Here is a 224,438-nt window from a genome sequence, read left to right as displayed (position 1 = left end):
CGGCCGAGGAAGGCGCCTTGCCGTTGCAGTTGCGCCTGCAGCGCCGCCACCGGCACGTCGGCGGGCGCATGGCCGTCGCGCAGCGCCATGGCGGCCGCGGTGCCGGCGGCCTCGCCCATGACGAAGCAACTGCCGCTGACGCGGGCGGCCGACTGGCCTTCGTGCGTCATCGAGGCGCAGCGTCCGGCCACCAGCACGTTGGCGGCGACGCCGGGACCGCGGCGCGGCACCATCATGCGGAAAGGGAGCTGGTTGTAGCCGCGCGATTCCGGAATCGGCGGCCACAGCCATTGCACGTCGCCGGCGGTGTGCATTTCCAGCGGCCAGCCGTTCACGCCGATGCTGTCCTCGAAGTCGGCGCAGCCCAGCACGTCTTCCTTGGTCAGCATGGCCTCGCCGACGATGCGGCGGGTTTCGCGGATGCCGAGCTGCGGCGCGATGTCGAGCACATAGGCGTTTTCGAAGCCCGGCACCTTGGCGCGCAGGAACTTCAGGTATTCGGTGATCTGGCGGCGGCCTTCCAGCTCGCCGGCCGAGAGCGAGGCGGCGTCGGTGCCGTCGGCCGCGCTGCCGTCGGCGTTGGCCAGTTGCGTGACGTTGACGCGCCACTCGTAGTCATGCTTTTGCGGCCGCACGATGGCGCCGCGCCGCGGGAAGGTGAATTCGCCGCTGGCGGCGGCCTGGTCCATCAGTTGGGGAATGGTCTTCCAGGCCTCCTGGGCGCGGCCGCCGTCGACGTTGCCGACCTTGAACATCAGCGTGGGGTAGAGCATGTGGCCGTGCGCGTCGCCCTTTTCGAACGGCAGGCCGCCCCATTGCGCGATGTCGGCGTCGCCCGAGCAGTCGATGAAGACCTTGCCGCGCACCGCGCAGCGGCCGGACTTGGTCTCCAGGAACAGCGCGTCGACATTGCCGGCGGCGTCGCGCGCCAGGCCGGTGGCCAATGCGTGGAACAGGATTTTTGCGCCGCTGTCCTGCACCATGCCGTCGGCGGCGCACTTGAAGGCCGAGATGTCGTAGGCCTGGGCGTGGATCTTGCCCAGGATCAGGTGCGGGTCGTTCAGGCCGTCCAGCGCGCGCATGCGGTCCAGCAGCTCGTCCGTCATGCCGTGCACCACCTGGCGGATGGCGCCGCGCACGTTGGCGTGCAGGCCGCAGAAGTTGGAGACGCCCGCCGCCGTGCCCATGCCGCCGAGAAAGCCATAGCGTTCCACCAGCAGCACGCTGGCGCCGTTGCGGGCGGCGCTGGCAGCCGCCAGGATGCCGGCGGGGCCGCCGCCCAGCACGACAACGTCGTATTCGCCATAGAGCGGCACCTGGCGGGCGGGTTCGGTGAGGGTCATGCTTGTCTCCTTGCTGTCCTGCTTGACTGTCTGGTGGTGCGAAAATGCCGGGCGGCGAGGCCGCCCGTTCACAGGCCTTCTTATTGGCCCTTGATGCCGAGCTTGGTGATGAGCGGTTCCCAGCGCTTGAGCTCATCGTCCATGTAGGCGCGGAACTCGGCCGGGGTGCTGCCCACCGGATCCATGAACTGCGCCTGCAGGCGCTTGACCACCTCGGGGTCGCGGATCGCCTGGATCAGCGCGTCCGACAGCTTCTTCTGGATGTCGGCGGGCACCTTGGACGAAATCACGAAACCGATCCAGGCCGAGCCCTCGATGCCGGGCACGCCGACTTCGGCCAGCGTGGGGATCTCGGGCAGCAGGGTGGAACGCCTGGACGAGGTCACGGCCAGCGCCTTCAGGCGGCCGTCCTTGACCATGCTCATGACCGCGATCGGCGGCAGCGCGGCGAACTGCGTGTCGCCCGACAGCAGCGAAGTCAGCGCGGCCGGCGACGACGGATACGGCACGTGCGTGGCGCGCGCGCCGATCCGCTGCAGCAGCAGTTCCACTGCCAGGTGCGAAACGGTGCCGGCGCCGGGCGAGGGGAAGTTGTACTTGTCCGGGTTCTTCTTGAGCGCCTCCAGCAACTGGCCGACGTTGTCGATGCCGGAGTTGGCCGGCACCACCAGCACGTTGGGCTGGTGCACCGCCAGCGTCAGCGGCGCCAGGTCGGTGGCCGGCGCGTAGGGCAGCTTGTCGAACAGCAGCGTGTTGTTCACCAGCGGGCCGGTGATCGAGACGCCGAAGGTGTAGCCGTCGGGCTTGGCGTTGGCGATGGCGAAGGTGCCGATGTTGCCGCTGGCGCCCGGTTTGTTCTCCACCACCACGGTCTGGCCGAGGATGGCGCCGGCCTTCTCGCCGACAATGCGCGCCACCTGGTCGGGGCTGGAGCCCGGACCGAACGGCACCAGCGCCTTGAGCGGCTGCGACGGCCAGGCGTCGGCGGCCTGCGCCGCGCCCAGCGGCGCCAGGGCCACCAGTCCCAGCGCCAGCGCGCGCGCCGTCAAAGCGCGCGCCCGCGCCAGGGTTGAGGGCTTATGCATGCTTGTCTCCCGCGATCTTCATATTGTTGAAATAGGTCTGCTCATTGGCGATGAAGGCCGCAACCATGGCGCGGTAGGCGGCGTCCACCACCTGGTCCAGGTTTTCGAAGCCCTGGTTGTGGCGCTCGGCCAGGCGCCGCGCTTTTTCGAACACCTCGGCCTGGCGCGCCGGCGCGCTGACCTGGAAGGCGTCGCGCTTGAAGCGCGCGGCGTCCTTGACGTACATGGCGCGTTCGGCGATCAGGCGCACGATCTCGTCGTCCAGGCGGTCGATGTTGGCGCGCACTTCGGCCAGGTTGGCGCACAGCGGGCGGTAGTCCGGGTCGGTGTATTCGCGCAGCGGCGCGCCCTGGGTGTCGGGCTCCTGGCCCGGGGAAACTTGCGAGGTCACTTGATGTAGTCCGGTTGGTTGGCGGGCGCGGCCTGCTGGAAGGCGGGTTGCGCGAGGCAATGTTCGTAGACGCCTACAAGGCGCGGGTAGGCCGACAGGTCGCAGCCCATGCGCTGGGCGTTGGCGACCTGCGGCACGACGCAGCAGTCCGCCAGCGTCGGCGCGTCGCCGAAGCAATAGGCGCCGCCGCCATGGCGCGCCAGCAGCGCCTCGACCGCGGTCAGGCCTTCGCGGATCCAGTGGTGATACCAGGCATTCTTCTGCGCGTCGGTGGCGCCCAGCTCTTCCTGCAGGTAGCGCAGGATGCGCATGTTGTTGACCGGGTGGATGTCGCAGGCGATGGCGTTGGAAAGCTCCAGCACGCGGGCGCGTTCGCGCGGCGCGGCCGGGATCAGGCGCGGCTCGGGGTGCGTGGCGTCCAGATAGTCGATGATGGCGAGCGATTGCGACAGTTGGAAATCGCCGTCGGTCAGCAGCGGCACGCCGGCCGACGGATTCCGCGCCATGTAGTCGGCGGCGCGCTGTTCCTGCTTGCGCAGGTTCACCGGGGTGATGTCGACCGGCAGGCCCTTGAGCGCCAGCGCGATGCGCACGCGATACGAGGTGGAGCTGTTGAAGAAGCTGTGCAGTTGCATGGGCGGGCTTCCTCAGGCGATCCGCACGCTCAGCGTGCCCAGGCCGTCGACGCCGCCGACCATCGTGTCGCCGCGCACCACCGGGCCCACGCCTTCGGGCGTGCCGGTATAGATCAGATCGCCGGCTTCCAGGCGGAAGTACCGGGACAGGTAGGCGATGGTCTCGGCCACCGACCAGATCAGCTTGCCGATGTCGCTGCGCTGCTTGTCGGCGCCGTTGACCTGCAGCCAGATGCCGGCGCGGTGGATGTCGCGGGCCTGTGCGGCGGGCACCAGTGGACCGATCGGCGCGCTCTGGTCGAAGGCCTTGCCCAGTTCCCACGGGCGGCCGGCCTCGCGCATTTTCATCTGCAGGTCGCGGCGCGTCATGTCCAGGCCGACGGCGTAGCCCCAGACGTGTTGCAGCGCCTGGTCGACGGCTATGTTGGCGCCGCCCTTGCCGATGGCCGCGACCAGCTCGATCTCGTAATGCAGGTTGGCGGTCTCGGGCGGGTAGGGCAGCGACAGCGTGCTGCCCTCGGCCACCGGCACCACGGCGTCGGCCGGCTTGCAGAAGAAGAAGGGCGGTTCGCGGTCGGGATCGAAGCCCATTTCGCGGGCGTGGGCGGCGTAGTTGCGGCCGACGCAATAGACGCGGCGCACCGGGAAGCTGTCCTGGCTGCCGGCGACGGGCACGGCAACGGGGGCGGCGGGATCAAACACAAAAGACATGGGTCACCTTTCTGGAATGCGGCGCCGGAGCCCGCGCGGGCCCCGGCCGGAATTGAAATGATGGGAGGGAGCCGCCTCAGGCGGTGCGTTCTTCGCGCCAGAGGCCCAGCGCGTCCTGCACCGGGCGGTCGGAATAGCTGAACAGGGTGGCGTCTTCCAGCGCCGCCAACTGCACCGGCTGCCACGACGGCGCCACGAACACGTCGCGCGGGCCGAAATGGAATTCGGCGTCGCCGATGCGGGCGATGCCGCGGCCTTCCACCACGCTGTAGACGGTGGAGTCGGTGCTGCGATAGGGCTTGCCCTGGAAGCCGGCCGGCAGAAGCTGCATGAAGGTGGCCATGGTGGGCATGGGGTAGCCGCCCGTGGCCGGGTTCAGGTAGCGCAGCTTGACGCCGTCCCAGGGGTCGAGCTCGCCGTGGCGGTAGAGCGCGTCCAGCGCCTCGCGGCTGCGCTCGTAGGGATAGTTGAAGATCGGCGAGGTGCCGCCGGTGGCGCGATGCCGCACCGGCGCCATGTTGTGGCCGTAGCGCGCCATGCTGTCGCCTTCGGGACGCGTGACCGGCTGGGTGGCGGACGGATAGTTCTCGGCGAAGCCGGCGTCCAGGAAGCGCAGCAGCGGGATGTCCAGGCCGTCCAGCCAGACCACCGGTTCGCCGCCGTCGACGGTCTCGGCGTTGCCGTGGTCGTGCCAGGTCCAGGACGGCGTGATGATGAAGTCGCCCGGATGCATGGTGGTGCGCTCGCCGTTGACGGCGGTGTAGGCGCCGCGGCCCTCGACGATGAAGCGCAGGGCCGACTGGGTGTGGCGGTGGCTGGGCGCGATCTCGCCCGGCAGGATCAGTTGCAGGCCCGCGTACAGGCTCTGCGTGATGCTGGCCTGGCCGGGCAGGCCCGGGTTCTCCAGGATCAGCACGCGCCGCACGGCTTCCTCGGCGCTGATGAGCGAGCCGGAGGCCAGCACGTCGTCGCGCACCTCGTCGTATTTCCAGATGGCGGGCACGCAGCGCGGCGCGGGCTGGCGCGGCACCAGGTTGTGCAGCGACTCCCACAGGGGGGCCATGTGCTTCTGGGCGATGCGGGTGTAATAGGCGGCGCGATCCGCGCCGGGGGGGTGACCGTCGGGCATGTCTGTCTCCTGGGGCCGGCGTCGGGGCCGGCTTCTGTGGGCCCGTCGCGGCGGGCGCGGCGGGGCCTGATATGGAGACGATTATGCGTAACGAGCTATGTGTTTTGAAATGAAATTATCTTATTATCCATATCAATAACTATATGGATAAGAGACCAAAGGGGACTCCATGGACTGGACTCACCGGTTGCGCCTGCGCAATCTGAAAATGCTGCTCAGCCTGGCCCAGACCCGCAACATCAGCCACTCGGCCGCGATGCTCAACACGACCCAGCCGGGGTTGTCGAAGTGGTTGAAGGATCTGGAGGACGACATCGGCCTGCCGCTGTTCGAGCGCCATGCGCGCGGCCTGCGGCCGACGCCGCACGGCGACGTGCTGATCGCGCACGCGCAGCGGGTCGAGGCGCAACTGGACCGCGCCAGCGCCGACATGGCCGCCTTGCGCGAAGGGGGCGGCGGGCGGGTGGTGATCGGCGCGTCCGGCGCCTCGGCGTCGGATACCGTGCCGCTGGCGGTGATGAAGCTGCTCGAACGCATGCCGCAGGCCCGCGTGAAACTGGTGGAAGGCACCACCGACCGCCTGCTGGCGCAACTGGCGCAGGGCGACCTGGACATCGTGGTGGGCCGCTCGGCGCCCGAGCATCACGATCCGGCCATCCGCTTCGAGGCCCTCTACCTGGAGCCGATCCACCTGGTGGCGCGGCCGCGCCATCCGCTGTTCGCGCGGGAGCAGCCGGGCTGGCCGGAGCTGCTGTCATACCGCTGGATCCTGTGGCCCAAGGGCACGCCGATCCGCAACGCGGTCGACGCCGCGCTGGCCGCGGCCGGCCAGGCGCCGCCGGCCGATCACATCGAATCCAATTCGGTCACCATCAACCTCACGCTGATCAACAACAGCGACATGATCGGCGTCGCTTCGCATCGCGCCGCGCTGCGCTTCACGCAGATGAAGGCGATGCGCATCATTCCGATGCGCCTGTCGGGCTTCGGCTCGGTGGCCATGTACTGGCGCGAGGATGCGTTCCGGCCGACCGCCGTGCAGGAGGCGATGGCCGCGCTGCGCAACACGGTGGCCGAGCACGCGCCGGGCGTGACGAGGCTGTGATGGCGCCGTCCGGCCCCGGGCTGAATGCGCTGATCGCGCAATGCCGCCGCCTGGAGGCGGCGCTGCGCGACGAGGCGGGCGCGCCGGACGCGTCCGCGGCCATGCACCGCTTCGTTGCCGAGATGGATGCGCGCGCCGCGCCGCCGGGGCTGTGGTCGCCGCTGGCGCTGGCGGTGCTGACCATGGTTGGCGGCATCGGCGTCGGCATCGGCCTGCTGAGCCTGCTGCTGCGGCCGGCCGGACCGGCGCTGGCGGCCTTCGCGCTGGTGCTGGCCTGCGCCGTCACGGCCCTGGCGCTGGCGATCGGCGTGGTGGCCTTCATGGGCGGCTACAGCCTGGGGCTGGTGCTGCTCAAGCGCACCGAGCTGGCGTTGGCCTCTGCCGGCGTGCTGGGCCTGATCGCCTGGTCGCAGGGCGACATGCGCGCGGTCGGCCCGGTGGTCGCGCTGCTGGGCGGCGCGGGCGCGTGGCTGCTGATGAACAGCAATGCGTTCTATGTGTTCGCCGGCTATCGCGTGGCGCTGCGGGTGATGCAGGCGCAGGCGCGGCGGCCGTAAGCGGCCGGCTGCGTGCGCGTGATGGGTGGCGGGGGAGGGGCCGAGGCCGCCGATGCCTCGCGGCGATCCGCGCGCAGGCAGCCGGCGCGTGTCAGCGGCGCGCCGGGCGGCCGCCGTTCACTTCGCGGTGTTGGACCAGCCCTTGGACAGTTCCACCGCCTGGCGCCAGCGCCGCATGCGGGCCTCGCGCACCGAGTCCGGCCAGGCCGGTTCGAAGGTGCGTTCGGCCTGCCACTTGGAGGCGAATTCGTCCTGATCCGACCAGAAGCCGACCGCCAGGCCGGCAAGGCCGGCCGCGCCCAGCGCGGTCGATTCGGGCACCCGCGGGCGCACCACCGGCACGCCCAGCAGGTCGGCCTGCATCTGCATCAGCAGGTCGTTGCGGGCGGCGCCGCCGTCCACCCGCAGCTCGGTCAGCGCGATACCGCTGTCGCCGTTCATGCAGGTCAGCAGTTCGGCGCTCTGCAGCGCGATGGATTCGAGCGTGGCGCGGGCGATGTGGGCGCGGGTGGTGCCGCGCGTCAGGCCCACCAGGGTGCCGCGGGCGTAGGGGTCCCAGTGCGGCGCGCCCAGGCCGGCGAAGGCCGGCACCATGAAGACGTCATCGGTGTCGGCCACGCTGGCGGCCAGCGATTCGATTTCCTCGGAACGCTGGATGATGCCCAGGCCGTCGCGCAGCCATTGCACCGCGGCGCCGGCGACGAACACGCCGCCTTCCAGCATGTAGGCCGGACGCCATCCTGGCTGGCTTTGCGCCGGCAGGCCCCAGCCGACGGTCGACAGCAGGTGGTTGTGCGACTGCACCGGCTTGTCGCCCACGTTCATCAGCATGAAGCAGCCGGTGCCGTAGGTGTTCTTGGCCATGCCCGGCTTGAAGCAGGCCTGGCCGAAGGTGGCGGCCTGCTGGTCGCCGGCCACGCCGGCGATGGGAATCGAGCCGCCCAGCCATTCGGGCAGGGACTCGCCCACCACCGCGCTGCTGGGCGCGATGGAGGGCAGCACGCTGCGCGGAATGTTGAGCAGCGCCAGGATCTCGTCGTTCCAGTCCTGCGTGTGCAGGTCGAACAGCATGGTGCGCGAGGCGTTGCTGGGGTCGGTGCTGTGCACCGCGCCGCCGGTCAGCTGCCAGATCAGCCAGGTGTCGACGGTGCCGAAGGCCAGTTCGCCGCGCTCGGCCTTCTGGCGCGCGCCGGGCACGTGATCCAGCAGCCAGGCCAGCTTGGTGCCCGAGAAATAGGCGTCCAGCACCAGCCCGGTGCGCGATTGCAGGAAGTCGGCGTGGCCGTCCTGGCGCAACTGGTCGCACATCGGCGCGGTGCGGCGGTCCTGCCAGACGATGGCGCGGGCCAGGGGGCGGCCGCTGGCGCGGTCCCAGATCAGGGTGGTTTCGCGCTGGTTGGTGATGCCGATGGCGGCCACGTCGGCGGCGCTGGCGGCGGCGTTGCGCAGGGCCTCGCGCGCCACGTCCAACTGGCTGTGCCAGATCTCGCCGGGGTCATGTTCGACCCAGCCCGGCCGCGGATAGTGCTGGCGGAATTCACGTTGGCCGATGCCGCGCACCACGCCATCGCGATCGAACACGATGGCGCGGGAGCTGGTGGTGCCCTGGTCCAGGGCTAGGACAAATTCATTCGTCGTCACTGTTCTTGGCGCCGTTCAGGTGTGCCCCGGCCAGCGGGTCGAGGCGTCTAAAGGAAAAGACCGAAGCCGCGCACAGCAGGCCGATGACGATGAAGCCGACGATCACGTCGCCCACCACCAGGCTTTCCGCCCCGCGCAGGGTCATGCTGATGTTCAGGGTCACCGCGGCCACGCCCACGCCCAGGCTGATGCCGAGCTGCTGCGCCATGGCGGCGAAACTGCTGGCGCGGCTCATCTTGGCCGGGGGAATGTCGGCATAGGTTAGCGTATTTACGCCGGTGAACTGCAGCGAGCGGAAGAAGCCGCCGACCAGCAGGATGGCGATCATCAGCCAGACCGGGGTGGTGGGGGTGAACGTGGCGCAGACCACGATGAAGGCGCCGGTCAGCACCGCGTTCACGGTCAGCACGCGGCGAAAGCCGAAATGCCTGACGATGGGCGTGGCGACGAATTTCATCAGCAGCGCGCCGGCGGCGCTGGCGAAGGTGATCAGGCCGGCCGAGAAGGGCGACAGGCCGAAGCCCACCTGCAGCAGCATGGCCAGCAGGAAGGGCGTGGCGCCGACCGCGAAGCGGCACAGGTTGCCGCCCAGCGTCGAGATGGCGAAGGTCGGGATGCGCATCAGCGCCAGATCGATGATCGGGTGTTCGGTGCGGCGCGCATGCCAGCCGTAGAGCAGGCCGCAGACGATGCCGACCGCGATCAGGCCCAGCAGCATCGGCAGCGGCATGACGTCGCGGCCGATGGCCTCGAAGCCGCTGACCAGCGTGGCCAGGCACACGGCGCTGAGCAGAAAGCCGAGCCAGTCCAGGCGCGGCGCCGATTCTTCCTTGATCTCGGCCACGTAGCGCAGCACCAGCGCGATGCCGAGCACGCCGATGGGGATGTTAATCAGGAAGATCCAGTGCCACGACATGTACGTGACCATGAAACCGCCCAGCGGCGGCCCGATCACCGGCCCCAGCAGCGCCGGGATCGACAGGAACGACATGGCTTTCAGCAGGTCCTGCTTGGGCACCGTGCGCAGCAGGATGATGCGGCCCACCGGCACCATCATGGCCCCGGCCATGCCCTGCACCACCCGGGCGATGACCAGTTGCGGCAGGTCCTGCGACAGGGCGCAGGCCACGGAACTGAGGGTGAACAGGCCGATGGCGGCGATGAAGACGCGGCGCGCGCCGTAGCGGTCGGCGGCCCAGCCGCTGACCGGCACGAACACGGCCACCGACAGCAGGTAGGAGGTGATGGCGACGTTCAACCGCACCGGGGTCGATCCCAGGGCCCGCGCCATGGCTGGCAGGGCGGTGGCGACCACCGTGGCGTCCAGCATCTGCATGAACAGCGCACAGCCGACGATGAAGGGAATCATGCGCGCCGCGCGCACCGCGTCCGGGGTCGAGGGAGGAGCGGGATTGGCTGCGGCTGCGGATTCGGCTGACATGGCGGAGGGGGGCGGTGGGACCCGGAAGATTGTAACGCCGGCTCCCGGCCCCGCGTGCAGTAAACTCCGGGTATCCGAAACCCACTGAAATTGGTGCCATGGCAACCAACTACGAATCCGAGATCACCAAGTTCCTCAAAGACTACAAGCAGTCGCACCCTGGCACCGAAGAGCGCCAGCGCGAAGGCCGTGCGCGTCTGTGGGACAAGCCGCAGGACGCGGAGCTGCTGGAAGGCTTCCGCGCCGCCCGCGTGCCGCAAAAGCCGTACGTGTATCAGGCCGACTGATACCGTTGCGGCAGCCATGGCCCACACCCCCTCCGTCCCGGGCGATGCCCTGGCCGCGCTAGTGGAACCGTCCGTCGACAGCACGCCCGACACCGTTGACAGCGTCGCGTTCGCGCGCCTGTACGGCGAGCCGCTGTTCCAGATGCCGACGGACCTGTACATCCCGCCGGATGCGCTGGAGGTGTTCCTCGAAGCCTTCGAGGGGCCGCTGGACCTGCTGCTCTACCTGATCCGCAAGCAGAACTTCAACGTGCTGGACATCCCCATGGCGGATGTCACGCGGCAGTATCTGTCCTATGTGGAACAGATCCGCATCCACAACCTGGAGCTGGCCGCCGAGTATCTGCTGATGGCGGCCATGCTCATCGAGATCAAGTCGCGCATGCTGCTGCCGGTCAAGAAGACCGACACCGGCGAAGAGCCCGAGGATCCGCGCGCCGAGCTGGTGCGCCGCCTGCTCGAGTACGAGCAGATGAAGCTGGCCGCGCAGAAGCTCGACGCGCTGCCCCAGTTGGGCCGCGACTTCGTCACCAGCCATGCGGTCGCCGACCTGAGCGTCGAGCGCATGCTGCCCGAGGTCAGCGTCGACGACCTGCGCGCCGCGTGGGCCGACATCATGAAGCGCGCCAAGCTCAACCAGCACCATCACATCACCCGCGAACAGCTTTCGGTGCGCGACCACATGACGCACATCCTGCGGCGCCTGAACGACGTGCGCTTCATGGAGTTCGGCGACCTGTTCATGGAACGGGTGCGCGAGGGCGCGCCGGCCGCCGTGGTGGTGGTGCACTTCATCGCCATGCTGGAACTGGCGCGCGAATCGCTGCTGGAAATCACCCAGGCCGAGCCTTACGCGCCCATCTACGTGCGCCTGGCCTACACCAGCGTCGCGGCGGTCGCGGCCTGATCCGATTCCCCCCGGGCTGTGCGCCCAACCCCGGAGATCCCCCTTGAAAGTCGTCCACACCATCCAGGAATTGCGCGACCACCTGCGCGGCCAGAACCGCGTCTCGTTCGTGCCCACCATGGGCAACCTGCACGAAGGCCACCTGGCGCTGATGAAGCTGGCGCGCCAGCACGGCGACCCGGTGGTCGCCAGCATCTTCGTGAACCGCCTGCAGTTCGGGCCGAACGAGGATTTCGACCAATACCCGCGCACCCTGGCCGCCGACATCGAGAAGCTCGAACGCGAGCGCGACGTGTACGTGCTGTTCGCGCCCAACGAGCGCGAGATGTACCCCGAACCGCAGAATTTCCGCGTGCAGCCGCCGGACGACCTGGGCGACATCCTCGAAGGCGAATTCCGCCCCGGCTTCTTCGCCGGCGTCAGCACCGTGGTGCTCAAGCTGTTCTCCTGTGTCCAGCCGCGGGTCGCCGTGTTCGGCAAGAAGGACTACCAGCAACTGATGGTGGTGCGCAACATGTGCCGCCAGTTCCAACTGCCGGTGGAAGTGCTGGCGCACGAGACCGTGCGCGCCGACGACGGCCTGGCGCTGTCGTCGCGCAACCGCTACCTGAGCGAGGCCGAGCGCGCCGAGGCCCCGGCCCTGTACGCCGCCCTGCACAACGTCGGCCAGCGCCTGGCCGCCGGCGAGCGCGACGCCGCGAGGCTGGAGCGCGAGGCCACTCAGCAACTGACCGATCGCGGCTGGAAGGTCGACTACATCGCCCTGCGCCGCCAGCGCGACCTCAAGCGTCCGGAAGCTGCCGACCTCCAGGCGGGCGAGCCGGTGGTGGTGCTGGCCGCCGCCAAGCTGGGCGCGACCCGCCTGATCGACAACCTGGAGCTGGCCTACACGGCCTGAGCCGGTTGCGCCGCGGCCGGCTCAGGCCGGGCCGCGCACCCCTGGCAAAATTGCCAGCTTATGTCGCCGGCGAGGGCGGGGCAGACTCTCTGCAAGTCATCATTGCAGAGCCATTCCATGCACGTTCCCCGCGCCGACCTCGATCGCCTCCTGTCCGCCCTGACGCCGCGCGAGCGCCAGATCGTCGCCTATGTCGCGGCTGGCCGTCCGAACAAGGTCATCGCGATTGACCTGGACATTTCCCTGCGCACCGCCGAGGCCCACCGCGCCCGGATCTTCGCCAAGCTGGGCGTGCGCAACGCCATGCAACTGGCCTGCCGGCTGTGCGCCTTTGGGCAACCGGGCGTGTCGCCGGTGCTGGGAGCGCCATTGCCGTGCGGGTCGGAGGCTGCGGCGCCGGTCGCCCCGCCGCCCGAGCCCGCTGCGGATACGCCCGCGTCAGACACGCGCTATGCGCTGCGGGCGGAGCGGGTCGATGCCATCCTCGCGGATTGCTGCGCGGCACTTATCAATAAAGGATACTGGAGTAAGTAGGCACTTACTTTTCGAGGGTGGCCAGCCGCCCCTCGGCTTTCATCGGTCCAGGAGGCCGCCCCAAAAACCAAGGGCCTGGCGGATACGTCATCCGGCAGGCCCTGCGGGGGATGGTCAGGCCGGGCTGGATACCCGGCCCGCCGCGCTCAGGGGCATTGAGGCGCCTGGGCCTTGGCCAGTTCGTCGATCGGATCCAGGTCCGGCTGGCGGGTCAGGTTGTAGTTCAGGTTGGGCGACTGGCCGCCGATGGAGCGCACGCGCAGCACGTTGTTGGCGGCGACCACGAATTCGACCCGCATGTTGCCCTTGCTGTCGAGCAGCAGGACGCGCGGCGGGCGCTCGTCGGTGGCGTCCCAGCAGCCTTGCTCGACGATCGGCGCGGCCTTCTGGGGATCGTTTTCCAGGTAGGCGGTGCGGCCGCGCCAGCGGCCGTTGGGCGCCAGGGTCAGGGTGACGCGCTGCGCCGTGCACTGCATGGCGGGCGAGAAACACGGCAGCGTACCCATGTAGGTCTGCGGCTGCGGCACCAGGCTGTTGGCGGCGGCGCTCTGCGTCGCGGCGGGCGCCGGGGCGGGCGCCGCGCCGGCGCTGGCGCCGCTGCTCGCGCCTTCCGGCACGGGCTGGCCATCCTCGGTGGTGGCGCCCTGGGCCGCGGCGGCCTGGGTCGGGGTCTTCTTCTGGTCGGGCTTCAGCGCGATCTGCACCTGCGACGGCGCCCGCAGCACGGTGCGGTAGCCGGCGCCGGAACCCTGGTACTGGGCGTCGGTGACGGTGCTTTCGACCGGGGGATCGTAATAGCCTTCGGTGCGTTGCTGGGCGCAGCCCGCGGCTGCCAGCGCCGTGCCCGCTAACAGCAGCCCCATCATGCTGAGTTTGCGGGGGCGGGTAAGGATTTCGACGCGCGCGGCCATGGCAGCTGATCCGTAAGTTGAGTCTGTCTCCGATTTTACGCACTTATGCGAAGATTCGATACGTTCCCCACCATCCTGAAAGGCGTTGCCGGCACTTTATGCACAAATTACGACACGGCTCCTGGCAGCCCGCCCGCCGTCCTGCCGTCCGCGCTCGTCCGCCGGCGCGGCGGACCGCGCCGCGAGGGCGCGCATGACGCTGTGGCATGTCTTGCCGGTGCCCCTGGCGGCGTTTGTCGCGCTGGCCGCGCTGGCCGGCCTGCTGGTCGGCGGCTGGCTGACGCAGGTCACCTACCGCCTGCCGCGCATGATGGAACGCGAGTGGCAGGCGCAGTGCCAGGAAGCGGCGGGCAATGCCCGGCCGGCGATCGACTCCGACCTGCGGGCGCCGGCCGCGCATTGTCCGAGCTGCGAGGCGCCGGTGACGGGCTGGCGCCGCCTGCCGCTGCTGGGCTGGCTGGCGCTGCGCGGCCGTTGCGCCGCGTGCGGCGCCCCGATCGGTTGGCGCTATCCCGCCATCGAGGCGATCACCTGCATCCTGTTCGCCGCCTGCGCCTGGCGTTTCGGCGCCACGCCCATCGCGTTGTGCGCCATGGGCTTGTCGGCGGCGCTGGTGGCGCTGGCCTGGATCGATCTGGAATCGACCCTGCTGCCGGACGCGATCACGCTGCCGCTGACCTGGGCCGGCCTGCTCGTGAATCTGTTCGACGCCTTCACGCCGCTACCGATGGCGGTAGTGGGCGCGGTGGCCGGCTACCTGTTCCTGTGGGTTATCTTTCATGCATTCCGCCTGCTGACCGGCCGCGAAGGCATGGGCTACGGCGATTTCAAGCTGCTGGCGGCGCTGGGGGCCTGGTTCGGTGTCGGCGCCTTGCCAATGCTGCTGCTGGGCGCCTCGGTGGTCGGCGTGGTGGTAGGCGGCGCCCTGACGCTCGGCGGCCGGGCACGCCGCGGCCAGGCCTTGCCGTTCGGCCCATACCTGGCGCTGGCGGGCGTGGCCGTGCTGCTGTTGGGCGGCGAGCAAGGCCTGGGATGGTTGCTGCATTGAACGCGCGTCCGCCCCGCGGCGGCGCGCGCCCGGTGGGGCGCAGGGGCGGCGGGGAGCAGGGCGCACACGAAGGACGAACATGTTCAAGATCGGTCTGACAGGGGGCATCGGCTCGGGCAAATCGCGCGTGGCCGACTTGCTGGGCGAATGGGGCGCATCGGTGGTCGATACCGATGAGATCGCGCGCGCGCTGACCGCGGCCGGCGGCGCGGCGATGCCCGCCATCGAACGCGAGTTCGGGCCCGACGCGTTGACGCCGGCAGGCGCTCTCGATCGCGACTGGATGCGCGAGCGCGCGTTTGCCGACCCGCAGGTCCGCCTGCGCCTGGAAGCCATCCTGCATCCGGCCATCGGCCACGAAACCGAACGCCAGGCCGAGGCCGCGCGCGGCGTCTATCTGGTGTTCGTGGTGCCGTTGCTGGTCGAGTCCATCGGGCGCTGGCGCGGCCGCGTCGACCGCATCTGCGTGGTCGATTGCGATCCCGACACCCAGGTGGCCCGGGTGCGCTCGCGCAGCGGGCTGACGGACTCAGCCATCCGGCGTATCATGGCGGCACAGGCTGCGCGGGCGGACCGGCTCGAGGTCGCGGACGACGTCATCGACAATGGCGGCGCGACATCGCCGGAGCAATTGCGCGCGCAGGCGAAGACCCTGCATGATCGCTGGCTCAAGCTGGCGGCCACCACGGGCCGGCAAGCTTCGGGCTTGGCCGGCACCCCTGAATAATCTCGGCCCGCCGGCCGACCTCTGATGGGCCTGTTTACAAGCGTGATTGTTTACGAATATCCCTTCAACGAGCGCATCCGCGCCTACCTGCGGCTCGAATACCTGTTCGACAGGCTGTTCTTCTTTGCGCGCGAGGGGGATTCACGCCAGCACCAGGTTGCCGTCACCTCGCTGTTCGATCTGCTCGATGTCTGCGAACGCACCGACGTGAAAGGCTCGGTGCTGCAGGACCTCGAACGCCAGCGCGTCGCGCTGGTTGGGTTGCGCGACCACCCCGGGGTGGCGCAGGACGCGCTCGAAGGCATGCTGCGCGAACTCGAAAAGGTGGCTTCGGCCCTGGCGGCGCCCGGCAAGACCGGCCAGTCGCTGCGCGAGAACGAATGGCTCACCAGCCTGCGCGGGCGCCTGGCGGTGCCCGGCGGCGCGACTCAGGTCGACATGCCGTCGTACTACGCCTGGCAGCATAAGTCCGAAGCCGCGCGCTGCGCGGACCTGCAGGCCTGGCTGGCGCCCTTCACCGCCCTGAACGACGGCCTGACCCTGGCGCTGCGCCTGTTGCGCGAGTCAGGCCGCAAGATCGACATCGTGGCCGAACAGGGCGCTTACCAGGAGATGCTGGGCGGCAAGCAGTACCAACTGCTGCGCGTCTGGGTCGATCCGGCGCAGGGGGTTTTTCCCGAGATCAGCGCGAATAAGTACATGATCTGGATCCGCTTTTCGACGCAGGACGGCGAATTCAAGCCACAGCAGGTGGCGCGCAGCATCCCCTTCCAGATCACGCTCTGCAATTCGTAGCCCGTCGGGCGCGAGCGGGGGGGCATCCCGCCCCGATTCCTGTTGCGGCCGATTTCAGCGGTAACGGACAATGGCTGAAATGTCGGTCGTCTAGGTCACAATACGGCTTTCTCCGTCAGTGCCGGAACCGTATCCCATGTCCGATAGCCGTCCCGTTTCGTCGCCTTCCCGCTGGACCCGCCGCAGAATCATCGGGTTGGCGGTGCTTTTGCTGGTGGTCGCCGGCATCGCCTGGCTGGCGCTGCGGCCGGCCGCCAAGCCGGGTGGCGCGGGCGGCGGGCGTCCGGGCGCGGGCGGACGGCCCAACATGGCCGCGGCCATGGCCAACCTGGCCGTGCCGGTGCGCGTGGCCAGCGCCGTCACGCAGGACATCGATATCTACCTGAAGTCCCTGGGCACCGTCACGGCCTACAACACCGTCACCGTGCGCAGCCGCGTCAGCGGCGAACTGGTCGACGTGCCGTTCCAGGAAGGCCAGCAGGTCAAGGCCGGCGACCTGCTGGCGCAGGTCGACCCGCGCGCCTTCCAGGTGGCCCTGGACCAGGCCCGCGGCACCCAGATGCAGAACCTGGCGCTGCTGGAGAACGCGCGCCGCGACCTGCAGCGCTATCAGGCCCTGTTCAAGCAGGACTCGATCGCCAAGCAGCAAGTCGACACCCAGGCGGCGCTGGTGCGGCAATACGAAGGCACCATCAAGAGCGACCAGGCCAATGTCGACAATGCCCGCCTGCAACTGGACTACGCCCGCATCACGGCGCCGATCAGCGGCCGCCTCGGCCTGCGCCAGGTCGACCGCGGCAACCTGGTGTCCAGCTCGGACACCAACGGCCTGGTGGTGATCACGCAGACCCAGCCGATCTCGGTGGTGTTCACGCTGCCCGAGACGCAATTGCCCGAAGTGCGCGCCGAACTGGCCCAGGGCCGCACCCTGGCGGTGGAGGCCTATGACCGCGCCGACACCCGCCGCATCGCGTCCGGCACGCTGGAGACGCTGGACAATCAGATCGACGTCACCACCGGCACCCTCAAGCTCAAGGCAAAGTTCGACAACCAGGACGACGCGCTGTTTCCCAACCAGTTCGTCAACGTGCGCCTGCACGTGCTGACGCGCAAGGGCGTGACCGCGATTCCGACGGCGGCGGTGCAGCAGGGCTCGGCCGGCGCCTTCGTGTTCCTGGTGCAGCCGGACAATACCGTGCAGGTCAGGCAGGTCAAGCTGGGCGCCATCAACAATGGCATGGTCGCCGTCAACGAGGGCCTGCAGCCGGGCGACCGTGTCGTCACCGAGGGCACCGACCGCCTGCGCGCCGGCGCCAAGGTCGAGGTCGTGGGCGGGGGCGAGGTGATCCCCGCCGCCAAGGACAAGTCGCTGGGCGGGGGCGCGCCGGCGGGCACCACGCCCGCCACGCGCTGATCGAGGGGCCGCCCCGTGAGCCCGTCGCGCCTGTTCATCCTGCGGCCCGTGGCCACCACGCTGTCGATGGTGGCCATCCTGATCGCGGGCTTCATCGCCTACCGCATGTTGCCGGTGTCGGCGCTGCCCGAGGTCGACTACCCCACCATCCAGGTGACCACGCTGTATCCGGGCGCCAGCCCGGACGTGATGACGTCGCTGGTGACTTCGCCGCTGGAACGGCAGTTCGGCCAGATGCCGGGCCTGAACCAGATGTCGTCGACCAGTTCGGGCGGCGCCTCGGTCATCACCATGCAGTTCAACCTGACGCTGCCGCTGGACGTGGCCGAGCAGCAGGTGCAGGCCGCCATCAACGCGGCATCCAACCTGCTGCCCAGCGACCTGCCGGTGCCGCCGACCTACAACAAGGTCAATCCGGCCGACGCGGCGGTGCTGACGCTGGCCATCACCTCGCCCACCATGCCCTTGCCGCAGGTGCGCGATCTGGTCGATACGCGGGTGGCGCAGAAGCTGTCGCAGATTCCGGGCGTGGGCCTGGTGAGCGTGGCGGGCGGGCAGCGCCCGGCCGTGCGGGTGCAGGTCAATCCGCAGGCGCTGGCGGCCAACGGCCTGGGGCTGACCGACCTGCGCACCGCGGTGGTGGGCGCCAACGTCAACCAGCCCAAGGGCAACCTGGACGGGCCGCTGCGCTCGACCACCATCAACGCCAATGACCAGCTCAAGTCGCCGACCGACTACAACGACCTGATCATCGCCTACAAGAACAACGCGCCGCTGCGCCTGTCGGACGTGGCGCGCGCGGTCGAGGGCGCCGAGGACACGCGCCAGGCGGCCTGGGCCGGCGACAAGCCGGCCATCCTGCTGAACATCCAGCGCCAGCCCGGCGCCAACGTCATCGACGTGGTCAACCGCATCCAGGCGCTGCTGCCGCAATTGCGCGCCGCGCTGCCGGCCACGCTGGACGTGACGGTGGTGTCGGACCGCACCCAGACCATCCGCGATTCGGTGGCCGACGTGCAGTTCGAGATGCTGCTGGCGGTGGCGCTGGTGGTGATGGTGACCTTCGTGTTCCTGCGCAGCCTGACCGCGACGCTGATCCCCAGCGTGGTGGTGCCGCTGTCGCTGGTGGGCACCTTCGGCATCATGTACCTGGCCGGATTCTCCATCAACAACCTGACGCTGATGGCGCTGACCATCGCCACCGGCTTCGTGGTGGACGACGCCATCGTCATGATCGAGAACATCGCCCGCCACATCGAAGAGGGCGAGACGCCGTTGCAGGCCGCGCTCAAGGGCGCGCAGCAGATCGGTTTCACGCTGATCTCGCTGACCTTCTCGCTGATCGCGGTGCTGATTCCGCTGCTGTTCATGACCGAGGTGGTGGGGCGGCTGTTCCGCGAGTTCGCCATCACGCTGGCGGTGTCGATCCTGATTTCGCTGGTGGTGTCGCTGACGCTGACGCCGATGATGTGCGCGCGCCTGCTGCGTGCCGAATCCGAGCAGAAGCACGGGCGCTTTCACCAGGTCACCGGCGCCTTTATCGACCGCACCATTGCCGCCTACGACCGCATGCTGCAGAAGGTGCTGCGGCACCAGCCGTTGACGCTGCTGGTGGCCCTGGCCACCTTCGCGCTGACGGTGCTGCTGTACATCCTGGTTCCCAAGGGCTTTTTCCCGCAGCAGGACACGGGACTGATCCAGGCCATCACACAGACGCCGCAGTCCATTTCGTTCACCGCCATGGCCGAGCGCCAGCAGGCGGCGGCGCGGCTGGCGCTGGAGGATCCGGACGTGCAGGCGGTGTCGTCCTTCATCGGCGTGGACGGCAGCAACGCCACCCTCAGCGCCGGGCGCATGCAGATCGCGCTCAAGCCGCAGGCCGAGCGCAACGGCGACCTGCGCACGGTCATGGCGCGGCTGCAGGAAGCCTTCGGCAAGCAGGACGGCCTGACCGTCTACATGCAGCCGGTGCAGGACCTGACCATCGAGGACCGCGTCAGCCGCACCCAGTACCAGATGACCCTGTCCAATCCGGACCTGAAGGTGCTGAGCGAATGGACGCCCAAGCTGATCGACCGGCTGCGCCAGGTGCCGGGCCTGAAGGACGTGACCGATGACCTGCAGGACGACGGCCTGCAGACCTGGGTCGAAATCGACCGCGACGCGGCCTCGCGCCTGGGCATCACAGCGGCGGTGGTGGACGAGGCGCTGTACGACGCCTTCGGCCAGCGCCTGATCTCGACCATCTTCACCCAGTCCAACCAGTACCGCGTGGTGCTGGAGGTGCAGCCGCAGTTCCAGATGAATCCGGCCTCGCTCGGCCAGATCCACGTCCCGACCTCGACCGGCGCGCAGGTGCCGCTGTCGTCGATTGCCCGCATCACCGAGGGCAAGACGGTGCTGGCGGTGAACCGGCTGGACCAGTTCCCGATGGTCACGGTGTCGTTCAATCTGGCGCAGGGCGCATCGCTGTCGGCCGCGGTCGAGGCAATCACCGCGGCCGAGGCCGAGATCGGCATGCCGGCCAGCGTCGAGACGCGCTTCCAGGGCGCGGCGCTGGCGTTCCAGAATTCGCTGTCGAGCACGCTGTGGCTGATCCTGGCGGCCATCGTCACCATGTACATCGTGCTGGGCGTGCTGTACGAAAGCTACATCCACCCGATCACCATTCTGTCGACGCTGCCGTCGGCCGGCGTGGGGGCGTTGCTGGCGCTGCTGATCAGCGGCACCGAGCTCGACATGATCGGCATCATTGGCATCATCCTGCTGATCGGCATCGTCAAGAAGAACGCCATCATGATGATCGACTTCGCGCTCGACGCCGAGCGCAAGCGCGGCCTGTCGCCGCGCGCGGCGATCCATGAGGCGGCGCTGCTGCGTTTCCGGCCGATCCTGATGACCACGCTGGCGGCGTTGTTCGGCGCGCTGCCGCTGATGCTGTCCACGGGCACGGGCGCCGAGCTGCGCCAGCCGCTGGGCCTGGTGATGGTGGGCGGGCTGCTGCTGAGCCAGGTGCTGACGCTGTTCACCACGCCGGTGATCTACCTGATGTTCGACCGCATGTCGCGGCGCTGGCGCGGCACGCGCCAGGCGCGCGCCGGGAGCGCGCCGTGATCCTGTCGGCGCCCTTCATCGTCCGGCCGGTGGCGACCACGCTGCTGTCGCTGGCGGTCGTGCTGGCGGGCATGCTGTCGTTCTTCCTGTTGCCGGTGGCGCCGCTGCCGCAGATGGATATTCCCACCATCTCGGTGTCGGCCAGCCTGCCCGGCGCCAGCCCGGAGACCATGGCGTCCAGCGTCGCCACGCCGCTGGAGCGCTCGCTGGGCAGCATCGCCGGCGTGACCGAGATGACTTCCAGCAGCACGCAGGGCTCGACCCGCGTGACGCTGCAGTTCGACCTGTCGCGCGACATCAACGGCGCCGCGCGCGACGTGCAGGCGGCCATCAACGCCGCCCGCTCGCTGCTGCCGACCAGCCTGCGCAGCAACCCCACGTACCACAAGTCCAATCCCTCGGACGCGCCCATCATGACGCTGGCGATGACGTCCGACACCCTGAGCCAGGGCCAGATGTACGACCTGGCCTCGACCATCGTGGCGCAGAAGCTGGCGCAGGTCGATGGCGTGGGCGAGGTCACGGTGGGCGGCAGTTCGCTGCCGGCGGTGCGCGTGACGGTGCTGCCGGGCGCGCTGGCCAATCGCGGGGTGTCGCTGGACGAAGTGCGCACGGCGCTGGCCAATGCCAATGCCAACCGGCCCAAGGGCGTGCTGGAGAACGACCAGTACCACTGGCAGATCATGGTCAACGACCAGCTCAGCCGCGCCGAACAGTACCGGCCGCTGATCGTGGCCTGGCGCGACGGCGCGCCGGTGCGGGTGTCGGACGTGGCCAGGGTCGAGGACTCGGTCGAGGACCTGTACCAGACCGGCTTCTACAACCAGCGCAACGCGATCCTGATGATCGTGCGGCGCCAGGCCGACGCCAACATCATCGAAACCGTGGACGCGGTGCGCGCGCAACTGCCGACGCTGCTGGCGCTGATGCCGGCCGACGTGCAACTGACCGTGGCGCAGGACCGCACCCCCAGCATCCGCGCCTCGCTGCACGAGGCCGAGCTGACGCTGATCATCGCGGTGGGCCTGGTGGTGCTGGTGGTGCTGCTGTTCCTGCGGCGCTGGCGCGCGGCCATCATTCCCAGCGTCGCGGTGCCGGTATCGCTGATCGGCACCTTCTGCGTCATGTATCTGTGCGGCTTCACGCTCAACACCATCTCGCTGATGGCGCTGATCGTGGCCACCGGCTTCGTGGTGGACGATGCCATCGTGGTGCTGGAGAACATCATGCGGCACGTCGAGAACGGCATGTCGCCGATGCGGGCGGCGCTGCGCGGCTCGCGCGAGGTGGGCTTCACGGTGCTGTCGATGAGCCTGTCGCTGGTGGCGGTGTTCATTCCGATCCTGCTGATGGGCGGGGTGGCGGGGCGCCTGTTCCGGGAATTCGCGGTGACGCTGTCGGCATCCATCATGGTGTCGCTGGTGGTGTCGCTGACGCTGACGCCGATGATGTGCGCGCGCCTGCTCAAGGCGGAGCCCAAGGAACCGAAGCCGCCCGGCCGGCTGGCGCGCTGGGCCGAGGGCGGCTTTGCCTGGATGCAGGACGGCTACCGCCGCAGCCTGGCGTGGGCGCTGGCCCATGGCCGGCTGATGATGCTGGTCCTGGCGGCGGCGGTGGGCCTGAACGTGTACCTGTACACCGTCGTGCCCAAGGGCTTCTTCCCGCAGCAGGACACCGGCCAGTTGCTGGGCTTTTTCCGGGTGGACCAGGGCACGTCGTTCCAGGCCACGGTGCCCAAGCTGGAGGCCTTGCGCAAGGTGGTGCTGTCCGATCCGGCGGTGCAGAGCATGACCGGCTACGCCGGCGGGCGCGGCGGCAGCAACAGCAGCTTCATGCAGATCCAGCTCAAACCGCTGGGCGAGCGCAATGTCTCGGCCGAGCAGGTCATCAACCGCCTGCGGGCGCGGCTGCAGAACATGCCGGGCGCGCGCATGTTCCTGGTGGCGCAGCAGGACATCCGCGTCGGCGGCCGCCAGAGCCAGGGTTCCTATGACTACACGCTGATGTCCGGCGACCTGCAACTGCTGCGTTCGTGGATGCCCAAGGTGCAGCAGGCCATGGCGAAGGTGCCCGAGATCACCGACGTCGATACCGACGTCGAGGACAAGGGCCGCGAGATCAACCTGGTGATCGACCGCGACGCCGCCACCCGGCTGGGCGTGAGCATGGCGACGATCTCGACCGTGCTGAACAATTCCTTCAGCCAGCGCCAGGTGTCGGTGATGTACGGGCCGCTGAACCAGTACCACGTGGTGCTGGGGGTGGACCCGAAGTTCGCGCAGGACATCGAGTCGCTCAAGCAGGTCGAGGTCATCACCGCCAGCGGGGCGCGGGTGCCGATGGCGGCCTTCGCTCGCTTCGAGAACGCGAATGCGCCGCTGAGCGTGCAGCACCAGGGCCTGTTCGTCGCCGATACGGTGTCGTTCAGCCTGGCGCCGGGCGTGTCGCTGGGCCAGGCCACCGCCGCCATCGATGCGGCGGTGGCGCGCATCGGCCTGCCGTCGGACCAGATTCAGGCCGGCTTTCAGGGCACGGCGGCGGTGCTGCAGCAGACGCTGGCGCAGCAGCCGTGGCTGATCCTGGCGGCGCTGGTCACCATGTATATCGTGCTGGGCATCCTGTACGAGAGCTTCGTGCATCCGCTGACGATCCTGTCGACGCTGCCGTCGGCCGGGCTGGGCGCGTTGCTGGCCTTGCTGCTGGTGCGCATGGACTTCACGCTGATCGCGCTGATCGGGGTGTTCCTGCTGATCGGCATCGTCAAGAAGAATGCCATCATGATGGTCGATTTCGCGCTGGAGGCCGAGCGCAACCAGCACATGGCGCCGCGCGAAGCCATCTTCCAGGCCTGCCTGACGCGCTTCCGGCCGATCATGATGACCACCATGGCCGCCATCTTTGGCGCGTTGCCGCTGGTGTTGGCCACGGGGGCCGGCGTCGAGATGCGCCAGCCGCTGGGCATTACCATCGTGGGCGGACTGGTGCTGAGCCAGATCCTGACGCTGTACACCACGCCGGTGGTCTATCTTTACCTTGACCGTTTCCGCCTCTGGGCCGCGCGCGGGCGCGCCCGGCGCGGCGGGGCCGCTTCGATAGAACAACTATGATCCGCAACGCCAAGCCTTTCCCTTCCGCCTTCCTGCCGCGCGCCGGCATCACCCTGGCGCTGTGCGCGGCGCTGGCCGCTTGCGCCGTCGGTCCCGACTACCAGCGGCCGGCGCTGGACGTGGGCGCGGCCTACAAGGAAGGCCAGGACGAGGTGCCGGGCTGGAAGCGGGCCGAGCCGCGCGACGACGCCGACCGCGGCCAATGGTGGCGCGTCTATGACGACGCCACGCTCAATGGCCTGGTGGACAACCTCAATGCCTCCAACCAGACCATTGCCCAGGCCGAGGCGAACTACCGCCAGGCGCTTGGCCTGGTGCGCGGCGCCCGCGCCGGCTTCTTCCCCACCGTGGGGGCGGGCGCCGGCCTGACCCGTTCGGGCAGTGGCGGCGGCAGCGGCGGTTCGTCGTCCGCCTCGTCGGGCGGCGGCGGCAACGTGTCCAACCAGTATTCGCTGACCGGCAGCGTCAGTTGGGAGCTGGATGTGTGGGGCCGGGTGCGCCGCAGCGTCGAATCGTCCGAGGCCAGCGCCGCGGCCAGCCTGGCCGACCTGGCCGCGACCCGCCTGAGCGCGCAGGCCGCGCTGGTGCAGGCCTATCTGCAACTGCGCGTGCTGGACGAACAGAAGCGCCTGCTGGACGCCACGGTGGCGGCCTATGAAAAGTCGCTGCAACTGACGCAGAACCGCTACAACGTTGGCGTGGCGGGGCAGTCGGACGTGGCGGTGGCGCGCACCCAGGTCGAAAGCACGCGCGCGCAGTCGATCGACCTGGACTGGCAGCGCGGCCAGTACGAACATGCCATCGCGGTGCTGATGGGCCAGGCGCCGTCGCACTTCAGCCTGCCGCCGGCGCCGTTCTCGCTGCAGTTGCCGCGGATTCCGGTGGGCCTGCCGTCCGAGCTGCTGGAGCGCCGTCCCGACGTGGCCGCCGCCGAGCGCCGCGCCGCCGCCGCCAATGCGCAGATCGGCGTGGCGCAGGCGGCCTGGTTCCCCAGCCTGACCCTGTCGGCCGACGGAGGCTTCCGCAACGGCCAGTTCGCCGAACTGCTGACCGCGCCGGCGCGCTTCTGGTCACTGGGCCCGGCGCTGGCGTTGACGATTTTCGATGGCGGCGCGCGCCAGGCGCAGGTCGAGCAGGCGCGCGCGTCCTACGATGCCCAGGCGGCGGCCTACCGCCAGGCGGCGCTGACCGGGCTGCGCGAGGTCGAGGACTACCTGATCCAGTTGCGCGTGATGGAGAACGAACAGACCGTGCAGCGCCGCGCGCTGGAGTCGGCGCGCGAATCGCTGCGGCTGATCCAGAACCAGTACAAGGCCGGGCTGGTCGATTACCTGAGCGTAGCGGTGGTGGATGCCACCGCGCTCAGCAACGAACGCAGCGCGCTCAGCCTGTACGGCAATCGCCTGGTGGCCAGCGTCAACCTGATCGTCGCTTTGGGCGGCGGCTGGAACGGGCTGCCCGCGGCGCAAGGCGTGGAGCGCGCCGCCGCGCCGGCCGCTGGCGCCACGTCGGGGGCCGCGCCGGCCCCTGCCGCCGTCAGGTAGGGATAACGCCTAACTCCTCCTCTCCCCGATTGACAAGCCGCAGGCCCGGGTTCCTAATGCGACAAAAGTGACCGAATGGTCACGTCAGGCCCAGGCCCGGTCGTGGCGCCGTCCACGGCCCGGCTGCCGCGCCGAATCGCGACGCGCCGACGCACCGGATTCCGTTTGATCGATCGAACACTTCTGACGAAGGGGAAAGAGGATGGACAGGTTTTTTCGTGCGGGAAAGGGCGTCGCCATGGCGCTCGCGGGCGGGATCGCGTTGACAGGTGCATTGGCCGCCCCGGCGGCGGCGGCCTGGCCGGAACGCCCCATCACCCTGATCGTGCCGTTTCCGCCGGGTGGCACCACCGACATTTTCGCTCGCACCATCGCCGAGCACATGCGCCCGGCGCTGGGCCAGTCCATCGTGGTCGAGAACAAGCCGGGCGCGGCCGGCAACCTGGGCGTGGCGGCGGCCGCGCGGGCCCAACCCGACGGCTACACCATCGTGCTGGGTTCGGTGGGCACGCAGAGCGTCAATCAGTTCCTGTACAAGAACATCGGCTTCAACCCCGCGACCGACCTGGCGCCGCTGGGCATGATCGCCTCCACGCCGAACGTGATGGCGGTGGCGGCCGCCTCGCCATGGCACACGTTGCAGGATGTCATGCGGGCGGTGAAGAAGGACCCGGGCAGGTATTCCTATGCCTCGCCCGGCATCGGATCTTCGGTGCACCTGACAGGCGCCTACTTCGAGTCGATGGCGGGTCTGCAGATGCTGCATGTGCCATTCAAGGGATCGTCGGCTGCGATCCCCGCGGTGATCGGCGGGCAGGTGGACATACTGATGGACAACCTGCCGAGCTCGATGGCGGCGCTCAAGGCCGGCGACCGGCTGCGCGGCATCGCCGTCACGTCGGCCGAGCGCAGTCCGGCCGCGCCGGACCTGCCCACCATGGCCGAAGCGGGCCTGCCGGGTTTCGAAGTGACCGCCTGGTCGGGTCTCTATGCGCCGCGCGGCACGCCCGCGCCGGTGGTGGATAAGCTGATCGCGGCGATGAAGCAGGCGCTGCAATCGCCGGCTCTGCGGCAGTCGCTGGCGCAAGGCGGCGCCACGCCCGGCAACCTGTTCGGCGCCGACCTGGCCGCCTTCGAGGTCAAGGAGCGCGACAAGTGGGGCAAGCTGATCCAGGGCCGCGGCATCAAGGCCGAATGAGGCCGGCCCGCCGCTGAACCCGGCGCGGCGCGCCGTCAGGCGGCGAGCGCGAAGCTCGCGGCTTGCACGGCGGGCGGTTGTCCGCGCATCAGATCGACCAGCATGCGCGCGCTGCCGGCGGCCAGGGTGAAGCCCAGGCCGCCATGGCCGGCGTTGAGCCACAGGTTGCGCCACGGCGTGGCGCCGATCAACGGCTTGCCGTCGGGACGCGCCGGCCGCAGGCCGGCCCAGGGTTGCGGCGCGCCGGCGGCGTTCAGGCGCGGGAACAGGCGCGCCACGTCGCGTTCCAGGCTGCGCGTGCGGCGCGGGTCAATGGCGCCGCCTGCCGCGCCGATGTCGACCATGCCCGCCACCCGCAGGCGCTGGCCCAGCCGCGCATACACCACCTTGCGGCCGATGTCGCTGATGCTGGCGCGCGGCGCGATGCTGTCGGGCGTCAGGTCGTAGGTCAGGCTGTAGCCTTTGAGCGGATAGATGCGCAGGTCCATGCCGATGCGGCGCGCCAGCGCCTGCGCGCCGATGCCGCCAGCCAGCACGTACTGGTCGGCCTGCAGGTCGCCGGCGGGCGTGGCCAGCGCCACGATGCGGCCGCCTTCGGTGCGCAGCGCCGACACCGGCGTGTCGAAATGGAATTGCGCCGCGCCGGGCGAGGCCCGCAGGATGCGTTCCAGCTCGGTGCACAGGCGCAGGCAGTCGCCGGCGTCCTCGGTCGGCGTGTGGATGGCGCCGGCGATGCTGTCGCCGATGTCGGCCAGCGCCGGCTCCAGCGCCAGGCAGGCCTGGCGGTCCAGGGCGCGTTGCTCGCAACCCAGCGAGGCCTGGTAGTCCATCTGCGCGAGCGCGCGGCCATAGGCCGCCGCGTCCTGGTAGACCAGCAGCTTGCCGCCCGAACTGAAGTCGAACGCCGGCCGCTCATGGCCGACCAACTGGTGCACGCAATGGCGGCTGTACAGCCCCAGCGCCAGCAGTTCACGGGTCGTGGCGCGGCTGCGGCCGCGGGTGCAGGCCCGAAGGAAGTCCAGGCACCAGCGCCATTGCGCGGGGTCGAGCCTTGGCCGCCAGCGCAGCGGCGTGTCGCGCCCCAGCAGCCACGCGGGCAGCTTGGGCAGCACCGCCGGGTCGGCCAGCGGCGCGACGAAGCTGTAGCTGAGTTGGGCGCCATTGGCGCGGCTGGTGACCAGGCCAGGGCCGGGGCCGGCTTCCACCACGCTGACGCGGTGGCCTTCGCGATGCAGATAGTAGGCGGTGGTCATGCCGACCACGCCCGCGCCGATGACGATTGTGTGCATGATGCTCCGGGAACGATGCGGCGCTCGCGTCAGGGCGCCGGATGACGGGGATTCAGGCGGCCCAGGCCGGTGTTTCGAAACCGGGGGCGGCGCGGTCGGCATCGCGCAGCAGGCGGCCGGGGCGGGCGCCGGTGGCCACGCCATGCGCCTCGACCAGCTCGCCGTTGACCAGCACCGCCTGGATGCCGGCGGACGGACGCAGCGGCTCGGCGAAGGTGGCCAGGTCGGTCACCGCGGCCGGATCGAACACCACCACGTCGGCATAGCAGCCGGGGCGCAGCACGCCGCGGTCGCGCAGGCCGAACTGGGCCGCCGTCAGGCTGGTCATGCGTCGGATCGCCTCTTCCATGCCCAGCACGCGCATTTCGCGCACGTAGCGTCCCAGCACCCGCGAGAACGCGCCCCACAGGCGCGGATGCGGCCGCTGGTCGTGCGGCAGGCCGTCCGAGCCGATCATCACGCTGCCGTGGCCGATGACGCGCTTGACGTCGTCTTCGTCCATCGAGAAATAGATGGCGCCGCCGGGCGACAGTTCCTCGGCCAGGCGCTGCGGGTCCTTGCCTTCGCGCGCCGCCAGCTCGCGCAGATCCACGCCCTGGATCTCGGGCCGCGTCTGTGACCAGGTGACGATGATTCTTTCGCCGGCCGGCACGCGGCGCGGCTCCAGGATGGTGGAAGAGGCAGAGTAGGGATAGACATCCATGCCCAGCGGCTGGTCGGCGCGGGCGCGGTCGAACAGCGCCAGCGTTTCGGCGGTGCGGCCGTGGTTGTGCTTGCCCGTGACCTTGTGGTGCGACAGAATCGCCGGCACGTCGGCGGCGCGGCCGATCAGGAAGGCTTCCTCCATGGCGTCGCAGACGTGGTCGGCCTCGTCCCGCAGGTGGGTGGTGTACAGGCCCTGCCACGATGACAGCGGCGCGGCCACGCCGATGACCTCTTCGGTGCTGGCGTGCATGGCGGTGGGGTAGTACAGGCCAGTCGACAGGCCTGCGGCGCCGGCCGCCATGGCCTGGTCGAGCGCGTGCCGCATGACCGCGATTTCCTTCTTGTCGGCGGGCCTGTCCAGGCGGTCCATCGCCGACACCCGCAGGCTGGAATGGCCCACCAGCGCCAGGCTGTTGACCGCGGCCGGGCTGGCTTGGAGCGCGGCGGCGTAGTCCTGCATCCGCGCATACAGTTCGCCGGTGTGCTGGGCCAGCAGGTTCAAGGGCGGCGGCACGACGTCGCCGGGCGCGTGCACCGGGGCCAGGCTGATGCCGCAGTTGCCGGTCACCACCGTGGTGACGCCCTGGCTGACCTTGGGCCGCATCAGCGGCGCGGCCAGCAGCGCGCGGTCGTCATGGGTATGGCAGTCGATGAAGCCGGGCGCCACCACCTTGCCGGTGGCGTCGATGCGGTGCAGGGCATGCCAGGCCGCGCCGTCGCCGATGGCCGCGATGCGCTGGCCCGAGATGGCCAGGTCGGCGCGGTGGGCGGGGGCGCCCAGGCCGTCGGCGATCAGGCCGCCGGTGATGATGAGGTCGTATTCCTGCAAAGCGGATTGCGCGGGCATGGGATGGGGTCAGGGTCCGGGGTCGGCGGGCGGCCGCGTTTGCTTGCGGCGCGTCTCCAGGTGGGCGAGGGATTGCTGGTTGAGCGCGTCCGGGAAGCCCTGTTTCACCAGGTGCTCCAGCGCGCCGTTGATGCGCGCCCAGCCTTCCGGGGTGCGCAGCGGCACGCCCAGGAAATGGCTTTCGGTCTTGGCGCGCAGCATCAGGTACAGCACGCCCGCCAGCATCACGCTGACGACGGCGGGCACGTCCATGTCGGGGGTAAGGCCGTCGACGCGGTCGATGAAACCGCGCGCGGCGCGTTCGCGGCGATCCGCCAGCGGCGCGGACACCTCATTGCGTTCGATCAGTTCCCAGCGTCGTACTTCGCGCAGCGTCTCGTTGCCGGACAGCGCGTCGATCTGCGCGCGCAGCATCGACAGCACCAGGTCGCCGGGGCTGCGCTGGCTCGATTCGTCCGCCGCCAGCAGGTCGGGATTGCGGGTCCAGAAATCCTGTTCCTGCATCCAGGCCAGCATCAGGCCGGGCATGCCGTCGAAATAGCGGTAGATGAGTTCCTTGCTGACGCCGGCGCGCTTGGCGATGGCGTTGATGCCTACGCCTCCCATGCCGGTTTCCTTGATCTGGTCTTCGAGGGCCTGCAGGATCTGGCGCTCGGTATTCTCACGTCGGGACATTGGCCGGTTCCTTCTTGGTGAGGGGAGGGTGTCATCTTGCCAGACTTCGCCGTCCGGGAACCGCGGCCGCGCGGCAAGGTGTCGGCCCCAAGCCATCCCTTGTTGTGACCGTATGGTCACAACAATGCTCAAGATAGGGCGCGGGCGCCCCGCGCGGCAAGGGGGGAGTTTCCCTAGGCGCAGGGAAAGGCGCCGGCGCGGCCGCGCGGGCCTGCCGCGCCCCGCGGCCACGGCCTCAGATCAGGCCGCGGATGCCGGCGATGCCGTGCGCGCCATGGCGCAGGGCGTGCGAGACCGTCTGGGTGGATTGCCCGCCGAGCGCGAACACCGGGATGCCAGCGTCGCGGTTGCCTTCGACGAAGCCGTCCCAGCCGAGCGTCGGCGCGCCGGGGTGGCTGGGCGTGTCCAGCACGGGGCCCAGCACGGCGAAGTCCGCGCCCAGCTCGCGCGCGTGCACCACCTGGGCGTTGTCATGCGCCGAGACGCCGACCAGCGCCCCGGCCGGCAGGTCGGGCCGGGCGGCCAGGCGCGCGGCATCGGCGCCGCGCAGGTGCACGCCGTCGGCCTCGCGCCACCAGGCGGCCGGATGGGCGCTGTTGACCAGCACGCGGGCGCCAGCGGCGTGGCAGCGCTTGACGATCTGCTGCAGCGCCTCGTGCAGCGAGGCCGAGGCCGGGCCGTCGGGCCACTGCGGTTCACGCAGTTGCACCAGCCTGACGCCGCGCGCCAGCGCCGCGTCCAGCCGGCCCAGGAACGCCGACAGGCCGGCGCGCGAGCCGATCGAACTGATGCCATAGGCGGTCGGCAGTTGCAGCCAGCGCAGCGGCGGCAGGGTGGCGGGCAGCAGGTCGCCGACGGACGCGGCGTTGGCAGGGTCGACCCATTCCAGGCGCTGGTTCTCCAGGCTGCGCGGCTCGCCTTCCCAGCCGGTGACGTGGCAGAACGCCAGGCGCACCGTGGTGTGGGGGTAGGCGTGCACGTAGGTCACCCAGGGCCGCGACTGCGTCACGCGGATGCCGATCTCTTCCTGCAGCTCGCGCGCCAGCGCCTGCAGCACGGTTTCGCCGGGTTCGAGCTTGCCGCCGGGCAGCTCCCACCAGCCCGACCAGGGCTTGCCTTCGGGGCGTTGCCCCAGCAACAGCATGCCGTCCGGACGCAGGATCAGGCCGGCGGCGACATCGATGATTTTGTCAGACATGGCGGGCAGCCCAGTCACGGGCGAATTGGTAGGCGACGCGGCCCGAGCGCGAGCCGCGCTCGATGGTCCATTGCAGCGCCTCGGTGCGGGACGGTTCGATCTGGTCTTCCGGGCAGCCCAGCTCGCGCAGCCAGTGGTAGACGATGTCGAGGTAGTCGTCCTGCTTGAAGGGATAGAACGACAGCCACAGGCCGAAGCGCTCGGACAGCGAGATCTTTTCCTCGACGGTTTCGCCGGGGTGGATCTCGCCGTCGGGCTGGTGCTTGGCCTGCAGGTTCTCGCTCATGTATTCCGGCATCAGGTGGCGCCGGTTGGAGGTGGCGTAGATCAGCACGTTGTCGCCCGAGGCGGCCACCGAGCCGTCCAGCACGGACTTGAGCGCCTTGTAGCCGGCCTCGCCTTCCTCGAACGACAGGTCGTCGCAGAACACGATGAAACGCTCGGGGCGCGAGGCCACCAGCTCGACGATGTCGGCCAGGTCGCCCAGGTCGGATTTGTCGACTTCGATCAGGCGCAGCCCCCGGTCGCCGTAGGCGGCCAGCATGGCCTTGACCAGCGAGCTCTTGCCGGTGCCGCGCGCGCCGGTCATGAGCACGTTGTTGGCGGGCTTCTTCTCGATGAACTGCACGGTGTTGCGGTCGATGATGCCTTTCTGGCGCTCGATGTGCTGCAGGTCTTCGAGGTCGATGCGGGCCACGTGGCGCACGGCGTCGAGCCAGCCGCGCGAGCCGCGTTTGCGCCAGCGGAACGCGTGGGCGCTCCAGTCGATATCGGGGGGCGCGGGGGGCAGCCAGGCTTCAAGCTGGGCCAGGACGCGCTCGGCGCGCTGGATGAGGGTGGTGAATTCGTTCGCGGTCACGGTGTGATCCTGGAAGAGCGAACGGGCGGGCCCGGCACCGGGCCCGCGTCGCGTTCGCGGGCATCGTCGGAAGAAGAGGGCGCGTGTCCCGCCGCAAAGGCGTCGTGGGGGCGCGCGCCGCTCAACGGCTGTCACCTGCCGGGGACCGCGGTGATGCCACGGATTCCCCGGGGGCAGTGACCGGCGATGGGTAAGGCGCAGCCACTGGATTTCATTGCTGCCGCCATCCCGCGAGGCCCGGCGCGCAACTGAACGCCGTCGCTTCGCGCCCGGGGTCAGCCGGGCGGATGGCGGGTCTTGATCAGGAACGGTAGTCGGCGTTGATCGACACGTACTCGTGCGAGAAATCGCAGGTGTAGACGGTGTCGCTGACCTGGCCGCGGCCCAGCGCGATGCGCACGGCGATCTCGGCCTGCTTCATCACGCGCTGGCCGTCGGCTTCCTGGTAGGCCGGGTTGCGGCCGCCGTCCTTGGCCACCAGCACGTCGTCCAGCCACAGGCGGATCTTCGACACGTCCAGGTCGTCGATGCCGGCATAGCCAACCGCGGCCAGGATGCGGCCCAGGTTGGGGTCCGAGGCGAAGAAGGCCGTCTTGACCAGCGGCGAGTGGGCCACGGCGTAGGCCACCTTGAGGGCTTCCTCGGTGGTGCCGGCTTCCTCGACGCGGATGGTCATGAACTTGGTGGCGCCTTCGGCGTCGCGCACGATCTTCTGCGCCAGTTCCAGCGCGGCGGCGGTCAGGGCCTCGCGCACGGCGGCGTAGGCGGTGTCGGACTCGGCGTTGACCTCGACCCCGGACTTGCCGGTGGCGACGATGATGAACGAGTCATTGGTGGAGGTGTCGCCGTCCACGGTGATGCGGTTGAACGAGGCGTCGGCGATCTCGACCGCCAGCTTGCGCAGGAGCGGCTGGGCGATGCCGGCGTCGGTGGCCAGGAAGCTCAGCATGGTCGCCATGTTGGGGCGGATCATGCCGGCGCCCTTGCTGATGCCGGTGAAGGTGACGGTCTTGCCGCCGATCTGGGAGCGGCGCGACGAGATCTTGGGCAGCGTGTCGGTGGTCATGATGCCGTGCGCGGCGCTCGACCAGTGATCGGCGCCCAGGTTGGCGATGGCGCCCGGCAGGCCGGCGAACAGGCGGTCCAGCGGCAGCGGCTCCAGGATCACCCCGGTCGAGAACGGCAGCACCTGGGCGGCGGGCACGCCGAGCAGGCGGCCGAGCTCGGCGCAGGTGTCCTGGGCCTTCTTCAGGCCCTCGGCGCCGGTGCCGGCGTTGGCGTTGCCGGTGTTGATGACCAGCGCGCGGATCGGGCCGCCGTCGGCCAGGTGGGCCTGGCACACCTGCACGGGGGCGGCGCAGAAGCGGTTGCGGGTGAACACGCCGGCCACGCTGCTGCCTTCGGCCAGGCGGAATACCGTCAGGTCGCGTCGGTTGGCTTTGCGGATGCCGGCCTCGGTGACGCCGATTTCAACGCCGGCAACAGGGAAAATTTCGGACTCGGAGGGGATCTGCAGGTTAACGGCCATGACTTCGTCTCATGAATGAGCAGGACGGAAATCGCCGCCAGGGCAAGGCGGCGCGCGGGGGAAAGCTTCGTATTATCCCACTGCTTTGCGACAGCCGGCGGCGGCGGCCGGAAGGTCGGCTGTCAGGGGGCGGTCCGCATGGCGGCCACGTCCAGCACGCCGGCCTCGCGGTTGGACAGCACGCGGCGCACGGTGCCGTCGGGCGCCTGCAGCACCGACATGCCGGCGGCGACCTCCTTGCCGTCCGCCTGCCGCGCCGCGCGGCCTCGCGATGGCGAGAACAGCAGGTCGCCGGGCTGCATGCCGGGCACCCGCGGGCCGGCCGTCAGCATGCGCGTGCCGGTGGGGTAGGTGATGCCGCCGAAGGCGCTTTCGCGCCCCAACAGGCCCTCGAATGCCAGCAGGCGGCGCTGGGCGTCCAGCGTCATGTCCACTTTCAGCAGCGGCAGGCCGTCCACGGACAAGGGCTCGCTGCCCTCGGCGCGCAGCAGCCAGCGCGGCGCCGCGCTGGCCGGGTCGGGGGCGCTGGCGCGGGCCGCCTCGTCGACCTTGAGCCAGGCGCCGGGCGGGATGGGTTGCTGGTTGAGGGTGTTGCCGATCGCCAGGTGGCAACTGGCAAAGCGCGGCTGGCCGCCCAGCATGACGAATTCGACCCGGTGGCCGTGGGCGCAGAGCCAGCCGTCCAGGGCCTGATCGCGGGCGATCTCGGCCGATAGGGTCTCGGGTTGTCGGCTGGTGGCCGGGTAGTGGAACAGGCGGGTGGCGCTGATGCCCTGCACGCTGGCTGGGTGGCCCTCGGGGAAGGTGGCGCGGTCGAATGAGGCCGGATCGCCGGCGCTGGTCAGGCGCAATACCGTGCCGGCCGGCATGTCGACGCCGGCCAGGCGGGTGGGCTGGTCCAGCACCCGTTCGAGGCTGGCGCCCAGGCGCGCGTCGCGCTGGGCGACCAGCCATTGGCTCAGTTGCTGGTAAGGGAAGATGCCGCCGACCAGGGCCAGCAGCGTCATCAGGATCGTGCCGCGGCGGCGATGGTCGCCCAGCCACAGCCGGGCGCCGCGGCTGGTGGCCAGGACGGCCAGCCAGGTCAGCAGCGTGGAGAGGCAGGCCAGCGACACTGCCATCAGCACGTAGTAATTACCGCCAGGAAGAGATACCGGAATCATGGCGGCAATTATGCGCCAAACCGTTGTCATTTTCCGTCCGCCCGAGGGGCCGGCGGCCGGTGCGCCGCGGCTCCCCGGGCCGGGCGGCGCGCAGGAGGCGGCTCAGTCCGCGGCGGCGGCCGAGCGGGTGGCGATCACCTGCAGCTTCAGTTCGCCCAGCGCCTGGAACAGCGCGTTGCGGCTGGCCTCGGGCAGCTCGCCGAACATCGACTTGACCCACGATTCGTGGGCCCGCGCCATCTTGGCGAAACTCTTCCTGCCCTGCGGGGTCAGCTTGATGAGCGAACTGCGGCGGTCGGACTCGACCTTGGTGCGCACCACCAGGCCTTCTTTTTCGAGTTGGTCGGTGATACCGGTAATATTGCCGTTGGTCACCATCATGTGGCGCGACAATTCGCCCATCTTCATGCCCTTGGGGGCGCGCTGCAATTGCGCCATCAGGTCGAAACGGGGCAGGGTGGTGTCGAATTCGTTGCGCAGCCGGCTGCGGATCTCGCCTTCGATGAGATTGGCGCAGGTCAGCATGCGCAGCCACAGGCGCAGCGCATGGTGATCGTCGGGGGCGGCGCGGGATTCCAGGTCGGGGGCGTCTGTCATGGTCGGGAGGTTACCGGGAATGCGTGGATCGGTCTGTATTCGTGAGTCACTGGTAAAAACCCTAGACTTGTTTTGCCGGATACTTTAAACCTAAACTATGAACCACGCCAGTTCTCCCCTTGCCGCACCACGGGATCGGCTGCTGCGGGCGCCGGTCTGACGCGCCGCCTGAACGGGTCGGCAGGCCGGGCATAGAAGTCCTTCGAATCGCAATCCCAGAAAAACACCCTCTGCGCGGCTCGCGCACGGAGCACACCGCCATGCGTTTCATCACTTCCCTCGTTGCCGCCGCCGCGTTGGTTCCGGCACTGGCGCACGCCGACCCGGTCAAGGTCGGCATCGCGAATGACATTTCCGGCCCGTTCTCGGCCCTGGGCGCCGAAGCCCGCGACGGCTTCAACCTGGCCATCAAACAACTGGGCAGCAAGCTGGGCGGCCAGCCCGCCGAGTTCCTGCAGACCGACATGGGCGGCAACCCGGACCAGGCCCGCCAACTGGTGACGCGCTACATCCAGCGCGACAAGGTCGATTTCTTCACCGGCCCGATCGGCTCGAACGTGGCGCTGGCCGTCGGCCCCGCGCTGTTCGCCGCCAAGGTGCCGTACCTGTCGAACAACCCGGGCCCCAGCCAGTTCGCCGGCGCCCAATGCAACAACTACTGGTTCGGTTCGTCCTACCAGAACGACGCCTTCCACGAAGCCGCCGGCAAGGTCGCGGCCGACCGCGGCTTCAAGAAGATGTTCATCATGGCCCCGGACTACCCGGCCGGCAAGGATGCGTTGGCCGGCTTCAAGCGTGGCTACAAGACCGCCCCGGGCGACGAGGTCTACACTAAGCTCGGCCAGATCGACTACGCCGCCGAAATCGCCCAGATCCGCGCCGCCAAGCCGGACGCGGTCTATATCTTCCTGCCGGGCGGCATGGGCATCAACTTCGTCAAGCAGTTCGTGTCGGCCGGCCTGTCGCAGAGCGTCAAGCTGATCGGCCCGGGCTTCTCGGCCGACGAGGACGTGATCCAGGCCGTGGGCGAGCCGATGCTGGGCATGTACAACACGGCGCAGTGGGCGCATGACCTGGACGTGCCGCAGAACAAGGCCTTCGTCGAGGCCTTCCGCAAGGAATACAACGGCCGCTACCCGTCGGTCTACGCCGCCCAGGCCTACGACGTCATCATGGCCATGGACGCCGCCGTCAAGCAGGCCGGCGGCAAGGCCTCCGACCGCGAGGCCATCGTCAAGGCGCTGGCCAAGGCCGACTATCCCTCGGTGCGCGGCAGCTACACCTACGGCAAGAACCACTACCCGATCCAGGCCTACTACCTGCGCGTGGTCGACAAGGACGCCAACGGCCGCATCACCAACAAGCTGGTGGGCAAGGTGTTCGACAAGTACCAGGACGTCTACGTCGGCGACTGCAAACTATAAAAGGCGGCGGGACGCGTAAAGCGTCGCGGCTACACAATGTAGCCTGGCCCCGCGGGGTCGCACGGATCCGGCTTCGCCGGTCCGTCGCGACGCCCCCTTGAGGGGGAGGCGCGCAGCGCTCCGGGGGTGGGCCCACCAGGGGATTTTTCATGACGTTCACGCTCATCGTCGAGCAATTGCTGAACGGTCTGCAGTTTGGGTTGATGTTGTTTCTGATCGCGGCCGGGCTGACCCTGGTGTTCGGCATCATGGACATCATGAATCTGGCGCACGGCTCGCTCTATATGGCAGGCGCCTATGTCGCCGCCGAAACCATGCAGCGCACGGGTTCCTTCACCGCCGCCGTGCTGGTGGCCGCCGTCGCCACCGGCCTGGTCGGGGTGGCGCTGGAACTGACGCTGATCCGCCGCCTGGCGCTGCGCGACCATCTGGCACAGGTGCTGGGCACCTACGCCGTCATCCTCATCGCCAATGACCTGGTCAAGATGATCTGGGGTCCGGCCCCGGTCATGCTGAACATGCCGGCGCTGCTGTCCGGGCCGGTGCGCCTGCTGCCCGACCTGCTGTATCCGGCCTACCGCCTGATGATCATCGTCTTCGGCGTGGCCTCGGCCGTGGGGCTGTACTGGTTCGTGACGCGCACCCGTGCCGGCGTGCTGGTGCGGGCCGGCGCCTCGAACCGGCAGATGGCCACCCTGATGGGCGTGCGCGTGCCGCTGCTGTTCCTGGGCGTGTTCGTGCTGGGCGCGATGCTGGCTGCCGTGGCCGGCGCGCTGCTGGGGCCGATCACCTCGGTGCAGGTCGGCATGGGCGAGGAAATCCTGATCCTGGTGCTGGTGTGCATCGTCATCGGCGGCATCGGCTCGATCCGCGGCGCCTTCGTCGGCGCGCTGCTGGTGGGCATGGTCGATACGGCCGGGCGGGCCTTCCTGCCGATGCTGCTGCGCCAGGTGTTCTCGCCCGCGGTCGCCTCCAGCGTCGGCCCGACGCTGGCGGCCATCGCCATCTACGTGCTGATGGCGGCGGTCCTGGTGTTCCGGCCTTCCGGCCTGTTTCCGGCGCGAGGCTGATGATGCGGACCTCTTCGATGCTCTGGACCCTGGCCCTGCTGGCCGCGCTGGCGGCGTTCCCGCTGGTGGCGCCCGCGCTGGGCCTGGATTTCTATATCTCCTTCGTGCGGCGCGTGCTGATCTACGCGCTGGCCGCCACCAGCCTGAACCTGATCCTGGGCTACGGCGGCATGGTGGCGCTGGGCCACGCGGCTTTCTTCGGCGCCGGCGCCTACGCGGTCGGCATCCTGGCGATGTCGGGCGTGACCTCGGCGCTGGTGTCGTGGCCGGTGGCGATGCTGCTGGCGGCGCTGCTGGCCTTCGTCACGGGCGCGATCTCGCTGCGCACGCGCGGCGTGTACTTCATCATGATCACGCTGGCGTTCGCGCAGATGCTGTTCTACATCTTCATCTCGCTGCGCCAGTACGGCGGCGAGGACGGGCTGAACCTGCCGGGCTACTCGACGCTGCCGGGCATCGACCTGGCCAACGACGTGGCGTTCTATTACCTGGTGCTGGCGATCTTCGCCGTGATGATGTGGCTGTTCGGGCGGGTGACGCTGTCGCGCTTCGGCACCGCGCTGCAAGGCATCCGTGAAAACGAGTCGCGCATGGAATCCATGGGCTACCCGGTCTACCGCATCAAGCTCACCGCCTTCACGCTGAGCGGCGCGGCGGCGGGGCTGGCCGGCGCGCTGCTGGCCAACCACAACCTGTTCATCTCGCCCAGCCTGATGCACTGGACCCAGTCGGCCAACCTGCTGATCATGGTGCTGGTGGGCGGCATCGGCCTGCGCTATGGCGGCGTGGCCGGCGCGGTGGTGATGCTGGTGCTGGAAGAAGTGCTGCGCCAGTGGACCGAATACTGGCACCTGCCCCTGGGCGTGCTGCTGCTGGGCGTGGTGTTCGGCGCGCCGCGCGGCCTGGTGGGCCTGTTCGGCCCGCTGTTCGGCGGCCGTGCCGCGCAAACCGGCAAGGCGGGATCATGAACCAGACCCATACCCCCACGCAGGCCCCCGCGCTGCAGGCCAGCAACCTGGTGCGCCGCTTTGGCGCGCTGGTGGCCACCGACAATGTCTCGATCTCGCTGAACCCGGGCGAGATCCACGCCTTGATCGGCCCCAACGGCGCCGGCAAATCCACCCTGATCCACCTGCTGTCCGGCACGCTGGCGGCCGATTCCGGGTCGCTGGCCGTGGACGGCCGCGACGTCACCGCCATGAACGCGCACCAGCGCGTGGCGGCGGGCCTGTCGCGCTCGTACCAGATCACCAACATCTTCAAGCAGTCCAGCGTGCTGGACAACCTGGTGCTGGCGGTGCAGGCCCACGCCGGCAGCAGCTTCCGCTTCTGGCGGCCGCGCGCGGCCGAGCCGGCCCTGTACGAGCAGGCCCGCGAGCTGGCGCGCGAATGCGCCATCGACGCCAGCCTGCTGGACCGCGCCGCCGGCACCCTGCCGCACGGCGAACAGCGCAAGGTGGAGTTCGCGCTGGCCCTGGCCGCGCGGCCGCGCGTGCTGCTGCTGGACGAACCCATGGCCGGCATGGGGCCCGACGAGACCCTGCGCCTGACCGACCTGATCGAATCCCTGCGCGGCCGCGCCGCCATGCTGCTGGTCGAGCACGACATGCAGGCGGTGTTCCGGCTGGCCGACCGCATCTCGGTGCTGGTCTACGGCCGCGTGATCGCCACCGGCACGCCGGACGAGATCCGCGCCAACCCGGATGTGCGCCAGGCCTACCTCGGCGATGACGAAACGGCGCCCGCGCGCCAGGAGCTTGCCTGATGCTCAGCATTGAATCGGCCCAGAGCGGCTACGGCGCCAGCCAGGTGTTGTTCGGCGTGGACCTGCAGATCGGCGCGGGCCAGGTGGTGACGCTGCTGGGCCGCAACGGCATGGGCAAGACCACGCTGCTGCGCACGCTGTTCGGCCAGTTGCCGCTGCGCGGCGGCAGGATCCATTTCGCCGAGCAGGACATCAGCGGCTGGAGCCCGGACCGCATCGCCCGCACCGGCATGGCCATCGTTCCCGAAGGGCGCCAGTGCTTTCCCAACCTGACGGTGCGCGAGCACCTGACCGCCTTCGTGGCCGCGCGCAATCCCGCCATCGGCGAGCCGTGGACGCCCGAACGCGTGTTCGAGCTGTTCCCGCGCCTGGGCGAACGCGCCCGCAACATGGGCAACCAGTTGTCCGGCGGCGAGCAGCAGATGCTGGCCATCGGCCGCGCGCTGGTCACCAACCCGCGCCTCTTGATTCTGGATGAGGCCACCGAGGGCCTGGCGCCCAAGATCCGCGAGGAGATCTGGAACTGCCTGGCGCGCCTGCGCCAGGCCGGCCAGACCATCCTGGTGATCGACAAGTACGTCGAGCGCCTGCTGAGCCTGGCCGACCGCCACGTCATCCTGGAACGCGGCAAGGTGGTCTGGACGGGCGACTCCGCCGCGCTCGATGCCGATCGCGGATTGTGGGAACGCTACCTGGGCGTGTAGCGCGAAAGCCGCAATCCCGGCGCGGAGCGCGGATTTTCTTTCAATATAAAACGCAACAAACACGCGGTTTGCGGGGCAGGGCCTGAATTAGGCTGACCTTTGGCAAATCCGCGTGTTTACGCCTGTTTCAATTCATCTCGTGGTTCTCTACACTTAGCGCGCCGTGCGTACCGCGTGGATGCGTCACGTCTTATCAAGCTGTCAGGGAAGACTTCGCATGGCGAAATGGGGTTTGCGCAAAAAATCATTGATGGCGCTGTTGCTGGCGTGCCTGGTCGCGCTGGCGCCAGCCGCGCTGATCGGCTGGCAGGTGCTGGACGGGGTTCGCGACCACTTTGGCCGCGCCTTCGCCGACAACTTCACGCAATTGAACCGCCAGCGCATCCTGGCGCCGGTGTCGCGCGAGCTGGCGCTGTCGCAGCGGCTGGCCGACAGCGAGGTCACGCGCCGCTGGCTGCGCAACGAAAGCGACCCGGCCGCGCGCGAACTGTTCTTCCGCGAGGCCGACGGCTACCGACGCGACCTGCTGGGCCGCGCCTATTTCATCGCCAGCGCCGCCACCGGCCACTATTACTTCAATGACGACCAGCCGCTGTCGGAAGCGCCACGCTACACGCTCAGCCGCGACGCGGCCGACGATGGCTGGTTCTACAACTCGCTCAAGGCGAGCGCGCGCTACAACATCAACGTCAACCCGGACCTCAAGCTCAAGACCACCCGGGTCTGGATCAACGTGCAGGTGCGCGACGGCGACAAGGTCATCGGCCTGACCGGCGCGGGCCTGGACGTGGGCGGTTTCCTGCGCGACTTCGTCAACAGCGGCCAGCCGGGCGTCACCCCCATCATCGTCGACGAGGAAGGCGCCATCCAGGCGCACATGGATGCGGCGCTGATCGCCTACAACTCCGGAGCCAGCGGCACGGAAGGGGCCAACGGTCGCGGCATGGTGTTCAACCTGTTCGACGCCGGCAGCGGCCGCGACGAGCTGCGCTCGGCGCTGCACGCCGCCCAGGCCGATCCCCAATCGGTGCAGACCGCCTGGGTCGCGATCGACGGCGTGCGCCAACTGGTGTCGGTGGCCTACATGCCCGAACTGCACTGGCACGTGCTGACGGTGGTCGACTTGGGCGCGGCCCGGGTGCTGGACACCGACTGGCTGTGGCCGGCCGCGATTGGCCTGGTGCTGCTGTTTGCGGCCCTGCTGCTGTGTTTCGGCTACGCCATCGAGCGCCTGATGCTGCGGCCGCTGCGCCGCCTGCAGCAATCGGCCCGCGCCATCGCCAACGGCAGCTACGACGTGCGCCTGCCGCCGGGCGGCCAGGACGAGATCGGCGACCTGAGCCGCGCCTTCGGCGTCATGGCCGACAAGGTGCGCCAGCACACCGCCGAACTGGAAAGCAAGGTGCGCGAGCGCACCTCCGAGCTGGAGGATGCCAACCGCGCGATGGCCGCCGCGCACAAGAAGATCGGCGATTCCATCGACTACGCCAGCCTGATCCAGCGCGCCATCCTGCCAGACCGCCAGTTGACCCAGTCGCTCGGCGCCCACCACTTCGTGCTGTGGAAGCCGCGCGACGTGGTCGGCGGCGATTTCTACGTGTTCCGCTCGGACGGCCCGAACTGCCTGCTGGGGATCATGGACTGCGCCGGCCACGGCGTGCCGGGCGCCCTGATGACCATGCTGGCGCGCGCCGCCATCGACCTGGCCATCACCGAAGCCGGCCCTGCCGACCCCGCCGGGATCCTGGCGCGCACCGACGGCGCCATCCGCGCCATGCTTGCCGATGCGCAACTGCCGCGGGCTCTGGCAACCAATACCGACGCGGGGCTGGTATATATTGACCGCCAATCCGGCATGTTGCGTTATGCCGGGGCCAAGATCAGCCTGTTTGCCAGCAACGGCGAAACCCTGCGCGAGGTGCCCGGGGGCAAGCGCGCGCTGGGCGACAAGCGGACCGGGGCCTACCAGAATATCGAGTTGCGCATGGAGCCGGGCTGGACTTACTACCTGGCGACCGACGGCTTCCTGGACCAGGCCGGCGGCGAGCATGGTTTCGGCTTTGGCAACACGCGTTTCGCCGAAATGCTCAAGAGACACGCGCGGCGGCCGTTAACTGACCAGGCGGCCGCGTTTACCGAGGCCCTGGCTCGCTACCAGGGCGAACGGCCGCAGCGCGACGACATTACCTTGCTGTCTTTCCGTTTCGAATAATCGTTATCAGGGCGGTAACTCCCATGAATGCCTCCGATCTCTACGCATTGGGCGAGCGGTTCGACCAGAATCGCACGCTGTTGTGCTTCAACGGGCCGATCTCCCGCAGCCTGATCGAGGAAATCGGCAACGCGCTGAAGAACTACCTGAATGCCGAGCATGCCCGGCCGGCGGAGGCCATGGACGTGTTCTCGGTCTACATCGAGATGATCCAGAACATCCGCCAGTACGCCGCGCAGAACGGCGACACGGACGCCGCTGCCACCGTGGTCATCGGGCGCCGCGACGAGAGCCGCTACGTGGTGTCGGCCGGCAACCTGGTCAAGGCCGAGGATGGCCGCAGCCTGGTGGCCCGCATCCAGCGGCTGGCCGGGCTGGACAAGGCCGCCCTGAAGGCGGAGTACAAGACCCAGTTGCACAAGCCCCGCACCCCCGGCGTGGCCTCCGGCGCCGGCCTGGGACTGATCGATATCGCGCGTCGGGCCGGCGCGCCGCTGGAGGCCAGCCTGACGCCCGCCGCGGGCGAGGGCCGGGCGTTCTTCAGCCTGAGCGTCGTGATCTGACCGCCGCCCCTGAGCCTTAGACCTTTTCGGAGTTACTGATGAAAGACCTGAATATCGCGGGGACCCAGTCCACGCCCGCCATCACCGCGGACGCCGCCGCCGGCGTGCTGGCGATGCGCGGCGACTCCTACCCCGAGAATTCGTTCGAGCTGTTCGGTCCGGTGATCGAGTGGGTCGAGGCCTACCTGCTCAGCAGCGCCGCGCCGCTGAACCTGGAACTCGAATTGCTCTACCTGAACACCAGCAGCATCAAGTCCGTCATGGACATCTTCGACTTGCTGGAGGCCGCCCACGGCAAGGGCCGCAGCGTCAGCGTCACCTGGTTCTACGACATGCGCAACGAGCGCGTCGGCGAGCTGGCCGAGGAATTCAAGGAAGACTGCACCTTCCCGTTCTCGGTCGTCGGCCGCCAATGAAGGCCGGCAACGCCGAGCTGGATGACCGCATCGCCGGCCTGCTGGCGGATCCGGCGTACGCCGGGCATCCGTTGCGCGAGGCGTTGCAGGATCTGTGGCGGCACACCGCCGAACAGATGGCGCGGATCGAGCGCGTCACGCACTTGTCGGACGCCTACCAGTCCATGGCGCACCAACGCGAAATGGGCCTGTGCGAGCAGTTCGACCGCCAACTGCGGCGGCTGGCGCGCATCGCGCGCATCTCGGATCACTACCAGAGCATGATGCGCGACCTCAATGCCACGCTGGAGGAAACCTCGCGCCGCGATCCGCTGACCGGCCTGCTCAACCGCCGCGCCCTGATGGAAATGATCAAGCAGGAAGTCCAGCGCGCCGCCCGCGGCGGCCAGGCCTTTGTGGTGGCCATGCTCGACGTCGACCATTTCAAGTCCGTCAACGACCGCTACGGTCACGAGATCGGCGACCGCGCCCTGGTCGAGCTGGCTGGCGCCATGCGCCGCAGCGTGCGCGAGTACGACCTGTGCGGCCGTTGGGGCGGCGAAGAGTTCCTGGTGCTGCTGCCCGCGACCCCGCCGGAAACGGCGCAGGGCGTGATGGACCGGCTGGTCGGCGCGGTGCGCGGCCTGGCCCTGGATGTCGGCGCCGACGTGTTGCGCCTGACCGTCAGCATCGGCATGGCCTGTCACCAGCTCGGAGAAACCTTTTCAGAAACGCTCAGCAGGGCGGACCAGGCGTTGTACCTGGCCAAACAGGATGGACGCGACCGTGTCGCACTTGGTTTCCCCCGGCCCTGAAATGAACCCGGAATCGCTGTTTTTCCGGTATGGAGCCCCTTATGCTTGATTCTCATCCAGGCGGTTCGAGCGCGGCCCCGCAGGGCGCCGCGTGGCAGGTGAGCAACTATCTGGCGTCGATGGACCGGGCACTGCTGCTGTTCGATTTCGATGCCGCCGGCTCCCTTATCAACGCCAACGACAACTTCCTGGCGGCGCTGGACTACACCCGCGCCCACATCCCCGGGCTGCGCCATGACCTGCTGTGCGACAGCATGGACGAGGGCAAGGGCATCGCCAGCGCCGAACATCTCTGGGCGCGGCTGCGCCGCGGCGAGTTCTTTTCAGGCACCTGCCGTTACCGCACGCGCAGCGGCGCGTCCGTGTGGATCGAGGCGACTTACCTGCCGATGCGCGACGAAAGCGGCGAAGTGCGCCGCATCGCGGTGATCTCGCGCAAGTCGATCGCCGACGCCGAGCGCCAGGAGGAAATCCGCCTGCTGCTGCTGGGCATCAACGAAACCGGCAACGCCGTGGCCGTATCGGGCCGCGACGGCCGCATCGTCTACGTCAACGACGGGTTCCAGCGCATGCTGGGCTTCTCGCGCGCCGACGCGCTCGAGCAGGAGCTGGGCGAACTGCTGGCCGGCACCCGCCACGACGGCGGCACCCGCGAGGAACTGGACCGCCGCATCGCCTGCCGCGAGGGCTACCACAAGGACGTGCTGGTCTACGACCGCAGCGGCAAGCCGCTGTGGGTGTCGGTCATGGCCAATTCGGTGTTCGACGAGCGCGGTTCGCTGGTGAACGTCGTCGACGTGCTGACCGACATCACGCCCACCAAGGTGCACGAGGTGCTGCAGCGGCGAGTGCTGCAGGCCATGGTCAACGAGGCCTCGGTGGTGGAAGTGATGAATATGGTGTGCCGCGAGGTCGAGCGCCTGGCGCCCGAGGTCGCGGCAACGGTGCTGCGGGTGGACGAGGCCGGCAAGCTGCGGCCGCTGGCCGCCCCGAGCATGCCGACGGCCTACACCGAGGCGCTGGACGGCGAGGCCATCGGCCCGCAGTCGGGCGCCTGCGGCACCTCGGCCTTCCTGGGCCGGCCGGTTATCGTGCCCGACATCGCCACCGACCCGCTGTGGGATGACTACCGCCACCTGCCGTTGCCGGACGATATCAAGGCCTGCTGGTCCTCGCCCATCAAGTCGAGCGACGGACGTGTCATCGGCACCTTCGGCTTCTATTTCCGCGAACGCCGCCTGCCGGACGACTTTCACCATCGCCTGGTGGACGTCTGCGTCTATCTGTGCGCGCTGGCGCTGGAACGCGAAGAGGCCCGCGCCCGCATCCGCCAACTGGCGTTCTACGACGAACTGACCGGCCTGCCGAACCGCAACCTGCTGCTGGCCCAGGCCGAGCAGGCCATCGCCCGCGCCGAGCCGGAGCGCAAGCGCGTGGCGGTGCTGTTCCTGGACCTGGACCGCTTCAAGCAGGTCAATGACACGCTCGGCCACCCCATCGGCGACGCGCTGCTGCGCGATATCGCCCAGCGCCTGCGCCGCCTGGCGCGCGCCAGCGACATCGTCGGCCGCCTGTCGGGCGACGAGTTCGTGATGCTCATGCCCGATTTCGAGCATGGCCGCCTGACCGCCGCCGCCGAACACATCCTGGTGTCGCTGTCGCACCCGTTCGTGGTGGGCGGGATCACGCTCAATCCGTCGGTGAGCATCGGCATCAGCGTGTTCCCCGAGAATGGCCGCGACATGGACACGCTGCTGCGCCACGCCGACATGGCCATGTACCAGGCCAAGACGGCGGGCCGCAACCGCATCTCCTTCTTCAGCGCCGAGATGAACCGCCAGGCCCAGGAACGCCTGGCGCTGGAAGCGGCGCTGCGCGACGCGTTGGAAGGGCGCGCGCTGCGACTGCATTACCAACCGCAGGTGGGCTTGAAGAACGGCAGCCTGTATGGGGTCGAGGCGCTGGCGCGTTGGCGCCATCCGACGCTGGGCGAGATCTCTCCGGCGCGCTTCGTGCCGCTGGCCGAGGAATGCGGCCTGATCGGCGACCTGGGCGACTGGGCGGTGCGCGAGGCCTGCTCGCAGCTCTCCATCTGGCGCAACAACGGCCTGCGCGTGCCGTCGGTGTCGGTGAATCTGTCGGCCACCAATTTCCACAACCTGAACTTGCCGCGCATGATCGCCGCGACCCTGGCCGAGTTCGGGCTGGCGGCGTCGGACCTGATGCTGGAGATCACCGAGGGCGTGGTGCTGGACGCGACGGCGGGCACGCTGCGCACGATCGCCGAGCTGCATCGTCTGGGCGTGCGCCTGTCGATGGACGATTTCGGCACGGGCTATTCCAGTCTGGGCCACCTGCGACGCCTGATCGTCGATGAACTGAAGCTCGACCGCAGTTTCGTCCAGGGTCTGGAGAACGACGACGCGGCGCGGGCGCTGACCAGCGCCGTCATCCGCATCGGCGAAAGTCTCAGCCTGCCGGTGGTGGCGGAGGGGATCGAGAATGAGGAGCAGCGGCGCTTCCTGATCGAGCAGGGGTGCGCGGCGGGGCAGGGGTTTCTGTTTTCGCCGCCGTTGCCGGCTGGGGATCTTGAGGAGTGGTTGCGGGCGCGGGGGTGAGCGGGGGTTTGCTTGATTGCTGCTTCTGCGGTGACGTGGGTTCTTAAGGCGCGCGTGGTGGGGTCGGTGGGGGATGGCGGGGCTACGATTGCGGTCCGGAGCGTTCGCTCCGGACTTCCCCGTCGTCAACCTCGTCCGCCTTCGGCTCCCTACGGTTTCCCTCGGGCGCATCTACACGCCCCGCCATCCCCCACCGACCCCACCACGCGCTCGCGATGAGACTTAGCCCCGGGCGTCGGGACGGTCTGTGTGCTTGGCGTGTTGGCGCACATCGGAGCTGGAGAGGAGAGTCTTGCGGGGCCCGCCGCAAGCCGGCCGCGCGGGCGGCCTTTTGCGGCTTACGCGATGTCTTGCGTCGGAATGATGACGCTCTCGCGTGTGGGGACGGCGGAACCGTTTGCTATTGATAGTCTGTTGGCATCCCGACGGCTTGTGGTCGGCGGGAGGGGGCGTCATGCGTAACATGCCGCCGAGTCAGCACGAGCAGCCTGGCGACGTGGGCACATCGTAATCATGCGCCAATGAAACACCGCCCGCACCACGCCTGTTTGTGGTCGGCGCGAGAGGTCGTCCCGCGCAAAATGCTTGACGCCGCGCCGACCACCACCGCCCCTCCCCCTGACGTGCGGAATCATTAGAAAACCGCTCGCCGCCAGCGCGCAGCGCATCCGCAACACGTTCAAATGCACAGACGCCCATCGTGGCCGCCCGCGCGGCCGCGATGGGCAGCCCCGCAGATTCCATTCCCCGCACACAGGTCTAGCAGCGCGACAAGCCTAGACGCACGTAGCCTCTCGGGCGGGCGGACCCGGTGGCGGGCAACCTCGATGCGCCCGAGGGAATCCGTAGGGAGCCGAAGGCGTACGAGGATGACGATGGGGCAGTCCGGAGCGAACGCTCCGGACCGCAATCGTGGGCGCCCGCCATCGGGTCCGCCCGCCCGAGGGGCGACCTACGAAGATCAACCGACGCCCCAAACCTCCCCTGCACCCCCCCTGCCAATCCCCTCAGCACCCCAAGCCCGTCCCCAAAATCCACCCCCCACGTTTCCCCCATTTGCGATCCTCCCATTCCAGGTATATATTTCAAGCCTAAACTATCAAGGCCTAAAAATAGCAGCGACCCGCCCCAAGCTTCCGGGCCGCACTTCTTGGAGCGTTACGGCAATGAAAATCGTATGCATTGGTGGTGGTCCCGCCGGCCTGTATTTCGGTCTGCTCATGAAGCTGCAAGACCCGGCCAACGAAGTCACGGTGATCGAGCGCAACCGCCCCTACGACACCTTCGGCTGGGGCGTGGTGTTCTCGGACGCCACCATGCAGAACCTGCGCGAAGCCGATCCGGTTTCCGCCCAGACCATCGGTGACGCCTTCAACCATTGGGACGACATCGACATCCATTTCAAGGGCCGCAGCATCCGCAGCGGCGGCCATGGCTTCATCGGCATCGGCCGCAAGAAGCTGCTCAACATCCTGCAGGCGCGCTGCGAAGACGTTGGCGTCAAACTGGTGTTCGAGAACTTCGTCCAGGACGACCAGGCCATCGCCCGCGAATACGACGCCGACCTGGTCATCGCCTCCGACGGCATCAACAGCCAGGTCCGCACCCGCTACGCCGACACCTTTCACCCCGATATCGACCAGCGCCGCTGCCGCTTCGTCTGGCTCGGCACCAAGAAGGTCTTCGATGCCTTCACCTTCGCCTTCGTGCAGACCGAGCATGGCTGGTTCCAGGCGCACGCCTACCGCTACGAAGACGGCATGTCGACCTTCATCGTCGAGACGCCCGAGGAAGCCTGGCAGGCCGCCGGCATCGAGCAGATGAGCCAGGAAGAGGGCATCGCCTACTGCGAGAAGCTGTTCGCGCCGTGGCTGGACGGCAACGCGCTCATCAGCAACGCCTCGCACCTGCGCGGCTCGGCCATCTGGATCCGCTTCCCGCGCGTCATCTGCAACACCTGGGTCCACTGGAACCAACTGGAAACCAGCCGCGGCAAGCGCGCCGTGCCTGTGGTGCTGATGGGCGACGCGGCGCATACCGCGCACTTTTCGATTGGCTCGGGCACCAAGCTGGCGCTGGAAGACGCCATCGAACTGGCGCGCTGCCTGAGCGGCGCCGAAGGCAGCGTCGAGCGCGGCTTGAAGCATTACGAGGAAGTGCGCAGCGTCGAAGTGCTGAAGATCCAGAACGCCGCCCGCAACTCCACCGAGTGGTTCGAGAACGTGGCGCGCTACGCCGAACTCGAACCTGAACAATTCGCCTATTCGCTGCTGACCCGTTCGCAGCGCATTTCGCACGAAAACCTGCGGCTGCGCGACCCGGCCTGGCTGGAAGGCTTCGAGCGCTGGATCGCCGAGCATGCCGGCGCCCAGGCGCCGGCGGGCCAGCGGCCGCCGCTGCCCATGCTGACGCCGTACCAGGCGCGTGGCGTCAAGCTGAAGAACCGCATCCTGGTGTCGCCGATGGCCATGTATTCCTGCACCGATGGCGTGCCGGGCGACTTCCATCTGGTGCACCTGGGCGCCCGCGCCATGGGCGGCGCCGGGCTGGTGATGGTGGAAATGACCTGCGTCTCGCCCGACGGCCGCATCACCCCGGGGTGCCCGGGCCTGTGGAACGACGAGCAGCAGCAGGCCTTCGCCCGCATCGTCGGCTTCGTGCACGGCAACAGCGACGCCCGCATCGGGGTGCAGTTGGGCCATGCCGGCCGCAAGGGCTCGACGCAGTTGGGCTGGCAGAAGATCGACCATCCGCTGGCCGAAGGCAACTGGCCGCTGCTGTCGGCCTCGGCCCTGCCGTACATCGAGGGCGTGTCGCAGACGCCGCGCGCCATGACGCGCGCCGACATGGACGACGTGCGCGACAACTTCGTGGCCGCGGCCCGCCGCGCCCAGGCCGCCGGCTTCGACTGGCTCGAACTGCACTGCGCCCACGGCTATCTGCTGTCCAGCTTCATCTCGCCGCTGACCAACCATCGCGACGACGAATACGGCGGCAGCCTCGAAAACCGCCTGCGCTTCCCGCTGGAAGTGTTCCGCGCGGTGCGCGCCGTCTGGCCCGAGGACAAGCCGATGTCGGTGCGGATCTCGGCCAGCGACTGGGTCGAGGGCGGCATCACCCCCGATGACGCCGTCGAGATCGCGCGCCACTTCAAGGCCGCCGGCGCCGACATGATCGACTGCTCGTCGGGCCAGGTCAGCAAGGAAGAAAAGCCGGTCTACGGCCGCATGTTCCAGACGCCGTTCGCCGACCGCGTGCGCAACGAGGCAGGCATCCCCACCATCGCGGTGGGCGCCATCTTCGAGGCCGACCACGCCAACGGCATCATCGCCTCGGGCCGCGCCGATCTCTGCGCGCTGGCGCGTCCCCATCTGGCCGACGCCTCCTGGACACTGCGCGAAGCGGCCCGCGTGGGCTATCGTGATGTGGCCTGGCCGAGCCAGTACTTCGCCGGCAAGCGCCAGTTGGAAACCAATTTCGAACGCGCCGCCGCCATGGCGCAACTGGACATCAAATGAGCACGTCCTCCCTTCCCCTGGCCGGCCGCCACGCGCTGGTGACGGGCGGCGCCCGCGGCATCGGCCTGGCCAGCGCCCGCGCGCTGCTGGAACGCGGCGCCCGCGTCACGCTGCTGGGCCGCGATGGCGGCGCGCTGGAGGCGGCCGTCGACAGCCTGGCCAGCCTGGGCCAGGTGCAGGCGGTCAGCGCCGACATCGCCGACGAGGCCTCGGTGCGCCAGGCCTTCGTCCAGGCCGAGGCCGAACTGGGCCCGGTGCTGGTGCTGGTCAACAACGCCGGTCAGGCCGTCAGCCAGCGCTTTGACCGCACCGACGCGGCGCTGTGGCAGTCGATGCTGGCGGTCAACCTGACCGGCACCTTCCATTGCATCCAGGCCGCCTTGCCCGGCATGCTGGCGGCCAAGTGGGGCCGCGTCATCAACGTGGCCAGCACCGCCGGCCTGATCGGCTATGCCTACGTCAGCGCCTACTGCGCGGCCAAGCACGGCGTGATCGGCCTGACCCGCTCGCTGGCGCTGGAGACGGCGCAGAAGGGCGTCACCGTCAACGCCGTGTGCCCGGGCTACACCGAGACCGACATCGTGCGCGGCGCGGTCGCCAATATCGTCGAGAAGACCGGCATGACGCCGGACGCCGCCCGCGCCAAGCTGGCCGAGCGCAACCCGCAGGGCCGCCTGGTGCAGCCCGATGAAGTGGCCGAGACGGTCGCCTGGCTGGCGCTGCCGGCCTCGTCGTCCATCAACGGCCAGGCCATCGCCGTCGACGGCGGCGAAGTGATGACCGGCTGAGCCGGCGCCCACCCCTACGATTCCAGAACGGAGACACCATGAGCACGCAGCCCGAAGAGCACACCATGAAGCACCACAAGCGCCCGCTGGCCGGCTACCAGGCCCGGACGTTCCTGTGGCAGGTGTCGGCCGACGGCAAGGTCGCCACCATCACGCTCAACCGTCCCGAGCGCAAGAACCCGCTGACCTTCGATTCCTACGCCGAACTGCGCGACCTGTTCCGCGCGCTGGTGTACGCGACCGACATCAAGGTGGTGGTGGTGACGGGCGCCGGCGGCAACTTCTGCTCCGGCGGCGACGTGCATGAAATCATCGGGCCGCTGACCAAGATGAGCATGCCCGAACTGCTGGACTTCACCCGCATGACGGGCGACCTGGTCAAGGCCATGCGCGCCTGCCCGCAGCCGATCGTGGCGGCGGTGGACGGCGTCTGCGCCGGCGCCGGCGCGATGGTGGCGCTGGCCTCCGACATGCGCCTGGGCACGCCGGCCGCGCGCACCGCCTTCCTGTTCACGCGGGTGGGCCTGGCGGGGGCCGACATGGGCGCCTGCACGCTGCTGCCGCGCATGATCGGCCAGGGCCGAGCCTCCGAACTGCTGTACACCGGCCGCGCCATGACGGCCGAGGAAGGCGCAAGCTGGGGATTCTTCAACGCGCTGCACGAGTCGGACGCCCTGATGGACGCGACGGCCAAGCTGGCCGCGCAGTTGGCCGCGGGCCCCACCTTCGCCCACGGCGTGACCAAGAAACTGCTGCACCAGGAATGGAACATGGGCGTGGACGAGGCCATCGAGGCCGAAGCCGAGGCCCAGGCCATCTGCATGCAGACGCGCGATTTCCATCGCGCCTACGAGGCCTTCGTGGCCAAACAGAAGCCGGTCTTCGAGGGGAACTGATGATGCGCGACGCAAGCTGGCTGGACTGGCCGTTCTTCGACGACGCCCATCGCAAACTGGCGCATGATGTCGACGGCTGGTGCGAGAGCGCCCTGGGCCACGTCGACCACCACGACGCCGATGCGGCCTGCCGCAAGCTGGTCAAGGCCATGGGCCAGGCCGGCTGGCTGCGCTACGCGGTCGCCGGCGGCCCCGGTGGCGCCTGGGGCGGCGCGCTGCCCGAGGTGGATTCGCGTTCGGTCTGCATCCTGCGCGAAACGTTCGCGCGCCACGAGGGCCTGGCCGACTTCGCCTTCGCCATGCAGGGCCTGGGCAGCGGCGCGATCTCGCTGATGGGTTCGGACGCGCTGCGCCAGCGCTACCTGCCGCGCGTGGCCAGCGGCGAGGCCATCGCGGCGTTCGCGCTGTCCGAGCCGGATGCCGGCTCGGATGTAGCGGCGCTGGCCTGCGAGGCCCGGCTGGAGGGCGACCACTACGTGCTCAACGGCGCCAAGACCTGGATTTCCAACGGCGGCATCGCCGACTTCTATTGCGTGTTCGCCCGCACCGGCGAGGCGCCGGGCGCGCGCGGCATCAGCGCCTTCGTGGTGGATGCCGACACCCCGGGCTTCGAGATCTCGGAGCGCATCGAGCTGATCGCGCCGCACCCGCTGGCCACCATCACCTTCGACAACTGCCGCATCCCGGTGTCGCAGCGGCTGGGCGAGGCGGGGCAGGGCTTCAAGCTGGCGATGATGACGCTGGACATCTTCCGCGCCTCGGTGGCGGCCGCCGCGCTGGGCTTTGCCCGCCGCGCGCTGGACGAAGGCCTGGCGCGCGCCAGGTCGCGCCGCATGTTCGGCCAGACCCTGGCCGACCTGCAACTGACGCAGGCCGCGCTGGGCGACATGGCCACGGCCATCGACGCCTCGGCGCTGCTGACCTATCGCGCCGCGTGGATGCGCGACGTGCAGAAACAACGCACCACGCGCGAAGCGGCCATGGCCAAGATGACGGCCACCGAATCGGCGCAGACCGTGATCGACCGCGCGCTGCAGATGTTCGGCGGCGCGGGCGTGGTGTCGGGGATGCCGGTGGAGAAGCTTTACAGGGAAATCAGAGCGCTGCGTATCTACGAAGGCGCCACCGAAGTGCAGAAGTTGATCATCGCCCGGGAACTGCTGAAGGCCTGAAGAAACCATCGAGTTTCCGCTTTCGGCAGTCAACTACACCGCATCAGCAAGGGGAATTTCATGGAAGTATCCGCCCACATCGACACTTTTGCCCGGGACAATCTGCCCCCGGGCGAACAATGGCCCGAGTTCCTGCTGGACGGCCCCGACGTGGCCTATCCCAAGCGCTTCAATTGCGCGGTTGAGCTGGTGGACGCCATGGTCGACCGTGGCCACGGCGAGCGCGTCGCGCTGCGCTGGGCGCAGGACGGCAAGCCGGCCACCATGACCTATCGCGAACTGGCGGCGCTGACCAACCGCATCGCGCGCGTGCTGGTCGAGGACATGAAGCTGGTGCCCGGCAACCGCCTGCTGCTGCGCGGCCCCAACAACCCGATGATGGCGGCGTCCTGGCTGGCCGCCATCAAGGCCGGCCTGGTGACGGTGCCGACCATGCCGCTGCTGCGCGCCAAGGAACTCAAGCAGATCATCGACAAGGCGCAGATCCAGGCAGTGCTGTGCGATGTGCGCCTGAAGGACGAGGCGCAGTTCTGCGCCCAGCCGGATCACGAACACCATTGCCCGGGGCTGGCGCAGATCGTGTATTTCAACGACACGGCGCCCGAGGCGCTGGACACGCTGGCAGCGGCCAAGCCGGATGATTTCGCGGCCTGCGATACCGCCGCCGACGACGTCTGCCTGATCGCCTTCACCAGCGGCACCACCGGCGCGCCCAAGGGCTGCATGCATTTCCATCGCGATGTGCTGGCGATGTGCGACCTGTTTCCCAAGCATGTCATCAAGCCGGGCCCGGACGACATTTTCTGCGGCACGCCGCCGCTGGCGTTCACCTTCGGCCTGGGCGGGTTGCTGTGCTTCCCGCTGCGGGTCGGCGCCAGCACCGTGCTGGCCGAGCGCCTGACGCCGGAAAGCCTGCTGCAACTGATCCAGGACTTCCGCGCCACCATCGTCTTCACCGCTCCGACGTTCTACCGCCAGATGGCGGCGCTGGTGGGCAAGTTCGACCTGTCCTCGCTCAAGAAGAGCGTGTCGGCCGGCGAGGCGCTGCCCGACGCGACCCGTCAGTTGTGGAAGGAGGCCAGCGGCATCGAGATGATCGACGGCATCGGCGGCACCGAGATGATCCACGTGTTCGTGTCCAGCCCGCCCGAGTCGGTGCGGCGCGGCGCCATCGGCCGCGTGGTGCCCGGTTACATCGCGCAGATCGTGGACGATGACATGAATCCGGTGCCCAACGGCACGGTGGGCCGCCTGGCGATCAAGGGGCCGACCGGCTGCCGCTACCTGGCCGACGAGCGCCAGCGCCGCTTCGTGCAGAAGGGTTGGAACCTGCCCGGCGATACGTTCGTGCAGGACGACGACGGCTATCTCTTCTACCAGGCGCGCAATGACGACATGATCGTCTCGGCCGGCTACAACATCGCCGGGCCGGAGGTCGAGGACGCGCTGCTGCGCCATGAAGCGGTGGCCGAATGCGGCGTGGTCGGCGCGCCCGATGACGAGCGCGGCCAGTTGGTCAAGGCCTTCGTGGTGCTCAAGCCCGGCTTCGCGCCGAGCGAGGCGCTGGTGGCGGCCATGCAGCAATTCGTCAAGGCGACGATCGCGCCCTACAAGTATCCCCGCGCCATCGAGTTCGTGTCCGCGCTGCCGCGCACCGAGACGGGCAAGCTGCAGCGATTCGCGCTGCGCAAGATGGCGTGATTTTTTTGCATCAAGGAAATGCCATGGCAGCACCATTCATCAGTCAGGTAGAGGTCCGCTTCCGTCATTGCGATCCGGCGGGCATCGTTTTCTATCCGCGCTATTTCGAGATGATCAATGACTTTGTCGAGGAGTGGTTCGACAAGGGCATGGGGCTGCCATTCCACGCGCTGCACGTGGAGCGTCACATCGGCACGCCGATGGCGTCGGTGACGTGCGATTTCAGCGCGCCGAGCCGCTGGCACGAGAAACTGCGGCAGACGCTGCAGGTGCAGCGCATCGGCGGCGCGTCGTTCAAGGCGCTGGTGCGGTTCGAGGGGCCGGACGGGCAGTTGCGGCTGTCGGCGACGCTGACGATCGTGACGGTGGATCTGCGCACGATGAAGTCGATGCCGCTGCCGGCGGATCTGCGCCAGCGCATGCAGGATTATCTGGTTGCCGCCGAGTGAGTTCGGCGGGGCCGCCCTGGTGTTTGTTTTTTGAAAATAGGATGAGACGTTATGAAGATTCTGCAACCGCCGGATTGGATGGCGCCGAGGGGCTATTCGAATGGGATCCTGACCGAGATGACGGTGGGGAGCAAGCTGGTGTTCGTGGGCGGGCAGGTGGGCTGGAACGGGCAGCAGCAGTTCGAGTCGGATGATCTGGCCGATCAGGTGCGGCAGACGTTGGCCAACATCGTGGCGATTCTCGCCGAGGGCGGGGCCAGGCCTGAGCATATCGTGCGGATGACGTGGTATGTGACGGACAAGGATGCCTATGTGGCGGCTTATCCGGAGATCGGGAAGCACTATCGTGAATTGATCGGGAGGCATTTTCCGGCGATGACGGCGGTGGAGGTGGCGGATCTGGTGGAGGATCGGGCCAAGGTGGAGATTGAAGTTACGGCGGTGGTGCCGGCTTGATGGTGGGCCGGCCTTGACGTGTTGATGCGCGTCGAGGTGGGTTCTTGAGCCGCGGGTGAGGGGGCAGGCGGGGGGATGGCGGGGCTACGATTGCGGTCCGGAGCCTTCGCTCCGGACTGCCCCTTCGTCATCCTCGTCCTCGCCTTCGGCGACTCCTTCGGATTCCCTCGGGCGCATCTACACGCCCCGCCATCCCCCCGCCTGCCCCCTCACCCGCTCACGATAAGAATTAATGGCGGGGGCTGGGGCGATTGGGGTTCTTGGCGTTCTGATGGTCGGCGACGCGGGTTCAGAGCGATTTGCGGGGCCCGCTTCAAGGCGGCCGCGCGGACGGCCTTTTGGAGCTTACGTGGTGTCTTGCGGGGGCGGATGACGCTGCGCGCTCGCGGGCGGGGCGCTTTATCACATATGTATTGGTTTAACTACGTTTGTGATTCTTCGCTTGTGGCTGCGGGGGTTGGCGCATGGCGCCAGAATTGTCAGGTCTATCTGCTGGACTGGAAGGTTTCGCGGGGGAGTTCGCCGAAGCGGTCGCGGTAGTACTCGGAGAAGCGGCCCAGGTGGCTGATGCCTACGGAGACGGCCACCTCGGTCACGCTTTCGCAGGCGCCTTGCTGCAGCTTTTCGCGGGCGGCGTCCAGGCGCAGGACGCGTAGCGCCTGCATGGGGGTGGTCTCGCGGTGTTGCTGGAACAGGCGGGTGAGGGCGCTGGGGCTGGCGCCGGCGCCGCGGGCGATGTCGGTCAGGGTCAGGGGGGCGGCCAGGTGGGCGCGCATGTAGGCTTCGGCCTGGGCGACGCGGCGTGGCAGGGCGGGGGGCAGGCCGGCGTGGCGTTGCCAGGTGTTGGGCTGGTTGTAGAGCAGGTGCAGGACGAGGGTGTCTTCCAGGTGCTCCAGCCAGGCGGCGGGCGGTCTCGGCGCGCCGTCGTCCAGGGTGGGGAGCAGGTGGATCAGGCTGGTCATCATGCTGCGCCAGGCGGCGCCGACGGGGGTGTCCAGGCGTAGCGCGGGGCTGAAGTCCAGGGGGCGGGCGGCGGCGTCGCCGAAGATGCGGTGGCCGATGGCTTCGAGCTTGCCGCGCGGAATTTTCAGCAGCAGTTGTTCGCAACCGGCTTCCCAGTGCAGTTTCAGGGCGCGGTTGGGGGCGATGACGGCGGCGCAGTCGGGGTGGGCGTCGACGCAGTCGGTGCCGCATTCGATGCGGGCGCGGCCGCGCAGCGGCACCTGCACCAGCATGAAGTCCTGCAGGCGGTCGGGTTCGATGTGGACTTCGGCGCCGTAGCGCAGCGTACAGACGCTCAGGGCGCCGAAGCGGGCGCGGTTCAGTTCGGCGTCGACGCGGCCGCCCTTCCAGGTCAGGCGGTGATCCTTGAGCGCTTCGGAGACGCGTTCGCGCGTTTCGGCGGGCTGGGTGGAACTGAAGACGCGTCGTTTGAGCAATGGCGCCAGCTCGATGCGGGACCAGCCGTGCATGGATGCCTCCGGGACGGGAACGCTCCCGTATCGCCGTCGAGCGTAATGCAATCGTCAAGCGTTTGGAATTAAGTGAATCCCGGATAGGCGTGCGCCGATTCGGATAGAGCCGCGCGCCCGGCCGTCCTAAGCTGGGGGTTGTTGGAAGGCGGCGCCGTGGCGCGTAAGCTGGCAGTTTTCATCGTTGGCAGGGTGTACCGACGGCAGACGGATTCTGTCAGCATTGCGCCGGCGGCGCCGGCGGACACGAACGGGGTGGCTCATGAAGGGAAAGCTATGGGGCCGGCGCGCGCTGGCGGCGCTGGTGTCGGCGGGCTGTATGACGGCCGCGGCCGGGGCATCGGCGGCGGACAAGATCAAGGTAGGCCTGCTGACCACGCTGTCGGGGCCGGGCGCGGCGCTGGGCAACGAGATCCGCGACGGTTTCAATCTCGCGCTGCAGCATACCGGCGGCAAGCTGGGCGGGTTGCCGGCCGAGGTGGTGGTGGCCGATGACCAGCAGAAGGCCGATGCCGGACGCCAGGCAGTCGAGCGCCTGCTCAAGCGCGACAAGGTCGACGTAATGACGGGCATCGTGTTCTCGAATGTGCTGCTGCCGGTGATGCCGGCCATCCTGCAGTCGGGCACCATCTATCTGAGCACCAATACGGGGCCGGAGAACTATGCCGGCGCCGGCTGCAACCCGAATTTCTTCGCGGTGGCCTGGCAGAACGAGGACATCCCGGCGGCGATGGGCAAATACGCCGCCGACCAGGGCTTCAAGCGGGTGGCGCTGATCGCGCCCGATTATCCGGGCGGGCGCGAATCGCTCAACGGCTTCAAGCGCCTGTACAAGGGCGGGCTGTCGGAAGAGATCTATACCCAGCTCGGCCAGCTCGACTACGGCGTCGAGATCACGCGGCTGCGCGCCAGCAAGCCGGACGCGGTGTTCTTCTTCCTGCCGGGCGGCATGGGCGTGAACTTCATCAAGCAGTTCAACGGCGCCGGCCTGGGCAAGGAGATCGCGCTGCTGGCGCCGGGCTTCTCGGGCGACGAGGATACGATCGCCGCGGTGGGCGCGCCGATCGAAGGCCTGCACAACTCGTCGCAATGGGCGGCCGATCTGGACAACCCGGCCAACCGCAAGTTCGTCGAGGACTTCAGGAAAACCTACAACCGCACCCCCACGCTGTACGCCTCGCAGGGCTACGACGCCGCCATGCTGCTGGACAGCGCGGTCAGGCAGACCGGCGGCAAGCTGGGCGCCGACGCGCTGCGTCCGGCGCTGCGGCGCGCCGATTTCAAGTCGGTGCGCGGCGACTTCACCTTCAACCGCAACCAGTACCCGATCCAGAACTACTACCTGCGCACCATCGTCAAGGGCGCGGACGGCAAGCTGGCCAACAAGCTGTCGGGCACGGTGCTGACGCAGTATCACGACCCGTTCGCCGCCGCCTGCCAGATGAAGTAAGGCAGGCGACGCACGCATCAAGGAGAGAAGCATGACCGCAACCATCACGACGCGCGAGGTGACCATCGCCTCGCACGACGGCCAATCATTCAGCGCCTACCTGGCCGTGCCCGCCTCGGGCCACGGGCCGGGGCTGGTGCTGTGCCAGGAGATCTTCGGCATCAATGACTTCATGCGCCGCACCGCGCAGTCGCTGGCCGAGGAGGGCTACGTGGTGCTGGCGCCGGACCTGTTCTGGCGCCAGCAGCCCGGCATCCAGTTGACCGACGGCCCGGCCGACATGCCGCGCGCGTTCGAGCTGTACAAGGGCTTCGACGTCGATCTGGGCATCAAGGACATCGCCGCGACCCTGGCCGCGTTGCGCGCGCTGCCCGAGCAGCAGGGCGGCGCCGGCGTGCTGGGCTATTGCCTGGGCGGCAAGCTGGCCTATCTGGCCGCCTGCCGCACGGATGCCGACGTGGCCATCGGCTACTACGGCGTGGGCATCGAGGACAGCCTGGACGAAGCCGCCAAGCTGCGCGGCCGGCTGGTGCTGCACATCGCCGAGCAGGATGGCTTCTGTCCGCCGCCGGCGCGCCAGCGCATCCTGGAGGCGCTGGGCGGCAAGGCCAACGTCGAGCTGTATGTGTACCCCGGCATGGACCACGCCTTTGCCCGCACCGGCGGCGCGCACTATGACAAGCCGTCGGCGCTGATGGCGCACCAGCGCAGCATGGCCGCGCTGCAACGCGTGATCGGCCCGCAGTTCGACTATTCGGCCCTGTGGGAGAAGCACTGCGAATACGAATTCGGCACGCGCGACGTGGCCGCGACCATGGCCACGATGGTGGCCGAGCCCTACGTCAACCACATCCCCACCATGACGGGCGGCGTGGGCTACCGCGAGCTGTCGCGCTTCTACCAGCACCACTTCGTCAACAGCAATCCGCCCGACACCCGGCTGGTGCCGCTGTCGCGCACCGTGGGCGCGACGCAGATCGTCGACGAGTTGCTGTTCTGCTTCACCCACACCACCGAGATCGACTGGCTGCTGCCCGGCGTCGCGCCCACCGGCAAATACGTCGAGATTCCGCTGGTGGCCATCGTCAAGTTCCGCGGCGACAAGCTCTGCCACGAACACATCTACTGGGACCAGGCCAGCGTGCTGGTGCAGATCGGCGCGCTCGACCCCAATGGCCTGCCGGTGGCCGGCCGCGAGACCGCGCAGAAGCTGCTGGACGAGACCCTGCCTTCCAACACCTTGATGGCGCGCTGGAAAGACAGCGAGAACAAGTAGGAGACCGCCATGCCGTATAGCGATCAACAGTTGGGCGAGATGGTGCGCGGCGACAGCGTGCACCGCGCTCTGTACACCGACCCGGCGATCTTCGAGCTGGAGATGCAGCGCATCTACGGCCGAGCCTGGGTCTACGTCGGCCACGAAAGCCAGGTGCCCAGGACGGGCGACTATCACACCACGCGGCTGGGCGACCAGGACGTGCTGATGGTGCGCGCCAGCGACGGCCGCGTGCATGTGCTCTACAACCGCTGTCCGCACAAGGGCGCCAAGGTCGTGGCGGATGGCGACGGCTGTGTCGGCAAGTTCTTCCGCTGCCCCTACCACGCCTGGACCTTCAAGCTGGACGGCAGCCACCTGGGCGTGCCGCTCAAGCAGGGATTGGAGGGCACCTCGTACGATCCGACCGACCCCAGCTTCTCGATGCGGCGCCTGCCGCGCGTGGAAAGCTATCGCGGCTTCGTCTTCGCCAGCCAGGCCCGCGACGGCCAGGGCCTGGAGGAATTCCTGGGCGGCGTGCGCTCGTCCATCGACAACCTGTGCGACCGCTCGCCGGTGGGCGAGGTCGAGGTGGCCGGCGGCATCTTCCGCGTGATGCAGCGCTCCAACTGGAAGGTGTTCTACGAGAACCTGCACGACACCATGCATGCCCGTGTGACGCACGAATCGTCCTTTGCCGCCGCGCGCGACGAGGCCAAGGAAATCGGCGAGATGCCGTTCGAGCTGCACATCATGGACGGCAACGGCGAGCCCTACGAGTTCTGGGAAAAGCTGGAGCTGCGCGCCTACGACAACGGCCACGGCTACATGGAAGGCATCTTCAACCCGGGCGCGGCCGAACGCGATCCGGTGTCGCGCGCCCACTTCGAGGCGCTGACCGCGGCCTACGGCGCCGACCGCGCCCGCGAGATCCTCGGCATGAACCGCCACAACACCGTCATCTACGGCAGCGGCTCGCCGCACACGGTGTTCCAGCAGTTCCGCGTGATCCGGCCGATCGCCGTCGATCGCACCCTGATCGAGATCCAGACCTTCCGTTGCAAGGGCGCGCCGGACGGCGTGTTCAAGCGCGCCATGCTGTACGCCAACGTCATCAACTCGCCGTCGTCCAACGTCATGCCGGACGACATCGAGCTCTACAACCGCTGCCAGGAAGGCAACGCCACCCGTGGCGGCGAATGGGTCAGCATGCACCGCTACCACGGCACCGACCGCAGCGACGCGGACGGCATGGTGTCGGTCAACGGCACCAGCGAGCTGCCGATGCGCAACCAGTTCCGCGCCTGGAAGCGCTATATGGAGGCCGGTCCCGTGGCGTCCGCCCAAGGCCAAGGAGAAGGCGCATGCTGCTAGACCTCGAATTCGACGTATCCACCGCCAACCTGGCGCCGGCCGACGTGCCGGCCGAGGCCTACCACCGCATCGCCCAGTTCCTGTATCGCGAGGCGCGGCTGCTGGACGAGCGCCGCTACGGCGACTGGCAGTCGCTGTGGACCGACGACGGCATGTACTGGATGCCGCGCGAGCCGGGCCAGTCCAGCCCCTACGACCATATCTCGCTGTTCTGGGAAGACCGCATGCTGCGCGACGTGCGCATCCGCCGGCTGGAACATCCGCGCAACTGGTCGCAGCAGCCGCCCACGCGCAGCGCGCGGCTGGTGGGCGGGGTGCAGGTCGAGGGCTTGGACGCCGGCGGCAACCTGGTGGTGCACTCGGCGTTCCAGATGACCGAGTGGCGCAAGCGCCAGCCGCGCCAACTGGCGGGCCGCTACACCCACAAGCTGGCGGCCGATGGCGACAACTGGCGCATCCGCATGAAACGGGTGGACCTGGTGAACTGCGACGACGCGCACGATGTGTTCGAGGTGTTCGTGTGAGCGCGACCGACGCCGCGGTGCTGGCGCTGCACTACCAGAACGACGTGCTGCACCCCGAAGGCAAGATCCGCGTCGGGCTGGACGCCGATGGCGTGGTGCGCCAGCGTGTGCTGCGCGGCGCCGCCGACCTGCTCGACGGCGCCCGTAGCCATGGCCTGCCGATCGTGCACGTGCGCATCGCCTTCAGGCCCGACTATGCCGACCTGCTGCCCAACTGCGACATCTTTCGCAACGTCGCCAGCATCGGCGCCGTGGCCGAGGGGCAATGGGGCAGCGCCTTCTACGACGGCCTGCAACCGCTGGCGGGCAGCCCGCGCGAATTCGTGGTCAAGCACACCCGCATCAGCGCCTTCTACGGCACGCCGCTGGAAGAGACGCTGCGGCTGCTGGGCGCGCGCCGGCTGGTGGTGGCGGGCGTGGCCACCCACTCGGTGGTCGAGGGCACCGTGCGGCATGCGGCGGATATCGGTTTCAATGTCATGGTGGCCGAAGACGCCTGCGCTTCGGCCGATCCGGCGGTGCATGACGCTTCGCTGGCCAGCATGCGGCTGATCGCGCAGACCGGCTCGGTGGCGCAGGCCATGCACTGGGCCGCCGCGCCTCATTGATCAAGGACTGTTCATGGATTTCTCAGGCTTTCCCGGCTTGGCCGGCAAGACCGCCATCGTCACCGGCAGCACCCAGGGGCTGGGCGCCGACATCGCGTGCGGGCTGGCTGCGGCCCGCGCCAACGTGGTGCTGGTGGGACGCAACGCCCAGGCCGGCCAGGCGCTGGCGGGCGAGATCGGCGAGCGGGCGCTGTTCCACGAAACCGACATCGGCCAGGACGACCAGATCCGCCACTGCCTGAACGCCGCGCTGGCGCGCTTCGGGCGGGTCGACATCCTGGTGAACAACGCCTGCCAGTACAACGACCGCGGGCTGGCCTCCAGCCGCGCGGAGTGGCACGCGACGCTCGATACCAATCTGGTGTCCGCCGCCATCTTCACGCAGATGGCGGCGCCGCTGCTGCCGCGCGGCGGGGTGGTGGTCAACCTGGGCAGCACCGGCGGCAAGTTCGGCGCGGCCGGGCGGGCGTTGTATCCCGCTTCCAAGGCGGCCTTGCTGCAGATCACCAAGAATTTCGCGGTGGAGCTGGCGCCGGCCGGCATCCGCGTGCTGGCGGTGTCGCCGGCCTGGACCTGGTCGCCGTCGGTCGAACAACTGGCCGGCGGCTCGCGCGAAGCCGCCGACGCGGTCGGCGCGCACTTCCATCCGCTGGGCCGGGTCGGCTCGGGCGAGGAGATCGCGGCGGCGGTGTGTTTCGCCTGCTCCGACGCGGCCTCGTGGATGACGGGCGTGGATATCCCGGTGGACGGCGGTTTCTCGATCCTGGGGCCGGACCGCGGCATTTCGCCGCGCGCCTGGTTCAAGCAACTGGCGCCCTGAGCCGGCTGCGGTCCCGGCCGCCGGGCGAGCGTCAGCGGATGACGATCTCGCCTTCTTCCAGGCCGGCCTTGCCGCCCACCTGGTCTTCCAGGAACTCCTGCATGCGGTTGCCCACCTGGATCTTGGTGCCGCCGCAGAAGCGCCGCGCCGCGATGATGGTGGCGGTATGGAGGGGCTGCAGGTCGCGGATGAGCTGGGCTTCTTCTTCGTCCAGCTCGATCAGGTCGCGGCCCAGCTTGGTGTGGGTGTTGCGGGCGCGCTCGACCACGTCGCCGCCGGCCCGGCCGGGGTTGGCGTGCAGGAACAGCAGCAACTGCTCCAGCTTGGCCTTTTCCTCGTTCATCTTCAGGCGCTTGCGCGTGAGCGCCGAACGCTTGATGTCGGCATGGGGGTCCAGCCCGGCCTGTACCAGCGTCGGCACGCCGGCCGGCGAGCCGATGGTGCCGGCCCGCACCGAATGCAGGGCGCGGGTATGGCCGCCCGTGATGGCGGTCTGTTGGGTGTTGGGCGCGCCCACGTTGACGCTGCCGCCCGCCGCGATGCTGCTTTGGCGGATCTCGCGTTCCACTTCCACGTTCTGCCCCGCGCTGATGATGGCGTTGGCGATGAAGCGGGCCCGCACATCGCCGCCACAGACGATGTGGGCGGTGCGCGCGGCGGCATTGTTGGCCGACTCGCTGGCGCCGTCCTGCATGGCTTCGGCCATGCCGATGATGCCGCCCTTGACCGTGACGTTGCCCCCCGCTTCGACCAGGGCGGCTTCCATGGTGCCGTTGACGACCACGTCGCCGGTCACGCGCACTTCCATCGTGGCGCTGATATCGCCGCGCACTTGCAACGACCCCTGGAAGTTGATGTTGCCGGTGGACAGGTCGACCGCGTCGACCTCGACCACCGGATTGACCTGCGCGCCCTGATGGATGAGCTTGGGAGAGCCGGCGATGGCGGCGCGCAGCAGGTTGGGGTCTTCCGGATCGATCTCGACGCCGGACATTTCGGCGTTGAACGGGGTGTCCGGCAGTTCATCCGGCAGCACCGGCTGGCCCAGCACGTTGCAACCGTCGATGCCCGGCAGTGGCGGGATGCGCCGCATCAGCGGCATGCCGGGGGTCACCAGCAGCAGGCTGCCCAGGTCGCGGTAGTCGATCTGCGCCAGTTCGTCGATTTCCTGGGCGCGCGGCTTCAGGCGGTCCAGCAGGCTTTCGAAACGGGTGGGGGTGCCGCGCGTGGGCGGCGTGCCTTGCGCGATCAGCACGGTCTGCGCGCCGCCGCGCTCGACGGCCTCGGCCAGTTCCTTTTCCAGTACGCCGTGGACGATGCCCTGGTCGGCGATGGCCTGGCGCAGCACGGGCAGGGTCACCGGCTTGCCGCCCTTGGGCGGGTGCAGGGTGACCAGGGCCGACATGCAGGCGGCGTCCACTTCCAGATCGAACGAGCCGTCGATCAGCTTGCCCACCGGCACCTGCACGGTTCCGGTGGCATGGCGGCACAGGTCGATGAAGGCGATGACGGCGTGATTGTCCAGCGCCTCGGTCGACCAGCCCTGCGCGGTGGCCATGGCGGCGAGGGTGTCCCAGCTTGGCAGGTCGGCGGGCGGGACGTCCGGGGCGGCGTCAGGGGTGTCGGTCTCCGGGGCGTCGGCCTCCCGGCCCGGGGCCTCGTCGGCCGGCGCGTCGGCTGTGGCGGCATTGTTCTGCGGCGCAGGTGGCGGCGAGTAAATCGCCGTCAGGACGTTGGTAGTGGCATCCAGCACTAGCTGGAGCGTATTGTCTGCGCCCATCTCCGCCTCCTGCCCGGCAGTTGGCGCCGGGTTCTCCATTCATTTAGTAATTAAACGAAATATTGCGACATATGTTAACCCAGGAACGCTGGGCTACTGCGTAGTAGTACGAGGGGGGATGAAGATAAAAGATGTAGATCAGACCCTTATTCCTATGACGCTTTTGCCCCCGGCTTTCAGGGGCGCAGGCCGTGCGGGGATGCCCGCGCCGGGCGGCGCGGCGGGTACTAGGGCATAGGCAGGAGCGACAAAGCCGGCGCGCCGGCTCAGCATAGGCGTTCGATTTCCCGTCCCTGGACGCCGCCGGAGCGCCTTCCCCATGTTCCGACTCTCATGCATTCCGTCCGCACGGCCACGCGCCGGGCGGACCTTCCTGGCCGGTCTGGCGGTGGCGGCCCTGCTGGCCGCCGGCGCGCTGCTGCCCACGGACGCCGCGCGCGCCACCGAGATCTACCGTTACAAAGATCCGTTCGGTGTCTGGCGCGCCATGAAGGTGCCCAACGGTTACGCCAGGTATTACAAACGCGCGCAGGTTCGGACCGCGCTGCGCGGCAACCGCATCAAGGCCTGCCTGGACTGCGAGCCGCGCTCGGGGGACGGCGCCAGCCTGCTGACCCTGGGCGACCGCGCCGCGCGCTGGGGGTCGGCGCCGCCCTCCACGGCGCATGACGAGCTGATCGCGCAGGCGGCCAGGGATTCGGGCGTGGACCGGGCCTTGCTGACCGCGGTCATCGCGGTGGAATCCGGGTTCCGCAGCGATGCGCGCTCGCCCAAGGGGGCGTTGGGCCTGATGCAACTGATGCCGGCGACGGCGGCGACCCTGCTGGTCTCGGATGACATCGAGCGGGCGCTGGTGGACCCGGCCACCAACGTGAAGGCCGGATCGAGCCTGCTGCGCCGCCTGATCGATCAGTATCCCAACCGCCTGGACCTGGCGCTGGCCGCCTACAACGCGGGCGAGGGCGCGGTGCGCAAGTACGACGCGGTGCCTCCCTATGCCGAGACCCAGCAGTACGTGCGCAACGTCACGGCGCTGTACCAGCAATACAAGACACCCTAGGGGCGGATGCGACAACGCCCCGGCGGCCGCTGTCGGGCCGCCAGGGCGTTGTGGGGCAAGCGTGAGGCCAGCGCGTGCCGACAGCCCCGCGCCGGCGCTCAGATCGCCGCGAAGACCTTCTCGGCGATATCCAGCGTGGACTGGATCACCGCGTCGTCGTGGGTGGCCGAGACGAAGCCGGCCTCGAACGCCGACGGCGCGAAATGCACGCCGTGGTCCAGCATCGCGTGGAAGAAGCGGTTGAAGCGCGCCGTGTCGCAGGCCGAGACCTCGGCGAACGTGGCTGGCACCTTGTCGCTGAAGTAGATGCCGAACATGCCGCCGACCGAGTCGGCCGAAAACGCCAGGCCGGCGGCGCGGGCGCGTTCCTGCAGGCCCTGGGCCAGCTTGGCGGTCTGCGCCGCCAGCTTGTCGTAGAAACCGGGGGCGGCGATCAGGCGCAGCGTGGCCAGGCCGGCGGCCACGGCCACCGGGTTGCCCGACAGCGTGCCCGCCTGGTAGACGCCGCCCAGCGGCGCGATGTGCTTCATGATCTCGGCGCTGCCGCCGAAGGCGCCCACCGGCATGCCGCCGCCGATCACCTTGGCCAGCGTGGTCAGGTCGGGCTTGACGCCCGACAGGCCCTGCACGCCCTGCGGGCCGACGCGGAAACCGGTCATGACTTCGTCGAAGATCAGCAGCGCGCCGTGCTGCGTGCAGACCTCGCGCAGCCCTTCCAGGAAGCCGGCGGCCGGCTTGATCAGGTTCATGTTGCCGGCGATCGGCTCGACGATGATGCAGGCGATGTCGGCGCCGTGCTGGGCGAAGGCCTCGCGCACCGCTTCGAGGTTGTTGTATTCCAGGGTCAGCGTGTGCGAGACGAATTCGGGCGGCACGCCGGCCGAGCTGGGGTTGCCGAAGGTCAGGAGGCCCGAGCCGGCCTTGACCAGCAGGCTGTCGGAATGGCCGTGGTAGCAGCCCTCGAACTTGACGATCTTGTTGCGGCCGGTGGCGCCGCGCGCCAGGCGGATGGCCGTCATGGTGGCTTCGGTGCCGGAGCTGACCAGGCGCACCTGTTCCAGCGACGGCAGGCGCGCGATCAGCACTTCGGCCAGTTCGATCTCGGCCTCGGTGGGGGCGCCGAACGACAGGCCGTTGACGGCCGCGTCCTGCACCGCGCGCACCACCTCGGGATGCGAGTGGCCCAGGATGGCCGGGCCCCACGAACCGACGTAGTCGATGTACTGCTTGTCTTCCGCATCCCACACGTACGGCCCCTGCGCGCGCTTGATGAAGCGCGGCGTGCCGCCCACGGAGCGGAAGGCGCGCACGGGCGAATTGACGCCGCCGGGGATGCTGCGGCTGGCGCGTTCGAAAAGCTGGGCGTTACGGGACATGGCGGTCAGGGCTTCAGGTTGCGGTTGATGGAGTAGGGCGCGGCGCAGGCCGCGGCGGCGGCGCGGATGGCGGGCGCCTCGAACAGGCCGGTGATGACGGCGACCGAATCGGCGCCGGCGGCGGCCACCGACGCCACGTTCCCGGGCGTGATGCCGCCGATGGCGACCACGGCGGGGCGCGGCGCGTCGCGTTGCTCGACCAGGGCGCGAGCCTCGGTGAGCACCGACAGCGGCGCGCGCACGGTGTCCGGCTTGACGCGCGAGGGGAACATGGCGCCGAAGGCGATGTAGTCGGCGCCGGCGTCCAGCAGCTCGCGGGCGCGGCCCAGGTCGTCGTAGCTGGAGCCGCCCAGGATCAGGTCGGGGCCGGCTTCGGCGCGGATGCGGGCCAGGCTGTCGTCGTCGCGGCCGACGTGGGCGCCGTCGGCGCCGACTTCCAGCGCCAGGCGCCAGTCGTCATTGATGAGGAACACCACGCCCAGCTCGCGGCACAGGGGCGCCAGGGCGCGCGCCTGCTCGGCGCGCACCGCGTCGGGCACGTCCTTGCGGCGCAACTGCAGCGCGCGCATGCCGCCCTCGGCGGCCTGGCGCACCGCGCGCAGCAGCCGCTCGGTGTCGTCCCATTCGGGGGTCACGCCGTACAGGCCGGCGGGAAAACGCAGGGCTTTCATTGCGGTTGGATCCGGTTGGGAATGCGCCGGCCCATGCCCGGCAGGAAGCTGGCGGCGACCGCCGCGTCGGCGTGGGCCAGGCCCTGGCGCACGGCCTCGGGCATTTCCAGGCCGCGCGCCAGCAGGGCGGTGATGGCGGTGGCGGCCAGCCCGCCGGCGTCGCCGTTGCGGTCCGGGGGCGCCTGCCACGGCAGGGTGGTGGTCTGGCCGTTGGGGCCGAGCAGCACGTTGGCGTGGTGACCGGGCCGTTGCGGGCTGCCCAGCACCAGCACCCATTCTGCGCCGGCGGCCACCAGGGCGTGCATCGGCGACGGTGCGTCCCCGATATCGATGTCGCCATCGGCATGCCACTGCGCGAGCCGCAGGTGCTCGACGATCAGCAGGTCGGTCTGCGGCAGCACCAGCTCGAGGATGGCGGCCAGCAGGTCGTCGGCGTCGTCCTCGTCGGCGGCGTCGGCCGGCACCTGGGCGCGCTGGCCCAGGTGCAGCACCAGCGGCACCTGGCTGTAATCGGCGGCTACCTGGGCGGCTACGCTTGCCGTTTCGGCGGTGTATAGTCCGCCCACCTTGATCGCCTGCACCGACATGTCTTCGAGCAGGCAGCGTGCCTGATCGTCGAGCAGGTCGGGTGAAACGGGATGGATTTCTTCGATGCCGGCGGTATCCTGCACGGTCAGCGCCGTGACGGCCGCCAGGCCGTGACAGCCCAGGCGGGCGCAGGTCACGGCGTCCGCGGGCAAACCGTCGGCGCCCGAGGGATCGAGCGGACCGAAGACCAAAACGAGAGGGGGAGTAACGGGGGCCACGTGGACAGCGCTAGAGTTAGGGTGCCCGGACTCATTTGCGGAGAATCAGGGGAACCCCTATTGGGTTTCGGTAAGATTGTCCCCATTCTAATGGATGCCTCCCGCCTTTGCCCCGTAGGGGGGACGACGGCAGGGAATTGATGTAAGAGAGAACTATGCGTACTTGGATGTGTCTGATTTGTGGCTGGGTCTACGACGAAGAGGCCGGCCTGCCCGACGAGGGCATCGCGCCCGGCACCCGCTGGGAAGACGTGCCGCCGAATTGGGTCTGTCCTGAATGCGGCGCCCGCAAAGAGGACTTCGAACTGATGGAAATCTGACGCGCAGCACTGACGTATTCCGCCAAGGCTTGCAACGAGGGGGAGGGCCATGCCCGCCCCGCGCTCCCGACGGGCCACGCCAGGGTGGCGGGCCCCCGGCTCTATCAGACTACCCACAAAGGGGTTGCCATGACGGAAAAACACCACGAAGAGTCCACCACACAGGCCGCCAACTTCGCCAACCAGTTCCTGATCGCCATGCCGGGCATGGTCGAAGGCAGCCTGGCTGGCTCGGTCATCTACATCTGCGAACACTCGGAACGTGGCGCCCTGGGCCTGGTCATCAACCGCCCCACCGACCTGACGCTCGGCACGCTGTTCGAACGCATCGACCTGGCGCTCGAGATCGCTCCGGTCAAGGACACGCTGGTGTTCTTCGGCGGTCCGGTGCAGACCGATCGCGGTTTCGTGCTGCACGCGCCCGCGGGCGACTACAGCTCCAGCATCAAGCTGGGCGCCATGGCCCTGACCACCTCGCGCGACGTGCTGCAGGCGGTGGCGGACGGCAAGGGGCCCGCCCGCATGCTGGTCACGCTGGGCTACGCCGGCTGGGGCGCCGGCCAGCTCGAAAGCGAGATGGGCCAGAACGCCTGGCTGTCGGTCGGCGCCGACGACCACATCATCTTTGACGTGCCCCCCGAGGATCGCTATCCGGCCGCGCTCAAGCTGCTGGGCATCGATCCCGTGATGCTGGCCGGCGACGCGGGCCATGCCTGAAGAAACCCTGCTGGCGTTCGATTTCGGCGAGAAGAAAATCGGCGTGGCCATCGGCAATACGCTGACAGGCCACGCGCGGCCGCTCGAAATCATTTTCAGCGAGGTGCGCGACGTGCGCTTCGCGCGCATCGAGGCGCTGCTGCGCGAATGGCAGCCGCATCGCGTCGTGGTCGGCCTGGCGCTCGACAGCGACGGCGGCGAACAGCCCGCCACCGCGCGCTGCCGCCGCTTCGCCAACCAGTTGCACGGCCGCTTCGGCGTTGCGGTGGAGCTGGTCGACGAGCGCGGCTCCAGCATGGAGGCGCAACGCCTGCTGGGCACGCACGCGGCCGACGACGCCATGGCCGCGGCCGTCATCCTGCAACGCTACCTGGACAAGCCGCCGGCGCTCTGACGCCGCCGGCCCCGCTCATGCTCAATCCACAACTCGACCGCCGTGGCGAACTGCTGCATCTACTGACGACGGAAGGGTTGCCGCGACGCCATGTCGAGCGGCTGCTGGAGACGGCGGCCGCTTTCGCCGCCGACGGCACGCCCACCGTCGCCCACGCCGACCTGCCCCTGTTCCTGAGCCTGCCCGCCGGCGATGCCGCCCTGCGCCAGGATTTCGAGGCCGCCGCCGCGCGCCTGGGCCTGCGACCCATGTCGCTGCAGGCCAATGGCCCGGGCGCCGATGCCGGGGTGGACCGCGGCCACGGCGTCGGCGCCGGCGATCCTGCCGCCGCCGCGCTGTCTCCCGCCGCGGTCGCCGCCGGCCTGCCGGCCGGCATCCTGGTGCTGCGGCATCCGGCCAGCGGCGCCGCCGTCAGCGCCGCCGGCGCCTGTGCGCCGGGCCTGCGCATTCTCAACGCGGGCGACGGCGCGCACGCCGATCCGCTGCCGGCATTGGCCCGCGTGCAGGCGATGCTGCAGGCCAGGCACGATCTGACCAACCTGGCCGTGGCGCTGGTGGGCGACATCCGCCACAGCGCCGTGGCCCGCGGCCTGATCCATGCCATGACCACGCTGGGCGTGCCCGAAGTGCGCGCCGCCGCGCCACGCACCCTGTTGCCCGACGGCCTGCCGCAACTGGGCGTGCGGGCTTGCGCCACGCTGCACGAATGCCTGGCCGACGCCGATGTGGTGATGGTGTTGCCCCTGCGCGCCGAGCGCATGAGCGGCGCGCTGCTGCCGTCGGCGCGCGAATACGCCGCCAGTCATGGCCTGACGCGGGACCGCCTGGCGCTGGCCCGGCCCGATGCCCTGCTGCTGCCCGCCGCCGCGCTGACGCCGGGCATCGAGGTCGATGGCGATGTCGCCGCCGGCCTGGGCGACATCGCCGCCGGTTTGGCCCGCTCTGAATGTCATTTGCGCCTGGCCGCCTTGAGCGTGCTGGCTGGAGTCGCCGCATGAGGCTGCACATCGCCAATGGCCGCCTGATCGACCCGGCCCACGACCGCGACGGCATCCAGGACCTGTTCATCGCCGATGGCCGAGTGGCGGCGGTCGGTCAGGCCCCCGACGGTTTCCATGCCGACCTCCGCATCGACGCCGCGGGCCTGGCCGTGCTGCCGGGCCTGGTGGACCTGTCGGCGCGCGTGCTGTGCCAGGACGCCGGCGCGGCGGCGCAGGCCCGCTTTTCCTCCGCCGAGCTGCGCGCCGCGCTGGCGGGCGGCGTGACCACGCTGGCCCTGCCGCCGGATGTCGCCACGCCGCTGGACGAACCGGCCAAGGTCGAGGCGCTGCTGCGCGAGGCGCCCGCCGGGCACGGCCGGGTGCTGCCGCTTGGCGCGCTCACGGTCGGCCTGCGCGGCGAGACCCTGGCCGAAATGGGCCTGCTGGCGCAGGCCGGCTGTGTGGCCTTCTCGCCGGGCGAGTCCGGCATCGTCGACACCCGGGTGCTGTGGGGCGCCATGCGCTATGCGGCCGGGCAGGGCCTGGCGCTGTGGCTGCGGCCGCAGGACCCCTGGCTGGCGCAGGGGGCGGTGGTCGCCGCCGGCGCCTACGCCGACCGCCTGGGCCTGGAAGGCCAGCCGCCTCAAGCCGAGGCGCTGGCCCTGCAGACGATTTTCGAGTTGCAACGCGCCACCGGCGCCCGCGTGCACCTGTCGCGCCTTTCCACCGCCCGCGGCCTGGACCTGCTGCGCGCCGCCCGCCGCGAAGGACTGCCGGTCAGCGCCGACGTCTCGGCCAACAGCCTGCACCTGACCGATGTGGACATCGGCTATTTCAATACGGCTTTCCACCTGCGCCCGCCGCTGCGCGGCCAGCGCGACCGCGACGCGATCCAGGCGGCGCTGCGCGAGGGGCTGGTGGACGCGCTGTGTTCGGATCATGCGGTGGTGGACGATGACGGCAAGTCCGTTCCGTTCCCGCACTCGCAGCCCGGCGCGACCGGCCTGGAATTGCTGCTGTCGCTGACGCTGAAATGGGCCCGCGACGCCCGCCTGCCGCTGCCGCAGGCGCTGGCCCGGGTGACGTCGGGACCCGCGGCGGTGCTGCGCGGGTTGTCTCCGGTGCTGTCCGGCCTGGGTGAACTGGGCGTGGGCGCGCCCGCTGATCTGTGCCTTGCGGACCTGGAGGCCGAATGGCTGGTGGCGCCGGGCGCCCTGCAAAGCCACAGCCGTCATACGCCGTTCGCGGGTATGATGCTGCCCGGTCGTGTCCGCGCCACCCTGGTGGGTGGCCGTCCGGCCTGGGAGACGCCTGTTTGAAGCTGCTGCGCTTTGTTCTTCGCCTGATGCTGGTGGTGCCGTTGATCGTTCTGGGCCTGCTGTGCGTGGGGCTGGTGTATCCGCTGCTGCGCCCAAAGTCGCGGGCCTGGCTCAACCGCACCTGGTCGCGCTGCCTGATGGCGGCCTGCGGCCTGCGAGTCGTCTTCAAGGGCCAGCCGCGCATGACGGGCCCGGTGCTGCTGGTGGCGAACCATGTGTCGTGGATCGACATCTTCGTGCTGAATTCGGCGCGCGCGACCTCGTTCGTGGCCAAGAGCGAGATCCGCGCCTGGCCTGTGATCGGCTGGCTGGTGGCGGGCGCGGGCACGCTGTTCATCGAACGCGGCCAACGCCACGCGGTGCACGCGATGGGCGAGTCGATGCAGGCGCGCTTCAAGCAGGGCGACGCGGTCGGCCTGTTCCCGGAAGGCACGACGAGCGAGGGTTTCACGCTGCGTCCGTTCCATGCGAGCCTGTTCGAGCCGGCCCGCACGGCCGCGGTCGAAATCCAGCCGGTCGCCCTGCGCTTCCTGCAACACGGCGAACGCAGCGGCTTCGCGGCCTTCGTGGGCGAGGAAACGCTGGTGGCGAATCTCTGGCGGGTGCTGGGAACGACGGGGCTGGCGGTCGAAGTGGTGTTCTTGCCGGTGCTGGCAACGCAACATGCGGACGGGACGGCGCCGACGCGGTTGGAACTGTCGCATCAGGCCCGGGACGCGATCCAGGCGGTGCTTTGAGGGGGCTGCCTCAGCGGCAGAAACGCGCGACGGGCAGATGCTGAGCAGCCGCGGTCACCGCCGTCGGTCGCAATAGGACGATCGTCACTCGGACAACGGATCCTGGAACTGCGAGCACTTCACCTGCACCAGCTTCCGATCCTGCAGCCGCAACGCCGTCAACGCCCCGCCCCACACGCATCCCGTATCCAGGCAGATCACGTCCGGCCGCTGCATCAGTCCCAGCGTCGACCAGTGGCCGAATACCGTCGTCACGTCGCGCGTGGCGCGGTTCGGCACGTCGAACCAGGGCACCAGGCCAGCCGGCCAGGCGCCCGGCGTCACTTTGGTCGCGAACTCCATGTGGCCGTTCGGCGTGCACAGGCGGATACGCGTCAGCGCATTGATGATCACCCGCATCCGCTTGCCGCCCTTGTGGTCTTCCTTCCACGTCGACGGTTCGTTGCCGTACATCTTCTGCAGCGCCTTCTGCCAGTTCGGGCCGCGCAGCGCGTCCTGCACCTCGGCCGCCAGCGACAGCGTCTTGGCCACGTCCCATTTGGCCAGCGTGCCCGCATGCACCATCAGGTGATTTTGCTCGAAATGCGCCAGCGGGCGCGAGCGCAGCCAGTCGATCAGGTCGGCCGAATCCGGCGCGCGCAGGATATCGTCCAGCGTGTCGGACTTGGACGGCTTGCGCACGCCCGCGGCGGCGGCCAGCAGGTGCAGGTCGTGGTTGCCCAGCACCACCGTGGCGCGATCGCCCAGGTCGATGATGCGACGCAGCGTCGCCAGCGACTGCGGGCCGCGGTTGACCAGATCCCCGGCGAACCAGAAGCGCGATTGCGGGTCGCCGACCAGATCGGGATGGGACAGCAAGCGATCCAGCGGCGAGCAGCAACCTTGCACGTCGCCGATCATCCAGATACTGCCGTTCATGCGGGACTCTTGCTCCAGGGCCAACGTTGTTGGACGATTCGGGTGATGGTGTGGCGGTATTCCATGTAGCTCATGGCGCCCAGCGCCAGGGCCATGGCGCCGATGTTCGGCCCCAGGGCGGTGAGCCAGGGCGGCCATTTGCCCAGCATGCCGACGTTCAGCGCCAACTGGTTGAGCATGAAGAAGCCCACGCCCAGCAGGATGCCGATGAACACCTTGGCGCCCACGCCGCCGCGGCGCGTCTGCATCAGGCCGATGGGGGCGGCGATGGTGATCATCACCAGCAGCGTGAACGGATATGCCAGTTTGCGCCACAAGGCGACCACCTGTCGACCATATTGCAGTTGGTTGTTGCGCAAATAATCCACATAGTCGAGCAGCGTCGTGATCGACATCCGCTCAGGGGTCAGGATCCGGGCCAGCAGGCGTTCGGCGCTCAGGGTGGTGTCGACGGTGCGCTCGGGCACCTTCACCACCACCGCGGGAGGATTCTTCGGCGGCCGGGCATCGGCCAGCGTCTCGGCCGCGTTGTCGTCCAGGCGGGTCTCGGCGACGTCTTTCAGCACCAGGTCGCCATGGGCAAAGAGGCCGCTCGGGGCGGTGGACAGCACCGACAGCGTCAGGTTCTTCTTGAATTCATACAGGGTGATGCCGGTGACCTGGCCGTCGCCCTTGAGCTCAGCGATGTTGATGATGCGGGTGCCGCCGTTGGCCATGGGCTCCTTGAACCAGTAGCCGCTGTTCAGGCGGTCGCCGCCGGCCTTGCCGCGGAACACCAGGTTGGCCTCGCCCGACTTCATCTCGGCCCAGGGGGTGACGTACTCGGACAGCAGGGCGGCGCCGATCATCAACGGAATGGTGACGATCCAGAGCATGCGCAGCAGACGCATGCCGCTGACTCCGGAGACCCGCAGGATCACCAGCTCATTGCGCTGGGCCAGCCCCGCCAGCGCCAGGATGGCGCCGATCAGCAGGCCGATGGGCAAAAGGTCGTACAGCCGGGTGGGGATGGCCAGCGCCTGCATGTACAGCAGGGCCATCATGGAGAACTTTTCGCCCACGTTGTCCAGGTCGTCCACCAGCGCGAAGAACGTGAAAAGGCCCAGCAGGGCCATGAGGACCACTGCACAAGAGCGATAGATCTCGCGGGCCAGGTAGCGACGTGCGGTACGCATGAAAAAGGGCGAAGTAGCGCTAAACGTGAAAGCTTAACAAATCCGGCCGCCCCGGGTGGGCCCGGGCTGTCGAAGCCGCCGGTTTCCGTGTCAGGGAATGTCAACCATCTGCATGCGCCGGGTCAGCGTGTAGACGCGGGAGTTCAGGTAGTTCGAGTTGCGGTGGCTGTCGTAGAAGCGCGGATTCGGCAGCATGGCCGCCAGCCGGGCCGACTGGGCGGCCCCCAGGCTGGCCGCCGGCACGTTGAAATAATGCTTGGCCGCCGCCTGGGCGCCGAACACGCCGACGCCCCATTCCGCCACATTCAGGTACAGCTCCAGGATGCGCTCCTTGCTCATGACGTGTTCGATCATGTAGGTCAGCACCAGTTCCTGGCCCTTGCGCAGGTAGCTGCGGGAACTGGACAGGAACAGGTTCTTGGCCAATTGTTGCGTGATGGTGGAGCCGCCGCGCATCTTGCTGCGTCCGGCCGCTTCCTGCTTCTGGTTGTATTCCCAGGCCTTGCGGATGGCGTCCCACTCGACGCCGTCATGCTCGGTGAAGTTGGAATCCTCGGACGCCACCACCGCCAGCTTCAGGCTGCGGTTGATCTTGTCATAGGGCACCCACTCGTATTTCAAGCGGAAATCGGGGTTTCCATCCTGCAGCCGGGACAGTTCCTCGCGCATCACGGCGCTGCTGCCCGGGTTCTGGTAGTTGTACCAGACCACCAGGCCGAACAGCCAGAACTGGTACAGCAGCACCGCGCACACCAGCGCCATCAGCGCGCCGGTGATGATCCGGAACCAGGAGCGGCGCTTGCCGCTCTTGCCGCGGGCGGCCATCGGCTCAGTTTCCGGCCATGAGCGCCTCGCGCAGCGCGGCCAGCACCGGGGCGGGGTCGGGCCGCACGCCGTGCCAGATGAAGAAGCTCTCGGCCGCCTGGCCCACCAGCATGCCCAGGCCGTCGGCCGTGAGGGCGGCGCCGTCCTCACGGGCCTGGCGCATGAACGCCGTCGGCTGGGCGCCGTACATCATGTCGTAGGCGGCCGCGCCCTCGGCGTACAGGCCGGCGGGCAGGTCGGGAGCGGCGTCCTGCAGCCCGCTGGCGGTGGCATTGACCACCAGGTTCCAGCCGCCGGGCTGGGCGGCGTCGGCCAGCCCGCCGGCGGTGACCCGGGTCTGCGGCTCGGCGCCGGTCTCGCGCCAGCCCTCGGCCAGCTCCAGCGCGCGGGCGGCGGTGCGGTTGACGATATGGATGCGGGCGCAACCGGCCTGTGCCAAGGGTTGCAGCACGCCGCGGGCGGCGCCGCCGGCGCCCACCAGCAGCACCGAGGCGCCGGTCAGGCGCACGCCCAGGCGCAGCAGATCGGAAACCAGGCCCACGCCGTCGGTGTTGCAGCCATGCCAGGCGCCGTCGCGCCAGGACAGGGTGTTGACCGCGCCGGCCAGCCGGGCGCGGCTGGACAGGCGGCCCGCGGCCAGCGTATAGGCATCCTGCTTGAACGGCACCGTCACATTCAGGCCCAGGCCGCCCTCGGCGGCGAAGGCGGCCACGGCCGCCGTGAAACCGTCCACCGGCGCGAGCAGGCGCTCGTAGCTGAGCGGCTTGCCGGTCTGGCGGGAAAACAGGGCGTGGATCTGCGGCGAGCGGCTGTGCGCGATAGGGTTGCCGATCACGGCATAGCGGGCAAGAGGGGACGCCTCGGTCATGGGGCTTGGGTTTCCAGGGTGTCGTTGACGAAATGCCAGGTGCGGGTGATGACCAGCACGTCGGTGTCGCGCGCGATCTCGGGCGGGAACGGCGGGAATGGCGCCGCCAGTTGCACGATGCGGCGGGCGGCCTGATTCAGCACCGCGTGCGGCGACGGCTGGTCGATCTCGACGTCGGCGATGCTGCCGTCGGCGCGCACCGACACGGTGATGCGCAGCGAGCCGTAGATACGGCCACGCGCCTCTTCCGGGTAATGCTGGGTGCCGACCGTTTCGATGCGGGCGCGCCAGGCGTCCAGGTAGGCGGCGTAGCGCGAGGCCTCGGCCGAGGGCGCCACGAACTGCTTGCGCGGCTCGGCGCTGTACTGCTGCACCTTTGCCGCCAGCGCGGCGACCTGGGCGTTCTGGATGACGCTGGCCTGGTCCTCGGCGTCCTTGCCGCGTTCGTTGCCGTCGGGCCAGGGATTGACGGCCTGGCGCTCGGCGCCGGCCTTGTCGGCCGCGCGCAGTTGGGTCATCAGGCGGGCCTGTTCGGCCTCGAGCTGCACCTGGCGGCGCCGCATGGCCTCGAGCACGATGGTTTCGGCCGAGGCGCCGGTCTGGGGCAGCGGGGTGGTGGACAGGCCGCGCTCGGCGTTGCCGCCGCCACTCATCTGGTTCTGCGCCTGGGCGCGGGGGGTATCGGGCGGCGTCTCGCTGCGCGCGTTCAGCAGCACCACCTCCAGGCTGGTCGCCGGGGGCCGCGACAAGGCGGGCGCGCCGAAGCGCCACGCCAGGGCGCCGGCGTGCACCAACAGCGAAATCGCGAGGCCGATGCGCAGGTAATGCTGGGCGGGCGCGCCCAGCCACCGCAGCGGACGGCTCAGCGGGGGAGGGGAGTCAGCGACGTGTTGCACGCACGCATTGTAGAGCCACTCCGCCCGCCGCCGTCACCTTACTTGGTCGGGCGCGGGAACACCCAGACCTTGTCCGCCGGCAGGGCCAGGCGGCAGGGGCCGGGCTCGCGGCCCTCGGGACCGTAGGCGCGCAGCGCCAGCGTGTTGGCCGGATCCGCGTCGGGGGTGCGGAACAGGTATTCCCAGCGGTCGCCCAGGTACATGCTGGTCAGCAGCGGCATGTCGATGTGGTTACCGTCGGGGGCGTCCGCCAGGCGGACCTGTTCGACCCGGATCACGGCGGTGGCGTCCTGGCCCGCGGCCACGCCTTCGCCGGCCTTGCCCCACAGCGCCCAGCCGCGGCCCTCGATGCGGGCGCGGCCATCGCGCACTTCGGTGACCTTGCCGTCCAGGCGGTTGTTGCTGCCCATGAACTCGGCGGTGAACAAGGTCTTGGGCGCGCCGTACATCTCCTGCGGCGTGCCCTGCTGTTCGATCTTGCCGTTGTTCAGCAGCAGGATGCGGTCGGAAATGGCCATGGCTTCGCTCTGGTCATGCGTCACCATCAACGCCGACAGGCCCAGGCGGATGATCAGCTCGCGCAGGAAGGCGCGGGCCTCCTCGCGCAGCTTGGCGTCCAGGTTGGACAGCGGCTCGTCCAGCAGGATCACGGGCGGGCTGTAAACCAGGGCGCGGCCGATGGCCACGCGCTGCTGCTGGCCGCCGGACAGCGCGTGCGGATGGCGCTGGCCCAGCTTGCCCAGGCCGAGCTGGTCCAGCACCGCCTGCACGCGTTCGCGCACTTCGCCCGACGGCACCTTGCGCAGCTTGAGCGGGTAGGCGACGTTGTCGAACACGGTCTTGTGCGGCCACAGGGCATACGACTGGAACACCAGGCCGAGGTTGCGCTCTTCGGCCGGGATCTCCTGGCGCGCGGCGCCGTCGTAGACGGTGCGATCGCCGATGGTGATGCGGCCGCGCTTGGGGCCTTCCAGGCCGGCCACGGCGCGCAGCAGGGTGGTCTTGCCGCTGCCCGAGGGGCCCAGCAGCGACACCACTTCGCCCTGGCGCAGTTGCATCGACACGCCCTTGAGCACCGGGTTGTCGCCGTAATCCAGGTGCAGGTCTTCTACAGAAAGCTCAATCATGAAGTTTGACTCCGAATCGCAGGGCGATGCCCAGGCCGATCACGACCAGAACGATATTGATGAAGGAAAGCGCGGCCACGATGTCGATGGCGCCCGAGGCCCAGAGCGACACCAGCATGGAGCCGATGGTCTCGGTGCCGGGCGACAGCAGATAGACGCCGGTGGAGTATTCGCGCTCGAAAATCAGGAACATCAGCAGCCACGAACCGATCAGGCCGTACTTGGCCAGCGGCACGGTGACGTGGCGCGTGACCTGGCCGCGGCGGGCGCCGGCGCTGCGGGCGGCTTCTTCCAGTTCGGGGCCGACCTGCAGCAGCGTCGACGAGATCAGCCGCAGCCCGTAGGCCATCCACACCACCGTGTAGGCCAGCCACACGCTGAAGATGGTGCTGCGCATGGAACGCAGCCATTCGACGAAGTTCTCGCGCGCCCACTCGGCGAACGGCAGGCCCGACAGCCAGCCGCCCAGGTCGGCGTCGAGCGCGTTGTCCAGCCACATCGGCACGAACAGGAACACCCACAGGAACGCCAGGCCCGCCAGCAGGCCCGGCACGGCGCGCGGCACCAGCACGCTGTAGTCCATGAAGCGCGTGACGTTGTCCGGCTTGCGATGCATGGCCAGGCCGACGAAGGTGTAGCAGATCACCGCCAGCGCGCCGCCGAACACGCCGATGGCCACCGAGTTGACGATCGCGCGCATCAGGTTGGGTTGCGAGAACACGGTGCGGAACGCGTCCAGCGACAGCACGTCGAACAGCGACACGCCCATGCCCCAGTTGGACACGAAGGCGCGCAGCAGCACGCCCAGCAGCGGCACCACGATGGTGACCAGCAGCCAGAACGCCACCACGCCGCCGGCCACCCAGCGCCACTTGCCCAGGGGCAGCGGACGGGCGCGCGAGGCCTTGCCCTTGACGGTGACGAAGCGGTTGGCGGTGCGCATCAGGCGGCGCTGCAGCATGACCAGCGGGATCGTCATGCAGATCAGCACCACGGCCACCGCGGCCATCAGGTGGTACGACGGGATGCCGAGCTTGTTGGTCAGCTTGTACAGGTAGGTGGCCAGCACCAGGTTGCCTTCGGGGTCACCCAGCACCAGCACCAGGCCGAACACTTCCAGGCCCAGGAAGAACAGCAGCACCGTGGCGTACAGCATGGCCGGGCGCACCATCGGCAGGCTCACGGACACCATCACGCGCAGCGGCGAGGCGCCACTGACGCGGGCCGCTTCCTCGACGTCCGAGCCCATGCTGCGCAGCGCCGACGAGATGTACAGGTAGGCGTGCGGCACGTGCGTCAGGCCGGCGATGATGACGATGCTGGTCAGCGAATACACATTCCAGGGCACAAAGCCCAGGATGTTCTGCGCCCAGGTCGAGAAGAAGCCGACCGGGCCCGCCGCCACCACGTAGCCGAAGCCCAGCACCATCGGCGACACGAAGATCGGCACCAGGATCAGCGGTTCGATCCAGCGCCGGCCCGGCAGGTCGGTGCGGATCATCAGGAACGCCAGCATGCCGCCCAGCGGGATGGCGATGATGGCCAGCCCGAACGCCAGGATGAAGCCGCTTTTCAGCGCCTTGTAGAAATCGGGGTCCGCGAAGATGAAGCGGAACGCATCCAGGCTGAAGACCTTGGACGGCGAAAAGAAGGGCGCGGATAGAAAGCTCTGGATGATGATGAACGACAGCGGCACGTAGATGGCCAAGGCTGTGATCAGCACCACCACGCCGCGTGGCAGGGACTGCCATTTTCTGCGCAATGACTGCATGGGGAAAATCCTGTTATCTCGATAGACGCGGGTCGCGCCCACTGGCCATGAACACCCGGGCCACGGGCGGCCTGGCGGGCGGCGGTGCTACGCCCTCCCGCGTGCTTGCGGCCGGGGGGCGCGCGGCCCCCGGCGGTACCGGCGACAGCCTTACTTGCCGGCGGCGGCGCGCCAGTCCTTGATGAACTGCAGGCGCTTGTTCTGCTCCAGGTAGTCCAGCAGCGTCTCGTTGACCGGGATCGGCTTGAGCGAGGCGCCCAGCTTCTTGGTCATGCCGTCGACGTCGTTGTCGCCTTCGATGTCGTCGCGGACCGAGGCCAGGTCGGCCTGGTTGGCCATGATTTCCTGGCCCTTCTGCGACAGCAGGTAGTCCATCCACAGCTTGGCGGCGTTGCGGTTCTTGGCCTTCTTGCTGATGAACGCCACGCGCGACAGCACCAGCGCGTAGTCGGTCGGGTAGGCCACGCCCAGCGACGGGTCGGTCTTGGCGCGGGTCTCGGCGTACGAACCCAGGATGTTGTAGCCGATCAGGTTCTCGCCCGACGACACGCGTTCCATCATGGTGCCGGTGGACGACTGCACGATCAGGCCGCCCTTGGCGATGTCCTTGAGCGTCTCGAAGTACTTGGGATCGTTGGCCTTGTCCTGCACGGCCAGCATGAAGCCCACGGCCGACTTCTCGATGTCGTAGGTGGTGACCTTGTTCTTGAACTTGTCCGGCTGGCTGGCGATCAGCTTGGCCAGGGCGCCGTGCGTGGTCGGCACTTCGTTGGCGGGGATCAGGCGCTTGTTATAGATGAACACCGCCGGTTCGTAGGTGGTGCCATAGGCCGAATCCTTCCACACCGCCCAGGCCGGCAGCTTGGCGATTTCCGGCGACTTGTACTGCAGCGCGTAGTCGGTGGCCAGCTTGAGGGCCGAGTCCATCGACGAGCTCCAGACGATGTCGCCGCTGCTGCCGCCCGCCGCCTGCTCGCTGATGTAGCGGTTGTACAGCTCGGTGCTGTTCATGTCGTTGTATTCGACCTTGATGCCCGGGTACAGCGCTTCGAAGCCCTTGATGATGGGGCCGGCGGCCTTGGTGTCGGTGGTCGAATAGATCACGACCTTGCCTTCCTTCTTGGCGCCGTCGAGGATCTTCTGATAATCGGCCGGGTAGCCCGCGGGAACCGTTTGGGCGTAGGCGCTGCCGGCGGCGATGGCGAATGCAGCGGCGCAGGCGGCCGCCAGTCTGGACTTGGCAAGCATGTCTTGTCTCCGTTTGGATTTGGTATCGACAGGCGCAAGGGCCTGCTTGGCGCCCATCTTAGGTTTCGGCGTCTGTCGTCGTCCTGTCATGGCGCGACAGCCGGGATAGGGGTAATCCCGGTGTCCGCGGCGGGCCGCAGGACCGATGGCCCGCTCGCGGACGCGGCGGGAGGAGGGGTCGCCGCGCCCTAGGGCCGTTCAGGCGTGTCGGTGACCAGCCGGATCCAGTTCTGCACGAAGCGCGAATGGCGCCGCTGGTCCAGCCCTACCAGCAGCGCGGGCGACAGCACCACCGGCTGCACGATGCCCTGTGAGCGCGCCAGCACCGCTTCCGAGGTCCAGCGGCCGGGGGTGTCTTCCATGATCGACCCCAGCGCCGCGTGGCTGGAGGCCACCTGCTGGCCGGCCGGCGACAACAGCCAGTCGACCAGCGCGCGGCCCAGGTCCGGGTTGGGCGCGCGCCGCGCGATCAGCACCGAGCGCGCCAGCACCAGCACGTAGTCCTGCGGGAACACCACGCCGATCTTGCTGCCCGCCGCCTGGCGCGACAGGGCGTAGGAACCGAGGATGTTGTAGCCCAGGTCCATCTCGTCGTTCTCGATGGCGTCGAGCAGTTCGGCGCTGGTGGCCGACAGCCGCACGCCGACCTGGCCGAAGGCGTTGGCCAGGCCCCAGAAGTTCGACGACACCAGCTCGTCCTGCTCGGCCATCAGGTAGCCCACGCTGCTGCGCGAGATGTCGTAGGTGCCGACGCGGCCATGCAGCCGAGCACGGTCGTGCTCCAGCGTGCGCAGCAGGTCCTGGCGCGAGCGCGGCACCGTGGCTTCGGTGTAGCGCTTGGGGTTGTAGACGATCACGGCCGGCTCGAAGGTGAAGCCGTAGACCTCGTTGCGCCACACCGCCCACGAGGGCAGCTTGGCGGCGTAGGGCGAGGCGTAGCGCTGGGCATAGCCGTCGTTGGCCAGGCGGATCTGCAGGTCCGAGGCGGAGCTCATCAGCACGTCCACGTCCTTGAGCCGGTCCTCGATGGCGGCCTCGTACAGCTCGCGGCTGCCCATCTCGCGGTAAACCACCGTGACGTCGGGCCGCTGCGCCTGGAAGCCAAGGATCAGCGGCGCCACCACCGGCGTGTCGGTGGGCCCGGCGATGGTCAGCACGCGCGACGACGGCTGCGGCGCGGGATAACGGGTGACGACCTCGGGAATCCCGGCGGCGCGCACGTCCGCGGGCGCGGCGGCCAGCAGCAACAGCGTTGTGCCGATGGCCCCGAGCAATCCGGCCAGGGCGCGGCCCGCGCGCTGCCGCGCCAGCGGCAAGATGACGCGCGCCGACAGGCCGCCGCCGGGGCGGTCCTGCAGCCACAGCGAGCCGCCATGCGCCATGGCCACCGAGCGCACGATGGCCAGGCCCAGGCCCGAGCCCGGCTGCGATCCGCCGGCGCGGCCGCGCGTGAAGCGTTGCTGCACGGCGTCCTTTTCGTCGTCGGCGATGCCCGGGCCGCGGTCGGACACGGTCAGCGCGACCCGGTAGCCCGCCACCGGCGTCGCCTGGATATCGACGGTGCCCTCGGGCGCATAACGCAGCGCGTTGTCCACCAGGTTGCGCAGCATTTCCCGCAGCGCCACGCGGTCGCCGGCGATGCGGGCGCGCCGCACCTGCGACGCGATTTCGATGCGTAGCCGCTGCGCCTCCAGCGGACCGATGCGGCGGCGCGTTTCGTTGATGGTCTCGGCCACGCCCACTGGCGCCCGCGCGCCCTTGCCCAGCCGGTGCGTGATGGTGGCGTCCATCAGCAATTGGTTGATCAACTGGCTGGCGTGGGTGGCGTTCAGGTGGATGCGGCCCAGCCGTTCGCGCAGGCGCTTGGGATCGGTTTCATCCAGCGCCACCTCGGCCTGGGCGCGCAGCGAGGCCAGCGGGGTGCGCACCTGGTGCGCGGCGTCGGCGACCAGGGTGTTGAGGGTGTCCATGATGCCCGACAGGCGTTGCATGAAGGCGTTCAGGGCCTCGACCAGCCGCCGCACCTCGGTCGGCACCGGCGTCACCAGCGGCGCCAGGTCGTCCGGCGCCCGCTGCCGCAGTTCGCGTTCGATCACCGCCAGCGGCGCGAAGGCGCGCTGCACGCCGAACCACAGCAGGCCCAGCGCCACCAGCGACACCACGACCAGCGGCAGCACGCTGCGGCCCAGGATTTCGTCGGCCAGCTCCTCGCGCGACCCCAACGTCTCGGCCACCCGCACGGTGACCCAGCCGGCATGCTGGCTGGCCGACACCAGCCGTCCCACCGTGGCCACGCGCACCGGCTCGTCGTGGTAGCTGAGGTAAGTGAAGACCGGGGTGGCCGACTGCGCCAGCGGCAGGCCGGGCGCCAGGTCGGCATAGCCCGTGATGAGCCGGCCGTTGGACGCGCGGGCTTCGTAGAACACCCGTTCGCTGCCCGACAGCATGGCCAGCGACGATACCGGCGGCTCGACGGTGACGCCGTTGTCCTCGATCTGCACGGAGCCGGCAATCGTCAACGCCGACGCCGCCAGCAGCCGGTCGAAGGCCTGCTCGGCGGCGCGCTGGGCGTAGTCGCGCAGGAAGAACACCAGCCCGATCAGCGCGCAGGCCAGCAGCACCGCGCCCAGTGTGAAGACGCGGCGGCGGATGGAGGCGCTTTCAGGCAGGCTCATGGCTGCGGGCCTGGTAGCCGACGCCGCGCACGGTGACGATATCGACGGAGGCGCCGGCCAGTTTCTTGCGCAGGCGCGAGATCAGCAGTTCCAGCGCGTTCAAAGATCCGTCATCCAGGTCGAACAGTTGGTTCATCAGCCGTTCCTTGGCGACGGTCTGCCCCAGCTTGCCCAGCAGGATCTCCAGCAGCCGGAACTCGCGCCGGCCCAGCTCCAGCGGCGCGCCGGCCAGCGTGACGTGGCGATTGGCCAGGTCCAGGCTCAGGTTGCCGTAGGCGGTCACGCTGCTGGTCTGTCCGGCGGGGCGTCGCAGCAGGGCGCGCAGCCGGGCTTCGAGTTCGCGCAGGTCGAAGGGTTTGACGAGGTAGTCGTCGGCGCCCAGGTCGAGCATGTCGATCTTGTCTTCGATTTCGGAACGCGCGGTGACGACGAGCACAGGCGCTTCGAGCCCGGCCGCGCGCAGTTCGCGGATCACGCTGAAGCCGTCCTTGCCGGGCAGGTTGATGTCCAGCACCAGCGCATCCCAGGTCTCGTCCAGCCCCCAGCGCAGCGCGGCGACGCCATCATGCACCCATTGCACGCTATGGCCCGCCGAGCGCAGCTTGCTCTCCACGGCATCGCCCAGGTCGAGGTTGTCCTCGACCAGCAGAATGCGCATGTCCGTCCTCCGATATCGATTGTGATTTTTTCGGGAGTTTAACGGGAGGCTTTGGTGCTGTCGCTGTCGGGGAGGCTGTGGTGTTCTTTTGGCCGCCCGTGGCGTCGGCGGCCGGTGGGGCGCGGGGCTACGATTGCGGTCCGGAGCCTTCGCTCCGGACTTCCCCGTTGTCAACCTCGTACGCCTTCGGCTCCCTACGGTTTCCCTCGGGCGCATCTACACGCCCCGCGCCCCACCGGCCGCCGACGCCACGGGCTACGGCGTGATCACTTCACCGGCGCGGGGGCGAATCGTGTGCTTGGCGTTTTGGTGGAAGACCGAGTCGGGACGGAAGATTTTGCGGGGCCGCCAAAACCGGCCGCGCGGGCGGCCTTCTTTGGCATTTGGGGAGAGGTCGGGCGAGACGCTGAGGAATCGGAGAGGCAACGCCGGCGGTACTACGTTTGGAAGAGTCCGGGACGCATCGGGCGTTGTCTTCCGTGGAAAGGATCCGCGATGCATCGGGCGTTCTTCTCCCGTGGAAGGATCCGCGATGTATCGCCAGACATCTTCCCCGTCAGCCGTTCTTCCCCAGTCAGTATCAGGCGCGCGCCAAGCCCGTCACGCGCAAGCCACCCTCCATCGCGCGCCGCCACTCTCTCCCCCCCGACTGGACGGCCCCCCAAGCAAGCCACCCGCCACCCGCGCACAGCGTCATCAAGCCAAGCCAAGACACCGCGTAAGTTGCGGGCGGCCGCCCGCGCGGCCACCCGCAACGGGCATCAGCAATCTCGTGAAGTTTCCTCGCTCTTGCAGCGCCACAGGCCAAGAAAAACGTAGCTCGTCTGGCAGGCGGCCCGGGCGGCGGGCAACCTCGATGCGCCCGACGGAATCCGAAGGCAGCCGCCGGCAGGCGGCAACGAGGATGAGGCAGGGGAAGTCCGGAGCGAACGCTCCGGACCGCAATCGTGGGCGCCCGCCGCCCGGGCCGCCTGCCAGACGGGCGGCCTAAGAAAGCCCCCCGCCGCCAGCAGAAACAACCCAGCGACAAGCCAAATACCGCCCTAGGCAGCAGCCTCTTCAGCCGCCGGCCCCACCTGCCCCACATACCGGCAATCCAGCTCCAGCGACAACTCATCCATCCCCAGGATCTCCACCTCCACCGCCGTCCCGCGCTCCAGCTCGGGCATCCCCCCGATGCGGGTCACGAGCGGGCAGTTGGCGAAGCGCACCAGGTCTTCGCGCAGCACGTGCGCCACGGTGCGGGTGATGTTGTGCTGCTTGAGCCAGCGCAGGCACCAGTAGCGCTCCATCGCGCTCTGGAACTCGGCCCAGGCCGCGTATTGCGCGTCGAACGCGCCGATGATCGCGAACAGGTCCGCGTCGCGCGGCTTGAAGGGGGCCACCAGGCGCGCCGAGACGCCGTGCTCGACCGCGGCGATCAACTGCCACTGGTTCACCAGGTCGACGTAGCGGCGCAGCGGCGACGTGCTCCAGGCGTATTGCGGCACGCCAATGGCTTCGTGCGGCAGCGCCTGCGTGCTCATGCGCACGCGGCCGGCCTGTTGCGAGCGGTAGATGCCGGGCACGCCGTGCTGGTTCAGCAGGCCGCCCCACAGATTGTTGGCCAGGATCATGTACTCGGCCACCATCCGGTCCAGCGGCGCGTTGCGCTGGCGCGGCACCAGGCGCACCGGGGTGTCGGGATCGTCGGGGTCGCCGTCCAGGTAGAAGCTGTATTCCACCCGCGAATTGTTCTCGGGCTTGCCGCGCACGTTTTCGCGCTGCGCCGACAGCGCCTGCGCCAGCTTCCACAGCGGGCGCAGCCAGTGGCCGTAGGGCAGGTCGGTGGAGGCGTCGTTCAGGCTTTCTTCGGTGACCTGGGCGTCGAGCATGTTGTGGCGCAGGTTCTCACGCACCACCACGCGCTCCAGGCGCGTGTCCGACTCGATGACCTCGCCGGTTTCCGGGTTGGCCGTCACGTACAGCGACAGCACCGGCACCTCGCGGCCGGCGTCCAGCGAGAACGCCTTGATGACATTGTCGGGCTGCATCGGGATCTTGTCGCCCGGCATGTAGACGGTCGACAGGCGCGCGCGCGCCAGCTTGTCGAACTCGCTGTCGCGTGTCACGGTCAGGCCGGGCGCGGCCACGTGGATGCCGACGCGCAGATTGCCGTCGGGCAGGGTGGAGACCGACAGCGCGTCGTCGATTTCGGTGGTGGTGACGTCGTCGACCGAGTAGATCTCGGCATCCGACAGCGGCAGGTCACGGTCGAGCGGCGGCAGTTCCAGCTCGGGGAAGGCCAGGCCGCGCGGGAAGTTCACCGCCAGGAAGCGGCGCTTGTGCAGGGCCAGCGCGTGCGGCCAGGCGCCCAGTTCCAGCAGCAGGCGGTCGGGGCTCTTGCCGAGCTTGGCGCAGGCGGCGTCCAGTGCCTTCCATTGCTGCGAATTCTTGTCGGGCCGGATCAGCAGTGATTCGGCCGCCTGGGCGATGGGCTCGGGCAGGCGGCCGGCGGCCATCTCGTCGACCCATTCCTGCTGCTGCTCGGCCTGGCGCTGTTTCTTTTCGAGCGCGGCCAGGGCGGCGGCCAGGATGTCGGGCGGGGCGGGGCGGTAGCTGCCCTTGCCGCGGCGGTGGAAATAGGCGGGCGCGCCATGCAGGCGCATCAGCAGCGCGGCCTGTTCCACCGGGGTGGGGGCGTGGCCGAAGTAATCGGCCGCCAGCGCGGGCGAATCGAATTCTTCCTGGGGCGCGCATTCCCAGAGGAATTGCAGATCCAGGGTTTCGGCCAGCGCCGCCGCCTGGGCCATCAGCGCGGCCGGTTCGGGCGCGGCGAAATTGAACAGCGTGTTGGCGCGCTTGATCTTGCTGCGCTTGCCCGACTCCGACTCCACCTGCAGGCTGGCGTCGGTTTCGGACAGGATATGGCCGGCCTTGAAGCTGCCGTCGTCTTCGTAAAACACATACATAGTGAGGGTCGTCCTGGGCGGCGCGCACGCGCCGCCTTGCGCAGCTATCTATCGTTGATGTCAGTGTTATTTGGGGCCATTCGGCGTGGAGCCTAGGGCGAATTCGAGCACCTCGGGCATCCAGTCGGCGAAACCGGACAGGCCATGGTCGCCGCCTTGCACGATGCGCTGGCGGCAGCCGGCGTAGCGATCACGCATCTCACGCCAGTCCAGCACCTCGTCGCCCGTCGCCGCCACCAGGAAATACCGCTCTGGCCGGGTGATCCGGCCGACGTGCAGGGCGGCCAGTTCCTCCACATATTCCGGCAGGAACATGAACGGCGCGTCGGAATGATACATGCGGTGCTCGCCTACCTGGGTCGCCAGGTCCCGCGCGGCCTCGACGGCGGGGTTGAGCAGCACCGCCTTGCAGCCCAGCGTCTCGGCCAGCCAGGTGGCATAGAAACCGCCCAGGGACGAACCGATCACGGTCAGCGCGAGCGGGTCGGGGGCGCCTGTCAATTGCTCGCGGGCGATGCCCAGCGCCAGCTCGGCGGCCTCGCGCGGGCTGGCCGGCAGTTGCGGGCAGGTCCACGCGCCGGCCAGCCCGCGGGCGGCCATGGCGTCGGCCATCAGGCGGGCCTTGAAGGAGATCGGCGAGGACCGGAAACCGTGCAGGTAAAGAATCATTGGGTGCCTTTCCGGTGGGGCGGGGGCGCGGATGGAGGCGCCCGGCCTCAGCCGCGCGCCTCCAGGGCGGCCAGCAGCTTGCCGTGGATGCCGCCGAAGCCGCCGTTGCTCATCACCAGCACCTGGTCGCCGGGTTGCGCGGCGCGCGTCACGGCGGCCACCAGGGCGTCGATATCATCGTAACTGGAAGCGCGTTCGCCCAGGGGCGCCAGCACCTGCGCCGGATTCCAGCCCAGGGCGTGCTTGCCCTCGCGGGCGCCGAAGCAGAACACCAGGTCCGCGTCGCTCAGGGAGTCGGGCAGGCGCGCCGCCATGGCGCCCAGCTTCATGGTGTTGGAGCGGGGCTCCAGCACGGCCAGGATGCGCGCCGGCCCGACCTGGCGGCGCAGGCCTTCCAGGGTGGTGGCGATGGCGGTGGGGTGATGGGCGAAATCGTCGTAGACCTTGACGCCGTTGACCGTGCCGCGCAGTTCCATGCGGCGCTTGACCCCGCCGAACCGGCTCAGGGCCTCGACGCCCTCGGCGGCCGGCACGCCGGCGTGCTCGGCGGCCGCCAGCGCGGCCAGCGCGTTCATGCGGTTGTGTTCGCCGCCCAGGGTCCAGCGCACGCTGCCCATGCTGGCGCCGTCGCGCCGCACCTCGAAGGCGCCGCTGTCGTCGGGCGTGCCCGCCTGCCAGGCGCCATCGGCGCCGAACGTGACGATTTCGGACCAGCATCCGCGCGCAATCACGCGGTCCAGCGCTTCGGAGCGCGCCGGGCGGATGATGCGGCCGGACGCCGGAATGGTGCGGACCAGGTGATGGAATTGGGTCTCGATGGCCGCCAGATCGGGAAAAATGTCGGCGTGATCGTATTCCAGGTTGTTCAGCACCGCGGTGCGCGGGCGATAGTGCACGAACTTGGAACGCTTGTCGAAGAACGCCGTGTCGTATTCGTCCGCTTCGATCACGAACGGGCGCCGCGCCGGATCATAGCGCGCGGACACATGCAGATCCTGGGCCACGCCGCCGATCAGGAAATTGGGTGCCAGGCCGGCGGCTTCCAGGATCCAGGCCAGCATCGAGCTGGTGGTGGTCTTGCCGTGGGTGCCGGCCACCGCCAGCACGTGGGCGCCCGGCAGGATGTTGTCGCCCAGCCATTGCGGGCCGGACACATAGCGGGCGCCGGATTCCAGAATGGCTTCCATCAGGGGATTGCCGCGGCTGACGACGTTGCCGATCACGTACAGGTCCGGCTTGAGGGCCATCTGTTCGGGGCCGAAACCCTCGATCAGCTCGATTCCCTGTTCGGATAGCTGGGTGCTCATGGGCGGATAGACGCCCGCGTCGCAACCGGTGACCTTGTGGCCGGCGGCGCGCGCGATCAGCGCCAGGCCGCCCATGAACGTACCGCAGATGCCAAGAATGTGCAGGTGCATTGAAAACTCTCCTGTCCTGCATTGTATATATAGGCGCAGGTCAAGCCGGCACGGCGGGCGATGCGGCGAAAACCGGCCGCAGCGGTTATGATCGCGCCATGAATCGACGCCTACTCCTTTCCGCCGCCGTGGCCGTGGCCGCCACGGTCGCGGGCGGCTACACCCTGCTGGGGCGCAACAAGTCCCGGCAGGCACCCGCGGCGCCCGCCGCCGAGGATCCTGTCGCCGCGCTCATGCAGTTGCAGTTGCCCGACCTGAACGGCGCGACGCAGTCGCTGGCCGCCTGGAAGGGCCAGCCCATCGTGGTGAATTTCTGGGCCACCTGGTGCGCGCCGTGCGTCAAGGAGATGCCCGAACTCGACGCGTTGCAGAAAAAATACCCGCAAATCAAGTTTGTCGGTATCGGCGTGGATTCTGCCGCCAACATGCAAAAATTTGTCGAGAAAGTACAGGTTTCGTACCCGTTGTGGGTCATTGGCGCCGGTGCCATCGATACCCTGCGCAAGCTGGGAAATCCTAGCGGTGGCCTGCCATTTACCATTGTTTTCAATGCAGATGGCAGCATTAACCGGAAGATATTGGGTGAAATCCAGCCCGACGACCTGAATCAAACGCTCTCTGGTTTGAAGGCGTAAGTCTGTTGGACAAATAGTAGGAATTGGCGTAAAAAGCTGGTTTATCGGCTGTTTTGCCAACAATTGGCAATCCACTCTCTGGCAAGCGCATGGCGCAAAACATACTGGTATTGCATGGCCCGAATCTGAACCTGCTTGGCACCCGGGAACCCCATATCTACGGCAGCCTCACGCTGCCCCAGATCAACGAGGGCCTGGAGCGGCTGGCCGGTGAATTGGGCGCCACGCTGACCGCGTGGCAAGGCAATCACGAAGGCGCGCTGGTTGACCGCATCCAGGCGGCCCGGCAAGACGGCACCGATTTCATCATCATCAACGCGGCGGCATATACGCACACCAGCGTCGCGATCCGCGATGCGCTGGCCGGGGTCGCGATCCCATTTATTGAAGTACATTTGTCCAACCTGTATAAGCGAGAGCCCTTCAGGCATCACTCATATCTGTCCGACTTGGCGGTAGGCCTCATCAGCGGCCTGGGCGCGGACGGCTACGAAGCGGCGCTGCGTTACGCAGTGCGGCACTGATCTCGCACCAACTCTCAGCTTTTACATCTTATATGGCGCGGACCCGACGATCGGGACGTTGCCGACACTATCTCGGGAAGCAGCTTTTATGGACCTTCGAAAACTCAAAACCCTGATCGACTTGGTGGCTGAATCGGGCATCGCCGAACTGGAAATCACCGAAGGCGAAGGCAAGGTTCGCATCGTCAAGTTCTCGCAGACCCTGCAGCCGGTGGCCTACCACCAGCCGGAAGCTGGCGTCGCCGCCGCGCCCGTGGCCGCCGCCGCGCCCGCTCCCGCTCCCGCCGCGGCCGAAGCCGCCCCGGTGGTCCAGGGCCACGTGGTCAAGGCGCCGATGGTCGGCACCTTCTACCGTTCGCCGAACCCGGGCGCCGCGCCGTTCATCGACGTGGGCGCCACGGTCAAGGAAGGCGACCCGCTGTGCATCATTGAAGCCATGAAGCTGCTCAATGAAATCGAAGCCGACAAGTCCGGCGTCATCAAAGAAATCCTGGTCGAAAACGGCGAGCCCGTCGAGTACGGTCAACCCCTGTTCGTCATTGGCTGATAGCTGAAAATGTTCGAAAAAATCCTGATCGCCAACCGGGGCGAAATCGCCCTGCGCATTCAGCGCGCCTGCCGCGAGCTGGGCATCAAGACCGTGGTGGTGCACTCCGAAGCGGACCGCGAAGCCAAGTACGTGCGCCTGGCCGATGAATCCGTGTGCATCGGGCCTGCGCCGTCGCGTGAAAGCTACCTCAACATGCCGGCCATCATTTCGGCGGCCGAAGTCACGGATTCCGAGGCAATCCACCCGGGTTACGGGTTCTTGTCCGAAAATGCCGACTTCGCCGATCGCGTCGAAAAGAGCGGCTTCGTGTTCATCGGTCCGCGCCCCGACACCATTCGCCTGATGGGCGACAAGGTCAGCGCCAAGCGCGCCATGATCGAAGCCGGCGTGCCGGTGGTGCCGGGTTCCGAAGGCGCGTTGCCCGACGATCCGCAGGAAATCATCCGCGTTGCCCGCGAAGTCGGCTATCCGGTCATCATCAAGGCCGCGGGCGGCGGCGGTGGCCGCGGCATGCGAGTGGTGTACACCGAGGCCGCGCTGCTGAACGCCGTCACCATGACGCGTTCGGAAGCGGGCGCCGCGTTCAACAACCCGGAAGTCTATATGGAGAAGTTCCTCGAGAACCCGCGCCATGTGGAAATCCAGGTGCTGGCCGACGGCGGTCGCAACGCCGTGTGGCTGGGCGAGCGCGATTGCTCCATGCAGCGCCGCCACCAGAAGGTCATCGAGGAAGCGCCGGCCCCCGGCATCGCGCGCCGCCTGATCGAGCGCATCGGCGACCGCTGCGCCGACGCCTGCCGCAAGATGGGCTACCGCGGCGCCGGCACGTTCGAATTCCTGTATGAGAACGGCGAGTTCTATTTCATCGAAATGAACACCCGCATCCAGGTCGAACACCCGGTCACCGAGCTGATCACCGGCGTCGACCTGGTGCAGCAGCAGATCCTGATCGCCGCCGGCGAGAAGTTCACGCTGCGCCAGCGCGACATCACCTTCAAGGGCCACGCGATCGAGTGCCGCATCAACGCCGAGGATCCGTTCCGCTTCGTGCCCAGCCCTGGCCGCATCACCAACTGGCACACGCCGGGCGGCCCGGGCGTGCGTATCGATTCGCACGCGTTCAACGGCTATTTCGTGCCGCCGAACTATGATTCGATGATCGCCAAGGTCATCACCTACGGCGACACGCGCGACCAGGCCCTGGCACGCATGCGCACCGCGCTGTCGGAAATGGTGGTGGAAGGCATTTCCACCAACATCCCGCTGCACCGTGAACTGCTGCAGGACGCCCGCTTCATCGAAGGCGGCACCAGCATCCACTATCTGGAAAACAAGCTGGCCCAGCGCCCCTGACCAGCACAATAGGGGCCCGTGGCCCCTTTTTTACTGCCTTAACCGGGCTGACCGGGCCGCGGCGCATGCCGCGGCCCGTTGGCCAGATGGAAGAATCATCATGCGTGAACTCGTGCTCCATTGCCAGGAGGCGCAAGCCGAGGCCCTGTCCGACGCCCTGCTGGAAGCGGGCGTGCTGTCGGTGTCCGTCGAGGACGCCGACCTGGGCACCGACGACGAGCGTCCGCTGTTCGGCGAGCCGGGCACCGAGCCCGACGTGCAGGCCTGGGAACGCAATCGCGTCGTGGCCTTGCTGCCGGACGGAGCCGACCCCGCGCAGATCATGGAAGAAGCCGCCGCCGCGGGCGAGCTCGACCCGGCGCTGTTCGCCGGCTGGAGCCTGCGCGACGTGCCGGACGCCGACTGGGTGCGCCTGACGCAATCGCAGTTCGGCCCCATCCACATCGCCGAACGTCTCTGGATCGTGCCCAGTTGGCACCGCGACAGCCCGGACGTGCCGGGCCTGGAAGCGGCCGCGGCCGAGGATGGCGCCATCCATATCGAACTCGATCCGGGCCTGGCCTTCGGCACCGGCAGCCATCCGACCACGCACCTGTGCCTGGCGTGGCTCGAAGCCGAGCTGCCCAAGGGCGCGACGCTGCTGGACTACGGCTGCGGCTCGGGCATCCTTGCCATCGCCGCGCGCAAGCTGGGCGCCGGCCCGACCCAGGCCGTCGACATCGACGCCCAGGCGGTGCAGAGCACGGTCTTCAACGCCGAGGTCAACCACGTCGAACTGCAGGCCATGTTGCCCGACGGCCTGGCCGACGGCACGTTCGAAGTGGTGGTGGCCAACATCCTGTCCAACCCGCTCAAGGTGCTGGCGCCCATGCTGGCCGGGCGCGTCGCCGCGGGCGGTCACCTGGTGCTGTCCGGCGTGCTGGAACGGCAGGCCGAGGAAGTCGCCGCCGCGTACGCGCCCTGGATCGCCATGTCGGTCTGGCGCGCCCGCGACGGCTGGGTCTGCCTGCACGGCCAGAAGGCCTGAGTCCGTTTCCGCCGGATCGCGCCATGGCCCTGACCACCCGCTGCCCGCAATGCGGCACGTCATTCAAGGTGGTGCCCGACCAACTCCGGGTCCGCAACGGCCTGGTGCGTTGCGGCGCCTGCGCCACCGTGTTCGACGGCCGCGCCTGCCTGCTGCCTGAGGCGGGCATACCGGCATCGGGCGTACCGGCATCGGGCATACCGGCATCGGGCGTACCGGCATCGGGCGTACCGGCCGCGGTTCCGCCGCCCGCCGCGATCCCGCCCGCCGCGCCCATTGTCTCGCCGGTGAGCGCCGCGCCGGTCCTGGCGCCACCCGCCCAACCGGCCGATGAACCCCCGCCTCTGGTGCGGCGGCCGTCCGCCGAGCAACCCCCCGTTGCCCCCTGGGACGACCTGCCCGACGAACCTTTCCTGGCGACGCCGCGCGAAACGGCGATCCGGCCCGTCACGCCGCCGCCCGCTGTGCCGCCCGCAGTACCGCCCGCGGTGCTGCGCGGCCGCGACGATATCCGCCGCCGCATCGAACCCGACGCCGCGCTGGCGCAAGAGGGCGATGACGACGAAGACGAGAACGAAGACCTCGATCGCTACGACGATGAGCCGCGCCTGGCCCGGCAGCCGCGCTGGCAGGAACCCGCCGCGCCGCGCGACGAGCCCATCGTGGCGGTGCGCGACAGCGCGCGTTGGGATGCGCCGCACGTTGCCCGGCCGGCCGAGCCGGTCTTCGTGGTGCGTGACGATGCTGCCGATTCGCGCCATGACGATGACGAGGATGGCCGCGACGGGGATCGCGACGACGATTTCGACAGAGACCACGACGACGTCAATGACGGGCGCGGCGAGGACTCGCCGGAACCGATCCTCGGCGACACGCGCACCCGCTACTCCAGCGCCACCGACGTCGGCCGCGCGCCGCCCGAATTCCTCGACCAGGACCGCCAGGAGCGCCGCGGCCTGCTGCGCAAGCTGTGGGGCTATGCCTGCCTGCTCGGCCTGATCGCGCTGGGGCTGCAACTGCTGTACGTGTACCGCATCGATATCGCCAACTCCGTGCCCGTCCTGCGGCCGGCGCTCGAGACCGTCTGCAAGCCGCTCGGATGCACGGTCGGCTACGCGCGCCGCCTCGAGCGGATTGCCATTTCCTCGTCGTCGCTGCAGCCGCCCACGGGCGCCGCCGCCATCGACGACGGCCGTACCCGCCTGGTGTTGAACCTGGTTCTGCGCAACCGCTACGACAAGCCGCAGCACTGGCCCGCGCTGGTGCTGGACCTGACTGATTTATCGGACACCGTGGTGGTGCGCCGGGTGCTGATGCCCGAGAATTACCTGACGCCCGAGCAGTTGCGCGGTCCCTTCGGACCGGCGGGCGAACTGAAGATTTCCGTGCCGATTGAAGTGACCGGCGTTCAAGTCAACGGCTACCAACTCGACAAGTTCTTTCCCTGAAGGATGACATTCATGGCAACCCCTGTTCTGGTCTGCGGCTCGATGGCGTTCGACACCATCGCGGTGTTTGAAGGCCGCTTCAAGGAACACATCCTGGCCGACCGCATCCAGTCCCTGAGCGTGTCGTTCCTGGTTCCCAGCATGCGCAAGGAATACGGCGGCTGCTCCGGCAACATCGCCTACAACATGAACCTGCTGGGCGGCAAGCCCGTGCCGGTGGCCACCGTGGGCGAAGACGCCGGTGAATACCTCGAGCGCCTGGACGGCCTCGGCATCGACACCAGCCGCGTCAAGGTCGTGCCCGGCACCTTCACCGCGCAGTGCTTCATCACCACCGACCTGGACGACAACCAGATCACCGCGTTCCACCCCGGCGCCATGTCCTTCTCCGCCAGCAACGACCTGAGCGGCGCCAAGGCCGCCTGGGGCATCGTCGCCCCGGACGCCAAGGAAGGCATGTTCGCCCACGCCGAGCGCCTGCATAAGCAGGGCATCCCGTTCATCTTCGACTTGGGCCAGGCCATGCCGCTGTTCGACGGCGCCGACCTGGAGCGCATGCTCGACCTGGCGCAGGCCCTGACGGTGAACGATTACGAGGCCGGCGTGGTCGAGCAACGCACCGGCCGCAGCATGGCCGACATCGCCGCCAAGCTGCAGGCGGTGGTGGTGACCCGCGGCGCCGAGGGCGCCACGCTGCTGACCGACGGCAAGACCATCCAGATCTCCCCGGTGCGCGCGGCCCAGGTGGTCGACCCCACCGGTTGCGGCGACGCGCAGCGCGGCGGCCTGCTCTACGGCCTGACCAGCGGCTGGAGCTGGGAAGACAGTTGCCGGCTGGGCAACGTCATGGGCGCCATCAAGATCGCCTCGCGCGGTCCGCAGAACCACGCGCCCACGCGGGCCGAGATCGACGCTCTGCTGCACGCCACCTACGGCATCCATCTGCCGGCCTGAACTCCCCGTCGCCCGCCCGGGGCCGTTGCGGGAACCTGAAGCGGCCGGGATGGTCGAATTGCAGACGAGAGACCGGCCGCGGCGTGAGAATGCCGCGGCCGGTTTGCAAATCCGTTTTCCGCCCGTGGCGGTGAGTTTCAGTGTGTTGCACGTTAGGCTGCCGTCCTGTCTGGGCAGGGTATGATCGGATCGTCGGCAGTGCCCGATCGAGGAGTCCAAATGAACCAAAGCAAAACCTTTTCCTTGTTGACGCCGCGTACTGGCCGGTGGTTGGCCGTGGCTGCCGTCGTGACCTCGATGGCTGTCCTGGGCGGTTGCGCCAATCGCAGCGCGTCCAGCGGTGTGTATAGCTATGATCAAGCCCAGCGCGAGCAGATCGTTCGCACGGGCACCGTAACGGGCGTGCGCCCGATCGTCATCCAGAACGACAAATCCAGCGGCGTCGGCATGCTGGCTGGCGGCGCGCTGGGCGGCGTGGCGGGTAACGCCGTCGGCGGCGGCACGGGCCGCACCATCGCTACCGTTGGCGGCGCCATCCTGGGCGCCCTGGCGGGCAATGCGGTGGAAAACCAGGTTGGCAAGAATTCCGGCTACGAAATCACGGTTCGTCTGGATAACGGCGAAACCCGAGTCGTGGCCCAGGAAGCCGACGTGCCGATCAGCGTCGGCCAGCGGGTGCAGGTCATCAGCGGCGCCGGCCCCACGCGCGTCACGCCGATGTAAAAGGTTGGGTCCCCAGCCAGAAGAAAAGCCCGCGAAAGCGGGCTTTTTCGTTTTGGGCGGTCGTTGGGGCGCGGTCAACGAGGTAGGGGACGGGTGGCGCGCGGAAATCTGTCGTTCCGCTGCAACGCAGCACCCGGTGTTTACCCGCAAGCGTTACGTTTACGCGCTTTTTATAGCGATTTGGTCTGTAAGTTTCATGGCGATTCGACGCTTGTAATGCCATGATTGCATCCGTGAGCGATCTCGCCGCCTGATTTTGATGTAACCAAGTGCATCGGCGCGACCCTCCAGGATGCTGTAAATGTCAGTCGATTTTCAGCGATTTTTTGTATACTCGCCGTCCTGTATCTCGGGGCGGGGAATATTTTGCCGACGAGGCAATGTAACGCCGCACTCTCTATGCATACCGAGCAAGAACTCCACACCAAGATCGGCTCCATCGTCGAGTCGATCGTCATGAAGAAAGTCACTCCCGATACGCAACTGATTGCCACTGGCCTGGTCGACTCGCTCGCCGCCGTGGATATCACGCTGGCGGTCGAGGCGGAGTACGGCTGCAGCATCCCGGCTCCCGAGATCGCGGAGCATCTGCAGTCGGTCCGCACGCTCGCCGGCTATGTCGCTGCCAATATTTAGCAATACCCGCCTGTTGTCCCACGTCGCAGCGGCCACCACGGCGGTGGCGCTGGCGTATGGGGCTTTCTGTGGCGCGGATGACGTCTTGTCCAACATCGTCCATCCGGTTTCGACGGTGGCGGCGTCCAAGAGCAACTACCTGCCCAATCTGGGGCCGGATTGGGGCACGCAGCACGTCAACCTGACCCGCCTGGGCAACGCGCTCAGCGACGGCACGCTGGTGGTGCTCGGCTCGTCCGAATTGTCCAGCCATGATCTGCGCTTTGTGCCTTACCGTTTCTTCCCCGAAGAACTGAAGGTGCCCACGCTGGCCTACGGCCACGCCATGTTCCAGTCGTATGGCATCGTCAGCGTGCTGGAGTCGGTGGCCGATTCGCTGACGCCGAACACGCGGCTCGTGATCATGGTGTCGCCGGCCTGGTTCGCCTCGGGCGGCCAGTTGCCGCGCAGCGCGTTCGCCGAACACGTCACCGGACCGGTCTGGGATCGCCTCTGGGACAAGCCCAGCACGCGCGAACAAATGCAGACCTGGATCAGCGACAACGCCAATTGGGGGCTCTTGTGGTTGATCGCCAATGGCCAGGTCGCCGAACTCAAGGACAAGCTGTCGCTGTGGTGGAACGCGCGCAAGGAGCCCGCGCCCGACCGTCCGCGCAGCAAGCTGTCGGTGCCCGCGCATCGTTTCGTGTCGTGGCCCTCGTCGGCCAGGCTCAATGCCGGCCAATGGTCGCGCCTGACGCACGAGGCGCGCGAAGTCGAGCACCAACTGGGCGGCAACAATCCCTACGACGTGCGCGACGATTACTACAAGCAGTACCTGGCGCCGCTGTATTCGCCGGCGCGCAACGAGTTCGCCAACGTCGATCCGCTCACCCGCACCGAGCTGGGCGACCTGTCGCGTGTCATGGCCCTGCTGCAACGGCGCAAGGTCAAGGCGTACTTCGTGATCCAGCCGTTCAATCCCAAACTCATCCTGGACGTCGAGCGTTTCGACCCGGTGGTGGCCGCCATCACCGGCATGTGCCAACGCTACCAGATGGGTTGCCTCGATATGTACAGCATTCCCTTCGAACCGGGCATGGTGCGTGATGACATGCATCTGGCCGAGCTCGGTTGGGCGATGGCGGACCAAGGCATAGCGGAGTACTTTTCCCGATGACCCCCCAACAGAAAACCGATGCGACGCCGGACGGCGCCGCCCAGGGGCCGGACGCCCGCAAGGCGGCCAAGGCCTGGGGGCGCCGCTTTTTCTGGCATCTCTGCCTGTATGTCGGGGTGATCCTGGTGTTCGTGCTGCAGGCGCAGCCCACCACGGGTAGCGGCGGACCTATCAAGGTCGAATTCCAATATCAACAGTTCTGACCGCAGCATGGAATTGTTCGCAAGCTTGAGCTTCTTCGGCGGCGCCCTGTTCGGCGGGCTGGGTCTGTTGGCGTATCGTTCGTTCGGCATGCCGCTGCGCATCGGCTATCGGCACGTCATCGGCGTGATCTGCCTGGGCGTATGGATGGCGGTGTTCTGGGCGCGTCCCTACCAGCCGATCGCGCTGCTGGCCATTTCGGGCAGCGCGCTGTGGGCCATGCGGCGCAACTACATCCCGACCTGGCTGGCTGTCATCATCACCATGACGCCGCTGCTGCTGGTCAAGACCGGCGTCTCGCACCTGGGCGCGATGCTGGGCCTGTCGTTCGCCACCTTCCGCGCCATCGACGTGCTGCTGTTCGCGCCGCGCAACGAGCGCGTGTCGCCGCTGGACTACTTCATCTACCTGTTCTTCCCGCTGACGCTGCTGGCCGGTCCGATGTACCGCTGGCGCTCCTTCCAGGCCGACCTCAAGCGCGGCTACGAAGGCGTGAACCTGAACACCTGGCTGGCTGGCCTGGAATTGATCATGCTGGGCGTGATCCAGAAGTTCGGCCTGGCCGAACTGATCTGGCGCTACGGCCTGTCGACCCTGGACGCGCACGACTACTCGTTCACCGGCGTGGCGCTGAACGCCTCGCTCTACAGCGCCTACCTGTTCTTCGATTTTGCCGGCTATTCCACCATGGCCATCGGTATCGGCATGCTGTTCGGCTTCACCCTGCCGATCAACTTCCGCAACCCGCTGGCGACGCTCAACCCGCAGGACTTCTGGCGCCGTTGGCACATCAGCCTGTCCGAGTGGCTGCGCGACGTGGTGTTCATGCCGATCTACAAGGCGCTGAGCAAGACCTCGTTCTTTTCGCGCCACCGGATGGCGGCGCAGAACATCGGTATCTTTGCCACGCTGCTGGCGATGGGCGTATGGAACGGCCTGTCGCTGCACTACATCGTCAGCGGCCTGATGTTCGGCGCGTACTCGGTGGGCCACAACCTGCTGATCAACGCGGCGCGTACCCGTCCGGCCCTGCAGGCCGCGCTGGCGCGGCCCGTCATGCGTTTCCTCGGACGCGTGCTCACCCTGATCCTGGCTGCCCTGGCGCTCTACGTGTTCAGCGGTCGCAGCCCCATCTGATGCCCGGAGTTTCGGCATGCGTTTCGACCTGAAGACCTTCCAGTTCGTTGACTCCGCGCGCGCGCCCGACGCGCTCGCGGTGGTCGGCGCCGACCGCAGCCTGACCTGGGCGCAACTGCGCGACGAAGCCACGGCCTGGGCCGACGAGGCGCGCGCGCATGGCGCGGCGCCGGATGTGCCGGTGGCCATCTACGGCCACAAGGAAGCCTCGTTCTTCGTTGCCATGGTGGGCGCGCTGCTGATCGGCGCGCCGTTTGTGCCCGTCGACACCATCTATCCGCCGGAGCGCCTGCGCCGCATTGTCGAGATCGTGCGCGCCGCGGCCGTGTACGATGCGGCCGCGCGCGGCTTCGAGCCGGGAGAGGGCGCCGAGCTGGCCGAGCGCGGCCTGGCCTACGTCATGTTCACGTCCGGCAGCACCGGCGACCCCAAGGGCGTGCAGATCGGCCGCGAGAGCGTGGGCCTGCTGGGCGACTGGATGCTGGGCAGCTTCGGCCTGGGCGATGCGCCGGTGTTCATGAACCAGGCGCCGTTCAGCTTCGACCTGTCGATGTACGAGGTGTTCGCCACGTTGGCCGCCGGCGGCACCTGCGTGCTGAATTCGCGCGAGCAGATTGGCGCGGCCGCGACCTGGATGAGCCGGCTGGCGCAGCAAGGCGTGACAACCTGGGTCTCGACCCCATCCTTCGCCCACCAGCAACTGGCCAACCGCGATTTCTCGCCGGTCACGCTGCCGACGCTGAGTACCTTCCTGTTCTGCGGCGAACCGTTGCCGGCGGCGCTGGCGAAGAAGCTGCGCCAGCGTTTTCCGGACGCCGTGATCCTGAACACCTACGGGCCGACCGAGGCCACCGTGGCCACCACCTGGATCGCCATCACCGACGCGGTGCTGGCGGCGCATGATCCGCTGCCCGTCGGCCATGCCAAGCCCGATTGCGAACTGCGCATCGAGGATGGCGAGATCTGCATCATCGGCGACCACGTCATGCGCGGTTACCTGAACCGCCAGGACCTGAACGAGGTCAAGCTGTTCGTGGCCGAGGATGGTCGCCGTGGTTTCCGCACGGGGGACCTGGGGCAACTGGACGCGGACGGCCTGCTGTTCTGCCGCGGCCGCATGGACGACCAGATCAAGCTGAACGGCTATCGCATCGAACTGGCCGAGATCGACGAGGCCCTGCATGGCCTGCCGGGCGTGGAAGGCGGCGCTTGCGCGGTGCTGCGGCGGCCGGACGGCACCGCGGTGCGCCTGATCGGCTTCGTTGCCGGCGTGGCCGCCGAGCAGGCCGAAGCCAGCCTGCTGGCGCAGGACGCATTGACAGGGTGGAAGGACAAGCTGGGGCAGCGCCTGCCGCCCTATATGGTGCCGTCCGAGCTGGTGGCGTGCGCGGCGCTGCCGATGTCGAACAATCACAAGATCGATCGCAAAAAGCTGATCGATATCTACGCCGCGATTCCGGCGTAAGGCGCCGCCGCGCGGCGTGCGCCAGGGACGGCCCGGTCAGTTCGCCGGGCCGTTGTCGTTTCACACGCCCATCATGCTGTAGCTCAGCCGCGCCAGCACCATCAGCAGGACCTGCGCCACGATCAGCAGCACCAGCGGCGAGAAGTCGATCGAGGTGCGCGGCAGCAGCCGCCGGATGGGATCCAGCATCGGAGCGGTCAGCGCCTGCAGCATCGGCATCATGGGCGCCATCGGGTTGACCCACGACAGCACCGCCTGGATCAGGGTCAGCCACACCACCAGGTTCAGCGCCCACTTGAGCGCCATCAGCAGCGCCGACAGCATGGCCGAGGGCAGCAGCACCGCGGGAATCAGGGCGCCGATGGCGACCAGCCAGATCAGCACCAGGTACACCAGCGCGGCCAGCCAGGTGGCCACCAGGCTGGTCCAGTCGATCTTGTTGCCCGCCGGAATGATCTTGCGCAGCGGCAGCACCAGCCAGTTGGTGGCCTGGTAGATGACGCGCGCCAGCGGATTGAAGGGATGCAGCCGTATCGCATGCATCCAGGCGCGGGCGATGAGCGCGGCGCCGAACAGCGTGAACGCGATTTCGAGCAGGAAGCGAAGAATTTCACCGAGCATGGGCGCGATCTACCTAATGATGACGGCTTTTATTGTCTCACGGCAATGCGGCAACGGTGGCGCCCGAGCCGTGCGAATACGTTTTCTTTCTTGGGGTGGAGGCGAATAAAAACCGCCTGGCCGAAGCCAGGCGGTTTGAGGTACTGCTACCGTTGTGACCGGTCCGATTACGGACGGCCACCCGTCGGGAACGGCCACGACGCGGCGGGGTTCAGCGCGGTCTTCGCGCCCGGGGCAGCGGCCGTGGACGGCGGCGTGGCGGGCTTCTTCGGAGCGGCTTTCTTCGCAGCGGGCTTCTTGGCAGCGGCGGGCTTCGCGGCAGGCTTGGCAGCCGGCTTGGCGGCAGGCTTCTTGGCAGCCGGAGCCTTCTTGGCTACGACTTTCTTGGCAACCGCCTTCTTGGCGGGGGCCTTCTTGGCAACCGCCTTCTTGGCGACGGCCTTCTTGGCTACCGCTTTCTTGGCGGGGGCCTTCTTGGCAACCGCTTTCTTGGCGACGGCCTTCTTGGCAACCGCCTTCTTGGCGACGACCTTCTTGGCCGCTGCCTTCTTGGCTACCGGCTTCTTGGCCGCGACTTTCTTGGCGACGGCCTTCTTGGCTACCGCTTTCTTCGCGACCTTCTTGGCGGCCGGCTTCTTGGCGGCAACCTTCTTCACCGCCGGCTTCTTGGCGGCGACCTTCTTGACGGCTACCTTCTTGACGGCAGCTTTCTTGGCCGGGGCGGCCTTCTTCGCTACTGCCTTCTTGGCGGCGGGCTTCTTCACCGCTTTCTTTACGGCTTTCTTGGCTGTTGCCATGGTCATGCTCCTTAGGTTCAGGGGTCCCAGAACTTAAACCCGTGCCCCGATCCGCCAACAAGGCGAACCGTGCCCGGGCTATTCATCGGCGCATGCCGCTGTTCTGTGCGAGCAACAGCTACTACGGTTTGCGCTAATGAATTCGGCACAGCCATTTGATATGGCCCCCGCTCCTTTGGCGCGAGCCATTTCAAATGGCGCCGGTGGGCAGTCTGATCACAGACCGCCTACCGCTTGTTCTACGTGTTCGAAAACACCCTGACCTGGGAGATCGCCCTCAAGGCCTGGCGCGAACGCAACGCTCTTGCAAGAGCGTGCCCGCGCCGGGCCCGAAGGCGAACTGCGTTACTCCCAGCTCAGCGTGCCACCGGTTTGGTATTCGATCACGCGAGTTTCAAAAAAGTTGCGTTCCTTCTTAAGATCGATCATTTCCGCCATCCACGGGAAGGGGTTCTCTTCCTGCGGGTACAGCGGTTCGATACCGATTTGCTGGCAACGACGGTTGGCGATGAAGCGCAGGTAGGATTTGAACATGGGAGCGTTCAAGCCCAACACGCCACGCGGCATCGTGTCTTCGGCGTAAGCGTATTCGAGTTCGACCGCTTTGCGGAAGAGTTCTCGAATTTCTTCGCGGAATTCCGGCGTCCACAGATGCGGATTTTCCAGTTTGACGGTGTTGATCAGGTCGATGCCGAAATTGCAGTGCATGGATTCATCGCGCAGGATGTACATGTACTGCTCGGCCGCGCCGGTCATCTTGTTCTGGCGACCCAGCGCCAGGATCTGCGTGAAGCCAACGTAGAAGAACAGGCCTTCCATCAGGCAAGCGAAGACGATCAGCGACTTCAGCAGCGTCTGGTCGGCTTCGGGCGTGCCCGTCTTGAAGTTGGGGTCCGCGATCGCGTCGATGAACGGAATCAGGAACTCGTCCTTGGCGCGGATGGACGGCACTTCGTTGTAAGCGTTGAAGATCTCCGCTTCGTCCAGGTCCAGGCTTTCGACGATGTATTGATAGGCGTGCGTGTGGATGGCTTCCTCGAATGCCTGGCGCAGCAGGAACTGGCGGCATTCGGGCGCCGTGATGTGGCGGTAGGTGCCCAGCACGATGTTGTTCGCGGCCAGCGAGTCGGCCGTGACGAAGAAACCCAGGTTGCGCTTGACGATGCGGCGTTCGTCCTCGGTGAGCCCGTTCGGGTTCTTCCAGAGGGCGATGTCGCGCGACATGTTGATTTCTTGCGGCATCCAGTGGTTCGCGCACGTGGCCAGGTATTTCTCCCATGCCCACTTGTACTTGAACGGCACCAACTGGTTGACGTCGGTCTGGCCGTTGATGATGCGCTTGTCGGCGACCTTCACGCGTTGCGAGGTGGCGCTGCCGCTGGCCGCCAGGCCGGCCGCATGCTGCGGCGCGGCCGGGGTCGGCATGGCGGTGTCGCCGAACACGCCGGTCGCCGCCCGGACTTCGGGCACAGCCTGCCCGCCCGCCGCGGGCGCGGGGGCTTGTGCAGGTTGCGTGGCGAGGGTGTCGTCTTCCCAATTAATCATGATTCATTCTCCGGAGGCGGTTATTGGCAGGCTTCGCACTCTTCGAAGCCGGGGTCGCCCGGCCGCATGGTGCAAACCGCCCCGAGAACTTCGGGTTCCGGCAAAACAGGTGCAGCGGACACGGGAGCCGCGGTGGACTGGCCACCGGCGCTGACGGCGTTCAGTTCGCCGCCGCGTCCCGTCGACTTCTCGGCGCTGGTGGCGCCAAGGGTACGCAGGTAATAGGTCGTCTTCAGGCCACGCTTCCAGGCCAGCTTGTAGGTGTCGTCCAGCTTCTTGCCGGAGGCGCCGGCCATGTAGATGTTCAGCGACTGGGCTTGATCGATCCACTTCTGGCGACGCGAGGCGCATTCCACCAGCCAGCTCGGTTCGACTTCGAACGCGGTGGCGTAGAGTTCGCGGAGTTCGGAAGGTACGCGATCGATGCGGGACAGGCTGCCGTCGAAGTACTTGAGGTCGGCGACCATGACTTCGTCCCAGAGACCGAGTTTCTTCAGGTCACGCACGAGGTAATCGTTAACGACCGTGAACTCGCCGGAGAGATTCGATTTGACGTACAAGTTCTGGAAAGTGGGTTCGATGCACGCAGATACACCAATGATATTGGAAATAGTCGCGGTTGGGGCGATTGCGATGCAATTGGAGTTGCGCATGCCATGTTGTTTGATGCGCGCGCGCAACGCATCCCAATCGAGCGTGCTCGATTCATCGACCTCGACATGACCGCCGCGTTCGTCACGCAGCATCTTCAACGTGTCTTGCGGCAGGATGCCACGCGACCACAGCGAGCCTTCGTACGATTGATAGCGGCCACGTTCTTCGGCCAGCAGGCTCGAGGCCCAGTAGGCGTGATAGCACACCGCTTCCATCGAACGATCGGCGAATTCGACGGCGGCTTGCGATGCGTACGGCACGCGCATCATCTGCAGGCAGTCCTGGAAACCCATGATGCCCATGCCCACCGGACGATGGCGCGCGTTGGAGTTGCGGGCCTTGTCGACGGCGTAATAGTTGATGTCGATGACGTTGTCGAGCATGCGCATGGCGATGCTGACGGTGCGCTTGATCTTCTCGTGGTCGAGTTCGAAACCGCCGCCAGCGGCCGGCTTCATGTGCGCGACCAGGTTCACCGAACCCAGGTTGCAAACCGCGATTTCGGATTCGTTGGTGTTCAGCGTGATCTCGGTGCACAGGTTCGAGCTGTGGACCACACCGACGTGCTGCTGCGGCGAACGGATGTTGCACGGATCCTTGAACGTGATCCACGGGTGGCCGGTTTCGAACAGCATCGACAGCATCTTGCGCCACAGGGTCAGCGCCGGCATCTTCTTGAACAGCTTCAGGTCGCCGCTGGCAACGCGCGCTTCATAGCCGACGTAGGCTTCTTCGAAGGCCTTGCCGTACTTGTCGTGCAGGTCGGGGCAGTCGGACGGCGAGAACAGGGTCCATTCGCCGCCTTCCATGACGCGCTTCATGAACAGGTCGGGAATCCAGTTCGCCGTGTTCATGTCGTGGGTGCGACGGCGCTCGTCGCCGGTGTTCTTGCGCAGTTCGAGGAATTCCTCGATGTCCAGGTGCCACGATTCCAGGTAGGTGCAGACCGCGCCCTTGCGCTTGCCGCCCTGGTTCACCGCCACGGCGGTGTCGTTGACGACCTTCAGGAACGGGACCACGCCCTGGCTTTCGCCGTTGGTGCCCTTGATGTGGCTGCGCAGCGCGCGCACCGGGGTCCAGTCGTTGCCCAGGCCGCCGGCGTACTTGGCCAGCAGCGCGTTTTCCTTGATGGCGTCGTAGATGCCTTCCAGGTCGTCGGAGACGGTGGTCAGGTAGCACGACGACAGTTGCGAGTGCAGAGTGCCCGAGTTGAACAGCGTCGGGGTCGAGCTCATGAAGTCGAATGACGACAGGATCTCGTAGAACTCGATGGCGCGGGCTTCGCGATCGGTCTCGCGCAGCGCCAGGCCCATGGCCACGCGCATGAAGAACACCTGCGGCAGTTCGATGCGGGTGCCGCGGATGTGCAGGAAGTAGCGGTCGTACAGGGTCTGCAGGCCGAGGTAGCCGAACTGCAGGTCGCGCTTGGCGTTCAGGGCCTTGCCCAGCTTGGTCAGGTCATAGCTGGCCAGGTCGGGCGACAGCAGGCCGCCTTCGATGCCGCGGGCGATGAAGGTGGGGAAGTATTCGGCGTAGCGGGCGGCCATGCCGTCCTGCGAGACTTCCTCGCCCAGCACTTCCTTGCGGATCGTGTGCAGCAGCAGGCGGGCGGTGACCTGGCTGTAGGCCGGGTCCTTCTCGACCAGCGCGCGCGCCGACAGGATGGCGGACTTGAACACTTCGTCGACGGGGATGCCGTCGTACAGGTTCTTGACCGTTTCCTTCAGGATGGCTTCGGAGTCGATGAATTCGGCCAGGCCTTCACCGGCGGCGACGATGGTGGCGCGCAGTTCGGCGATGTCCAGCGGACGGCGGACACCCGCGTCCGTGACATGCAGCACGTTTTCCTGGGGCACGGCGTCGGCTTTCTGCTGGCCTTCGGCGGCCGCGGCGGCGGCGCGTTCCTGGGTGCGCTTTTCGCGATAGAGCACATAGGCGCGGGCGACGTCATGCTGGCCCGAACGCATCAGCGCCAGTTCGACCTGGTCCTGGATGTCTTCGATGTGGAAGGTGCCGCCGCCCGGGCGGTTGCGCACCAGCGCGTTGACGGCCTGGGTCGTCAGTTGTTCAACCAGCTCGCGCACGCGGGCCGAGGCTGCGCCCTGGCCACCGTTGACGGCCAGGAAGGCCTTGGTCATGGCGATGGCGATCTTGCCGGGTTCGAACCCGACCACCGAGCCATTGCGGCGGATGATGTTGTAGCTGGCCCATTGCCCGCCGTTGGCGTCGGCCGGGGAATCGGTTTGAGAGGGCGGCACGGCCGAAGGCCGGGTCACAGAGGCGATCGTAGTCTGCATGGAAGCTCCTGTGCGAAAAGCGCGTAGATAGCGACATGACGACGTCATGTCAGGTACGAAATTTGGATCTTATTGAGGGGGTCGCAACGCTTGGACGGACGAATCCGCATGGCGTGGCCGACGAGTATCAGCGGTTAGGCGACCACAACATATAGTGTAGCACCCCTCGTTGGACACTAATTCTAGTGATCGAGTACGACAGCTACAAGAAGAAGATAGGATCAGGTTCCCAAAACATTGTTACTAAATGCACTGGGCGCGCCTAGCAAGGCGCGCCCAGGAGAATGCCGCTCAGCGCGAGTGTTTATGCGGTTTTCCGCAGGGGTACATCGCGCGGGGCAGGCGCCGTATAGCTTTGCATCAAGCGGGCCAGCTCCGTCCTGTACTTCTCGACGTTCGCAGCCTTCACGTGGCCGAAGCCGCGGATGGTTTCTGCAAGGGCGGCGATTGTAGCCGCTTGCGCCAGGTTGTCGCGATTCAACCCTGCGAGCAACTGGTCTATGGTCTGGCGGTATTCGACCACCAGGGCCCGCTCCATCTTGCGCTCGGCCGTGTGGCCGAACGGATCGAACCAGGTGCCGCGCAGGCGCTTGAAGCGGGTCAGCAGCTTGAGCGCGGTCATGGTGCGCGGGCCGAGCGTCAGCTTGCGCGGCACGCCGGTGCGCGGGTCCTTGCGCGCGAAGATCGGCGGCGCCATGTGGAAGCGCAGGCTGTAGTCGCCCTCGAACTGGCCCTTGAGCTGGGCCTGGAAGGCTTCACCGGTATAGAGGCGGGCGACTTCGTATTCGTCCTTGTAGGCCATCAGCTTGAACAGGCCGCGCGCCACCGCCATGGCCAGGCGCGGCGTCCTGGCGTCGGGCGCCAGCTCGCGTTCGCGCGCGGCGACGCGTTCGACCACGTCGCGATAGGCCTGCGCGTAGGCGGCGTCCTGGTAAGCGGTCAGGTCCTCGACGCGGCGCGCCACGGCGCGCTCGAACGTTTCCGGCACATGCAGTTGCACCACCTGGGCGCGCGGGCGCAGCGCGCCGTCCAGCGCGTCGGGCTGGTGCGCGGCCAGGCGGCCGCTGTCGAACGCCGCGCGGTTGGCGGCCACGGCGACGCCGTTCAGTTCGATGGCGCGATTGATGGCGGCCTGCGACAGCGGCACGCCGCCGCGCTGCCAGGCGTAGCCCAGCATGAACATGTTCGACAGGATGCTGTCGCCGAACAGGGCCAGCGCGGCCTCGTGCGCGTCGATGGCGGCGGTGTGGTCCTCGCCCGCCGCGTGGCGGATCTTGGCCAGCAGCGCTTCCGGCCGCATGGCGGCGTCCGGGTTGCGGGTGAAATCGGACACCGGCGCGACATAGGTGTTGACGGTGACCTGGGTGTGGCCGCGGCGCAGCGCGCCGAGCGAGTCGGGCGCCACGGCGGCGACCGGATCGCACAGGATGGCGGCGTCGGCCTGCTGCCAGTCCAGGCGCACCGGGCCGGCGGCCGCGCCCGCGGGCGCCAGGCGGATGTGGCTGACGACCGTGCCGCCCTTCTGCGCCAGGCCGGTCAGGTCCAGCACCGCGGCCGACAGGCCTTCCAGGTGCGCGGCCATCGAGACGATGGCGCCGATGGTGATGACGCCGGTGCCGCCCATGCCCGCCACCAGCAGGCGGTAGGGACGCTCCAGCGCCGGCGGTTGCGGCAGCGGCAGTTGCTGGATCAGGCGTTGCAGGCGTTCCTGGTCGGCCTTGGGCGCGGCGCTCTTTCTGGGCTTGCCGCCCATGACCGAGACGAAGCTGGGGCAGAAGCCTTCGGCGCAGGAGTAGTCCTTGTTGCAGCTTGACTGGTCGATGGCGCGCTTGCGGCCGTAGGGCGTTTCCAGCGGCACCACCGACAGGCAGTTCGATTTCACGCCGCAGTCGCCGCAGCCTTCGCACACGGCGCTGTTGATCAGCATGCGGCGGGCCGGATCGGGGAACTGGTTCTTCTTCCTGCGGCGGCGCTTTTCGGCGGCACAGGTCTGGTCGTGGATCAGCACGGTGACGCCGGGAATCTCGCGCAGCTCGCGCTGCAGGGCGTCGAGCTCGCGGCGGTGATGCACCTTGATGCCGGCGCCCAGGTCCACGCCCCGGTATTTCTCGGGCTCATCGCTGGTGACGACGATGCGGGCGACGTTCTCGCCGCGCAGTTGCTGGCAGATCTGCGGCACCGAGATCGGGCCATCCACCGGCTGGCCGCCGGTCATGGCGACGGCGTCGTTGAACAGGATCTTGTAGGTGATGTTGGCCTTGGCGGCCACGGCCTGGCGGATCGCCAGGTAGCCGGAGTGGTAGTAGGTGCCTTCCCCCATGTTCTGGAAGATATGCGGCATCCTGGTGTAGCGCGACAGGCCGATCCAGTCGACCCCTTCGCCGCCCATCTGGGTCAGGCCGCCGGTGTCGCGGTCCATCCAGGCGGCCATGTAGTGGCAGCCCACGCCCGACAGCGCCTGGCTGCCTTCCGGCACCTTGGTCGAGGTGCTGTGCGGACAGCCGGAACAGAAGTAGGGACGGCGGCGCATGCCGTCGGCGTCGTTGGACAGCATATCCTGGCAGTCGAAGGTGGCCAGGTCGACGCCGGGCTGCAGGCCGGCGCTGCGCGACAGCCATTGGGCCAGCGGCCGCGCCAGCAGCGACGGGCGCAACTGGCCGGCGGACGGCACCAGCGTCTCGCCGTCGAAACCCTTCTTGCCGACCACGGTGGCGCGCTCGGGCAGGTTGAACAGCAGGTCCTTGAGCTGGGTCTCGACCACGGCGCCTTTTTCCTCGATCACGAGGATGTGCGAGAGGCCGCGCGCGAACTCGAGCATGCGTTCGGCGTCCAGCGGCCAGGTCAGGCCCGGCTTGTAGATGCGCACCGGCGCGTTGGCGGTGACGGTGTCCACCCCCAGGCGCGTCAGCGCTTCCATGGCGTCCAGGTGGGCCTTGCCGACGGTGACGATGCCGACGGTGGCCTTGGGCGCCGGACAGGTGAGGCGGTCGATGCTGTGGCGGCGGGCGAAGGCGGCGACCGCCTTCATGCGCAGGTTCATGCGGGTTTCGACCGCCAGCGACAGGAAGTCGCGGGCGGAGTATTCCAGCGCTTCCGGCGGCAGGTCGGGATCGGCCGGCATGTCGTAGTGGCGCACCGGCGCGGGAGTGAACGAGTGACCGCTTTCGATGGTCTCGGACACGGCCTTGAAGGCGACCCAGGCGCCGGAGTGGCGCGACAGGGCCCAGCCCCACAGCGCGAAGGTCTCGTATTCGTCGATCGAGGTCGGGTGCACGATGGGCATCTGCCAGCCGATCAGCGAGGCTTCGCTGGCGTGCGGGATCGAGGAGGAGACGGCGGTGTGGTCGTCGCCCACCACCACCAGCACGCCGCCATGGCGCGAGGCGCCGGCGGCATTGCCGTGGTGCAGGGCGTCGCCGGCGCGGTCCACGCCGGGGCCCTTGCCGTACCACATGGCGAAGACGCCATCGACGTTGCGGTCGGCGCGCATGCCGGCCTGCTGGGTGCCCATGACGGCGGTGGCGGCCATGTCTTCGTTTATGCCGGGCAGGAACGAGATCTGGTTGGCGTCCAGCGCCTTCTGCGCCTTCCACATCGCCATGTCGACGCCGCCCAGGGGCGAGCCGCGATAGCCGGAGACGAAGCCGGCGGTGTTCAGGCCGCGCTCGCGGTCGATGCGGCGCTGGGTCAGCATGATGCGCACCAGGGCCTGGGTGCCGGTCAGGAAGATGCGGCCGGTCTCGCGGGTGAGGTTGTCGGCGAGCTGGTAGTCGAGGTCCAGCGTGGGCTCGGGGGCGGGGGTGCCGTCCATCATGAATGCTCCTGTAGTCGGCACCATGATAGGTTCGCGAGGCATCGGGTTTATTGCGTTTTCGGATCGTGCTATCCCTATAATTCGCAATGAATATTTCGTATTTGCGGAATTTCGACCCAAACAGGAGACAAAACGATGGACAAGACCGATATCGGCATCCTCAAGGCCTTGCAGGAGGATGGCCGGGCCTCGGCGCAGCAGCTTTCGGACAAGGTGGGGCTATCGGCGGCGCCGGTGTGGCGGCGGGTGAAGGCGCTGGAGGCCAGCGGCGTGATCCAGGGCTACAGCGCGCAGGTGGATCGCAGCAAGGTGGGGCTGGGTTGCATGTTTGCGCAGATCAGCCTGGAGCGGCATTCGGCGAATACGGTGGAGAACTTCGAGCGGTCGGTGCGGGATGCGCCGGAGATTCTCGAATGCTATGCGGTGACGGGGGATTCGGATTTTCTGCTCAAGATTCTTGTGGAGAGTCCGGAGGCTTATGACCGGTTCTTGCATCGGTTCTTGTTCAATATGCCTGGGATTCGGCAGACGCGGACGATTGTGGCGTTGCGGGAGATCAAGCATGAGTTGAAGTTGCCTTTGTAGGGGGGCTTCTTTATTTGCTTGCGGGGGGTGGGGTTCTTTAGTCGCGGGAGCCGGGGCAGGCGGGGGATGGCGGGGCTACGATTGCGGTCCGGAGCCTTCGCTCCGGACTGCCCCTTCCTCATCTTCGTCACAGCCTTCGGCTGTTCCTTCAGATTCCGTCGGGCGCATCTACACGCCCCGCCATCCCCCGCCTGCCCCGGCTCCCGCTTTTGATGAGACTTAACGGCCGGGCTTTGGGGCGGGTTGTGTGCTTGGCGTTTTTGCCGTCAATCTGGGGGAAGGGAGGGTCTTGCGGGGTCGCCAAAAAGCGGCCGCGCGGGCGGCCTTTTTTGGCATTTGGGTGTCTTGCGTCGAGGCGAGGACGCTGCGCGCTGCTGGAGAGGGGTGTTGCTCGGGGGCAATGGCGCGGCGCGATCTTGATGGGAGGGGCTGGTGAATCCTGCGTCATCGCGCTTGATTCGATGGGCGCAATCTTTTGATGGTCTCTATATTGCGACGCCCTCTATATATAGAGGGCGTTTCTTTATTTGCTGTGGGCGGTTACTGCGGCTGGATGCCGGAGATCTTGATCCATTCCTTCCAGCGGGCGGTGTCTTCCTTGACGAAGGTGTCGAAGCGGGCGGTGTCCATGGCTTCGGGGGTCAGGCCGAGGGCGCGGAGTTTGTCGGCGGTGGCGGGATCGTTGACGGCGGCCTGGGTGGCGGCGTTCATCCTGGCGACGATGTCGGGCGGGGTGCCGGCGGGGGCGGAGATGCCGAGCCAGCCGGCGACGACGAAGTCGGGAAAGTAGGTCGACATGGTGGGGACGTCGGGCCAGGCGGGGTGGCGCTGGGCGGCGGTGACGGCGAGGGGGGCGAGGCCCTTGCCGTCGATCTGGCCCATGGCGGTCAGGTAATCGACGAAGGCGAAGCCGATCTGCTTGCCGCGCAGGTCGGTGATGATCTGGGTGATGTTCTTGTAGCCGGCGGCGCCGATGTTGATGCCGGCGCGTTGCTTGAACAGTTCGGACGGCACTTGCGAGGACGAGCTGTAGTAGCCGAAGAAGACTTCGCCGGGATGCTTCTTGGCGTAGTCGACCAGCTCGGGCACGGTGCGATAGGGGCTGTCGGGGGCGACGATGCCGACGGTGCCGAAGGTGCCGAGCATGCCGATCTGCACGAAGTCCTTTTGCGCGTCGTAGGGCAGGCGCTTGTAGAGGAACTGGTTGGCGGCGTGGGTGGAGTTGGTGGACAAGAGGAAGGTGTAGCCGTCGCCGGCGGCGTTCTTGGCGGCATTGGTGCCGACGATGCCGCCGGCGCCGGGGCGGTCCTCGACGATGACGGTCTGGCCGGTCTGCTTGCCCAGGAACTGGGCGAAGGTGCGGGCGGTGAGGTCGGCGGCGCCGCCGGCGGCGGATGGCACGATCAGCGTGATGGGTTTCTCGGGCCAGCCGGCGGCGTGCGTGGTGGCGGCCAGCAGCAGGCTGGCGGCGGCGAGCGCAGGGCGCAGGAAGGCGCGGGGCGCGAAGGCGGTGAGGGTCATGCTTGTCTCCTGGGGCGGCGCTGGCGCCGTCATGTTCTATGGCTTGCGGTGTGCTTCATGGCTCGCTGGACGCGGGCCGGGTGGATCTGTCTGGCGGTCGTAGGCGGATGTCGATGGTTGAGGATGTATCGGGCGTCAGGGGCGTCGCGGGTCAGCCGAACTGTTGGCGATACCAGCCGAGGATCGCGTCCGCGCTGGCCTGCCATGCGTCGCCGTACATCATGCAATGGGGCTGTCCGGCGAGGACGGCATGGGAAAAGCCGAACAGTCGCGCGATGGCGTGGTCCTGGCCGGGCGGATGGCGGTCGTGGGTATCCAGGCCGGCCTCCAGGCACAGGCCGGGGGCGGTAATGGCGGCGGGATCGACGGGCACGCGCAGCAGGTAGCGGTCGTTGAGCACGCGCGGGCTTTCGGGATTCAGGCGTTGGGTGACGGCGCTGACGTCGCGCGTCGGCGAGGTGGCCAGGAAGCGGGCGCGGATCTCGCTGGCGGCGGGCGCGGCGCGCACGGCGTCGGCGGGCACCGGCGGCAGGCCCAGCGCGCCGGGCAGGTTGGCGGGCGGCGAGGGCGCCATCAGCACCACGCCGGCGACGGCGCGCTGGCTGGCGGCCAGCAGCGCGGGCAGGGCGCCCATGCTGTGGCCCACCACGACGATGGGCGCGTCCAGCAGGTCGAGCGCGCTGACGACGTCGGCGGCCAGGTCGGCGATGCCCGTGTCGAGGAAGCCGGGCGGCTGCGGCAAGGGGCCGTGACCGCGCAGGTCGATGGCTGCGCAGGCCAGGCCGGCTCGGGCGAAATAGTCCAGGTAGTGCGCGTAGCACCAGGCGCCGTGATAGGCGCCGGGCACGAGCAGCAGGCCGGGCCTGCCGTTGGGCGCGGCGGCGGTCAGCAGCCGGCCCTGGCCGGCAGCGCGGGCGGGCAGCCGGTCGGCGAGGCTGAAGTCGAGCGGATCGACGGCCTGGGCGCGGGCGGGGGAGAGAGTCGCGGTAGTCATTGCGGCCATGTTAAGTGCCGCCCTATGATGAGAAAATTTTATTTTTCCTATGATTTGATAAGTTCATCAAATCAGGTGTCCCGATGCCCGCCTTGCCCGAACTTTCCATTGCGCACTACCGCCACTTCCTGCTGGTGGCCGAATTGCGCAGCTTCCGCGCCGCCGCCGCGCGCGCGTTCCGCTCGCAGCCGGCGCTGTCGCTGTCGATCCGCGAAATGGAGCAGCGCCTGGGCCAGCCGCTGTTCGAGCGCGGCAATGGCAACGCGCTGACTCGGTTCGGCCAGGACTGCCTGCCGCTGGCGCGCGAACTGGTTGAGCACCACGACCGCGTGGCCGGGACGCTGGCGGGGCTGGCCAGCAACGAGGCCGGCACCCTGACCATGGCCTCGGTGGCGACGGTTGCGACCCATTGGCTGCCCGAACTGGTGGCGACCTACCGCGAGCGCTACCCGGCGGTGGCGCTGCGCCTGTTCGACGACAACTCCGAAGGCGTTGAGCGCATGGTGCTGGCGGGCGAGGTCGAGCTGGGGGTGTGCAGCCCGGTGCTGCGCGACCGGCGGCTGGCGTTCGAGCCGCTGCTGCGCGATGCCTTCGGACTGGTCTGCCATCGCGGCCATCCCCTGGCGGGGCGCAAGTCCGTGACCTGGCGCGAGATCGCGGGGCTGCCACTGGTGGGCACGGTGGCGCACCGGCAATTGGCGGACTATCCGCAGGCCGCCTTCATGATGGAGCGTCAGGTGTTCGTGTCCAACATGATGTCGCTGCTGGCGATGCTGGAGCGCGGCGTGGGCGTGACGGTGCTGGCGCGGCTGGGGGTGCCGCCGGATTCTCCCGGTCTGGTTTTCGTGCCGCTGGCGCGGCCGCGTATCGAGCGCGAACTGGGCATCACGCGGTTGGCCGGCCGCAGCCTGTCGCCGGCCGCGGCGCGCATGGAGGAAATGCTGCGCGCCAAGGCCGCGCGCGGCGCCCGCAGTGTCGCTTGAAACCAACGCATTTTTGCGCGTTGAGCCCTTAAAACACGGGGTTTCCGGCAAGGACTGTTGCGCAATTGCACACGCCGCCGATCGTCGTTGATTCTTCACCTGCGCATCTTTAGAGTGCGTGATGTTTGCTGCGCGCGGGGCGTGCCGGTTTGAGCGGCGCGGCGCGTCGACAGACGTGTTGAGGAATTCATGAGCAGTGTGTATTTGCGTTCGGCGGGCGTGGCCTGCGCCCTCCTGATCCTGGCCGGCTGCGCCGCCAGGAAACCCGCCTCCATTACCGAGGCCCAGCCGGAAGCGGCGCCCAAGCCGGTGGCATGCGTGCCCGCCAAGAGCGGCGATCCCATGGTCGGCACCTGGTATTCGAATTCCAAGCCGAAAGGCGTCAGCGGCGATTTCCAGGCCCTGACGGTGCTGTATGCCGATGGCCGCATGGCCTATGAAACCCAGTTGAAGATCGGCCGCAAGACGCGTCCGGCGCTGCGCGAGACCGGTTGCTGGAGCGTGGTGGACGGCGTCTACACGATGCAGACCACGCAATCGAACGGCGAGATCGTCGACGCCGCCGATCCGATTTACATCAACCGCTACCGTGTCGAGAAGGTCGAGCAGGCCAAGCTGACGCTGCGCGAGCTCAAGAGCGGCGGCCAGATCGTGACCGCGCGCCGCATGCCGCAGGGCTATCGCCTGCCGTATTGATCCCTGGGGTGGCCGGCGATTCCGCGTTCCGTTGCGCGGACGGAATCCGGGCGCCGGCGTCGCCAAGCGGGCGCGGCTGCGGTAAGGTGCGGACTTCGTCCTCCATTGCGCCGCCGGCCCTCCATGCCCGCCCTGTCATCCGAAGCGCGCGCCATCGCGCTGCTTGCCCTGGCCGCCTTCGTCAGCGCCAGCGCCTTCCGTATCTGTGATCCCATGCTGCCCCAACTGGCGGCCGAATTCGGCGCCAGCACCGGCCAGGCCGCGCGCGCCGTCACCGCCTTCGCGGTGGCCTACGGCGTGCTGCAGATGTTCTTCGGACCGGTCGGCGACCGCTACGGCAAATACCGCGTCGTCAGCGTGGCGACGTTCGCCTGCGCACTGGGCAGCGCCGGCGCTTTCCTGGCCGAGACGCTGGACGTGCTGGTGTTCTGCCGCGCCCTGTCGGGGGCGGCGGGCGCCGGCATCGTGCCGCTGTCGATGGCCTGGATCGGCGACACCGTTCCCTATGAGCGTCGCCAGGCGACGCTGGCGCGCTTTCTGACCGGCACCATCCTGGGCATGGCGGCCGGGCAGTTGGCCGGCGGCCTGTTCGCCGATACCCTCGGTTGGCGCTGGGCCTTCGCGGCGCTGGTGGGCGGCTACCTGGTGGTGGGCACGCTGCTGCATCGGGAAGTGCGGCGCCAGCGCGCGCTGGGACTGGGCGTGGTCGATCCGAACGCGCCGCGCCAGGGGTTCGTGGCACAGGCGCGGCTGGTGCTGGGCACGCCATGGGCGCGCGTGGTGCTGGCCACGGTGTTCATCGAGGGCCTGCTGGTGTTCGGCGCCCTGGCGTTCGCGCCGTCCTACCTGCATGAGCGCTTCGACATCTCGCTGACGGCGGCCGGCGCGCTGGTGGCGGTGTACGCGGTGGGCGGGCTGCTCTATACGGTGGTGGCGGGCCGCATCCTCAAGCGCCTGGGCGAACGCGGCCTGGCGGTGGCGGGCGGGCTGGTGCTGGGCGCGGCCTTCCTGTCGTACCTGCTGGGGCCGGTGTGGTTGTGGAGCCTGCTGGCCAGCGTGCTGGCGGGCTTCGGCTATTACCTGCTGCACGCGACACTGCAGACCAACGCCACCCAGATGGTGCCGTCGGCGCGCGGCACGGCGGTGGCCTGGTTCGCCTCCTGCCTGTTCATGGGCCAGGCGGCGGGCGTGGCGCTCGCCGGCTCGGTGGTGGACGAGGCCGGCGCGGCGGCGCTGTTCGGCGGTTCGGCGGTCCTGCTGCCGCTGCTGGGCGCGTTCTTCTCGCGGGCCTTGAAGGCGCGGCCCAAGGCCGTCTAGGATGCCCGCCGCCGCGCGGCGCCGGGACGGTAACCGGCCCATGAGGCGAAAAAAAAGCCCCGAACGGCCAGGCCGGACGGGGCTTTTTCGCGGAGGGAAGTCCGATCAGATGGCGGCCAGGCGCTTGAGCACGGTGTCCTTGCCCAGCAGGGCCAGCACCGCGTCCACCGCGGGCGTCTGGGTCTGGCCGGTGACGGCCACGCGCAGCGGGATCGCCAGTTGCGGCATCTTCAGGCCGCGCTCGGCCAGCACGGCCTTGATCAGCGCCGAGATGGCCTCGCGGGTCCAGTCGGCGCCCTGGGCGCGCTGGGCGAAATCGGCCAGCGCCTCGCGCGCGGCGGCGGTCAGGTGCTGCTCGACCAGTTCCGGCGAGGCCGGCTTGAACTCGCCGCAGAACAGCATGGCGCCGTCGGCCAGTTGTTCCAGGGTCTCGGCGCGGTCCTTGAGCAGGCCCATCACGCCCGGCAGGTCGATCTTTTCCGGATAGCCGCCGCGATGGGCGACGCGCGGCGCCACGCGTTCGGCCAGTTCGGCGTTGTCCATCTGCTTGATGTAGTGGGCGTTGACCCAGTTCAGCTTCTTCGGGTCCCACTGCGAGGCCGACTTGGACAGGTGGCGGGTGTCGAACCATTCCACCAGTTGGTCGCGGCTGAAGAGTTCGTCGTCGCCGTGGCTCCAGCCCAGGCGCGCCAGGTAGTTGATCATGGCCTCGGGCAGGTAGCCCTCGTTGTCGTACTCCATGACGTTGACCGCGCCGTGGCGCTTGGACAGCTTTTCGCCGTCCGGGCCGAGGATCATGGGCACGTGGCCGTATTCGGGCAGGGTGGCGCCCAGCGCGCGCAGGATGTTGATCTGGCGCGGAGTGTTGTTGACGTGGTCATCGCCGCGCAGCACGTGGGTGATGCCCATGTCCCAGTCGTCCACGACCACGCAGAAGTTGTAGGTGGGGGTGCCATCCGGGCGCGCGATGATCAGGTCGTCCAGCTCGGTGTTGTCGAAGCTGATGGGGCCCTTGACCATGTCGTTCCAGGCGGTGGCGCCGTCCTGGGGGTTCTTGAAGCGCACCACCGGCTTGCGGCCTGCGGGCACCGGCGGCAGGGTCTTGCCGGGCTCGGGGCGCCAGGTGCCGTCGTAGCGCGGCTTGTCGCCGCGGGCGCGGGCGGCCTCGCGCATGGCCTCGACTTCCTCGGGCGAGCTGTAGCAGTGGTAGGCGGTGCCGGCGGCCAGCATCTGCGCGACCACTTCACGGTAGCGGTCCATGCGCTGCATCTGGTAGAACGGGCCTTCGTCCGGCTGCATGCCGAGCCAGTCCATGCTGTCCAGGATGGCCTGCACCGCTTCCGGCGTGGAGCGTTCGACGTCCGTGTCTTCGATGCGCAGCACGAAGGTGCCCTTGTGGTGGCGCGCGAAGGCCCAGGAGAACAGCGCGGTGCGGGCGCCGCCCAGGTGCAGGAAGCCGGTGGGCGAAGGCGCGAAGCGGGTGCGAATGGGGGAGGAGGCGTTGGAGGTCATAGGTGGCAATGATAGCGGCTGCGGCGCCGCGAATGCGGCGTCGGACTGGCCCGGATCAAGCGGACGGCGGGGTTGTCTTGTTACGATGGACGCTATTTTAGATTAGTGCCTGTTCCCGCCATGCTGCGACACGCTCTTGCCCCGATGTTCGAACCCGGTTCGCTGGTGATCGTCGCCGATCGGCCGCTGCCGGCGGCGACGTCGCTGCCACCCGCGCTCAAGGCGAAAACCACGGTGGTGGCCTGCGACCCCGGCGCCGCGCCCGACCTGCCGGAGACGCTTCAGGGGCTGGCCGCTGGCGAGCGGCCCGATCTGGCCCTGGTTTGCGTTTCGCCCGCCGTGCTGCCCGAGACCCTGCGCCGGCTGTCCCCGCTGGCCCCACGCTCGGTCATCCTGTTGCCGCACGAGCTGCCCGACCCGTATCCGCGTGGCACCCTGGCGCTGTGCCGCGCCTGGGCCGAGGAAAACCGCTGCGAATTGCTGGGGCCGCGCTCGTTCGGCGCGCAGCGCCCGCATGCCGGCCTGAACCTGAGCCAGCATCCGGTGCTGGCGCGCGCCGGCCGCGTGGCGCTGCTGGCGCAGTCGCGCTCCATCATGGCCGCCGTCATGGACTGGGCCGAGGACGTGCATATCGGTTTTTCCACCGCCGTGTCGCTGGGCGACGAGGCGGTGGTGGGCCTGTCCAAGGTGCTGGACTACCTGGCCAGCGATCCTCGCACCGACAGCATCGTGCTGTACCTGGAAGACGTGGGCCCGGCGCGCGAATTCATGAGCACGCTGCGGGCCGCGGCCAGCGTCAAGCCGGTCATCGTGCTCAAGGCCGGCCGCGCCGATACCGACAGCGCCGACGCCATCTTCGACGCCGCCCTGCGGCGCGCCGGCGCGGTGCGGGTGCGCTACTTCGTGCAACTGTTCTCGGCGGTCAAGGTGCTGGGCTACACGCGCCGCCCCAAGGGCCGGCGCGTGGCGCTGATCTCCAACGGCAGCGGACCGCCCCAATTGGCCATGGACCTGATCGGCCCCGACGCGGCGGTGCTGCGCGCCGAGCTGGCGCCGGCCACGCAGCGCGCGCTGGCGGCGATGCTGGAGCCGGACGCGGCCAGCGCCAATCCCGTCATCACCTACGTGCCGCTGACGCCGGAACGCATCCGCGCCATCCTCGACGTGGTGCTGGATGACGCGGGCGTGGACGGCGTGCTGGTGCTGTTGGCGCCCGACGCGCTGGCCGACATGCCGGCGGTGGCGCGCGAGCTGGCGCAGATCGCGCCCAAGGCCAGAAAGCCCGTGGTCACCTGCTTCATGGGCGACGCCGGCATGCGGCCGTTGCGGCGCATGCTGGACGACGCCGGCACCTCGGCGTTCCGTACGCCCGAGTCCGCCGCCGACGCCTTCGGCGTGCTGGCCACGCATCATTACAACCAGCAGTTGCTGCTGCAGACCCAGCCGCCCGAGCCGGCCACCCACGTGCCCGACCTGGCCGCCGCGCGCGAAATCCTGGCGCGGGTGCGGGCCGATTGCCGGCGCGAGTTGAATACGTCCGAGGTCCGTGCGCTGCTGTCCCTGTTCTACGTGCCGCTGCGCGACATGCCGCTGGACGTGGCGGCGGCCGAGCCCGAATCCCGCCCCATGGCCATCCGGGTGCGGCGCGATCCGCAGTTCGGGCCGGTCATCCGCTTCGGCGCCGGCGGCCCGGACGCGGTGCTGTCGCAATCGGATCGCGGCATCGACCTGCCGCCGCTCAACGGCTTCCTGGCGCGCCAGATGATCGAGCGCAGCCGGCTGTGGCGCCGGGTGCTGGCGCCGCGCGTCGGCCACCTGGCCGCCGAGGCCTTGCAGCAGGCGCTGGTGCTGGTCTCGGAGATGGTGTCGGAGCTGCCGGACATCGAAACGCTCGACATCGATCCGCTGTATGCCGGCGAGACCCATCTGCGCGCGGGAGGCCTGCGCATGACGCTGGCCGAGAAGCCGGGTTGCGAGACGCCGCAGACCGCCGGCTATCCGCACATGGCGATTCACCCGTACCCGGCGCGCCTGGTGCAGGTGCGCCGTTTCGCCGATGGCATCCCGTGGGTGCTGCGGCCCATCCGCCCCGAGGACGGCCAGCCGCTGCAGGATTTCATCCGCGGCCTGTCGGAACGCTCGCGCTACATGCGATTCGTGTCGATGATGCGCGAGCTGACCCCGCGCATGGTGTCGCGCTACACCCAGGTGGACTACCACCGCGAGCTGGCGCTGGTGGCCGCCACCCAGGTGCCCAACCCGGCCAACCGCGGCCATCCGCACGAAGTGCTGGTCGGTTTTGCGCACTACCTGCGCAACCCCGACGGGCGCGGCGCGGAATACGCGCTGGTGATCGGCGACGACTGGCAGCGGCGCGGCCTGGGCCGCCAGTTGATGACCGCGCTGATCGACGCGGCGCGCGAGCAGGGGCTGGAATACATCGACGGCCTGGTGCTGTCGACCAACCGGCCGATGCTGGCGCTGATGACCAGCCTGGGCTTCACCAACGATCCGGATCCGGAAGACCCGACCATGCGGCGGGTCTGGCTCAACCTGCGCTGAGCGCCGCGGCCGGCGCGGGCCCGCGCCCGGCCGTGGCCATGCCGGCTTCAGGCCGTCTTGCGCGCGGCCTGGGCTGGCCGCAGCCGCGTCGCCACTTCATCCACCGACAGCACGTCGCCGAAGAACAGCAGCCAGCCATGCAGGGCGTTTTCGTGTTCGGCCGGCGTCACCGCGGCCAGCGCGTCGTCCACCATGATGGTGCGGAAGTCGCGCATCATGGCGTCGCGCGCCGTCGATTCGCAACAGACGTTGGTGACCGTGCCGGCGATCAGCAGCGTGTCCACGCCGCGTCCGCGCAGCAGCGGCTCCAGTTCCGACGAGCCCGTGGCCATGGCGCTGTAGAAGCGCTTGGTCACGCGCAGGTCGCTGTCGGCCGGCCGCAGGTCCGGATGCAGCGCGAAACCCGGCGCATCGCGGCGCAGGGTTTCCAGGCGCCGGGCGCTGCGCTCGGGCGTCAGCATCACGCCATGGTGGTGCGACCAGAAGGCGTCGGCGTTGTCGGACGCGGTCTGCACCCAGACCACCGTGCCGCCGGCCGCGCGCACCGCGTCGCACAGGCGGTTGACCGGCGCGATGATGTCGCGCGCCGCGGCGCATTCGCCCTGGTAGCCGGGCAGCGTGAAGTACTGCTGCATGTCGATCACCACCACCGCGGTGCGGGCGCCGGGCAGGCTGTCGTAGGGATGCAGGCAGCCCTGGCGGGCGATGACGCGGTCCTGCACCCATTGCGGAATCTGCATGGCGGTTCCTTATCCGTAGCGCCGCGCCACGGCGGCTTCGATGCGGTACACCACCAGGTACATGACGCTGGAGATCAGCGCCAGCATGGCGATGGCGGTCATGACGATGTTCAGCTTGAAGACCTGGCTGCCGTTCATGATGAGAAAGCCCAGGCCCGAGTCGGCCGACTGGAATTCGCCCACGATGACGCCCACCAGCGCCAGGCCGATGTTCATCTTCACCGCGGCGATCAGGGTCGGCACGCTGCCGGGCAGCACCACCTTGGTCAGCACCTGCCAGCGGCTGGCGCCGAAGGTGCGGGCCAGCTTGACCTTGTTCAGGTCGATGGCGCGAAAGCCCGCATACACCACCATGATGGTCACGAACACCGCGATCGCCACGGCCATGCCGTAGACCGCGTAGTCCGACCCCAGCCACAGGTAGAAGATCGGCACGAAGGCGATCTTGGGCATGGCGTTGGCCACCACCAGGAACGGATCGAGCACCTTGTACAGGAAGTCCGACCACCACAGCGCGGCGGCCACGATGATGCCGATCACCATGCTGAGCGTGAAGCCCACCAGCGTGGCCGACAGCGTGGTGGCGATGTGGTGCGCCAGGTTGCCCTGGCGCCACAGCTCCAGGAAGGTCGGCCACAGCGCGCTCGGATAGCTGGTCAGGAGCGGGTTCAGGATGTGCATGCGCGGCAGGATCTCCCAGGCGCACAGGAACACCACCAGCAGCAGCGCCTGGGCGATGCGGATGTTGCGGCGGCGGGCGCGGTCGCGCCGCAGGTAGTCCAGGTACTTCTGGCTGGGCGCGGGCACGGCGCGCAGCGGCACGGTGTTGGCGATCGGGGCGTTCACGGCTCAACCCTCCACATGGACGTCCAGCTCGTCCCAGAGCTGCTTGAAGTAGGCATTGAATTCCGGCCGGGAACGGGCCTGGAACGGCGTCGGCCGCGCGCCGTCGCCATAATGGATGCGGTACTGGCTCTTGAGCCGTCCGGGCCGGCGCGACAGCACGATGACGCGGTCGGTCATGGCGATGGCCTCGCCGATGTCGTGGGTCACCAGCACCACCGTCTTGCCTTCGCGCCGCAGGATGTCGACGACCTCGTCGGAGATCGCCAGCCGGGTCTGCGAATCGAGCGCCGAGAACGGTTCGTCCAGCAGGATCACGTCGGGCTCGGTCACCAGCGTGCGCGCCAGCGCCGCGCGCTGGCGCATGCCGCCCGACAACTGGCGCGGCGTATGCGACAGGAACGCGCCCAGCCCGCACTTTTCCAGCAGGTGCACGGCCCGGGCTTCGCTGCGCGCATCGCGCCGGCCCTGGATCTCGGCGCCCAGCATGACGTTGTCGAGAATGGTGCGCCACTCGAAAAGGTAGTCCTGCTGCAGCATGTAGCCGATGCGCGGATTGGGTTCGGTGACCGCCTGGCCGTCGATCATCACGGTGCCCGAGGTCGGCGCGTGCAGGCCGGCGATCAGCGACAGCAGCGTGCTCTTGCCACAGCCGCTCTGGCCGATCAGGCTGACGAATTCGCCCGGCGCCAGCGCGAACGACACCTGCGACAGCGCTTCGGTCTCGCCCTCCGGCGTGAAATAGCTCAGGCAGACATCGCGCAGTTCGATCTTGGCGGTGGCCGGGTCCGGCTTGAGGTTGTGGACGACGGCGCTCATCACGGCACCTTCCTGGCGAAGTCCGCCACCACCACGTCTTCATATTTGACGCGGGCGCCTTCCTTCATCACCGCGCTGGCGATCAGCATGTCCTGCAACCGGCTCATGGCCTCGGCCGTCACCAGCGGCGTGGTCTTCCAGATCTGGTACTGCTTGTAGCGCTCGATCGCGTCGGTCACCGCGGCCGCGTCCATGCCGGGGAAGTAGGTCATGATCTGCGGCGCCAGCGTGGCCGCCGGCGTGTCCTTGACGTATTTCTCTGCGCGCGCCACCACGTTGGTCCAGGCCTGTATCACCTTGGGGTTGTCGCGGATGTACTTGTCGGTGGCGGTGAAGACCGTGTAGTCCACCTGGCCGACCTCATGGCCGACCGAGGCCACGATGTAGCCCTTGCCGTTGCGCACCAGTTCGCCGGCCTCGGGCTCCAGGAAGATGCCGTATTCGCCCTGGCCCGCCATCCAGGCGCCGGCGCGCGCCGGGATGCCGATGTTGTTGAGCAGCTTGACGTCCTTCTGCGGATCGAGGCCGTGCTTGCGCAGCGCGGTCTCCAGGAACACGATGGGGTTCGACCCGGGCCGGAAGCCGATCACCTCCTTGCCCTTGAGCATGCTCCAGTCGAATTTCTCGACCGGCTTGCGCGCCAGCAGGAAGAAGCCGTCGGTGGCGGTCAGGCCGGCGAAGATCTTCGGCTTGACCGGCGATTCGCTGTTCTGCACGTAGATCGAGGCTTCGGGGCCGATCAGCACGATGTCGGCGCTGCCCGAGAGCAGGGCGGTCATGCCCTTGTCGGTGCCCTGCGAGGTCTTCATGGACACGTCCAGCCCGGCGTCCTTGAAATAGCCCTGCGACAGGGCAACGTACTTGGGCACGTAGAGGATGGAGCGGACCACCTCTTCGTAGCGTACCTTTACCGGGGGATTGAGGGCTTCGCCGTGGCTGGCGAAAGGGGCGAGGACGGCGGCAAGCAGCGCCGCCGCCAGGCGAGGCAATGGCAAGGGCTTCACGGGACTTTCTCCTGCGTCTATATGCCTCGCCGAAACCCGGCGCGGCACGGCCAATGGGATGGATCGACTGCAACAACAGGGAAGCCCGAGGCGATTGCGATCGGGCCAATACGGCTTGGATTGAATACTATATTCAACAATCGCGAGCGACAAGCGTTTTGGTATTGGCGTTTTTCTCTATGGACGAGCGAAGTCGCGCCCCGGAAAATTCGAGGCTGGAATACCACTTGGTATACAAAGCAGGGAATCCCCGTGCGAACGGCCCGGCGAATCCGGGCCTCGGGGGAAGGCGGCGCCGCGCGCCGCCCGCGTTACACCAGCACCTGGTTCAGAAAGCGCGAGATGTCCGCCACTTCCTCGGCGCAGACCGAGTGCGGCATGGGGTAGGTGTGCCAGCGCACGTCGTAGCCCAGGCGCTCCAGCTCGGCCCGCGAGGCCTCCGCGCGCGGCAGCGATACCACCGGGTCATACAGGCCGTGGGCCAGGAAGATCGGGGTGCGCTGGTTGGCCGGGGCGCGCTCGGCCTCGGCGCTGTCCAGCAGCGGCAGATAGCCCGACAGGCCCATCATGCCGGCCAGCTTGTCCTGCAGCCGCAGGCCCGTGTGCAGCGTCATGGCGCAGCCCTGCGAGAAGCCCGCCAGCACGATGTTCGAGGTCGGGATGCCGCGCGCGTTCTCGCGCGCGATCAGCTTGTGGATCGCGGCTTCCGAGGCGCGGATGCCCTTGGCGTCTTCCACCCGCACCAGGTCCATCACCAGGATGTCGTACCAGGAGCGCATCGCCATGCCATTGTTGATGGTGACGCGTTGCACGGGAGCGTTGGGAAAGACGAAGCGCACGCCCAGGCCGGCCGGCAGGTCCAGCTCCGGCACGATGGGCGCGAAGTCGTTGCCGTCGGCGCCCAGGCCGTGCAGCCAGATCACGGCGTGCGTGGGATTGGAGGCGGTTTCGATCTCGATGCAGTCGAGCAGGTCGGTGGGGGCGTTCATGGACGGCGGGCGCAATCAGTGGGTGAGGGTCTTGAGGGCCTGGAACAGGGCGCGATAGTGCTTCTTCTGCGGTTCCTGGCCTTGCAGCAGCACGGCGTTGGCTGCCTTCTCCTTGCGGGCGGCGCGGATCACCGCGCGTAGCTGCTGCACATCCGCCTGCGGATTGTCGTTCAGCAGCTTGGTCAGGGCGTCGTCGTCGTCGAGCAGCCGGTCGCGCAGGGTTTCCAGGCGGTGCATGGCCGCGGTTTCCTCGCGCGAGCCGTTTTCCCAGACATCGAGCTGGGCGCGGATCTCGTCGGCGGGGGCGTCGCGCATCAGCTTGCCCACGAAGTGGGTCTGGCGGCGCCGGCCTTCGCGGCTGGTGGTGCGCTGCGCCTCGCGGATCGCTTCGTAGAGGCGTTCGGCCAGGGGCAACTGCTTGAGGCGTTCGGGGGACAGTTCGATCAGTTGCTTGCCCAGGTCCAGCAGCGCGTGCATTTCACGCTTGACCTGGGACTTGCTGGGACGATCGTAGCCGTTCTCGTCGTAGCCGTCGGAGGATTCTTCTTCGATGTGGGAATTCATGGAAAACTGCGCAATGACAGACTTGGCTATGATAACCGTCTCTGCAAATTGGACAGCAATGGTCAAATCCTCCTCCTCCTTGCCGCTGGCGGCCAATCACGCCCGTTTTTCCGAACTCGTCGAGCAAACCCTGGCCTACGCGCGACAGATCGGCGCCTCGGATGCCGCGGCCGAAGTCTCCGAAAGCCTGGGCCTGTCGGTGTCGGTGCGCAAGAACGACATCGAGACCGTCGAACAGACCCGTGACCGCTCGCTTGACCTGACGGTCTACGCCGGCCAGAGCCGCGGCTCCGCCTCGACCTCCGACTTTTCCGAAGCCGCGCTGCGCCAGACGGTCGAAGCCGCCTGGCACATCGCCCGCCACACTGCCGCCGATCCGGCCGCCGGCCTGCCCGACGCCGACCAGTTGGCCACCGAATTCCCCGACCTCGACCTGCATCGCGGCTGGACGGTCTCCACCGAGGAAGCCGCCGAACTGGCCCTGCGCGCCGAGCGCGCCGCGCGCGAGGTCGATGCCCGCATCACCAATACCGACGGCGCCACGGTCGGCACTTACGAAGGCCAGTTCGTCATGGGCAACACCCGTGGCTTCCTGGGCGGCTATCCGTATTCGCGCCACAGCCTGTCGGTGGCGCCCATCGCCGGGCGCGGCAACGGCATGCAGCGCGACTACTGGTACACCTCCGAGCGCGACCCCGCCAAGCTGGCCACGCCCGAGGCCGTCGGCCGCTATGCCGCCGAGCGCACGCTGTCGCGCCTGTCGGCGCGCCGCATCCGCACCGGCAAGTTCCCGGTCCTGTTCGAGGCGCCGCTGGCGCTCGGCCTGGTCGGCGCCCTGACACAGGCCGCCAATGGCGGCGCGCTGTACCGCAAGGCCAGCTTCCTGCTCGACGCCCTGGGCAAGCCGATCTTCCCGGAACACATCAACCTGACCGAAGACCCGCACATCCGCGGCGCCATGGGCAGCTCGCCGTTTGACGACGAAGGCGTTCGCACCCGCAAGCGCAACGTGGTGTCGGCCGGCGTGCTGGAAGGCTACTTCCTGTCCTCCTACACCGCGCGCAAGCTCGGCATGCAGACCACCGGCAACGCGGGCGGTTCGCACAACCTGGTATTCAGTTCCACGCTGACGCGCCGGGGCGACGACTTCGAAGCCATGCTCAAGAAGATGGGCACGGGCTTCCTGGTCACCGAGCTGATCGGCCAGGGCGTGAACTACGTGACCGGCGACTACTCGCGCGGCGCATTCGGCTATTGGGTCGAGAACGGCCAGATCCAGCACGCGGTGCAGGAAGTCACCATCGCCGGCAACCTGTCGGACATGTTCCGCCAGATCGTCGCGGTGGGCGCGGACACCATCTCGCGCGGCACCAAGACCACCGGCTCGATCCTGATCGAGCAGATGGCGATCGCGGGCACCTGATCCCGGGTGCGAGCGCGGCCAGCGCCCGCCTGCGCGGGGCCTGGCCGGGCCACTCTTTGCAATCCTTGACCGCTCGGGAATTCCTCTAGCCGTCAGCGGCGATGGCACCGTGTAATATCCGGCGGGTATTGCTCAAACTGGTATCGCTGTAGAGGAGCAAAGAGATGCAACGACGTTCATTCTTGAAGCAGGCCGGCCTGGGCGCCGTGGCGGCGGGGGCGGCGGTCAGCGCTCCCGCCCTGGCGCAGGATTCCCCCTCGATCAGTTGGCGCCTGGCGTCGGGCTTCCCGGCCGCGCTGGACCTGCGCTTCGGCGCCGGCGAGATTTTCCGCAAGTTCGTCTCCGAGGCCACCGGCGGCAAGTTCAGCATCAAGCAACTGGCCGACGGCGAGATCGCGCCCGCGGTGGAGCTGATGGACGCGGTCGGCGCCGCCAAGGTCGAGTGCGCTCACGTCTCTTCGGGCATCTATTTCGCCAAAAACCCCGCCTTCTGCTTCGATTCGGCGGTGCCGTTCGGGCTCGACGCGGGCCAGATGAATGCCTGGATGCTCGAAGGCGACGGCTTGCGCCTGACGCGCGAACTGTTCAAGCCGCAGAAGATCCTCAACTTCCCCCTCGGCAACACCGGTTCGCAGATGGGCCTGTGGTCCAACCGCGAGATCAAGCGCGCCACCGACCTGAAAGACCTGACCATGCGCGTCGATGGCCTGGCGGCGCAGGTGCTGGCGCATCTGGGCGTGGTGCCGCAGCAGGCCGGAGCGGCCGCGCAGGCCGGCGACGGGAAGGGCGCCGAAGCCGCCAAACCCGCGGAGGGGGCCAAACCTGCGGAGGAGGCCAAGCCCGCCGAAGGGACCAAGCCCACCGAAGGGGCCAAGCCTGCCGAAGGGACGAAGCCTGCCGAAGGGACGAAGCCCGCCGATGGCGCCAAGCCCGCCGATGGCGCCAAGCCCGCCGAGGCCGCCGCCAAGACGGGGCCGGACGCCGTGGCCGGGGCCGGCGCCTACGACGATGGCAAGCTGGGCCTGAACAAGGCTGCCAGGTTCTACTACGGCCCCAGTTGGTGGGCCGCCAGCGAGCAGTTGTCTCTCTATATCAATGAAGAGGCCTGGGCCAAGCTGCCCAAGCACTACCAGGCGGTGGTCGAAGCCGCCGCCCTGGCCGCGCATGCGCGCACCACGGCGGCCTATGCCGCCCGCAATCCCGCCGCGCTGGCCCAACTGGTCGCGGCCGGCGCGCAGGTGCGCGCCTTGCCGCGCTCGGTCATGGACGCCGCGTTCGAGGCGTCCCTGCAGGTCTACAAGGACTTGAGCGAAAAAGACCCGAAGTTCAAGGCGATCCATGACAACTACATGGGTTTTCGCGATAGCGCGATGCCCTGGTTCCGCCTGACCCGCGGCGCCTACGACCAATACCTGGGCGTGGCGCTGTCGGCCCGCAGTTGATGGCAGGTCCGTGTGCCGAATGGCATTCGGTAGGAGGTGGGGTTTTCGCTGATAACCCCGTGTTTTTTACAAAAAAATGGGCGGTTTTACGCCTTTTGTTGAACGGCATTCGAGTTTCGGCCTGATACAAAGGAGTAATATCCCGGGTCTTGACGCGCAAACGTGACGCCTTCAGGCGCCATTGGACGTCAATCCGGCGGGAACATCCTGGCCTGGATAACCAACATTCCGAGACAGACTTTAAGGTGGTATCAACCATGCAATCCAAGACCAAGAAGCTGCTGGCCGCGCTGATCGCCGCCGGCATCGTCCCGGCTGCCCATGCGGCCGACCTCAAGCTGGGCGTGGCTGAAGCCCTGTCCGGCGGCGCCGCCCAGTACGGCGCGTCGATCCGCAACGGCTTCCAGCTCGCGGCCGACGAGATCAACGCCGCGGGCGGGATCAATGGCAACAAGATCGTGCTGGTGGTCGAGGACGAGCAGGGCAAGAAAGAAGAAGCCATCAACGTCTTCAAGAAGCTGATCTTCAAGGACAACGTCCTGATGGTGTTCGGCCCGACGCTGTCGAACTCGGCCCAGGCCGCCGACCCGATCGCCCAGGCCGCCAAGACGGTCGCCTTCGGCACCTCCAACACCGCCGACGGCATCACTTCCATCGGCAACTACGTGTTCCGCAACTCGGTCACCGAAGCCGACGTGCTGCCCGCCACCATCTCCACCGTCAAGGCCAAGACCGGCCTGAAGAACGTGGCCGTGCTGTACGGCAACGACGACGTCTTCACCAAGAGCGGCTACGACAACTTCAAGAAGGCCCTGGAAGACCAGAAGATCCCGGTCACCACGACCGAAACGTTCGCCAAGGGCGACGTCGACTTCAAGGCCCAACTGACCAAGATCAAGGGCACCAACCCCGACGCCATCGTGCTGTCGGCGCTGCTGGCCGAAGGCGCCCCGATCATGGTGCAGGCCCGCCAACTGGGCATCAACGTGCCCGTCATCGGCGGCAACGGCATGAACTCGGTCAAGATCTTCGACCTGGCCCCCGGCGGCGCGTCGAACAACCTGTGGATCGGCAGCCCGTGGTCGATCGAGAACAAGGCCCCCGAGAACGTCAAGTTCATCGACGCCTACAAGGCCAAGTTCAACGGCGCGCCCGACCAGTTCGCCGCGCAGTCGTACGACGCCATGTACATCGTCGCCCAGGCCCTGAAGAACACCAAGATCACCGGCGAACTGGCCAAGGACCGCGCCGCCTTGCGTGACGCGCTGCCCTCGGTGCAATGGACCGGCGCCACCGGCGCCTTCAAGTTCCGCCAGGCCACCGACCGCGCCGGCAAGCCCGCCGGCTACGACGCCGACCAGGCGCCGATCGTCAGCGTGACCAAGGACGGCAAGTACGTCATCGAGAAGTAAGCAATCCGCATCCCCGCGCGGGGGGATGCGCCTTGCGGACCGCGGCTGGCCGCGGTCCGCAAGGCGCTTTTTATCGTAGGACTCCCCAGGAATAGAACGGCTCTCTCAGGGCGGCAGGTCCACGCAATGCGCGGCGTGGAAGGCCTTACACAGGCCTGCCCCGGGTCCCGAAGCCGAGCCTGGCGAGCGGCAAGTCCACGCGGGGGGCGCGGCGTGGGGGCTCTTTTTTGATTTGGAATATGTCCCATCATGTTGGAACAACAATTCGTTAACGCCTTGTCGCTGGGCTGTGTGTACGCACTGTTCGCGCTGGGCTTCACGCTGGTATTCGGCGTGCTCGGGGTGATCAACCTCGCGCATGGCGCCGTCTTCATGGTGGGGGCCTACGCGGCGCTCTCCGTGGTGCAGCATTTCGGCCTGCCCCTGTGGGCGGCGCTGATGGTGGCATTTTTCGTCGCCGGCTTCACCGGGGTCATCATCGACTACCTGGTGCTCAAGCCGCTGCGCAAGCGTAATGCTCCCCACCTGATCCCCATGATCGCCACGATCGGCGTGGGCATCATCCTGAACAATGGCGCGCAAGGCATCTTCGGCGCCAGCAACCTGCGCTTCCCGCACGGCACCGTGCCCGAGGAAGTCATCGAGATCGCCGGCCTGCACCTGACCGTGATCGAACTTGGCATCATCTTCCTGTCGTTCGCGCTGATGGCCCTGCTGATGTTCGTGATGCGTCGCACGCAGTTCGGCCGCGCCCTGCGCGCCATTGCCGAATCGCCCAAGGCCGCCTGGCTGCTGGGCATCAACGTCGAAAAGCTCTTCATCACCACCTCGTTCGCCGCCGCCGCTTTGGGCGGTGTCGCGGGCGTGCTGATCGGCCTGTACTCGAACGCGCTGTTCCCGCTGATGGGCCAGCCGATGCTGCACAAGGGCATCGCGGTCATCATCCTGGGCGGCATGGGCGACATTCGTGGCGCCATGCTGGGCGGGCTGTTCCTGGGCTTCGCGGAAGTGCTGTCGGTGGCCTACATCGGCTCCACCATGCGCGACGCGGTGGCATTCGGCCTGCTGTTCCTGATCCTGCTGGTGCGCCCGCAAGGTCTGTTCGGCAAAGTGGTTCAACGCAAGGCTTGAGTATGAGCGGATTCGAAAACTTCTGGGCCATCTATGGCAACCTGGTGCTGACGCTCGGCACCAACGCCCTGCTGGCCCTCTCCATCTGGCTGACGCTTGCCTGCGGCATGCTGGCCATGGCCAATGCGGCCTTCATGGGCATCGGCGCCTACGCGGCGGCGTTGCTCACCATGAACTACGACGTCTCGTTCCCGGTCGCGCTGGCCGGCGGCATGGCGGCGCCGGCCCTGGTGGCGGCGTTGATCGGCTTGCCGACCTTGCGGCTGTCAGGGGTCTACCTCGCCATGGCCACACTGGGCTTTGGCGAAGTGGTGCGGGTGACGGTGTTGAACACCGAGTCGATCACCGGCGGCGCGCTGGGCCTGAACGGCATTCCGCAACTGACGCAGTGGTGGCACGTCATCCTGGCGGTCGTCATCGTGCTGTTCGTGCTGTGGCGCGTGCGCGCCTCCAAGATCGGACGCGCCTTCGAGGCCATCCGCGGCGACGAGACCGCGGCCGGCCTGATGGGCATCGACGTGCGCGCCAACAAGATGCTGGCCTTCGTGGCGGGCGCCATGATCGCCGGCCTGGCCGGCGCGCTCAATGCGCACCTGACCTTCTTCATCGGCCCCAACGAATACGGCTTCGACCGTGGCGTGGAAATCCTGACGATGGCCATCCTGGGCGGTATCGGCGGCCTGGCCGGCCCCGTGCTGGGCAGCTTCATCATCACCGTGCTGCCGGAGTTGCTGCGCGGCTTCGCGGATTTCCGCCTGGTCATCAACGGAGTGATCCTGGTGGTGATTGTGCTGTTCCTGCCGCAAGGCATCTGGGATCCGGCGCGCTTCAAGCGCTGGATGCGTCAAGGAGGCAAGCGCCATGCTTGAGCTGACCTCCGTTTCCAAGAGCTTCGGCGGCCTGCACGTGCTGCATGACGTCAGCCTGTCGGTGCCCGAAGGCGCGATCTTCGGCCTGATCGGCCCCAACGGCGCCGGCAAGACCACGGTGTTCAACCTGATCACCGGGCTGCTGCCGCCCAGCGGTGGCGGCATCGCCTTCAATGGCGAGAGCCTGCTGCGTCGCAAGCCGCATGCCATCACCCGCATGGGCATCGCCCGCACCTTCCAGAACATCCGTCTCTTCAAGGAGATGACGCTGCTGGAAAACGTGGTGGTGGGCGCCTACCGCCACATGAACTACGGCTTTCCCAGTCTTTTGCTGGGCCTGCCGGGCTACCGCGAGCATGAAAAGCGCGCCCGCGAGCGCGCCCACGAGCTGCTGACGTGGATGCGCCTGGACCACAAGGCCAACGACCTGGCCGACAACCTGTCGTACGGCGAGCAGCGCCGCCTGGAGCTGGCGCGCGCGCTGGCCACCGAGCCCAAGCTGCTGCTGCTGGACGAGCCGGTCGCCGGCATGAACACCGGCGAGCGCGCCGAGCTGATGCGCGAGATCCTGGCGATCCGCGACCGCGGCTACACCATCCTCATGATCGAGCACGACATGCGCTTCGTGATGGGGCTGTGCGAACGCATCGCGGTGTTGAACTTCGGCAAGATCATCGCTTGCGGCGGGCCTGAAGAGATCCGCAACAACGAGCAGGTCATCGAGGCCTACCTGGGCCGCGAGGACGACGACGATACCGACAACGCGGAGGCCGCACAATGAGCAGCGCAATGCTGGAAGTCCGCGGACTCGAGGTCAACTACGGCCACATCGAAGCCGTCCGTGGCATCGACCTGGACCTGGAAGCCAAGGAAATCACCGCCCTGGTCGGCGCCAACGGCGCCGGCAAGTCGACCACGCTGCTGGCGCTGTCGGGCCTGCTGCCCAAGGCGCGCGGCAAGATCCTGTTCGAAGGCGAGGACGTCACCAACCTGGCGCCGCACCAACTGGTGGCGCGCGGCATCGTCCAGGTGCCGGAAGGCCGGGCCATCCTAACCACCATGACCGTGCTGGAGAACCTCGAGCTGGGCGCCTACCGCCGCGGCCTGAAGAACATCGACTCGGACCTGGAATACGTCTTCAACCTGTTCCCGCGCCTGAAAGAGCGAATCACCGGCATCGCCGGCAACCTCTCCGGCGGCGAACAGCAGATGCTGGCGATCGGCCGCGCCCTGATGGCCAAGCCGCGCTTGCTGCTGCTGGACGAGCCGTCGATGGGCCTGGCGCCGATCGTGGTGCAGGAAATCTTCCGCTCGCTGCGGGCCATCAACGCCGACGGCCTGACCCTGTTCCTGGTCGAGCAGAACGTGCGCCAGGCGCTCAAGATCGCCCAGCACGGCTATGTGCTGGAGAACGGCGCCATGGCGCTGTCGGGCACCGGCCGCGGCCTGCTCGGCCATCCGCGGGTGCTGGAAGCCTACCTGGGCGCCTGATCCGCGCGGCGCGGACGGGAGCAGGAGCGCGCGGGCAGGGTCACTGGCAGCGCGCAATTGCGTCCCTTTTAAAAATGCGACAGTCGTTCCCCCGGGAACGGCTGTTCATTCGCCTGGATCCGGCCATGGCTGCCCATTTTTTGAGCATCCGTGGTAGAATTTCAGGCTTTCCCTCATTTTGACCATTGCACGGGCGGGTAATAACGCTTAGGCGGGACGTCGATAGGGACACGGATGGGCTAAAACCCGATCGGCTGAAATCTGGCACTGAAACCCAGTCGCTGGAAAGATGCCGGCTCCATTGTCTAGTTGAGGGAAAAAGCCTGGCTGGATCGTCCAGTCAGAGACCATTTTTCATATCTAGGAACCATCATGAAGACCTTTGTGGCCAAGCCGCATGAAGTCCAACGTGACTGGTTTGTGATCGACGCCAAGGGCAAAGTCCTCGGTCGTGTGGCCAGCGAAGTCGCACGTCGTCTGCGTGGCAAGCACAAACCTGAATTCACGCCGCACGTTGATACCGGCGATTACATCGTCATCATCAACGCTTCCGATATCGTCGTTACCGGTACCAAGGCGAAGGACAAGAAGTACTTCCGCCACACCACGTACCCGGGCGGTATCCGCGAAACGAACTTCGAGAAGATGCAAGAGCGTTTTCCCGGTCGCGCCATTCAGAAGGCCGTCAAGGGCATGCTGCCCAAGGGTCCTCTGGGCTACGCCATGATCAAGAAGCTGAAGGTCTATGCCGGTGCCGAGCACCCGCACACCGCCCAGCAGCCCAAGACGCTGGATATCTAAGGAAACGCCATGATCGGTAACTGGAACTACGGAACCGGCCGTCGCAAAACTTCGGTGGCTCGCGTTTTCATCAAGAAGGGCACCGGCAAGATCGTCGTCAACGGCAAGCCCGTCGACGAGTTCTTCGCCCGTGAAACCGGCCGCATGGTCGTGCGCCAGCCGCTGGAACTGACCGGCCACCTGGAATCGTTCGACATCAAGGTCAACGTGCACGGCGGCGGTGAAACCGGCCAGGCCGGCGCAGTCCGTCACGGCATCACGCGTGCCCTGATCGACTACGACGCGACCCTGAAGCCCGCGCTGTCGCAAGCTGGTTTCGTGACCCGCGATGCCCGCGAAGTCGAACGCAAGAAGGTCGGCTTCCGCAAGGCGCGCCGTCGCAAGCAGTTCAGCAAGCGTTAATCGCTGCGAAAAAAGCCCGCCTCGTGCGGGCTTTTTTTTACATCCCGGGGCCCAGGCCCCGCCCAGGCCCGCGGAACTCCGCGGGCTTCGTCCGGTCGGACATCGGTCGCCGCGCGGTTTCCGGCGTGGCGGCAAGGCCGGTTGTCCGAGCGATACAATCGAGCCTCGTTCTACGAAGAGCACACATCATGGCCCAAGCATCGAACTCCCGTATCAAGGTTGGTATCGTCGGCGGCACCGGTTACACCGGCGTCGAACTGCTGCGCTTGCTGTCGCAGCATCCCCATGTGGAATTGACCGCCATCACGTCCCGCAAGGAAGACGGTCTGCCGGTGGCCGACATGTATCCGAACCTGCGCGGCCGCGTGCAGATCGCCTTCTCCGCGCCGGAAAAGGCCACGCTGACCGACTGCGACGTGGTGTTCTTCGCCACGCCCCACGGCGTGGCCATGGCCCAGGCCCAGGAACTGATCGCCGCCGGCACCAAGGTCATCGACCTGGCCGCCGACTTCCGCCTGCAGGACGTGCCCACCTTCGAACGCTGGTACAAGATTCCCCATACCTGCCCGGACATCCTGGCTGAATCCCAGTACGGCCTGGTCGAGCTGAACCGCGAAGCCATCTCCAAGGCGCGCGTCATCGGCAACCCGGGTTGCTACCCGACCACCGTGCTGCTGGGCCTGGCGCCGCTGCTCGAAGGCGGCAAGCAACTGGTCGATGCGCAGACCCTGATCGCCGACTGCAAGTCGGGTGTGTCCGGCGCCGGCCGCAAGGCCGAAGTCGGCTCGCTGTTCTCCGAGGCATCCGACAACTTCAAGGCCTACGGCGTGGCCGGCCACCGCCACCATCCCGAAATCGTCGCCCAGCTCGAGAAGATCGCCGGCGGCAAGGTCGGCCTGACCTTCGTGCCGCACCTGGTGCCGATGATCCGTGGCATGTACTCGACCATCTACGCCCGCATCAAGCCCGAGGCGCGCGACACGGACTTCCAGGCCCTGTTCGAGCAGCGCTACGCCGACGAGCCGTTCGTCGACGTCATGCCGGCCGGCAGCCTGCCCGAGACGCGCTCGGTGCGCGCTTCCAACAACCTGCGCATCGCGCTGTCGCGTCCGGGTGGCGGCGACCAGCTCATCATCATGGTGGTGCAGGACAACCTGGTGAAGGGCGCGGCCGGCCAGGCCGTGCAGAACATGAACCTGATGTTCGGCTTGCCCGAGACCGTCGGTCTGGACCAGGTCGCGATCCTGCCCTGATGCGCCGCCGGGCCGGCGGCAAGTCCGCCGGCCCGCTTTCCATGTCCAACGACTCCCGCGACACGCCTCGAATCCCCCGCCTCGGCCTGCGGCTGGCTGCCGGCGTGCTGGCCGGTGTCGTGGCGGGCGGGGCGGCGGGCTATTACTACGCGCGCGGCGTCTATCAGCCGGTGGATGCCGTGGTGCTCAGCGCCGCCCAGGTCGAGACGCGCGACGAAGCCATGCGCCAGCAGGCGGTCCAGTTGCGCTACCTGCGCGGCCAGCTCGATACCGCCGACGGCGAACTGGTGATCGAGCGCTCGGCGCGCCAGGAACTCGAAACGCAGTTGCATGCCGCGCAGGCCGAAGTCGGCCGGGTGCGCGACCAGTTGGCGTTTTACGAGCAATTGCTGCCGCCGGGGCCGGAAGGCACCGTGGACATCCGTGGCGCCCAGATCGACCGCGAAGGCGGCGGGCTGCGCTACAAGGTGCTGCTGATGCGCAGCGGCCGCAACGGCGGCGCACAGTTCGCCGGCACCTTGCGGTTCCAGGCCACCGGCACGCTCAAGGGCGAAACCGTCACCGTCGACCTTGCGCCGATGCAGGTCAAGGCGGAAAGCGGGCCGGTGCCCGCCACCGGTGAAACCACGACAGCGGCGTCGCTGGCCTTGCAGTTCGACCAGTACCAGCGCAGCCAGGGTGTCCTTGCCGTGCCCGAGGGATTTGTCCCCGAAAGCGTCACCATCAGCATCCTGGAGGGCGATGTGGTCCGTGCCTCCCGCAGTGTCAAGCTCGAACTTTGAGTCCGGCGGCGCCTGCGCTATAGTGACTACATGCGAGCGGCGCAGCCGCTCATCGGAATACGGCCCCAGCGGCCAGGAGTGAATCATGAATGCAGTGACCGAAACCGTCGACCTGCAGGCCGCCCCGCCTGCTCCCCTGGTGTTCACCGACTCGGCGGCCGCCAAGGTCAAGGACCTGCTGGCCGAGGAAGGCAACCCCGAGCTGAAGCTGCGCGTGTTCGTGCAGGGCGGCGGCTGTTCGGGTTTCCAGTACGGTTTCACCTTCGATGAAGTCGTCAACGAAGACGACACCGTGCTCGACAAGGCCGGCGTGCAACTGTTGGTCGACCCCATGAGCTTCCAGTACCTGGTCGGCGCCGAGATCGACTACAAGGAAGACCTGGAAGGCGCCCAGTTCGTCATCCGCAATCCCAACGCCAGCACGACCTGCGGCTGCGGTTCGTCGTTCTCGGTGTAAGCCTCGCGTCTTCGCGCCGGGATGACGGCGCGAACCGGGCGTCCGGCCGACAAAAAAAAGCCCTTCGGTTTTCCGAAGGGCTTTTTGCTGGGCGCGGGCCGCGTGTCAGGCGGGATATAGCGCGCCCAGGATACGCGGGCCGCGGGCGCCGGTGACGCTGGGCAGACCGGCCGGCTGGCGCGCCAGGAAGGCCTGCGCCAGCCAGGCGAAGGCCAGCGCCTCGACCTGCTGCGCCGGGACGCCCAGCGCGTCGGTGGCATGCACCGGGCGCTGCAGGCAGTACGCCAATTCGCGTATCAGCCCCGGGTTGCAGGCGCCGCCGCCGCATACATAGAGTTCGCGCACGTCCGCGCCGGCGGCGTCGATGGCGTTGGCGACGGTGCGCGCCGTGAGACGCTGCAATGTCGCCTGCACATCCTGCGGCGCCGGCTTGGGACCGTCATAGGCCGCCAGCCGATCGTCCAGCCAGCGCATGTTGAAGAGGTCGCGGCCGGTCGATTTGGGCGGTGGCAGCGCGAACCAGGGTTCGCTCGCGATCAGTTGTTCCAGCAGCGGCGCCAGCACCTGCCCGCTGGCGGCCCAGCGGCCGTCGGCATCGTAGGGCCGGCCCAGGTGCCGCTGGCACCAGCCGTCCAGGAACACGTTGGCCGGGCCGGTGTCGAAGCCGCGCGGCGCCTGGCCGGGCGCCAGCAGCGTGACGTTGGCGATGCCGCCCAGGTTGAGCACCGCGCGGCCTTGCGGCGCGCCGAACACGGCCGCGTGAAAGGGCGGCACCAGCGGCGCGCCCTGGCCGCCAGCGGCCACGTCGCGGCTGCGGAAGTCGGCCACCACGTCGATGCCGGTCAGCTCCGCCAGCAGAGCGGGCGCGTTCAACTGCACGGTATAGCCGCTGTCGGGGCGGTGACGCACCGTCTGGCCATGGGCGCCGATGGCGGCGATGTCCTGGGCCCGCAGGCCGGCGGTGGCCAGCAGGTTCACGCTTACCTGCGCATACAGGCGCGCCAGTTCGTTGGCGGCGAGCGCGGCGCGGGCCAGCTCGTCGTCGCCGGCCTGGTTCAACGCCAGGAATTCGGTGCGCAGCGCCGCCGGCATCGGCAGGCTCGCGCTGGCCAGCACCTGCGGTGGCTGGCCGTCGCGCAGGCGCGCCAGGACGCCGTCGACGCCGTCCACGCTGGTGCCGGACATCAGGCCGATGAAGTGCGGGGGTACGGTCATGTTGGGGCTGCCTGGAAAAAAAAAGCGGCCCGGCATCGAGATGCGCGGGCCGCCTTGCGGGTGCGTCATGCAGGTCCGCCTCAGCGGCTGGCCACGTTGGTCAGCGCGTCGGGCAGGGTCTGCTGGAATTCGGTGAGCAGTTGGATCTGCTGCTTGTACGGCGCCACGGCCTGGTTGAAGGCGCGGATCTCGGCGGGCTCCAGGGCGCGGGCGACGGGCAGGTCGACCGACAACGGGTCGATCGGCTGGTTGTCGACGCGGAACTCGTAGTGCAGGTGCGGACCGGTGGCCCAGCCGGTGGCGCCGACGTAGCCGATCAGTTGGCCCTGCGAGATCTTGGTGCCCTTGGTGATGCCTTCGGCGATGCGGCTCTGGTGCGCGTACAGCGTCGAGTACTTGCCATGGTGCTTGATGATGACCACGTTGCCGTAGCCGTTCTGCCAGCCCGAGAACTCCACCGTGCCGTCGGCCGTGGAGTGGATCGGCGTGCCCGAGGGCGCGGCGTAGTCCACGCCCTTGTGGCCGGTCCAGGTCTTGTGGATCGGGTGCATGCGCATGCCGAACGTCGAGCTGATGCGGCTGAACTTCAGGGCGGTGCGCAGGAAGGCGCCGCGCAGGCTGGTGCCGTCGAAGTCGTAGTACGAGCCGGTCTTGTTGTTGTCGGCGCTGAACCAGACGGCGGAGTAGGTCTTGCCGCCGTTGATGAACTCCAGGGCCAGCACGCGGCCGGCGCCGGCGTAGCGGCCGTCGTGCGAGCGCACTTCGTAGACCACGCGGAACTGGTCGCCCTGGCGCAGGTCGCGCAGGAAGTCGATCTTGGCGCTGAGGATGTCGGCCATCTGCATGGTGACCGAATCGGGGATGCCGGCGGCATCGGTGGCGCCGAACAGCGAGGAGCGGATCGTGCCCACGGCGACGCGGGTCTGGCGATCGGTGCTCTCGGTGATTTCCTCGGCCTTGTAGCCGTTGTCGGTGCGCGCCACGTGCAGCATGCGGGTGACGACCTGGCCGTCCGCTTCGTTGCCGGGGGTGTGGATGTAGCGCAGCCAGATCAGGTTGCCTTCCGCGTCGGTCGCGGCCTGCACCGAACGGCCCGGGTACAGCTTGTAGATGCTGCGCGCGCTGGCGTCGTGGGTGAGGAAGGTCTGCAGGTCCGGGGAATCCAGTTCCAGGCGCTGCAGCACGGCGGCCAGCGTGTCGCCCGCGCGGATGCGGGTTTCGCTGATGTAGGGCGCGGCGCTGGGCGTGCTGACTTCGACCTGTTCGGTGGTCAGCGGCAGGATGCTCTGGATGACGCGGGTGGGGGGGATTTCGCTGCGGTCGGGTTGCTGCACCATGCCCAAGGCGGCGGCGCCGGCAAACAGACCCATGGCGGTGACGAGGAGAGTGCGACGGAGAAGTCCCGAGCGATGGGGCTTGGGTTCGACGGGCGCAAACACGGCAGCAACTTTGCGCTTGATGCTACTCGCCAGGTCGTGGAGGCCACGATTCATCGTGAAGATACCCTCTCAGGTGGCATGAGCTCGCAGGGTGCGTGACACGAACGGCCCCCGCGCGCCACGTTTTCCGGGGCAAGGGCTGGCGCGGGGCGCATCTTGTGAACAACGGGTGGTAACCGGACGCGCAACTGCGTATATATGACAGTTGCGTATGATTAGGGCGGTATCCTAGCTGATTCGGCTAGAATTTTCGATAGTTTTCGTCACTTTTTACACCTTTTTATCGGCTGAAGCCGTCGCGGCCCCCCTAAAAATGTCACCTTCAGAAGCCCCCATCACCCCCGAAGTCGAAGCCGATCTGCGTATTGCCAAGCGCGGATGCGATGAGCTGCTGGTCGAGTCCGAATTCGCCCGCAAGCTGGCCCGCAGCCGCGCCACCGGCGTGCCGCTGCGGATCAAGCTGGGGCTGGACCCGACCGCGCCGGACATCCATCTGGGCCACACCGTGGTGCTCAACAAGATGCGCCAGTTGCAGGACCTGGGCCACGAGGTCATCTTCCTGATCGGCGACTTCACTTCGACCATCGGCGACCCCAGCGGCCGCAACAGCACCCGCCCGCCGCTGACGCGCGAGCAGATCGAGGCCAACGCCAAGACCTACTATGCGCAGGCCAGCCTGGTGCTGGATCCGGCCCGCACCGAGATCCGTTACAACTCCGAGTGGTGCGACCCGCTGGGCGCGCGCGGCATGATCCAGTTGGCGTCGCGCTATACCGTGGCGCGCATGATGGAACGCGAGGATTTCACCAAGCGCTTCAAGGGCGGCATCCCGATCTCGGTGCATGAATTCCTGTACCCGCTGATGCAGGGGTACGACTCGGTGGCGCTGAAGTCCGATCTGGAGCTGGGGGGCACCGATCAGAAGTTCAACCTGCTGGTCGGCCGCGAACTGCAGAAGGAGTATGGACAGGAGCCGCAGTGCATCCTGACGATGCCGCTGCTGGTCGGCACCGACGGCGTCGAGAAGATGTCCAAGTCCAAGGGCAACTACATCGGCATTTCGGAGTCGCCCGATTCGATGTTCGGCAAGCTGATGTCGATTTCCGACACGCTGATGTGGCGTTACTTCGAGCTGCTGTCGTTCCGCTCGCTGGAAGACATCGCCGCGCTGCGCCAGGAGATCGACGGCGGCCGCAATCCGCGCGACGCCAAAGTCATGCTGGCCCAGGAAATCATCGCCCGTTTCCACTCGGCCAAGGCGGCCGACGACGCGCTGGCCGCGTTCGAGGCGCGTTTCCGCGACGGCGCGATTCCGGAAGACATGCCCGAAGTCAGCATCGGCGGCGCGCCGGTCGGCATCCTCAAGCTGCTGCGCGAGGCGGGGCTGGTGGCGTCGGGTTCCGAAGCCCAGCGTAACGTCGAGCAGGGCGGGGTGCGCGTCAATGGCGACCGGGTCGAAGACAAATCGTTGCAACTGCCTGCGGGGACTTACGTCGTCCAGGTGGGCAAGCGCAAGTTCGCGCGTGTTAAGTTGAACCCATAATCGCGAAGATTTTGATACGCTGGAGGGACGTTCAAGGCTGGGATGCCTTCGCAGCACTTCAAGGAGCACGACATGAAACTTTCGAGTTTGTCTTTTTCCGATCACGAGTCGATTCCGGAGCGCTACGCCTTCGGCAAGATCGATGCGCAATCGCACGTCGCGCTGGCTGACAACTACAACCCGCAGTTTTCCTGGGACGACGTCCCGGCGGGTACGCAGTCGTTCGCCTTGATCTGCCACGATCCGGACGTTCCCTCCAAGCCCGACGACGTCAACCAGGAGGGACGCGAAGTCCCCGCCGACCTGCCGCGCGTGGATTTCTTCCACTGGGTGCTGGTCGACCTGGCGGCCGACATGCGCGAAATCGACGAAGGCGCCTTTTCCAGCGGCATCACGCCGCGCGGCAAGGGCGGCCCGCTGGCGCCGCTGGATGCCCGCCAGGGCATCAATTCTTACTCGTCCTGGTTCGCCAACGACCACGACATGAGCGGCGACTATTTCGGCTATGACGGCCCGTGCCCGCCCTGGAACGACGCGCTGGTGCACCGTTACGTGTTCACGCTGTACGCGCTGGACGTCCACACGCTGAACCTGCAGGGTGCGTTCACCGGCGAGGACGCGCTGCGCGCCATCCAGAAGCACGTGCTGGCGCAGGCGTCGCTGACGGGCACCTATACGCTCAACCCCAAGCTGGCGCCCAAGCAGATCGGGGCGACCTCGGCGTCCTGATTGCCGCGATCAGTAAAAAGGGCCGCATCAATGCGGCCCTTTTTTATTTCCGAGATGTCCGTCGGATGCGCCGCGCCCTCAGAAGCCGGCGCGTTTCAGGCGCAACAATGCCACGCCGAAGACGACGAACACCGAACCCACGGCTCGGTTGATCCAGCGCACCGCGCGCGGCTGCTGGAACAGGCGGCGGGCGCGGCGCGCCAGCAGGCCGTAGGCCAGCAGCGAGGGCAGCGACAGGCCCATGAAGATGCCCGTCAGGATGAAGAACTGCGGCAGCAGCGGTTCGGCCGCGTTCAGGAACTGCGGGAACAGCGCCGTGAAGAACAGGATGGGCTTGGGATTCAGGCCGGCGACGAAAGTCGCTTCGAGGTACAGCGCCAGCGCGCCGCGCGGCGGGCGGCCGGCGCTGTCGGGCGGCGGCCCGGCCACGCTGCTGCGGCCCAGCAGATGGCGCAGGCCCAGGTAGATCAGGTAGGCGGCGCCCGCGACCTTGAGGGCGGCGAACAGCAGGGCGGACGATTGCAGCACCACGCCCAGGCCCAGCATGGCGGCGGCGGAGAGCAGGAACAGGCCGGTGACGTTGCCCAGCGACGACGGCAGCACCGCGCGCAGGCCGCCGGCCGCGCCGTTGCGCATGGCCAGGATGCTGGCGGGGCCGGGGGTGACGACGCTGACGGCGGCGACCAGGGTGTACGCGACCAAAGTCTGGGTTTGCATGAAAGTTTCTCAAGTCGGGTTGAGAGGGTTTTCCAGCCGAGGAGGAATGCCGGAAATTTCGCGCCCTTGGCGGGAATTTTGCCGCCATTCGGGGCATTTTGGCGACAGGGGAAGCGGCGCGACGCGGTAAACTATCCGTCATTATCCGGGTTTACCCACCCGGGCGCAGTTTCCTCCTCTCTTACCGCCTCAGGAACCCCCCGTCATGTTTGACCGCAACCTCACCCTCTCCAAGGCTGACCCGGATGTCTGGGCCGCCATCCAGAAGGAAGACGTTCGCCAGGAACAGCACATCGAGCTGATCGCTTCGGAGAACTACGCCAGCCCGGCCGTCATGGAAGCCCAGGGCACGCAGCTCACGAACAAGTACGCCGAAGGCTACCCGGGCAAGCGCTACTACGGCGGTTGCGAATACGTCGACGTGGTCGAGCAACTGGCCATCGACCGCCTGAAGCAGATCTTCGGCGCCGAAGCCGCCAACGTGCAGCCCAACTCGGGTTCGCAGGCCAACCAGGGCGTGTACATGGCCGTCCTGAAGCCGGGCGACACGGTGCTGGGCATGAGCCTGGCCGAAGGCGGCCACCTGACGCACGGCGCCTCGGTCAACGCCTCGGGCAAGCTGTACAACTTCATCTCGTACGGCCTGGATGAAAACGAGGTCCTGAACTACGCCCAGGTCGAGCAGCTGGCCAAGGAACACAAGCCCAAGCTGATCGTCGCCGGCGCCTCGGCCTACGCCCTGCACATCGACTTCGAGCGCATGGCCCGCATCGCCCACGACAACGGCGCGCTGTTCATGGTCGACATCGCCCACTACGCCGGCCTGGTGGCCGGTGGCGCCTACCCCAACCCGGTGCCGCACGCCGACTTCGTCACCTCGACCACGCACAAGTCGCTGCGCGGCCCGCGCGGCGGCGTCATCATGATGAAGGCCGAGTTCGAAAAGGCCGTCAATTCGGCCATCTTCCCCGGCATCCAGGGCGGTCCGCTGATGCACGTCATCGCCGGCAAGGCCGTGGCCTTCAAGGAAGCGCTGGAACCCGAATTCAAGACCTACGCGCAACAAGTGGTCAAGAACGCCAAGGTGCTGGCCGACACGCTGGTCAAGCGCGGCCTGCGCATCGTTTCGGGCCGCACCGAAAGCCACGTCATGCTGGTGGACCTGCGCTCCAAGGGCATCACGGGCAAGGAAGCCGAAGCGGTGCTGGGCCAGGCCCACATCACGGTCAACAAGAATGCCATCCCGAACGATCCGGAAAAGCCCTTCGTGACCAGCGGCATCCGCCTGGGCACCCCGGCCATGACGACCCGCGGCTTCACCGAAGCCGAGGCCGAGCTGACCGCCAACCTGATCGCCGACGTGCTGGACAACCCGCGCGACGAGGCCAACATCGCCGCCGTGCGCGCCAAGGTCAACGAACTGACCTCGCGCCTGCCGGTTTACGGCAAGAAGTAATGCGACGGCGGATCTTTTCCGCCCGTGGCTGACAAGGACGGCTCCGCGAGGGGCCGTCCTTTTGTTTTCAGGCCAATGGCGCTTGCGCGCCGGCGGTCATCGTGGCAAAAATAACAGGGACGAATTTGTCATAGTCGACGCGGACAGACTGTCGCATCGTTACAATATCGGCGAATTATTGCTTTCCGTGTTTTCAGGGATCACACATGCGGTGTCCATTTTGCGGCAACTCCGAAACGCAGGTCGTCGACAGCCGTGTCTCGGAAGAGGGCGACGCGATCCGCCGCCGGCGCCGTTGCCAGTCCTGTGACAAGCGCTTCACCACTTATGAGCGGGTGGAGCTGGCGCTGCCTTCCGTGGTCAAGCGCAATGGCAGCCGCAGCGACTACGATCCCGCCAAGCTGCGCGCCAGCCTGAGCCTGGCGCTGCGCAAGCGTCCGGTCAGCACCGAGGACGTGGACGCGGCAGTGGCCCGCATCGAGGAACAACTGCTGGCCAGCGGCCTGCGCGAAGTGGCCTCCGGGCACATCGGCGAGCTGGTCATGAACGAACTGCGCAAGCTCGACAAGGTAGCCTACGTGCGCTTCGCCTCGGTCTACAAGAGCTTCGAGGACATCGGCGAGTTCGTCGAGGCGATCCGCGAGATGCAGGGGCCGGTGCTGCCCGGCAAGCTGCGCAAGGAATGACGCCGTCGCGCGGGTCGGCCTATCGCAGCCCGGCTTGTCGCGGCCCGGCCTGACGCGGCCCGGCCTGACGCAGCCGACCTGACGCAGCCGACCCCGACGCAGCCGACCCCGACGCGGCCTGACCCGTAGGCGGCCAGACCCGTAGGCGGCCGCCGTGGCGCTACCGGCGGCCTGCCGTCCGGCGCGCGCTATGGCGCCACCGTCCGCGCCATGCTGGGCGTCTGCGGCTGGAACCGGCGCCACACGCGGCGCAGGTGCTGGGCCGAGCCGAAGCCCGATTTCTCCGCCACCAGCTCCAGGTTCAAGCGCGTTTCGCGCAGCATGTCGCGCGCCAGCGCCACGCGTATCTGATACAGGTAGTCCATGGGCGTGCAGCCTGCGTGCTCGCGGAACAGCCGCGTCAGGTGGCGCGGGCTGGTGTGGGCCTGTTCGGCCAGCGACTGCGCCGACCACGGCGCCGCCGGGTTGCGCACCACCGCGTCCTGCACGCGGTGCACGCCCGGATGCATGTGGTTGCGGTGTTCAAGCCAGGGCGACAGCGCCGAGTCGGTGCCGGCGCGGCGCTGGTACACCACCATGTCGCGCGCCACTTCGCTGGCCACGCGCGGGCCGCAATGGCGCGACACCATGTGCAGCGCCAGGTCGATGCCGGCGGTGATGCCGGCGCTGCTGACCAGGTTGCCGTCCTCCACGAAGATGCGGTTGTCGTGCACCCGGGCGCTGGGATCCAGGTCGGCCAGTTGCGCCAGGCAGCTATGGTGGGTAGTGCATTCGCGTTGACGCGTCAGGCCGGCCGCCGCGGCGAACAGGGCGCCGGCGCAGACCGTCATCAGCGTGAAGCCGTCGGCCGGATGGCGCTGCGCCAGCCAGTCGATGATCAGACGGGCCTCGGGCTCATCCAGGCGGATGTGCTTGCCGACCACGCCGGACACGATCACCAGCGCCTCGGGCGGCAGTTTCTCGGGCAGCGGCTGGATCCGGGCCAGGTGCAGGCCGGGAATGCCGCTTTCGACTTCGGTGGACGGGCCGCAGAAATGTTGGGCGAAGGCGTCCGGGCACAGCTTGTTGGCGACCCGGAACGCCTCGGCCGGCCCGGCCACGTCGAGCAGCACGATTCCCCGGGGCAGGACGAAGTGCACGGGAATCATGGCCATGCCGCCCTATTGCGCGTCGGCGAAGACGTCGGCGGCGCGGGCGATGCGGGCGAAGCGGCCGTGCAGCACCAGTTCGGTGGCGTCGCGGATCTCGACCGGCGTGTAGTGCTTGCCCGACGGACTCTGCATCGCGAATGTCAGCGTGGCGTCGGTCGGGAACACCACCTTGAAGCCGTCATCGCTGGCGTGGCGCGTGGTGGTCTCGCAGCACTGTTCGGTGCGGATGCCGCTGACGATGACGCCTTCGATGGCGTGCTTGCGCAGCCAGTCCCGCAGCGTGGCGCCGTCGGCGTCCTTGGCGTAGAGCGAGGAATGCACGGTCTTGTGGAACACGGCGTCGGGGGCGATGCGCAGTTCCTTGAGCGTCTTGACGTGGCCGGAAGCCAGCGAGAACGGGTTGGCCGGGTCGTTGGCGGCGCTGATATGGAACACCTGCAGCACCGGGATGTCGCGGGCGCGGGCAGCATCGATCAGGCCCTGCAGTTGCGAGACGAATGCCGGGTATTCCGATTCGTCCCAAAACGGACGCTGGCGGAAGGAATCCTGGACGTCGATGACGATCAATGCTTGTTTCATGGCGGCGGGCTCCGTGCCGTGGGATTTCGGGAGGTACGTGGCGTATTGTGGTCCTGCCCCGGCTCCCGGGCGAGGCCGTCCCGAGACCAGCATCGGCCCAAAACGGACATGGCTTTCGGGGCGCTTGAATCATCATAGCGCGCCGGCCCGCGACGGCGGGCGTGGCGTGCCGGCGATCCGCCGCGGACATACAATCGCTGCATGATGAAGAACCCCAGCGAATCCGACGACCTGTCCTGGATGCGGCGCGCCCTGGCCCTGGCGCAGACCGTCATGTACTCGACCGCGCCCAACCCTCGGGTGGGCTGCGTCATCGTGCGTGACGGCCGGGTGCTGGGCGAAGGCGCGACCCAGCCGCCCGGCGGCCCGCACGCGGAAGTCTGCGCCCTGCGCGATGCCCAGGCGCGCGGCGAATCGGTGGCGGGGGCCACCGTCTATGTCACGCTGGAGCCGTGCAGCCATTTCGGCCGCACGCCGCCGTGCGTCGACGCGCTGCTGGCGGCCGCGCCGGCGCGCGTGGTGGTGGCGATCGGCGATCCCAATCCGCTGGTCAACGGCAAGGGGCTGGCGCGGCTGCGCGAGGCCGGCATCGCCGTCACCACCGGCATTTGCCGCGAAGAGGCGCTGGCCCTGAATGCCGGCTTCATCTCGCGCATGAGCCGCGGGTTGCCCTGGACCTGGCTCAAGATGGCGACGTCGCTGGACGGCCGCAGCGCGTTGCACAACGGCCTGTCGCAATGGATCACCGGGCCCGAGGCGCGCGCCGACGGCCATCACTGGCGCGCCCGTAGTTGCGTGGTGCTGACCGGCATCGGCACCGTGCTCAAGGATGATCCGCAACTGACCGTGCGCAGCGTCCAGACGCCGCGCCAGCCGCGCCGGGCGGTGGTCGACGGCCGTTTCGAGATTCCCGAGGACGCGCGGCTGTTCGACGGCGGCGAGGTCATCGTGTTCACGGCCCGCGCCGACGCCGCCAAGCAGGCGCGGCTGGAGGCCCGCAACGTGCGGGTGGTGGCGTTGCCCGACGAGACGCCCGACCGGGTCGACCTGCCGGCGATGATGCGCTGGCTGGCCGCGCAGCAGTTCAACGAAGTCCACGTCGAAGCCGGCGCCGGCCTGAGCGGCGCGCTGGTCGCGGCCGGCTGCGTCGATGAGCTGCTTATCTATATGGCGCCGATGCTGCTGGGCGACGCCGCCGGCGTGGTCAAGCTGCCCATGCTGGAAAGGTTGGACGCCGCCCCGCGCTACGAATTCATCGAGGCGGAGCGGGTGGCGGCCGATCTGCGTGTGCGGGCGCGGGTACCCGAGCATTGGCGCGGTCTGCTGCGAAGGGTCGAACTGCCCGCCGCCGGGTAGCCCTGGGGCGCGTCGATATTCAAAGGCCGTTCTGGCGCCGCCTGTCGCCGCCCGTCGGGGTGCCATTGCGCCAGGCCCACAGCCCGGCGCCGAGCGCCGCCAGCGCCAGCAGGCCGCCCGCGATCAGGAGGCCCGGATGCTGCTTGCGGACACGTTCCCAGGCCTTCCAGGCCTGGATGTAGTGAAAGCGCGAGGCCGAGTGGAAGTCCGGTTCGGGGCATTCGCGGCCGAAGGTGTCGCTGAAGGGCACCTGGGCGCCCTGATCCACATAGCGCAGGTAGATGGCGGTGGCACGTTCCGGCGTGTCATCGATCACGTAGCGGGCGCCTCGGCAAAGCGTGGCCGCGAAGGCCTGCGAGCGCGTGGGCAGTTCGTCGGCGGCCTTCATCGCGTAGTCGGCGGCGATCTGGCGGTAGTGATAGCGCACGTTGGGCCGCGCCTCGCTGGCCGCGTAGCGTGCGCGTTCCTCCTGCGTCACGTAGGGGCCCGGCAGATCCGCTTCGGCACGCTGCCGCGGCGTTTCCATCGGCACATCGGTATCGGCGCGGGGCTCGCGCCACCAGGGGTTGGCATCGCGGCCGGCGCCGGCGGAATAGTTGCCTTCATAGACGGCGTAGTCGGGGCCCTGTTCGTAGCCCATGATGCGCATGCCGTCGCGGCGCGCCAGGGTGGCGGCGGTGTACCAGGCCTCGGCGCGGGAGGTGCGGCCCCAGGCGTTGCCCGCGGCCCGCAGCGCTTCGCCGTATTGCGCGGCGCGCTGGCGGACATCGGATTCCCGGATCGTCCAGTTGCCATCGGTATAGTCGAGCGTGGCGAAGCGGGGATCGGAGTCCGCGGGGAAGTAGGGCAGGGCTTCGGCCACCCGGTTTTCGCGCACCAGCCGCCGTGCCAGCAACTGGCGCAGGCGGTCGTGCACGGGCGGCTGGTTCAGCCGGCTCCATTCGTAGAACTGGTCGGTCGTGTAGCGGCTGAAGCCCGGCGGCCGCGATGGCGCGGGCGGGGGCGGCGGCAGCCGGTCGACATAGGCCTTGAGCTCATCGGTCGTCAGCACGCGTTCGGCCACGTAGGCCGCGTCGTTCCAATAGGGCGAGAGCGGCCAGCCCTCTTCCGGCGGCGGGGCGCCATCGCCGGCCGCCGCGGCCCGGTACAACTGGTCCAGGGCTTCGACGTATTGGCCGCGCGACAGCGACAGCACGCCCTGTTCGCCTTTGAGCAGGGCGCCGGCCTCCGCCTCGACGGTGCCGTCGCCGCGCGGAAATGCGTCGACCGCGCGGGCGTAGGCCTGGGCGGCCAGTTCGTTGTCGCCGCGCCGGATCGCCAGCTTGGCGCGCACCCACCAGGCCAGCGCCGTGTCGAGCCGGGAGGCCAGGGCTTGCGCCAGGTCGTAGCGGCCGACGCGGTAGGCCAGCGCCGCGACCCGGTCGGCGTTGTCGATCCGTCGCGGGTCCTGTGTCTGTAGCGCGGCCACCAGCGATTGCAGCGCGGGGTTGGGCGTGACGTTGGGCGTGCCGTCGGCGGCGTCGGCCAGGCTCAGGCGGCCGGTCGCCTCGAAGTTGGCGAAGGGGGCGCGCGCGCTTTCGGGTTTGCCGTCGACGATGTCGCCCAGTCGGGCCAGACCGTACGCCACCAGCAGGCGCTGGCCGACCGGGTCCTCTATCAGGCGGATGGCGCGCGTCGGCGCGGCCAGCGCCCAGTCGGCCATCAGGCGCAACGATTCGCGGCCGCTGACTGAACCGCGCGCGGCCTGGGCGGCATACAGGCGCACGGCCTGCTGCAAGTCGCGCGGCGCGATCGCATCCATGCAGGGCGAGGCGTTGAACAGGTCTTCGTAGGCGCATTGGCCGAGGCTGCCGGACAATGACAGGCGCGCTTCCTGGCCGTAGCTGGCGACGGCCAGGCCCAGGGGGTCGGGCGCGCCTTGCCGCGCCAGTTCGCGCACCCGGGCATAGGCCTGCGCCGGGTGATCCGTCGCCGGCGTGGTTCCGATGGCCCCGATTTCGGCCAGCAGATAGGCCGCCCAGACGCGGCGGGTCGCGGCCTGCTCCGCTGGCAGCGCCAGGATGGCCAGCAGGCGCTGGCGCGCGCGTTCCAGGCGCGGTTCATCCGGCGCCTGCGCGGCGCTGCGGTAGTCCACCGCGGCGGCGGCGTAGAGCCGCGCGGCTTCCGGCAGGCCTGCGCCGGCGGCATAGGCCTGGTCGCCGTCGGGACGGGCTCGCATCGCCCGCGCCTGTTCCCGTTGTGCCGGCGTCAACGCCGTGTCGAATGCTTCGGGAATGGCGTCGGAGCGGTAGCTGCCGTCCGGCAGCAAGGGTGATTCGTTGGCCCGCAGTGTGTCCGTGGCCGGCAGCAGCCGCGCCGCCTCGTACGCGAACGAGTTGGCGGGCGTGCCTTGCAGCGTGCCGGCGCGGTCGTCCAGCAATTGTGGCGGGAAGTCCGGGCCGCAGGCGATGACGATGCCGGCGCCGGCGGCGCAGGCCAGCAGCAGCGCGGCGGCAAGCGATTTACGGTTGTACATGGAAGCTCGGGGTTGCGGAGTCACAGCGGATCCATCCAATGGCGCGTTCGGCGCCGGCGCGCAGCAGTCCGTCCTGCGCGCGGCGAAGATAGCTACCCTCGCGGTCGTATTCAAGGGTGTAGCCGTTGATGCCGTCGGCGGCGTTGCAAGTGGCGTCGAGCCGCACGGTAAACGGGAGCGCGGTGTCGGCGTTGCCGCGGTTGGCCAGGCGCACGTCGCGCGCGCCGCCGGCGGCGCGCGCGGCGGCGGTCACTTCGAGCTGCGGCGTCAGCGGCTGGCGCGCCAGCACGGCGCGCCAGGTCGGCAGGCTCCAGGCTCGCGTGTCGGCCTGGGTCGGCAGGCGGAACCAGACGATGCCGCTCAGTCCCGCCGGGCGATCGCGGTCGAGCGTCGCGACGAAGGCCGCCATCGCGTCGGGCGTGACCAGCAGTTCGGCCGAACGGCCGCCCGGCATCAACGCCGGGCGTTCGCTTTCGACCGCCGCGATCCTGCCACGTTCGTCCCAGGCGACGCGGCTGCCATAGGAAGGCAGCGCCACGCGCCAGGGTTTGCCGGCATGGCGGGCGTAGGCATCGAGCCAGGCGCGGGCTCGCCTGGCGTCGAACAGGCCTTGCGTTGGGTTCTGCACGGCGTGGACCTGCAGCACGGTTTCGTCCGGCACCGCCAGCAATGCGGGCAGCGCGGGACTGTCAAGCCAGGTCGGCAGGGCGGTGATCGATAACGGCAGGCTGGCGCCGAGGCGGGTCTTGAGCTTCGCCAGCAAGGCGGCATAGTCCGGCAGCTTCGACGTGGCGCAGTCGTAATCGATTTCCAGGCCAGCCAGCGTGACGCCGGCCCGGCCCCATGCCGCCAGCGCGGCGGCGGCGCGATCGGCGATGTCGGCGGCGGGCAAGTCGTTGACGCGGCCATCCAGCCGCAACACCAGCACCACGGGTCGTTGTGACGCGGCCAGCGCGGCCAGATCGGGCGCCGCGTCGAACCAGGCGCCGTCGGCGCGCAGTTCGGCCGCCAGCACTCGCCATGACCGCACGGCATCCGCGCCCTCGGCCAGCGCGCTGACCAGCGCCGGTGTCCATTGCCGTTGCCAGACATAGGCGTCGTTGGGCAGGGGTGGGACGGCGCGTTCACACGCGGCCAGCAATAGCACGCCGCACACAGCCGCCAGACGCCGCCAGCGCATCGGCGCGCGGACGATGCGGAGCCCTTGCATGAGGGGGCGCGGGCGGGGCGGCATGATGGATAGAAAGCGTTTTAAGGCAGTGTCGTGCGCGGTTTCGCGGATGCGTGATTCTATCCTTCACGCCGCTAGGGGTATTAGCACTCTCGATGCCTGGCTGCCAACCCATCGCGTGATAGCCGCGGACCATCGGCCGCATAGCGTTTGCCCGCGCGGTTCGTGGCGGGATGGCAGCAAGTTTGGGAGCGATTCTTGCGTGTCTGTCTCGAAGCATCCCACAGCTTTTTTTTACCGCGTGAGCACAAATGAATTGCCACAAAACCGTCAATTCGGCTTAAGCTAGGTCATGACTTGGCGCTACGCGCGCATGGCTTGCTCCATAACCCGCCACGCGCCCTCGTCACCACGGATTCCAGTGTCGCGTACCGGCGCTTTTCACAAACCGGACCGATACGTCGCTGAACGCAGTCGCCTTGCGCCGTTCAGACCGTTCGCTGCCATCGCATAGCGGACGCACCGGCCTTGTGTGCCGGATCATAAGAATCCACCGGGATATCTCATCCCTTCAAATCATTGCTGACCATTTCGTACGTGGCTGCGTCATGCGCCCGTTCTACAGCGATATGCTGAAGGCGAACGAGTGAACTTATTCACGTTGGTTGCAATCCCTGACGGAACTTGTGTCTCAAGGGTGCAGCCTAAACGGAAGGGGCCCGATCGTGCTCATGGTCGATGTGTGGCGAAAGCAACATACGACCGTGCCGAAATTGCTAATAGCGAGATTGACTAGTCACGCCGAAGCACTGAGGCACACAATGGGGACACGTAGGGACGTCATGGCTTTTTCGCGTGTTGTAGGAGGTTTCCGTGCAAAACATCGTCGAAGGCTTCAAGTCGCAGTATGCAAGAGAACAGGAATCAGAACTCTCTCTCGAGGAGTATCTGGATCTCGCCCGACGCGACCCGATGGCATACGCCAGCCCGGCCGAGCGCATGCTGGCCGCGATTGGCGAACCTGAAATCGTGGATACGCGCAACGACCCACGTCTTTCCCGTTTGTTTTCCAACCGGACCATCCGGCGCTATCCAGCGTTCCAGGAGTTCTACGGCATGGAGGACGTCATCGGGCAGATCGTGGCGTTCTTCAAGCACGCCGCGCAGGGACTGGAAGAGCGCAAGCAAATCCTCTATCTGCTGGGGCCCGTCGGCGGCGGCAAGTCGTCCATCGCCGAGCGCCTCAAGGTGCTGATGGAGCGCTTCCCCATCTACGCGCTCAAGGGCTCGCCGGTGAACGAGTCGCCGCTGGGCCTGTTCCATCCGGAACGCTTCGGCGACACGCTCGAAAAGGAATACGGCATTCCGCGCCGCTACCTCACGGGCATCATGTCGCCGTGGGCGGTCAAGCGCCTGAAGGAGTTCGACGGCGACATCTCGCAGTTCCGCGTGGTGCGCCTGAACCCGTCGGTGCTGCGCCAGGTGGCGATCGCCAAGACCGAACCGGGCGACGAGAACAACCAGGACATCTCGTCGCTGGTCGGCAAGGTCGACATCCGCAAGCTCGACCGCCATTCGCAGGATGACCCGGACGCCTACAGCTATTCCGGCGGCCTGTGCCTGGCCAACCAGGGCCTGCTCGAGTTCGTGGAAATGTTCAAGGCGCCGATCAAGATGCTGCATCCGCTCTTGACGGCGACGCAGGAAGGCAACTTCAAGGGCACCGAGGGTTTCTCGGCGATCCCGTTCAACGGTTGCATCCTGGCGCACTCGAACGAGTCGGAATGGCAGACCTTCCGCAACAACAAGCACAACGAGGCTTTCCTCGACCGTATCTATATCGTCAAGGTGCCTTACTGCCTGCAGGTGTCGGAAGAAGTCCGCATCTACGAGAAGCTGCTGCATCACAGCTCGCTGTCGACGGCGCCGTGCGCGCCGGGGACGCTGGACATGATGGCGCAGTTCTCGGTGCTGACCCGGCTGAAGGAGCCGGAGAATTCCAGCATCTACTCGAAGCTGCGCGTCTACGACGGTGAAAGCCTGAAGGACGTCGATCCGAAGGCCAAGGCGTTGCAGGAGTACAAGGACTACGCCGGCACCGACGAAGGCATGAACGGGGTCTCGACGCGCTTCGCGTACAAGATCCTGTCCAGCGTCTTCAACTACGACCAGACCGAAGTGGCGGCCAATCCGGTGCACCTGATGTACGTGCTCGAACAACGCATCGGGCGCGAGGACTATCCGGAGGAGATCCGCCGGCGCTACCTGGAGTTCATCAAGGGCTTCCTGGCGCCGCGCTATGCCGAGTTCATCGGCAAGGAGATCCAGACGGCGTACCTCGAGTCGTACTCGGAGTATGGCCAGAACATCTTCGACCGCTACGTCACGTTCGCCGACTGCTGGATCCAGGACGAGGAATTCCGCGACCCGGAAACCGGCGAGAGCTTCGACCGCAGCGCCCTGAACGACGAACTGGAGAAGATCGAAAAGCCGGCCGGCATCGCCAATCCGAAGGACTTCCGCAACGAGATCGTGAACTTCGTGCTGCGGGCGCGCGCCAACAACAACGGCCGCAACCCGACCTGGACCAGCTATGAAAAGCTGCGCGAAGTGATCGAGAAGAAGATGTTCTCGAACACGGAAGACCTGCTGCCGGTGATCTCGTTCAACGCCAAGGCGTCGGCCGAGGACAAGTCCAAGCACCAGAGCTTCGTGGATCGGATGGTGGAGAAGGGCTACACGGAAAAGCAGGTCAGGCTGCTGTGCGAGTGGTATCTCCGTGTGAGGAAGTCTTCCTGAGCGAGGTGAATCATGAATTCACTGATCGATCGCCGTCTTAACGGGCGCAACAAGAGCGCCGTTAACCGGGAGCGCTTTCTGCGGCGTTACAAGGACCAGATCCGCAAGGCGGTCCACGGGATGATCCGCGACCGCTCGATCCAGGACATGGATCAGGGCGGCGAGATCAACCTGCCCGCCCGCGATATTTCCGAGCCGACCTTCCGGCACGGCGCGGGCGGCGACCGGGAAATGGTGCATCCGGGCAATCGCGAGTTCGCCAAGGGCGACACGTTCGACCGGCCTCAGGGGGGAGAAGGCCAGGGCGGCTCCGAACCCGGCGAGGGCGAGGCGGTCGATCAGTTCACCTTCAGCCTGTCGCGGGCCGAGTTCCTCAATCTGTTCTTCGAAGATCTGGAGCTGCCTCACCTGGCGCGCACCCAATTGGGCGAGGTCAGCCAGAAGAAATGGCAACGCGCCGGCTATACCACCACCGGCTCGCCCAGCATGCTCAGCATCAGCCGCACGCTGAAGTCGTCGCTGGCGCGGCGGGTGGCGCTGAGCGTGAAGGCGCGCGCCGACCTGGAAGACGCGGAAGAACGCCTGGCCAAGGCCAAGGCGGCGGGCGCGCCCGCCGACCAGATCAAGGCCCTGGAGCAGGACGTCGAGGACTGCCGCGAGCGCCTGGCGCGCGTGCCGTTCCTGGACGACCTGGACCTGCGCTACCGCAACCGCGTGTCGGTCGCGATCCCGATGGCGCGCGCGGTCATGTTCTGCCTGATGGATGTGTCCGGCTCGATGGACGAGGGCAAGAAGGACCTGGCCAAGCGCTTCTTCACGCTGCTATACCTGTTCCTGTCGCGCAAGTATGAGCATGTCGACCTGGTCTTCATCCGCCATACCGACAATGCCGAGGAAGTGGACGAGCAGACCTTCTTCTACGATCCCAAGAGCGGCGGCACCATCGTGCTGTCGGCGCTGGAGCTGATGCGCGAGATCGTCGAGAAGCGCTATCCGCCCTCGGCCTGGAACGTGTATGCGGCACAGGCCAGCGACGGCGACTCGTTCGGCGCCGACGCGGGCAAGAGCGCGCGCTTTTTGGCCGAGCACCTGCTGCCGGCCACGCGCTACTTTGCCTATATCGAGGTTCCCGACTCGCAGGAGGCGCGCAAGAGCAGCCTGTGGGCGGAATATGAACAGAAGCTGGCGCCGCATTTCGTGATGCGGCGGATTTGCGATCGCGGGGAAATCTATCCCGTGTTCCATGACCTGTTCAAGAAGGAAACCGCATGAATGCCATCCTGGGCGCACTGGTGGAGCCGGAATCGGCCGACAGCCCCCGGCCGTTGTCGCAAGGTTCCGAATGGACGTTCGAACTGATCCAGTCCTATGACGACGCGATCTCGCAGGTCGCGCGCGAGTACGGGCTGGACACCTATCCGAACCAGATCGAGGTCATCACCTCGGAGCAGATGCTGGACGCGTACGCGTCGGCGGGCCTGCCCATCGGCTATCCGCACTGGTCGTACGGCAAGGAGTTCATCCGCAACGAGCAGTACTACCGGCGCGGCATGCAGGGCCTGGCCTATGAGATCGTGATCAACTCCAACCCCTGCATCGCGTATCTCATGGAAGAGAACTCCATGACGATGCAGGCGCTGGTGATCGCGCACGCCTGCTACGGCCATAACTCGTTCTTCAAGGGCAATTACCTGTTCCGCCAGTGGACCGACGCCGACGGCGTGCTGGACTACCTGGTGTTCGCCCGCAAGTACGTGATGGACTGCGAGGACCGCTACGGCATCGACGCGGTGGAGGCGCTGCTGGATTCCTGCCACGCGCTGTCGCACCATGGCGTGGACCGCTACAAGCGGCCGACGCCGATCTCGTACAAGGAAGAGGCCGCGCGCCAGGCCGAGCGCCAGGAGCACGCGCGGCTGCAATACAACGACCTGTGGCGCACGCTGCCGCGGCTGGAGGCCGACAAGGACGAGCGGGTCGCCGCGTCGGTGTTCCCGCCCGAGCCGGAAGAGAACCTGCTGTACTTCATCGAGAAGTATTCGCCCAAGCTGGCGCCGTGGCAGAAGGAACTGGTGCGCATTGTGCGCAAGGTGGCCCAGTACTTCTATCCGCAGACCCAGACCAAGGTGATGAACGAAGGCTGGGCCACGTTCTGGCACTACACCATCCTGAACCGGCTGCACGAGAAGGGACTGGTCAACGACGGCTTCATGATGGAGTTCCTGCAGAGCCACACCAACGTGGTCAGCCAGCGCGGCTTCGACGAACGCGGCTACGGCGGCATCAACCCGTACGCGCTGGGCTTCGCGATGATGTCGGATATCCGCCGCATTTGCGAAAAGCCCACCGACGAGGATCGCCGCTGGTTCCCGGACATCGCGGGAGGCGATTGGCTGAAGACGCTGGACTTCGCCATGCGCAACTTCAAGGACGAGTCCTTCATCTCGCAGTACCTGTCGCCGCGCCTGATCCGCGAGTTCCGCTTCTTCGCGATCTCGGACCACCAGGCCAATCCCAAGCTGGAGGTCGCCGCGATCCACGATGACGAGGGTTACCGCGACATCCGCCGCCTGCTGGCCGCGCAGCACAACCGCGACAATCTGGTGCCGGACATCCAGGTGGTCCGCTTCAACCGCGACACCGACCGTTCGCTGGTGCTGCGGCACCTGAAGAGCCGAGGCCGGCCGCTGGCGGCCGAGGACGCGGAGCAGGTGATGAAGCACCTGGCGCGGCTGTGGGGCTTCCGGGTGCGGCTGGAGGAGACCGAACCCGACGGCACCGTCAGTTCGTACCGCGAGCAGGATCCGCCCAACGCTTGAGCGGCCATGGGCTGCCCCGGACAACCGCGTCCGGGACAGTCGCCACCGGGTGCGCACGGGCGCCCGTGGCAAAAAGGGGACGCAATCGCGTCCCCTTTTTCTGGGGCCGCTGCGCCGCTGCAGCTTTCTTGCCGATCTGCTAGAATCGCGGATTCGCATTTTCAGCAATGCGTACCGGATCAGGACAGGTGGCCGAGTGGTTGAAGGCGCACGCCTGGAAAGCGTGTATACGTCAAAAGCGTATCGGGGGTTCGAATCCCCCTCTGTCCGCCAAGAATTTCGCAAGAGTCGCCCCGGGGCAGCCCGTCAGCGCTTTGCCCCGAAAACCCGCATGAACATTGGTTCTGCGGGTTTTTTGTTGTCCGGAGGGTCGCCGGCAGCGGGATTCACTTCTCTCGGGCGTGCCGGGGGCCGTGGCATCGCTTGAAGATCCTAGCTTCGCACCACGCCGCGAAAGGCCGCCGAGAGCGCGGCCAGCGCATCCCGCGCGCGGCTGTCCCGGACCCGGGTATGCAGAAGGATGGGCAGCCGCGGCAGGTCTGGCAGCCCCAGCCTGGGGCCGACATCCACTGCGCCGAACGGCACCATGCGCGGGGCAAGCGCGGCGACCCCCAGCCCGGCCATGACGGCGGCGGCGACCGTCATCACGCCGCCACCCACGAACACCTCGGTCCAGGGGACGCCGGCCTCATCGAGCAGTTGTCCGGCCACGGCGCGCACGCCGCAGGGTTCCGCCATCGTGGCCAGCGGCAGCGGCTCGCCGGCGCGATGCTGCCAGCCGGGCATCGCGAACCAGCCGAATTTTTCTTCGGCCAGGATTTCCCCGTCGCCGCGGCCCGCCTGGAAGCGCACGATCACCGTGTCGAGTTCGCGGCGGTCGAAACGCTGAAGCAGTTCCGCCGACGATCCGATCCGGATTTCGATCAGCAGGTGAGGATCCTGGGCATTCATGCGCGCGATCAGCGCGGGCAGTTCCGGACCCGCGACGTGGTCGCTGATGCCGATGGCGAGGCGCTGCCGCGTTCCGCCGACGACCGCGACCGCCCGGTCATGGGCTTCGATCAGCTTGCGCGCATGGTCAAGAAAGGTGGCGCCCTGGGCCGAAAGCTCCACGTAGCGCGGCGTTCGCTCGACCAGTCTGAAGCCCAGCCTTTCTTCCAGCCGTTTCAGCTTCAGGCTGACCGCGGCCTGCGAGGTCCGTGACGCTTCGGCGGCGCGGGTGAAGCTGCCCAGCTCGGCGATGCGGATGAAGGCTCTGACGGCTTCCAGGTCAAGGGCACGCTTTGTCATTTCAAAACTTTATCGTTGAAATAAAAATGGATAAGTTATCAGAATAGATAATAGGCCACGGGACCACAAAGGAGGAATTTCCCATGCCATTCGCTCAAATCTCGTTGCGTTCCGGAAAGACGGAGGCCTACCGGCAGGCCATCTTCGACGGCGTTTACCGCGCGCTGCATGAAACGTTCGACGTGCCCGAAGATGACCAGTTCATGGTCATGACCGAGCATGAGGCCGCCAACTTCCGCTACGGCGCGACCTATCTGGATATCGCTCGCAGCGACGATCTCGTGTTCATCCAGATCACCGCGAACAATACGCGCACGTTGGAACAGAAGAAGGCGCTGTTCCGGCGGATTGCGCAATTGCTTGGCGAGAATCCCGGCCTGCGCCCCGAGGATGTGTTCGTGAATCTCGTCGAGGTCCTGAAGGAAAACTGGTCGCTGGGAGGCGGCCTCGCGCAGTACGCCTGACCCGGCCGACAACAGAATAGGTCGCCGGCCAGGCAGGCCACCGCCGGCATGTTGCGCTTGAACGGGTCGCGCTCGCGGGCGTCCCGCCACCCGCGGCGCGAGCGGTATTCCAGAAAGCCGGCTGAAAGTTCTGTTGGGCCTGGAAAGGCGTTTCAGAGGGAAGCCGCGCGAAGAATGTTTCAGCGCGGCGATTTGGATTTCGACTGATTGCAATAGCGTCGACGCGTATCGCGTCCATTCATAAACTCCGCCTGCGCTTCGATCCCGCGCCTGGGTCGCGCCCCGCACCATCGTGCGTCGCGCTAGGGCGGGAAAAGCGCTGTGCGAGCCTGCCGCCGCGCTGTCGACATGACGTTGCCGGTACGCCCGCTTCACTTGATCTTGAAAAGCGTGGCGCATCATGTTCGATTGGTTTCGACGCAAGTGGTTCGGCTGGTCCATCGAGCAGGCGCGGATGGTTCTGGACTTTCCGGGACCCGACAAGGTCGGGCCTGGCCGGCAGCGAGGCAGGGCCACGGGCATGGTGGTGGCGTTTTTCACCCGCGACAGCATTTACGAGACGGAAAAGAACCGCATGCTGCGCTCGGCGCAGAGGCTGGGACTGGCCGTTGACGCCGAGCCGATCGCATCCACGGGTTCCTGGGTGCGCAACGCATCCATGAAGCCATCGGTGCTGGTCGCCATGCGCAAGAAGCACACCGGCCCGCTGTTGTACGTCGACGTGGATGCGGTGTTTCATCGCGATCCGTGGCCGGCGCTGGCTGCGTTGGATTGCGATATCGCTGCGTACCACGAGCCCGACGGGCACTTGCTGAGCGGCACATTGTTCCTCAACCATACGCCGGCCGCCGCCGAGCTGTTGCAGGCCTGGGCCCAGGCCTGCGCGGAGAATCCCGACGAGTGGGACCAGTTGGTGCTGGAGCGCCTGCTTGCCAGCGATGCCGCGTCCGCCGCGCCGCGCTACCGGCAGGCGCGGCTGCCCGTCGCCTATTGCTGGATCTTCGACAAGACCGACAACGGGCCGTGCGACGAGGTGTTCATCGAGCATTTGCAGGCCAGCCGGGAAACGCGGCAGCGCAAGCGCGCGTTCGGCAGGCCGGTGCGCGCGGTCAGGCGCCGCCGCGACCGGGTGCGGGCGATCGAGCGCATCCTGTTCGACGGGGACACGGCGCGATAGCGCGCAGGCCGGCCCGTCGGTGGCGTCGGGCCGGCGCCTTTGCCTGACGCCACGGGCGTCCTCACAGACTGGCGGATTCGTGCGCGTCGGGAGTCGTGATGCGGTGAAGCTGGAACGTCTGCCGGGTGCGAAAGCCCAGGCGCTGGTAGAGCGCGAGGGCCGCCGCGTTGTTGTCGCGGACGTGCAGGAACGGCGTCTCGCCACGCCGGCGGATGTCGCGCCGCAACCGGTTCATCAGGCGGCCGGCGAGGCCCTGGCCGCGGCAGCTTGCATCGACGCACACGGCGCTGATCTCCGCGAAGCCGTCCAGCCGCATGCGTTCGCCGGCCATGGCGACCAGCCGGCCGTGGCGCCGTACACCGAGGTATTGACCTGTTTCGATGGTGCGTGGCCCGAACGGGCCCGGCCGCGTGGCGGCGGCCAACGCCATCATGTCGGCGGCGTCGCTGGCGCCCAGCGTCAGGAAGTCCGGCTCGTCCGCCGCGATCGGAGTCTGGCCATGGTCAACCATCTGGAAGAAAGAGAACAGCGGTTCCGAACGCAGGCTGTCTAGCGGGGGCGGTACGTACAGGGTTTGCAGCAACGCGGGGGTGTCCGGCGCGACGAGCCGACGCAGGGCATCGAAGGCCTCGCGCGTGGTGTTGCGCACGGCGGCAAACGGGGCGACGTCGGGCAAGTAGCGCGCGGCCAAGCCATCGCCCTGGCGCAGGTGCGCCTGGCGGCCGGCCAACGCGAACCAGGCCGGATTGTCGAGCTGAGTGGGATCGGGATGTTCCATGGTGAGGGACTCGCTTGCTGAGGCGCCGGGATAAGCGCGGCCCGGCTGGGAAACTAGGCCGAAGCCGTTGATTCAGCGGGAATTCTAGACAGCGGCAAGGGTCGGGATCTATAGTCGTAAATGACAATATTCGGGCTATTTACGACATGCGTATCTGTCTGTTCGCCTTGGATGGCGCTTTCGATACCGGCCTGACGGCGCTGCTGGACGTTTTCGACACCGCCAACGAACTGGCGTCGATGCAGTCGGACGCGCCCGCGCCGTTCGATGTGACGGTGGCAGGCGTGGGCCGGCGTATCCGCACCGCGCTGGGCCTGTCCATGGCGGTGCGACCGGCCGGCGAAGTGGCGCGGCCGGATTGGGTGGTGGTGCCGGCCTTGAATGCCAAGACGCCGCCCAGGCTGCTGGACGCACTGGTCCGGCCCGACGTGGTGCGCGCCAAGGCGCAGTTGCGCGCCTGGCATGGGCAGGGAATCGGGGTGGCCGCGGCGTGCATAGGAACCTTCGTGGTGGCCGAGAGCGGCGTGCTGGACGGGCGCGAGGCCACCACGACGTGGTCGCTGGCACCGCTGTTCCGTGAACGCTATCCGGCGGTCAGCCTCGATGACACGCGCATGATTGTTGCCGGCGACGGCGTGGTGACCGCGGGCGCGGCCATGGGGCACCTGGACCTGGCGCTGTGGCTGATGCGTCAGGCCAGCCCGCAGTTGGCGGAAAGGGTGGCGCGATTCCTGTTGATCGACAACCGTTCATCACAGGCCCGATACATCATCCCCGACTTTCTGGCCCACGCCGACCCGCTGGTGGCGCGTTTCGAGCGCTGGGCGCGCGAGAATCTGTCCAAGGGGTTTGCGTTGCAGGAGGCGGCCGAGGCGCTGCGCGTGCATCCAAGGACGCTGCAACGACGCACCGAAAGGGTCCTGGGCAAATCGCCCCTGGCGTTCGTGCAGGACCTGCGGGTACAGCGCGCGCGGCAACTGGTGGCCAATGGTTGCGACCTGGATACCGTGGCGGCGCAGGTCGGTTACGCCGATACTTCGACTCTGCGCACTCTGTTGCGCAGAAAGCTCGGGCGCGGCATTCGGCAATTGCGGTGCGACGCCGGGGCCTGAGGCGCGCGGCCCTGGCGTGCCCAGGGTTTCTTGGTCGCGGCGCCCTGGGTTGGTCTACGCTTGAGGCCTGTTCCCGGAGAGAGTCATGTCCAAGATCACCATCGATTTCGTGTCCGACGTAGCTTGTCCCTGGTGCGCGGTGGGCCTGGGCGGCCTGCTGGCCGCCATCGGGCGCGTACAGGACGAGGCCGAGGTCGAGCTGCATTTCCGGCCGTTCGAGCTGAATCCCGACATGCCCAAGGGCGGGCAGAACACCATCGAGCGGCTGATGGCCAAGTACGGCTACAGCCGCGAGCAGGTGCAGGCCAATCGCAAGGTCATCAGCGAACGCGCGGCGGCCGTCGGCATGCGCATGCGCATGGCGGATGACAACCGTTCGTTCAATACCTTCGATGCCCATCGCCTGCTGTACTGGGCGGGCCTGGAAGGGCAGGGCAGCCAGACGGCGCTGAAGAAGCGCCTGCTGGAGACCTATCACTACGACAACCAGGACACCAGCGACGTCGAGGTGCTGGTGCAGGCGGCGGCGGACGCCGGCCTGGATGCGGAGCAGGCGCGCGCGGTGCTGGCCTCGGGCCGCTACACCGAGGAAGTGCGCAAGGAAGAGGCCGAGTGGCGCGACCGCGGCATCACCTCGGTGCCGTCGGTGATCCTCAACGGCAAGTACCTGGTCTCGGGGGGCCAGCCGGCGGACGTGTTCGAGCAGGCGCTGCGCCAGGTGGCGCGCGAGGGCTGAGCGGCGGGCGGCGCCATGGCCGCCGCGCCGTGGTCCGCATGAGCGGGAAGCCGACGCGCCGTTGCCGCGCGACGGCCGTCCCCGGTTTCTCGATGCGGCGGCCGGTTCAGGCCTTCACGATCGGCGCCACGTCGAGCACGTACATCTGGCGTTCGCCTTCGTGCACCGAGTCCACGCACACCTGCGTGCCGTCGCGGCTCCAGCGCGGGTGCAGGTCGCAGCGGTTTTCCTTGGACAGCCCGGGATCGGCGTAGAAGCTGCCGAGGTCGTGGCGTTGCCCGGTATGCATGTCGTACAGGAACAGGATGCGTTCGTGGGTGACAGGATCGGGGTAGGTATCGCTCAGCAGCCAGCGGGTGTCCACCGGTGAAAACGTCATGTGGCCGTTCTCGGTGAGGACGCCGTCGCCCACCACCTGCACCTGGCCGCCGTCGGCATCTTCATACAGGTGGTAATGGATGCTGCCGGCATGCGGTCCCCAGACGATGATCGAGCGGTCGTCGCGCCAGAGCGGGTGCGAGATCTGGTATTCCGATTTCTCGTAGTCGAAGGTGCCGACGGCAGCCGGGTCGAAGTCGTCGGCCAGTTGCGGCAGCGGATGGTCGGAACATTCCAGCAGACGCATGTCGCTGCCGTCCGGGTTCATGGTGATGAGGCGGTGCAGGAAGCAGGTCTCGTCCTCGACCCGTTCGGTCCAGCGATGCAGGAACAGGATGCGCGTCGACGACGGGTTGACCTCGATGTGGCTGACCCAGTGGATCGCGCGCTCCATCGAGGCGCGCGGATGGAAGTTGCGCAGGTCGGCGTAGCTGACCAGCAGGCGGTGCGCGCCGCTTTCCAGGTCGAGCGCGTGGATGCCGTCGTCGGCCGGCGCGTTGGCCACCGGCGCGGGCGCGTGTTCGCTGTAACCGATGGTCTGGTGCGTGATGTAGAGCCGGCGGTAGTCCACGCACAGGGCGTAGCGGCTGTCGGGCGCGGCGACGTAGATCGGCAGCGGCAGATGGCGCGTCTGGCCGGTGGCGACGTTGTGCACCGCGGAGCGAAATCCAGGATAGAAGCCGCCGCCGTCATCACGACGGCAGTTGTAGATCAGTTGCGGCTCGGCCATGCCATCCAGCCACTGCAACTGGCAGCCCATCTGCCAGTTCCAGGCCGTGGTGACGCCCACCGCGTGATAACGCTCGCCATCGCCCAGGTCGAAGTAGCCGACCTCGGCGCGCAGTTCGGGCGTGAGCCGGGCATCCTTGACGGGCACGCGGTTGGCCAGCAGGTAGCGGCCGCCGCGATCCCAGACGGTCTTGTTGTAGTAGCCGAAGAAGTGATGGCCTGGCGGGCCGCCCAGGCGGCGGCAGGCGATGGCGGGAGTGGTCATGCGGTTCGTCTGTCTATGAAAAATGGGTTCAACCAGCGCTGATGTGCTCGGCCTCGATGACCTTGTTCCAGCGGGCGCGTTCGCGTTCGACGAAGGCGCGCGCCTCGGCGGGACTGTTGCCCACCGGCGTCATGCCCAGGTGCTCGAGGCCGGCGCGGAACTCGGGGTCGGCGTAAACGCGGCGCAGGTCGGCGCTGAGCTTGTCGATCAGCGCGTCCGGCACGTCCCTGCCGGCGGCCAGGGTGGTCCAGGAGGTCACGGTCAGGCCGGGCAGGCCGGCCTCGGCGGCGGTGGGCACGTCGGGCAGCGCGGGAGATCGCCTGGCGCCGGTGATGGCCAGGGCCTTGAGCTTGCCGGTCTGGATGTAGCCGATGGTGGTGGGCACGTTTTCGAACAGTAGCTGGATCTGGCCGCCGATCAGGTCGTTGATGGCGGCGGAGCTGCCGCGGTAGGGAATGTGCGCGATCGGGGCCTGCGCGGCCATTTTGTAGAGTTCGCCTACCATATGCACCGAGGAGCCGACGCCGGCCGAGCCGAAATGCAGGTTGTCGGGGCTGGCCTTGGCCTGGGCGGTCAGTTCGGCCAGGGTGTTGGCCTGGAGCGTCGGACTGGCCACGACCACGTGCGGCATTTCGGCGACGATGGTGATGACCTTGAGGGCGTCTGCCGGGCGGTAGTTCAGATGCTTGTAGACGCCATAGGTGGCGTGCAGGCCGATGGAGCCGAGCAGCAGGGTGTAGCCGTCGGGGTCGGATTCGGCGACGAATTTGCCGCCGATGTGGCCGCCGGCGCCGGGCCGGTTCTCGACCACGACCGGCTGGTTGTAGAGCTGGCCCAGGTACTTGGCCAGCAGCCGCCCCTGGATGTCGGAACTGCCGCCGGCGGTGAACGGCACGATGATCCGTAACGGGCGGTCCGGATAATTGGCCTGGGCCAGGGCGTTCAACGGCAGGGCCGCGCTCGCCAAGGTCAGGCCAAGGGCTTGCAGGACGCGGCGGCGCCAGGGACGGCATGAATGCATGGTATTTCCCCTACAGCGGTTGGTTTTTCGGTGGGGTGCGGGAGCAGGAGCACCTGAGGAGCCACGAGTGTAGGAGTCGCTAAGTATTTGAAAAAATTCTTTTTTCGGCATAGTCTATGCAAGTTTGCTATACCCTGTGACCCTATGAGCCGACCGCTGAATTTCCGTCAGATCGAAGCCTTCCACGCGGTAATGCTGGCCGGCACCACCACCGGCGCGGCGCAGATGCTGCGCACCACGCAACCGTCGGTGAGCCGCCTGCTGGCGCAGGCGCAGCAGGCCAGCGGCCTGAAACTGTTCGACATGGAGCGCGGCCGCCTGCGGCCGACGCGCGAGGCCAAGGACCTGTTCGATACGGTCAAGCGGCACTTCGTCGGCCTGGAACGCATCGAGGACCGCGTGGCCGCCATGCGCCGCAGCGGCAGCGGGGTGTTGCGGCTGGCCTGCACGCCGGCGCTGGGCCTGGGCATGCTGCCCGGCGCGGTCGAGGAATTCGCGCAGCGCTATCCCGACGTGCACATCAACATGCAGACCGTGGGCAGCCAGTATCTGCGCGAGGGGCTGCTGCACGGCACCTACGATGTGGTGGTGACGACCGTGCCGCTGGACGGCGCGCACCTGGCGCTGCAAAGCCTGCACGAAAGCGCGGCGGTCTGCGTGATGCGGCCGGACCATCCGCTGGCGGCGCTGCCGGCCATCGGCATCGCCGACCTGAACGAGCGCCGGCTGCTGGTGCTGAACGCCGACGATGACGTCTACCTGCAGTTGCGCGGCGCGATGCTGGCGCACCAGGTGCAGCCGGTGTCGGAAATCGAGACCACCTATTCATCGACGATCTGCGCGCTGGCCGCGGCCGGCACCGGCCTGGGAATCGTCAATCCATATATCGCCGATGTCTTCGCGCAGCAGTTGGCGATACGGCCGTTCACGCCGAAGCTGCCGGTGCGCGTCTGCATGGCCTATCCGGCGCAGACGGCGCCTTCGGTGGTGACCGAGGCCTTCGTCGACATCCTGACGCGGCGCTTCCACGATATGGCCGAGCCCGCCTGAGGCCAGCTCGGCGGCCGCCGGGGAACGGCGGCGCCATCGGTGTTACTCAGCATGCGGCGCGCCCTGCGCCAGAAGAACAAGGAGACAGTCTTGAAGCTCGCCGCCATCCCTTGGGTTCCGGGTATCCGGCCCCGCCCGCGCGCCGCCGGAGCGGCGCGATGACGCCGCGCGCGGGACGCACGCTGGGGCTGGAGATGGAAATGGCGGTGGCGCGGCGCGATACCGGCGCCAGCCATGCGGTGGGCGGCTACTTCGAGACGTTGGCCGCGATCAAGGCGGCGCGTGGCGAGGCGCCGGATCTGTCGCGCATCGGCGAGCGCGTCGTGGGCGTATCGGTGGCGGCCGGCGAGAGCGGCCTGGACAACGGCTTTAATCTGCTCGAGACCGCGTTCGCGCCGGTGTCCGAGGACGACGGCGGGCTGGCCGAGCTGGCGCGGCGCGCCACGCGGGAGCTGCACGATGCCTGCCGCGCGCTGGAAGCGGAAGGCGCGCTGCTGCTGAATGCGTCGGAACATCCGGACTGCACGCTGGACCCGTCGTGGTACGCGACGGTGCACGTGCCTCGGCCGATCTACCGCGAGCTGGTGGGCCATCGTGAATGGCTGCATCGCGTGGGGATCGATGCGAAAGCCCAGAACAGCCCCTGCACGTCGGTGGACGTGACCCAGGCGGCGCGCGCGCTCAATGTGGTGCTGGCGCTGGCGCCGGCCAGCATCGCGATCTTCGCCAATAGTCCGCTGGAGAACGGCCGCGCGACCGGCCTGAAGGAGAACCGGCTGACGGTGTGGGATCGCATGTTCCGCCATTCGCGCTATGCCGGCGACCACCACTTGCAGCGCCTGCCCGAACGGCCGTTCGTCGACCTGGGCGATTATTTCCGCTGGATGTTCGCGCCCGGCACCGCCAGCCGCTGCCTGCCGCTGGCGACGGAGGAAGGCTACAAGTCGGCCACCGGCGTGTACCTGCGTGGTTCGCCCTGCCTGTCGGCGTTCCTGGCGTCGGAGGGCTGGCCGGGCCTGCGCACGGACACCGGCGAGGAAGTCACCCTCGCGCCGCAGGGCGCGCATTTCGAGTATTCGCAGTTCGCGCATTTCCTCGATGCGCGGTGGCGCTACCGGCTGGCGACGCCGCCGTCGCTGGAGGCGCTACGTGAAGCCTGGCGCCGGCCGGGCGGCATCGAGGAGCTGTACGCGCAGCTGGGTGCCAGCGGCTACATCGAAGGCCGCGCGCCGGGCGCTGGCTTCGCCGACGCGCAATTGCTGCGCGAGGCGGGGCGCGAGGTCGCGGCGACGCTGGTGATGGCGCCGTCCGCGTTGCAGTTGGGATTGATGCGCAACCTGCCACAAGCCGAGGATCTGCTGCGGTCTTGGGGCTGGCTGCGGCTGCGGGCCATGCGCGCCGACGCCATGCGCGACGCGCTGCACGATCCCGCGGTGCATGCGCTGGCCGGCGAGGTGCTGGCGGTGGCCGAAGGCGGGCTGGCGCCGCGGGAACGCCATTGGCTGGGTTATGCGCGCTATGCGGTGGACGCGCGCAGCAGCGGCGCAGACCGGCTGCTGCGCCTGTGGCGCGAGCTCGAGGGCGATCCGCGCCGCCTGGCCAAGGTCTGCGAGGCCAGGGCGGTGGTGCCGCTCTGAACGTGCGAGTCCCCGGCCGGACCGGCGCGGTTCAGGCCAATTGCGGCATCAGTCCCGGCCCGGGGGGCGGGACGTTGTCCAGCAGCGCCAGCAACTGCCGTTGCAGGCCGTCCGGCGCGGCGCCGGTGCGCAGCGCCTGCTTTTCGCCGTCGGTCAACAGGCCCGCCAGGTCCGCCAGGCTGTCGCATTCCATCGAGTAGGCCTGATGCGTGCGCACCGCGATCTGCTCCAGCGACTTCCAGGCCGACAGCATGTGGGCCTGGTGCTGGACCTCGTCGCTGATGTTCGAGGTCAGCGTGCTGATGCCGCCGTGGAACACCGGCAGCGCGTTCGGGCCGGCCGTCCAGATCTTCTGCTTGTCGGCGAAATCGGCGCCGGCCTGGTCGGGGTGGCTGGTGATCAGGTTGATGAAGAACGATTTGATCTTGCCCAGCACGCCGGGCGTCGGCGCCTGCGGCGGGCCGCCGTGCATGATCTGGTAGGCCTTGCCGTTTTCGTCGAAGGTCAGCAGCAGGGTGCGGGCCTGCGTCTGGCCGAGCGCGTCGCCGGTCAGGGCGGTGGGCACGCCCTGCGCGTCCTTCGGATGGGTGAAGACCTCGGACGGCATGTTGCTGCCGATGCCGCCATCGGCGTAGACCTTCTTGCCGCCGTCGGCCGTCTCCACCGACACCGCCTTGAACGCGATCGGGAACGACATCGACATGCGCGCGGCATAGGCGATCGGCATGTCCGGCGCGCTGTCGGCGTCGAAGTATTCCTCGACCTGGTCGGTCTTGTTCCAACCGGTGAGCGTCAGCTGCTTGAACTTGTCGGGCGCCAGCGTGTTCAGCAGCTTCAGGTCGCCGAACGTGATCATGCTGTCCTTGTGTTCCTGCTCGAAGTCCGGGAGCTGCTGCAGGCGGCTGAGGCGTTCGAGCTGGCGGTCGCTCAGCTGGCCCTGGCCGGCGAGCGCGACCAGCTTGTCCTGGAACGCATGGGTGTTCCAGTGCGTCGTCAGGTAGTCGTGCACGCTGCGCGCGGTGGTCTGGTCGACCACCTTCAAGGAAGCGACGGCGGGCGCGAGGCCGCCTTCCATCTTCAGGTCGGGATAGATGCGCGCCAGGTCGCCGCCGCCTTTGAGCGCATCGAGCATGCCCGGGCGGAACAAGGCGTCGGCCGGCCCCTGCTCGAACTGCGCGGCGCTCAGGCCCGCCGCCAGGCAGGTGGCGGTGAGGGCGCCGGCGGACGAGCCCGACAGGTGCTTGAGACCGGCCAGCATGCCGGTCTTTTCCATCTGGTCCAGGCCGGCGCTGTAGCCGATGCCCTTGGCGCCGCCGCCGCGCAGCGCCATGTTCTCGAGCTGCGGCGCGGGGCGGATGACGACGTACTTGTCGCCGCGCGGGATGATCTGCGGGCGGGTGTCGGCCTGCGGCAGGTTGGACATGAGTTCCGAGCGGGCCGCATCCACCTTGAGCCGGTCCAGCGCCATGGCGGCGGACTTGCCGGCGGATTTCATGGCGCTGGCGAAATCCTTGCCATCGACCGAGCCGTCCTGCCTGCGCGGCAGCGCGTCGAAGGAGCGCTGGACGATGGACTCGAAGCGCGTCTGCACGTCGCCGGCGAAGCTCTCGATGCCCTTGGGGCCCATCATGTTGGCGAGCGCGCTAGTCTCCTGCATGAAGTACTGTTCGAACGAGCGCTTGGCCGCGTCGACGTGGGCGGCGTCGGTGTCGGGCGTGACGAACAGGCCCTTGAGCTGGCCCAGCAGCGAGGTCGGCGCCTGTGCCGGCGGTTGCCATACGGAGGCCGCGGCGCTGTTCTGGATGGCGCTGGAGATACCGTTCATGCGAGTGCTCCCGGTGCGGCGGCGCCCATGGCGCCGGCCGATATGCCAAAGGAGATCTGCGCGCCTTCCAGCGCCAGGTCGCGCACCAGGGCGCGCGTGTCCTGCGCTTGCGCCACCTGGTATTGCAGCCAGCGCGGCCAGGTGTCGTCATCGAGCCGGTGCAGCGCGATCCGGCCGGTGCCGGTCACGAACTGGCGGCTGTCCAGGCCCATCACGTAGGCGTGGCCGCGCAACGCGTTCTGGTTGATGAGCAGCGCGCCCTTGATGACGGCGCGGCGCAGGCTGCCCTGCAGCGTGGCGGCGTCGTGCACGAAGAAGTCGGTGAGCAGCCGCTGGTTGTCGGGATGCAGCGTGACGCGGCCGGGCAGGTCGTCGAACAGCAGATCGAACTTGCGCGCGCCGCTGGGCAGCGTGTCCAGTCCGCAGGCCTGCGCCAGCCGTGCCAGGTCGCGCTCGGCCTGGCGCGCGTCGCCTTGCGGGCCGCGCGGAAGCGTCGCGGGCGGGGTGGCGTCGGGATCGGGGCGGGCCAGGCGGTCGAGTTCGCGCAGCAGCGCGTCGGCGATGTCGTGCAACGCGTGGGCGTCGCAGGCCGCATATAGTGGCAGGCTCAGGCTCGGACCCAATTCCGGCGAGATGCCGCCGATCAGGCCGGCGCCCAGGCGCGTATCGAAGCTGCGGCGCAGCAGCGCTTCGCCCTGCGGGTCATCGAAGCCGGGTGCGTCGTTGAAGGCGTGGCGCCAGGCGGTGAGCACCACGCTGCCGTCTTGCGCGTTGCGCGTCATGCCGAGTTGATGATGGTCGTCCAGCGGGACGGCCCATTGCGCGGGCTGTTCGGTGTCGCTGGAATCGACATGCGCCTGCGCGTATTGGGCCGCGGCCCGCGCGAAGTCGGAGAGGGAGTTGTGCGCCATGGGAAGCTCGCGAAGTGGGAATCACCCCCTGAGTAACAGCTCCATGCCTTCCGGTTCCGTGCCGGGGCCTGGGATTCGCGCGGCGCGGGTGCCATAATGTCGGCTCATCCATCTTGCGCTTCGAGCGGCCGCGCCCGCGTGGCCCCCTGTTACCGTGTCAGACCCTCAATTCGCCCAAGTGCTTTCCGAACTCGGCCAGGCGCTGGGCATTCCCGCGCTGGCGCCCGCGGAGGGTGGCCTGTGTCAGTTGGCATTCGATGGTCGCCATCTGGTGCAATTGATGGCGCATGGCGCGCGCGGCCAGATCCTGTTGTCGTGCGCGGTCGGCGGGGGCAGGATGGACGGCGCGCTGGCGCTGCTTGCCGCACAGGGCAACTTCCTGCAGGCAGGCGGCGGCGTGGTGGCGTGCGCGGCCCCTGACGGCCGCATGCACCTGCAGTTGGGCCTGCCGCGCGAGCAATGCGGCGCGGATGCGCTGCTGGCCGCGATCGATGCGCTGCTCAACCAGGTCGAGGCCTGGGAGAAGCGCGCCGCGCGCGCCGAGCCGGGCGCTGACGCGCCGTGGCGCAATCCCGCCTTCATGATGCAATCGGTCTGAACCCGCGTGGCGGGCGCCGGGGCCGGCTTAGCTGGCTTTCTGGATCACGCCCTTGAGCGAGTCCGCGATCTGCTTGGTGATCGTGCTCTGGATCTCGATCAGCATGGTCCATTGCTGCACCTGTTGCTGCATCTTCAGCATATCTGCTTGCGACACGCTGCCGTCGGCGTTGGTGCGCAGGTTGGACAGCGTCGTCTGCAGGTTGCTTTCCTGCGACCGGATGCTGTCATAGATCGTGCTGTTCACGCTGTTGAAATTCAGGCCGGACGAGCCGGTCAATCCGTTCAATGCCATGATGCGTCTCCTAGCGATTAAGGGGGGAGAAAGGGGCGGACGGCGCGGCGCCGGCATCCCGGGGGTCAAGCTGCAGCGCGGCCAGCACCTCGCGCGCGGCGGCGGCGGCCTGTGCCACCGCCTGGTATTGCTGGAACGCGACCGGCACCAGGCCAGAAGCCAGGCGCTGGTTGGCGCTTTGCTCCAGTTCGGCGAGGCGCTGCGCCAGCGCGGCGCGCAACGCGGCGCCGCCAGGGGCGGCCAGGCGTTGTTCCAGTTCGGTCAGGGCGGTCGTATCGGTCATGGCGGCAGAGTCGGTTGGGATGTCAGCGCGTCACGATGGCGCTGCGCGGGCCTTCGAAAATGATTCGGGTGTTCTCCACGGCGACCAGGCGGTACTTGCGGTAGACGCCGCCCACCAGCAGCTTGCTGCCGTCTTCCAGTACGATGAAGGGCTGAGGCCCGCCGACCACGCTGCGGATCACGAACGGCACGCTGTCGGCCGCCGGCGAGGCGCTGGCCGCGGCCAAGCGGGCCACGCCGAGATGGGCCTGGTTGAATTCGTTCAGCACGTCCTGCAGTCGGACCTGCTGATCGTCGTCGAGCGCGCCCGCGGCGATTTCCAGGTGGTCGGGCTTCCACGCGAGGGTGACGCCGGATAGGCCGGCGTCCACCAACTGGCTGGAGAGGGCGTCGCTGAGTTGCTGCGTCAACGCGATGCCATTGCCCAGCACCGTCATGCCGGGCAACTGCGCCCGCAGGGTATCCAGCGCAGACGCGCGTTCGCGCGCGCTGCTGGCGATGCCGACGACATTCAGGCGGCCGTCGCCTTCATACCGCGGGTCATAGCGCACATTGAACGCGCGCAGGGCCGCGCGGGCGGTGCGCACCACCTCGTCCTCGTTGCTGATGCGCAGGGCGGGCATGGGCCAGATCTGCGACAGCGCCGAGGCCACGGCGTCCTGTTCGGCGGCGTTGCGCACCCATCCCGACACCGTCACCACGCCGTCGCGCGCCATCGAGACGTGCAGGCGCGAGGCCAGGCCCATGCGCTCGAACACCGCCGAGATCTGCCCCACGGATTTCTCCGCGGCCGCCAGGCGCGGATCCACCTGCGGCGCGCGGGTGGCGCTGGATTGCGGCATCAGGGTCAGGGCGATGGCCACGAAGATGGTCAGCACGACCGCGGCCAGGCCCAGCACCATGGGCCAGGAGTCGCGCTTGCGACGCCGACCCTGCGCAGGCGGCAGCGGCAGGCGCCGCTCCAGTTGACGCTCTTCTTCGCTGGTCGGCGCCGCGCCCGCAGGCGGGGGAGGCGATGTCGCCGTGGCGGGAGCATCCGGCTCGGCCGCGCCGCGCGCCAGCGCATCGTTGGCGGCATCGGGGGCGTTGGCCCAGGGGTCGCCGCGCCGGGCCACCGTGATCCAGACCGGACCCAGCGGCACCGGCCGGTTGAACGGCGTGCCGGGCATCCCGTTGGGCGCGCCGTCGTCCAGCGACAGGTCCCAGCCGCCTTCGCCGATGCGCACGCGCGCGGCGCGCGGACCCATGCCGTCGTCGGCCAGCACGATGTCGCAGGCCGGGTCGGCGCCCAGCACCGCGCCGTCCGCGACCTGGCAGCGGGCATCGCGATGCAGCCCGGACAGCACGCGCAATTCCAGCGCTTCGCTCATGAGGGGGCTCCGGTTGCGGGGGCGTTCACAGGTCCACCCTGGCCAGCGGCTGTACGTTGATCTCCTGCGTCAGCTCCTGGTAGGACAGCACCGGCAATTCGTACAGGTCCTGTTCGATCATCTTGCGCAGGTAGCGGCGGATGTCCATCGAGGTCAGCAGCACGGGCTTTTGCGCGGCGGCGGCCAGGTCGCCGGTGGCGCGCTTGATGTTGTCCACCAGCTTGCGCGAGGCATTGGGATCGAGCGCCAGGTAGCTGCCGGCCGAGGTCTGGCGGATGGCGCCGCGCACGGTCTCTTCGACGTTGGGCGCCAGCAGGTAGGCGGGCAGGATGTTCTGGCCGCTCGAATATTTGTAGCTGATATGGCGCTTGAGCGAGACGCGCACGTATTCGGTCAGCAGCACCGAGTCCTTCTCTTTCTGGCCCCATTCGATCAGCGCTTCCAGCACCGCGCGCAGGTTGCGCACCGAGATATCCTCGGACACCAGCCGCTGCAGGATCTCGGCGATCTTCTGCACCGGCATCACGCGCAGCGCTTCCTTGACCAGATCGGGGAAGCGGTCTTCCATCGCCGTCAGCAGGAAGCGCGTCTCCTGGATGCCGATGAAGTCCGACGAGTATTTCTTCAGCACGAAGGCCAGATGCCAGGTCAACACTTGGTGCGGGTCCAGGAACGGAATGCCGGCGGCCGACAGCGTCGGCGCCAGGCCGGCGTCGACCCACAGCGTGGGGATGTTGGGCAGGAAGCGCTTGTCGGTTTCGTAGGGCACCTGCAGCGCCTGCAGGTTCTGTTCCGTGTCGCGCACCAGCACCGCGCCCGGCCGCAGCTTGCCTTGCGATACCGGCACTTCGGACAGCAGGATGTTGTAGGTGTCTGCGGGCAGCGCGTCGTTGAAGCGCAGTTGGATGCCGGGGAACGGCACGCCCAGGTCGAAGTAGAGCGCGCGGCGGATCTTCAGCAGTTCCTCGTTCAGTTCATCGGCGTCGAAGCTGCGCTGCAGCGCGGCGGCCACGTCGATCATCAGCGGCAGCGTGGGCGCGAATTCTGCGCTGCCGTCGGCGCGCGGCCTGGCCTGCGGCTTCTGGCCGTCGGCCGCCAGCGCCGGGATCTCGGTGATTTCGCCGGTCTTCTCGTCCACCACCTTGCGCGTGCCGCGCAGCAGCACGAAGCCGATGGTGCCCACCACCGCCGCCAGCGCCAGGAAGGTCAGGGTGGGCATGCCGGGGATCAGGCCCATGCCGACGGCGATGGCGGCGGCGATCAAGAGCGCGCGCGGCTGCGCCAGCACCTGGGCGCCGATGTCCTTGCCGACGTTGGAGGGGCCGTCGCCGGTCTGCACCCGGGTTACGATGATGCCGGCGCAGATGGCGATGAACAGGGCCGGAATCTGCGCGATCAGGCCGTCGCCGATGGTCAGGATGGAATACACCTGCACCGCTTCGCCGGCGGACAGGCCGCGCTGCATGGTGCCGATGAGAATGCCGCCAAGCAGGTTGACCGCGACGATGATGAGGCCGGCGATGGCGTCGCCCTTGACGAACTTCATGGCGCCGTCCATGGCGCCGTACAACTGGCTTTCCTTTTCCACCACCGAGCGGCGCTTGCGCGCCTCGTCCATGTCGATGGTGCCGGCGCGCAGGTCGGCGTCGATCGACATCTGCTTGCCGGGCATGGCGTCCAGCGAGAAGCGCGCCGCCACCTCGGCCACGCGCTCGGCGCCCTTGGTGATGACCACGAACTGCACGATGGTGAGGATCAGGAACACCACCAGGCCGACGATCAGGTTGCCGCCGACCACGAAGTTGCCGAAGGTCTCGATGATGTGGCCGGCGTCGCCCTGCAGCAGGATCAGGCGGGTGGTGGCGATCGAGATGCCCAGGCGGAACAGCGTGGTGACCAGCAGCACCGACGGGAATGACGAGAACGCCAGCGGCGACGGCAGGTACATGGCCACCATCAGCAGGATCGCCGACAGCGTCATGTTGGCGCCGATCAGCACGTCGACCAGCGTCGTCGGCAGCGGCAGGATCATCATGAAGATGATCGAGACGATCAGGACCGCCAGGACGATATCGTTGCGGCTGGTGGCGGCGGCGACGACGCGGTTCAGGGCTTGCATGGGTCGGCTCACGTCGTTTCCGCTTCGGTGGGCGCGGCCGCCGGGGCGGGACGCAGGGCAACGTAGGCGCGCATGGCCGCGGCGGCCTCGTCGCGCCGTTCCAGGGCCAGCAGGGCCTGCGAGCGGATCAGGTGGAACGGCGCGTCGACGCCGCCCTGCATGGCCAACTGGTCCAGCGTCGACAGGGCCGCTTCCGGCTTGCCGGCGCGCAATTGCGCCAGCGCCAGGGTGGCGAGCTGGCGGGCGTCGGCCTGTCCCAGGGTGCGTAGCGCGTTCAGCACCACCGCGGTCTTTTCGGGCCGGTTGTTTTCCAGGTAGACATAGGCCAGCAGGCTGAGCAGCTCACGGGCGTCGGGGGGCAGGGGCATGGCGGCGCTCATCCCTGGTACAGCGCGCTGCGGTACATGGCGACCAGGTCGCGCAGGCCGGCCTCGTCCTTGAGCAGCCGCACGGCGCGATTCAGCGCCCGGGCATCCTCGGGATTGTGGTCCTGGCTTTGTTCGGCCGCGGCGGACAGGCCTTCCAGCGTCGCCTGCAGGGCCTGCGCGAACTTGCCGGGCAGCAGCAGGTCGCGGTTGGCGACCGTGGGGCGCAACTGGCTGTCGAGGTAGCGGTCGATGTTCGGCGTGTCGAGCAGTTGGGCCAGTTGCGCCTTGACGCCCTCCGCCGGCGGGGCCAGTTCCTGGCGTTCGGGCAGGTGCTGGCCGGCGGCCTCGCGGCCGGCGTAGGTGATGCCGTCCAGTCCCCGGTCGAAGGCGAAGCCGCTGATGCGCATATCGGACATGGTGCGAGGGTCTCCGTTTCAGGGTCAGTTGGCGCGCGCGTCGTCGAGCCAGCGCGCCAGCGTGTCCGCCGCGCGTCGCAGCTCGGCGGCGTCGGCCTGGTCGGCGGGCAATCGGGTCAGCGCCAGCAAACGGGGAATGCCGTCCTGCTCGCGCAGGGCGGCCTGCACCGGGTAGCCAGCCAGGCGCGAATGGTGCGCCCGCCGCCAGGCCTGCAGCAGGCGCGTCGGGGCGTCATAGGGCACCGGATCCGAGACGTAGACCAACACTTCGCCGTCGGCCGCCTCGATGACGACCCGACGGCCCGAATCCAGTTGCAGCGCCAGGTTGCCGTGCGGCCCCAGGGCGAGCCGCCCCAGGCCGATGGTCTCGCCGAAGGCGCCCAGGGCGCGATCCAGGCTGTTCATTCGTATTCCTCGTCGATGGCCGCGTCCAGGGCCAGTTGCGCCGCGCCCAGGACGGACTGGCGGGCATCCGGGTCGGGGTACATCGGCAGCGGCAGGTCCTTGAGCACCGCGCGCACGCCGCCCAGGAAGGTGATGCGCGCGGCGACGCTGTCGGCGCCGTGGCTGGCGGCCAGGGCCTTGAAGCGCGATTCGGAGATCCACTTCTCGTTGCTGACGTTGACCAGGTCGCGCATCAATTGATCGGCCGCCAACGGCTTGCCGTGCTCCCGCGCCATCTTTTCACCCAGTTCGCCGCAGCCGTCCAGCACGGTGACTGCCACGCCCAACTGATACAGATCCTGCATCAGCGCCTGCAGCCGGTCCGGGCTGGTGGACGGCCGCGCCGCGGCCAGGTCCTGGCCGAGGGCCTGGATCAGTTGCTGCAGGCCGCGGCCCACGTCCTTGCCGCCGAAGCGCTCCAGCGCCAGCGTCAGGGTCTTGGCCAGCGACGCTTCGCCGAGCACTACGTCCTGGTAGGTGCGCTGGAAGTCGGCCACGCCGCGGGCGTCGTCGGCATAGCCGGCGGCCGCGCCGATGGTGTTCAGGCTGGCGCGGATCTGCGGGCCGCTTTCCAGTTCCAGGTCGGCCAGCGCCTCGCGCAGGCCGTCCAGTACGTCCTCGGGCGCGCCGTCGCGTTCGCCCTGGCGCAGCGCGTATTGCAGCCCAAGGTACTGGCCGGCGGCATCGCCGAAGGCCCGGGCGGCGGCCTGGCGCGGGTCGGCCTGGCCGGCCAGCAGATGACGCGCCAGCTCGATCAGCTTTTCCTGCGCGTCGGCGTCGTGCGACTCGGCCAGGTAGGCCACGATGGCCTCGGCGCTGAGCATCTGCAGCGGGGCGTCGCGGCCGATCTTGCGTTCCGCGTGGTGCTTGTCCTCGGTCTTCTCGGCCATGTGCAGGCTGAGTTCCTCGGCGGAATCGGCCAGCGAGACCTCGCCGTCGACGGCCGTGGCGGCCTGGCCCAGCATCGTGCCGACCTGCTGCTGGCCGTTCTGGGGGGCGGCTTGCGAGGTCGTGGACGAGAAAGCGGAAGGGGGCAGGCCGGCGTCGATACGGTTCATGAAGGCGCGAGGAACGGCGGACGAAGGCCGCGCACAGTCAGGGGTAGTAACGGATGGGCGGGGAAAGTTCCATCATCGGCTGATGGAACCGAGGCAGGGGTTTGGTTACCAACACGGCATGCGGGCATTCCGGGGCGATCGGCAGCGGAATGCGAAGGTCTTTCAGGGTTAACCCGGGTTTCGCGCCCAAGGCGGCGGGCCCGTCGGCGCAAGGAGAGCGAATATGTCCACGGTAAGCGGTGCGGGTGCCAGCGGTATTGCGGGTATGGATTTTCAGGGCATGGATCTGGAAACCGCCCTGCTGGCGGTGCAGAACCAACGGGCGCAATTGCTGGAGAATTCGCTGCGGCAGCAACTGGATTCGGTCAACGCCCGCAATGCGCAGATGGCGGGCTTGAACGAGTCGATCACCGCCAAGGGCGCCGAGAACAACAAGCTGGAGGCGTCCAATGTGTCGATGCAACAGCAGATCGCCGAGCTCAAGGATCTGCAGGGGCGGCTGGCGGCCAGCAAATGTCCCAATCCCGAAGGCTGGTACGGCCTGTCCTGGGGGCAGGGCGATGACAAGGCGCTGTCCCACGCCACCCTGGACCAGATCAAGCAGGCCGGGCTGACCGTGCCGGCAGGCGCCGATGCGCCGCGCGACGTGGATCGCAACGGCACGATGGATGCCAAGGGCCGCGTGGTGCAGGACTGGGTCGACCAGATCTCGGCCAAGGTGGCAGGCCTGGAGGCCAGCATCAAGGAAAACACCGCCAGCATCGAGACCAACAAGAACGAAATCGCCACCGCCAAGAACCAAGTGGACGCCCTGGGTAATACCCAGCAGATGGAAATGCTGCGGCTGCAGGGATTGACCAACAAGCGCAATGAAGCATTCGACGTGATGACGAACTTCGTCAAGAAGATGCAGGACAGCCGTTCGTCCATCATCGGCAACATGCGTTGAGGGCAAAAAGGCGGCATGGATGTGGAACTCGCGCGACGGCCCGGTTACTCAAGCTGCATGCGGGGCCGGTAACTGCCGGCGCCAGGGGAAAACCCGAGGCCACTGCCGCCGGAACCCCTTACCAATTGGAGATAGGCATGAATTCACCCGTGGGCGGCGCGAACGGCGCCGGCAGCATCGGCGGCATCGACATTTCGGGCATGGACCTGGAGACCGCCCTGATGGCGGTCCAGAACGAGCGCGTCAAGTTGCTGGATGCCCAGTTGCAGAACCAGATCAAGGAAGTGCAGGGCCGCAACGAGCAGATCGCCAAGCTGAACGAGGCCATGAACAGCCTGAACGCGCTCGCGGGGTTGTTCAAATCCGGCAAGGACGGCGCGACCAAGATGCAGGATGGCGACATTCCGGACTGGAACAAGGCGGGCACCGCCAATGACAACCGCTACAACCAGATGCGCGACGCCATGTGGAAGGCGATGGGCGATGCCGGCATGGACCTGAATACCGACAAGTACCAGTTGCAGGTGGACGGTGGCATCAGCAAGGTCACCAAGGGCAGCCTCGATACCGCCATCCAGGCCATCAAGAACAAGGTGGATGCGTTGTCGAACACGCAGCAGATGGACATGACGCGCCTGCAAGGCATGACCAACAAGCGCAATGAGGCGTTCGATGTGATGACGAACTTCCTCAAGAAGATGCAGGACAGCCGTTCGTCCATCATCGGCAACATGCGTTGACCAGCCCCACTCATTTTTCTCCATCCCGGAACCGCGCCATGAGTCTCAAGAAAACCGCCGAACAGATCCACGCCGAAGCCGAGCGCGTGCTGGATGACGCCCGCCGAACCCTGGAGCGGGCCGATGATTTCTACCGTGACCAGGGACTGGATCCGGAGAAAGTGCGTGCGGTGACGGCCGCCCGCCTGGGGCCCAAGGAACGGGAGCAAGCCGAGACCCTGGTGCGGCAGGATCTGGAGGCCATCGAGGCCGAAGTGGCGCAGGAAATGGCGCGCCAGCGCTTCGCCAGCGCGCCGGCCTCGGGCGGCGTGAAGAAAATCCGCCCGATGGTTTAAGTCCCAAGGCCGTCCCCCCAAGGAGATCCCGATGAGTCTGACTCCGGAAGAGAACGCTGCGCTGACGCAGAACCTGACCGCGGCCATGGAAGAGGCCACCGGCGGCCTGGCCAGCTACCTGCGTGCGGGCGGCAAGCTCGGCGATGTACTGGGGCTGACGGGCGCCGAACTGCAAGCGATGTACTCGCTGGGTCACGCCCTGTACGAGCAGCAGCGCTACAGCGAGGCCTTCAAGGTGTTTTCCGCGCTTGTCACGTATGACCATACCGAGCCGCGCTACGGCCTGGCACTGGCTGCCGCCAACCGTATGCTGGGACGCCACGAGGATGCGCTGCGCCAGTACCTGCCGGCCATCATGGCGGATCCGCTGGACCCCGCGCCGCTCTACTACAGCGCCGAGTCGCTGGTGGAGATGGGCCGCACCGACGAGGCCATCGAGGCGTTGGATACCGTCGATGCCCTGTGCGAAGGGCAGGAGCGGCACGCGGCCGTGGCCGCCAGGGCCAGGATGTTGCGCGGGGCGTTGACGGGGCCGCGGGCCTGAAGCATGTCCCGCGCCGGTGGCGCTGGATAACCAGTTGAGGGAGTCACTCCATGAACATCAATTCCGCGGGCGGCGCCGGCGCCAATCTGCCGCAGAATCTCGACGACTTGGCCTCGTCGCCCGACGTTATCAAGAGCGTTCTGGAGAACGCGCAGAAGATCGCTTCGGAAAACGAGGCGATCAAGCAGAAGCTGCTGGGCGCCATGGGGGCGGCCGGCCCGGTCGATCCCAAGGATCTGGCGCTGATCAGCGCCGAGATCGGCCAGAAGCTGCAGGACACGCTTGGCGGCCTGCGCGGCCTGCAGGCGCCGGAGGTGCCGCGGGGCGCCGACGCCGGCGACGCGTTCAACGCCCTGTCGCGGTTGAGCGAACAGGACGTGCAGACGGATATCTATGCCTTCATGGCGTTGTTCCAGCAACTGGCGCAGACCATGCGCAGTTCGGCCCGCGAAATGCGCGCCAACGAACTGCAGGCTCAGGTCGACACCCTCAAAGGGGCCGCGCAGGAAATGCGCGATGCCGCCAAGGAACGCATGATCGGCGCGATGACGCAGGGCGCGTTCCAGATCGCGGGCGGATTGTCGCAGATCGGCTCGGGGGCGATGCAGTTGCGTGTGTTGAACAAGGGCGGCGATGGCGCCGAGTCGCGCGCCCGCAGTTACTCGGACACTGGTGGCGGCCTGTCTGGCGTGGCTGGTGGCATCGGTACCATGATCAATGCCGCCCAGGAGCAGAAGGCGGCCGAACACGATGCGCGCCGTTCCGAACTGGAGGCTCAGTCCAAGGTGCACGAGTCGGGCATGCAGCAGGCTGGCGAGATGGCGCAGCAGATGATGGACGTGATCCGCGACGTGCGTGACAAGCTGGCGTCGATCGAACAGTCCCGCATGGAAACGAACCGCGGCATCGCCCGCAATATCTGAGTCCGCTAACCACGGGGAAGCCGACATGACTTCGATCTCTTCCAATCCCGCCGGCATCGGCGCCGGGGCGTTGCCGGGCAACGAAGGAATGCCGCCGGACGCCGGCGCGCAGGCGGCCCAGGCCACGGCCCGGGTGCGCGAGCTGCTGGACGCCTTCGTCGGCATGGCTGGTTCGCTGCCGACCGGCAAGGCGGCGGGCCAGCCAGCCGGCAGCGATGGCCTGTTCAATGGCAACGGCGCGCCGACGCTGGAGCCGCCGGCGCAGTCGTTCTCCGCCAACGACATGATTGACCTGCTGCGCAGCATCCGTTCCAAGTCGGACGAGGCACAGATCTCGAGCGCCAAGGAGAACCTGGCGACAGCGCGCACGAAGATGGAAAAGAACAATGAGGCGCAACTGCAGAAGATCCAGGACTACGTCAAGAAGTGCGAGGAGGCCGCGAGCAAGGGCATCCTGGGCAAGATCTTCGGCTGGATCGGCAAGATCGCCGCGCTGATCTTCTCGGCCATCGCCGTGGCCGTGCTGGCTGCCGGCGCGGTGGCCTCGGGTGGCGCCGCCACGCCCTTGCTGGCCCTGGCCGTGATGGCGCTGATCAGTTCGACGATTTCATTGGCGGACCAGATTTCCAAGGAATGCGGCGGGCCGGAAATCAGCCTGAGCAATCTGATGACGACCATCGCCAGCAAGTTCCTGCAGGCCTGCGGCGTCGACGAGGAAACCGCGCAGCGCATCGGCAAGGTGGTGGCCGGCGTCATGGGCCTGGCCTCGCCCGCGCTGCTGATGATCGAACCCGGCCTGCTCGGCAACCTGGCGGGCGGCGTCGCCGAACTCGCGGGCGCCGACAAGACCACCACCATGGCTTTGACGATGGCCTTTTCCCTGGCGGCTACCATCGCCGTCGGCGCCGTAACTATCGCGGCATCCGGCGGGGCGTCCGCCGTCAGCACGATGGCGCGGGTGGTAAGCGCCGCCGGCCAGATCACCCAGGGCGCGACACAGGTGGCGCAAGGCTCGATCAATATTTCCGTGGCCAAGACCAAGAACGAAGCCGACAACATCCAGGCGGACAAGAAGGAAATGGACGCCTATGCCCGCAAGCTCCAGGCCAGGATGGAAGAGGCCCAGGAGGAGATAACCAAGGTGATCAAGCAGATGGAAGACGGCCTGCGCCTGGTGTCGCAGATGATCAACGGCGCCGCCGACAGCATGTCCCAGATCACCGCCAACATCGGCAAGCGGATGGCGGTCTGATGCCGCAGCCGCAACCGAACCCGCATCGAGGAATGGAAATGGCCGATAGCGCAATGGAACGTGACGAGTTTGGCGAGGCGCTGTACCGCGGAATGGAGGCACTGCCGTCCAACGCCCGCCTGACGCCGGAGCAGCTCGAGGTGGTGTATGCGCTGGCCTACGCCCACGTGGCGCAGGAACACTACGCGCAGGCACTCCCGGTCTTCGCGTTCCTGGCGCAGTACGGCCCGACGCGCAAGCACTACCTGATTGGGTTGGGGCTGTGCCTGCAGATGCTGGGGCGCGCGGAAGAGGCCGTCACCATCTATTCGCTGGTACTGACGCTCTATCCCGATTCGTTGCCCACGGCGTTGCGGATCGCAGAGTGCCAATTGGCATCGCGCCAGTTCGATCAGGCTCGACGCACCCTGCAACTGCTGAGCGCGGCAGACGCGCCGCCGCAGGTGCGAGCGCGAGCCGAGGCATTGTTGCAACTCTCTTCGCGCGAGGCCGCGTCATGAAAGATGAACGATAGCGCCGCTCATTCCGTGTCGACCTCAGCGGATCAAGCCGTCTCCCAGGAGACGGCTGTTGTGCTTTCTGCGGATGACGCCCGTCTGCTGGCCGAGGTCGGCTTCCTGGCCGCGGGCGCGGGCGACAGTGCCCGCGCGGAGACCATATTCAACGCCTTGCGCCGCCTGCGGCCCGACCGCGCCTATCCGGTGGTGGGGCTGGCGGTGGCATGGATGAATGCCAGTCGCGCGCCGGATGCGGTGCGTCTGCTGGAAAGCGTGGTGATGGCCGATCCCGCCGAGCGGATCCTGCTGGACGCGTGGCGCGGGTTCGCACTGCAACTGGCCGGCCGCCGCGCGGAAAGCACGCGTCTGCTGGAAACGTTGGCCGAGGGCGGGACCGAGGGCGCGCGCCTGGCGCGCGCCCTGTTGGGGCTTGCCCCGGCCGACGGCTGAGGCGGGAACCGGTGATTTTTCGATCGATATTCTGGAACTAGGGACCATGGAAATCACAGCGCTCGCCGCCACTTTGCCGCCGTTGGCGAACACGCCAGGCGTACAGCCGTCAGAGCTTGCCGCCCAGCGGTTCGCCGCGATCATGAACGCGCCCGAACCGCAGGCGCCCGCGCTTACCGGCCTGCAGGCCGCGCTGCAGACTGCCTTCGCGCCCGCGGTCGACGCCGCCCCGGCCACGCTCGGCAACCAGATCCTGGCCAGCCTGCGCAACACCACCACCGAGTATTCGGAAAAGTGGCAGAACATCTCAGGCCGCCTGGACGCCATGTCGTCGGCGCCGGCGATCGCCGACATGCTGCGGCTGCAGGCCGACCTGGTGCAGGTGTCGGTGCAGTACGAACTGGTTGGCAAGGCCGTCTCGCGCACCACGCAGAACATCGATTCGCTCGTCAGGATGTCCTAATGCACGCCGTTTCAACCCTGTCTCTTCCCGTCGCGTCCGATCGCGGCGCGGCCTCGGCGCTGTTGCGGCTGCGCTGGCTGGTGCTGGGCCTGGCCTTGCTGCTGGCCGCCTGCGGCTCGCGCGTGGAATTGTTCTCGGCCGCCAGCGAGAGCGAGGCCAACGAAGTCCTGTCGGTGCTGTTGGATGCCGGCATCGCCGCGCAAAAGGCCACCACCAAGACCGGCGTGGCGGTGTCGGTGGATGGCCAGCAGGTGGCGCGCGCGCTGGACATCCTGCGCGCCCGCGGCCTGCCGCGTGAACGCTTCGACGGCATGGGGCAGATCTTCCGCAAGGAGGGCCTGGTGTCGTCGCCGCTGGAAGAACGCGCGCGCTATATCTACGCGCTCTCGCAGGAACTGACCAACACCCTGTCGCAGATGGACGGGGTGCTGGCCGCGCGGGTGCACGTGGTGCTGCCCGAACGCGGCGGCGTCGGCGAGAACACCACGCCGTCGACCGCGGCGGTGTTCATCAAGCACCAGGCGGGCTACAACCTGGACGCGCTGCAGCCGCAGATCCGCAAGCTGGTCACGCACGCGATTCCCGGGCTGACCGAGGACCGCGTGTCGATCGCGCTGGTGTCGGCGCAGCCCGCCGCGGCCTCGGGCGGCGGACACGCCACGCGGCAGGTGCTGGGCATCGAAGTGGGCGAGGGCTCGTCGGTCACGCTGCTGGCATGGCTGGCGCTGCTGATCCTGCTGGTGCTGGCCCTGGCCGGCGCGCTGGCCTACGTGCTGTGGCGCTACGGCGTGCCGGGCCGAGCCCGGCCCGAGCGCCGCGAACCCGTGTCCGAGGCCCGCTGACGATGGCGCCCGCATCGGCGGCGCTGGACCGCAGGCTGGTTGAATTCAACCAGTTGCCCAGCCGCACGCTGCACCCGAGCCGCCACGCGGTCTACGCGCCGCCGGCCGCGCTGGCGGCGATTGCCGCCGCGCCCGCGTTGGCGCCGGCATGGCATCGGCATTGGTCGCGCGAGATCCTGGACGCGCTGGGCCTCTGGCAACGCCCGGTGACCGATCCCGACCGTCCCGAACTGGCGCTGGCGCTGCTGGCGCCGGACGCGCTGGCGCAGTGCGCGCGCCGGCTGGGCGCGGTGCTGTGCGGCCCGCGGTTGCGCCGCGCCATCGCCGGCGACGAGGTGAGGGCGCTGATCGCGCATCTGGGCGCGGACCTGCTGGAATTCACCCGCCGCACCGCCACGAGCCTGCATGACGGCCTGGCCGACAGCGCCGCCTGGACGCTGGCCGAGACCACCGCGGCGGTGGACGCGCTGGGCCAGGGCGCGCTGCGCGCGGCCCTGAGCGGCGCCGGTCCCGAACTGGCGCGACGCGCCGAACTGAAACTGCCCGACCTGCCCGCGCCGCCCGCGCCCCTGCCCGCGCCGCAGGCGCTGGCGCTGGGCCTGTCGCTACTGAAGAAAACGGAGCCCGCATGGCTTTCCTCATTCCCCGCGATCCGCTAACGCCGCGCGCCGCGGCCGGCCGTGTCGACCCCGCCGCGCGCGTGTTGCGCGGCGCCGAGCTGGCGGCATGGGCCGATGCCGAACAGTTGCTCGCGCAGGCGCGGGCGCGGGCCGACGAGATCGTCGGCGGCGCCCAGGCGGCATTCGAGGCCGAGCGTCAGCGCGGTTACGAAGAGGGTCGCGAGGCGGCGCTGCTGGACCAGGCCGAAAAGATGATCGAAACCGTCGGTCGCACGGTCGAGTATTTCGCCGGCGTCGAGAACGAGATGGTGGAACTGGTGATGTCGGCCGTGCGCAAGGTGGTGGATGGCTTCGACGACCGCGAGAAGGTCATGGTGGTGGTGCGCAACGCCCTGGCGGTGGTGCGCAACCAGAAGCAGATGACCCTGCGGCTGAACCCGGCCGAGGTCGACACGGTGCGCGAACAGATCAACGACCTGCTGGCCGCCTATCCTGGCGTGGGCTATCTCGACATCCTGGCCGACGGCCGGCTGGCGCGCGGCGCCTGCATCCTCGAAAGCGAGATCGGCATGGTCGAGGCCAGCCTGGAAGGACAACTCCAGGCGCTGCGCCAGGCCTTCCAGCGCACCTTGGGAAGCCGGGTATAGCGATGCGCCAGTTCGACTACATCTCCGAAATGATGGAGCTGGCGCTGCAGGACACGCCGACGCTGCGCATCAAGGGCCGCGTGACCCAGGTTATCGGCACCATCATCAAGGCGGTGGTGCCGTCGGTGAAGGTGGGCGAGGTCTGCATCCTGCGCAATCCGGGCGAGAACTTCGAGATGAAGGGCGAAGTGGTGGGCTTCGCGCGCGACGCCGCGCTGCTCACGCCGATCGGCGACATGTACGGCATTTCCACCGCCACCGAGGTCATCCCCACCGGCCGGGCCCACATGGTGCCCGTGGGCCCGGGGCTGCTGGGGCGGGTGTTGGACGGCCTGGGCCGGCCGCTGGACGAGGCCGAGCTGGGCCCGCTGGAGGCCAGCAAGTTCTATCCGGTGTTCGCCGAGGCGCCGGATCCGCTCAAGCGCCGCATCATCTCGCAGCCGCTGGAGCTGGGCGTGCGCGCGCTGGACAGCGTGCTGACCTGCGGTGAAGGCCAGCGCATGGGCATCTTTGCCGCCGCCGGCGGCGGCAAATCGACGCTGATGGGCATGCTGGTCAAGGGCGCGGCGGTGGACGTGACGGTGGTGGCGCTGATCGGCGAGCGCGGCCGCGAGGTGCGCGAATTCCTGGAACACGAACTGGGCCGCGAGGGCCGGCGCAAGAGCGTGATCGTCTGCGCCACCAGCGACAAGTCGTCGATGGAGCGCGCCAAGGCCGCCTATGTGGCTACCGCCATCGCCGAGTATTTCCGCGACCAGGGCAAGCGCGTGCTGTTCCTGATGGACTCGGTGACGCGCTTTGCCCGAGCCCAGCGCGAGATCGGCCTGGCCGCAGGCGAGCCGCCGACCCGCCGCGGTTATCCGCCATCGGTATTCGCCACGTTGCCCAAGCTGATGGAGCGCGCCGGCATGAACGAGCATGGCTCGATCACCGCGCTGTACACCGTGCTGGTGGAGGGCGACGACATGACCGAGCCGATCGCCGACGAGACCCGCTCCATTCTCGACGGCCACATCGTGCTGTCGCGCAAGCTGGGCGCGGCCAACCACTATCCGGCGATCGACGTGCTGGCCTCGGCCAGCCGCGTCATGAACGCGGTCATCACGCCCGAGCACAAGCGCGCCGCCGGCCGACTGCGCGAATTGATGGCCAAGTACCAGGAAGTCGAGCTGCTGGTGAAGATCGGGGAATACAAGCGCGGCGGCGACGCCGTGACGGACGAGGCCATCGACAAGATCGGCGCGATCAACCAGTTCCTGCGGCAGCGCACCGATGAGCGGGCCACGCTGCCCGAGGCGTTGGCGCAGATGACCGGCATCGTGGGGACGGCATGAGCGTGTTCGACGAATTGCTCGCCATCAAGCGCTTTCGCGAAGGCCAGGCCGAGATCGCGGTGTCGCGCCAGCGCCTGCGGCACGCCGAGGCCGAGGCCGCGCGCCAGGCGTCCGAGCAAGCGCTGGTGGATTTCCGCGAGGAGTCGGAGCGGCGTGAGCGCGCCATGTACCGCGACCTGTGCAGCCGGGTGGTGCGGGTGCGCGAGATCGAGAGCGTGCTGCAGGGCGTGGCCGGCCTGCGCGAAGGCGAGCGCCAGCGCGAGCAGGCGCTGGACCAGGCCGCGCAACGCCTGCGCGACGAGGCCCAGGCGCTGGCCGAGCGCCGCGACCAGCACCAGCAGGCCGTGCGCCTGACAGGCAAGTTCGTGGAACTGGCCAGCATCCACCTGGCCGAGCACCTGAAGGCGCTGGAGCACAAGGAAGACATGGAAATGGAAGAAGCCGCCTCGCTGTCGCGCGACCGCGAGGACTGGGAACAGCACGAGGAGTTCGAGCCGTCATGAGCATCGACCGCCGCATCGGCCTGGATACCGCGATCGCCCAGGGCTCGGGCCTGGCGCAACCGGATGCGCAGAGCTCCGGCCGCCAGGCCAGCGACGCCGACAGGCGCGCCTTCGAGCAGGCCATGGCGCGCGGCAAGGACGAGCCGTCCGCCGCGCCGCCTTCCGCGCCCTCGCCGTTCTCGCTGTTCGGCGCGGCCCGGGCCGATGCGCCCGCGCCCGCCAACGCGACATCGCAGGCCCTGGCGCAGGCGCTGCAAGGCAGCGCCGAACAACTGCTGGTGGCCGATGGCAGCCAGGGCCGGCGCCAGGTGCGAGTGGAATTGAAGGACGACGTGCTGCCCGGCGTCAGCGTGTCGGTCTATGAAGACGGCGGGCGCGTCATCGCCGAATTCGTCTGCGCCAACGAAGCCTCGCGTGAACGCCTGGCCGCCATGGCGCGGCCACTGGCCGAGCAGTTGGCCGACAGCCTGGCGCGGCCGACGCGCGTGCGCGTCGGCACCGATGACCCGGAAGACCCCTGCCTGCTGGAAGCCGACGCCGATGCGCCGGTCCGTTGATCCCTGGAACCCATGACCGCCAGTACGCTTTTTTCCCCGTCCCCGCCGTCGTTGCCGCGCCTGTCCGCCAATGAAGCCCGGGCCCGCACGCTGATCGCGCGCCATGGCGCCGACCTGCAGGTCACGCTCGCGCCGTTGGCCGGCGCCGACGCCGAGCCCGCGCAATGGCGCCTGGGCTTCACGCCCGGCGTGGCCGAGGCCCTGCGCCAGTCGGCCACGCTGTCGGCCGACCTGGAATGGGCCGGCGCGCGCTTGCGGCTGGGGCTGCCCGCCAGCGCCGCCGACGCCTGGCTGGCGGCGCGCCTGCCCGACGTCGACGTCGGCGCGCTGCCGCCGGCGCTGGTGTCGACCGCCATCGAGACCCTGGTGGCCGAAGTGGTCGCAGGCCTGGCCGAGGTGTCGCCGGGCGGCCCGCTGCGCGTGGTGGGCCGCGATGGCCCGGCGTCGGCGCTGGCGCACGGCTGGACTGTCGCGGCGCGCCATCCCGTCAACGGCGCCTCGATCTACGCCACGCTGGACACCGACGGCCTGGGCCTGATGCTGTTGGCCGGTCTGGTCGGGCGTGCCGCGCCGACGGCCAACGAGATCGACCTCGATGCCGTGCCGGTGCGCATCCGCGCTTGCCTGGGCTGGACCCATCTGACCGCGGCCGAACTGCGCGGCCTGGCGCCGCGCGACACCCTTTTCCTCGATCACTGTCTGGTCTCGCCCGACGGCGAACTGTGGCTGGGCGCCGACGGCCAGGGGCTGCGGGTGCGCCGCCAGGATTCCTCATACCTCGTTACCCAAGGCTGGACTTCCCTCATGACCGAGACGCCGCAACCGCCCCAGGATGCCGAAGCGGGCGCCCAGACGCCGCTCGATATCGATGCCATTCCCGTCCGACTGACTTTCGAGCTGGGCGAGCGCCAGATCACGTTGGGCGAGCTGCGCAAGCTGCAACCCGGCGAGACCTTCGACCTGGAGCGGCCGCTGGCCGATGGCCCGGTGCTGGTGCGCGCCAACGGCGCGCTGGTGGGCAGCGGCGAGCTGGTCGAGATAGACGGCCGCATCGGCGTGACACTGCACCGGCTGGGCAAGGCGGGCGCATGAACGGCGCGGATCCGATCAGCCTGGCGGTCGTGCTGGCGCTGTTGGCGCTGGTGCCGCTGGCCGCGGTCATGACCACCTCGTTCCTGAAGATCGCGGTGGTGCTGACGCTGGTGCGCAATGCCCTGGGCGTGCAGCAGGTGCCGCCCAACATGGCGCTGTACGGGCTGGCGCTGATCCTGTCCGCCTACGTCATGGGGCCGGTGGTGATGCAGATCGGCGACGAGCTGCGCGCGCCGCCCGCGGTGGTGGCGCCCGGGGCGCGGCAGCCGGACCGGCTCGAAGGCATTCTCGACGCGGTGGCGCGCGGCGCCGAGCCGATGCGCGGCTTCATGCTCAAGAACAGCCGCCCCGAGCAGCGCGATTTCTTCCTGCGCACCGCGCGCGGGCTGTGGGGCGAGCAGCAGGCCCGTAACCTGAAGGAAGACGACCTGCTGGTGCTGATCCCGTCGTTCCTGCTGTCGGAGCTGACCGCCGCGTTCCAGATCGGCTTCCTGCTGTATCTGCCGTTCGTCATCATCGACCTGATCGTCTCCAACATCCTGCTGGCGATGGGCATGATGATGGTGTCGCCGGTCACGATCTCCATGCCCCTGAAGCTGTTCCTGTTCGTCATGGTCGACGGCTGGACGCGGCTGATCCAGGGCCTGGTGCTGTCCTACACCTGAGGCCGCCATGGAAACCGTCGACCTCGTTTCGTACATGACCCAGGCGCTCTACCTGGTGTTGTGGCTGTCGCTGCCGCCGATCGCCGTCGCCGCGATTGTGGGCACGCTGTTTTCGCTGTTCCAGGCGCTGACGCAGATCCAGGAGCAGACGCTGTCGTTCGCCATCAAGCTGATCGCGGTATTCGCCACGATCCTGCTGACGGCGCGCTGGCTCAGCGCGGAGCTGTACAACTTCACGATTTCCGTGTTCGACCTCTTCTATAAGATCCACTAGGAGCGGCCGGCCACCATGATCTCGGGCATCACCTACGTCGAAGCGAAAGTCTTCCTGGGCACGCTGGCGCTGACGCAGCCGCGCATCCTGGCGCTGTGCGCGATGCTGCCCCTGTTCAACCGCCAGTTGCTGCCCGGCATGCTGCGCTACGCCATCTGCGCCGCCATCGGCCTGGTGCTGGTGCCGGCGCTGGCGCCGCGCTACGCCATGATCGACCTGGGCGCGATCGAGCTGGTGCTGCTGGTGGCCAAGGAAGTCTTCATCGGCCTGGTGATGGGGTTCCTGGTGGCGATCCCGTTCTGGATTTTCGAGGCGGTGGGCTTCGTGGTCGACAATCAGCGCGGCGCCAGCCTGGGCGCCACCATCAACCCGGCCACCGGCAACGATTCCTCGCCGCTCGGCATCCTGTTCAACCAGGCCTTCATGGTGTTCTTCCTGGTTGGGGGCGGCTTCATGCTGATGCTGACCATGCTCTACGACAGCTTCCGCCTGTGGGACCTGTGGGACTGGGCGCCGACCCTGCGGCGCGAGAGCGTGCCGCTGATGCTGGACCAACTGGGCCGCTTCCTGCGGCTGACGCTGTTGTTCGCCGCGCCCGCCATCATTTCGATGTTCCTGGCCGAAGTCGGGCTGGCGTTGGTCAGCCGCTTCGCGCCGCAGTTGCAGGTGTTCTTCCTGGCGATGCCGATCAAGAGCGCGCTGGCGTTGCTGGTGATGGTGCTCTACATGAGCACGCTGTTCGAGTATGCCGCCGAGGCCACGGGCCATATCAGCTCGGCCTTGCCATTCCTGGACAACCAATGGCGGGCCCCATGAGCGGCGAAAAGACCGAACAGCCTACCCACAAGAAGCTGCGCGACGCGCGCCAGAAAGGCGATGTCGCGCACAGCAAGGACTTCACGCAGACGCTGCTGGTGCTGGCGCTGTTCGGCTACATGCTGGGCAATGCCCACGGCATCGTCGAGGCCCTGGGCCGGCTGATCCTGATTCCGTCAACGCTGGTGGGGCAGCCGTTCGAGCAGGCGCTGCCCGTGGCGCTGGAGGCCGCCCTGCGCGAAGCCGTCTACCTGGTGCTGCCGTTCGTGCTGATCGTGCTGGTGATTGGCATGTTCTCCGAATTCCTGCAGGTGGGGGTGGTGCTGGCCTTCGAGAAACTCAAGCCGTCGGCCAAGAAACTCAACGTGATGAGCAATCTGAAGAACATCTTCTCGAAGAAGAATCTGGTCGAGCTGCTCAAGTCCATCATCAAGATCGCCTTCCTGTCGGCGCTGGTGACGCTGGTGGTGCGCGACGCGCTGCCGGAATTGATGGCGGTGCCGCACAGCGGCCTGGCGGGCCTGGAGGCGGGCGTGGGCGGCATGATGCGCGCGCTGATCGTGAACATCGCGGTGGCCTATGTGGTGATTTCCCTGGCCGATTTCGTCTGGCAGCGCATGCAGTACCGCAAGGGGCTGATGATGAGCAAGGAAGACATCAAGCAGGAATTCAAGGAGATGGAGGGCGACCCCCACATCAAGCACAAGCGCAAGCACCTGCACCAGGAGATGGTGATGCACGGCGCGGTCGCCAGCACGCGCAAGGCGTCGGTGCTGGTGACCAACCCGACCCACCTGGCGGTGGCCATCTACTACGAGCCCGACGAGACGCCGCTGCCGGTGGTGCTGGCCAAGGGCGAGGGCGCGCTGGCCGAGCAGATGATGGCGGCGGCGCGCGAGGCCGGCGTGCCGGTGATGCAGAACATTCCCCTGGCGCGCGCGCTGATGGCGTCCGCGCAGCCCGACCAATACATCCCCAGCGAACTGATCGAGCCGGTCGCCGAAGTCCTGCGGCTCGTCAGGAAGCTGGCCGGCAATCCGGACGACCCGACATGAATGCACCCCAGCATCCCCTGATAGCCGCCTATGCGGCGCGGCACGGCCTGCCGCCTTCGACGCGCGCCGATGGCCGCCTCACCGTGGTGGTCGACCAGACCTACCGCGTGCATCTGCAGCCGGCGCGCGATGGTTGGCTGGCGATGAGCGCGCGCCTGTGCGCGCTGCCGGCCAGTGACGTCGACCGCGACCGGCTGGTGACGGAAATCGGCAAGCTGGCGGCGGGCATGCTGGCGCGGCACGCGGCCGCCTGCGTGGTCGATCCGCAGGATCGCGCGCTGTGGTTGCAGCAGTCGCTGCAGCCCGGCAGCGGCGAACTGGCGCTGGAAGAAGCCATGGGCGCATTCGCCAATGCGCTGTCCTTTTGGGCCGGCGCCGTGCGGCGGCTCACATGAATACGCGTGACGGGCATGCCGCCCGAGGAGAGAGAGTGTTGAAGCGGATGATTCTGGCGACTGCGTTGTCGCTGGGCCTGGCGAGCGGCGCGCAAGCCGCCCCGAACTGGCCGAACGTGCCCTACAGCTACTATGCCCGCGACGAGAACCTGCAGACGCTGCTGCGCGAATTCGCGGGCGGCTTCAGCCTGTCGTTGCAGCTCGGACCCAACGTCACGGGCACGGTCAACGGCAAATTCAACGCCAATACGCCGACCGAGTTCATGGACCGGCTGGGCGGTGTCTACGGCTTCAACTGGTTCGTCTATGCCGGCACCTTGTTCGTCAGCCGCACCAACGACATGAAGACGCGTTCGGTCAGCGCCATGGGCAGTTCCATCAGCGCCTTGCGCCAGGCCCTGCAGCAGCTCGGCGTGCTGGACCCGCGCTTTGGCTGGGGCGAGCTGCCAGACCAGGGCATTGCGCTGGTGTCGGGCCCGCCGGGCTACGTCGATCTGGTCGAGCGCACCGTGGCGGCCTTGCCGATGGGCGCCGGCGGCCAGCAGGTGGCGGTGTTCCGGCTCAAGCACGCCTCGGTCAACGACCGCACCATCAGCTACCGCGACCAGAAGGTGGTGACGCCGGGCCTGTCCACCGTGCTGCGCAACCTGATCACGGGCGGCGGGGGCGGCGCCAACAACGAAACCCTGGCCGCGATCGCGGCGCCGCTGCGCGACAATCCGCCGGCGTTCCCGCAGGTCGGCGGCGATGGCGGCGCGGCGCCGGCCGGGCAGGCCGGCGGCCAGCCGGCCGCGCCCGCCAGCGCGGGCAAGACGGGCCTGCGCCTGCGCGAGCCCACCGTGCAGGCCGATGCGCGCCTGAACGCCATCATCGTGCAGGACATCCCTGACCGCATTCCCATCTACCGCAGCCTGATCGAGCAACTCGACCTGCCCAGCACGCTGGTCGAGATCGAGGCCATGATCGTGGACGTCAACTCCGACCTTGTCAGCGAGCTGGGCGTGACCTGGGGCGCGCGCGCCGGCTCCACCACCTTCGGCTATGGCAACCTGGGCCTGAGCCCCAGCGGCGGCCTGCCGTTGGAAAGCGGCGCGGCGCTGTCGCCCGGCACCATCGGCGTGAGCGTGGGCAACACCCTGGCCGCGCGATTGCGGGCGCTGCAGACCAAGGGCCAGGCCAACATCCTGTCGCAGCCGTCGATCCTGACGGCCGACAACCTGGGCGCCATGATCGACCTGTCGGATACCTTCTATATCCAGACCCGTGGCGAGCGCGTGGCCACCGTGACGCCGGTGACCGTGGGCACGTCGCTGCGCGTGACGCCGCGCCATATCGAATCGAAGAACGGCGCGCGCGTCGAACTGACCGTGGATATCGAGGACGGCCGCATCCAGGAAGAGCGCCAGATCGACAACCTGCCCACGGTCCGCAAGAGCAACATCAGCACGCTGGCCATCGTCGGCAACGACCAGACGCTGCTGATCGGCGGCTACAACAGCAGCCAGAATTCCGAGCAGGTCGACAAGGTGCCGATCCTGGGCGACATCCCGGGCCTGGGGCTGCTGTTCTCCAACAAGTCCAAGACCGTGCAGCGGCGCGAGCGCCTGTTCCTGATCCGCCCCAAGGTGGTCGCGATCAACGGCGAAGTGGTGGCCACGCCCGGCGCGGCCGGCACCGGCCCGATGCTCAACGCCACCTGGGGTGGCGACCGCATGACGGCGGGCCAATACCTCGACCTGGTGCAGGGCCAGCGCACCCGCATCGTGTTCGGGCCGAACGTGGAGCTGCGCCGCAGCAGCGGCCCGGTGCGCGCCTCGGAATGGCTGGATGGCACGCCGACGGCCACGCCGGTGCTCGAAGGCAAATCGAACGCGCAGCAGGGGCCGGTGATACAGGTCGAGCCGGTGGCGGCGCCGGGAACGGGCAGGGCGCCGTAGTGGCGGGCGGCTCAGTCGTCGAGCCGCAGCCCCTTATGGGCCAGCTTGTCGCGCAGCGCCGCGCGTGCGCGAGACAGGCGACTGCGCACGGTGCCGACGGGCACCGTCAGCAGGGCCGCGGCGTCTTCGTACGAGATTTCGTCGATGCCGACCATGAGCAGGATGTCGCGCATGTTCTCGGGTAGCTCGTCCAGCGATTCCTGCAGCAACGCCAGGGTCTGGCTCTGCTCGAGCGCGCGGTCGGGGGGCAGATCGCCGCTGGCGTGCTCGGCCAGCACGCTGTCGCTGACGAAATCGTGGCGCCGCTCCGGCGCGCGCGACAGGTAGTTGCGCACCAGGTTGAGCGCGATGCCATAGAGCCAGGAGGACAGTTGCGATTCGCCGCGAAAGCTGCGGTAGGATCGGGCCGCTTCGACAAAGGCCTGTTGGGCCAGGTCTTCGGCCTCGGTGGTGTTGCCGATGTGCTTGATGATGAAGCGCTGCAGCCGGGTGGAGTGTTCCCGCACCAGGTCGCGCAACAGGTATTCCTCGCCCGTGTCCCACCCCTGCCCTTCGCCGTCAGCGCGAATGGGCGGCAAATCCGCTTCCGGGGAAGCGGCTGTGCAATCGCTGGGGTTGGTCATGGGAGGCGAAAAGAAACGTGTATGAAGCTACAAGTTACTACCGGCGTGCCGCGAATTATCGCAGCTTACGCGTGTCACAATATTTCGAAAACCGAAATCTTGCGGCAAAAATCGCGTTTTTGATGTCAGAAATGTAAAAACAAGTAAGCAGCGCGCGGCATGATTCCGCATGCCGGAATCCGGGGGGCGGCGGTCTGGCGCCGGCCTTAGCCGGCCTTGAGCATGTCGCGCAGCCAGGCGGCGGCGGTGCCCAGGGAGACCGGGCTCTGGCCGGACTGGGCGGCTTGGTCGAAGCGGGCCTGCATGGCCTGGTCCAGCGAGCTGCGGCGGGCGGCGTCGAGGCTGGCGGGCGCCACGCCCGCGTCGGCACAGGCTTGCTGGAAGGCGGGCGCGCCGCTGGTGGCGGACAGGGCCAGACGCGTGAGGAAATCGACGCCCGACAGCGCGTCGCGCGAGGTCTGCGCCATGTCGAGCGCCTGCGCGACGGTGCGCGCGGACAGTGGCTTGCCGGGGTTGGGTTCCAGGCCGAGTTCGCGCGACACCGCGCTGGCGATGCCCTGGCCAAAGGTGCGGGCCAGCGCCTGCGCGAACATTTCGGTGGTGTCGACATTGGGCGCCACCCATGCCACGCTGCGCCCGCCGGGCGTGGCGCCCACGCCCAGGACCTGGAGTCTTTCGCCCGCGACGTCGACATACACGTCCTGCCCGCTCTCCGCCGCCTTGGCGAAGGCTTCGAGAGAGAGGAACGGCGATGAAGGGGTAACCGATGAAATTGTCATGCAGCCAATAAATCCGGCGTGTCCGAGATCGGGCCCATGGGAGATTCAATAGCCCCTGTGGTTGAGTAACCCGGTTGGCGCTTTAGTTCCCTCGCCACGGCACGTAGCCGGATTTTATGCCATTGCGCGGATTCCGGCCTTGGAGTGGCAACAGGGCGTTACCGGGCCTCGTAGACTTCGTCGGCCGCCAGCAGGATATCCACGGGCGGATCGAAGCCGATGACGCGCGCGGTTTGCAGGTTCAGCGCGATCTTGGCTGGGTCGATCCAGACCTGGCTCAGCTCGCGCGCCTTGGCGCCGTTGAAGATGCGCGCCATGGTCTCGGCATAGAACAGCCCGACGTACGAGTAGTCCGCCTGGGCCAGGCTCAGCAGCAGTCCGTGCTTGACCTCTTCCGAGCCCAGCATCGAGAAGCTGGGCACGCGCGCCTGCCGCAGTATTTCGGCCACCGTATCGATCGACACCGGCGTCACGCCGCGGTGCACCGTGACATAGGCCGCGTCGATCTTCGGCGCCAGCTTGGCATAGCATTCGAGCGCGTTGCGGGTCGCGGCCTCGGGCGCGATGCCGTTGGACGGCGCGTTGCAGGTCAGCACCTCGAAGCCCTGCTCGCGCGCCACCTGCTCGACCGCGTCGACGGCGCTGTAGGTGCGGCCTTCAGGGCTGTCTTCGTAGACCAGGCCGAGCCGTTTGAACGGCACGATTTCGTGGAACAGCCGGACCTGCCGCTGATAGCGCTCGGGCTGCACGCGGGCGTGCAGATTGTCCAGCCCGCTGTCCTGCGCCGAGCGGGTGATGCGGGCGCCGACCGCGTCGCTGGTCGAGGCGACGATCGTCGGGACCGGCGCGCCCATGCCCGCCATGTCCTGGCCGGCCCACGTGCCCATGGCGATGATCAGGTCGATGTCCTTCTTTTCCTCCAGCCGCTGCTTGATCGCGGCGCGCACCGCCGGCCGCTGCGCGGCGTCGAAGTTGCCAGGCTGCCACCAGGCGTCGCGCACGAATTCGAGCGTGTCGCTGCGGGCGTTGTCGGCCAGGTATTCCCACATCTGCTTGCCATTCAGGCCGTCGGGAATGGTCGGCACGGTGATCCAGCCCAGCTTCTGCAGGCCGTCCACGGTGACCCGCAGCGTGCGGGGGTATTCGCTGTAGTCGCCGCTCTCGAAATAGCCGATGCGCCATTTCTTGCCGTCGGGACGCGGCACCGGCTTGGTGGGAAAGACCTGGGGCGCGGCGGCCGCGCCTGCCGTGGGGTGGCTGGCCGGGGGCGATGCCGCCTGGGCCAGGCTCGCGGCGGGCGCCAGCAGGGCCAGGCTCAGCAATAAGGTGGGCAACGAGGTCTTCATGGGCGGCGGATCACGATCAAAGTGATGTCATCGGATTGTTCCGCGCCGTCGGCAAAGGCCTGCACGTCTTCCAGCAGACGCTTGGCGAGATTGGCCGCCGGCACGGGGGGATTGGACAGCACGGCCAGCAGGCGCGGATCGCCGTACTGCGCATTCTGCGGGTTGACGGCCTCGGTGATGCCATCCGTGTAGCCCACCAGCATTTCGCCCGGCGCCAGCACCGTCGACAGGCAGCGGTAGGTCAGGTCTTCCTGCACGCCGCAGGCCGGGCCGCTGCGGCCTTCCAGCAGCCGCACCACGCCGTCCGCGCCCACCACCGCGGGCGGCAGGTGGCCGGCGTTGGCCCACTTCAGTTCGCCCGTGGTCATGTCGAGCACGCCGATCAGCAGCGTGACGAACATCATGTTCGGGTTGTTCTCGGACAGGCGGTTGTTGATCTTCTGCATGATCAGCGCCGGGTCGGTCTCGTCCTCGGCGGTGGCGCGGATCAGGGTGCGGGTCACGGCCATGAACAGCGCCGCCGGCACGCCCTTGTCCGACACGTCGCCAATGGCCAGGCACAACCGGCCGTCGGGCAGCGTGAAGTAGTCGTAGAGGTCGCCGCCCACTTCCTTGGCCGGCAGCATCACGGCGTTCAGGTCGATCTGCTCGCGCGTAATGGGCGACAGCGGCACCGGCAGCAGGCCGAGCTGGATCGCGCGGGCGATGTTCAGCTCGCTCTCGAAGCGCTCGCGCGCGGTGGTCTCGCGCATCAGGCGGGCGACGTTCTCGCGCAACTTGCGGTCCATGAACAGGAACGACGCCGCCAGCCGGCCCACTTCGTCCTTGTGTTTGTCGGGCAGGGCGGCGATGTGGGCGGGCACGGCCGATGCCGCGGTCAGGTCCTGTTCGGGCAGCAGCCGCGCGTAGTGGGTCAGCGTTTCCAGCGGCCGCACGATCCGCGCGGCCACGAGCCACGCGCACACCAGCGCCACCAGCATCATGCCGACGAAGATCAGCGCCTGGCGGTTGAGCAGTTCGCGCGCCGGGGCGGTCAGGTCGCTCTCGGGCACCACCGCCACGACGGTCCAGCCCAGCGGGGCGAAGCGCGCGCTGTCGATCTGCCAGGGGCCGTCGCCGCCCTCGAAGCGCAGGCTCTGCAGCTTGCCGCCGCCATCCTGGCGCGCCAGCAGCGCGCGCAAGGTCTCGCCGCTGCCGTCCTTGGCGTCCAGCAAGCCGGCGCGAGCCTCGGGCGGCGGCACGATCATGCGGCCGTCGTCGGCGGCGATGAAGATGAAGCCGGACTGCGCCAGGGTCAGTTTCGACAAGGTGTCGCGCACCGAATTCTCCAACTGCTCGCGGCGCGTCTGGATCTGCTCGATCACGTCCTGGGCGCTGTCGGAAATGGCGAACACCCAGTTCCAGGGGCGGAAATAACCGAAATACGCATAGCGCGTCTCGCCATCGCCGCGCTGCGCCGACGGCGGCCAGCGGTAGATCGCGAAGCCGTAGCCGGACGTGCGGCTCTCTTCCAGCAGCGCCTGCGCCAGCGGCCGGTTCTTGAAGTCAGACAGCGACGACAGGTCGCGGTCGATCATGTCGGGATTGCCGCTGGCCAGCACCTGGAAGTCGGCGTCGTAGACGAAGGCGTAGCGGCGGTCGTCGAGCTTGAGGTGGTTGATCCAGGCGCGCGCCATGCCCTTGGCGGCGCCGGGCGTCATGATGCCGCGCTCGGCCAGGTCGGCGTAGGTGCCGAGCGCCGCGGCCACCACGGTGCCGCTCTGCATCAGTTGGCGCCGGCCGCTGCGCACGGTGGAGATCTTGTCGGCCAGCAGCGCGCCCCAGCGGGCCTCGGCGTCGCGCAGCACCAGTTCCATGACGTTGCTGACGGCGTGGCGCTCGCTGTTCATCACCGTGCGGGTGACGTTGCGCTGCGAGGTCAGCATCACGAATGCCGCCACCGCCAGGAGCAGCGCTACGACCAGTAGAAAAATCTTGCTACGGAGCGAGCGCAACGACATGGGGGCAATGGGCGGCGGATGAGGTAAGGGCGTGAAATAGGATGCAATTTGCATTAATTGTAAATACCATTAGTGCCCGTGTGTAAATACTTTGCGACGGCGTGGCCCCATGCGTAGCGAACCAATACAAGTAGTGCTCGATGGGTTGCGTCGTCGCCCGGTACTGGAAGTCACTCTGGCCTGTCTGGCCGTGCTGCTGCTGGCGCAGGCACTGATCGGCGCGCTGAGCCTGTCGGCGTTGAACCGGCTGGTGGTGGACACCACCGCCGACCGCGTCGAAGTGGTGGCGCGCCGCGTCGCCGGCAATATCGAGAACGGCCTGCGCCTGGGCAAGCCGCTGGAACAGTATTTCGGCCTGCGCGACACCTTGCATGACGGGGTCGCGCGCTCGCGCGGCGTGCAGGGCGCGGCGGTGCTGCTGGCCGACGGCCAGGCCGTGGCCGCCGAGGGCGAGCTGCCCGAAGACGCCACGCAACTGGCGCGCACGCTCGACGCCGGCGGGCCGCTGGCCGCGGGCCTGGCGCGTCGCGGCTCGGGCGCGCTGGTCGCGGTGGACGACGACCGCGTGACGGTGGCCGTGCCGCTGGCCGGCGCCGGCGGCAAGAGCGTCGGCGCCGTGGTGCTGTCGGCAGCCAAGGACGGCGAGGCCAGCCGCCAGCTCATCATCGACAATCTGCAGGTGCTGCTGGTCGTCACGGTGCTGGTCGGGCTGGGCCTGGCCGCGGTCTTCAAGTACATCGTGCCGCTGACCTCGCTGGCCGCGGGCGGCCGCGCGCGCTTCGTGGTGCCGCTGCTGGCGCTGGTGCTGGCGCAGGGCGTGTATGCCGCCTACACCATTTCCACGTTCCGCAGCGGTTGGCTGGAAGTCACGCGCAACAACGTCGGGCTGCTGGCCGAGGGCCTGCAGCGCGACCTGAACCGCGTGCTCGGCTACGGCCTGGAGGTGAACCGGCTGCGCGGCGTGGAAGCGCCGTTCGCGCGCCTGGCAGGCACCTTCCCGGCGGTGGCGCAGATCGAACTGGCCGATCGCGACGGCCGCGTGCTGTATGGCGCCGACGCGCACGGCGCGCTCGACGTGTCGGCGCTGCCGGCGGCCCGGCCGCAGGCCGATGACCTGACGCTGGTGTTGCCGCTGGGCGCGGCGCTGGCGGATCCGAAGGCGCAGGGCGACCTGGTGCTGCGCTTGTCGAGCGACGTCATCGCGGCGGGCGTGCGCAGCCGCGCGCTCGATGCCGTCACCGTGGTGGCGGTGGCGCTGGTGGCCGCGATCGAAATGCTGTTGCTGCTGGCGCTGCTGATGAACCGCGCTTTCGCCGCGCGCGCCACGCTGCCCGACGGCAGCCGCGTCGGCCCGGACGACGCCTCCGAGGTGGGCCGCATCGCCCGACCGGTGATGTTCGGCTTCCTGTTCGCGTGGGCCCTGCCGCTTGGTTTCCTGCCCCTGTATGCGCGCAGCCTGTCCGCGGGCGGGCTCGACCTGCCGGCCAATCTGCTGCTGGCGCTGCCGATCTCCGTGGAAATGGGCTGCGGCCTGCTGACCTCGCTGCTGGCCGGCCGCCTCACCGACCGCAAGGGCTGGCAGGTGCCGGTGCTGGCCGGCCTGGGCGTGTCGGCCGCCGGCATGCTGGCGTGCGCGGCCTCCACCAATCTGTTGATGTTCAGCGCCGCGCGCGGCCTGGTGGGCCTGGGCTATGGCCTGACCTGGATGGGGCTGCAGGGCTTCATCGTCACGCGCAGTCCGGCGCAATATCGCGGCCGCAACATGACGGGCGTGATCGCCGGCCTGTTCGCCGGCCACCTGTCCGGCGCGGCGGTGGGCGCGATGCTGATGGAACAGGTCGGTTTCCGCGCGGTGTTCGCGGTCGGCGCCGTGATGCTGGTGATGCCGCTGGCCGGCGTGCTGATCCTGATGCGCCCCTACATGGACCGCGGCCGCCAACTGGCCGCGCAGGCCGCGGGGCGCGCCCGCGCGCATCTTTCGGATACCTTGAAGCTGCTGTTCACCCGCGACTTCGGCCTGCTGCTGGTGGGCAGCGTGATTCCGTTCTCGATCGCGCAGGTCGGCCTGCTGTCGTTCGCGCTGCCGCTGTACCTGGAGGCCGAGGGCGTGGCCGCGTCCAGCATCGGCCGGGTGCTGATGATCTACGGCCTGTGCGTCATCTACGTCGGGCCGCTGATGGGCCGGGTGGTGGACCGCAGCCGCATCAAGAAGAGCTGGATCGTGCTGGGCGGCCTGGTCGGCAGCCTCGGCATGCTCGGGCTGTACTTCAACAGCGGCCTGCTGGCCGCGGCCGCGGCGGTGCTGCTGCTGGCGTTGGCCAGTTGCTTCGCCGGCGCGTCGCAATCGCCCTACATGCTGGCGCTGCCGGACGTGCAGCGCTACGGCGCGGCGGGCGCCACCAGCGTCATGCGCGCCGCCGACAAGCTCGGCCAGATGGCCGGGCCGCTGGTGGTCGGCGCCATGTTCGGCGCCGCCGGCATGGGGGCGGGGCTGGCCGCGACCGGCGTGATCTACCTGATCGCGACTTTGCTGTTCCTGTTGTTCGCGCCGGCCCGGCCGCGTGAAGAGACCGCCTGAGCGCGGCGGCTGGCCCGCGGTTCGCGTCAGGTCGTCACCGTGGCGCTCGTGCCGCGCCATTCAGCGCGCCGCGCCGGCGCTGGCCAGCGCCACCGGCACGCGCGCGCTCAAGCCCGTCAATAACTGGGCGGCGATGGTGCCCGCCGCCATCGCGACTTCTTCCACCGGCAGGCCGTCCGCGCCCCACAGCGTCACGGGCGAGCCGATCGCGGCGTGCGGCACGGGGCCCAGATCCACCGCCATCATGTCCATGGAAACGCGGCCCAGCAGCCGCGTGCGGATGCCGGCCACCACCACCGGCGTGCCGGTGGGCGCGTGGCGCGGGTAGCCATCGGCGTAGCCGCAGGTGACGATGCCCACGGCCATCGCCGTGGGCGCGAGGAATGCGCCGCTGTAGCCGACGCCGGCGCCGGCCGGCACGCGCTGGATGCCTACCACCTGCGAATGCAATGACATCGCTGGCCTCAGGTCCAGTTGGGCGGCGCTGCGGTGGGCGAACGGGCTGGCGCCGTACAACGCCAGGCCTGGCCGTACCCATTGCGTGGCCGCGGCGCGCGCCGCATGGCCAAGCATCGCGGCGGAATTGCTGGTGGACACCGGTCCCGGCAAGTCGCGGATGACCTCGCGAAAGCGCGCGTCGGCGCTGTCCACGCCATCGGCCTCATCGGCGCGGGCATAGTGGTTCAGGTGGCCGACCTCCTCGACCAGGCCACGCGCGGCCAGGTTGCGCGCCTGCTCGAACGCGGCGCGGTAGTCGTCGGCGCTGAAGCCGGTGTGATGGATGTCGCCGGCAAAGCGCAGCCAGACCGACGGCCGCTCGGCGGCGGGCGATTGCGCCAACCAGTCCAGTTGCGCGGCATGCGTGATGACCAGATGCAGGCCCGGCGTGTCGAGCAGCAGCGTGTCGGCCTGCGAATAGAGGCCGCCGTAGACCAGCACCGGGCCGTCCCAGCCCAGTTGGCGGCAGGCGCGCGCTTCGTCCAGGTGCAGCACAGCGAGCCCGTCGGCGGCGCGCAGCGCGGGCAGCACGCGCGCCAGGCCGTGGCCGTAGGCGTCGGCCTTGACGGTGGCCCACAGGCGCGGCGCGGCGGCGCCCGACGCGGGGGCGCGGGGCAGGGTGGCGCGCAGGCGCGCGAGATTGTGGGCCACCGCGCCCGCGTCGACGCGGGCGTACAAGGGCCGGGCAAGCAATCCTTCTGGACGATAGGGAGCGTTCACGGGCGGCATCTGGGCGAGGTCCGCGCGCGACCGGCGCACGGGGCTATGCATGAGTGACAGACGACCGGGTTTCGTTCGGTACTTTCTGTCTATGCACTGCTGGTTGTCGATAGCGCGTCTTGATCGAATGCGCCAGGCAGGGTCACGCGGCGCGCATCACGAGCGTCAGGCGGTTCTCATTGCCATTGCGGGCGTAGCGCAGGTCGTGCAGATAGTGCTGCATCAGCCGCACGCCGTGGCCGCCGATGTCGGCGTCATCGAGCGTCGCGGCCAGTGGGGGCGGCGGGGTCTTGGTGGGATCGTACGGACGGCCATTGTCGATTATCTCCAGCGAGATCCATTCGTCGTCCTGGCGACAGGCCAGGCTGACGTGGGCGGGATCGGGGGCGAGCAAGGGATCGTCGAAGGCGTAGGAAACGATGTTCGTCAGCGCTTCGTCCAGACTCAAGGACAGACCGAAACTCAGCTTGGGCGACCACGCGTCGCGCTCGGCAATGGCCTCGAGCCATTCAATGGCGCAGGCGACGGCGCGGGCGTCGGGAACGAGGTCAAGCGTATCGGGCTGAGGGGGCATGGTCGCCTTGCGTTCAGTGGTACACGTGCAGGTGGAAGTATGCCCGATTGCGGCCCGCTGGCGGAACGGGTGAGCCACTGGCGCGTGTCGTTCCACGTTTGCGTTTGGCTGCGCCGGCGCCTCGCGTATCATCTCGGCATCGCGCCGCCGCCCGCAAGCGCCGGGATCCGGGGCGTCGGTCATTTACCGGGAACCACTATGAATCTCGCAATCGAGAAGGTCGGGGAAGTGTTGGTTGTCTCGCCCGAAGGCCAGATCAACAGCGGCAACGCCGCGGGCATCGAAGCCGACCTGTTGTCGCACGTCGAAAAAGGCGAACGCCGTTTCGTGCTCGACATGTCCAACCTGAACTACATCTCCAGCGCCGGCCTGCGCGTGGTGCTGGTGCTGGCCAAGCGCCTGAAGCAGGCTTCGGGCGCGCTGGCGCTGTGCGCGATGCAGCCGCATGTGCGCGAGGTGTTCGACATCAGCGGCTTCCTGGCCATCCTGACGGTGGTCGACACGCGCCAGGACGCGGTGGCCAAGGTCGCCTGATCGCGGCGCGCGCCGGCGCGGCGCGTGCCGGTCATTGCTTGTGGTTTTCGTATGACGTGTCCAGCACGTCATCTTCGGGCGTGATGATGCCGGGGTCGCCGGGCGCCTCGATGGCGCGGCCGCGGCGTGGCATGCCCGCGACGACCTCGCTCTGGTCAGGCATGGGCAGGATGCCGGTGCCCTTGCGGGGATCGACGGACGGCTTTGGCTCCGGGGCGGTGTCCGGTTTGCTGCTGGCGGCGGAGGAATCGATGACGGTTTTCAGCATGATGACGGCTCCGGTTGTGGGCGTCCCAGGATGGCGACGCGCCGGGGATTCCTCTTCATGTTAGGGCCGCGCGCGGCCCTTGCGGCGGGTTGCGCTGTCACGTTTGCAAGGGGCTGTTGCAGGGCCCCGACCTTATAATGCCGAGCGCCTCGCGGCGTCGCGTCACCACGCCCGGTTTTCCTCATTTTCATCCGCCACCTTGACCGAATCCGTCGAACGCTCCGTCCACGCCGAACTCGTTGCCGTCCTGGTCGCCGTCACCAACGGCGAGCCGCGCGTGCTGACCACCGACGATGCGCGGGCCCTGCCGGCGGGGCCCTTCGAGTTGTCGCACCGCTCGCTGCAGGCGGGCTTGCGGGCCTGGGTCGAGACCCAGACGCACCATCCGCTCGGTTACGTCGAACAGCTCTACACCTTCGCCGATGGCGACCGTTCCGACGAATCGGGCGCGCGCGTCATGTCGGTCAGCTACCTGGGCCTGACGCGCGAGGCCGGCGAGACCGGCGTGGCGCAGGTCGGCTGGCAGGACTGGTACCGCTATTTCCCCTGGGAAGACCGCCGCGCCGGTACGCCGGCGCTGGTGGACGAGCTGATCGTGCCGCGCCTGCAGGCCTGGTGCGACGACACCGGCGATGGCGCCTTGCGCCAGCGCCGCCGCCAGCGCGCCGCCATCACCTTCGGCCTGGACGGCGCCGCCTGGAACGAGGACATGGTGCTGCAGCGCTACGAATTGCTGTTCGAGGCCGGCCTGGTGCCGGAAGCGGCGCGCCGCCGTTCGGAGGCGGCCGCCGCGCCGCTGCCGGGCGAGCCCATGCGGCATGACCATCGCCGCATCCTGGCGACCGGCATCGCGCGGCTGCGCGCCAAGATCAAGTACCGGCCGGTGGTGTTCGAACTGATGCCGGCGCAGTTCACGCTGCTGCAGTTGCAGTTGGCGGTCGAGGCCCTGGCCGGACGCGGCCTGCACAAGCAGAATTTCCGCCGCCTGATCGAGCAGCAGGCGCTGGTGGAAGAGACCGGCGAAATGGCCACCGGCACGGCGGGACGCCCCGCCAAACTGTTCCGCTTCCGCCGCGACGTGCTGCTCGAACGCGCCATCGCGGGCAGCAAGCTGCCGCTGTCACGCTCGCTGTGACGCTTGACAAGGCCATATACTCATCTTTAGCATAAGTGCATGCGCATTATTTGCGCGCCTTTTTTTAACCACAAAATACTCAAAATGAGCATTATTGCTGAAGCGCCCGTTGCCCGTTTGGCCATTCCCTCCCTGCCGGATGTCATGCTCGAGCCGCTGGTGCGCGCGGCGTTGCTTGAAGACCTGGGGCGGGCCGGAGACCTGACCACCGACGCCATCGTGCCGGCCGACGCCGTGGCCGAGACGCGCCTGGTGGCGCGCCAGGAAGGCGTGCTGGCCGGGCTGGACCTGGCGCGGCTCGCTTTTCGCGCGCTCGATCCCGCCATCGAGTTCGAGGTTGCCCACCGCGACGGCGCCGACCTGGCGCCGGGCACCGAAATCGCGCGGATTCGCGGCAACGCCCGTGCCATGTTGACCGCCGAGCGGGTGGCGCTGAACTTCCTGTGTCACCTGAGCGGCGTGGCGACGGCGACGGCGTCGATCGCGCGGGCCATCGCCGGCCACGGCGCCCGCGTCACTTGCACCCGCAAGACCATGCCGGGCCTGCGCGCGGTGCAGAAATACGCGGTGCGCGTGGGCGGCGGCAGCAACCATCGCTACGGGCTCGACGACGCCGTGCTCATCAAGGACAACCACATCGCCCTGGCCGGCGGCATCGAGGCCGCGGTGGCGCGCGCCCGCGCCGGCACCGGCCACATGGTCAAGATCGAGCTGGAAGTGGACACGCTGGCGCAGTTGGAAACGGCCCTGGCGCTGGGGGTGGACGTGGTGCTGCTGGACAACATGAGCCTGGACCAATTACGCCAGGCCGTCGCCATGGCGCGCGGCCGCGCCATCACCGAGGCCTCAGGCCGCATCACGCCCGAGACCGCGGCCGCGGTGGCGGCCACCGGCGTCGACCAGATCGCCGTGGGTTGGCTGACCCACAGCGCCAAAGTGCTGGACATCGGGCTGGACGCCTGAGGCCGGCGCGATACGACAGGCAAGCCTCATGAAACGCGCGCTTCGATCCTCGTTGCTGTTGTCGGCCCTGGCGCTCGGCGCCTGCGGCAATCCGCCGTCGGGCGACACGCCCGGGGACGCGACCTATCCCACGCACCCCATCACCATCGTGGTGACCTTCCCGCCCGGCGGCGGCACCGACCTGCTGGCGCGGCGCCTGGGCGCCAGCCTGCAGGAACAATTCGGCCAGCCAGTGGTGGTCGAGAACCGGCCCGGCGCCAGCGGCAACATCGGCGCTCGCGCCGTGGCCGAGTCGGCGCCCGACGGCTACACGCTGCTGATGGTCAACAGCTCGTTCGCGATCAACCCTGGCGTCTACCGCAACCTGGGCTTCGCGCCCAAGCGCGACTTCGCGGCGGTGATCAACGTGGCCTTTGTGCCATCCGTGTTCGTGGTGCCGGCGAACTCGCCGCTGCACACCTTGGACGATGCCCGCGGCGCCGCGCGGCCGGAGCGGCCGCTGCCGTTCGCCTCGTGCGGCAATGGCACGCCGCAGCACCTGGCCGGTGAGATGCTGGCGCGGGCCACCGGCGCGCCGCTGCAGCATGTGCCCTACAAGGGTTGCGGACCGGCGTTGACCGACGTGGCGTCGGGACAGGTCGGCATGGGGGTCGTCACCGCGTCCAGCGCCGCGCCGCTGATCGCGGCGGGCCGTCTGCGGGCCTTGGCCGTCACCTCGCCGCAGCGCTCGCCGCTCTTGCCCGAGGTCCCCACGGTGGCGGAGCAGGGCGTGGCGGGCTACGCGCTTGATCAATGGCATGGCCTGCTGGCGCCGGCGGCCACGCCGCCGGCGGTGGTGGCGAAGTTGAATACGACGCTGGCCCGCATCATGCTGCGTCCGGACGTGCAGGCCGCGCTGCGCGAGCAGGGCTTCACGCCGACCACCAGTTCGCCGCGCGCGTTCCAGGACATGATCAATGCGGACATTGACCGCTATACGGCGCTTACCGAGGCGATCGGGCTGCGCGCCGATTGACGGGCAGGGCGGACGGCCGGGCCGTCCGTTTCCGCGCCTTGATGGTCAGCGTCCCGACCTGACCGGCAAGACGGCGCGCGGCGCTCAGGCCGCCGCGCGGGCGTGTTGCTCCAGTTGTTCCTTCAGCCCCGGTTGCAGCTTGAGCTGGCGCGCCAGCTCGTCCAGGTAGGCGCGTTCCATGTAGCTTTCCTCGTCCACCACCAGCAGGCTGGCCAGGTACATCTCGGCCGCCATCTCCGGCGTCCTGGCCGATTGCGCGATCTGGGCGGGATCGAGCGGGCGCGACAACTCGGTTTCCAGCCAGCGGCGGTCCTGCGCGTCGCTGGACAACTTGGCCAGCTCGGTTTCGAGCAGGGCGCGTTCCTCCGGGCCGATGTGGCCGTCGGCCTTGGCCGCGCCGATCATGGCCGTGAGCACTGCGGTGCTGTGCTGTTCGGCCTCGGGGGCCGGCAACCGGTCCAGCGTCTGCGGCGGGGCGGCCGGCGCGCCGGCCTGGTTGCGTTGCCAGTCGCCATAGGCGCGGTATGCCAGGGCGCCAAGCGCCGCCATCCCGCCATACATGGCGACCTTGCCGCCGATCTTGCGGGCCTTTTTGCTGCCCAGCAGCAGGCCGAGCGCGCCCGCGCCGAGGGCGCCGCCGCCCAGGCCGGTCAGGAACGAACCGCCCTTGCCGCCGGTGGCGTTCTGCACCTTGGCGCCGGCGTCGGCCAGCAGGCCCTGGCCGGATTGCAGCAGTTGGTCGAGAAGTTGTCTGGCGCTCATGCGGGTTTCCTGGTGAATGCAATCGATCTTGCGGACAGGCTATCCGACCGCCGTCTCGTCCAGAAGTTCAGCTTACAGTCAGAAATGGATGTTGCGTCGGGGCGTGGCCCGGGCGACGGATGCTACAACCGGGGTTGGGGCGGCCATGCGCGCCGCCCGCAACGCGAGGAATTCCGCCCATGACTATCCACGTGCGCCAGAACGCGCCCAAGACCCTGCAATTCACCGCCACGGCCGAAGGCCACGACCTGCCGCTGGACATGCCGCAGCCACAGGGCGCGGGCCCGGATCCACACGACTACTTCGATACGGCGCTGGGCGGCTGCAAGGCCATGACACTGATGGTCTACGCGCAGCGCAAGGGGCTGCCGCTGGAATCGGTGGGGGTGGACGTAGTGCGCGACGCCAGCGAGGAGCGCAAGGGCGTCTATCGCCTGACCGCCAAGCTGACGCTGCATGGCGAACTGTCGGACGCGCAGATCGACGAGCTTCTGGCCGTGGCCGAGAAATGCCCGATCCACAAGCTGATGACGGCGGTGGACGTGCAGGTCTCGACGCTGATCGTGCGGCCGGCCTGAGGGGCCGGCGGTCCTGGGCCAGCGGCGCTGCCGCCGCCGGCCCGCTTGGCCGGGCGCGGCGCCCGGCCAGGCAGGTCTTACTCTTCCATGCCCGGAACGATCGTCGAGAAACCGGCGTCCACGTGGGTGATTTCACCCGTGACGCCGGCGGCCAGGTCCGACAGCATGAATGCGGCGACGTTGCCGACGTCATCGATGGTGACGTTGCGGCGCAGCGGCGCCTGGGCCTCGACGAACTTCAGGATGGCCGAGAAGTCCTTGATGCCGCTGGCGGCCAGCGTCTTGATGGGGCCGGCCGAGATGCCGTTGGCGCGGATGCCGCGCGGACCCAGCGCCGTGGCCAGGTAGCGCACGCTGGCTTCGAGCGAGGCCTTGGCCAGGCCCATGGTGTTGTAGTTGGGCACCACGCGTTCGGCGCCCAGGTAGGTCAGCGTCAGCACCGAGCCGTTGCGGCCTTCCATCAGCGGCAGCGCGGCCTTGGCCATGGCGGCGAAACTGTAGGCCGAGATGTCGTGGGCGATGCGGAAGCCTTCGCGCGACAGGCCGTCCAGGAAATTGCCGGCGATGGCTTCGCGCGGGGCGAAACCGATCGAGTGCACCAGGCCGTCCAGACCGTCCCAGCGCTTGGCCAGCTCGGTGAAGGTGGCTTCGATCTGGCTGTCTTCGGCGACGTCGCAGGGCAGCACGATGTCGCTGCCGAATTCGGCGGCGAATTCGGCCACGCGGTCCTTGAAGCGGTCACCGACGTAGGTGAAGGCCAGTTCGGCGCCCTGCTGGTGACAGGCGCGCGCGATGCCGTAGGCGATGGAGCGGTTGGAAAGCACCCCGGTGACCAGGATGCGTTTGCCGGCGAGAAAGCCCATGTGAGGTTCCTTTGATTTTTTTCCTGCTGGAGACCGCCTATTTTAAGGAGTTTGGCGGCCTCGCGGACAAAACGGCGCGGCGCCCGGGTGGGCGCCGCTGCGAAAGACGGATCGGCGGGGGAGTCAGCCGCGGGCGTTGGTGCCCGGCACGCGCAACTGGGCGCCGATCTTGAGGGCGTTGCCCTTGAGGTTGTTCAGGGCGCGCAGCGCGTCCACCGAGGTGCCGTACTGCTTGGCCAGCGAGAACAGCGTATCGCCCTGGCGCACCTTGTGCGTGCGCACGTTGGGACGGGCGGCCGCGCCGCGCGCGGCGGGGGCCGCGGCCTTGCCGCGCGGCGCCGGCGCCTTGCTGGTGTTGACCGGGGCAGAATCCAGCGCGCCGACCGGCGCGGCCAGCGAGGCCAGTTGCACGCCGCCGGCGCCGGGGTCGCCCGGCACCAGCAATGACTGGCCCGAGGCCACCTTCTGGCGCGAGCCGATGTCGTTGGTCTCGCGCAGCTTGGCTTCGGTCACGCCGAAACGCTTGGCGATCGAGGCGTACGATTCGCCGCGGCGCGAGTGGTAGACCTTCCAGGCGCTCAGGTCGCCCTTGTAGTTGGTCAGGTTGGCGTTGAAGATCTCGACGCGGTCGGCCGGCAGCAGCAGGGTGGGGGCGTGGTCGCCGCGGATCACCGGGCGGTTGAACGACGGGTTCAGCGCCTTGAATTCGTCCAGCGGCATCTCGGCCAGCTTGGCGGCGATTTCCAGGTCGATGTCGCTGTTCTTCTGCACCGTCACGAAGTAGGGCGTGTTGCCGACCGGCGGCAGCGCCACCGCGTAGCGCTGCGGGTCGGCGATGATGTTCTTGATGGCCTGCAGCTTGGGCACGTAGTTGCGGGTCTCGTCCGGCATGTTCAGGGACAGGTAGTCCGTGGGCTGGCCGGCGGCCTCGTTCTTGGCCATGGCGCGCTGCACCGAGCCTTCGCCCCAGTTGTACGAGGCCAGCGCCAGGTACCAGTCGCCCTGCATCTCGAACAGCTTTTCCAGGTAGTCCAGCGCCGCGTTGGTCGAGGCGATGGGGTCGCGGCGCTCATCGCGCCACCAGTCCTGCTTCAGGTTGAAGTGCTGGCCGGTGGCCGGCACGAACTGCCACAGGCCCGAGGCCTGGGCGCGCGACAGCGCGGTGGGGTTGTAGGCGCTTTCGACGAACGGCAGCAGCGCCAGCTCGGTCGGCAGGCCGCGGCGGTTGATCTCGTCGACGATGAAATACAGGTATTTGCCGGCGCGCTCGGCCATGCGCTGCACCGCCTCGGGGTGGGACGCGTAATAGTCGGTCCACTGCTGCGAGAGGTCGGTGTTCAGGTTGGGGATGGCGAAGCCGCGGCGGATGCGGTCCCAGGCGTCGACCGGCGGATTGGTCAGGTCGACCGTGCGGGACGTGTCGCGGGCGATGTAGCGCCCTTGGGAGTTGGTGGTGAGGTTCTTGCTGTCGTGGGATTTGGTTCCTGCGCAACCGGCGAGGACTGCCAGCAGAAGCGGCAGAAGGAGTCGGGAGAAATTCATCGGGCGGTCACTTGAAATCGTTCTTCCATTCACGAAGGGAGGCAAAAACCTCTACCGGCGTCGGGTGGTCGTGGCCGGCCCAGTTGCCTGCGGCGCGGACGACGTCAGCTTGCTGCGTGCGCAAAAACGGATTGGTCGCGCGTTCCTGGCCGATGGTCGACGGAAGCGTGGGGAGACCTTCTGCGCGTAATTGCCGGGCCCGCTGATACCACTGTTGCAGGGTGCGGTTGGCGGGTTCGACCGCCATGGCCCAGCGCAAGTTCGCTAGAGTGTACTCGTGTGCGCAAAAAACCTGTGTATCTGGCGGTAAAACAGAAAATTTTTCCAAGGAATCAGACATTTGCGCGGGGGTGCCCTCGAAAAGCCGGCCACAGCCCCCGGCAAACAGGGTGTCTCCACAGAACAGCACAGGCTGTTTTCCCGCGGCCCGGCCGGTGTACGCGATGTGGCCCGCGGTATGCCCCGGCACGTCCAGCACCGTCAGGTCCAGGTCCAGTTCCGGCAGCACCACGCGGTCGCCCTCGGCCAGGGGCACATCGCAGCGCGGCAGCTTTTCGCGCGCCGGGCCATATACGGTGATATCGCCAATGCGGGACAATTCAAGCACGCCGCCCACATGGTCGCCGTGGTGGTGCGTGAGTAGAATGGCGCGCAGCTTCAGGCCTTCGCGGGCCAGCCATTGCAGCACCGTGCCGGCTTCGCCGGGGTCGACCACGGCGGCCTGCCCGTCGCGGACGATGGCCCAGATATAGTTGTCGGTGAAGGCGGGCAGGGGCAAGACCGCGGCGTTGCGTTCGCGGCCGCCTGCGGGGGCGGTCAAGGCTTGCATGGGATTCGAAGGAATGAAGACGTGGCAGAAGAAACTCCGCCGATTGTAGAACTGGCCGAATGGTTCCAGACCCCGCCAGGGCAATACGCCCTGGCCTGGGAGCGCGCGCAGTTCGACGCGGCCGTGGCGGACGTCTTCGGATATTACGCCTGGCAGGTCGGCCTGGCCGACCTGAATCTGCTGCGCGCCAACCGCATGCCCTTCAAGGGCTATGTCGGCACGGAAACCCCCGCGCCCGAGAATATCGCCGGTTGGCAGTCGCGCGTGGTGCTGGCCCAGCCCGAAGCGCTGCCGTTCGAATCGCAGAGCGTCGACCTGCTGATCCTGCCGCACGCCTTCGAATGCACCAGCGAGCCGCACAACGTGCTGCGCGAGGTCGAGCGGGTGCTGGTGCCGGAGGGGCGGGTGGTGATCTCCGGTTTCAATCCCTGGAGCATGTGGGGCGCGCGCACCCGCATGCCCGGCATGGAGCCCTGGCTGCCGCAGCCGCCGTCGTCGCAGGTCTCCCTGCCGCGCCTGAAGGACTGGTTCAAGCTGCTGTCGCTGGAGGTCGAGCAAAGCCATTTCGGCTGTTATGCGCCGGCCTGCCGCAGCGAGAAATGGCTGCAGCGCTGGGGCTTCCTGGAATCGGCCGGCGCGCGCTGGTGGAGCCTGGGGGGCGCGGTCTACCTGGTGTCGGCCGTCAAGCGCGTGGCCGGCATGCGTATCATCGGCCCCGCCTGGAAAACCAAGCCCAAGCGCGCCCGCGCCGCGTCGGTGGTGGTCAACCGCCAGGCAGGCGACGGCTTCGACCGCTCCTGAGCGGCGGGCCGGATTCATATCGAAAGAACAAGGACATACAAGCAGCGCCATGCAGGACAACAACGCGAACGACCAGAAAGTGGAAATGTGGACCGACGGCGCCTGCAAGGGCAATCCCGGTCCGGGCGGCTGGGGCGTGTTGATGCGCGCCGGCGCGCACGAAAAGACCATGCACGGCGGCGAGGCCCAGACCACCAACAACCGCATGGAACTGCTGGCCGTGATCGAGGGCCTGCGCGCGCTCAAGCGTCCGTGCACGGTCACCATCCACACCGACTCCCAGTACGTCATGAAAGGCATGACCGAATGGCTGGCCAACTGGAAGCGGCGCGGCTGGATGACGGCCGACAAGAAGCCGGTCAAGAATGCCGAGCTGTGGCAGTCCCTGGACGAGCAGGTGCGGCGTCACACCGTGTCGTGGCGCTGGGTCCGCGGCCACGCCGGCGACCCCGGCAACGAGCGCGCCGACCAATTGGCCAACCAGGGCGTCGAGTCGGTCCGGTGCGCTTGAACGACCCGCCGGGCGGCGCGGCGTGCCGCCTGGTGTCCGTCAATGACTGCGTGTTTTCACCGATGCGGATGCGCGGGCGTGGCCGCCCGCATCGGGAAATACCCTGGGTCGGCCGGTTTAGTGCTTTCAGCGCGCTTCAGGATTGTTCCAGGTTGTAAATCCGGTGCTAAAGTGCCAACCCTTGATCCTGTTCCTGCGGCGCCGTCCCAGCGGGGGATGCCTGGCACGCGCCGCGATACCGCCACATTCGCATGAAAAAAGCTGCATTGCTGGCCGCCATCGCGGCAGGAGTGGCCGCGGGGGCCGCTCTGGGCGTATTCGTGCCGCGCTGGCTCGCGCCGGCCGCCACGCCGGCGGCCAGCGCCGCCGCGCCCGCCAAACCCGTCTCCAAGGCGGCTCCAGTGCGGGTCGAAGTCTCCGCCGTCACGGAAATTCCGTTCGCCCGCGGCCTGTCGGCGGTGGGCAGCCTGCGCTCGGATGAGGCCGTGATGCTGCGGCCCGAAGTGGCCGGCCGCATCCAGTCGATCGAGTTCAAGGAAGGCCAGCCGGTCAAGCGCGGCCAGGCGCTGATCCGCCTGGACGATTCCGTGCCGCGCGCCGAACTGGCGCAGGCGCGCGCCAACCTGGCGCTGGCGCAGAGCCACTATCGCCGCGCCGTGGCGCTGCAGGCCAAGGGCTTCGTCAGCCAGCAGGCGCGCGACGAGTCGGCCAGCACGCTCAAGGTGCAGGAGGCCGCGGTGGCGCTGGCGCAGGCGCGCCTGGACAAGATGACCATCAGCGCGCCGTTCGCCGGTTTCGCCGGCCTGCGCAGCGTGTCGGTCGGCGACTATGTGAACCAGGGCCAGGACCTGGCGCCGCTGGAGGCGATCGACCCGCTCAAGGTGGATTTCCGCGTGCCCGAGATGTATCTGAGCAAGGTCGGCGTGGGCCAGCAGCTCACGCTGCGGCTGGACGCCTTGCCCGGCCAGGAACGTCCCGGCCTGGTGTATGCCGTCAGTCCGCTGGTCGACGCGGGCGGGCGCTCCATCCTGCTGCGCGCCACCGTGGCCAACGCCGATTCGCTGCTGCGTCCGGGCATGTTCGCGCGCGTGCAACTGCTGTTCAACCAGGACAAGGCGCTGGTCGCGCCCGAGGCGGCGCTGTCGCCGTCGGGCGAGACCCAGTACGTATACCGCGTCAAGGACGGCGTGGCCGAGCGCCGCGAAGTCACCATCGGCGAGCGCCGCGAGGGCAAGGTCGAGATCCTGACGGGCGTGGCGGCCGGCGACGAGCTGGTGGTGTCGGGCCTGCAGCGCGTCACCGATGGCGGCCCGGTGCAGATCGTAAAAAACGGCGCCTGACGCCATCTTCCCAGCGAACGGCGGCCCCTCATGCGTATCTCGGAAACTTGTATCCAGCGGCCAGTGTTCGCGTCGGTGCTATCGCTGGTCATCGTGCTGATCGGGCTGATCTCGTATTCGCGCCTGACGGTGCGCGAATATCCGAAGATCGACGAGCCCATCGTGTCGGTGGACACGACCTACAAGGGCGCCTCGCCCGAGGTGATCGAGTCGCAGGTGACCAAGCCGCTGGAGGACCAGTTGGCGGGCATCGAGGGCGTGGACGTGATGACCTCGCGCAGCCGCTCCGAGCGCAGCCTGATCAACATCAAGTTCAACCTGTCGCGCAATCCGGACGCGGCGGCGGCCGAGGTGCGCGACAAGGTCTCGCGCGCGCGCCGCTTCCTGCCCGACGAGATCGACGAGCCCATCATCGGCAAGGTCGAGGCCGATTCGCAGCCCATCATCTACATCGCGGTCGAGTCCGGCTCGTATTCGGCGATCCAGACTTCCGACTACATCAACCGCTACATCAAGACCCGCCTGTCGGTGCTGCCCGGCGCGGCCGAGGTGCGCGTGTTCGGCGAGCGCCTGCCGTCCATGCGCATCTACGTGGACCGCGACAAGCTGGCCGCCTACGGCCTGACGGTGCAGGACGTGGAATCGGCGCTGCGCAGCCAGAACGTGGAGATCCCGGCCGGCCGCATCGAGTCGCGGGCGCGCGAGTTCTCGGTGGTGTCGTCCACCGACCTGCAGACGCCGGCGCAGTTCGAGAACGTCATCGTCGCCAACGTGAAGGGCTATCCGGTGCGGCTGCGCGACGTCTCCAAGGTCGAGATCGGCGCGGCCAACGACCGCATCCTCTCGCGTTTCAATGGCAAGCCGGCCATCAACATCGGCGTGACGCGCCAGTCCACCGCCAACCCGCTGGAGCTGTCCAAGGCCGCGCGCGAGGAAGTGGCGCGCCTGAACGAGAACCTGCCCGCGGGCATGAAGCTGACCATCGCCTACGACTCGTCGGTGTTCATCGAGCGCTCTATCGACTCGGTGTTCCACACCATTGGCGAAGCCATCGTCCTGGTGGTGCTGGTGATCTTCTTCTTCCTGCGCAACCTGCGCGCCAGCATCATTCCCATCGTCACCATCCCGGTGTCGCTGGTGGGCGCCTGCGCGCTGATGTACCTGTTCGGCTTCTCGATCAACACGCTGACGCTGCTGGCCATGGTGCTGGCCATCGGCCTGGTGGTGGACGACGCCATCGTGGTGCTGGAGAACATCTACCGCCACATCGAGGACGGCATGCCGCGCAAGGAAGCGGCGCTGCGCGGCTCGCGCGAGATCGGCTTCGCCGTGGTGGCCATGACCATGACGCTGGTGACGGTGTACGCGCCGCTGGCGTTCGCCACCGGCCGCACCGGACGCCTGTTCATCGAGTTCGCGCTGGCGCTGGCCGGCGCGGTGCTGGTGTCCGGCTTCGTGGCGCTGACGCTGACGCCCATGATGTGCTCGGTGCTGCTGCGCCACCAGAGCAGCCACAGCCGTTGGTACAACCTGATCGAAGGCTGGCTCAACGCCATGAGCAACGGCTACCGGCGGGCGCTGGCGCTGTCGCTGCGCCATCGCTGGGTGGTGGTGGCGATCGGCCTGGCGGTCGCGGCTGGCAGCGGCGTGCTGTTCAAGGTGGTCAAGAGCGAGCTGGCCCCGGTCGAGGACCGCGGCGTGGTGTTCGGCATCGTCAGCGCGCCGGAAGGCGCGACGCTGAACTACACCCTCGACAGCATGCTCGGCATCGAGCAGTTCTACGCGGCCATTCCCGAGGCCAGCGGCAGCCAGGTCACGGTGGGCTTTCCCACGGTGACCGACGGCACCGCCATCCTGCGCCTCAAACCCTGGGAAGAGCGCGGCCGCCGCCAGCAGGCCATCACCCAGGAGCTGCAGCCGCTGTTCTCGTCGCTGCCGGGCGTGCGCGCGTTCCCGACCAATCCGCCGTCGCTGGGCCAGTCGGCGCGTTCCAAGCCGGTCGAGTTCATCATCATGAGCCAGGCCTCGTACGCGGAGCTGTCGCGCCTGACCGAAGTGTTCCTGGCGGAGCTGCGCAAGTATCCCGGCCTGCTCAACCTGGACACCGACCTGCGCCTGAACACGCCCGAGCTGCGGGTGCGGGTGGACCGCGACAAGATGGCCGACGTCGGCGCCAACGTCGACACCGTGGGCCGCACCCTCGAATCGATGCTGGGCGGGCGCCAGGTGACCCGCTACAAGGACCAGGGCGAGCAGTACGACGTGATCGTGCAGGTCACGCCGCGCGACCGCGCCACGCCCACGGATATTTCCGGCATCCACGTGCGGGCGCGCGACGGCAGCATGGTGCAACTGGACAACCTGGTGGCCGTGCACGAAGGCGTGTCGCCGCAGTCGCTGAACCACTTCAACCGCCTGCGCGCGGTCAAGATCGACGCCGCCGTGGCCCCCGGCTACGCGCTGGGCGAGGTGCTGGCCCACATGCACCAGGTGGCGCGCGAAGTGCTGCCCAACACGGTCGTGACCGACCTGGACGGCCAGTCGCGCGAGTTCCGCGATTCGTCGGGCAGCATCTACCTGGTGTTCGCCATGGCGCTGGCCTTCATCTACCTGGTGCTGGCGGCGCAGTTCGAGAGCTGGCGCAACCCGTTCATCATCATGCTGTCGGTGCCGCTGTCCATGACCGGCGCGCTGCTGGCGCTGTGGCTGACCGGCGGCACGCTGTCGATCTACAGCCAGATCGGCCTGATCACGCTGGTGGGCCTGATCACCAAGCACGGCATCCTGATCGTCGAATTCACCAACCAGTTGCGCGACGAGGGCAAGGCGCTGTTCGAGGCCGTGACTGAGGCCAGCGTGCTGCGCCTGCGGCCGATCCTGATGACCACCGGCGCCATGGTGCTGGGCACCGTGCCGCTGGCGCTGTCCTCGGGCGCGGGCGCCGAATCGCGCCAGCAGATCGGCTGGGTCCTGGTGGGCGGCCTGATGCTGGGTACACTATTGACCTTGTTCGTCGTGCCGGTGGCCTACACCCTGATCGCCACCGCACGCAGGAAACCCGGCCCGGCCGGCAGCGCAACGCATCCCCCGGCCGGCCCGGCGGATGGCCAGGCGCCGTCGGCGCCTGCGGCCCAAGCGTCGGAATAGCTTTATGCGCCAGATCATCTTTGACACTGAAACCACCGGGCTGGATCCCGCCCAGGGACACCGCATCGTCGAAATCGGCTGCGTCGAACTGGTCAACCGGATGGCCACCGGCAACAACCTGCACATCTACCTGAACCCGGACCGCGACAGCGACCCCGAGGCGCTGGCGGTGCACGGCCTGACCACCGAATTCCTGTCCGACAAGCCGCGCTTCGGCGACGTCGCCGACGAGTTCGTCAAGTTCATCCAGGGCGCCGAGCTGATCGCGCACAACGCCGCGTTCGACGTGAAGTTCTTCAACGCCGAGCTGGCCAAGACCGGCCGCGGCCCGATCACCGAGTACTGCGAAACGGTCACCGACTCGCTGCTGCACGCGCGCTCCCTGTTCCCGGGCAAGCGCAACTCGCTGGACGCGCTGTGCGACCGCTTCGGCATCTCCAATGCGCACCGGACGCTGCACGGCGCCTTGCTCGACTCGCAGTTGCTGGCGGAAGTCTGGCTGGCCATGACCCGCGGCCAGGACGCGCTGCTGATCGACGTCGACGACAACGACACGGGCGCGGGCGGTGGCGTGGTGCTGGCCAGGTTCGACGCCTCCGGCCTGCCGGTGGTCAAGGCCAGCGAGGCCGAACTGGCCGAGCACGAAACCTACCTGGCGGCGCTGGACAAGTCGGTTGGCGGCGAGTGCGTCTGGCGCAAGCTCGAGGCGCCGGTGGCGGCCGCCTGAAAGTTTTTTCCCGGCGACTTGCACACTTTCAAAAAAGCGTGCTAATATTTCGCCTCTTTCGGGGTGGTTAGCTCAGTGGTAGAGCACTGCCTTCACACGGCAGGGGTCACTGGTTCGAACCCAGTACTACCCACCAAAGACCCTCGAAGCGCATCGCCAGGCTTGAAAGCCGGCAGACGCGACTCGAGACCGGTGCAAGCGCTTTGCTCAAGCAAAGACGCAAACCCGAACGACAATGAAGCCAACCTTAGCCGGTTGGCTTTTTTGTTTTGCGCGCCGCCTTGATGTGCCGCAAGCGCGACCGCCCGATTTGCGCGCCATCGTGCCCCGGGTTGTCTATGATGAAATCTGAAGTCGCAAATTTCGGCCTAAATTTCGGCCCAAAGCTCGGCCTAAAGCGCGAGCCCAAAGCGCGAGCCCAAAGCGCGTGGTCGGGCCGCGGCAACCGGATGTGGATGCAAAAGCAAGAGCAAAGGCAAACGCAGGCTGAGACGCGAAACGCGTCGTTTACCGGGAGACCTTCATGCACCCCAGCACCAACACCATGTTGATCATCATCGTCACGGGCGTGGCGCTCATGCTGCTCGGGTTTGGATTGCGCGACCGCAACATCGGCATGGGGCTGATGGGCATCGGCCTCATCACGGCCATCGGCACCATCATCTACAAGGCGTACATCACGTTCTATTGACGCCGCCGGGCGCGTGGTCCTGCGCGGTTCAGGCCTTGGGCGCGGCCAGCCGCGCCGCGCGCGCCAGCAGCGTGTCGAGCTGGTTGGCGAAGGCCTTGCGGTCCGCCTGGCTGAACGAAGACGGTCCGCCCGTGTCCACGCCGCTCGCGCGCAATTCCTCCATCATGTCCCGCAGGGCCAGCCGTTCGCGGATGGTCTCCGGCGAATAGCGTTCGCCGCGCGGGTTCAGCGCCATGGCGCCTTTTTCAAGTACCTGCGCCGCCAGCGGGATGTCGCCCGTGATCACCAGGTCGCCGGCCGCCGCGCGTTCGGCGATGTGAGCGTCGGCCACGTCGAAGCCGCGCGGCACCTGCACCGCGCGGATCAGCGGGGAGGGCGGCGTATGCAGCGCCTGATTCGCCACCAGGGTCAGGGGCACCTGCCAGCGCTGCGCGGCGCGGAACAGGATGTCCTTGATGACCCCGGGGCAGGCGTCGGCGTCGACCCAGATATGCATCAGCCCAGGGCCTTCTGCAAGGCCTCGGCGATGATGTCGTTGGTGCTCAGGCCGCGTTCGGCGGCCGCCGCGCGCAACTGGTCCGCCTGGGCCTGCGACAGCTTCAGCGGAAACGGCACCAGGCCGGCGGCCTGGTCGAGCTTGCGCTGTTCACGGCGGTCGGGCACCTGCGAGGCGGCGCCGAAACGGTCGGGCGTGCCGGCTTGCTTGAGTTGGCCGGCCAGTTTCAGCGCCTGGTTCTTTTGCAGATCGAATTTGTTCATGGATATTCCTGATTGGGAGCGCCATCATAAGCGCAAGCGCCGTCAGCGGGGTTTGGCATTCTCCAGCGCGGCCAGGCCTTCTTCCGCGCCGTCGTGCAGCGGCACGGTCAGGCCGCGCCGGGCGTTGGCGACGTTTACCTGGGCGCCCTGGGCCGAGCCGGCCGCCAGCAGGTCCTGCCCGGTCTGGTAGACCGCCCGCACCACCTGCAGGGCTTCGTCGCGGGTCAGCGCCGAGGTGGTCAGCAGCAGCGCCGCGGTGCCGATGGTGGCGACCGGGTCGGGCTGGTTCGGATAGGTGCCCGACGGAATCTCCAGCGGCATCAGCCCGTCGTCCTGCGCGGCCAGCGCCTTGACCGCGGCCGGATCGAGCGGCAGCAGTTTCAGGTGCGCCTGGGTCAAGGCGTCGCGCAGGGGCGTGGCGGGAATGCCGATCACCTGCGCCGCGGCATCGATCGCGCCGGCATTGAGCGCCGGCAGCGAGGCGGTGAAAGGCGTGGGAATCGCCTCGTAGTCGCGTCCGGCCTGCAGGCCATGCGCCGCCAGCACCGCCTCCAGCGTGGCCCGCACCGCCGAACCCTCCGCGCCGAGCGCGATCTTCCTGCCTTTCAGGTCGCGCACGCCGCGCAGGCGGGCGTCGTCGCGCACGACGATATGCACCATTTCGGGATAGAGGCTGCCCAGCGCGCGCAGGCCGGCGAACGGACCTTGCGAGGCGAACGGGCCGCGGCCCTCGTATGCCAGTTTGGCGGTGTCGGCCTGGGCCAGCCCGACCACGGCGTCGCCGCTGCGCAGCAGGGCGATGTTTTCGGCGCCGCCGCCGGTGATCAGCGGCGTGACGCGGATCTGGCGCGCCTGGCCCACCGCGCCCAGCGCCCGCGCGAAGGTGACGTACTCGCCGCGGTCGGGGCCGCCGGCCAGCGGATAGCCTTGCTGCATGCGCGCCAGCCGGCCGTTGATGCGGGCGACGGAGCGCTCCAGTTCCTGCTGCACCACGTGCTGCGCCGTGCTGGAGGCGCTGTAGGCGACCGAATGAGTGATCTGGTCCAGCGTTTCGAGCAGCCGCTGCGTCACGGGCGGCGGCGCGCCGGTATCGAGCGAGGGCGCTTCGGCGGCCTTGAAGCCGGCGGGCGTCACCAGCTCCCAGGCCTCGCCCGCTTTGCGGTAGATGGCGCTGGCATGCGCAACGATCCGGTCGCCGGCCTGGTTGCCGCTGGATTTCACGCCGCTGATACTGCGCGGGCCCGCGCCCAGCAGCGTCACCAGCGCGGCGGCCCCAGGCTGGTCCCAGGCGCCCAGCGCGATGTCGCGCGTCACTTCCAGCCGCAGGTCGTAATAGACCACGCGGCGGGTCTCGCCGGCCGGCGCATTGCTGTCGGCGGCGGACCCCATGCGCTTGATTTCATCGATGCGGAACAGGTCCGCGCCATAGGTGGCGGCCAGGCCGCGTTCGACATCGGCGCGCAGCGTATCGACGTCGGGGGCGCGGCCGCAGGCGGCCAGGAGCAGGCACAGGGCCAGCAGGAAGAAGCGCTTGAGCATGATCACATCCCTCCCACGAACGGCAGGGAGATCAACGAGGTCAGGACGATCACGTTGAGGATGTCCACCAGGAACGCGCCCGTCACCGGCACCACGATGAAGGCCTGCGGCGCGGGGCCGTGGCGCCGCGTCAGCGCCTGCATGTTGGCGATGGCGGTGGCGGTGGCGCCCAGCGAAAAGCCGCAGAACGCGGCCGACATGATGGCGGCCTCGTAGTCGCTCCTGAGCAGGCGGAACACCACCCAGGCCGAATACAGCGCGCAGAACAGCGTCTGCACCGCCAGGATCAGCGCGAGCGGCCCGGCCAGCCGCGCCACGCTGCCCAGGTCCAGCGTCATCATCGTCATGGCCAGGAACAGCGACAGCGTGATGGTGCCGATGATCTCGGTGGCGCGGTCATCCAGCTTCAGGCCCAGCCGCTCGCCGCCGTTGCGGATCAGCACGCCGGTCGCCAGGCACCAGAGGAAATTGGGCAGGCTGACCGGCGCGCCTTCCACCAGCGTGGCCAGGTAGCCGCCCGCCACCAGGCAGACGAAGGCGGCGGTCATCGAGGTGATGAACGAGGCCGCCGTCGATGGCGGTTGCGCCCCGGTCAGGTCGGGCGCCTCGTGGCCCGCCGTCGCGCGGCGATCCAGGCTGCCGGCCAGCTTGTGGCGGCGCATCAGCCATTCCGCCACGGGGCCGCCGACCACGCCGCCCAGCACCAGGCCGATGGTCGCCGCCGTCATGGCCAGCGCCATGACGTCCTGGATATTGTTGACGTCGGCAAAACGGGTGGCGTAGGCCGCGCCCGTGCCGTGGCCGCCGACCAGTGTGATGGTGCCGCCCAGCAGCCCCATCAGCGGATGCATGTCGAGCAGCCAGGCCATGCCCAGCCCGACCGCGTTCTGCAGCACCAGGAAGGGGATCAACGCCAGCAGGAAGGCGATCAGCCGCGGGCCGCCCTTGGCCAGCAGCTTCAGGTTCGCCGTGAGGCCGATGCAGCCGAAGAACAGCAGCAACAGGG

At 68.1% G+C, this 224,438-nt stretch carries 207 protein-coding genes, 2 tRNA genes and 1 pseudogene (2 of these 210 cut by a window edge); 125 read left to right on the top strand and 85 right to left on the bottom strand.

Going from position 1 to position 224,438, the window contains the following annotated elements:
• The 6 genes from SB816_RS23045 to gtdA form a co-directional block, all read right to left on the bottom strand.
• Positions 1–1,343: the 5' portion of an FAD-dependent oxidoreductase gene (locus tag SB816_RS23045; protein ID WP_410547593.1), read on the bottom strand. It extends 10 nt beyond the left edge of the window; the window shows 1,343 of its 1,353 coding nt (coding positions 1–1,343); its start codon is at positions 1,341–1,343; the stop codon falls past the left edge of the window.
• Between the two features lie 80 nt (positions 1,344–1,423).
• On the bottom strand, positions 1,424–2,428 hold the full coding sequence (locus tag SB816_RS23040) for a Bug family tripartite tricarboxylate transporter substrate binding protein (protein ID WP_064526630.1): 1,005 nt from the start codon (positions 2,426–2,428) through the stop codon (positions 1,424–1,426).
• Positions 2,421–2,819: a chorismate mutase gene (locus SB816_RS23035; protein ID WP_054446332.1), complete on the bottom strand. Its 399-nt coding sequence runs from the start codon at positions 2,817–2,819 to the stop codon at positions 2,421–2,423. The genes SB816_RS23040 and SB816_RS23035 overlap by 8 nt, the downstream gene beginning before the upstream one ends.
• Positions 2,816–3,454, bottom strand: a complete 639-nt coding sequence (maiA, locus tag SB816_RS23030) for a maleylacetoacetate isomerase (RefSeq protein WP_241116323.1) — start codon at positions 3,452–3,454, stop codon at positions 2,816–2,818. The genes SB816_RS23035 and maiA overlap by 4 nt, the downstream gene beginning before the upstream one ends.
• 12 nt (positions 3,455–3,466) lie before the next feature.
• Complete coding sequence (locus tag SB816_RS23025; RefSeq protein ID WP_064526625.1) at positions 3,467–4,165, bottom strand: fumarylacetoacetate hydrolase family protein; 699 nt, start codon at positions 4,163–4,165, stop codon at positions 3,467–3,469.
• Positions 4,166–4,241: 76 nt separating this feature from the next.
• On the bottom strand, positions 4,242–5,294 hold the full coding sequence (gtdA, locus tag SB816_RS23020; protein ID WP_410547592.1) for a gentisate 1,2-dioxygenase: 1,053 nt from the start codon (positions 5,292–5,294) through the stop codon (positions 4,242–4,244).
• 169 nt (positions 5,295–5,463) lie between these two features.
• Between gtdA and SB816_RS23015 the strand changes: the two genes are divergently transcribed.
• Positions 5,464–6,399, top strand: coding sequence for a LysR family transcriptional regulator (locus tag SB816_RS23015; RefSeq protein ID WP_049070997.1), 936 nt, complete (start codon positions 5,464–5,466; stop codon positions 6,397–6,399).
• The gene (locus tag SB816_RS23010; protein WP_054503362.1) at positions 6,399–6,956 is read left to right on the top strand and encodes a hypothetical protein; all 558 of its coding nucleotides are present in this window, start codon (positions 6,399–6,401) and stop codon (positions 6,954–6,956) included. Before SB816_RS23015 ends, SB816_RS23010 begins: the two co-directional genes overlap by 1 nt.
• A gap of 117 nt (positions 6,957–7,073) precedes the next feature.
• Here the strand turns inward: SB816_RS23010 and glpK are convergent, their stop codons facing one another.
• Positions 7,074–8,597: a glycerol kinase GlpK gene (gene glpK, locus SB816_RS23005; RefSeq protein ID WP_269874177.1), complete on the bottom strand. Its 1,524-nt coding sequence runs from the start codon at positions 8,595–8,597 to the stop codon at positions 7,074–7,076.
• Positions 8,584–10,038: a DHA2 family efflux MFS transporter permease subunit gene (locus tag SB816_RS23000; protein ID WP_049071001.1), complete on the bottom strand. Its 1,455-nt coding sequence runs from the start codon at positions 10,036–10,038 to the stop codon at positions 8,584–8,586. The genes glpK and SB816_RS23000 overlap by 14 nt, the downstream gene beginning before the upstream one ends.
• 98 nt (positions 10,039–10,136) lie before the next feature.
• Here SB816_RS23000 and SB816_RS22995 point away from each other — a divergent pair, with 98 nt between their 5' ends.
• The 4 genes from SB816_RS22995 to SB816_RS22980 all read left to right on the top strand — a co-directional run bounded on the left by SB816_RS22995 (position 10,137) and on the right by SB816_RS22980 (position 12,664).
• A complete protein-coding gene (locus SB816_RS22995) occupies positions 10,137–10,325 on the top strand; it encodes a DUF3460 family protein (RefSeq protein WP_006386935.1) in 189 nt (62 codons plus the stop codon).
• A gap of 16 nt (positions 10,326–10,341) precedes the next feature.
• A complete protein-coding gene (locus SB816_RS22990; RefSeq protein WP_054503364.1) occupies positions 10,342–11,232 on the top strand; it encodes a segregation and condensation protein A in 891 nt (296 codons plus the stop codon).
• 43 nt (positions 11,233–11,275) lie between these two features.
• Positions 11,276–12,130 (top strand): pantoate--beta-alanine ligase, encoded by an 855-nt coding sequence (gene panC / locus SB816_RS22985; RefSeq protein WP_054503365.1) that lies wholly within the window; start codon positions 11,276–11,278, stop codon positions 12,128–12,130.
• A 117-nt stretch (positions 12,131–12,247) separates the two neighbouring features.
• Positions 12,248–12,664, top strand: a complete 417-nt coding sequence (locus tag SB816_RS22980) for a response regulator transcription factor (RefSeq protein WP_175168377.1) — start codon at positions 12,248–12,250, stop codon at positions 12,662–12,664.
• Between the two features lie 146 nt (positions 12,665–12,810).
• Here SB816_RS22980 and SB816_RS22975 read toward each other — a convergent pair whose 3' ends face one another.
• Positions 12,811–13,575, bottom strand: coding sequence for a copper resistance protein NlpE N-terminal domain-containing protein (locus SB816_RS22975; protein ID WP_054503366.1), 765 nt, complete (start codon positions 13,573–13,575; stop codon positions 12,811–12,813).
• Positions 13,576–13,768: 193 nt separating this feature from the next.
• Here SB816_RS22975 and SB816_RS22970 point away from each other — a divergent pair, with 193 nt between their 5' ends.
• The 8 genes from SB816_RS22970 (at position 13,769) to SB816_RS22935 (ending at position 26,522) form a co-directional block, all read left to right on the top strand.
• Complete coding sequence (locus SB816_RS22970) at positions 13,769–14,623, top strand: prepilin peptidase (RefSeq protein ID WP_054503367.1); 855 nt, start codon at positions 13,769–13,771, stop codon at positions 14,621–14,623.
• A gap of 79 nt (positions 14,624–14,702) precedes the next feature.
• Complete coding sequence (gene coaE, locus SB816_RS22965; RefSeq protein ID WP_116792783.1) at positions 14,703–15,350, top strand: dephospho-CoA kinase; 648 nt, start codon at positions 14,703–14,705, stop codon at positions 15,348–15,350.
• Between the two features lie 42 nt (positions 15,351–15,392).
• Positions 15,393–16,145, top strand: a complete 753-nt coding sequence (gene zapD / locus SB816_RS22960; protein WP_054503539.1) for a cell division protein ZapD — start codon at positions 15,393–15,395, stop codon at positions 16,143–16,145.
• A 136-nt stretch (positions 16,146–16,281) separates the two neighbouring features.
• Complete coding sequence (locus SB816_RS22955; protein ID WP_054503369.1) at positions 16,282–17,559, top strand: MdtA/MuxA family multidrug efflux RND transporter periplasmic adaptor subunit; 1,278 nt, start codon at positions 16,282–16,284, stop codon at positions 17,557–17,559.
• Positions 17,560–17,574: 15 nt separating this feature from the next.
• The gene (locus tag SB816_RS22950) at positions 17,575–20,673 is read left to right on the top strand and encodes an MdtB/MuxB family multidrug efflux RND transporter permease subunit (RefSeq protein ID WP_410547591.1); all 3,099 of its coding nucleotides are present in this window, start codon (positions 17,575–17,577) and stop codon (positions 20,671–20,673) included.
• A complete protein-coding gene (locus SB816_RS22945) occupies positions 20,670–23,780 on the top strand; it encodes a multidrug efflux RND transporter permease subunit (RefSeq protein ID WP_410547590.1) in 3,111 nt (1,036 codons plus the stop codon). Before SB816_RS22950 ends, SB816_RS22945 begins: the two co-directional genes overlap by 4 nt.
• A complete protein-coding gene (locus tag SB816_RS22940; protein ID WP_410547589.1) occupies positions 23,777–25,324 on the top strand; it encodes an efflux transporter outer membrane subunit in 1,548 nt (515 codons plus the stop codon). The genes SB816_RS22945 and SB816_RS22940 overlap by 4 nt, the downstream gene beginning before the upstream one ends.
• 238 nt (positions 25,325–25,562) lie before the next feature.
• Positions 25,563–26,522 (top strand): Bug family tripartite tricarboxylate transporter substrate binding protein, encoded by a 960-nt coding sequence (locus tag SB816_RS22935; protein WP_082401963.1) that lies wholly within the window; start codon positions 25,563–25,565, stop codon positions 26,520–26,522.
• A gap of 35 nt (positions 26,523–26,557) precedes the next feature.
• Here the strand turns inward: SB816_RS22935 and SB816_RS22930 are convergent, their stop codons facing one another.
• The 8 genes from SB816_RS22930 to SB816_RS22895 form a co-directional block, all read right to left on the bottom strand.
• Complete coding sequence (locus tag SB816_RS22930; RefSeq protein WP_054503374.1) at positions 26,558–27,811, bottom strand: D-amino acid dehydrogenase; 1,254 nt, start codon at positions 27,809–27,811, stop codon at positions 26,558–26,560.
• 52 nt (positions 27,812–27,863) lie between these two features.
• Positions 27,864–29,363 (bottom strand): N-acyl-D-amino-acid deacylase family protein, encoded by a 1,500-nt coding sequence (locus tag SB816_RS22925; RefSeq protein WP_054503375.1) that lies wholly within the window; start codon positions 29,361–29,363, stop codon positions 27,864–27,866.
• Between the two features lie 9 nt (positions 29,364–29,372).
• Positions 29,373–30,038, bottom strand: a complete 666-nt coding sequence (locus SB816_RS22920; protein ID WP_054503376.1) for a TetR/AcrR family transcriptional regulator — start codon at positions 30,036–30,038, stop codon at positions 29,373–29,375.
• A gap of 235 nt (positions 30,039–30,273) precedes the next feature.
• Positions 30,274–31,236, bottom strand: coding sequence for a Nudix family hydrolase (locus SB816_RS22915; protein ID WP_054503377.1), 963 nt, complete (start codon positions 31,234–31,236; stop codon positions 30,274–30,276).
• Positions 31,229–32,095 (bottom strand): ATP-binding protein, encoded by an 867-nt coding sequence (locus SB816_RS22910; RefSeq protein WP_175144087.1) that lies wholly within the window; start codon positions 32,093–32,095, stop codon positions 31,229–31,231. Before SB816_RS22910 ends, SB816_RS22915 begins: the two co-directional genes overlap by 8 nt.
• A 301-nt stretch (positions 32,096–32,396) precedes the next feature.
• Positions 32,397–33,623: a bifunctional glutamate N-acetyltransferase/amino-acid acetyltransferase ArgJ gene (argJ, locus tag SB816_RS22905; RefSeq protein WP_410547588.1), complete on the bottom strand. Its 1,227-nt coding sequence runs from the start codon at positions 33,621–33,623 to the stop codon at positions 32,397–32,399.
• 122 nt (positions 33,624–33,745) lie between these two features.
• Positions 33,746–34,786, bottom strand: coding sequence for a hypothetical protein (locus SB816_RS22900; RefSeq protein ID WP_054503380.1), 1,041 nt, complete (start codon positions 34,784–34,786; stop codon positions 33,746–33,748).
• A 102-nt stretch (positions 34,787–34,888) separates the two neighbouring features.
• Positions 34,889–35,383: a MarR family winged helix-turn-helix transcriptional regulator gene (locus SB816_RS22895; RefSeq protein ID WP_054503381.1), complete on the bottom strand. Its 495-nt coding sequence runs from the start codon at positions 35,381–35,383 to the stop codon at positions 34,889–34,891.
• 260 nt (positions 35,384–35,643) lie between these two features.
• Here SB816_RS22895 and SB816_RS22890 point away from each other — a divergent pair, with 260 nt between their 5' ends.
• From SB816_RS22890 to SB816_RS22810, 17 genes are all read left to right on the top strand, one after another.
• The gene (locus SB816_RS22890) at positions 35,644–36,807 is read left to right on the top strand and encodes an ABC transporter substrate-binding protein (RefSeq protein WP_064526594.1); all 1,164 of its coding nucleotides are present in this window, start codon (positions 35,644–35,646) and stop codon (positions 36,805–36,807) included.
• A 149-nt stretch (positions 36,808–36,956) separates the two neighbouring features.
• Complete coding sequence (locus tag SB816_RS22885; protein WP_006388547.1) at positions 36,957–37,877, top strand: branched-chain amino acid ABC transporter permease; 921 nt, start codon at positions 36,957–36,959, stop codon at positions 37,875–37,877.
• Entirely contained in the window at positions 37,877–38,845 is a 969-nt protein-coding gene (locus SB816_RS22880) for a branched-chain amino acid ABC transporter permease (protein WP_372416803.1), read from the top strand. The genes SB816_RS22885 and SB816_RS22880 overlap by 1 nt, the downstream gene beginning before the upstream one ends.
• Positions 38,842–39,642 carry an ABC transporter ATP-binding protein gene (locus SB816_RS22875; protein WP_054503382.1) on the top strand — a complete coding sequence of 267 codons (801 nt, stop codon included), beginning with the start codon at positions 38,842–38,844 and terminating at the stop codon, positions 39,640–39,642. The genes SB816_RS22880 and SB816_RS22875 overlap by 4 nt, the downstream gene beginning before the upstream one ends.
• Entirely contained in the window at positions 39,642–40,346 is a 705-nt protein-coding gene (locus SB816_RS22870) for an ABC transporter ATP-binding protein (protein WP_049071045.1), read from the top strand. The genes SB816_RS22875 and SB816_RS22870 overlap by 1 nt, the downstream gene beginning before the upstream one ends.
• Positions 40,347–40,563: 217 nt before the next feature.
• Complete coding sequence (gene siaA / locus SB816_RS22865; RefSeq protein ID WP_196767545.1) at positions 40,564–42,558, top strand: biofilm regulation protein phosphatase SiaA; 1,995 nt, start codon at positions 40,564–40,566, stop codon at positions 42,556–42,558.
• A gap of 23 nt (positions 42,559–42,581) precedes the next feature.
• On the top strand, positions 42,582–43,121 hold the full coding sequence (gene siaB / locus SB816_RS22860) for a biofilm regulation protein kinase SiaB (protein ID WP_054503384.1): 540 nt from the start codon (positions 42,582–42,584) through the stop codon (positions 43,119–43,121).
• Between the two features lie 38 nt (positions 43,122–43,159).
• The gene (siaC, locus tag SB816_RS22855) at positions 43,160–43,537 is read left to right on the top strand and encodes a biofilm regulation phosphoprotein SiaC (protein ID WP_054503385.1); all 378 of its coding nucleotides are present in this window, start codon (positions 43,160–43,162) and stop codon (positions 43,535–43,537) included.
• Positions 43,534–44,331 (top strand): biofilm regulation diguanylate cyclase SiaD, encoded by a 798-nt coding sequence (siaD, locus tag SB816_RS22850; RefSeq protein ID WP_054503386.1) that lies wholly within the window; start codon positions 43,534–43,536, stop codon positions 44,329–44,331. Before siaC ends, siaD begins: the two co-directional genes overlap by 4 nt.
• Before the next feature lie 41 nt (positions 44,332–44,372).
• Positions 44,373–46,949 (top strand): EAL domain-containing protein, encoded by a 2,577-nt coding sequence (locus tag SB816_RS22845; protein WP_054503387.1) that lies wholly within the window; start codon positions 44,373–44,375, stop codon positions 46,947–46,949.
• Between the two features lie 1,166 nt (positions 46,950–48,115).
• Complete coding sequence (locus tag SB816_RS22840; RefSeq protein WP_175190235.1) at positions 48,116–50,467, top strand: bifunctional salicylyl-CoA 5-hydroxylase/oxidoreductase; 2,352 nt, start codon at positions 48,116–48,118, stop codon at positions 50,465–50,467.
• Positions 50,464–51,255, top strand: a complete 792-nt coding sequence (locus SB816_RS22835; protein ID WP_054503389.1) for an SDR family NAD(P)-dependent oxidoreductase — start codon at positions 50,464–50,466, stop codon at positions 51,253–51,255. The genes SB816_RS22840 and SB816_RS22835 overlap by 4 nt, the downstream gene beginning before the upstream one ends.
• A gap of 38 nt (positions 51,256–51,293) precedes the next feature.
• Positions 51,294–52,151: an enoyl-CoA hydratase family protein gene (locus SB816_RS22830; protein ID WP_410547587.1), complete on the top strand. Its 858-nt coding sequence runs from the start codon at positions 51,294–51,296 to the stop codon at positions 52,149–52,151.
• A gap of 2 nt (positions 52,152–52,153) precedes the next feature.
• Positions 52,154–53,323, top strand: a complete 1,170-nt coding sequence (locus SB816_RS22825; RefSeq protein ID WP_054503390.1) for an acyl-CoA dehydrogenase family protein — start codon at positions 52,154–52,156, stop codon at positions 53,321–53,323.
• A 60-nt stretch (positions 53,324–53,383) separates the two neighbouring features.
• Complete coding sequence (locus SB816_RS22820; RefSeq protein WP_054503391.1) at positions 53,384–55,024, top strand: AMP-binding protein; 1,641 nt, start codon at positions 53,384–53,386, stop codon at positions 55,022–55,024.
• Positions 55,025–55,047: 23 nt separating this feature from the next.
• Positions 55,048–55,473, top strand: coding sequence for an acyl-CoA thioesterase (locus SB816_RS22815; RefSeq protein WP_269874171.1), 426 nt, complete (start codon positions 55,048–55,050; stop codon positions 55,471–55,473).
• Between the two features lie 51 nt (positions 55,474–55,524).
• A complete protein-coding gene (locus tag SB816_RS22810) occupies positions 55,525–55,929 on the top strand; it encodes a RidA family protein (protein ID WP_006388562.1) in 405 nt (134 codons plus the stop codon).
• A gap of 485 nt (positions 55,930–56,414) precedes the next feature.
• Here SB816_RS22810 and SB816_RS22805 read toward each other — a convergent pair whose 3' ends face one another.
• Positions 56,415–57,401 carry an AraC family transcriptional regulator gene (locus SB816_RS22805; protein WP_175190232.1) on the bottom strand — a complete coding sequence of 329 codons (987 nt, stop codon included), beginning with the start codon at positions 57,399–57,401 and terminating at the stop codon, positions 56,415–56,417.
• A 262-nt stretch (positions 57,402–57,663) separates the two neighbouring features.
• Between SB816_RS22805 and SB816_RS22800 the strand changes: the two genes are divergently transcribed.
• Genes SB816_RS22800 through SB816_RS22775 form a run of 6 tightly spaced genes read left to right on the top strand, consistent with a single transcriptional unit; the run spans position 57,664 to position 63,432 of the window.
• A complete protein-coding gene (locus SB816_RS22800; protein WP_410547586.1) occupies positions 57,664–58,851 on the top strand; it encodes an ABC transporter substrate-binding protein in 1,188 nt (395 codons plus the stop codon).
• Positions 58,852–58,882: 31 nt separating this feature from the next.
• Positions 58,883–60,127: a dienelactone hydrolase family protein gene (locus SB816_RS22795; RefSeq protein WP_410547585.1), complete on the top strand. Its 1,245-nt coding sequence runs from the start codon at positions 58,883–58,885 to the stop codon at positions 60,125–60,127.
• Between the two features lie 9 nt (positions 60,128–60,136).
• Entirely contained in the window at positions 60,137–61,480 is a 1,344-nt protein-coding gene (locus SB816_RS22790; protein WP_410547584.1) for an aromatic ring-hydroxylating dioxygenase subunit alpha, read from the top strand.
• On the top strand, positions 61,471–62,004 hold the full coding sequence (locus tag SB816_RS22785; protein WP_336236171.1) for an aromatic-ring-hydroxylating dioxygenase subunit beta: 534 nt from the start codon (positions 61,471–61,473) through the stop codon (positions 62,002–62,004). The genes SB816_RS22790 and SB816_RS22785 overlap by 10 nt, the downstream gene beginning before the upstream one ends.
• Positions 62,001–62,612, top strand: a complete 612-nt coding sequence (locus SB816_RS22780) for a cysteine hydrolase family protein (RefSeq protein ID WP_410547583.1) — start codon at positions 62,001–62,003, stop codon at positions 62,610–62,612. The genes SB816_RS22785 and SB816_RS22780 overlap by 4 nt, the downstream gene beginning before the upstream one ends.
• A gap of 13 nt (positions 62,613–62,625) precedes the next feature.
• Positions 62,626–63,432 carry an SDR family oxidoreductase gene (locus SB816_RS22775; RefSeq protein WP_054503397.1) on the top strand — a complete coding sequence of 269 codons (807 nt, stop codon included), beginning with the start codon at positions 62,626–62,628 and terminating at the stop codon, positions 63,430–63,432.
• 31 nt (positions 63,433–63,463) lie between these two features.
• On the opposite strand, the gene SB816_RS22770 is transcribed toward SB816_RS22775, so the two are convergent.
• On the bottom strand, positions 63,464–65,212 hold the full coding sequence (locus tag SB816_RS22770; RefSeq protein WP_336236173.1) for a FapA family protein: 1,749 nt from the start codon (positions 65,210–65,212) through the stop codon (positions 63,464–63,466).
• 319 nt (positions 65,213–65,531) lie between these two features.
• Here SB816_RS22770 and SB816_RS22765 point away from each other — a divergent pair, with 319 nt between their 5' ends.
• The gene (locus SB816_RS22765) at positions 65,532–66,272 is read left to right on the top strand and encodes a lytic transglycosylase domain-containing protein (protein ID WP_054503399.1); all 741 of its coding nucleotides are present in this window, start codon (positions 65,532–65,534) and stop codon (positions 66,270–66,272) included.
• 98 nt (positions 66,273–66,370) lie between these two features.
• Here SB816_RS22765 and hemL read toward each other — a convergent pair whose 3' ends face one another.
• The 3 genes from hemL to SB816_RS22750 are packed head-to-tail and all read right to left on the bottom strand — an operon-like array spanning position 66,371 to position 69,125.
• Positions 66,371–67,648, bottom strand: a complete 1,278-nt coding sequence (gene hemL / locus SB816_RS22760) for a glutamate-1-semialdehyde 2,1-aminomutase (RefSeq protein WP_054503400.1) — start codon at positions 67,646–67,648, stop codon at positions 66,371–66,373.
• 5 nt (positions 67,649–67,653) lie between these two features.
• A complete protein-coding gene (gene thiE / locus SB816_RS22755; RefSeq protein ID WP_054419377.1) occupies positions 67,654–68,319 on the bottom strand; it encodes a thiamine phosphate synthase in 666 nt (221 codons plus the stop codon).
• A complete protein-coding gene (locus SB816_RS22750; RefSeq protein WP_100509616.1) occupies positions 68,316–69,125 on the bottom strand; it encodes a bifunctional hydroxymethylpyrimidine kinase/phosphomethylpyrimidine kinase in 810 nt (269 codons plus the stop codon). The genes thiE and SB816_RS22750 overlap by 4 nt, the downstream gene beginning before the upstream one ends.
• Positions 69,126–69,280: 155 nt before the next feature.
• Here SB816_RS22750 and SB816_RS22745 point away from each other — a divergent pair, with 155 nt between their 5' ends.
• The 6 genes from SB816_RS22745 (at position 69,281) to SB816_RS22720 (ending at position 73,592) form a co-directional block, all read left to right on the top strand.
• Positions 69,281–69,445, top strand: coding sequence for a rubredoxin (locus tag SB816_RS22745; RefSeq protein ID WP_003814980.1), 165 nt, complete (start codon positions 69,281–69,283; stop codon positions 69,443–69,445).
• 129 nt (positions 69,446–69,574) lie between these two features.
• Positions 69,575–70,162, top strand: coding sequence for a YqgE/AlgH family protein (locus SB816_RS22740; protein ID WP_054503401.1), 588 nt, complete (start codon positions 69,575–69,577; stop codon positions 70,160–70,162).
• On the top strand, positions 70,155–70,556 hold the full coding sequence (gene ruvX / locus SB816_RS22735; protein WP_410547582.1) for a Holliday junction resolvase RuvX: 402 nt from the start codon (positions 70,155–70,157) through the stop codon (positions 70,554–70,556). Before SB816_RS22740 ends, ruvX begins: the two co-directional genes overlap by 8 nt.
• 17 nt (positions 70,557–70,573) lie before the next feature.
• Positions 70,574–71,554 (top strand): aspartate carbamoyltransferase, encoded by a 981-nt coding sequence (locus SB816_RS22730; protein ID WP_410547581.1) that lies wholly within the window; start codon positions 70,574–70,576, stop codon positions 71,552–71,554.
• A complete protein-coding gene (locus SB816_RS22725) occupies positions 71,551–72,855 on the top strand; it encodes a dihydroorotase (RefSeq protein ID WP_410547580.1) in 1,305 nt (434 codons plus the stop codon). Before SB816_RS22730 ends, SB816_RS22725 begins: the two co-directional genes overlap by 4 nt.
• Entirely contained in the window at positions 72,852–73,592 is a 741-nt protein-coding gene (locus SB816_RS22720) for a lysophospholipid acyltransferase family protein (protein ID WP_054503405.1), read from the top strand. Before SB816_RS22725 ends, SB816_RS22720 begins: the two co-directional genes overlap by 4 nt.
• Before the next feature lie 84 nt (positions 73,593–73,676).
• Here SB816_RS22720 and SB816_RS22715 read toward each other — a convergent pair whose 3' ends face one another.
• The 13 genes from SB816_RS22715 to mpl all read right to left on the bottom strand — a co-directional run bounded on the left by SB816_RS22715 (position 73,677) and on the right by mpl (position 90,791).
• A complete protein-coding gene (locus SB816_RS22715) occupies positions 73,677–74,510 on the bottom strand; it encodes a symmetrical bis(5'-nucleosyl)-tetraphosphatase (protein WP_054503406.1) in 834 nt (277 codons plus the stop codon).
• Positions 74,507–75,685: an LPS export ABC transporter permease LptG gene (gene lptG / locus SB816_RS22710; RefSeq protein WP_336236175.1), complete on the bottom strand. Its 1,179-nt coding sequence runs from the start codon at positions 75,683–75,685 to the stop codon at positions 74,507–74,509. The genes SB816_RS22715 and lptG overlap by 4 nt, the downstream gene beginning before the upstream one ends.
• Positions 75,686–75,775: 90 nt before the next feature.
• Positions 75,776–76,510: a monofunctional biosynthetic peptidoglycan transglycosylase gene (gene mtgA, locus SB816_RS22705; RefSeq protein ID WP_054478367.1), complete on the bottom strand. Its 735-nt coding sequence runs from the start codon at positions 76,508–76,510 to the stop codon at positions 75,776–75,778.
• Positions 76,511–76,514: 4 nt separating this feature from the next.
• Positions 76,515–77,378 (bottom strand): shikimate dehydrogenase, encoded by an 864-nt coding sequence (aroE, locus tag SB816_RS22700; RefSeq protein ID WP_054503408.1) that lies wholly within the window; start codon positions 77,376–77,378, stop codon positions 76,515–76,517.
• Positions 77,375–78,274, bottom strand: a complete 900-nt coding sequence (locus SB816_RS22695) for a TonB family protein (RefSeq protein WP_081273639.1) — start codon at positions 78,272–78,274, stop codon at positions 77,375–77,377. Before SB816_RS22695 ends, aroE begins: the two co-directional genes overlap by 4 nt.
• A gap of 38 nt (positions 78,275–78,312) precedes the next feature.
• Positions 78,313–79,401 (bottom strand): ABC transporter ATP-binding protein, encoded by a 1,089-nt coding sequence (locus SB816_RS22690; protein ID WP_410547579.1) that lies wholly within the window; start codon positions 79,399–79,401, stop codon positions 78,313–78,315.
• Positions 79,394–81,172 carry an ABC transporter permease gene (locus SB816_RS22685; protein ID WP_049071111.1) on the bottom strand — a complete coding sequence of 593 codons (1,779 nt, stop codon included), beginning with the start codon at positions 81,170–81,172 and terminating at the stop codon, positions 79,394–79,396. Before SB816_RS22685 ends, SB816_RS22690 begins: the two co-directional genes overlap by 8 nt.
• A gap of 150 nt (positions 81,173–81,322) precedes the next feature.
• A complete protein-coding gene (locus SB816_RS22680) occupies positions 81,323–82,420 on the bottom strand; it encodes an ABC transporter substrate-binding protein (RefSeq protein WP_049071112.1) in 1,098 nt (365 codons plus the stop codon).
• 188 nt (positions 82,421–82,608) lie between these two features.
• Positions 82,609–85,095, bottom strand: a complete 2,487-nt coding sequence (locus SB816_RS22675; RefSeq protein ID WP_410547578.1) for an extracellular solute-binding protein — start codon at positions 85,093–85,095, stop codon at positions 82,609–82,611.
• Positions 85,082–85,753 carry a response regulator transcription factor gene (locus tag SB816_RS22670; RefSeq protein WP_054503410.1) on the bottom strand — a complete coding sequence of 224 codons (672 nt, stop codon included), beginning with the start codon at positions 85,751–85,753 and terminating at the stop codon, positions 85,082–85,084. Before SB816_RS22670 ends, SB816_RS22675 begins: the two co-directional genes overlap by 14 nt.
• 1,043 nt (positions 85,754–86,796) lie before the next feature.
• Positions 86,797–88,704: a ribonuclease catalytic domain-containing protein gene (locus tag SB816_RS22665; protein ID WP_410547577.1), complete on the bottom strand. Its 1,908-nt coding sequence runs from the start codon at positions 88,702–88,704 to the stop codon at positions 86,797–86,799.
• A gap of 66 nt (positions 88,705–88,770) precedes the next feature.
• Positions 88,771–89,373: a YqiA/YcfP family alpha/beta fold hydrolase gene (locus SB816_RS22660; RefSeq protein WP_175168030.1), complete on the bottom strand. Its 603-nt coding sequence runs from the start codon at positions 89,371–89,373 to the stop codon at positions 88,771–88,773.
• 47 nt (positions 89,374–89,420) lie between these two features.
• Positions 89,421–90,791 carry a UDP-N-acetylmuramate:L-alanyl-gamma-D-glutamyl-meso-diaminopimelate ligase gene (gene mpl, locus SB816_RS22655; protein ID WP_336236176.1) on the bottom strand — a complete coding sequence of 457 codons (1,371 nt, stop codon included), beginning with the start codon at positions 90,789–90,791 and terminating at the stop codon, positions 89,421–89,423.
• Between the two features lie 98 nt (positions 90,792–90,889).
• Here mpl and SB816_RS22650 point away from each other — a divergent pair, with 98 nt between their 5' ends.
• The 13 genes from SB816_RS22650 (at position 90,890) to SB816_RS22590 (ending at position 102,603) form a co-directional block, all read left to right on the top strand.
• Positions 90,890–91,426 carry a TlpA family protein disulfide reductase gene (locus SB816_RS22650; protein ID WP_144657086.1) on the top strand — a complete coding sequence of 179 codons (537 nt, stop codon included), beginning with the start codon at positions 90,890–90,892 and terminating at the stop codon, positions 91,424–91,426.
• 89 nt (positions 91,427–91,515) lie between these two features.
• The gene (aroQ, locus tag SB816_RS22645) at positions 91,516–91,950 is read left to right on the top strand and encodes a type II 3-dehydroquinate dehydratase (protein WP_064523178.1); all 435 of its coding nucleotides are present in this window, start codon (positions 91,516–91,518) and stop codon (positions 91,948–91,950) included.
• Positions 91,951–92,038: 88 nt separating this feature from the next.
• Positions 92,039–92,497 (top strand): acetyl-CoA carboxylase biotin carboxyl carrier protein, encoded by a 459-nt coding sequence (accB, locus tag SB816_RS22640; RefSeq protein ID WP_054503415.1) that lies wholly within the window; start codon positions 92,039–92,041, stop codon positions 92,495–92,497.
• A 9-nt stretch (positions 92,498–92,506) separates the two neighbouring features.
• Entirely contained in the window at positions 92,507–93,853 is a 1,347-nt protein-coding gene (gene accC / locus SB816_RS22635) for an acetyl-CoA carboxylase biotin carboxylase subunit (RefSeq protein ID WP_054503416.1), read from the top strand.
• 100 nt (positions 93,854–93,953) lie between these two features.
• Entirely contained in the window at positions 93,954–94,880 is a 927-nt protein-coding gene (gene prmA / locus SB816_RS22630; protein ID WP_049071128.1) for a 50S ribosomal protein L11 methyltransferase, read from the top strand.
• A 23-nt stretch (positions 94,881–94,903) separates the two neighbouring features.
• Positions 94,904–96,328: a DUF3426 domain-containing protein gene (locus SB816_RS22625; RefSeq protein ID WP_410547576.1), complete on the top strand. Its 1,425-nt coding sequence runs from the start codon at positions 94,904–94,906 to the stop codon at positions 96,326–96,328.
• Between the two features lie 12 nt (positions 96,329–96,340).
• Positions 96,341–97,282, top strand: coding sequence for a carbohydrate kinase family protein (locus SB816_RS22620; protein ID WP_054503418.1), 942 nt, complete (start codon positions 96,341–96,343; stop codon positions 97,280–97,282).
• Positions 97,283–97,501: 219 nt separating this feature from the next.
• Entirely contained in the window at positions 97,502–98,005 is a 504-nt protein-coding gene (locus SB816_RS22615) for a glycine zipper 2TM domain-containing protein (protein WP_054503419.1), read from the top strand.
• Positions 98,006–98,404: 399 nt separating this feature from the next.
• Entirely contained in the window at positions 98,405–98,641 is a 237-nt protein-coding gene (locus SB816_RS22610) for an acyl carrier protein (RefSeq protein ID WP_006392761.1), read from the top strand.
• Positions 98,622–99,800: a D-alanyl-lipoteichoic acid biosynthesis protein DltD gene (locus SB816_RS22605; RefSeq protein ID WP_054503420.1), complete on the top strand. Its 1,179-nt coding sequence runs from the start codon at positions 98,622–98,624 to the stop codon at positions 99,798–99,800. Before SB816_RS22610 ends, SB816_RS22605 begins: the two co-directional genes overlap by 20 nt.
• Positions 99,797–100,003, top strand: a complete 207-nt coding sequence (locus SB816_RS22600; protein WP_162876685.1) for a hypothetical protein — start codon at positions 99,797–99,799, stop codon at positions 100,001–100,003. The genes SB816_RS22605 and SB816_RS22600 overlap by 4 nt, the downstream gene beginning before the upstream one ends.
• 7 nt (positions 100,004–100,010) lie before the next feature.
• Complete coding sequence (locus SB816_RS22595; RefSeq protein WP_054503422.1) at positions 100,011–101,138, top strand: MBOAT family O-acyltransferase; 1,128 nt, start codon at positions 100,011–100,013, stop codon at positions 101,136–101,138.
• 16 nt (positions 101,139–101,154) lie between these two features.
• Complete coding sequence (locus SB816_RS22590) at positions 101,155–102,603, top strand: D-alanine--poly(phosphoribitol) ligase (protein WP_410547575.1); 1,449 nt, start codon at positions 101,155–101,157, stop codon at positions 102,601–102,603.
• Positions 102,604–102,663: 60 nt separating this feature from the next.
• Here SB816_RS22590 and SB816_RS22585 read toward each other — a convergent pair whose 3' ends face one another.
• The 5 genes from SB816_RS22585 to SB816_RS22565 form a co-directional block, all read right to left on the bottom strand.
• Complete coding sequence (locus SB816_RS22585; RefSeq protein WP_054503424.1) at positions 102,664–103,224, bottom strand: YggT family protein; 561 nt, start codon at positions 103,222–103,224, stop codon at positions 102,664–102,666.
• A 167-nt stretch (positions 103,225–103,391) separates the two neighbouring features.
• Positions 103,392–104,021, bottom strand: a complete 630-nt coding sequence (locus tag SB816_RS22580; RefSeq protein ID WP_080977310.1) for a histone H1-like DNA-binding protein — start codon at positions 104,019–104,021, stop codon at positions 103,392–103,394.
• A gap of 345 nt (positions 104,022–104,366) precedes the next feature.
• A complete protein-coding gene (locus tag SB816_RS22575; protein ID WP_175145852.1) occupies positions 104,367–105,566 on the bottom strand; it encodes a ribonucleotide-diphosphate reductase subunit beta in 1,200 nt (399 codons plus the stop codon).
• A gap of 20 nt (positions 105,567–105,586) precedes the next feature.
• The gene (locus SB816_RS22570) at positions 105,587–108,517 is read right to left on the bottom strand and encodes a ribonucleoside-diphosphate reductase subunit alpha (protein WP_054503425.1); all 2,931 of its coding nucleotides are present in this window, start codon (positions 108,515–108,517) and stop codon (positions 105,587–105,589) included.
• Between the two features lie 304 nt (positions 108,518–108,821).
• The gene (locus SB816_RS22565; RefSeq protein WP_410547595.1) at positions 108,822–112,328 is read right to left on the bottom strand and encodes an indolepyruvate ferredoxin oxidoreductase family protein; all 3,507 of its coding nucleotides are present in this window, start codon (positions 112,326–112,328) and stop codon (positions 108,822–108,824) included.
• A 138-nt stretch (positions 112,329–112,466) separates the two neighbouring features.
• On the opposite strand from SB816_RS22565, the gene SB816_RS22560 reads away from it, so the two are divergent.
• Positions 112,467–112,916, top strand: coding sequence for an Lrp/AsnC family transcriptional regulator (locus SB816_RS22560; protein ID WP_006388620.1), 450 nt, complete (start codon positions 112,467–112,469; stop codon positions 112,914–112,916).
• A gap of 540 nt (positions 112,917–113,456) precedes the next feature.
• On the opposite strand, the gene SB816_RS22555 is transcribed toward SB816_RS22560, so the two are convergent.
• Both SB816_RS22555 and SB816_RS22550 read right to left on the bottom strand, forming a co-directional pair.
• The gene (locus tag SB816_RS22555; protein WP_054503426.1) at positions 113,457–114,437 is read right to left on the bottom strand and encodes a Bug family tripartite tricarboxylate transporter substrate binding protein; all 981 of its coding nucleotides are present in this window, start codon (positions 114,435–114,437) and stop codon (positions 113,457–113,459) included.
• A 151-nt stretch (positions 114,438–114,588) separates the two neighbouring features.
• On the bottom strand, positions 114,589–115,440 hold the full coding sequence (locus SB816_RS22550; protein WP_410547574.1) for an alpha/beta hydrolase: 852 nt from the start codon (positions 115,438–115,440) through the stop codon (positions 114,589–114,591).
• Between the two features lie 74 nt (positions 115,441–115,514).
• On the opposite strand from SB816_RS22550, the gene SB816_RS22545 reads away from it, so the two are divergent.
• The 3 genes from SB816_RS22545 to SB816_RS22535 all read left to right on the top strand — a co-directional run bounded on the left by SB816_RS22545 (position 115,515) and on the right by SB816_RS22535 (position 118,427).
• Positions 115,515–116,414 carry a LysR family transcriptional regulator gene (locus SB816_RS22545; protein WP_049071150.1) on the top strand — a complete coding sequence of 300 codons (900 nt, stop codon included), beginning with the start codon at positions 115,515–115,517 and terminating at the stop codon, positions 116,412–116,414.
• Between the two features lie 189 nt (positions 116,415–116,603).
• On the top strand, positions 116,604–117,110 hold the full coding sequence (locus SB816_RS22540; RefSeq protein WP_049071152.1) for a hypothetical protein: 507 nt from the start codon (positions 116,604–116,606) through the stop codon (positions 117,108–117,110).
• Positions 117,111–117,233: 123 nt separating this feature from the next.
• Entirely contained in the window at positions 117,234–118,427 is a 1,194-nt protein-coding gene (locus SB816_RS22535; RefSeq protein WP_410547573.1) for an MFS transporter, read from the top strand.
• A gap of 105 nt (positions 118,428–118,532) precedes the next feature.
• Here SB816_RS22535 and gltX read toward each other — a convergent pair whose 3' ends face one another.
• Positions 118,533–119,939 (bottom strand): glutamate--tRNA ligase, encoded by a 1,407-nt coding sequence (gene gltX / locus SB816_RS22530; RefSeq protein ID WP_410547572.1) that lies wholly within the window; start codon positions 119,937–119,939, stop codon positions 118,533–118,535.
• Positions 119,940–120,059: 120 nt separating this feature from the next.
• Here gltX and SB816_RS22525 point away from each other — a divergent pair, with 120 nt between their 5' ends.
• Positions 120,060–122,501, top strand: coding sequence for a GNAT family N-acetyltransferase (locus tag SB816_RS22525; RefSeq protein ID WP_026383211.1), 2,442 nt, complete (start codon positions 120,060–120,062; stop codon positions 122,499–122,501).
• 47 nt (positions 122,502–122,548) lie between these two features.
• Here SB816_RS22525 and SB816_RS22520 read toward each other — a convergent pair whose 3' ends face one another.
• The 6 genes from SB816_RS22520 to yjgA all read right to left on the bottom strand — a co-directional run bounded on the left by SB816_RS22520 (position 122,549) and on the right by yjgA (position 127,460).
• On the bottom strand, positions 122,549–123,241 hold the full coding sequence (locus tag SB816_RS22520) for an isochorismatase family cysteine hydrolase (RefSeq protein WP_049071161.1): 693 nt from the start codon (positions 123,239–123,241) through the stop codon (positions 122,549–122,551).
• Positions 123,242–123,250: 9 nt separating this feature from the next.
• Entirely contained in the window at positions 123,251–124,087 is an 837-nt protein-coding gene (locus SB816_RS22515) for an ABC transporter permease (RefSeq protein ID WP_064526257.1), read from the bottom strand.
• A gap of 3 nt (positions 124,088–124,090) precedes the next feature.
• Positions 124,091–124,903, bottom strand: coding sequence for an ABC transporter ATP-binding protein (locus SB816_RS22510; protein WP_006388630.1), 813 nt, complete (start codon positions 124,901–124,903; stop codon positions 124,091–124,093).
• A complete protein-coding gene (locus tag SB816_RS22505; protein ID WP_054503433.1) occupies positions 124,903–125,907 on the bottom strand; it encodes an ABC transporter substrate-binding protein in 1,005 nt (334 codons plus the stop codon). Before SB816_RS22505 ends, SB816_RS22510 begins: the two co-directional genes overlap by 1 nt.
• Before the next feature lie 311 nt (positions 125,908–126,218).
• Positions 126,219–126,896, bottom strand: a complete 678-nt coding sequence (locus SB816_RS22500; protein ID WP_006388632.1) for an alpha/beta hydrolase — start codon at positions 126,894–126,896, stop codon at positions 126,219–126,221.
• A gap of 15 nt (positions 126,897–126,911) precedes the next feature.
• Positions 126,912–127,460, bottom strand: a complete 549-nt coding sequence (gene yjgA / locus SB816_RS22495; RefSeq protein WP_020925259.1) for a ribosome biogenesis factor YjgA — start codon at positions 127,458–127,460, stop codon at positions 126,912–126,914.
• 58 nt (positions 127,461–127,518) lie between these two features.
• Between yjgA and pmbA the strand changes: the two genes are divergently transcribed.
• From pmbA to erpA, 12 genes are all read left to right on the top strand, one after another.
• Entirely contained in the window at positions 127,519–128,883 is a 1,365-nt protein-coding gene (pmbA, locus tag SB816_RS22490; protein WP_410547571.1) for a metalloprotease PmbA, read from the top strand.
• A 164-nt stretch (positions 128,884–129,047) separates the two neighbouring features.
• Entirely contained in the window at positions 129,048–130,325 is a 1,278-nt protein-coding gene (locus SB816_RS22485; protein WP_144656964.1) for a twin-arginine translocation signal domain-containing protein, read from the top strand.
• A gap of 257 nt (positions 130,326–130,582) precedes the next feature.
• Positions 130,583–131,737 (top strand): ABC transporter substrate-binding protein, encoded by a 1,155-nt coding sequence (locus tag SB816_RS22480; RefSeq protein ID WP_049071171.1) that lies wholly within the window; start codon positions 130,583–130,585, stop codon positions 131,735–131,737.
• 249 nt (positions 131,738–131,986) lie between these two features.
• Positions 131,987–132,868: a branched-chain amino acid ABC transporter permease gene (locus SB816_RS22475; protein WP_006388637.1), complete on the top strand. Its 882-nt coding sequence runs from the start codon at positions 131,987–131,989 to the stop codon at positions 132,866–132,868.
• 2 nt (positions 132,869–132,870) lie between these two features.
• Positions 132,871–133,737, top strand: a complete 867-nt coding sequence (locus SB816_RS22470; protein WP_006388638.1) for a branched-chain amino acid ABC transporter permease — start codon at positions 132,871–132,873, stop codon at positions 133,735–133,737.
• A complete protein-coding gene (locus tag SB816_RS22465) occupies positions 133,730–134,518 on the top strand; it encodes an ABC transporter ATP-binding protein (RefSeq protein WP_049071173.1) in 789 nt (262 codons plus the stop codon). The genes SB816_RS22470 and SB816_RS22465 overlap by 8 nt, the downstream gene beginning before the upstream one ends.
• Positions 134,515–135,228 (top strand): ABC transporter ATP-binding protein, encoded by a 714-nt coding sequence (locus SB816_RS22460; protein ID WP_006388640.1) that lies wholly within the window; start codon positions 134,515–134,517, stop codon positions 135,226–135,228. Before SB816_RS22465 ends, SB816_RS22460 begins: the two co-directional genes overlap by 4 nt.
• 372 nt (positions 135,229–135,600) lie before the next feature.
• Positions 135,601–136,029, top strand: coding sequence for a 50S ribosomal protein L13 (rplM, locus tag SB816_RS22455; protein WP_006217309.1), 429 nt, complete (start codon positions 135,601–135,603; stop codon positions 136,027–136,029).
• Positions 136,030–136,038: 9 nt separating this feature from the next.
• Positions 136,039–136,431 carry a 30S ribosomal protein S9 gene (gene rpsI / locus SB816_RS22450; RefSeq protein ID WP_006388641.1) on the top strand — a complete coding sequence of 131 codons (393 nt, stop codon included), beginning with the start codon at positions 136,039–136,041 and terminating at the stop codon, positions 136,429–136,431.
• Positions 136,432–136,619: 188 nt separating this feature from the next.
• Entirely contained in the window at positions 136,620–137,684 is a 1,065-nt protein-coding gene (gene argC / locus SB816_RS22445; protein ID WP_054503435.1) for an N-acetyl-gamma-glutamyl-phosphate reductase, read from the top strand.
• A gap of 41 nt (positions 137,685–137,725) precedes the next feature.
• Entirely contained in the window at positions 137,726–138,466 is a 741-nt protein-coding gene (locus tag SB816_RS22440) for a DUF6776 family protein (RefSeq protein ID WP_410547570.1), read from the top strand.
• An 85-nt stretch (positions 138,467–138,551) separates the two neighbouring features.
• Positions 138,552–138,923 (top strand): iron-sulfur cluster insertion protein ErpA, encoded by a 372-nt coding sequence (erpA, locus tag SB816_RS22435; protein WP_006388644.1) that lies wholly within the window; start codon positions 138,552–138,554, stop codon positions 138,921–138,923.
• A gap of 105 nt (positions 138,924–139,028) precedes the next feature.
• Here the strand turns inward: erpA and SB816_RS22430 are convergent, their stop codons facing one another.
• Positions 139,029–140,138 carry an anhydro-N-acetylmuramic acid kinase gene (locus SB816_RS22430; RefSeq protein WP_410547569.1) on the bottom strand — a complete coding sequence of 370 codons (1,110 nt, stop codon included), beginning with the start codon at positions 140,136–140,138 and terminating at the stop codon, positions 139,029–139,031.
• An 80-nt stretch (positions 140,139–140,218) separates the two neighbouring features.
• Entirely contained in the window at positions 140,219–141,631 is a 1,413-nt protein-coding gene (locus SB816_RS22425) for a peptidoglycan DD-metalloendopeptidase family protein (protein WP_410547568.1), read from the bottom strand.
• Positions 141,632–141,890: 259 nt separating this feature from the next.
• On the opposite strand from SB816_RS22425, the gene tyrS reads away from it, so the two are divergent.
• A complete protein-coding gene (tyrS, locus tag SB816_RS22420) occupies positions 141,891–143,120 on the top strand; it encodes a tyrosine--tRNA ligase (RefSeq protein ID WP_049071178.1) in 1,230 nt (409 codons plus the stop codon).
• A 72-nt stretch (positions 143,121–143,192) separates the two neighbouring features.
• Complete coding sequence (locus SB816_RS22415; RefSeq protein WP_054416409.1) at positions 143,193–143,849, top strand: YbhB/YbcL family Raf kinase inhibitor-like protein; 657 nt, start codon at positions 143,193–143,195, stop codon at positions 143,847–143,849.
• A gap of 78 nt (positions 143,850–143,927) precedes the next feature.
• Here the strand turns inward: SB816_RS22415 and SB816_RS22410 are convergent, their stop codons facing one another.
• Positions 143,928–144,566 carry a LysE family translocator gene (locus SB816_RS22410; RefSeq protein ID WP_410547567.1) on the bottom strand — a complete coding sequence of 213 codons (639 nt, stop codon included), beginning with the start codon at positions 144,564–144,566 and terminating at the stop codon, positions 143,928–143,930.
• Between the two features lie 205 nt (positions 144,567–144,771).
• On the opposite strand from SB816_RS22410, the gene glyA reads away from it, so the two are divergent.
• Together glyA and nrdR are read left to right on the top strand one after the other, a co-directional pair.
• Positions 144,772–146,022 carry a serine hydroxymethyltransferase gene (gene glyA / locus SB816_RS22405; protein ID WP_049071180.1) on the top strand — a complete coding sequence of 417 codons (1,251 nt, stop codon included), beginning with the start codon at positions 144,772–144,774 and terminating at the stop codon, positions 146,020–146,022.
• A gap of 206 nt (positions 146,023–146,228) precedes the next feature.
• Positions 146,229–146,708: a transcriptional regulator NrdR gene (gene nrdR, locus SB816_RS22400; protein ID WP_006392798.1), complete on the top strand. Its 480-nt coding sequence runs from the start codon at positions 146,229–146,231 to the stop codon at positions 146,706–146,708.
• Between the two features lie 188 nt (positions 146,709–146,896).
• Here the strand turns inward: nrdR and SB816_RS22395 are convergent, their stop codons facing one another.
• The gene (locus tag SB816_RS22395; protein WP_116791547.1) at positions 146,897–147,856 is read right to left on the bottom strand and encodes a GlxA family transcriptional regulator; all 960 of its coding nucleotides are present in this window, start codon (positions 147,854–147,856) and stop codon (positions 146,897–146,899) included.
• Between the two features lie 12 nt (positions 147,857–147,868).
• Positions 147,869–148,438, bottom strand: a complete 570-nt coding sequence (locus SB816_RS22390; RefSeq protein WP_064526244.1) for a cysteine hydrolase family protein — start codon at positions 148,436–148,438, stop codon at positions 147,869–147,871.
• 240 nt (positions 148,439–148,678) lie between these two features.
• Between SB816_RS22390 and ribD the strand changes: the two genes are divergently transcribed.
• The gene (gene ribD / locus SB816_RS22385) at positions 148,679–149,794 is read left to right on the top strand and encodes a bifunctional diaminohydroxyphosphoribosylaminopyrimidine deaminase/5-amino-6-(5-phosphoribosylamino)uracil reductase RibD (RefSeq protein WP_144657092.1); all 1,116 of its coding nucleotides are present in this window, start codon (positions 148,679–148,681) and stop codon (positions 149,792–149,794) included.
• A gap of 19 nt (positions 149,795–149,813) precedes the next feature.
• Here the strand turns inward: ribD and SB816_RS22380 are convergent, their stop codons facing one another.
• Together SB816_RS22380 and SB816_RS22375 are read right to left on the bottom strand one after the other, a co-directional pair.
• Positions 149,814–152,309, bottom strand: coding sequence for a hypothetical protein (locus SB816_RS22380; protein ID WP_410547566.1), 2,496 nt, complete (start codon positions 152,307–152,309; stop codon positions 149,814–149,816).
• The gene (locus SB816_RS22375; protein ID WP_410547565.1) at positions 152,296–153,519 is read right to left on the bottom strand and encodes a DUF3142 domain-containing protein; all 1,224 of its coding nucleotides are present in this window, start codon (positions 153,517–153,519) and stop codon (positions 152,296–152,298) included. The genes SB816_RS22380 and SB816_RS22375 overlap by 14 nt, the downstream gene beginning before the upstream one ends.
• A gap of 843 nt (positions 153,520–154,362) precedes the next feature.
• On the opposite strand from SB816_RS22375, the gene SB816_RS22370 reads away from it, so the two are divergent.
• The 4 genes from SB816_RS22370 to SB816_RS22355 all read left to right on the top strand — a co-directional run bounded on the left by SB816_RS22370 (position 154,363) and on the right by SB816_RS22355 (position 159,371).
• Positions 154,363–156,279 carry a PrkA family serine protein kinase gene (locus tag SB816_RS22370; protein WP_372415586.1) on the top strand — a complete coding sequence of 639 codons (1,917 nt, stop codon included), beginning with the start codon at positions 154,363–154,365 and terminating at the stop codon, positions 156,277–156,279.
• Between the two features lie 12 nt (positions 156,280–156,291).
• A complete protein-coding gene (locus SB816_RS22365) occupies positions 156,292–157,551 on the top strand; it encodes a YeaH/YhbH family protein (protein ID WP_054503441.1) in 1,260 nt (419 codons plus the stop codon).
• Complete coding sequence (locus SB816_RS22360; protein WP_049071186.1) at positions 157,548–159,098, top strand: SpoVR family protein; 1,551 nt, start codon at positions 157,548–157,550, stop codon at positions 159,096–159,098. Before SB816_RS22365 ends, SB816_RS22360 begins: the two co-directional genes overlap by 4 nt.
• A gap of 182 nt (positions 159,099–159,280) precedes the next feature.
• A tRNA-Ser gene (locus SB816_RS22355) sits at positions 159,281–159,371 on the top strand.
• Positions 159,372–159,530: 159 nt separating this feature from the next.
• On the opposite strand, the gene SB816_RS22350 is transcribed toward SB816_RS22355, so the two are convergent.
• Positions 159,531–160,388 (bottom strand): LysR substrate-binding domain-containing protein, encoded by an 858-nt coding sequence (locus tag SB816_RS22350; protein ID WP_410547564.1) that lies wholly within the window; start codon positions 160,386–160,388, stop codon positions 159,531–159,533.
• A gap of 83 nt (positions 160,389–160,471) precedes the next feature.
• On the opposite strand from SB816_RS22350, the gene SB816_RS22345 reads away from it, so the two are divergent.
• Together SB816_RS22345 and SB816_RS22340 are read left to right on the top strand one after the other, a co-directional pair.
• On the top strand, positions 160,472–160,852 hold the full coding sequence (locus tag SB816_RS22345; RefSeq protein WP_410547563.1) for a tautomerase family protein: 381 nt from the start codon (positions 160,472–160,474) through the stop codon (positions 160,850–160,852).
• A gap of 400 nt (positions 160,853–161,252) precedes the next feature.
• Positions 161,253–162,029: a putative nucleotide-diphospho-sugar transferase gene (locus SB816_RS22340; RefSeq protein ID WP_231132991.1), complete on the top strand. Its 777-nt coding sequence runs from the start codon at positions 161,253–161,255 to the stop codon at positions 162,027–162,029.
• Between the two features lie 61 nt (positions 162,030–162,090).
• Here SB816_RS22340 and SB816_RS22335 read toward each other — a convergent pair whose 3' ends face one another.
• Positions 162,091–162,807, bottom strand: coding sequence for a GNAT family N-acetyltransferase (locus tag SB816_RS22335; RefSeq protein WP_054503444.1), 717 nt, complete (start codon positions 162,805–162,807; stop codon positions 162,091–162,093).
• 146 nt (positions 162,808–162,953) lie between these two features.
• On the opposite strand from SB816_RS22335, the gene SB816_RS22330 reads away from it, so the two are divergent.
• Entirely contained in the window at positions 162,954–163,919 is a 966-nt protein-coding gene (locus tag SB816_RS22330; protein WP_054503445.1) for a GlxA family transcriptional regulator, read from the top strand.
• Positions 163,920–164,004: 85 nt separating this feature from the next.
• Positions 164,005–164,655 (top strand): DsbA family oxidoreductase, encoded by a 651-nt coding sequence (locus tag SB816_RS22325; protein ID WP_054503446.1) that lies wholly within the window; start codon positions 164,005–164,007, stop codon positions 164,653–164,655.
• 106 nt (positions 164,656–164,761) lie between these two features.
• Here the strand turns inward: SB816_RS22325 and SB816_RS22320 are convergent, their stop codons facing one another.
• Together SB816_RS22320 and SB816_RS22315 are read right to left on the bottom strand one after the other, a co-directional pair.
• Positions 164,762–166,027 carry a hypothetical protein gene (locus SB816_RS22320; RefSeq protein WP_054503447.1) on the bottom strand — a complete coding sequence of 422 codons (1,266 nt, stop codon included), beginning with the start codon at positions 166,025–166,027 and terminating at the stop codon, positions 164,762–164,764.
• Between the two features lie 28 nt (positions 166,028–166,055).
• Positions 166,056–167,048: a Bug family tripartite tricarboxylate transporter substrate binding protein gene (locus tag SB816_RS22315; RefSeq protein ID WP_054503448.1), complete on the bottom strand. Its 993-nt coding sequence runs from the start codon at positions 167,046–167,048 to the stop codon at positions 166,056–166,058.
• Between the two features lie 144 nt (positions 167,049–167,192).
• On the opposite strand from SB816_RS22315, the gene SB816_RS22310 reads away from it, so the two are divergent.
• Entirely contained in the window at positions 167,193–168,098 is a 906-nt protein-coding gene (locus SB816_RS22310) for a LysR substrate-binding domain-containing protein (protein ID WP_054503449.1), read from the top strand.
• Between the two features lie 158 nt (positions 168,099–168,256).
• A complete protein-coding gene (locus SB816_RS22305; RefSeq protein WP_410547562.1) occupies positions 168,257–169,735 on the top strand; it encodes a glutamate-cysteine ligase family protein in 1,479 nt (492 codons plus the stop codon).
• Between the two features lie 31 nt (positions 169,736–169,766).
• On the opposite strand, the gene SB816_RS22300 is transcribed toward SB816_RS22305, so the two are convergent.
• Positions 169,767–171,560, bottom strand: a complete 1,794-nt coding sequence (locus SB816_RS22300) for a patatin-like phospholipase family protein (RefSeq protein WP_410547561.1) — start codon at positions 171,558–171,560, stop codon at positions 169,767–169,769.
• Positions 171,557–172,471, bottom strand: coding sequence for a hypothetical protein (locus tag SB816_RS22295; RefSeq protein ID WP_410547560.1), 915 nt, complete (start codon positions 172,469–172,471; stop codon positions 171,557–171,559). Before SB816_RS22295 ends, SB816_RS22300 begins: the two co-directional genes overlap by 4 nt.
• A 154-nt stretch (positions 172,472–172,625) precedes the next feature.
• Between SB816_RS22295 and SB816_RS22290 the strand changes: the two genes are divergently transcribed.
• Positions 172,626–173,069 (top strand): CesT family type III secretion system chaperone, encoded by a 444-nt coding sequence (locus SB816_RS22290; protein ID WP_231132990.1) that lies wholly within the window; start codon positions 172,626–172,628, stop codon positions 173,067–173,069.
• 27 nt (positions 173,070–173,096) lie between these two features.
• Here SB816_RS22290 and SB816_RS22285 read toward each other — a convergent pair whose 3' ends face one another.
• Genes SB816_RS22285 through sctW form a run of 8 tightly spaced genes read right to left on the bottom strand, consistent with a single transcriptional unit; the run spans position 173,097 to position 179,420 of the window.
• Positions 173,097–173,363: an EscF/YscF/HrpA family type III secretion system needle major subunit gene (locus SB816_RS22285; RefSeq protein WP_054432779.1), complete on the bottom strand. Its 267-nt coding sequence runs from the start codon at positions 173,361–173,363 to the stop codon at positions 173,097–173,099.
• Positions 173,364–173,373: 10 nt separating this feature from the next.
• Positions 173,374–173,646 carry an EscE/YscE/SsaE family type III secretion system needle protein co-chaperone gene (locus SB816_RS22280; RefSeq protein ID WP_054503454.1) on the bottom strand — a complete coding sequence of 91 codons (273 nt, stop codon included), beginning with the start codon at positions 173,644–173,646 and terminating at the stop codon, positions 173,374–173,376.
• A gap of 22 nt (positions 173,647–173,668) precedes the next feature.
• On the bottom strand, positions 173,669–175,015 hold the full coding sequence (gene sctD, locus SB816_RS22275) for a type III secretion system inner membrane ring subunit SctD (protein WP_269873801.1): 1,347 nt from the start codon (positions 175,013–175,015) through the stop codon (positions 173,669–173,671).
• A 25-nt stretch (positions 175,016–175,040) separates the two neighbouring features.
• Positions 175,041–177,134: a type III secretion system export apparatus subunit SctV gene (gene sctV / locus SB816_RS22270; protein WP_054503456.1), complete on the bottom strand. Its 2,094-nt coding sequence runs from the start codon at positions 177,132–177,134 to the stop codon at positions 175,041–175,043.
• Between the two features lie 8 nt (positions 177,135–177,142).
• Positions 177,143–177,502: a tetratricopeptide repeat protein gene (locus SB816_RS22265; protein ID WP_144656995.1), complete on the bottom strand. Its 360-nt coding sequence runs from the start codon at positions 177,500–177,502 to the stop codon at positions 177,143–177,145.
• 8 nt (positions 177,503–177,510) lie between these two features.
• Positions 177,511–177,918, bottom strand: a complete 408-nt coding sequence (locus SB816_RS22260) for a hypothetical protein (protein WP_054503457.1) — start codon at positions 177,916–177,918, stop codon at positions 177,511–177,513.
• 24 nt (positions 177,919–177,942) lie between these two features.
• Complete coding sequence (locus tag SB816_RS22255) at positions 177,943–178,323, bottom strand: hypothetical protein (protein ID WP_054503458.1); 381 nt, start codon at positions 178,321–178,323, stop codon at positions 177,943–177,945.
• Positions 178,320–179,420 carry a type III secretion system gatekeeper subunit SctW gene (gene sctW, locus SB816_RS22250; RefSeq protein ID WP_410547559.1) on the bottom strand — a complete coding sequence of 367 codons (1,101 nt, stop codon included), beginning with the start codon at positions 179,418–179,420 and terminating at the stop codon, positions 178,320–178,322. The genes SB816_RS22255 and sctW overlap by 4 nt, the downstream gene beginning before the upstream one ends.
• Before the next feature lie 280 nt (positions 179,421–179,700).
• Between sctW and SB816_RS22245 the strand changes: the two genes are divergently transcribed.
• From SB816_RS22245 to sctC, 22 genes are all read left to right on the top strand, one after another.
• A complete protein-coding gene (locus SB816_RS22245) occupies positions 179,701–180,369 on the top strand; it encodes a hypothetical protein (RefSeq protein ID WP_231132989.1) in 669 nt (222 codons plus the stop codon).
• A 137-nt stretch (positions 180,370–180,506) separates the two neighbouring features.
• Complete coding sequence (locus SB816_RS22240; protein ID WP_064526212.1) at positions 180,507–181,109, top strand: hypothetical protein; 603 nt, start codon at positions 180,507–180,509, stop codon at positions 181,107–181,109.
• 38 nt (positions 181,110–181,147) lie between these two features.
• Positions 181,148–181,444: a hypothetical protein gene (locus tag SB816_RS22235; protein WP_054503462.1), complete on the top strand. Its 297-nt coding sequence runs from the start codon at positions 181,148–181,150 to the stop codon at positions 181,442–181,444.
• A 31-nt stretch (positions 181,445–181,475) separates the two neighbouring features.
• Entirely contained in the window at positions 181,476–181,988 is a 513-nt protein-coding gene (locus SB816_RS22230) for a SycD/LcrH family type III secretion system chaperone (RefSeq protein ID WP_054503463.1), read from the top strand.
• Positions 181,989–182,038: 50 nt separating this feature from the next.
• Complete coding sequence (gene sctB, locus SB816_RS22225; protein ID WP_054503464.1) at positions 182,039–182,911, top strand: type III secretion system translocon subunit SctB; 873 nt, start codon at positions 182,039–182,041, stop codon at positions 182,909–182,911.
• A gap of 25 nt (positions 182,912–182,936) precedes the next feature.
• A complete protein-coding gene (gene sctE / locus SB816_RS22220; RefSeq protein ID WP_054503465.1) occupies positions 182,937–184,163 on the top strand; it encodes a type III secretion system translocon subunit SctE in 1,227 nt (408 codons plus the stop codon).
• A 38-nt stretch (positions 184,164–184,201) separates the two neighbouring features.
• Positions 184,202–184,663: a tetratricopeptide repeat protein gene (locus SB816_RS22215; RefSeq protein WP_081273539.1), complete on the top strand. Its 462-nt coding sequence runs from the start codon at positions 184,202–184,204 to the stop codon at positions 184,661–184,663.
• A gap of 72 nt (positions 184,664–184,735) precedes the next feature.
• Positions 184,736–185,110, top strand: coding sequence for a tetratricopeptide repeat protein (locus SB816_RS22210; RefSeq protein ID WP_269873789.1), 375 nt, complete (start codon positions 184,736–184,738; stop codon positions 185,108–185,110).
• 46 nt (positions 185,111–185,156) lie between these two features.
• Positions 185,157–185,573, top strand: coding sequence for a type III secretion system inner rod subunit SctI (gene sctI, locus SB816_RS22205; RefSeq protein WP_116791513.1), 417 nt, complete (start codon positions 185,157–185,159; stop codon positions 185,571–185,573).
• Positions 185,573–186,415, top strand: coding sequence for a type III secretion system inner membrane ring lipoprotein SctJ (gene sctJ, locus SB816_RS22200; protein WP_144657000.1), 843 nt, complete (start codon positions 185,573–185,575; stop codon positions 186,413–186,415). The genes sctI and sctJ overlap by 1 nt, the downstream gene beginning before the upstream one ends.
• A gap of 2 nt (positions 186,416–186,417) precedes the next feature.
• The gene (locus SB816_RS22195) at positions 186,418–187,074 is read left to right on the top strand and encodes a SctK family type III secretion system sorting platform protein (RefSeq protein WP_372415471.1); all 657 of its coding nucleotides are present in this window, start codon (positions 186,418–186,420) and stop codon (positions 187,072–187,074) included.
• Positions 187,044–187,682, top strand: coding sequence for an HrpE/YscL family type III secretion apparatus protein (locus SB816_RS22190; protein WP_054503471.1), 639 nt, complete (start codon positions 187,044–187,046; stop codon positions 187,680–187,682). The genes SB816_RS22195 and SB816_RS22190 overlap by 31 nt, the downstream gene beginning before the upstream one ends.
• A gap of 2 nt (positions 187,683–187,684) precedes the next feature.
• The gene (gene sctN / locus SB816_RS22185) at positions 187,685–189,016 is read left to right on the top strand and encodes a type III secretion system ATPase SctN (RefSeq protein ID WP_054503472.1); all 1,332 of its coding nucleotides are present in this window, start codon (positions 187,685–187,687) and stop codon (positions 189,014–189,016) included.
• Positions 189,013–189,519 (top strand): type III secretion system stalk subunit SctO, encoded by a 507-nt coding sequence (gene sctO / locus SB816_RS22180; protein WP_269873785.1) that lies wholly within the window; start codon positions 189,013–189,015, stop codon positions 189,517–189,519. Before sctN ends, sctO begins: the two co-directional genes overlap by 4 nt.
• On the top strand, positions 189,516–190,076 hold the full coding sequence (locus SB816_RS22175; RefSeq protein WP_116791518.1) for a hypothetical protein: 561 nt from the start codon (positions 189,516–189,518) through the stop codon (positions 190,074–190,076). Before sctO ends, SB816_RS22175 begins: the two co-directional genes overlap by 4 nt.
• Positions 190,077–190,088: 12 nt before the next feature.
• Complete coding sequence (gene sctQ, locus SB816_RS22170; RefSeq protein WP_054503475.1) at positions 190,089–191,168, top strand: type III secretion system cytoplasmic ring protein SctQ; 1,080 nt, start codon at positions 190,089–190,091, stop codon at positions 191,166–191,168.
• The gene (gene sctR / locus SB816_RS22165; RefSeq protein WP_054503476.1) at positions 191,165–191,833 is read left to right on the top strand and encodes a type III secretion system export apparatus subunit SctR; all 669 of its coding nucleotides are present in this window, start codon (positions 191,165–191,167) and stop codon (positions 191,831–191,833) included. Before sctQ ends, sctR begins: the two co-directional genes overlap by 4 nt.
• A gap of 7 nt (positions 191,834–191,840) precedes the next feature.
• The gene (gene sctS, locus SB816_RS22160) at positions 191,841–192,107 is read left to right on the top strand and encodes a type III secretion system export apparatus subunit SctS (protein ID WP_054503477.1); all 267 of its coding nucleotides are present in this window, start codon (positions 191,841–191,843) and stop codon (positions 192,105–192,107) included.
• A gap of 15 nt (positions 192,108–192,122) precedes the next feature.
• Positions 192,123–192,923 (top strand): type III secretion system export apparatus subunit SctT, encoded by an 801-nt coding sequence (gene sctT / locus SB816_RS22155; protein ID WP_054503478.1) that lies wholly within the window; start codon positions 192,123–192,125, stop codon positions 192,921–192,923.
• Complete coding sequence (gene sctU, locus SB816_RS22150) at positions 192,920–193,978, top strand: type III secretion system export apparatus subunit SctU (RefSeq protein WP_054503548.1); 1,059 nt, start codon at positions 192,920–192,922, stop codon at positions 193,976–193,978. Before sctT ends, sctU begins: the two co-directional genes overlap by 4 nt.
• A complete protein-coding gene (locus tag SB816_RS22145; protein WP_054503479.1) occupies positions 193,975–194,373 on the top strand; it encodes a CesT family type III secretion system chaperone in 399 nt (132 codons plus the stop codon). Before sctU ends, SB816_RS22145 begins: the two co-directional genes overlap by 4 nt.
• A 47-nt stretch (positions 194,374–194,420) precedes the next feature.
• Positions 194,421–196,310 carry a type III secretion system outer membrane ring subunit SctC gene (gene sctC / locus SB816_RS22140; RefSeq protein ID WP_054503480.1) on the top strand — a complete coding sequence of 630 codons (1,890 nt, stop codon included), beginning with the start codon at positions 194,421–194,423 and terminating at the stop codon, positions 196,308–196,310.
• 11 nt (positions 196,311–196,321) lie between these two features.
• On the opposite strand, the gene SB816_RS22135 is transcribed toward sctC, so the two are convergent.
• The 4 genes from SB816_RS22135 to SB816_RS22120 form a co-directional block, all read right to left on the bottom strand.
• Positions 196,322–196,888, bottom strand: coding sequence for an RNA polymerase sigma factor (locus tag SB816_RS22135; protein ID WP_231132988.1), 567 nt, complete (start codon positions 196,886–196,888; stop codon positions 196,322–196,324).
• A 251-nt stretch (positions 196,889–197,139) separates the two neighbouring features.
• A complete protein-coding gene (locus SB816_RS22130; protein WP_064526194.1) occupies positions 197,140–197,712 on the bottom strand; it encodes a hypothetical protein in 573 nt (190 codons plus the stop codon).
• Between the two features lie 158 nt (positions 197,713–197,870).
• A complete protein-coding gene (locus tag SB816_RS22125) occupies positions 197,871–199,058 on the bottom strand; it encodes an ABC transporter substrate-binding protein (protein ID WP_064526192.1) in 1,188 nt (395 codons plus the stop codon).
• Positions 199,055–201,058, bottom strand: a complete 2,004-nt coding sequence (locus SB816_RS22120) for a SpoIIE family protein phosphatase (RefSeq protein ID WP_064526191.1) — start codon at positions 201,056–201,058, stop codon at positions 199,055–199,057. Before SB816_RS22120 ends, SB816_RS22125 begins: the two co-directional genes overlap by 4 nt.
• A gap of 109 nt (positions 201,059–201,167) precedes the next feature.
• Between SB816_RS22120 and SB816_RS22115 the strand changes: the two genes are divergently transcribed.
• Entirely contained in the window at positions 201,168–203,636 is a 2,469-nt protein-coding gene (locus SB816_RS22115) for an MFS transporter (RefSeq protein WP_410547558.1), read from the top strand.
• Positions 203,637–203,696: 60 nt separating this feature from the next.
• Here the strand turns inward: SB816_RS22115 and alr are convergent, their stop codons facing one another.
• Both alr and SB816_RS22105 read right to left on the bottom strand, forming a co-directional pair.
• Positions 203,697–204,863 (bottom strand): alanine racemase, encoded by a 1,167-nt coding sequence (gene alr, locus SB816_RS22110; RefSeq protein WP_054503549.1) that lies wholly within the window; start codon positions 204,861–204,863, stop codon positions 203,697–203,699.
• Positions 204,864–204,996: 133 nt separating this feature from the next.
• Positions 204,997–205,428 carry an ATP-binding protein gene (locus SB816_RS22105; protein ID WP_054503486.1) on the bottom strand — a complete coding sequence of 144 codons (432 nt, stop codon included), beginning with the start codon at positions 205,426–205,428 and terminating at the stop codon, positions 204,997–204,999.
• Positions 205,429–205,626: 198 nt separating this feature from the next.
• On the opposite strand from SB816_RS22105, the gene SB816_RS22100 reads away from it, so the two are divergent.
• Positions 205,627–205,962, top strand: a complete 336-nt coding sequence (locus SB816_RS22100; RefSeq protein WP_054503487.1) for an STAS domain-containing protein — start codon at positions 205,627–205,629, stop codon at positions 205,960–205,962.
• 31 nt (positions 205,963–205,993) lie between these two features.
• Here SB816_RS22100 and SB816_RS22095 read toward each other — a convergent pair whose 3' ends face one another.
• Positions 205,994–206,230: a hypothetical protein gene (locus SB816_RS22095; protein ID WP_054503488.1), complete on the bottom strand. Its 237-nt coding sequence runs from the start codon at positions 206,228–206,230 to the stop codon at positions 205,994–205,996.
• 199 nt (positions 206,231–206,429) lie between these two features.
• Here SB816_RS22095 and SB816_RS22090 point away from each other — a divergent pair, with 199 nt between their 5' ends.
• The 3 genes from SB816_RS22090 to SB816_RS22080 all read left to right on the top strand — a co-directional run bounded on the left by SB816_RS22090 (position 206,430) and on the right by SB816_RS22080 (position 209,343).
• Complete coding sequence (locus SB816_RS22090; RefSeq protein WP_116791527.1) at positions 206,430–207,365, top strand: NUDIX hydrolase; 936 nt, start codon at positions 206,430–206,432, stop codon at positions 207,363–207,365.
• An 84-nt stretch (positions 207,366–207,449) separates the two neighbouring features.
• Positions 207,450–208,328: a carboxylating nicotinate-nucleotide diphosphorylase gene (gene nadC, locus SB816_RS22085; protein ID WP_410547557.1), complete on the top strand. Its 879-nt coding sequence runs from the start codon at positions 207,450–207,452 to the stop codon at positions 208,326–208,328.
• 28 nt (positions 208,329–208,356) lie between these two features.
• Positions 208,357–209,343: a tripartite tricarboxylate transporter substrate binding protein gene (locus SB816_RS22080; RefSeq protein ID WP_054503491.1), complete on the top strand. Its 987-nt coding sequence runs from the start codon at positions 208,357–208,359 to the stop codon at positions 209,341–209,343.
• Positions 209,344–209,427: 84 nt separating this feature from the next.
• Here the strand turns inward: SB816_RS22080 and SB816_RS22075 are convergent, their stop codons facing one another.
• The gene (locus SB816_RS22075; RefSeq protein ID WP_054503492.1) at positions 209,428–210,105 is read right to left on the bottom strand and encodes a tellurite resistance TerB family protein; all 678 of its coding nucleotides are present in this window, start codon (positions 210,103–210,105) and stop codon (positions 209,428–209,430) included.
• Positions 210,106–210,284: 179 nt separating this feature from the next.
• On the opposite strand from SB816_RS22075, the gene SB816_RS22070 reads away from it, so the two are divergent.
• Positions 210,285–210,683 carry an OsmC family protein gene (locus SB816_RS22070; RefSeq protein WP_049071273.1) on the top strand — a complete coding sequence of 133 codons (399 nt, stop codon included), beginning with the start codon at positions 210,285–210,287 and terminating at the stop codon, positions 210,681–210,683.
• A 77-nt stretch (positions 210,684–210,760) separates the two neighbouring features.
• Here SB816_RS22070 and fabI read toward each other — a convergent pair whose 3' ends face one another.
• The 3 genes from fabI to gloB all read right to left on the bottom strand — a co-directional run bounded on the left by fabI (position 210,761) and on the right by gloB (position 213,917).
• Positions 210,761–211,546, bottom strand: a complete 786-nt coding sequence (gene fabI, locus SB816_RS22065) for an enoyl-ACP reductase FabI (RefSeq protein WP_006388687.1) — start codon at positions 211,544–211,546, stop codon at positions 210,761–210,763.
• A gap of 123 nt (positions 211,547–211,669) precedes the next feature.
• A complete protein-coding gene (locus tag SB816_RS22060; RefSeq protein ID WP_054503493.1) occupies positions 211,670–213,088 on the bottom strand; it encodes a transglycosylase SLT domain-containing protein in 1,419 nt (472 codons plus the stop codon).
• Positions 213,089–213,095: 7 nt separating this feature from the next.
• Positions 213,096–213,917 carry a hydroxyacylglutathione hydrolase gene (gene gloB, locus SB816_RS22055; RefSeq protein WP_410547556.1) on the bottom strand — a complete coding sequence of 274 codons (822 nt, stop codon included), beginning with the start codon at positions 213,915–213,917 and terminating at the stop codon, positions 213,096–213,098.
• Between the two features lie 21 nt (positions 213,918–213,938).
• On the opposite strand from gloB, the gene SB816_RS22050 reads away from it, so the two are divergent.
• From SB816_RS22050 to SB816_RS22020, 7 genes are all read left to right on the top strand, one after another.
• Positions 213,939–214,718, top strand: a complete 780-nt coding sequence (locus SB816_RS22050; protein ID WP_054503495.1) for a class I SAM-dependent methyltransferase — start codon at positions 213,939–213,941, stop codon at positions 214,716–214,718.
• Between the two features lie 49 nt (positions 214,719–214,767).
• Entirely contained in the window at positions 214,768–215,229 is a 462-nt protein-coding gene (gene rnhA, locus SB816_RS22045; protein WP_410547555.1) for a ribonuclease HI, read from the top strand.
• A gap of 251 nt (positions 215,230–215,480) precedes the next feature.
• Positions 215,481–216,569, top strand: coding sequence for an efflux RND transporter periplasmic adaptor subunit (locus SB816_RS22040; RefSeq protein WP_144657025.1), 1,089 nt, complete (start codon positions 215,481–215,483; stop codon positions 216,567–216,569).
• A 30-nt stretch (positions 216,570–216,599) separates the two neighbouring features.
• Positions 216,600–219,716 (top strand): efflux RND transporter permease subunit, encoded by a 3,117-nt coding sequence (locus SB816_RS22035; RefSeq protein WP_144657027.1) that lies wholly within the window; start codon positions 216,600–216,602, stop codon positions 219,714–219,716.
• Between the two features lie 4 nt (positions 219,717–219,720).
• On the top strand, positions 219,721–220,443 hold the full coding sequence (gene dnaQ, locus SB816_RS22030) for a DNA polymerase III subunit epsilon (RefSeq protein WP_064526175.1): 723 nt from the start codon (positions 219,721–219,723) through the stop codon (positions 220,441–220,443).
• A 61-nt stretch (positions 220,444–220,504) separates the two neighbouring features.
• Positions 220,505–220,579: transfer RNA gene (locus SB816_RS22025), tRNA-Val, on the top strand.
• Between the two features lie 387 nt (positions 220,580–220,966).
• Positions 220,967–221,134, top strand: coding sequence for a hypothetical protein (locus tag SB816_RS22020; protein ID WP_006388695.1), 168 nt, complete (start codon positions 220,967–220,969; stop codon positions 221,132–221,134).
• 28 nt (positions 221,135–221,162) lie between these two features.
• Here SB816_RS22020 and SB816_RS22015 read toward each other — a convergent pair whose 3' ends face one another.
• From SB816_RS22015 to gltS, 4 genes and pseudogenes are all read right to left on the bottom strand, one after another.
• Positions 221,163–221,630, bottom strand: a complete 468-nt coding sequence (locus tag SB816_RS22015) for a YaiI/YqxD family protein (RefSeq protein ID WP_064526173.1) — start codon at positions 221,628–221,630, stop codon at positions 221,163–221,165.
• Positions 221,630–221,893, bottom strand: a complete 264-nt coding sequence (locus SB816_RS22010) for a hypothetical protein (RefSeq protein WP_006388697.1) — start codon at positions 221,891–221,893, stop codon at positions 221,630–221,632. Before SB816_RS22010 ends, SB816_RS22015 begins: the two co-directional genes overlap by 1 nt.
• 42 nt (positions 221,894–221,935) lie before the next feature.
• The gene (locus SB816_RS22005; RefSeq protein WP_410547554.1) at positions 221,936–223,438 is read right to left on the bottom strand and encodes a TAXI family TRAP transporter solute-binding subunit; all 1,503 of its coding nucleotides are present in this window, start codon (positions 223,436–223,438) and stop codon (positions 221,936–221,938) included.
• Positions 223,435–224,438 (bottom strand): annotated as a pseudogene (gene gltS, locus SB816_RS22000) (sodium/glutamate symporter) (it continues 213 nt past the right edge of the window). Before gltS ends, SB816_RS22005 begins: the two are co-directional and overlap by 4 nt.

It is taken from the genome of Achromobacter sp. SIMBA_011 (genome assembly GCF_046535435.1).
Classification (GTDB): Bacteria; Pseudomonadota; Gammaproteobacteria; order Burkholderiales; family Burkholderiaceae_B; genus Achromobacter; species Achromobacter dolens.
Note: the sequence above shows the minus strand (reverse complement) of the source record. Positions and strands in the feature narration are given on the sequence as shown.

What these genes read in the sequence shown, in the direction of transcription:
- SB816_RS23040 (WP_064526630.1), bottom strand. Translation starts at nt 2,428, where the DNA reads ATGCATAAGCCCTCAACCCTGGCGCGGGCGCGCGCTTTGACGGCGCGC.
- maiA (WP_241116323.1), bottom strand. Translation starts at nt 3,454, where the DNA reads ATGCAACTGCACAGCTTCTTCAACAGCTCCACCTCGTATCGCGTGCGC.
- SB816_RS23025 (WP_064526625.1), bottom strand. Translation starts at nt 4,165, where the DNA reads ATGTCTTTTGTGTTTGATCCCGCCGCCCCCGTTGCCGTGCCCGTCGCC.
- gtdA (WP_410547592.1), bottom strand. Translation starts at nt 5,294, where the DNA reads ATGCCCGACGGTCACCCCCCCGGCGCGGATCGCGCCGCCTATTACACC.
- SB816_RS23015 (WP_049070997.1), top strand. Translation starts at nt 5,464, where the DNA reads ATGGACTGGACTCACCGGTTGCGCCTGCGCAATCTGAAAATGCTGCTC.
- SB816_RS23010 (WP_054503362.1), top strand. Translation starts at nt 6,399, where the DNA reads ATGGCGCCGTCCGGCCCCGGGCTGAATGCGCTGATCGCGCAATGCCGC.
- SB816_RS23000 (WP_049071001.1), bottom strand. Translation starts at nt 10,038, where the DNA reads ATGTCAGCCGAATCCGCAGCCGCAGCCAATCCCGCTCCTCCCTCGACC.
- SB816_RS22995 (WP_006386935.1), top strand. Translation starts at nt 10,137, where the DNA reads ATGGCAACCAACTACGAATCCGAGATCACCAAGTTCCTCAAAGACTAC.
- SB816_RS22990 (WP_054503364.1), top strand. Translation starts at nt 10,342, where the DNA reads ATGGCCCACACCCCCTCCGTCCCGGGCGATGCCCTGGCCGCGCTAGTG.
- SB816_RS22980 (WP_175168377.1), top strand. Translation starts at nt 12,248, where the DNA reads ATGCACGTTCCCCGCGCCGACCTCGATCGCCTCCTGTCCGCCCTGACG.
- SB816_RS22975 (WP_054503366.1), bottom strand. Translation starts at nt 13,575, where the DNA reads ATGGCCGCGCGCGTCGAAATCCTTACCCGCCCCCGCAAACTCAGCATG.
- SB816_RS22970 (WP_054503367.1), top strand. Translation starts at nt 13,769, where the DNA reads ATGACGCTGTGGCATGTCTTGCCGGTGCCCCTGGCGGCGTTTGTCGCG.
- coaE (WP_116792783.1), top strand. Translation starts at nt 14,703, where the DNA reads ATGTTCAAGATCGGTCTGACAGGGGGCATCGGCTCGGGCAAATCGCGC.
- SB816_RS22955 (WP_054503369.1), top strand. Translation starts at nt 16,282, where the DNA reads ATGTCCGATAGCCGTCCCGTTTCGTCGCCTTCCCGCTGGACCCGCCGC.
- SB816_RS22940 (WP_410547589.1), top strand. Translation starts at nt 23,777, where the DNA reads ATGATCCGCAACGCCAAGCCTTTCCCTTCCGCCTTCCTGCCGCGCGCC.
- SB816_RS22935 (WP_082401963.1), top strand. Translation starts at nt 25,563, where the DNA reads ATGGCGCTCGCGGGCGGGATCGCGTTGACAGGTGCATTGGCCGCCCCG.
- SB816_RS22930 (WP_054503374.1), bottom strand. Translation starts at nt 27,811, where the DNA reads ATGCACACAATCGTCATCGGCGCGGGCGTGGTCGGCATGACCACCGCC.
- SB816_RS22925 (WP_054503375.1), bottom strand. Translation starts at nt 29,363, where the DNA reads ATGCCCGCGCAATCCGCTTTGCAGGAATACGACCTCATCATCACCGGC.
- SB816_RS22920 (WP_054503376.1), bottom strand. Translation starts at nt 30,038, where the DNA reads ATGTCCCGACGTGAGAATACCGAGCGCCAGATCCTGCAGGCCCTCGAA.
- SB816_RS22915 (WP_054503377.1), bottom strand. Translation starts at nt 31,236, where the DNA reads ATGTCTGACAAAATCATCGATGTCGCCGCCGGCCTGATCCTGCGTCCG.
- argJ (WP_410547588.1), bottom strand. Translation starts at nt 33,623, where the DNA reads ATGGCCGTTAACCTGCAGATCCCCTCCGAGTCCGAAATTTTCCCTGTT.
- SB816_RS22900 (WP_054503380.1), bottom strand. Translation starts at nt 34,786, where the DNA reads ATGATTCCGGTATCTCTTCCTGGCGGTAATTACTACGTGCTGATGGCA.
- SB816_RS22895 (WP_054503381.1), bottom strand. Translation starts at nt 35,383, where the DNA reads ATGACAGACGCCCCCGACCTGGAATCCCGCGCCGCCCCCGACGATCAC.
- SB816_RS22890 (WP_064526594.1), top strand. Translation starts at nt 35,644, where the DNA reads ATGCGTTTCATCACTTCCCTCGTTGCCGCCGCCGCGTTGGTTCCGGCA.
- SB816_RS22885 (WP_006388547.1), top strand. Translation starts at nt 36,957, where the DNA reads ATGACGTTCACGCTCATCGTCGAGCAATTGCTGAACGGTCTGCAGTTT.
- SB816_RS22880 (WP_372416803.1), top strand. Translation starts at nt 37,877, where the DNA reads ATGATGCGGACCTCTTCGATGCTCTGGACCCTGGCCCTGCTGGCCGCG.
- SB816_RS22875 (WP_054503382.1), top strand. Translation starts at nt 38,842, where the DNA reads ATGAACCAGACCCATACCCCCACGCAGGCCCCCGCGCTGCAGGCCAGC.
- SB816_RS22870 (WP_049071045.1), top strand. Translation starts at nt 39,642, where the DNA reads ATGCTCAGCATTGAATCGGCCCAGAGCGGCTACGGCGCCAGCCAGGTG.
- siaA (WP_196767545.1), top strand. Translation starts at nt 40,564, where the DNA reads ATGGCGAAATGGGGTTTGCGCAAAAAATCATTGATGGCGCTGTTGCTG.
- siaB (WP_054503384.1), top strand. Translation starts at nt 42,582, where the DNA reads ATGAATGCCTCCGATCTCTACGCATTGGGCGAGCGGTTCGACCAGAAT.
- siaC (WP_054503385.1), top strand. Translation starts at nt 43,160, where the DNA reads ATGAAAGACCTGAATATCGCGGGGACCCAGTCCACGCCCGCCATCACC.
- siaD (WP_054503386.1), top strand. Translation starts at nt 43,534, where the DNA reads ATGAAGGCCGGCAACGCCGAGCTGGATGACCGCATCGCCGGCCTGCTG.
- SB816_RS22845 (WP_054503387.1), top strand. Translation starts at nt 44,373, where the DNA reads ATGCTTGATTCTCATCCAGGCGGTTCGAGCGCGGCCCCGCAGGGCGCC.
- SB816_RS22840 (WP_175190235.1), top strand. Translation starts at nt 48,116, where the DNA reads ATGAAAATCGTATGCATTGGTGGTGGTCCCGCCGGCCTGTATTTCGGT.
- SB816_RS22835 (WP_054503389.1), top strand. Translation starts at nt 50,464, where the DNA reads ATGAGCACGTCCTCCCTTCCCCTGGCCGGCCGCCACGCGCTGGTGACG.
- SB816_RS22830 (WP_410547587.1), top strand. Translation starts at nt 51,294, where the DNA reads ATGAGCACGCAGCCCGAAGAGCACACCATGAAGCACCACAAGCGCCCG.
- SB816_RS22825 (WP_054503390.1), top strand. Translation starts at nt 52,154, where the DNA reads ATGCGCGACGCAAGCTGGCTGGACTGGCCGTTCTTCGACGACGCCCAT.
- SB816_RS22820 (WP_054503391.1), top strand. Translation starts at nt 53,384, where the DNA reads ATGGAAGTATCCGCCCACATCGACACTTTTGCCCGGGACAATCTGCCC.
- SB816_RS22815 (WP_269874171.1), top strand. Translation starts at nt 55,048, where the DNA reads ATGGCAGCACCATTCATCAGTCAGGTAGAGGTCCGCTTCCGTCATTGC.
- SB816_RS22810 (WP_006388562.1), top strand. Translation starts at nt 55,525, where the DNA reads ATGAAGATTCTGCAACCGCCGGATTGGATGGCGCCGAGGGGCTATTCG.
- SB816_RS22805 (WP_175190232.1), bottom strand. Translation starts at nt 57,401, where the DNA reads ATGCACGGCTGGTCCCGCATCGAGCTGGCGCCATTGCTCAAACGACGC.
- SB816_RS22800 (WP_410547586.1), top strand. Translation starts at nt 57,664, where the DNA reads ATGAAGGGAAAGCTATGGGGCCGGCGCGCGCTGGCGGCGCTGGTGTCG.
- SB816_RS22795 (WP_410547585.1), top strand. Translation starts at nt 58,883, where the DNA reads ATGACCGCAACCATCACGACGCGCGAGGTGACCATCGCCTCGCACGAC.
- SB816_RS22790 (WP_410547584.1), top strand. Translation starts at nt 60,137, where the DNA reads ATGCCGTATAGCGATCAACAGTTGGGCGAGATGGTGCGCGGCGACAGC.
- SB816_RS22785 (WP_336236171.1), top strand. Translation starts at nt 61,471, where the DNA reads ATGCTGCTAGACCTCGAATTCGACGTATCCACCGCCAACCTGGCGCCG.
- SB816_RS22775 (WP_054503397.1), top strand. Translation starts at nt 62,626, where the DNA reads ATGGATTTCTCAGGCTTTCCCGGCTTGGCCGGCAAGACCGCCATCGTC.
- SB816_RS22770 (WP_336236173.1), bottom strand. Translation starts at nt 65,212, where the DNA reads ATGGGCGCAGACAATACGCTCCAGCTAGTGCTGGATGCCACTACCAAC.
- SB816_RS22765 (WP_054503399.1), top strand. Translation starts at nt 65,532, where the DNA reads ATGTTCCGACTCTCATGCATTCCGTCCGCACGGCCACGCGCCGGGCGG.
- hemL (WP_054503400.1), bottom strand. Translation starts at nt 67,648, where the DNA reads ATGTCCCGTAACGCCCAGCTTTTCGAACGCGCCAGCCGCAGCATCCCC.
- thiE (WP_054419377.1), bottom strand. Translation starts at nt 68,319, where the DNA reads ATGAAAGCCCTGCGTTTTCCCGCCGGCCTGTACGGCGTGACCCCCGAA.
- SB816_RS22745 (WP_003814980.1), top strand. Translation starts at nt 69,281, where the DNA reads ATGCGTACTTGGATGTGTCTGATTTGTGGCTGGGTCTACGACGAAGAG.
- SB816_RS22740 (WP_054503401.1), top strand. Translation starts at nt 69,575, where the DNA reads ATGACGGAAAAACACCACGAAGAGTCCACCACACAGGCCGCCAACTTC.
- ruvX (WP_410547582.1), top strand. Translation starts at nt 70,155, where the DNA reads ATGCCTGAAGAAACCCTGCTGGCGTTCGATTTCGGCGAGAAGAAAATC.
- SB816_RS22730 (WP_410547581.1), top strand. Translation starts at nt 70,574, where the DNA reads ATGCTCAATCCACAACTCGACCGCCGTGGCGAACTGCTGCATCTACTG.
- SB816_RS22725 (WP_410547580.1), top strand. Translation starts at nt 71,551, where the DNA reads ATGAGGCTGCACATCGCCAATGGCCGCCTGATCGACCCGGCCCACGAC.
- SB816_RS22715 (WP_054503406.1), bottom strand. Translation starts at nt 74,510, where the DNA reads ATGAACGGCAGTATCTGGATGATCGGCGACGTGCAAGGTTGCTGCTCG.
- lptG (WP_336236175.1), bottom strand. Translation starts at nt 75,685, where the DNA reads ATGCGTACCGCACGTCGCTACCTGGCCCGCGAGATCTATCGCTCTTGT.
- mtgA (WP_054478367.1), bottom strand. Translation starts at nt 76,510, where the DNA reads ATGGCCGCCCGCGGCAAGAGCGGCAAGCGCCGCTCCTGGTTCCGGATC.
- aroE (WP_054503408.1), bottom strand. Translation starts at nt 77,378, where the DNA reads ATGACCGAGGCGTCCCCTCTTGCCCGCTATGCCGTGATCGGCAACCCT.
- SB816_RS22690 (WP_410547579.1), bottom strand. Translation starts at nt 79,401, where the DNA reads ATGATTGAGCTTTCTGTAGAAGACCTGCACCTGGATTACGGCGACAAC.
- SB816_RS22685 (WP_049071111.1), bottom strand. Translation starts at nt 81,172, where the DNA reads ATGCAGTCATTGCGCAGAAAATGGCAGTCCCTGCCACGCGGCGTGGTG.
- SB816_RS22680 (WP_049071112.1), bottom strand. Translation starts at nt 82,420, where the DNA reads ATGCTTGCCAAGTCCAGACTGGCGGCCGCCTGCGCCGCTGCATTCGCC.
- SB816_RS22675 (WP_410547578.1), bottom strand. Translation starts at nt 85,095, where the DNA reads ATGAGCCTGCCTGAAAGCGCCTCCATCCGCCGCCGCGTCTTCACACTG.
- SB816_RS22670 (WP_054503410.1), bottom strand. Translation starts at nt 85,753, where the DNA reads ATGCGCATTCTGCTGGTCGAGGACAACCTCGACCTGGGCGATGCCGTG.
- SB816_RS22665 (WP_410547577.1), bottom strand. Translation starts at nt 88,704, where the DNA reads ATGTATGTGTTTTACGAAGACGACGGCAGCTTCAAGGCCGGCCATATC.
- SB816_RS22660 (WP_175168030.1), bottom strand. Translation starts at nt 89,373, where the DNA reads ATGATTCTTTACCTGCACGGTTTCCGGTCCTCGCCGATCTCCTTCAAG.
- mpl (WP_336236176.1), bottom strand. Translation starts at nt 90,791, where the DNA reads ATGCACCTGCACATTCTTGGCATCTGCGGTACGTTCATGGGCGGCCTG.
- SB816_RS22650 (WP_144657086.1), top strand. Translation starts at nt 90,890, where the DNA reads ATGAATCGACGCCTACTCCTTTCCGCCGCCGTGGCCGTGGCCGCCACG.
- aroQ (WP_064523178.1), top strand. Translation starts at nt 91,516, where the DNA reads ATGGCGCAAAACATACTGGTATTGCATGGCCCGAATCTGAACCTGCTT.
- accB (WP_054503415.1), top strand. Translation starts at nt 92,039, where the DNA reads ATGGACCTTCGAAAACTCAAAACCCTGATCGACTTGGTGGCTGAATCG.
- accC (WP_054503416.1), top strand. Translation starts at nt 92,507, where the DNA reads ATGTTCGAAAAAATCCTGATCGCCAACCGGGGCGAAATCGCCCTGCGC.
- prmA (WP_049071128.1), top strand. Translation starts at nt 93,954, where the DNA reads ATGCGTGAACTCGTGCTCCATTGCCAGGAGGCGCAAGCCGAGGCCCTG.
- SB816_RS22625 (WP_410547576.1), top strand. Translation starts at nt 94,904, where the DNA reads ATGGCCCTGACCACCCGCTGCCCGCAATGCGGCACGTCATTCAAGGTG.
- SB816_RS22620 (WP_054503418.1), top strand. Translation starts at nt 96,341, where the DNA reads ATGGCAACCCCTGTTCTGGTCTGCGGCTCGATGGCGTTCGACACCATC.
- SB816_RS22615 (WP_054503419.1), top strand. Translation starts at nt 97,502, where the DNA reads ATGAACCAAAGCAAAACCTTTTCCTTGTTGACGCCGCGTACTGGCCGG.
- SB816_RS22610 (WP_006392761.1), top strand. Translation starts at nt 98,405, where the DNA reads ATGCATACCGAGCAAGAACTCCACACCAAGATCGGCTCCATCGTCGAG.
- SB816_RS22605 (WP_054503420.1), top strand. Translation starts at nt 98,622, where the DNA reads ATGTCGCTGCCAATATTTAGCAATACCCGCCTGTTGTCCCACGTCGCA.
- SB816_RS22600 (WP_162876685.1), top strand. Translation starts at nt 99,797, where the DNA reads ATGACCCCCCAACAGAAAACCGATGCGACGCCGGACGGCGCCGCCCAG.
- SB816_RS22595 (WP_054503422.1), top strand. Translation starts at nt 100,011, where the DNA reads ATGGAATTGTTCGCAAGCTTGAGCTTCTTCGGCGGCGCCCTGTTCGGC.
- SB816_RS22590 (WP_410547575.1), top strand. Translation starts at nt 101,155, where the DNA reads ATGCGTTTCGACCTGAAGACCTTCCAGTTCGTTGACTCCGCGCGCGCG.
- SB816_RS22585 (WP_054503424.1), bottom strand. Translation starts at nt 103,224, where the DNA reads ATGCTCGGTGAAATTCTTCGCTTCCTGCTCGAAATCGCGTTCACGCTG.
- SB816_RS22580 (WP_080977310.1), bottom strand. Translation starts at nt 104,021, where the DNA reads ATGGCAACAGCCAAGAAAGCCGTAAAGAAAGCGGTGAAGAAGCCCGCC.
- SB816_RS22575 (WP_175145852.1), bottom strand. Translation starts at nt 105,566, where the DNA reads ATGATTAATTGGGAAGACGACACCCTCGCCACGCAACCTGCACAAGCC.
- SB816_RS22570 (WP_054503425.1), bottom strand. Translation starts at nt 108,517, where the DNA reads ATGCAGACTACGATCGCCTCTGTGACCCGGCCTTCGGCCGTGCCGCCC.
- SB816_RS22565 (WP_410547595.1), bottom strand. Translation starts at nt 112,328, where the DNA reads ATGGACGGCACCCCCGCCCCCGAGCCCACGCTGGACCTCGACTACCAG.
- SB816_RS22560 (WP_006388620.1), top strand. Translation starts at nt 112,467, where the DNA reads ATGGACAAGACCGATATCGGCATCCTCAAGGCCTTGCAGGAGGATGGC.
- SB816_RS22555 (WP_054503426.1), bottom strand. Translation starts at nt 114,437, where the DNA reads ATGACCCTCACCGCCTTCGCGCCCCGCGCCTTCCTGCGCCCTGCGCTC.
- SB816_RS22550 (WP_410547574.1), bottom strand. Translation starts at nt 115,440, where the DNA reads ATGGCCGCAATGACTACCGCGACTCTCTCCCCCGCCCGCGCCCAGGCC.
- SB816_RS22545 (WP_049071150.1), top strand. Translation starts at nt 115,515, where the DNA reads ATGCCCGCCTTGCCCGAACTTTCCATTGCGCACTACCGCCACTTCCTG.
- SB816_RS22540 (WP_049071152.1), top strand. Translation starts at nt 116,604, where the DNA reads ATGAGCAGTGTGTATTTGCGTTCGGCGGGCGTGGCCTGCGCCCTCCTG.
- SB816_RS22535 (WP_410547573.1), top strand. Translation starts at nt 117,234, where the DNA reads ATGCCCGCCCTGTCATCCGAAGCGCGCGCCATCGCGCTGCTTGCCCTG.
- gltX (WP_410547572.1), bottom strand. Translation starts at nt 119,939, where the DNA reads ATGACCTCCAACGCCTCCTCCCCCATTCGCACCCGCTTCGCGCCTTCG.
- SB816_RS22525 (WP_026383211.1), top strand. Translation starts at nt 120,060, where the DNA reads ATGCTGCGACACGCTCTTGCCCCGATGTTCGAACCCGGTTCGCTGGTG.
- SB816_RS22520 (WP_049071161.1), bottom strand. Translation starts at nt 123,241, where the DNA reads ATGCAGATTCCGCAATGGGTGCAGGACCGCGTCATCGCCCGCCAGGGC.
- SB816_RS22510 (WP_006388630.1), bottom strand. Translation starts at nt 124,903, where the DNA reads ATGAGCGCCGTCGTCCACAACCTCAAGCCGGACCCGGCCACCGCCAAG.
- SB816_RS22500 (WP_006388632.1), bottom strand. Translation starts at nt 126,896, where the DNA reads ATGAACGCCCCCACCGACCTGCTCGACTGCATCGAGATCGAAACCGCC.
- yjgA (WP_020925259.1), bottom strand. Translation starts at nt 127,460, where the DNA reads ATGAATTCCCACATCGAAGAAGAATCCTCCGACGGCTACGACGAGAAC.
- pmbA (WP_410547571.1), top strand. Translation starts at nt 127,519, where the DNA reads ATGGTCAAATCCTCCTCCTCCTTGCCGCTGGCGGCCAATCACGCCCGT.
- SB816_RS22485 (WP_144656964.1), top strand. Translation starts at nt 129,048, where the DNA reads ATGCAACGACGTTCATTCTTGAAGCAGGCCGGCCTGGGCGCCGTGGCG.
- SB816_RS22480 (WP_049071171.1), top strand. Translation starts at nt 130,583, where the DNA reads ATGCAATCCAAGACCAAGAAGCTGCTGGCCGCGCTGATCGCCGCCGGC.
- SB816_RS22475 (WP_006388637.1), top strand. Translation starts at nt 131,987, where the DNA reads ATGTTGGAACAACAATTCGTTAACGCCTTGTCGCTGGGCTGTGTGTAC.
- SB816_RS22470 (WP_006388638.1), top strand. Translation starts at nt 132,871, where the DNA reads ATGAGCGGATTCGAAAACTTCTGGGCCATCTATGGCAACCTGGTGCTG.
- SB816_RS22465 (WP_049071173.1), top strand. Translation starts at nt 133,730, where the DNA reads ATGCTTGAGCTGACCTCCGTTTCCAAGAGCTTCGGCGGCCTGCACGTG.
- SB816_RS22460 (WP_006388640.1), top strand. Translation starts at nt 134,515, where the DNA reads ATGAGCAGCGCAATGCTGGAAGTCCGCGGACTCGAGGTCAACTACGGC.
- rplM (WP_006217309.1), top strand. Translation starts at nt 135,601, where the DNA reads ATGAAGACCTTTGTGGCCAAGCCGCATGAAGTCCAACGTGACTGGTTT.
- rpsI (WP_006388641.1), top strand. Translation starts at nt 136,039, where the DNA reads ATGATCGGTAACTGGAACTACGGAACCGGCCGTCGCAAAACTTCGGTG.
- argC (WP_054503435.1), top strand. Translation starts at nt 136,620, where the DNA reads ATGGCCCAAGCATCGAACTCCCGTATCAAGGTTGGTATCGTCGGCGGC.
- SB816_RS22440 (WP_410547570.1), top strand. Translation starts at nt 137,726, where the DNA reads ATGTCCAACGACTCCCGCGACACGCCTCGAATCCCCCGCCTCGGCCTG.
- erpA (WP_006388644.1), top strand. Translation starts at nt 138,552, where the DNA reads ATGAATGCAGTGACCGAAACCGTCGACCTGCAGGCCGCCCCGCCTGCT.
- SB816_RS22430 (WP_410547569.1), bottom strand. Translation starts at nt 140,138, where the DNA reads ATGACCGTACCCCCGCACTTCATCGGCCTGATGTCCGGCACCAGCGTG.
- SB816_RS22425 (WP_410547568.1), bottom strand. Translation starts at nt 141,631, where the DNA reads ATGAATCGTGGCCTCCACGACCTGGCGAGTAGCATCAAGCGCAAAGTT.
- tyrS (WP_049071178.1), top strand. Translation starts at nt 141,891, where the DNA reads ATGTCACCTTCAGAAGCCCCCATCACCCCCGAAGTCGAAGCCGATCTG.
- SB816_RS22415 (WP_054416409.1), top strand. Translation starts at nt 143,193, where the DNA reads ATGAAACTTTCGAGTTTGTCTTTTTCCGATCACGAGTCGATTCCGGAG.
- SB816_RS22410 (WP_410547567.1), bottom strand. Translation starts at nt 144,566, where the DNA reads ATGCAAACCCAGACTTTGGTCGCGTACACCCTGGTCGCCGCCGTCAGC.
- glyA (WP_049071180.1), top strand. Translation starts at nt 144,772, where the DNA reads ATGTTTGACCGCAACCTCACCCTCTCCAAGGCTGACCCGGATGTCTGG.
- nrdR (WP_006392798.1), top strand. Translation starts at nt 146,229, where the DNA reads ATGCGGTGTCCATTTTGCGGCAACTCCGAAACGCAGGTCGTCGACAGC.
- SB816_RS22395 (WP_116791547.1), bottom strand. Translation starts at nt 147,856, where the DNA reads ATGATTCCCGTGCACTTCGTCCTGCCCCGGGGAATCGTGCTGCTCGAC.
- SB816_RS22390 (WP_064526244.1), bottom strand. Translation starts at nt 148,438, where the DNA reads ATGAAACAAGCATTGATCGTCATCGACGTCCAGGATTCCTTCCGCCAG.
- ribD (WP_144657092.1), top strand. Translation starts at nt 148,679, where the DNA reads ATGCGGCGCGCCCTGGCCCTGGCGCAGACCGTCATGTACTCGACCGCG.
- SB816_RS22380 (WP_410547566.1), bottom strand. Translation starts at nt 152,309, where the DNA reads ATGTACAACCGTAAATCGCTTGCCGCCGCGCTGCTGCTGGCCTGCGCC.
- SB816_RS22375 (WP_410547565.1), bottom strand. Translation starts at nt 153,519, where the DNA reads ATGCAAGGGCTCCGCATCGTCCGCGCGCCGATGCGCTGGCGGCGTCTG.
- SB816_RS22365 (WP_054503441.1), top strand. Translation starts at nt 156,292, where the DNA reads ATGAATTCACTGATCGATCGCCGTCTTAACGGGCGCAACAAGAGCGCC.
- SB816_RS22360 (WP_049071186.1), top strand. Translation starts at nt 157,548, where the DNA reads ATGAATGCCATCCTGGGCGCACTGGTGGAGCCGGAATCGGCCGACAGC.
- SB816_RS22350 (WP_410547564.1), bottom strand. Translation starts at nt 160,388, where the DNA reads ATGACAAAGCGTGCCCTTGACCTGGAAGCCGTCAGAGCCTTCATCCGC.
- SB816_RS22345 (WP_410547563.1), top strand. Translation starts at nt 160,472, where the DNA reads ATGCCATTCGCTCAAATCTCGTTGCGTTCCGGAAAGACGGAGGCCTAC.
- SB816_RS22340 (WP_231132991.1), top strand. Translation starts at nt 161,253, where the DNA reads ATGTTCGATTGGTTTCGACGCAAGTGGTTCGGCTGGTCCATCGAGCAG.
- SB816_RS22335 (WP_054503444.1), bottom strand. Translation starts at nt 162,807, where the DNA reads ATGGAACATCCCGATCCCACTCAGCTCGACAATCCGGCCTGGTTCGCG.
- SB816_RS22330 (WP_054503445.1), top strand. Translation starts at nt 162,954, where the DNA reads ATGCGTATCTGTCTGTTCGCCTTGGATGGCGCTTTCGATACCGGCCTG.
- SB816_RS22325 (WP_054503446.1), top strand. Translation starts at nt 164,005, where the DNA reads ATGTCCAAGATCACCATCGATTTCGTGTCCGACGTAGCTTGTCCCTGG.
- SB816_RS22320 (WP_054503447.1), bottom strand. Translation starts at nt 166,027, where the DNA reads ATGACCACTCCCGCCATCGCCTGCCGCCGCCTGGGCGGCCCGCCAGGC.
- SB816_RS22315 (WP_054503448.1), bottom strand. Translation starts at nt 167,048, where the DNA reads ATGCATTCATGCCGTCCCTGGCGCCGCCGCGTCCTGCAAGCCCTTGGC.
- SB816_RS22310 (WP_054503449.1), top strand. Translation starts at nt 167,193, where the DNA reads ATGAGCCGACCGCTGAATTTCCGTCAGATCGAAGCCTTCCACGCGGTA.
- SB816_RS22305 (WP_410547562.1), top strand. Translation starts at nt 168,257, where the DNA reads ATGACGCCGCGCGCGGGACGCACGCTGGGGCTGGAGATGGAAATGGCG.
- SB816_RS22300 (WP_410547561.1), bottom strand. Translation starts at nt 171,560, where the DNA reads ATGAACGGTATCTCCAGCGCCATCCAGAACAGCGCCGCGGCCTCCGTA.
- SB816_RS22295 (WP_410547560.1), bottom strand. Translation starts at nt 172,471, where the DNA reads ATGGCGCACAACTCCCTCTCCGACTTCGCGCGGGCCGCGGCCCAATAC.
- SB816_RS22285 (WP_054432779.1), bottom strand. Translation starts at nt 173,363, where the DNA reads ATGGCATTGAACGGATTGACCGGCTCGTCCGGCCTGAATTTCAACAGC.
- SB816_RS22280 (WP_054503454.1), bottom strand. Translation starts at nt 173,646, where the DNA reads ATGACCGATACGACCGCCCTGACCGAACTGGAACAACGCCTGGCCGCC.
- sctD (WP_269873801.1), bottom strand. Translation starts at nt 175,015, where the DNA reads ATGAGCGAAGCGCTGGAATTGCGCGTGCTGTCCGGGCTGCATCGCGAT.
- sctV (WP_054503456.1), bottom strand. Translation starts at nt 177,134, where the DNA reads ATGCAAGCCCTGAACCGCGTCGTCGCCGCCGCCACCAGCCGCAACGAT.
- SB816_RS22265 (WP_144656995.1), bottom strand. Translation starts at nt 177,502, where the DNA reads ATGCCCCTGCCCCCCGACGCCCGTGAGCTGCTCAGCCTGCTGGCCTAT.
- SB816_RS22260 (WP_054503457.1), bottom strand. Translation starts at nt 177,918, where the DNA reads ATGTCCGATATGCGCATCAGCGGCTTCGCCTTCGACCGGGGACTGGAC.
- SB816_RS22255 (WP_054503458.1), bottom strand. Translation starts at nt 178,323, where the DNA reads ATGAACAGCCTGGATCGCGCCCTGGGCGCCTTCGGCGAGACCATCGGC.
- sctW (WP_410547559.1), bottom strand. Translation starts at nt 179,420, where the DNA reads ATGAACCGTATCGACGCCGGCCTGCCCCCTTCCGCTTTCTCGTCCACG.
- SB816_RS22245 (WP_231132989.1), top strand. Translation starts at nt 179,701, where the DNA reads ATGGATCTGGAAACCGCCCTGCTGGCGGTGCAGAACCAACGGGCGCAA.
- SB816_RS22240 (WP_064526212.1), top strand. Translation starts at nt 180,507, where the DNA reads ATGAATTCACCCGTGGGCGGCGCGAACGGCGCCGGCAGCATCGGCGGC.
- SB816_RS22235 (WP_054503462.1), top strand. Translation starts at nt 181,148, where the DNA reads ATGAGTCTCAAGAAAACCGCCGAACAGATCCACGCCGAAGCCGAGCGC.
- SB816_RS22230 (WP_054503463.1), top strand. Translation starts at nt 181,476, where the DNA reads ATGAGTCTGACTCCGGAAGAGAACGCTGCGCTGACGCAGAACCTGACC.
- sctB (WP_054503464.1), top strand. Translation starts at nt 182,039, where the DNA reads ATGAACATCAATTCCGCGGGCGGCGCCGGCGCCAATCTGCCGCAGAAT.
- sctE (WP_054503465.1), top strand. Translation starts at nt 182,937, where the DNA reads ATGACTTCGATCTCTTCCAATCCCGCCGGCATCGGCGCCGGGGCGTTG.
- SB816_RS22215 (WP_081273539.1), top strand. Translation starts at nt 184,202, where the DNA reads ATGGCCGATAGCGCAATGGAACGTGACGAGTTTGGCGAGGCGCTGTAC.
- sctI (WP_116791513.1), top strand. Translation starts at nt 185,157, where the DNA reads ATGGAAATCACAGCGCTCGCCGCCACTTTGCCGCCGTTGGCGAACACG.
- sctJ (WP_144657000.1), top strand. Translation starts at nt 185,573, where the DNA reads ATGCACGCCGTTTCAACCCTGTCTCTTCCCGTCGCGTCCGATCGCGGC.
- SB816_RS22195 (WP_372415471.1), top strand. Translation starts at nt 186,418, where the DNA reads ATGGCGCCCGCATCGGCGGCGCTGGACCGCAGGCTGGTTGAATTCAAC.
- SB816_RS22190 (WP_054503471.1), top strand. Translation starts at nt 187,044, where the DNA reads ATGGCTTTCCTCATTCCCCGCGATCCGCTAACGCCGCGCGCCGCGGCC.
- sctN (WP_054503472.1), top strand. Translation starts at nt 187,685, where the DNA reads ATGCGCCAGTTCGACTACATCTCCGAAATGATGGAGCTGGCGCTGCAG.
- sctO (WP_269873785.1), top strand. Translation starts at nt 189,013, where the DNA reads ATGAGCGTGTTCGACGAATTGCTCGCCATCAAGCGCTTTCGCGAAGGC.
- SB816_RS22175 (WP_116791518.1), top strand. Translation starts at nt 189,516, where the DNA reads ATGAGCATCGACCGCCGCATCGGCCTGGATACCGCGATCGCCCAGGGC.
- sctQ (WP_054503475.1), top strand. Translation starts at nt 190,089, where the DNA reads ATGACCGCCAGTACGCTTTTTTCCCCGTCCCCGCCGTCGTTGCCGCGC.
- sctR (WP_054503476.1), top strand. Translation starts at nt 191,165, where the DNA reads ATGAACGGCGCGGATCCGATCAGCCTGGCGGTCGTGCTGGCGCTGTTG.
- sctS (WP_054503477.1), top strand. Translation starts at nt 191,841, where the DNA reads ATGGAAACCGTCGACCTCGTTTCGTACATGACCCAGGCGCTCTACCTG.
- sctT (WP_054503478.1), top strand. Translation starts at nt 192,123, where the DNA reads ATGATCTCGGGCATCACCTACGTCGAAGCGAAAGTCTTCCTGGGCACG.
- sctU (WP_054503548.1), top strand. Translation starts at nt 192,920, where the DNA reads ATGAGCGGCGAAAAGACCGAACAGCCTACCCACAAGAAGCTGCGCGAC.
- SB816_RS22145 (WP_054503479.1), top strand. Translation starts at nt 193,975, where the DNA reads ATGAATGCACCCCAGCATCCCCTGATAGCCGCCTATGCGGCGCGGCAC.
- sctC (WP_054503480.1), top strand. Translation starts at nt 194,421, where the DNA reads ATGATTCTGGCGACTGCGTTGTCGCTGGGCCTGGCGAGCGGCGCGCAA.
- SB816_RS22130 (WP_064526194.1), bottom strand. Translation starts at nt 197,712, where the DNA reads ATGACAATTTCATCGGTTACCCCTTCATCGCCGTTCCTCTCTCTCGAA.
- SB816_RS22125 (WP_064526192.1), bottom strand. Translation starts at nt 199,058, where the DNA reads ATGAAGACCTCGTTGCCCACCTTATTGCTGAGCCTGGCCCTGCTGGCG.
- SB816_RS22120 (WP_064526191.1), bottom strand. Translation starts at nt 201,058, where the DNA reads ATGTCGTTGCGCTCGCTCCGTAGCAAGATTTTTCTACTGGTCGTAGCG.
- SB816_RS22115 (WP_410547558.1), top strand. Translation starts at nt 201,168, where the DNA reads ATGCGTAGCGAACCAATACAAGTAGTGCTCGATGGGTTGCGTCGTCGC.
- alr (WP_054503549.1), bottom strand. Translation starts at nt 204,863, where the DNA reads ATGCCGCCCGTGAACGCTCCCTATCGTCCAGAAGGATTGCTTGCCCGG.
- SB816_RS22105 (WP_054503486.1), bottom strand. Translation starts at nt 205,428, where the DNA reads ATGCCCCCTCAGCCCGATACGCTTGACCTCGTTCCCGACGCCCGCGCC.
- SB816_RS22100 (WP_054503487.1), top strand. Translation starts at nt 205,627, where the DNA reads ATGAATCTCGCAATCGAGAAGGTCGGGGAAGTGTTGGTTGTCTCGCCC.
- SB816_RS22095 (WP_054503488.1), bottom strand. Translation starts at nt 206,230, where the DNA reads ATGCTGAAAACCGTCATCGATTCCTCCGCCGCCAGCAGCAAACCGGAC.
- nadC (WP_410547557.1), top strand. Translation starts at nt 207,450, where the DNA reads ATGAGCATTATTGCTGAAGCGCCCGTTGCCCGTTTGGCCATTCCCTCC.
- SB816_RS22080 (WP_054503491.1), top strand. Translation starts at nt 208,357, where the DNA reads ATGAAACGCGCGCTTCGATCCTCGTTGCTGTTGTCGGCCCTGGCGCTC.
- SB816_RS22075 (WP_054503492.1), bottom strand. Translation starts at nt 210,105, where the DNA reads ATGAGCGCCAGACAACTTCTCGACCAACTGCTGCAATCCGGCCAGGGC.
- SB816_RS22070 (WP_049071273.1), top strand. Translation starts at nt 210,285, where the DNA reads ATGACTATCCACGTGCGCCAGAACGCGCCCAAGACCCTGCAATTCACC.
- fabI (WP_006388687.1), bottom strand. Translation starts at nt 211,546, where the DNA reads ATGGGCTTTCTCGCCGGCAAACGCATCCTGGTCACCGGGGTGCTTTCC.
- SB816_RS22060 (WP_054503493.1), bottom strand. Translation starts at nt 213,088, where the DNA reads ATGAATTTCTCCCGACTCCTTCTGCCGCTTCTGCTGGCAGTCCTCGCC.
- gloB (WP_410547556.1), bottom strand. Translation starts at nt 213,917, where the DNA reads ATGCAAGCCTTGACCGCCCCCGCAGGCGGCCGCGAACGCAACGCCGCG.
- rnhA (WP_410547555.1), top strand. Translation starts at nt 214,768, where the DNA reads ATGCAGGACAACAACGCGAACGACCAGAAAGTGGAAATGTGGACCGAC.
- SB816_RS22040 (WP_144657025.1), top strand. Translation starts at nt 215,481, where the DNA reads ATGAAAAAAGCTGCATTGCTGGCCGCCATCGCGGCAGGAGTGGCCGCG.
- SB816_RS22035 (WP_144657027.1), top strand. Translation starts at nt 216,600, where the DNA reads ATGCGTATCTCGGAAACTTGTATCCAGCGGCCAGTGTTCGCGTCGGTG.
- dnaQ (WP_064526175.1), top strand. Translation starts at nt 219,721, where the DNA reads ATGCGCCAGATCATCTTTGACACTGAAACCACCGGGCTGGATCCCGCC.
- SB816_RS22020 (WP_006388695.1), top strand. Translation starts at nt 220,967, where the DNA reads ATGCACCCCAGCACCAACACCATGTTGATCATCATCGTCACGGGCGTG.
- SB816_RS22015 (WP_064526173.1), bottom strand. Translation starts at nt 221,630, where the DNA reads ATGCATATCTGGGTCGACGCCGACGCCTGCCCCGGGGTCATCAAGGAC.
- SB816_RS22010 (WP_006388697.1), bottom strand. Translation starts at nt 221,893, where the DNA reads ATGAACAAATTCGATCTGCAAAAGAACCAGGCGCTGAAACTGGCCGGC.